This window comes from Enterobacter sp. UCD-UG_FMILLET (assembly GCF_000762975.1).
Taxonomy (GTDB): domain Bacteria; phylum Pseudomonadota; class Gammaproteobacteria; order Enterobacterales; family Enterobacteriaceae; genus Enterobacter; species Enterobacter dykesii.
The window spans coordinates 114,633-344,792 of the sequence record NZ_JRJC01000036.1 but is presented as its reverse complement, the minus strand read 5'-3'; the positions used below and the strand labels follow the sequence as shown (position 1 = coordinate 344,792).

General features: G+C 55.2%; 213 protein-coding genes, 7 tRNA genes, 6 pseudogenes and 1 other annotated feature (2 of these 227 running past the window's edge). Of the genes and pseudogenes, 121 read left to right on the top strand and 105 right to left on the bottom strand.

The window, feature by feature from the left end:
* The 4 genes from LA04_RS16720 to ugd form a co-directional block, all read left to right on the top strand.
* On the top strand, positions 1-750 hold the 3' portion of the coding sequence (locus LA04_RS16720) for an NAD-dependent epimerase/dehydratase family protein (RefSeq protein WP_047652452.1). 168 nt of this gene lie to the left of the window's left edge; only the last 750 of its 918 coding nucleotides appear in the window; its start codon lies off the left edge, out of view; it ends in the stop codon at positions 748-750.
* Between the two features lie 23 nt (positions 751-773).
* A complete protein-coding gene (locus tag LA04_RS16715; RefSeq protein ID WP_047652730.1) occupies positions 774-1,583 on the top strand; it encodes a glycosyltransferase in 810 nt (269 codons plus the stop codon).
* Between the two features lie 154 nt (positions 1,584-1,737).
* The gene (gndA, locus tag LA04_RS16710) at positions 1,738-3,144 is read left to right on the top strand and encodes an NADP-dependent phosphogluconate dehydrogenase (protein WP_047652451.1); all 1,407 of its coding nucleotides are present in this window, start codon (positions 1,738-1,740) and stop codon (positions 3,142-3,144) included.
* A 226-nt stretch (positions 3,145-3,370) separates the two neighbouring features.
* Positions 3,371-4,537, top strand: coding sequence for a UDP-glucose 6-dehydrogenase (gene ugd / locus LA04_RS16705; protein WP_047652450.1), 1,167 nt, complete (start codon positions 3,371-3,373; stop codon positions 4,535-4,537).
* 78 nt (positions 4,538-4,615) lie between these two features.
* On the opposite strand, the gene LA04_RS16700 is transcribed toward ugd, so the two are convergent.
* Together LA04_RS16700 and LA04_RS16695 are read right to left on the bottom strand one after the other, a co-directional pair.
* A complete protein-coding gene (locus LA04_RS16700) occupies positions 4,616-5,170 on the bottom strand; it encodes a GNAT family N-acetyltransferase (RefSeq protein WP_047652449.1) in 555 nt (184 codons plus the stop codon).
* A 35-nt stretch (positions 5,171-5,205) separates the two neighbouring features.
* Positions 5,206-6,210, bottom strand: coding sequence for an NAD-dependent epimerase (locus LA04_RS16695; RefSeq protein WP_047652448.1), 1,005 nt, complete (start codon positions 6,208-6,210; stop codon positions 5,206-5,208).
* A 193-nt stretch (positions 6,211-6,403) separates the two neighbouring features.
* On the opposite strand from LA04_RS16695, the gene wzzB reads away from it, so the two are divergent.
* Positions 6,404-7,384: an LPS O-antigen chain length determinant protein WzzB gene (gene wzzB / locus LA04_RS16690; RefSeq protein WP_047652447.1), complete on the top strand. Its 981-nt coding sequence runs from the start codon at positions 6,404-6,406 to the stop codon at positions 7,382-7,384.
* 39 nt (positions 7,385-7,423) lie between these two features.
* Here wzzB and hisIE read toward each other — a convergent pair whose 3' ends face one another.
* The 9 genes from hisIE to hisL all read right to left on the bottom strand — a co-directional run bounded on the left by hisIE (position 7,424) and on the right by hisL (position 14,640).
* Positions 7,424-8,035, bottom strand: coding sequence for a bifunctional phosphoribosyl-AMP cyclohydrolase/phosphoribosyl-ATP diphosphatase HisIE (gene hisIE / locus LA04_RS16685; RefSeq protein WP_047652446.1), 612 nt, complete (start codon positions 8,033-8,035; stop codon positions 7,424-7,426).
* On the bottom strand, positions 8,029-8,805 hold the full coding sequence (gene hisF, locus LA04_RS16680) for an imidazole glycerol phosphate synthase subunit HisF (protein WP_023330862.1): 777 nt from the start codon (positions 8,803-8,805) through the stop codon (positions 8,029-8,031). The genes hisIE and hisF overlap by 7 nt, the downstream gene beginning before the upstream one ends.
* Positions 8,787-9,524, bottom strand: coding sequence for a 1-(5-phosphoribosyl)-5-[(5-phosphoribosylamino)methylideneamino]imidazole-4-carboxamide isomerase (hisA, locus tag LA04_RS16675; RefSeq protein WP_047652445.1), 738 nt, complete (start codon positions 9,522-9,524; stop codon positions 8,787-8,789). The genes hisF and hisA overlap by 19 nt, the downstream gene beginning before the upstream one ends.
* The gene (gene hisH / locus LA04_RS16670) at positions 9,524-10,114 is read right to left on the bottom strand and encodes an imidazole glycerol phosphate synthase subunit HisH (protein WP_047652444.1); all 591 of its coding nucleotides are present in this window, start codon (positions 10,112-10,114) and stop codon (positions 9,524-9,526) included. Before hisH ends, hisA begins: the two co-directional genes overlap by 1 nt.
* Positions 10,114-11,181 (bottom strand): bifunctional histidinol-phosphatase/imidazoleglycerol-phosphate dehydratase HisB, encoded by a 1,068-nt coding sequence (gene hisB, locus LA04_RS16665; RefSeq protein WP_047652443.1) that lies wholly within the window; start codon positions 11,179-11,181, stop codon positions 10,114-10,116. The genes hisH and hisB overlap by 1 nt, the downstream gene beginning before the upstream one ends.
* Positions 11,178-12,239, bottom strand: coding sequence for a histidinol-phosphate transaminase (hisC, locus tag LA04_RS16660; protein WP_047652442.1), 1,062 nt, complete (start codon positions 12,237-12,239; stop codon positions 11,178-11,180). Before hisC ends, hisB begins: the two co-directional genes overlap by 4 nt.
* Positions 12,236-13,540: a histidinol dehydrogenase gene (gene hisD / locus LA04_RS16655; protein ID WP_047652729.1), complete on the bottom strand. Its 1,305-nt coding sequence runs from the start codon at positions 13,538-13,540 to the stop codon at positions 12,236-12,238. The genes hisC and hisD overlap by 4 nt, the downstream gene beginning before the upstream one ends.
* A gap of 5 nt (positions 13,541-13,545) precedes the next feature.
* Positions 13,546-14,445: an ATP phosphoribosyltransferase gene (gene hisG / locus LA04_RS16650; protein WP_047652441.1), complete on the bottom strand. Its 900-nt coding sequence runs from the start codon at positions 14,443-14,445 to the stop codon at positions 13,546-13,548.
* Between the two features lie 45 nt (positions 14,446-14,490).
* Positions 14,491-14,614: a sequence feature (His leader region), on the bottom strand.
* Positions 14,590-14,640 (bottom strand): his operon leader peptide, encoded by a 51-nt coding sequence (gene hisL, locus LA04_RS24515; protein WP_001364200.1) that lies wholly within the window; start codon positions 14,638-14,640, stop codon positions 14,590-14,592. (Overlaps the previous feature by 25 nt.)
* Positions 14,641-14,815: 175 nt before the next feature.
* Here hisL and LA04_RS16645 point away from each other — a divergent pair, with 175 nt between their 5' ends.
* The 4 genes from LA04_RS16645 to LA04_RS16635 all read left to right on the top strand — a co-directional run bounded on the left by LA04_RS16645 (position 14,816) and on the right by LA04_RS16635 (position 18,241).
* Positions 14,816-15,640, top strand: a complete 825-nt coding sequence (locus tag LA04_RS16645; RefSeq protein ID WP_032642807.1) for an SDR family oxidoreductase — start codon at positions 14,816-14,818, stop codon at positions 15,638-15,640.
* Positions 15,641-15,681: 41 nt separating this feature from the next.
* A complete protein-coding gene (locus LA04_RS16640) occupies positions 15,682-16,611 on the top strand; it encodes a LysR substrate-binding domain-containing protein (RefSeq protein WP_047652440.1) in 930 nt (309 codons plus the stop codon).
* 219 nt (positions 16,612-16,830) lie between these two features.
* Positions 16,831-16,893: a membrane protein YoeI gene (gene yoeI, locus LA04_RS24510; protein ID WP_099458931.1), complete on the top strand. Its 63-nt coding sequence runs from the start codon at positions 16,831-16,833 to the stop codon at positions 16,891-16,893.
* Positions 16,883-18,241 carry an APC family permease gene (locus tag LA04_RS16635; protein WP_010432055.1) on the top strand — a complete coding sequence of 453 codons (1,359 nt, stop codon included), beginning with the start codon at positions 16,883-16,885 and terminating at the stop codon, positions 18,239-18,241. Before yoeI ends, LA04_RS16635 begins: the two co-directional genes overlap by 11 nt.
* Positions 18,242-18,303: 62 nt before the next feature.
* On the opposite strand, the gene sbcB is transcribed toward LA04_RS16635, so the two are convergent.
* Positions 18,304-19,740, bottom strand: a complete 1,437-nt coding sequence (gene sbcB, locus LA04_RS16630) for an exodeoxyribonuclease I (RefSeq protein WP_442854771.1) — start codon at positions 19,738-19,740, stop codon at positions 18,304-18,306.
* 198 nt (positions 19,741-19,938) lie between these two features.
* On the opposite strand from sbcB, the gene dacD reads away from it, so the two are divergent.
* The 4 genes from dacD (at position 19,939) to LA04_RS16610 (ending at position 23,343) form a co-directional block, all read left to right on the top strand.
* Positions 19,939-21,105 carry a serine-type D-Ala-D-Ala carboxypeptidase DacD gene (gene dacD, locus LA04_RS16625; RefSeq protein WP_032658759.1) on the top strand — a complete coding sequence of 389 codons (1,167 nt, stop codon included), beginning with the start codon at positions 19,939-19,941 and terminating at the stop codon, positions 21,103-21,105.
* 119 nt (positions 21,106-21,224) lie between these two features.
* On the top strand, positions 21,225-21,698 hold the full coding sequence (gene sbmC / locus LA04_RS16620; RefSeq protein ID WP_047652438.1) for a DNA gyrase inhibitor SbmC: 474 nt from the start codon (positions 21,225-21,227) through the stop codon (positions 21,696-21,698).
* Positions 21,699-21,790: 92 nt separating this feature from the next.
* The gene (locus LA04_RS16615) at positions 21,791-22,849 is read left to right on the top strand and encodes an FUSC family protein (protein WP_033145945.1); all 1,059 of its coding nucleotides are present in this window, start codon (positions 21,791-21,793) and stop codon (positions 22,847-22,849) included.
* Between the two features lie 158 nt (positions 22,850-23,007).
* Positions 23,008-23,343, top strand: a complete 336-nt coding sequence (locus LA04_RS16610) for a DUF496 family protein (RefSeq protein WP_008499467.1) — start codon at positions 23,008-23,010, stop codon at positions 23,341-23,343.
* 47 nt (positions 23,344-23,390) lie between these two features.
* Here LA04_RS16610 and LA04_RS16605 read toward each other — a convergent pair whose 3' ends face one another.
* Together LA04_RS16605 and LA04_RS16600 are read right to left on the bottom strand one after the other, a co-directional pair.
* Positions 23,391-23,726, bottom strand: coding sequence for a gamma-glutamylcyclotransferase family protein (locus LA04_RS16605; RefSeq protein WP_047652437.1), 336 nt, complete (start codon positions 23,724-23,726; stop codon positions 23,391-23,393).
* A 53-nt stretch (positions 23,727-23,779) separates the two neighbouring features.
* Positions 23,780-23,855: transfer RNA gene (locus LA04_RS16600), tRNA-Asn, on the bottom strand.
* A gap of 161 nt (positions 23,856-24,016) precedes the next feature.
* On the opposite strand from LA04_RS16600, the gene emmdR reads away from it, so the two are divergent.
* Together emmdR and LA04_RS16590 are read left to right on the top strand one after the other, a co-directional pair.
* On the top strand, positions 24,017-25,471 hold the full coding sequence (emmdR, locus tag LA04_RS16595) for a multidrug efflux MATE transporter EmmdR (protein WP_152594377.1): 1,455 nt from the start codon (positions 24,017-24,019) through the stop codon (positions 25,469-25,471).
* 103 nt (positions 25,472-25,574) lie between these two features.
* Positions 25,575-25,650 (top strand) — tRNA-Asn (locus tag LA04_RS16590).
* A 143-nt stretch (positions 25,651-25,793) separates the two neighbouring features.
* Here LA04_RS16590 and LA04_RS16585 read toward each other — a convergent pair.
* The 3 genes from LA04_RS16585 to shiA form a co-directional block, all read right to left on the bottom strand.
* Entirely contained in the window at positions 25,794-27,560 is a 1,767-nt protein-coding gene (locus LA04_RS16585) for an aminopeptidase P family protein (protein ID WP_047652435.1), read from the bottom strand.
* Between the two features lie 17 nt (positions 27,561-27,577).
* A complete protein-coding gene (locus tag LA04_RS16580; protein WP_047652434.1) occupies positions 27,578-29,032 on the bottom strand; it encodes an AMP nucleosidase in 1,455 nt (484 codons plus the stop codon).
* 73 nt (positions 29,033-29,105) lie between these two features.
* Positions 29,106-30,422, bottom strand: coding sequence for a shikimate transporter (shiA, locus tag LA04_RS16575; RefSeq protein ID WP_047652433.1), 1,317 nt, complete (start codon positions 30,420-30,422; stop codon positions 29,106-29,108).
* A 255-nt stretch (positions 30,423-30,677) separates the two neighbouring features.
* Here shiA and pagP point away from each other — a divergent pair, with 255 nt between their 5' ends.
* On the top strand, positions 30,678-31,253 hold the full coding sequence (gene pagP / locus LA04_RS16570; RefSeq protein WP_047652432.1) for a lipid IV(A) palmitoyltransferase PagP: 576 nt from the start codon (positions 30,678-30,680) through the stop codon (positions 31,251-31,253).
* Here the strand turns inward: pagP and LA04_RS16565 are convergent.
* Genes LA04_RS16565 through LA04_RS16555 form a run of 3 tightly spaced genes read right to left on the bottom strand, consistent with a single transcriptional unit; the run spans position 31,250 to position 36,359 of the window.
* Positions 31,250-32,215, bottom strand: coding sequence for an acyltransferase (locus tag LA04_RS16565; protein ID WP_047652431.1), 966 nt, complete (start codon positions 32,213-32,215; stop codon positions 31,250-31,252). The two genes, pagP and LA04_RS16565, sit on opposite strands and share 4 nt — an antisense overlap.
* A complete protein-coding gene (locus LA04_RS16560) occupies positions 32,212-35,274 on the bottom strand; it encodes an efflux RND transporter permease subunit (RefSeq protein ID WP_047652430.1) in 3,063 nt (1,020 codons plus the stop codon). Before LA04_RS16560 ends, LA04_RS16565 begins: the two co-directional genes overlap by 4 nt.
* Entirely contained in the window at positions 35,274-36,359 is a 1,086-nt protein-coding gene (locus LA04_RS16555; RefSeq protein ID WP_072015546.1) for an efflux RND transporter periplasmic adaptor subunit, read from the bottom strand. Before LA04_RS16555 ends, LA04_RS16560 begins: the two co-directional genes overlap by 1 nt.
* 396 nt (positions 36,360-36,755) lie before the next feature.
* Between LA04_RS16555 and LA04_RS16550 the strand changes: the two genes are divergently transcribed.
* From LA04_RS16550 to ldtA, 3 genes are all read left to right on the top strand, one after another.
* On the top strand, positions 36,756-37,187 hold the full coding sequence (locus tag LA04_RS16550) for a universal stress protein (RefSeq protein WP_047652428.1): 432 nt from the start codon (positions 36,756-36,758) through the stop codon (positions 37,185-37,187).
* Between the two features lie 47 nt (positions 37,188-37,234).
* Positions 37,235-39,928, top strand: a complete 2,694-nt coding sequence (locus LA04_RS16545) for a cation-transporting P-type ATPase (protein ID WP_047652427.1) — start codon at positions 37,235-37,237, stop codon at positions 39,926-39,928.
* A 61-nt stretch (positions 39,929-39,989) separates the two neighbouring features.
* On the top strand, positions 39,990-40,886 hold the full coding sequence (gene ldtA / locus LA04_RS16540; RefSeq protein ID WP_047652426.1) for a L,D-transpeptidase: 897 nt from the start codon (positions 39,990-39,992) through the stop codon (positions 40,884-40,886).
* Positions 40,887-40,947: 61 nt separating this feature from the next.
* Here ldtA and LA04_RS16535 read toward each other — a convergent pair.
* Positions 40,948-41,023: transfer RNA gene (locus LA04_RS16535), tRNA-Asn, on the bottom strand.
* Positions 41,024-41,343: 320 nt separating this feature from the next.
* Here LA04_RS16535 and nac point away from each other — a divergent pair.
* Together nac and cbl are read left to right on the top strand one after the other, a co-directional pair.
* Complete coding sequence (nac, locus tag LA04_RS16530; protein ID WP_047652425.1) at positions 41,344-42,261, top strand: nitrogen assimilation transcriptional regulator NAC; 918 nt, start codon at positions 41,344-41,346, stop codon at positions 42,259-42,261.
* Between the two features lie 96 nt (positions 42,262-42,357).
* On the top strand, positions 42,358-43,308 hold the full coding sequence (gene cbl, locus LA04_RS16525; protein ID WP_047652424.1) for an HTH-type transcriptional regulator Cbl: 951 nt from the start codon (positions 42,358-42,360) through the stop codon (positions 43,306-43,308).
* A 53-nt stretch (positions 43,309-43,361) separates the two neighbouring features.
* On the opposite strand, the gene LA04_RS16520 is transcribed toward cbl, so the two are convergent.
* Entirely contained in the window at positions 43,362-44,282 is a 921-nt protein-coding gene (locus tag LA04_RS16520; protein ID WP_047652423.1) for a LysR family transcriptional regulator, read from the bottom strand.
* A 141-nt stretch (positions 44,283-44,423) separates the two neighbouring features.
* On the opposite strand from LA04_RS16520, the gene LA04_RS16515 reads away from it, so the two are divergent.
* Positions 44,424-44,813: a RidA family protein gene (locus LA04_RS16515; RefSeq protein ID WP_047652422.1), complete on the top strand. Its 390-nt coding sequence runs from the start codon at positions 44,424-44,426 to the stop codon at positions 44,811-44,813.
* Between the two features lie 3 nt (positions 44,814-44,816).
* On the opposite strand, the gene LA04_RS24505 is transcribed toward LA04_RS16515, so the two are convergent.
* The 10 genes from LA04_RS24505 to LA04_RS16470 form a co-directional block, all read right to left on the bottom strand.
* Entirely contained in the window at positions 44,817-44,999 is a 183-nt protein-coding gene (locus LA04_RS24505) for a hypothetical protein (RefSeq protein WP_152594376.1), read from the bottom strand.
* Between the two features lie 225 nt (positions 45,000-45,224).
* On the bottom strand, positions 45,225-45,794 hold the full coding sequence (locus LA04_RS16510; protein ID WP_047652421.1) for a histidine phosphatase family protein: 570 nt from the start codon (positions 45,792-45,794) through the stop codon (positions 45,225-45,227).
* A 4-nt stretch (positions 45,795-45,798) separates the two neighbouring features.
* Positions 45,799-46,557 (bottom strand): CbtA family protein, encoded by a 759-nt coding sequence (locus tag LA04_RS16505; RefSeq protein ID WP_047652420.1) that lies wholly within the window; start codon positions 46,555-46,557, stop codon positions 45,799-45,801.
* A 10-nt stretch (positions 46,558-46,567) separates the two neighbouring features.
* Positions 46,568-46,777 (bottom strand): CbtB domain-containing protein, encoded by a 210-nt coding sequence (locus LA04_RS16500; RefSeq protein WP_047652419.1) that lies wholly within the window; start codon positions 46,775-46,777, stop codon positions 46,568-46,570.
* Complete coding sequence (locus LA04_RS16495; RefSeq protein ID WP_047652418.1) at positions 46,774-47,241, bottom strand: nitrile hydratase accessory protein; 468 nt, start codon at positions 47,239-47,241, stop codon at positions 46,774-46,776. The genes LA04_RS16500 and LA04_RS16495 overlap by 4 nt, the downstream gene beginning before the upstream one ends.
* Positions 47,238-47,891: a nitrile hydratase subunit beta gene (gene nthB, locus LA04_RS16490; RefSeq protein WP_047652417.1), complete on the bottom strand. Its 654-nt coding sequence runs from the start codon at positions 47,889-47,891 to the stop codon at positions 47,238-47,240. Before nthB ends, LA04_RS16495 begins: the two co-directional genes overlap by 4 nt.
* A gap of 15 nt (positions 47,892-47,906) precedes the next feature.
* Positions 47,907-48,515: a nitrile hydratase subunit alpha gene (gene nthA / locus LA04_RS16485; RefSeq protein ID WP_047652416.1), complete on the bottom strand. Its 609-nt coding sequence runs from the start codon at positions 48,513-48,515 to the stop codon at positions 47,907-47,909.
* 24 nt (positions 48,516-48,539) lie between these two features.
* Positions 48,540-50,054: an amidase gene (locus LA04_RS16480; protein WP_047652415.1), complete on the bottom strand. Its 1,515-nt coding sequence runs from the start codon at positions 50,052-50,054 to the stop codon at positions 48,540-48,542.
* A gap of 135 nt (positions 50,055-50,189) precedes the next feature.
* Positions 50,190-50,669, bottom strand: a complete 480-nt coding sequence (locus LA04_RS16475) for a group I truncated hemoglobin (protein WP_047652414.1) — start codon at positions 50,667-50,669, stop codon at positions 50,190-50,192.
* Between the two features lie 55 nt (positions 50,670-50,724).
* Positions 50,725-51,618, bottom strand: a complete 894-nt coding sequence (locus LA04_RS16470) for a transporter (protein WP_047652413.1) — start codon at positions 51,616-51,618, stop codon at positions 50,725-50,727.
* Positions 51,619-52,020: 402 nt separating this feature from the next.
* On the opposite strand from LA04_RS16470, the gene LA04_RS16460 reads away from it, so the two are divergent.
* The gene (locus LA04_RS16460; protein WP_047652411.1) at positions 52,021-52,986 is read left to right on the top strand and encodes a helix-turn-helix domain-containing protein; all 966 of its coding nucleotides are present in this window, start codon (positions 52,021-52,023) and stop codon (positions 52,984-52,986) included.
* Between the two features lie 163 nt (positions 52,987-53,149).
* On the opposite strand, the gene LA04_RS16455 is transcribed toward LA04_RS16460, so the two are convergent.
* From LA04_RS16455 to LA04_RS16430, 6 genes are all read right to left on the bottom strand, one after another.
* A tRNA-Asn gene (locus LA04_RS16455) sits at positions 53,150-53,225 on the bottom strand.
* A gap of 164 nt (positions 53,226-53,389) precedes the next feature.
* Entirely contained in the window at positions 53,390-55,579 is a 2,190-nt protein-coding gene (locus LA04_RS16450; protein WP_047652410.1) for a TonB-dependent siderophore receptor, read from the bottom strand.
* Between the two features lie 26 nt (positions 55,580-55,605).
* Positions 55,606-56,931 carry a lysine N(6)-hydroxylase/L-ornithine N(5)-oxygenase family protein gene (locus LA04_RS16445; protein ID WP_047652409.1) on the bottom strand — a complete coding sequence of 442 codons (1,326 nt, stop codon included), beginning with the start codon at positions 56,929-56,931 and terminating at the stop codon, positions 55,606-55,608.
* Positions 56,928-58,670 (bottom strand): IucA/IucC family protein, encoded by a 1,743-nt coding sequence (iucC, locus tag LA04_RS16440; protein WP_047652408.1) that lies wholly within the window; start codon positions 58,668-58,670, stop codon positions 56,928-56,930. Before iucC ends, LA04_RS16445 begins: the two co-directional genes overlap by 4 nt.
* Positions 58,667-59,614, bottom strand: coding sequence for a GNAT family N-acetyltransferase (locus LA04_RS16435; RefSeq protein ID WP_047652407.1), 948 nt, complete (start codon positions 59,612-59,614; stop codon positions 58,667-58,669). Before LA04_RS16435 ends, iucC begins: the two co-directional genes overlap by 4 nt.
* Complete coding sequence (locus LA04_RS16430; RefSeq protein WP_047652406.1) at positions 59,614-61,356, bottom strand: IucA/IucC family protein; 1,743 nt, start codon at positions 61,354-61,356, stop codon at positions 59,614-59,616. Before LA04_RS16430 ends, LA04_RS16435 begins: the two co-directional genes overlap by 1 nt.
* 138 nt (positions 61,357-61,494) lie before the next feature.
* Here LA04_RS16430 and LA04_RS16425 point away from each other — a divergent pair, with 138 nt between their 5' ends.
* Positions 61,495-62,706, top strand: a complete 1,212-nt coding sequence (locus LA04_RS16425) for an MFS transporter (protein ID WP_047652405.1) — start codon at positions 61,495-61,497, stop codon at positions 62,704-62,706.
* On the opposite strand, the gene mtfA is transcribed toward LA04_RS16425, so the two are convergent.
* Entirely contained in the window at positions 62,703-63,500 is a 798-nt protein-coding gene (gene mtfA, locus LA04_RS16420) for a DgsA anti-repressor MtfA (RefSeq protein WP_047652404.1), read from the bottom strand. The two genes, LA04_RS16425 and mtfA, sit on opposite strands and share 4 nt — an antisense overlap.
* 215 nt (positions 63,501-63,715) lie before the next feature.
* Between mtfA and LA04_RS23775 the strand changes: the two genes are divergently transcribed.
* From LA04_RS23775 to LA04_RS16410, 3 genes are all read left to right on the top strand, one after another.
* A complete protein-coding gene (locus LA04_RS23775) occupies positions 63,716-63,862 on the top strand; it encodes a DUF2256 domain-containing protein (RefSeq protein ID WP_072015545.1) in 147 nt (48 codons plus the stop codon).
* Positions 63,859-65,388 carry a cryptochrome/photolyase family protein gene (locus LA04_RS16415; protein WP_152594375.1) on the top strand — a complete coding sequence of 510 codons (1,530 nt, stop codon included), beginning with the start codon at positions 63,859-63,861 and terminating at the stop codon, positions 65,386-65,388. Before LA04_RS23775 ends, LA04_RS16415 begins: the two co-directional genes overlap by 4 nt.
* Before the next feature lie 92 nt (positions 65,389-65,480).
* Complete coding sequence (locus LA04_RS16410) at positions 65,481-66,380, top strand: LysR family transcriptional regulator (RefSeq protein WP_047652402.1); 900 nt, start codon at positions 65,481-65,483, stop codon at positions 66,378-66,380.
* Here the strand turns inward: LA04_RS16410 and LA04_RS16405 are convergent.
* From LA04_RS16405 to LA04_RS16390, 4 genes are all read right to left on the bottom strand, one after another.
* Positions 66,355-67,143, bottom strand: a complete 789-nt coding sequence (locus LA04_RS16405) for a substrate-binding domain-containing protein (protein WP_047652401.1) — start codon at positions 67,141-67,143, stop codon at positions 66,355-66,357. The genes LA04_RS16410 and LA04_RS16405 overlap by 26 nt on opposite strands.
* The gene (locus LA04_RS16400) at positions 67,140-68,453 is read right to left on the bottom strand and encodes an MFS transporter (protein ID WP_047652400.1); all 1,314 of its coding nucleotides are present in this window, start codon (positions 68,451-68,453) and stop codon (positions 67,140-67,142) included. Before LA04_RS16400 ends, LA04_RS16405 begins: the two co-directional genes overlap by 4 nt.
* Before the next feature lie 282 nt (positions 68,454-68,735).
* A complete protein-coding gene (fumA, locus tag LA04_RS16395) occupies positions 68,736-70,385 on the bottom strand; it encodes a class I fumarate hydratase FumA (protein WP_047652399.1) in 1,650 nt (549 codons plus the stop codon).
* Positions 70,386-70,438: 53 nt separating this feature from the next.
* Positions 70,439-71,947 (bottom strand): anion permease, encoded by a 1,509-nt coding sequence (locus LA04_RS16390; protein ID WP_023312327.1) that lies wholly within the window; start codon positions 71,945-71,947, stop codon positions 70,439-70,441.
* A gap of 604 nt (positions 71,948-72,551) precedes the next feature.
* Here LA04_RS16390 and LA04_RS16385 point away from each other — a divergent pair.
* A complete protein-coding gene (locus tag LA04_RS16385) occupies positions 72,552-75,332 on the top strand; it encodes a flavocytochrome c (RefSeq protein ID WP_047652398.1) in 2,781 nt (926 codons plus the stop codon).
* A 94-nt stretch (positions 75,333-75,426) separates the two neighbouring features.
* Entirely contained in the window at positions 75,427-76,389 is a 963-nt protein-coding gene (locus tag LA04_RS16380) for an FAD:protein FMN transferase (RefSeq protein WP_047652397.1), read from the top strand.
* Here LA04_RS16380 and dcuR read toward each other — a convergent pair.
* Complete coding sequence (dcuR, locus tag LA04_RS16375; RefSeq protein ID WP_047652396.1) at positions 76,370-77,089, bottom strand: two-component system response regulator DcuR; 720 nt, start codon at positions 77,087-77,089, stop codon at positions 76,370-76,372. The genes LA04_RS16380 and dcuR overlap by 20 nt on opposite strands.
* The gene (locus tag LA04_RS16370) at positions 77,086-78,702 is read right to left on the bottom strand and encodes a sensor histidine kinase (protein ID WP_029742130.1); all 1,617 of its coding nucleotides are present in this window, start codon (positions 78,700-78,702) and stop codon (positions 77,086-77,088) included. The genes dcuR and LA04_RS16370 overlap by 4 nt, the downstream gene beginning before the upstream one ends.
* 164 nt (positions 78,703-78,866) lie before the next feature.
* Between LA04_RS16370 and LA04_RS16365 the strand changes: the two genes are divergently transcribed.
* Positions 78,867-79,730: an N-acetylmuramic acid 6-phosphate etherase gene (locus LA04_RS16365; protein ID WP_047652395.1), complete on the top strand. Its 864-nt coding sequence runs from the start codon at positions 78,867-78,869 to the stop codon at positions 79,728-79,730.
* Positions 79,731-79,787: 57 nt separating this feature from the next.
* Here LA04_RS16365 and ompC read toward each other — a convergent pair whose 3' ends face one another.
* Positions 79,788-80,963: a porin OmpC gene (gene ompC / locus LA04_RS16360; protein WP_047652394.1), complete on the bottom strand. Its 1,176-nt coding sequence runs from the start codon at positions 80,961-80,963 to the stop codon at positions 79,788-79,790.
* Positions 80,964-81,247: 284 nt separating this feature from the next.
* Between ompC and LA04_RS16355 the strand changes: the two genes are divergently transcribed.
* The 3 genes from LA04_RS16355 to LA04_RS16345 all read left to right on the top strand — a co-directional run bounded on the left by LA04_RS16355 (position 81,248) and on the right by LA04_RS16345 (position 83,898).
* Complete coding sequence (locus LA04_RS16355) at positions 81,248-81,949, top strand: phosphohydrolase (protein WP_047652393.1); 702 nt, start codon at positions 81,248-81,250, stop codon at positions 81,947-81,949.
* 61 nt (positions 81,950-82,010) lie between these two features.
* Positions 82,011-83,426, top strand: a complete 1,416-nt coding sequence (locus LA04_RS16350) for a DNA cytosine methyltransferase (RefSeq protein WP_047652392.1) — start codon at positions 82,011-82,013, stop codon at positions 83,424-83,426.
* Positions 83,407-83,898 (top strand): very short patch repair endonuclease, encoded by a 492-nt coding sequence (locus LA04_RS16345; RefSeq protein ID WP_047652391.1) that lies wholly within the window; start codon positions 83,407-83,409, stop codon positions 83,896-83,898. Before LA04_RS16350 ends, LA04_RS16345 begins: the two co-directional genes overlap by 20 nt.
* Here LA04_RS16345 and yedA read toward each other — a convergent pair.
* Entirely contained in the window at positions 83,870-84,784 is a 915-nt protein-coding gene (gene yedA / locus LA04_RS16340) for a drug/metabolite exporter YedA (protein WP_047652390.1), read from the bottom strand. The two genes, LA04_RS16345 and yedA, sit on opposite strands and share 29 nt — an antisense overlap.
* A gap of 178 nt (positions 84,785-84,962) precedes the next feature.
* Here yedA and LA04_RS16335 point away from each other — a divergent pair, with 178 nt between their 5' ends.
* From LA04_RS16335 to dgcQ, 3 genes are all read left to right on the top strand, one after another.
* Positions 84,963-85,874, top strand: coding sequence for a DUF808 domain-containing protein (locus LA04_RS16335; protein WP_047652389.1), 912 nt, complete (start codon positions 84,963-84,965; stop codon positions 85,872-85,874).
* Between the two features lie 78 nt (positions 85,875-85,952).
* The gene (locus LA04_RS16330; RefSeq protein ID WP_023312315.1) at positions 85,953-86,135 is read left to right on the top strand and encodes a YodC family protein; all 183 of its coding nucleotides are present in this window, start codon (positions 85,953-85,955) and stop codon (positions 86,133-86,135) included.
* Between the two features lie 72 nt (positions 86,136-86,207).
* Positions 86,208-87,908, top strand: a complete 1,701-nt coding sequence (gene dgcQ, locus LA04_RS16325) for a cellulose biosynthesis regulator diguanylate cyclase DgcQ (protein WP_047652388.1) — start codon at positions 86,208-86,210, stop codon at positions 87,906-87,908.
* Here dgcQ and LA04_RS16320 read toward each other — a convergent pair.
* Both LA04_RS16320 and yodD read right to left on the bottom strand, forming a co-directional pair.
* Positions 87,893-88,693, bottom strand: a complete 801-nt coding sequence (locus LA04_RS16320) for a mannosyl-3-phosphoglycerate phosphatase-related protein (RefSeq protein ID WP_047652387.1) — start codon at positions 88,691-88,693, stop codon at positions 87,893-87,895. The genes dgcQ and LA04_RS16320 overlap by 16 nt on opposite strands.
* A 301-nt stretch (positions 88,694-88,994) precedes the next feature.
* The gene (gene yodD / locus LA04_RS16315; protein ID WP_008500310.1) at positions 88,995-89,222 is read right to left on the bottom strand and encodes a YodD family peroxide/acid resistance protein; all 228 of its coding nucleotides are present in this window, start codon (positions 89,220-89,222) and stop codon (positions 88,995-88,997) included.
* 129 nt (positions 89,223-89,351) lie between these two features.
* On the opposite strand from yodD, the gene dsrB reads away from it, so the two are divergent.
* Positions 89,352-89,540: a protein DsrB gene (dsrB, locus tag LA04_RS24835; RefSeq protein WP_013097741.1), complete on the top strand. Its 189-nt coding sequence runs from the start codon at positions 89,352-89,354 to the stop codon at positions 89,538-89,540.
* Positions 89,541-89,641: 101 nt separating this feature from the next.
* Here dsrB and rcsA read toward each other — a convergent pair whose 3' ends face one another.
* The 14 genes and pseudogenes from rcsA to fliF all read right to left on the bottom strand — a co-directional run bounded on the left by rcsA (position 89,642) and on the right by fliF (position 100,997).
* Complete coding sequence (gene rcsA, locus LA04_RS16305) at positions 89,642-90,265, bottom strand: transcriptional regulator RcsA (RefSeq protein WP_008500313.1); 624 nt, start codon at positions 90,263-90,265, stop codon at positions 89,642-89,644.
* Between the two features lie 278 nt (positions 90,266-90,543).
* Positions 90,544-91,345: pseudogene (gene fliR / locus LA04_RS16300) on the bottom strand (flagellar biosynthetic protein FliR).
* A 7-nt stretch (positions 91,346-91,352) separates the two neighbouring features.
* Positions 91,353-91,622, bottom strand: coding sequence for a flagellar biosynthesis protein FliQ (fliQ, locus tag LA04_RS16295; RefSeq protein ID WP_008500315.1), 270 nt, complete (start codon positions 91,620-91,622; stop codon positions 91,353-91,355).
* 9 nt (positions 91,623-91,631) lie between these two features.
* Positions 91,632-92,369, bottom strand: coding sequence for a flagellar type III secretion system pore protein FliP (gene fliP, locus LA04_RS16290; protein ID WP_024909733.1), 738 nt, complete (start codon positions 92,367-92,369; stop codon positions 91,632-91,634).
* On the bottom strand, positions 92,369-92,743 hold the full coding sequence (fliO, locus tag LA04_RS16285; protein ID WP_047652385.1) for a flagellar biosynthetic protein FliO: 375 nt from the start codon (positions 92,741-92,743) through the stop codon (positions 92,369-92,371). The genes fliP and fliO overlap by 1 nt, the downstream gene beginning before the upstream one ends.
* A gap of 2 nt (positions 92,744-92,745) precedes the next feature.
* Entirely contained in the window at positions 92,746-93,159 is a 414-nt protein-coding gene (gene fliN / locus LA04_RS16280) for a flagellar motor switch protein FliN (protein WP_023312308.1), read from the bottom strand.
* A complete protein-coding gene (fliM, locus tag LA04_RS16275) occupies positions 93,156-94,160 on the bottom strand; it encodes a flagellar motor switch protein FliM (RefSeq protein WP_023312307.1) in 1,005 nt (334 codons plus the stop codon). The genes fliN and fliM overlap by 4 nt, the downstream gene beginning before the upstream one ends.
* A gap of 4 nt (positions 94,161-94,164) precedes the next feature.
* Positions 94,165-94,635 carry a flagellar basal body-associated protein FliL gene (gene fliL / locus LA04_RS16270; RefSeq protein WP_023312306.1) on the bottom strand — a complete coding sequence of 157 codons (471 nt, stop codon included), beginning with the start codon at positions 94,633-94,635 and terminating at the stop codon, positions 94,165-94,167.
* 106 nt (positions 94,636-94,741) lie between these two features.
* Positions 94,742-95,795 (bottom strand): annotated as a pseudogene (locus LA04_RS16265) (flagellar hook-length control protein FliK).
* Positions 95,792-96,235: a flagellar export protein FliJ gene (gene fliJ, locus LA04_RS16260; RefSeq protein WP_023312304.1), complete on the bottom strand. Its 444-nt coding sequence runs from the start codon at positions 96,233-96,235 to the stop codon at positions 95,792-95,794. The pseudogene LA04_RS16265 and the gene fliJ overlap by 4 nt, the downstream one beginning before the upstream one ends.
* Before the next feature lie 21 nt (positions 96,236-96,256).
* Complete coding sequence (gene fliI, locus LA04_RS16255; RefSeq protein WP_023336182.1) at positions 96,257-97,627, bottom strand: flagellar protein export ATPase FliI; 1,371 nt, start codon at positions 97,625-97,627, stop codon at positions 96,257-96,259.
* Complete coding sequence (gene fliH, locus LA04_RS16250; RefSeq protein ID WP_023312302.1) at positions 97,627-98,334, bottom strand: flagellar assembly protein FliH; 708 nt, start codon at positions 98,332-98,334, stop codon at positions 97,627-97,629. The genes fliI and fliH overlap by 1 nt, the downstream gene beginning before the upstream one ends.
* Positions 98,327-99,325 carry a flagellar motor switch protein FliG gene (fliG, locus tag LA04_RS16245; protein ID WP_023312301.1) on the bottom strand — a complete coding sequence of 333 codons (999 nt, stop codon included), beginning with the start codon at positions 99,323-99,325 and terminating at the stop codon, positions 98,327-98,329. The genes fliH and fliG overlap by 8 nt, the downstream gene beginning before the upstream one ends.
* Positions 99,318-100,997: a flagellar basal-body MS-ring/collar protein FliF gene (gene fliF, locus LA04_RS16240; protein WP_047652384.1), complete on the bottom strand. Its 1,680-nt coding sequence runs from the start codon at positions 100,995-100,997 to the stop codon at positions 99,318-99,320. Before fliF ends, fliG begins: the two co-directional genes overlap by 8 nt.
* A 228-nt stretch (positions 100,998-101,225) precedes the next feature.
* On the opposite strand from fliF, the gene fliE reads away from it, so the two are divergent.
* Together fliE and yedD are read left to right on the top strand one after the other, a co-directional pair.
* Positions 101,226-101,540: a flagellar hook-basal body complex protein FliE gene (fliE, locus tag LA04_RS16235; protein WP_008500329.1), complete on the top strand. Its 315-nt coding sequence runs from the start codon at positions 101,226-101,228 to the stop codon at positions 101,538-101,540.
* Between the two features lie 74 nt (positions 101,541-101,614).
* Positions 101,615-102,028: a lipoprotein YedD gene (gene yedD, locus LA04_RS16230; RefSeq protein WP_032658652.1), complete on the top strand. Its 414-nt coding sequence runs from the start codon at positions 101,615-101,617 to the stop codon at positions 102,026-102,028.
* 102 nt (positions 102,029-102,130) lie between these two features.
* On the opposite strand, the gene amyA is transcribed toward yedD, so the two are convergent.
* The 4 genes from amyA to fliD all read right to left on the bottom strand — a co-directional run bounded on the left by amyA (position 102,131) and on the right by fliD (position 105,733).
* Positions 102,131-103,618: an alpha-amylase gene (gene amyA, locus LA04_RS16225; RefSeq protein ID WP_047652728.1), complete on the bottom strand. Its 1,488-nt coding sequence runs from the start codon at positions 103,616-103,618 to the stop codon at positions 102,131-102,133.
* Between the two features lie 63 nt (positions 103,619-103,681).
* Positions 103,682-104,044, bottom strand: coding sequence for a flagella biosynthesis regulatory protein FliT (fliT, locus tag LA04_RS16220; protein ID WP_047652383.1), 363 nt, complete (start codon positions 104,042-104,044; stop codon positions 103,682-103,684).
* 5 nt (positions 104,045-104,049) lie between these two features.
* Positions 104,050-104,454: a flagellar export chaperone FliS gene (gene fliS, locus LA04_RS16215; protein ID WP_023325565.1), complete on the bottom strand. Its 405-nt coding sequence runs from the start codon at positions 104,452-104,454 to the stop codon at positions 104,050-104,052.
* A gap of 13 nt (positions 104,455-104,467) precedes the next feature.
* The gene (gene fliD, locus LA04_RS16210; RefSeq protein ID WP_047652382.1) at positions 104,468-105,733 is read right to left on the bottom strand and encodes a flagellar filament capping protein FliD; all 1,266 of its coding nucleotides are present in this window, start codon (positions 105,731-105,733) and stop codon (positions 104,468-104,470) included.
* 353 nt (positions 105,734-106,086) lie between these two features.
* Between fliD and LA04_RS16205 the strand changes: the two genes are divergently transcribed.
* The 14 genes from LA04_RS16205 (at position 106,087) to sdiA (ending at position 122,359) form a co-directional block, all read left to right on the top strand.
* Complete coding sequence (locus tag LA04_RS16205) at positions 106,087-106,923, top strand: flagellin N-terminal helical domain-containing protein (protein WP_047652381.1); 837 nt, start codon at positions 106,087-106,089, stop codon at positions 106,921-106,923.
* 202 nt (positions 106,924-107,125) lie between these two features.
* Positions 107,126-108,520 carry a hypothetical protein gene (locus LA04_RS16200; RefSeq protein ID WP_047652380.1) on the top strand — a complete coding sequence of 465 codons (1,395 nt, stop codon included), beginning with the start codon at positions 107,126-107,128 and terminating at the stop codon, positions 108,518-108,520.
* Between the two features lie 45 nt (positions 108,521-108,565).
* Positions 108,566-111,907 (top strand): bifunctional class I SAM-dependent methyltransferase/glycosyltransferase, encoded by a 3,342-nt coding sequence (locus tag LA04_RS16195; protein ID WP_081957713.1) that lies wholly within the window; start codon positions 108,566-108,568, stop codon positions 111,905-111,907.
* A 64-nt stretch (positions 111,908-111,971) separates the two neighbouring features.
* Positions 111,972-113,132 carry a DegT/DnrJ/EryC1/StrS family aminotransferase gene (locus LA04_RS16190; protein WP_047652378.1) on the top strand — a complete coding sequence of 387 codons (1,161 nt, stop codon included), beginning with the start codon at positions 111,972-111,974 and terminating at the stop codon, positions 113,130-113,132.
* On the top strand, positions 113,129-114,295 hold the full coding sequence (locus LA04_RS16185) for an ATP-grasp domain-containing protein (protein WP_047652377.1): 1,167 nt from the start codon (positions 113,129-113,131) through the stop codon (positions 114,293-114,295). Before LA04_RS16190 ends, LA04_RS16185 begins: the two co-directional genes overlap by 4 nt.
* A gap of 10 nt (positions 114,296-114,305) precedes the next feature.
* Positions 114,306-115,421, top strand: coding sequence for a Gfo/Idh/MocA family protein (locus LA04_RS16180; RefSeq protein ID WP_047652376.1), 1,116 nt, complete (start codon positions 114,306-114,308; stop codon positions 115,419-115,421).
* Positions 115,422-115,443: 22 nt separating this feature from the next.
* On the top strand, positions 115,444-116,568 hold the full coding sequence (locus tag LA04_RS16175; RefSeq protein ID WP_047652375.1) for an FkbM family methyltransferase: 1,125 nt from the start codon (positions 115,444-115,446) through the stop codon (positions 116,566-116,568).
* A gap of 101 nt (positions 116,569-116,669) precedes the next feature.
* Complete coding sequence (locus tag LA04_RS16170) at positions 116,670-117,389, top strand: RNA polymerase sigma factor FliA (RefSeq protein ID WP_014170714.1); 720 nt, start codon at positions 116,670-116,672, stop codon at positions 117,387-117,389.
* A 54-nt stretch (positions 117,390-117,443) separates the two neighbouring features.
* On the top strand, positions 117,444-117,995 hold the full coding sequence (fliZ, locus tag LA04_RS16165) for a flagella biosynthesis regulatory protein FliZ (protein ID WP_008500339.1): 552 nt from the start codon (positions 117,444-117,446) through the stop codon (positions 117,993-117,995).
* Between the two features lie 86 nt (positions 117,996-118,081).
* The gene (gene tcyJ, locus LA04_RS16160; RefSeq protein ID WP_047652374.1) at positions 118,082-118,882 is read left to right on the top strand and encodes a cystine ABC transporter substrate-binding protein; all 801 of its coding nucleotides are present in this window, start codon (positions 118,082-118,084) and stop codon (positions 118,880-118,882) included.
* 107 nt (positions 118,883-118,989) lie between these two features.
* The gene (dcyD, locus tag LA04_RS16155) at positions 118,990-119,976 is read left to right on the top strand and encodes a D-cysteine desulfhydrase (protein WP_047652373.1); all 987 of its coding nucleotides are present in this window, start codon (positions 118,990-118,992) and stop codon (positions 119,974-119,976) included.
* Positions 119,977-119,997: 21 nt separating this feature from the next.
* Positions 119,998-120,666, top strand: coding sequence for a cystine ABC transporter permease (gene tcyL, locus LA04_RS16150; protein ID WP_028019576.1), 669 nt, complete (start codon positions 119,998-120,000; stop codon positions 120,664-120,666).
* The gene (gene tcyN / locus LA04_RS16145; RefSeq protein WP_047652372.1) at positions 120,663-121,415 is read left to right on the top strand and encodes an L-cystine ABC transporter ATP-binding protein TcyN; all 753 of its coding nucleotides are present in this window, start codon (positions 120,663-120,665) and stop codon (positions 121,413-121,415) included. The genes tcyL and tcyN overlap by 4 nt, the downstream gene beginning before the upstream one ends.
* 221 nt (positions 121,416-121,636) lie before the next feature.
* Positions 121,637-122,359 (top strand): transcriptional regulator SdiA, encoded by a 723-nt coding sequence (gene sdiA / locus LA04_RS16140; protein WP_047652371.1) that lies wholly within the window; start codon positions 121,637-121,639, stop codon positions 122,357-122,359.
* Between the two features lie 66 nt (positions 122,360-122,425).
* Here sdiA and LA04_RS16135 read toward each other — a convergent pair whose 3' ends face one another.
* Both LA04_RS16135 and LA04_RS25300 read right to left on the bottom strand, forming a co-directional pair.
* A complete protein-coding gene (locus LA04_RS16135; protein WP_008500345.1) occupies positions 122,426-122,650 on the bottom strand; it encodes a DUF2594 family protein in 225 nt (74 codons plus the stop codon).
* A gap of 25 nt (positions 122,651-122,675) precedes the next feature.
* Positions 122,676-122,744, bottom strand: a pseudogene (locus LA04_RS25300) (hypothetical protein); the annotation flags it as partial.
* A gap of 372 nt (positions 122,745-123,116) precedes the next feature.
* Here LA04_RS25300 and uvrY point away from each other — a divergent pair.
* The 6 genes from uvrY to LA04_RS16105 all read left to right on the top strand — a co-directional run bounded on the left by uvrY (position 123,117) and on the right by LA04_RS16105 (position 126,654).
* A complete protein-coding gene (gene uvrY / locus LA04_RS16130) occupies positions 123,117-123,773 on the top strand; it encodes a UvrY/SirA/GacA family response regulator transcription factor (RefSeq protein WP_013096026.1) in 657 nt (218 codons plus the stop codon).
* A complete protein-coding gene (gene uvrC / locus LA04_RS16125) occupies positions 123,770-125,602 on the top strand; it encodes an excinuclease ABC subunit UvrC (protein WP_029741944.1) in 1,833 nt (610 codons plus the stop codon). The genes uvrY and uvrC overlap by 4 nt, the downstream gene beginning before the upstream one ends.
* 56 nt (positions 125,603-125,658) lie before the next feature.
* Entirely contained in the window at positions 125,659-126,207 is a 549-nt protein-coding gene (gene pgsA, locus LA04_RS16120) for a CDP-diacylglycerol--glycerol-3-phosphate 3-phosphatidyltransferase (RefSeq protein WP_008500348.1), read from the top strand.
* 152 nt (positions 126,208-126,359) lie between these two features.
* Positions 126,360-126,435, top strand: a tRNA-Gly gene (locus LA04_RS16115).
* A 46-nt stretch (positions 126,436-126,481) separates the two neighbouring features.
* A tRNA-Cys gene (locus LA04_RS16110) sits at positions 126,482-126,555 on the top strand.
* A 12-nt stretch (positions 126,556-126,567) separates the two neighbouring features.
* A tRNA-Leu gene (locus LA04_RS16105) sits at positions 126,568-126,654 on the top strand.
* A gap of 83 nt (positions 126,655-126,737) precedes the next feature.
* Here LA04_RS16105 and LA04_RS16100 read toward each other — a convergent pair.
* The 5 genes from LA04_RS16100 to LA04_RS16080 all read right to left on the bottom strand — a co-directional run bounded on the left by LA04_RS16100 (position 126,738) and on the right by LA04_RS16080 (position 131,744).
* Complete coding sequence (locus LA04_RS16100; protein WP_047652370.1) at positions 126,738-127,454, bottom strand: ABC transporter ATP-binding protein; 717 nt, start codon at positions 127,452-127,454, stop codon at positions 126,738-126,740.
* A complete protein-coding gene (locus LA04_RS16095; RefSeq protein ID WP_047652369.1) occupies positions 127,451-128,326 on the bottom strand; it encodes an ATP-binding cassette domain-containing protein in 876 nt (291 codons plus the stop codon). The genes LA04_RS16100 and LA04_RS16095 overlap by 4 nt, the downstream gene beginning before the upstream one ends.
* On the bottom strand, positions 128,323-129,597 hold the full coding sequence (livM, locus tag LA04_RS16090; RefSeq protein WP_047652368.1) for a high-affinity branched-chain amino acid ABC transporter permease LivM: 1,275 nt from the start codon (positions 129,595-129,597) through the stop codon (positions 128,323-128,325). Before livM ends, LA04_RS16095 begins: the two co-directional genes overlap by 4 nt.
* Positions 129,598-129,608: 11 nt before the next feature.
* On the bottom strand, positions 129,609-130,523 hold the full coding sequence (locus tag LA04_RS16085; protein WP_047652367.1) for an ABC transporter permease subunit: 915 nt from the start codon (positions 130,521-130,523) through the stop codon (positions 129,609-129,611).
* Between the two features lie 99 nt (positions 130,524-130,622).
* Positions 130,623-131,744: a branched-chain amino acid ABC transporter substrate-binding protein gene (locus tag LA04_RS16080; RefSeq protein ID WP_023312277.1), complete on the bottom strand. Its 1,122-nt coding sequence runs from the start codon at positions 131,742-131,744 to the stop codon at positions 130,623-130,625.
* Positions 131,745-132,169: 425 nt separating this feature from the next.
* On the opposite strand from LA04_RS16080, the gene LA04_RS16075 reads away from it, so the two are divergent.
* From LA04_RS16075 to LA04_RS16030, 10 genes and pseudogenes are all read left to right on the top strand, one after another.
* Complete coding sequence (locus LA04_RS16075; RefSeq protein WP_047652366.1) at positions 132,170-132,838, top strand: YecA/YgfB family protein; 669 nt, start codon at positions 132,170-132,172, stop codon at positions 132,836-132,838.
* A gap of 382 nt (positions 132,839-133,220) precedes the next feature.
* Positions 133,221-135,731: a type VI secretion system Vgr family protein gene (locus LA04_RS16070; RefSeq protein WP_047652365.1), complete on the top strand. Its 2,511-nt coding sequence runs from the start codon at positions 133,221-133,223 to the stop codon at positions 135,729-135,731.
* A complete protein-coding gene (locus tag LA04_RS16065; protein ID WP_047652364.1) occupies positions 135,731-137,893 on the top strand; it encodes a T6SS effector phospholipase Tle3 domain-containing protein in 2,163 nt (720 codons plus the stop codon). The genes LA04_RS16070 and LA04_RS16065 overlap by 1 nt, the downstream gene beginning before the upstream one ends.
* Positions 137,894-137,909: 16 nt before the next feature.
* Positions 137,910-138,620: a T6SS immunity protein Tli3 family protein gene (locus LA04_RS16060; protein ID WP_047652363.1), complete on the top strand. Its 711-nt coding sequence runs from the start codon at positions 137,910-137,912 to the stop codon at positions 138,618-138,620.
* Between the two features lie 3 nt (positions 138,621-138,623).
* Positions 138,624-139,079: pseudogene (locus LA04_RS25295) on the top strand (T6SS immunity protein Tli3 family protein); the annotation flags it as partial.
* Complete coding sequence (locus LA04_RS16050) at positions 138,967-139,572, top strand: hypothetical protein (RefSeq protein ID WP_442854770.1); 606 nt, start codon at positions 138,967-138,969, stop codon at positions 139,570-139,572. The pseudogene LA04_RS25295 and the gene LA04_RS16050, both read left to right, overlap by 113 nt.
* Before the next feature lie 3 nt (positions 139,573-139,575).
* Positions 139,576-140,031 (top strand): annotated as a pseudogene (locus LA04_RS25290) (T6SS immunity protein Tli3 family protein); the annotation flags it as partial.
* Positions 139,919-140,521, top strand: coding sequence for a hypothetical protein (locus LA04_RS16040; protein WP_442854769.1), 603 nt, complete (start codon positions 139,919-139,921; stop codon positions 140,519-140,521). The pseudogene LA04_RS25290 and the gene LA04_RS16040, both read left to right, overlap by 113 nt.
* Entirely contained in the window at positions 140,521-140,778 is a 258-nt protein-coding gene (locus LA04_RS16035; RefSeq protein ID WP_047652360.1) for a PAAR domain-containing protein, read from the top strand. The genes LA04_RS16040 and LA04_RS16035 overlap by 1 nt, the downstream gene beginning before the upstream one ends.
* Positions 140,778-142,151, top strand: coding sequence for a hypothetical protein (locus LA04_RS16030; protein ID WP_047652359.1), 1,374 nt, complete (start codon positions 140,778-140,780; stop codon positions 142,149-142,151). The genes LA04_RS16035 and LA04_RS16030 overlap by 1 nt, the downstream gene beginning before the upstream one ends.
* A gap of 119 nt (positions 142,152-142,270) precedes the next feature.
* Here the strand turns inward: LA04_RS16030 and tyrP are convergent, their stop codons facing one another.
* The 3 genes from tyrP to yecR form a co-directional block, all read right to left on the bottom strand.
* Positions 142,271-143,482, bottom strand: a complete 1,212-nt coding sequence (gene tyrP, locus LA04_RS16025; RefSeq protein WP_047652358.1) for a tyrosine transporter TyrP — start codon at positions 143,480-143,482, stop codon at positions 142,271-142,273.
* A gap of 251 nt (positions 143,483-143,733) precedes the next feature.
* The gene (gene ftnA, locus LA04_RS16020) at positions 143,734-144,231 is read right to left on the bottom strand and encodes a non-heme ferritin (protein ID WP_023336146.1); all 498 of its coding nucleotides are present in this window, start codon (positions 144,229-144,231) and stop codon (positions 143,734-143,736) included.
* Positions 144,232-144,434: 203 nt separating this feature from the next.
* On the bottom strand, positions 144,435-144,773 hold the full coding sequence (gene yecR / locus LA04_RS16015; RefSeq protein WP_047652357.1) for a YecR family lipoprotein: 339 nt from the start codon (positions 144,771-144,773) through the stop codon (positions 144,435-144,437).
* A 234-nt stretch (positions 144,774-145,007) separates the two neighbouring features.
* Between yecR and azuC the strand changes: the two genes are divergently transcribed.
* Together azuC and LA04_RS16010 are read left to right on the top strand one after the other, a co-directional pair.
* On the top strand, positions 145,008-145,091 hold the full coding sequence (gene azuC, locus LA04_RS24500; protein ID WP_014884364.1) for a stress response protein AzuC: 84 nt from the start codon (positions 145,008-145,010) through the stop codon (positions 145,089-145,091).
* A 108-nt stretch (positions 145,092-145,199) separates the two neighbouring features.
* Complete coding sequence (locus tag LA04_RS16010) at positions 145,200-145,451, top strand: DUF2766 family protein (protein ID WP_008500405.1); 252 nt, start codon at positions 145,200-145,202, stop codon at positions 145,449-145,451.
* 42 nt (positions 145,452-145,493) lie between these two features.
* Here LA04_RS16010 and LA04_RS16005 read toward each other — a convergent pair whose 3' ends face one another.
* Positions 145,494-146,837, bottom strand: coding sequence for an anaerobic C4-dicarboxylate transporter (locus tag LA04_RS16005; RefSeq protein ID WP_047652356.1), 1,344 nt, complete (start codon positions 146,835-146,837; stop codon positions 145,494-145,496).
* 592 nt (positions 146,838-147,429) lie between these two features.
* Positions 147,430-147,933, bottom strand: coding sequence for a non-heme ferritin-like protein (locus LA04_RS16000; RefSeq protein WP_047652355.1), 504 nt, complete (start codon positions 147,931-147,933; stop codon positions 147,430-147,432).
* Between the two features lie 787 nt (positions 147,934-148,720).
* On the opposite strand from LA04_RS16000, the gene araF reads away from it, so the two are divergent.
* The 5 genes from araF to otsA all read left to right on the top strand — a co-directional run bounded on the left by araF (position 148,721) and on the right by otsA (position 154,674).
* Entirely contained in the window at positions 148,721-149,710 is a 990-nt protein-coding gene (araF, locus tag LA04_RS15995) for an arabinose ABC transporter substrate-binding protein AraF (RefSeq protein WP_003859687.1), read from the top strand.
* Between the two features lie 69 nt (positions 149,711-149,779).
* Positions 149,780-151,294: an L-arabinose ABC transporter ATP-binding protein AraG gene (gene araG, locus LA04_RS15990; protein WP_047652354.1), complete on the top strand. Its 1,515-nt coding sequence runs from the start codon at positions 149,780-149,782 to the stop codon at positions 151,292-151,294.
* Positions 151,295-151,308: 14 nt separating this feature from the next.
* Positions 151,309-152,295 carry an L-arabinose ABC transporter permease AraH gene (gene araH, locus LA04_RS15985; RefSeq protein WP_047652353.1) on the top strand — a complete coding sequence of 329 codons (987 nt, stop codon included), beginning with the start codon at positions 151,309-151,311 and terminating at the stop codon, positions 152,293-152,295.
* A gap of 176 nt (positions 152,296-152,471) precedes the next feature.
* Complete coding sequence (otsB, locus tag LA04_RS15980; RefSeq protein WP_047652352.1) at positions 152,472-153,275, top strand: trehalose-phosphatase; 804 nt, start codon at positions 152,472-152,474, stop codon at positions 153,273-153,275.
* A complete protein-coding gene (gene otsA, locus LA04_RS15975) occupies positions 153,250-154,674 on the top strand; it encodes an alpha,alpha-trehalose-phosphate synthase (RefSeq protein ID WP_047652351.1) in 1,425 nt (474 codons plus the stop codon). The genes otsB and otsA overlap by 26 nt, the downstream gene beginning before the upstream one ends.
* 15 nt (positions 154,675-154,689) lie before the next feature.
* Here the strand turns inward: otsA and uspC are convergent, their stop codons facing one another.
* Positions 154,690-155,118: a universal stress protein UspC gene (uspC, locus tag LA04_RS15970; protein ID WP_047652350.1), complete on the bottom strand. Its 429-nt coding sequence runs from the start codon at positions 155,116-155,118 to the stop codon at positions 154,690-154,692.
* A 795-nt stretch (positions 155,119-155,913) separates the two neighbouring features.
* On the opposite strand from uspC, the gene flhD reads away from it, so the two are divergent.
* The 6 genes from flhD to cheW all read left to right on the top strand — a co-directional run bounded on the left by flhD (position 155,914) and on the right by cheW (position 161,346).
* On the top strand, positions 155,914-156,264 hold the full coding sequence (gene flhD / locus LA04_RS15965) for a flagellar transcriptional regulator FlhD (protein ID WP_008500415.1): 351 nt from the start codon (positions 155,914-155,916) through the stop codon (positions 156,262-156,264).
* A 2-nt stretch (positions 156,265-156,266) separates the two neighbouring features.
* The gene (gene flhC, locus LA04_RS15960) at positions 156,267-156,845 is read left to right on the top strand and encodes a flagellar transcriptional regulator FlhC (RefSeq protein ID WP_013096051.1); all 579 of its coding nucleotides are present in this window, start codon (positions 156,267-156,269) and stop codon (positions 156,843-156,845) included.
* Positions 156,846-156,968: 123 nt separating this feature from the next.
* Complete coding sequence (gene motA, locus LA04_RS15955) at positions 156,969-157,856, top strand: flagellar motor stator protein MotA (protein ID WP_008500417.1); 888 nt, start codon at positions 156,969-156,971, stop codon at positions 157,854-157,856.
* The gene (motB, locus tag LA04_RS15950; protein ID WP_047652349.1) at positions 157,853-158,782 is read left to right on the top strand and encodes a flagellar motor protein MotB; all 930 of its coding nucleotides are present in this window, start codon (positions 157,853-157,855) and stop codon (positions 158,780-158,782) included. The genes motA and motB overlap by 4 nt, the downstream gene beginning before the upstream one ends.
* A gap of 4 nt (positions 158,783-158,786) precedes the next feature.
* Complete coding sequence (gene cheA, locus LA04_RS15945; protein ID WP_047652348.1) at positions 158,787-160,823, top strand: chemotaxis protein CheA; 2,037 nt, start codon at positions 158,787-158,789, stop codon at positions 160,821-160,823.
* A 19-nt stretch (positions 160,824-160,842) separates the two neighbouring features.
* Positions 160,843-161,346, top strand: coding sequence for a chemotaxis protein CheW (cheW, locus tag LA04_RS15940; RefSeq protein WP_023312262.1), 504 nt, complete (start codon positions 160,843-160,845; stop codon positions 161,344-161,346).
* Between the two features lie 104 nt (positions 161,347-161,450).
* On the opposite strand, the gene LA04_RS15935 is transcribed toward cheW, so the two are convergent.
* Positions 161,451-162,722, bottom strand: coding sequence for a dicarboxylate/amino acid:cation symporter (locus LA04_RS15935; RefSeq protein ID WP_047652347.1), 1,272 nt, complete (start codon positions 162,720-162,722; stop codon positions 161,451-161,453).
* Positions 162,723-163,151: 429 nt separating this feature from the next.
* Between LA04_RS15935 and LA04_RS15930 the strand changes: the two genes are divergently transcribed.
* The 11 genes and pseudogenes from LA04_RS15930 to cheZ all read left to right on the top strand — a co-directional run bounded on the left by LA04_RS15930 (position 163,152) and on the right by cheZ (position 174,778).
* Positions 163,152-163,724 carry a Csu type fimbrial protein gene (locus LA04_RS15930; RefSeq protein WP_047652346.1) on the top strand — a complete coding sequence of 191 codons (573 nt, stop codon included), beginning with the start codon at positions 163,152-163,154 and terminating at the stop codon, positions 163,722-163,724.
* Positions 163,725-163,736: 12 nt separating this feature from the next.
* The gene (locus LA04_RS15925) at positions 163,737-164,285 is read left to right on the top strand and encodes a Csu type fimbrial protein (RefSeq protein ID WP_047652345.1); all 549 of its coding nucleotides are present in this window, start codon (positions 163,737-163,739) and stop codon (positions 164,283-164,285) included.
* 16 nt (positions 164,286-164,301) lie between these two features.
* Positions 164,302-165,057, top strand: a complete 756-nt coding sequence (locus tag LA04_RS15920) for a fimbrial biogenesis chaperone (RefSeq protein WP_047652344.1) — start codon at positions 164,302-164,304, stop codon at positions 165,055-165,057.
* Positions 165,033-167,417, top strand: coding sequence for a fimbria/pilus outer membrane usher protein (locus tag LA04_RS15915; protein ID WP_047652343.1), 2,385 nt, complete (start codon positions 165,033-165,035; stop codon positions 167,415-167,417). The genes LA04_RS15920 and LA04_RS15915 overlap by 25 nt, the downstream gene beginning before the upstream one ends.
* Positions 167,414-168,385: a Csu type fimbrial protein gene (locus tag LA04_RS15910; protein WP_047652342.1), complete on the top strand. Its 972-nt coding sequence runs from the start codon at positions 167,414-167,416 to the stop codon at positions 168,383-168,385. Before LA04_RS15915 ends, LA04_RS15910 begins: the two co-directional genes overlap by 4 nt.
* An 84-nt stretch (positions 168,386-168,469) precedes the next feature.
* Positions 168,470-170,137: a methyl-accepting chemotaxis protein II gene (gene tar / locus LA04_RS15905; protein ID WP_047652341.1), complete on the top strand. Its 1,668-nt coding sequence runs from the start codon at positions 168,470-168,472 to the stop codon at positions 170,135-170,137.
* Positions 170,138-170,181: 44 nt separating this feature from the next.
* The gene (gene tap, locus LA04_RS15900) at positions 170,182-171,783 is read left to right on the top strand and encodes a methyl-accepting chemotaxis protein IV (protein WP_047652340.1); all 1,602 of its coding nucleotides are present in this window, start codon (positions 170,182-170,184) and stop codon (positions 171,781-171,783) included.
* 19 nt (positions 171,784-171,802) lie between these two features.
* The gene (gene cheR, locus LA04_RS15895; RefSeq protein WP_023312253.1) at positions 171,803-172,669 is read left to right on the top strand and encodes a protein-glutamate O-methyltransferase CheR; all 867 of its coding nucleotides are present in this window, start codon (positions 171,803-171,805) and stop codon (positions 172,667-172,669) included.
* Positions 172,666-173,716 (top strand): annotated as a pseudogene (locus tag LA04_RS15890) (protein-glutamate methylesterase/protein-glutamine glutaminase). The gene cheR and the pseudogene LA04_RS15890 overlap by 4 nt, the downstream one beginning before the upstream one ends.
* A 17-nt stretch (positions 173,717-173,733) precedes the next feature.
* Positions 173,734-174,123: a chemotaxis response regulator CheY gene (gene cheY, locus LA04_RS15885; protein WP_008500431.1), complete on the top strand. Its 390-nt coding sequence runs from the start codon at positions 173,734-173,736 to the stop codon at positions 174,121-174,123.
* 10 nt (positions 174,124-174,133) lie between these two features.
* Positions 174,134-174,778, top strand: coding sequence for a protein phosphatase CheZ (gene cheZ, locus LA04_RS15880; protein ID WP_023312251.1), 645 nt, complete (start codon positions 174,134-174,136; stop codon positions 174,776-174,778).
* 48 nt (positions 174,779-174,826) lie between these two features.
* Here the strand turns inward: cheZ and LA04_RS15875 are convergent, their stop codons facing one another.
* The 4 genes from LA04_RS15875 to LA04_RS15860 form a co-directional block, all read right to left on the bottom strand.
* Positions 174,827-175,993: a fimbrial protein gene (locus tag LA04_RS15875; protein ID WP_047652339.1), complete on the bottom strand. Its 1,167-nt coding sequence runs from the start codon at positions 175,991-175,993 to the stop codon at positions 174,827-174,829.
* A 4-nt stretch (positions 175,994-175,997) separates the two neighbouring features.
* Positions 175,998-178,538 carry a fimbria/pilus outer membrane usher protein gene (locus tag LA04_RS15870; protein WP_047652338.1) on the bottom strand — a complete coding sequence of 847 codons (2,541 nt, stop codon included), beginning with the start codon at positions 178,536-178,538 and terminating at the stop codon, positions 175,998-176,000.
* A gap of 9 nt (positions 178,539-178,547) precedes the next feature.
* Positions 178,548-179,240, bottom strand: a complete 693-nt coding sequence (locus LA04_RS15865) for a fimbrial biogenesis chaperone (RefSeq protein ID WP_047652337.1) — start codon at positions 179,238-179,240, stop codon at positions 178,548-178,550.
* A gap of 137 nt (positions 179,241-179,377) precedes the next feature.
* Positions 179,378-179,992, bottom strand: coding sequence for a fimbrial protein (locus tag LA04_RS15860; protein ID WP_326929953.1), 615 nt, complete (start codon positions 179,990-179,992; stop codon positions 179,378-179,380).
* A 467-nt stretch (positions 179,993-180,459) separates the two neighbouring features.
* Here LA04_RS15860 and flhB point away from each other — a divergent pair, with 467 nt between their 5' ends.
* The 5 genes from flhB to bglB all read left to right on the top strand — a co-directional run bounded on the left by flhB (position 180,460) and on the right by bglB (position 187,061).
* Positions 180,460-181,608: a flagellar biosynthesis protein FlhB gene (gene flhB / locus LA04_RS15855; protein WP_047652336.1), complete on the top strand. Its 1,149-nt coding sequence runs from the start codon at positions 180,460-180,462 to the stop codon at positions 181,606-181,608.
* The gene (gene flhA / locus LA04_RS15850) at positions 181,601-183,679 is read left to right on the top strand and encodes a flagellar biosynthesis protein FlhA (RefSeq protein WP_047652335.1); all 2,079 of its coding nucleotides are present in this window, start codon (positions 181,601-181,603) and stop codon (positions 183,677-183,679) included. Before flhB ends, flhA begins: the two co-directional genes overlap by 8 nt.
* On the top strand, positions 183,679-184,071 hold the full coding sequence (gene flhE / locus LA04_RS15845; RefSeq protein WP_047652334.1) for a flagellar protein FlhE: 393 nt from the start codon (positions 183,679-183,681) through the stop codon (positions 184,069-184,071). The genes flhA and flhE overlap by 1 nt, the downstream gene beginning before the upstream one ends.
* 262 nt (positions 184,072-184,333) lie before the next feature.
* Positions 184,334-185,917 carry an MFS transporter gene (locus LA04_RS15840; RefSeq protein ID WP_047652333.1) on the top strand — a complete coding sequence of 528 codons (1,584 nt, stop codon included), beginning with the start codon at positions 184,334-184,336 and terminating at the stop codon, positions 185,915-185,917.
* Between the two features lie 4 nt (positions 185,918-185,921).
* Positions 185,922-187,061 (top strand): beta-galactosidase BglB, encoded by a 1,140-nt coding sequence (gene bglB, locus LA04_RS15835; RefSeq protein WP_047652332.1) that lies wholly within the window; start codon positions 185,922-185,924, stop codon positions 187,059-187,061.
* 35 nt (positions 187,062-187,096) lie between these two features.
* Here the strand turns inward: bglB and argS are convergent, their stop codons facing one another.
* Complete coding sequence (argS, locus tag LA04_RS15830; RefSeq protein ID WP_045404452.1) at positions 187,097-188,830, bottom strand: arginine--tRNA ligase; 1,734 nt, start codon at positions 188,828-188,830, stop codon at positions 187,097-187,099.
* A gap of 239 nt (positions 188,831-189,069) precedes the next feature.
* On the opposite strand from argS, the gene LA04_RS15825 reads away from it, so the two are divergent.
* Positions 189,070-189,630 (top strand): VOC family protein, encoded by a 561-nt coding sequence (locus LA04_RS15825; RefSeq protein ID WP_047652331.1) that lies wholly within the window; start codon positions 189,070-189,072, stop codon positions 189,628-189,630.
* A gap of 78 nt (positions 189,631-189,708) precedes the next feature.
* Positions 189,709-190,452, top strand: a complete 744-nt coding sequence (gene cutC, locus LA04_RS15820) for a copper homeostasis protein CutC (protein WP_047652330.1) — start codon at positions 189,709-189,711, stop codon at positions 190,450-190,452.
* A gap of 175 nt (positions 190,453-190,627) precedes the next feature.
* On the opposite strand, the gene cmoB is transcribed toward cutC, so the two are convergent.
* Genes cmoB through LA04_RS15795 form a run of 5 tightly spaced genes read right to left on the bottom strand, consistent with a single transcriptional unit; the run spans position 190,628 to position 194,208 of the window.
* Positions 190,628-191,599 carry a tRNA 5-methoxyuridine(34)/uridine 5-oxyacetic acid(34) synthase CmoB gene (gene cmoB / locus LA04_RS15815; RefSeq protein ID WP_047652329.1) on the bottom strand — a complete coding sequence of 324 codons (972 nt, stop codon included), beginning with the start codon at positions 191,597-191,599 and terminating at the stop codon, positions 190,628-190,630.
* The gene (gene cmoA, locus LA04_RS15810; protein WP_047652328.1) at positions 191,596-192,339 is read right to left on the bottom strand and encodes a carboxy-S-adenosyl-L-methionine synthase CmoA; all 744 of its coding nucleotides are present in this window, start codon (positions 192,337-192,339) and stop codon (positions 191,596-191,598) included. Before cmoA ends, cmoB begins: the two co-directional genes overlap by 4 nt.
* A 40-nt stretch (positions 192,340-192,379) precedes the next feature.
* Positions 192,380-192,775, bottom strand: coding sequence for an MAPEG family protein (locus tag LA04_RS15805; protein WP_021240443.1), 396 nt, complete (start codon positions 192,773-192,775; stop codon positions 192,380-192,382).
* A gap of 51 nt (positions 192,776-192,826) precedes the next feature.
* Positions 192,827-193,645 (bottom strand): DUF72 domain-containing protein, encoded by an 819-nt coding sequence (locus LA04_RS15800; RefSeq protein WP_047652327.1) that lies wholly within the window; start codon positions 193,643-193,645, stop codon positions 192,827-192,829.
* Positions 193,642-194,208 carry a hydrolase gene (locus tag LA04_RS15795; protein WP_047652326.1) on the bottom strand — a complete coding sequence of 189 codons (567 nt, stop codon included), beginning with the start codon at positions 194,206-194,208 and terminating at the stop codon, positions 193,642-193,644. Before LA04_RS15795 ends, LA04_RS15800 begins: the two co-directional genes overlap by 4 nt.
* Before the next feature lie 263 nt (positions 194,209-194,471).
* Between LA04_RS15795 and aspS the strand changes: the two genes are divergently transcribed.
* The 6 genes from aspS to ruvB all read left to right on the top strand — a co-directional run bounded on the left by aspS (position 194,472) and on the right by ruvB (position 199,727).
* Positions 194,472-196,244 (top strand): aspartate--tRNA ligase, encoded by a 1,773-nt coding sequence (aspS, locus tag LA04_RS15790; RefSeq protein ID WP_047652325.1) that lies wholly within the window; start codon positions 194,472-194,474, stop codon positions 196,242-196,244.
* A 1-nt stretch (position 196,245) separates the two neighbouring features.
* Positions 196,246-196,689 (top strand): dihydroneopterin triphosphate diphosphatase, encoded by a 444-nt coding sequence (gene nudB, locus LA04_RS15785; protein ID WP_047652324.1) that lies wholly within the window; start codon positions 196,246-196,248, stop codon positions 196,687-196,689.
* A 27-nt stretch (positions 196,690-196,716) separates the two neighbouring features.
* Positions 196,717-197,457 (top strand): YebC/PmpR family DNA-binding transcriptional regulator, encoded by a 741-nt coding sequence (locus LA04_RS15780; protein ID WP_008500447.1) that lies wholly within the window; start codon positions 196,717-196,719, stop codon positions 197,455-197,457.
* Positions 197,458-197,491: 34 nt separating this feature from the next.
* Positions 197,492-198,013 carry a crossover junction endodeoxyribonuclease RuvC gene (gene ruvC, locus LA04_RS15775; protein ID WP_003859749.1) on the top strand — a complete coding sequence of 174 codons (522 nt, stop codon included), beginning with the start codon at positions 197,492-197,494 and terminating at the stop codon, positions 198,011-198,013.
* A gap of 80 nt (positions 198,014-198,093) precedes the next feature.
* A complete protein-coding gene (gene ruvA / locus LA04_RS15770; protein ID WP_023617042.1) occupies positions 198,094-198,708 on the top strand; it encodes a Holliday junction branch migration protein RuvA in 615 nt (204 codons plus the stop codon).
* Positions 198,709-198,716: 8 nt separating this feature from the next.
* Complete coding sequence (gene ruvB, locus LA04_RS15765; RefSeq protein WP_023312235.1) at positions 198,717-199,727, top strand: Holliday junction branch migration DNA helicase RuvB; 1,011 nt, start codon at positions 198,717-198,719, stop codon at positions 199,725-199,727.
* 59 nt (positions 199,728-199,786) lie between these two features.
* Here ruvB and znuB read toward each other — a convergent pair whose 3' ends face one another.
* Together znuB and znuC are read right to left on the bottom strand one after the other, a co-directional pair.
* Entirely contained in the window at positions 199,787-200,572 is a 786-nt protein-coding gene (gene znuB / locus LA04_RS15760; RefSeq protein WP_047652323.1) for a zinc ABC transporter permease subunit ZnuB, read from the bottom strand.
* A complete protein-coding gene (gene znuC, locus LA04_RS15755; RefSeq protein WP_023312233.1) occupies positions 200,569-201,324 on the bottom strand; it encodes a zinc ABC transporter ATP-binding protein ZnuC in 756 nt (251 codons plus the stop codon). The genes znuB and znuC overlap by 4 nt, the downstream gene beginning before the upstream one ends.
* 77 nt (positions 201,325-201,401) lie before the next feature.
* Between znuC and znuA the strand changes: the two genes are divergently transcribed.
* The 3 genes from znuA to lpxM all read left to right on the top strand — a co-directional run bounded on the left by znuA (position 201,402) and on the right by lpxM (position 204,774).
* The gene (znuA, locus tag LA04_RS15750; RefSeq protein ID WP_047652724.1) at positions 201,402-202,346 is read left to right on the top strand and encodes a zinc ABC transporter substrate-binding protein ZnuA; all 945 of its coding nucleotides are present in this window, start codon (positions 201,402-201,404) and stop codon (positions 202,344-202,346) included.
* A gap of 15 nt (positions 202,347-202,361) precedes the next feature.
* Positions 202,362-203,681, top strand: a complete 1,320-nt coding sequence (mepM, locus tag LA04_RS15745) for a murein DD-endopeptidase MepM (protein ID WP_047652322.1) — start codon at positions 202,362-202,364, stop codon at positions 203,679-203,681.
* Positions 203,682-203,802: 121 nt separating this feature from the next.
* On the top strand, positions 203,803-204,774 hold the full coding sequence (gene lpxM, locus LA04_RS15740) for a lauroyl-Kdo(2)-lipid IV(A) myristoyltransferase (protein WP_047652321.1): 972 nt from the start codon (positions 203,803-203,805) through the stop codon (positions 204,772-204,774).
* Between the two features lie 45 nt (positions 204,775-204,819).
* Here the strand turns inward: lpxM and pyk are convergent, their stop codons facing one another.
* Together pyk and LA04_RS15730 are read right to left on the bottom strand one after the other, a co-directional pair.
* On the bottom strand, positions 204,820-206,262 hold the full coding sequence (pyk, locus tag LA04_RS15735) for a pyruvate kinase (protein ID WP_039263653.1): 1,443 nt from the start codon (positions 206,260-206,262) through the stop codon (positions 204,820-204,822).
* Between the two features lie 140 nt (positions 206,263-206,402).
* Positions 206,403-207,272: a MurR/RpiR family transcriptional regulator gene (locus tag LA04_RS15730; RefSeq protein ID WP_023312229.1), complete on the bottom strand. Its 870-nt coding sequence runs from the start codon at positions 207,270-207,272 to the stop codon at positions 206,403-206,405.
* Between the two features lie 356 nt (positions 207,273-207,628).
* Here LA04_RS15730 and zwf point away from each other — a divergent pair, with 356 nt between their 5' ends.
* From zwf to kdgA, 3 genes are all read left to right on the top strand, one after another.
* Entirely contained in the window at positions 207,629-209,104 is a 1,476-nt protein-coding gene (gene zwf, locus LA04_RS15725; RefSeq protein WP_023312228.1) for a glucose-6-phosphate dehydrogenase, read from the top strand.
* Positions 209,105-209,336: 232 nt separating this feature from the next.
* Positions 209,337-211,148 (top strand): phosphogluconate dehydratase, encoded by a 1,812-nt coding sequence (gene edd, locus LA04_RS15720; protein ID WP_047652320.1) that lies wholly within the window; start codon positions 209,337-209,339, stop codon positions 211,146-211,148.
* 39 nt (positions 211,149-211,187) lie between these two features.
* Positions 211,188-211,829 carry a bifunctional 4-hydroxy-2-oxoglutarate aldolase/2-dehydro-3-deoxy-phosphogluconate aldolase gene (gene kdgA / locus LA04_RS15715; RefSeq protein ID WP_047652319.1) on the top strand — a complete coding sequence of 214 codons (642 nt, stop codon included), beginning with the start codon at positions 211,188-211,190 and terminating at the stop codon, positions 211,827-211,829.
* A gap of 41 nt (positions 211,830-211,870) precedes the next feature.
* Here the strand turns inward: kdgA and purT are convergent, their stop codons facing one another.
* Positions 211,871-213,049, bottom strand: coding sequence for a formate-dependent phosphoribosylglycinamide formyltransferase (gene purT / locus LA04_RS15710; protein WP_047652318.1), 1,179 nt, complete (start codon positions 213,047-213,049; stop codon positions 211,871-211,873).
* 171 nt (positions 213,050-213,220) lie between these two features.
* Here purT and LA04_RS15705 point away from each other — a divergent pair, with 171 nt between their 5' ends.
* On the top strand, positions 213,221-213,868 hold the full coding sequence (locus LA04_RS15705) for a tellurite resistance TerB family protein (protein ID WP_047652317.1): 648 nt from the start codon (positions 213,221-213,223) through the stop codon (positions 213,866-213,868).
* Between the two features lie 85 nt (positions 213,869-213,953).
* Positions 213,954-216,014 (top strand): oligopeptidase B, encoded by a 2,061-nt coding sequence (ptrB, locus tag LA04_RS15700; RefSeq protein ID WP_047652316.1) that lies wholly within the window; start codon positions 213,954-213,956, stop codon positions 216,012-216,014.
* Here ptrB and exoX read toward each other — a convergent pair.
* From exoX to LA04_RS15685, 3 genes are all read right to left on the bottom strand, one after another.
* Positions 216,011-216,673, bottom strand: a complete 663-nt coding sequence (gene exoX, locus LA04_RS15695; protein ID WP_010432611.1) for an exodeoxyribonuclease X — start codon at positions 216,671-216,673, stop codon at positions 216,011-216,013. The two genes, ptrB and exoX, sit on opposite strands and share 4 nt — an antisense overlap.
* A gap of 24 nt (positions 216,674-216,697) precedes the next feature.
* Positions 216,698-217,348, bottom strand: coding sequence for a carbon-nitrogen hydrolase family protein (locus LA04_RS15690; protein WP_047652315.1), 651 nt, complete (start codon positions 217,346-217,348; stop codon positions 216,698-216,700).
* Positions 217,349-217,458: 110 nt separating this feature from the next.
* Positions 217,459-217,689, bottom strand: a complete 231-nt coding sequence (locus LA04_RS15685) for a DNA polymerase III subunit theta (protein WP_008500465.1) — start codon at positions 217,687-217,689, stop codon at positions 217,459-217,461.
* Between the two features lie 137 nt (positions 217,690-217,826).
* On the opposite strand from LA04_RS15685, the gene yobA reads away from it, so the two are divergent.
* The 3 genes from yobA to LA04_RS15670 are packed head-to-tail and all read left to right on the top strand — an operon-like array spanning position 217,827 to position 219,424.
* Positions 217,827-218,198: a CopC domain-containing protein YobA gene (gene yobA, locus LA04_RS15680; protein ID WP_047652314.1), complete on the top strand. Its 372-nt coding sequence runs from the start codon at positions 217,827-217,829 to the stop codon at positions 218,196-218,198.
* A 1-nt stretch (position 218,199) separates the two neighbouring features.
* Positions 218,200-219,069 (top strand): copper homeostasis membrane protein CopD, encoded by an 870-nt coding sequence (gene copD, locus LA04_RS15675; RefSeq protein WP_047652313.1) that lies wholly within the window; start codon positions 218,200-218,202, stop codon positions 219,067-219,069.
* A gap of 16 nt (positions 219,070-219,085) precedes the next feature.
* Positions 219,086-219,424, top strand: a complete 339-nt coding sequence (locus LA04_RS15670; protein WP_047652312.1) for a YebY family protein — start codon at positions 219,086-219,088, stop codon at positions 219,422-219,424.
* A gap of 440 nt (positions 219,425-219,864) precedes the next feature.
* On the opposite strand, the gene LA04_RS15665 is transcribed toward LA04_RS15670, so the two are convergent.
* On the bottom strand, positions 219,865-220,761 hold the full coding sequence (locus LA04_RS15665; protein WP_047652311.1) for a benzoate transporter: 897 nt from the start codon (positions 220,759-220,761) through the stop codon (positions 219,865-219,867).
* A gap of 175 nt (positions 220,762-220,936) precedes the next feature.
* Positions 220,937-221,878 (bottom strand): VirK/YbjX family protein, encoded by a 942-nt coding sequence (locus LA04_RS15660; protein ID WP_047652310.1) that lies wholly within the window; start codon positions 221,876-221,878, stop codon positions 220,937-220,939.
* Between the two features lie 166 nt (positions 221,879-222,044).
* On the opposite strand from LA04_RS15660, the gene pphA reads away from it, so the two are divergent.
* Positions 222,045-222,689, top strand: coding sequence for a protein-serine/threonine phosphatase (gene pphA, locus LA04_RS15655; protein WP_033145837.1), 645 nt, complete (start codon positions 222,045-222,047; stop codon positions 222,687-222,689).
* Positions 222,690-222,723: 34 nt separating this feature from the next.
* Here the strand turns inward: pphA and LA04_RS15650 are convergent, their stop codons facing one another.
* The 4 genes from LA04_RS15650 to yebS all read right to left on the bottom strand — a co-directional run bounded on the left by LA04_RS15650 (position 222,724) and on the right by yebS (position 228,475).
* Positions 222,724-222,963, bottom strand: a complete 240-nt coding sequence (locus tag LA04_RS15650; RefSeq protein WP_008500472.1) for a YebV family protein — start codon at positions 222,961-222,963, stop codon at positions 222,724-222,726.
* A gap of 106 nt (positions 222,964-223,069) precedes the next feature.
* Positions 223,070-224,512 carry a 16S rRNA (cytosine(1407)-C(5))-methyltransferase RsmF gene (gene rsmF, locus LA04_RS15645; protein WP_047652309.1) on the bottom strand — a complete coding sequence of 481 codons (1,443 nt, stop codon included), beginning with the start codon at positions 224,510-224,512 and terminating at the stop codon, positions 223,070-223,072.
* A gap of 77 nt (positions 224,513-224,589) precedes the next feature.
* Positions 224,590-227,223 (bottom strand): PqiB family protein, encoded by a 2,634-nt coding sequence (locus LA04_RS15640; protein ID WP_047652308.1) that lies wholly within the window; start codon positions 227,221-227,223, stop codon positions 224,590-224,592.
* On the bottom strand, positions 227,192-228,475 hold the full coding sequence (yebS, locus tag LA04_RS15635; RefSeq protein ID WP_023312213.1) for a membrane integrity lipid transport subunit YebS: 1,284 nt from the start codon (positions 228,473-228,475) through the stop codon (positions 227,192-227,194). The genes LA04_RS15640 and yebS overlap by 32 nt, the downstream gene beginning before the upstream one ends.
* A gap of 132 nt (positions 228,476-228,607) precedes the next feature.
* On the opposite strand from yebS, the gene LA04_RS15630 reads away from it, so the two are divergent.
* The 3 genes from LA04_RS15630 to prc all read left to right on the top strand — a co-directional run.
* The gene (locus LA04_RS15630) at positions 228,608-229,105 is read left to right on the top strand and encodes a GAF domain-containing protein (RefSeq protein WP_047652307.1); all 498 of its coding nucleotides are present in this window, start codon (positions 228,608-228,610) and stop codon (positions 229,103-229,105) included.
* 96 nt (positions 229,106-229,201) lie between these two features.
* A complete protein-coding gene (proQ, locus tag LA04_RS15625) occupies positions 229,202-229,888 on the top strand; it encodes an RNA chaperone ProQ (protein WP_014884292.1) in 687 nt (228 codons plus the stop codon).
* A 19-nt stretch (positions 229,889-229,907) separates the two neighbouring features.
* Positions 229,908-230,160, top strand: the start of a protein-coding gene (gene prc, locus LA04_RS15620) for a carboxy terminal-processing peptidase (RefSeq protein WP_047652306.1). The gene runs 1,796 nt beyond the window's last position; 253 of the gene's 2,049 nt are visible here — the first part of the coding sequence; it begins with the start codon at positions 229,908-229,910; the stop codon falls past the right edge of the window.

Genomic DNA, 230,160 nt, shown 5'->3' with positions numbered 1-230,160 from the left:
AAGAAGGAATATCTTAAAAGCCTTGAAATAGACGCAGCGATATACCTAATAAACACTTTCTCCGTGAATTCAAAAGTTAGCAATTATCAGTCCCTGCTGGATGATAATAAATATCTGATAAATGAAATTTTTGACCTTGTTAAACGTTTTATTTTTTTCTCTTCGGGAGGAAGGGTATATAAAAGCAGCGAAAGGCCCCATCATGAAGATGAACATCTTGAAGCTGTGTGTGATTATGGAAAAAGCAAAATAGATCTTGAAGCTTTTGTAATGTCATGTGGTGCCAGAAAGAAAAAACAATTTCTGATAGTGAGGCCTTCAAATCCTTATGGACCTCATCAAACATTAACAGGCAATCAAGGATTGATTGCAATAATTACTGCACGCATAATTTCTGGTCAGGTTGTAGATGTTTGGGGAAGTGGGGATGAGGTAAGGGATTATATATATATAAAAGATTTTGTTAATATTTTCTATTCGCTTTTTTGCATAGAAAATCCGCTCCATAATATATACAATATAGGTTCATGTACTGGGGAATCGACTTTATCAATTTTAAAGACTGTCCGTCAGCACTTACCAAATTATAATGTTCGAATTAACTATATCCCTAACGATAATATAATTAAGTCTAATATTCTATGCAATAGGCGTATATTAGATGAAATTGGTTTTTACAACTATACGGATATCAATTCTGGAATTACACGTTTCCTTGAGTGGTTGCAGATAGCATCACGAAATAAATGATGGTTTTTAATTCGGGATTATTCATGAAAATAAGTGTTTTACTATCTCTCTATATAAAAGAATCACCAGATTATTTGGATGCATGCCTTGCCAGTTTGTCTAATCAAACTTACTTGCCTAATGAAATCGTCATTGTTTTCGATGGTCCAGTCACTACCGAATTGAATGCGTGTACCATTAAATGGTCTGAAAAATTGCCCATAAAGATCGTGAGAATTGAAAATAATGTGGGTTTGGGTGAAGCGTTAAATATTGGGTTGAAGTCGTGCACTCATAATGTTGTTTTTAGAATGGATACTGACGACATATGTCACAAAGACCGTTTCTTGAAACAGGTGTCATACTTTGAGAATAACCCTGAAATAGGTTTGTTGAGTTCAACTATTGGTGAGTTCAGGGAGTCGATTGATGATGTTTACGCCTATCGCAAACTGCCATTGACGCATTCAATGATTTTACAATTTTCCAAAAAGAGAAATCCATTTAATCATATGGCTGTAGCATTCAAAAAGGACTTGGTATTAGCGGTTGGTGGTTACCAACGCGAATATTTATATGAAGACTATGCGCTATGGATTAGAATGATTCAAAATGGTGTTATTACTGCTAATTTACCTGAAGCGCTGGTTTATGCAAGAACTGGAAATGGGATGGCGACTCGACGCTCAGGCTTAAAATATGCAAAATCAGAGTTCACTGCACAGATTAATTTTTATAAAACTGGTTATCTTAATTTTTTTGAATTGATTAGGAACTTATCAATCAGAATACCCTTAAGGCTCATTCCTATCTCATTTCTATCATTATTATATTCAACAGTTCTTCGTAAATGAATTATAACTTGATTGGGCACTTTTCTAAAAGTGCGTTTTAAAAAACCAAACGTTAAGATAAACGTTTATCGCAAGACATCTATCCGCTAAGATACGAAGCAGTATGAAATACTCAGCCGTACTTGCTGAGAACCACACCTGACAGGAGTATGTAATGTCCAAACAACAGATCGGCGTCGTCGGTATGGCAGTGATGGGGCGCAACCTGGCGCTCAACATCGAAAGCCGTGGTTATACCGTCTCCGTTTTCAACCGCTCCCGTGATAAGACCGAAGAAGTCATTGCCGAGAACCCAGGCAAAAAACTGGTTCCTTTCTATACGGTGAAAGAGTTCGTTGAGTCTCTGGAAACGCCTCGTCGTATCCTGTTAATGGTGAAAGCGGGCGCAGGTACCGATGCAGCTATCGACTCCCTGAAGCCTTACCTCGAAAAAGGTGACATCATCATTGATGGCGGTAACACCTTCTTCCAGGACACCATTCGTCGTAACCGTGAGCTGTCTGCTGAAGGCTTTAACTTCATCGGTACCGGTGTTTCCGGTGGTGAAGAGGGCGCGCTGAAAGGCCCATCCATCATGCCTGGTGGCCAGAAAGATGCGTACGAACTGGTTGCGCCTATTCTGACTAAAATCGCTGCCGTTGCCGAAGATGGCGAGCCGTGTGTGACTTATATCGGTCCGGACGGTGCTGGTCACTATGTCAAAATGGTTCACAACGGCATCGAATACGGCGATATGCAGCTGATCGCAGAAGCATACTCCCTGCTGAAAGGCGGTCTGAACCTCTCCAATGAAGAACTCGCGGAAACTTTCACCGAGTGGGACAAAGGCGAGCTGAACAGCTACCTGATCGACATCACCAAAGATATCTTCACGAAAAAAGATGAAGAGGGTAAATACCTGGTTGATGTGATTCTGGATGAAGCTGCCAACAAAGGTACCGGTAAATGGACCAGCCAGAGCTCTCTGGATCTGGGCGAACCGCTGTCTCTGATCACCGAATCCGTCTTCGCGCGTTACATCTCTTCCCTGAAAGAGCAGCGCGTGGCGGCATCGAAAGTATTGTCTGGCCCTCAGGCTAAACCAGCGGGTGATAAAGCTGAATTTGTTGAGAAAGTGCGTCGTGCACTGTACCTGGGTAAAATCGTTTCTTACGCGCAGGGCTTCTCTCAGCTGCGTGCGGCGTCAGACGAGAACAACTGGGATCTGAACTACGGTGAAATCGCGAAGATCTTCCGCGCTGGCTGTATTATTCGTGCGCAGTTCCTGCAGAAAATAACCGATGCCTATGCTGAAAACGCCGGTATCGCCAACCTGCTGCTGGCACCGTACTTCAAGAAGATTGCGGATGAATATCAGCAGGCGCTGCGTGACGTGGTTGCCTACGCTGTCCAGAACGGTATCCCGGTTCCGACCTTCTCTGCTGCTGTAGCCTACTACGACAGCTACCGTGCTGCTGTGCTGCCAGCTAACCTGATTCAGGCACAGCGTGACTACTTCGGGGCGCACACTTACAAGCGCACCGATAAAGAAGGCGTGTTCCATACCGAATGGATGGAATAAGTTAACATACTCGCTGTAATCAAAACCCGGAGCCTGTCTCCGGGTTTTTTTATGCAAAAAATGTCGCCTGTTATTCGAAGTAGTCTGAATCTCGCCCCGCTCGTAGCCATTACTCCTGGTTTGCCTTGACAGTTCAGTTTGCCAGGAGGTACAAAGCCCAACAGTTAGGTTTATCGCGATGGTCTGGCGGCCATCAGTACAGTTAACTCACAGAAGTCATTAGCGAATGAAAATAACAATCTCCGGAACAGGGTATGTCGGTCTTTCTAACGGCATTCTGATTGCTCAGAATCATGAAGTGGTTGCGCTGGATATCGTGCAGGCCAAAGTGGACATGCTTAATCAGAAAAAATCGCCGATTGTGGATAAAGAGATCCAGGACTATCTCAGCCATAAAACGCTGAATTTCCGCGCCACGACAGATAAAGAAGATGCATACCGCGATGCGGATTACGTCATCATTGCGACGCCTACTGACTACGATCCTAAAACCAACTACTTCAACACCTCAACGGTAGAAGCGGTGATTAAAGACGTTATCGCGATCAACCCTGATGCCGTGATGGTCATTAAATCGACCATTCCTGTCGGTTTTACCAAATCCATTAAAGAAAAATTCGGTATTGATAATATCTTCTTCTCGCCGGAATTCCTGCGTGAGGGGAGAGCGCTTTACGATAACCTGCATCCTTCGCGTATCGTTATTGGCGAACGCTCCGAGCGCGCTGAACGCTTTGCTGCGCTGCTGCAGGAAGGCGCAGTGAAGAAAGATATTCAGGTGCTGTTTACCGACTCCACTGAAGCTGAGGCGATCAAGCTCTTCGCGAATACCTACCTGGCAATGCGAGTAGCTTATTTCAATGAGCTGGACAGCTATGCAGAGAGTCTTGGCCTGAATACCCGCCAGATTATTGAAGGTGTGTGTCTCGACCCGCGTATTGGCAACCACTACAACAACCCGTCATTTGGCTACGGCGGCTATTGCCTGCCAAAAGACACGAAGCAACTGCTGGCAAACTATCAGGCTGTGCCGAATAACCTCATTTCGGCGATTGTTGATGCGAACCGTACGCGTAAAGATTTCATCTCTGATTCTATCCTTGCGCGTCAACCGAAAGTGGTCGGCGTGTACCGTCTGATCATGAAGAGCGGTTCCGATAACTTCCGCGCCTCTTCCATTCAGGGGATCATGAAGCGTATCAAGGCGAAAGGGGTTGAGGTTGTTATCTATGAGCCTGCCATGCCGGACGATCAGTTCTTCAATTCCCGGGTGATCCGCGATCTGGATGCCTTTAAGAAAGAAGCCGATGTCATCATTTCAAACCGCATGGCGGAAGAGCTGGCTGACGTGGCGGATAAGGTATATACCCGCGATCTGTTTGGTAGTGATTAAGAGAACAATTTAGCTTAAAAGGACAGCTTGTTATTAGCTGTCCTTTTAATCTCTAATCTTAGAGCAGTTAAACCTTTCTTATTTGATTAAAATGCGCTCAGGAAGATATTTTTTGAATTTGTTCATTGAGTGCTGAATGCTATCTTTCGAAATGGTGAAAAGAACATCATCTTCAGTTTCTTTTTGACGAGCAGCACCGAAACGCTCATGGAATCTGATGACAGAAAGATTACCTTTACGTACGTCGAAGTGGGCACTCGTAAACCCTAATTTCAAAGCGTAATAATAGACTAGAAGTGCCGACTCAATTGCAAAATGTGAAGGTGCATCCTCATGAATGACCCATGATCCCCAGCAGAAAGAATCTTGCTGCTGATCATAAATTCTTACCGTACCAAAAGGTATATCATCAAGGTCGGTAATGATGAAGTAGGCTTGACCCTCGCTTTTCAGATAACCTTCGATCCATTTTTCTTGAGCTTTAACATCATCAGAAGTGGTGCTTATAAATCGCCCCTTTTTCTCATTCGTTCTCAGCGCGACAATGAAAGCTGCATCATCGGTTTTTACATTTCGAAGTTTAACAGAGCGACCCACGATAAGATCTGTCTGGTGAATTACTGGAATAGACATAGCAGCTCCTTTTGGCATTGACATAATGAATGCATTCAAATTTTGTAGAAACGTTTGTACCAGTCTACAAAGTTCTTCACCCCATCTTTAACCGAGGTTTGCGGTTTAAATCCGATCGCGTCATAAAGCGCCCGGGTATCGGCACTGGTTTCCAGAACATCGCCTGGCTGGAGAGGCAGCATGTTTTTCTCTGCTTTTTTACCCAGCGCGTCTTCCAGCGCAGTAATATAATCCATAAGCTCGACTGGCGAGCTGTTACCGATGTTGTAGACCCGGTAAGGCGCTGAACTGGTTGCCGGGGAACCGGTCTCAACGGTCCAGTCTGCATCGGCCTGAGGAATGACATCCTGCAGACGAATAATGGCTTCGGCGATGTCGTCGATGTAAGTGAAATCGCGCTTCATCTTGCCGTAGTTGTAAACGTCGATGCTTTTGCCTTCAACGATCGCCTTAGTGAACTTAAACAGGGCCATGTCCGGGCGTCCCCATGGACCATACACGGTAAAGAAGCGCAGGCCGGTGGTCGGCAGATTGTAGAGATGGGAGTAGGTATGCGACATGAGCTCGTTGGCTTTTTTGGTCGCAGCATAGAGTGAAACTGGATGATCTACGGAATCGTCAGTCGAGAAGGGCATCTTGCGGTTGAGGCCATATACGGAGCTGGATGAGGCATACAGAAGATGCTGAACATTATTATGGCGGCAGCCTTCCAGCACGTTGAGATGGCCGATAAGGTTGGCATCCGCATACGCGTGAGGGTTTTCAAGGGAGTAACGTACGCCCGCCTGCGCGGCCAGATGAATCACACGATCAAACTGCTCACTGGCGAAAAGCGCGGCCATACTTTCCCGGTCAGCTAATTCCAGCTTCTGGAAGGTGAAACGCTCAGATTTTAACAGTTCCAGACGTGCCAGCTTCAGGTTGACATCGTAGTATTCATTAAGGTTATCAATACCGACAACCTGATGCCCGGCCTCAAGGAGGCGTTTACTGACATTCGCACCAATAAAACCCGCAGCGCCCGTGACCAAAAATTTCATAGTTTCCCTCATAAACCTTAATCATACAGATGCCATAGCGCATCAGATGGCGTCTATGATAGCGCGAAGGGTGTAAGTTACATAACCCATCTTTCCGATATTACTCATCGGATTCTTATAGAAAAATCGCCAGTAATAGATAAACTATACAAACTTAATTATGTTTGCCCTTTTTTTATCAGTTAGGGATTGTATGACGCAAAACAACAATGGCCAGGTCGCTCCAGGTAACGAGCCTGAGCAAATTGATTTACTTGATTTAGTGTTCCAGCTGTGGCGTGGGAAGTGGGTTGTAACAGCCTTTATTGTTGTTGGTATCGCCCTGGCAATTGGATATCTCACTGTCGCGAAGGAAAAATGGACCTCAAGTGCGATTATCACGCAACCAGATGCGGCCCAGATCGCGAGTTATTCCAATGCATTGAACATCCTTTATGGTACTGCGGCACCAACAATGCTTGACAATCAAACGCGCGCTATTGGCCGTTTTAACGCCTCATTCTCGGCATTGTCACAGGCGCTTGAAAATCAGGCTGTGCCTGAAAAACTGACGATTGAGCCTACGGTTAAAGGACAACCGTTACCGTTAAGCGTCTCCTATACCAGTACATCAGCAGAAGCCGCGCAAAAGCAGCTGGCGCAGTACATTCAGCAGGTTGATGAGCAAACGGCAAAAGAACTCGCCGCTGACCTTACTGATAACATCAAAGCGCAGATAAAAACTCTGAATGATTCTTTGAAAAACCAAGAGAAGGTCGCTCAGGAGCAGAAAGATCTGCGTATCAAACAGATTGCTGAGGCGTTGAAGAACGCTGAAGCAGCGAAAATTACTTCGCCGCAACTCCAGCAAACTCAAGAGGTGACTCAGGAAACGATGTTCCTGCTGGGAAGTGAGGGGCTGAAATCAATGATTGACAACGAAGCTTCTCTCCCGTTGGTTTTCCCAAGAGCCTACTATCAGACCAAACGAAACCTCCTGGACATCCAGAATCTGAACGTAAACCCGGAAACGATCCACGTTTACCGTTATGTCATGAAGCCGGAACTCCCTGTACGTCGTGACAGCCCGAAAAAAGCGATTGTACTTATTCTGGCCGTGCTGCTGGGGGGCATTATCGGTTCAGGCTTTGTGCTTGGCCGCAACGCATTACGCAACTACAAACCAAAAGCCTGATGCATTGATAAAAAAAACCGGGGAAATTCCCCGGTTTTTTTATTTATGCCGTTTACGAAGATTCTCTATTACTGCCGTCAAGTCCAGCTCCTGATCCTGCAGCAGCACCAGCAGGTGATACATCAAATCAGACGCTTCATTGGTCAGTTCCTCGCGGTCATGCACCGTCGCGGCCAGCGCGGTCTCAACACCTTCTTCACCCACCTTCTGCGCAATACGCTTGGTTCCGCTGGCATACAGCTTCGCGGTATATGAACTGGTTGGGTCAGCCGTTTTACGCTCTGCCAGCAGTTGCTCCAGTTGATACAGGAACAACCACTGGTGGCTCGCCTCGCCGAAGCAACTGCTGGTACCTTTATGGCAGGTTGGGCCGATTGGGTTTGCCAGCACCAGCAGGGTATCGTTATCGCAGTCAGGCGCCATGCTGACCACGTTCAGGAAATGACCCGAGGTCTCGCCTTTGGTCCACAGGCGTTGTTTGGTGCGCGAGAAAAAGGTGACTTTACCGCTGTCGAGCGTTTTTGCCAGCGCGTCCTGGTTCATATATCCCAGCATCAGCACTTCACCTGAAACCGCATGCTGGACAACCACCGGCAGTAATCCGTCCGTTTTTTCCCAGTCCAGCTGCGCCTGTTGTTGCTCTGTTAACATACCCTGATCTCCACGCCCTGGTCGGCCAGGTACGTTTTTAACTCACCAATATTGATAATTTGTTTGTGGAACACGGACGCGGCCAGCGCGCCGTCCACGTTCGCATCGCGGAAGGCTTCCAGGAAATGTTCCATGGTGCCTGCACCGCCGGAGGCAATCAGCGGAACGTGGCAGACCGCACGGACTTTTTTCAGCTGCTCGAGGTCATACCCGTTACGCACGCCGTCCTGGTTCATCATGTTGAGGACAATTTCACCCGCGCCACGCTTCTGCACTTCCTGCACCCAGTCGAGCGTTTCCCACTGCGTCACGCGCGTGCGGCTTTCATCCCCGGTGTACTGGTTCACGTGGTACTTGCCCGTTGCGGCGTCATACCAGGTGTCGATCCCAACCACAATACACTGCACGCCAAAACGATCGGCGAGGCGGGTGATCAACTCAGGGTCGGCCAGGGCAGGGGAGTTGATAGAAATCTTATCGGCACCAAAGGAGAGAATTTTGGCCGCGTCGTCAGCGGACTTAATCCCGCCCGCCACGCAGAACGGAATGTCGATCACTTCAGCCACGCGTGCGACCCAGCTTTTGTCGACCACGCGTCCATCGCTGGAGGCGGTGATATCATAAAAGACCAGCTCGTCGGCACCTTCATCGGCATAGCGTTTTGCCAGCGGGACGATGTCGCCAATGATCTCGTGGTTGCGGAACTGTACGCCTTTCACGACCTGACCATCGCGTACGTCCAGGCAAGGGATTATCCGTTTTGCCAGCATTGAATCGCCTCCGTCACAGTAAATTTACCTTCCAGCAGGGCCCGGCCCACAATCACGCCCTGCACACCGGTACCGCGCAGCGCGGCCACGTCGCCTATATCACCAATTCCGCCTGAAGACTGGAACGCCACCTGCGGATAACGCGCACAAACCTCTTCATAAAGCGAGACGTTGGAGCCAGCCAGCGTACCGTCGCGGGAGATGTCAGTGCATAACACGTGCTTCAGGCCAACGGGCAGATAGATATCGACCAGCTCTTCCAGCGTCACGCCGGAGTTTTCCTGCCAGCCGCTGACGGCCACCTGCTTATTACCCTGTCCATCAATACGAACGTCCAGCGCCAGGACCAGGGCATCGGCGCCAAAGCGGCGGAACCAGCCTTTCACGGTCTCAGGATCTTTCACGGCGGTTGAACCCACCACCACGCGGGCCACGCCAGCGTCCAGCAGCGCTGCAACGTCATCTTCCGTACGCACGCCGCCGCCGACCTGTACCGGCACATCAACACCGGCAACCAGATTTTTAAGCAGAGGGATCTGGCGTTTTGCAGGGTCTTTCGCACCCGTTAAATCGACCAGATGCAGCACCTGTGCACCCTGGGCGGCATAATCCTGCAGACGCGGCAGCGGGTCGTTTCCGTAGTCGCGCTGCTGGCCGTAATCGCCCTGGTGGAGACGAACAACCGTGCCGTCAATTAAATCTAAAGCGGGAATAATCATCACATCTCCAGGAAGTTTTTCAGCAGCTGCGCGCCCGCGGCGCCAGAGCGCTCCGGGTGAAACTGCACGCCGAAGAAATTGTCTTTCTGTACGGCCGCCGTAAACGCCTCGCCGTAGGTGCACTGGGCGATCGTATTCACGTTCACCGGCATGGCGTAGCTGTGCACGAAGTAAAAATACGCGCCGTCTTCGATGCCGCGAAACAGCCTGTCGCCCGCTTTGGCGTACACGCGGTTCCAGCCCATATGCGGCAGAGGCAGACCGTGGTCAGTCATTTTCGGCACGTCTTCGTCAATAATGCCCAGCAGGTCAACGCCGTTGTTCTCTTCGCTGCGACGGCCCAGGATCTGCATGCCCAGGCAAATGCCCAGCACCGGCTGGGTACAGGCTTTGATCAGGTCGACCAGCTCGCGTTCGCGAATTTGATCCATCGCCGCCTGCGCGGTGCCCACGCCCGGTAAAAAGAGTTTGTCGGCGCGCAATACCACGTCCGGGTCACGGCTCACCACCGGCTCATAGCCGTGGCGCGCAATGGCCGATTTTACGGAGTTCAGGTTGGCGCATCCGGTATCCAGAATCACCACATTCATTACAGCACTCCTTTCGATGAAGGCAGGGCGTCACCTTCCACGCGAATTGCCTGGCGCAGGGTACGGCCAAAGGCTTTGAAGAGACTCTCCACGCGGTGGTGGTCGTTCTTACCTTTGGTCTTCAGGTGCAGCGTTAGGCCCATGGTATAAGACAATGAACGGAAGAAGTGCTCCACCATTTCGGTGCTCAGATCGCCCACGCGCTGGTAGGTGAAATCGGCTTTATACTCCAGGTGCGGACGACCGGAGATGTCCATCGCGCAGCGCGCCAGACATTCGTCCATCGGCAGAACAAAGCCAAAACGGTTAATACCGCGCTTGTCGCCGAGCGCCAGCTTCAGGGCTTCACCCAGCGCCAGGCCGGTATCTTCCACGGTGTGGTGATCGTCAATGTAGAGATCGCCTTTTACCGTAATTTCCATGCGGAAACCGCCGTGGGTGGCAATCTGGTCGAGCATGTGGTCGAAGAAACCGACGCCGGTGTGGATCTTGCTGCCGCCTTCACGGTCCAGCCAGACCTTCACGTCAATCTGTGTCTCTTTGGTGTTGCGCTCAACGTGGGAATAACGGTCGCGTTTTGTCAGCTGCTCGCCAATCTTCGCCCAGTTAAAGTTGTTGCGGTCGTAGCGCAGTCCCGCGATGCCCATGTTTTCCGCCAGCGTAATATCGGTGATGCGATCGCCGATGACATAGCTGTTGGTTTTATCCAGCGTATCTTCAGCCAGGTAGCGCTCTACCAGCTTCACCTTTGGCTTACGGCAGTCGCACTCGTCGGCCGGCATGTGCGGGCAAATCAGCACTTCATCAAATACCACGCCCTGAGAGGTCAGCACCTGCATCATCAGATTATGCGGGCCGTCAAAGTCCGCCTGCGGGAAGCTGTCGGTACCCAGCCCGTCCTGGTTGGTGATCATCACCAGCTTAAAGCCTGCTTTTTGCAGCTTGAGCAGCACCGGGATCACGTCCGGTTCAAAGGCCAGCTTGTCGAATCGGTCGACCTGAAAATCGGCTGGTGGTTCCGAAATAAGGGTGCCGTCACGATCGATGAAAAGGATCTTCTGGGTCATACTTTCTCCGCTTTCAGGGCGTCAATCACGCGCTGGCTCTCTGCGCGGGTGCCGACGGTAATGCGCAGGCAGCCACTCAGAGAAGGTTGTTTATTCTGGTCTCGTAAGATAATGCCCTGATCCCATAAAGATTTAAATACGGCACTCGATGCGGTGAAGCGCACCAGGATGTAGTTAGTTTCCGAGTCGAATATCTGCTCCACGCAAGGGATACCCTTCAGGGCAGTCACCAGATACTGACGTTCCTCCAGAATTTGCGCCACGCGCTCGCGCATCGCGTTGATCCCCTGAGGCGTCAGCGCCTGTGCCGCAATATCAGCAACCGGCGTCGAGAGCGGGTATGGGGCGATCACTTTCAGCAGCAGGTCGATGACCTCTTTATTCGCCAGGGTGAATCCGCAGCGCAGGCCCGCGAGGGCAAAGGCTTTCGACAGCGTACGCAGCACCACCAGGTGCGGATACTCTTCCAGCCAGCCTGCCAGCGTCGCCTGCGGGCAGAACTCGATGTAGGCTTCGTCGGCTACCACCAGCGCTTTACCACGCGTCATCTCCAGCAGGGTGCGAATATCCTGCGGGTTGATAACCTGTCCGGTCGGGTTGTTCGGGCTACAGACAAACACGACTTTTACGCCATCGAGATTGTCGGCGATACCCTGCAGATCCAGCTGCCAGTTCTCCAGCGCCTGCACGTTGCGGCACGCCACGCCGAAGGTTTCCGCGCTGACGCTGTACATACCGTAGGTCGGCTGACAGTACATCACCGCATCTTTGCCCGGCTCGCAGAACGCGCGGATCAGCAGTTCAATGCCCTCATCCGCGCCGCGGCTGACCAGCACCTGCTCTGGCTTCACTCCCGCGTACTGCGCGTAGTTTTCAATCACCGCTTTCGGCTGACACTCCGGATAGCGGTTCAGCGTTTGCTGAGACAGTTCAAACTGCACCGCCGTCGGGAATTCGTTAGCGTTCAGCCAGACATCCCCTTTACCGCCCAGACGACGCGCCGACTGGTAAGGCGTCAGGCGACGGACATTTTCGCGGGCTAACTCTTCAATGTTCATGCTTGCTCCTTCAGGGCTGCAACGCGCAGCGTAACGGCATTTTTGTGGGCGGTCAGCCGCTCGGCGGCGGCCAGGGTTTCAATAGTTGAAGCCAGTGACGCAAACCCTTCGCGGGAGAGCTCCTGCACGGTCATGCGTTTCTGGAAATCCGCCAGACCCAGGCTCGAACAGGTTGAGGTGTAGCCATACGTGGGCAGCACGTGGTTGGTGCCGGAGGCGTAATCGCCCGCGGACTCCGGTGACCAGTCACCGAGGAACACCGAGCCTGCGCTGGTAATGCTGTCGACCAGATCGCGCGCGCTGCGGGTCTGAATAATCAGATGCTCCGGGCCGTACTGGTTGGAGATGGCAATGCACTGGTCCAGGTCGCGCGCCACAATCAGGCGGCTGGCCGCTAACGCCTGGCGTGCCGTGTCGGCGCGGGGCAGGTCGGCAAGCTGGCGCTCAACGGCTTCGCCCACGCGTTTCGCCATATCGGCATCCGGCGTCAGCAGGATGACCTGCGAGTCCGGGCCGTGTTCCGCCTGAGAAAGCAGGTCGGACGCCACGAAGTCCGGCGTTGCGCCGCTGTCGGCAATCACCAGCACCTCAGACGGACCGGCAGGCATATCGATGGCTGCGCCGTCCAGGCGCTGGCTGACCTGGCGCTTGGCTTCGGTCACATACGCATTGCCCGGGCCAAAAATTTTGTCGACCTTAGGAATGGATTCCGTGCCGAACGCCAGGGCCGAAATCGCCTGCGCGCCGCCCACTTTATAGACCGCCTGCACGCCGCACAGCTTCGCCGCGTAGAGGATCTCGTCGGCAATCGGTGGCGGTGAGCACAGCACCACTTTCTGACACCCGGCAATTCGCGCGGGAGTCGCCAGCATCAGTACGGTGGAGAACAGCGGGGCAGAGCCGCCGGGAATATAGAGGCCGACGGACGCAACCGGGCGCGTGACCTGCTGGCAACGCACGCCGGGCAGGGTTTCGACATCCACGGTCTGCAGCTTTTGCGCGGTGTGGAAGGTATCAATGTTTTTCACCGCAACAGCCATGGCCTGCTTGATGTCGTCACCCAGACGATTGTTCGCATCAATGATTTCCTGCTCGGTAACCTGTAATGCACCGACTTCCGTCTTATCAAACTTCGCGCTGTATTCACGCAGCGCGTCATCGCCACGGGCTTTGACGTTATCCAGGATCTCCGCCACGGTGCGTGAGATGCTCTCAGAGGCGGAAATCGCCGGGCGCATCAGCAGCTCGCGCTGCTGAGCGTCGCTACAGGTATTCCAGTCGATGATTGTGTTAAAGCTCATGGCCATTACTCCATCATCTTCTCAATCGGCAGCACCAGGATGGAGCTTGCGCCCAGCGCCTTCAGTTTTTCCATGGTTTCCCAGAACAGGGTTTCGCTGCTCACCATGTGCATCGCCACGCGCTGCTGATCGCCCGCCAGCGGAAGGATGGTTGGGCGTTCGGCGCCTGGCAGCAGGGCAATCACTTCATCCAGACGCTCGGTTGGGGCGTGCATCATGATGTATTTAGACTCACGCGCCTGAATCACGCCCTGAATACGGGTCAGCAATTTGTCGATCAGCTGCTGTTTGGCGTCGGCCATCTCGCCGTCACGCTGAATCAGGCACGCTTTAGAGCGGTAGATCACTTCCACTTCGCGCAGACCGTTGGCTTCCAGCGTCGCCCCGGTAGAGACGAGGTCACAGATGGCGTCCGCCAGACCTGCACGCGGCGCCACTTCAACAGAGCCGTTCAGCAGGCAGGACTTAAACTGCACGCCTTTCTGGTCGAAATAACGCTTTAACAGGTGAGGGTAAGAGGTGGCGATACGTTTGCCGTTCAGCGCGGCCGGGCCGTCCCACGCTTCGTCAACCGGCGTTGCCAGCGACAGGCGGCAGCCGCCGAAGTCCAGACGACGCAGGGTGAAGTAACGCGGATCTTCGCCCTGCGCGCGGCGGGTCAGCAGCTCTTCTTCAAGCACGTTTTCCCCGATAATGCCGAGGTCAACGACGCCATCCATGACCAGGCCGGGAATATCGTCATCACGCACGCGCAGAATGTCGATGGGCATGTTTTCAGCCAGAGCAATCAGGCGCTGGGTGTGCAGGTTAATTTTAATCCCGCAGCGGGCCAGCAGTTCGCGTGAGTCGTCGCTCAAACGGCCTGATTTTTGAATAGCTATGCGTAAGCGTGAGTTATCTAACATTCTTTATTCCTCGTTAACCTGTTTTAACCTGTCTGAATTCGGTCCAAAAAAAAGCCCCCGGAAGAAGATCTTCCGGGGGCTTTTTCATGCGTTCATGCACCACTGGAAGATCCAAACGTCTTCCAGCACACATCGCCTGAAAGACTAGTCAGGATGATGGTGATGATGGTGGTGTTTAAATTGAACGCGTGTCATATAAATTCTCGATGAATGCTTATTCATTTGATGTCTTTTAACCTAAACCAGTTGTACGACATATTGCAAGGGCTTTTTTTGATCATTAATTCATTTCATATTGATGCTATGAATTGTGTGTTCTGCCGGGCTGGCGTAGCCTTATAAAAGACGAGTAAGAGTCAGGAGAATTTGCATGAAAAAGGTCGCGATTGTCGGTTTAGGATGGCTGGGAATGCCGCTGGCGATGTCATTAGCCGCGAAAGGCTGGCAGGTGACCGGGAGCAAAACCACGGCGGATGGGGTAGAGGCGGCGCGCATGTGCGGTATTGACGGCGTTGAGCTGCGCCTTGAACCGGAGCTGGTGTGTGATGCTGACGATCTGGACACGCTGATGAACGTCGATGCGCTGGTGATCACGCTCCCCGCGCGGCGCAGTGGCCCGGGCGAGTCGTTTTATCTGCAGGCGATGCAGGAGATCGTCGACAGCGCGCTGGCGCACCATGTTCCGCGTATCATTTTTACCAGCTCGACGTCGGTGTATGGCGAAGTTGAGGGCGTGGTGAAAGAGAGTTCCGAGCGCCGTCCAGTGACGGCGAGCGGTCAGGTTCTGAAAGAGCTGGAAGACTGGCTGCATCATCTTCCCGGCACGCAGGTCGATATTGTACGTCTGGCGGGGCTGGTGGGGCCTGGCCGCCATCCGGGACGCTTTTTTGCCGGTAAGTCTGCGCCAGACGGCCAGCATGTCGTCAATCTTGTGCATCTTGACGATGTTGTAGGCGCGATTGAGCTGCTCTTGCAGGCTCCGAAAGGTGGACACATCTATAATATATGTGCACCTTCTCATCCGGCACGCAGCACGTTTTACCCGCTGATGGCACGTCAGCTGGGCCTGGCTCCGCCGGTTTTTGGTGAGGCAAAGGATGACAGTAAAGGCAAAATTGTTGATGGCAATCGCATTTGTCATGAACTGGGGTTTGAGTATCAGTATCCCGATCCGCTGGTGATGCCCATGGAATAAGACCCGCAGCGGAGACGATCGCGCACCAGAAGGGGGCGAGCATGAAACCGCTGCTGGATGTTCTTATTATTCTGGATGCTCTTGAAAAAGAGGGGAGCTTTGCCGCTGCGTCAGCAAAGCTCTACAAAACCCCGTCAGCGCTGAGCTATACCGTTCAAAAACTGGAAAGCGATCTCAATATCCAGATCCTCGATCGTTCCGGACACCGCGCACGTTTCACCCGTACCGGACAGATGCTGCTGGAAAAAGGCCGCGAAGTCCTCCATACCGTTCGTGAACTCGAAAAACAGGCCGTGAAACTCCATCAGGGTTGGGAAAACGAGCTGGTTATTGGCGTGGATGATACTTTTCCTTTTTCTCTCCTGACGCCGCTGATTGAAGCCTTCTATCAACACCACAGCGTGACCCGGCTTATCTTTATCAACGGCGTGCTGGGTGGATCCTGGGATGCCTTAACGCAGGGCAGGGCGGACATTTTCGTCGGTGCACTCCATGAGCCTCCCCAGCTGAGTGATTTTGGTTTTGCCCGCCTCGGCGTGCTGGAGCAGGTATTTGCCGTGGCGCCCCATCACCCGCTGGCTCAGGAATCCGAGCCGCTTAACCGTCGCGTAATTAAAGGCTACCGCGCCATAGTTGTTGGGGACAGTTCTCGTCCGGAATGCTCGGTCTCCTCGCAGCTGCTTGATGAGCAGGAGGCCATTACCGTTTTCGACTTTAAAACCAAGCTGGAACTGCAAATAAGCGGCCTCGGCTGCGGCTATTTACCGCGCTATCTGGCGCAGCGGTTTATTGACAGCGGCGCGCTTGTTGAAAAACAGGTACTTGCTCAAAGCAGTAATGAATCGGTGTGGGTCGGCTGGAATGAACAAACTGCCGGGCTTGCCAGCGCCTGGTGGCGGGACGAAATTTTAGCAAATAGTGCTATCGCCGCCGTTTACTCTCAGCCCGGCGTCCAGAAATCAGCCAGTTAGCAAAAAGAAAATCGACCCGCGCTTTGCAAAGTATTGCCTTTTGTATCCGAAGTGGGGCAAAATGCGGCCGCTGCAACCAAATGAATAATCGACGATATAAAAGGCGTCGGTTATTTTTTTTTGCATGTACGAAACGAAACTAAAAACCAAGAGGCCGGGCTTCGTACCGGATAGATATTTACTAAAATCCGACAGTTGTTGTCGCTGAGGAAGAAACAAATGGGGCAATTTTTCGCTTACGTGGCGGTTATCACCGTAAAGGAGAATAACTATGTCGCATAACGCAACTCCAAACACCTCTCGCGTGGAATTACGTAAAACGCTTACGTTGATTCCGGTTGTTATGATGGGCCTGGCCTATATGCAACCGATGACGCTGTTCGATACATTCGGTATCGTATCAGGCCTTACTGACGGTCACGTTGCAACGGCGTACGCCTTTGCGCTGGTCGCCATTCTCTTTACAGCGCTGAGCTACGGAAAACTGGTTCGCCGTTTCCCGTCTGCAGGCTCTGCCTATACCTATGCTCAGAAATCCATTAGCCCGGCGGTTGGCTTTATGGTGGGCTGGTCATCTCTGCTGGACTATCTGTTCATGCCGATGATCAACATTCTGCTGGCAAAAATTTACTTCGAAGCGCTGGTGCCTTCTGTTCCATCGTGGATCTTCGTTGTCGCGCTGGTGGCCTTTATGACCATCTCTAACCTGCGCAGCATCAAGACCGTGGCGAACTTCAACACCCTGATTGTTATTCTGCAGATGGGTATCGTTGCGGTTATCGTGGGGTTAATCATTTACGGCGTGTCCCACGGTGAAGGCGCAGGTACGCTGGCCAGCACCCGTCCGTTCTGGTCTGAAGGCGCGCACGTTGTGCCGATGATCACCGGTGCGACCATCCTGTGCTTCTCGTTCCTGGGCTTTGACGGTATCTCTTCTCTGTCTGAAGAGACCAAAGACGCCGAGCGCGTGATCCCGAGAGCGATTTTCCTGACCGCGCTTATCGGCGGCATGATCTTTATCGGGGCTTCCTACTTCCTGCAACTGTACTTCCCGGACATCTCTCGCTTTAAAGAGCCGGACGCATCACAGCCTGAAATCATGCTGTATGTTGCAGGGAAAACCTTCCAGTGGGGCGTGCTGATCTTCTCCAGCGTAACCGTACTGGCATCCGGTATGGCGGCACACGCAGGTGTTTCTCGCCTGATGTACGTAATGGGTCGTGACGGTGTGTTCCCAACCCGTTTCTTCGGCTACGTTCATCCGAAATGGCGTACTCCGGCGTGGAACGTACTGCTGGTTGGCGCAATCGCACTGATGGCCATTAAATTTGACCTGGTGACTGCAACCGCGCTGATTAACTTTGGTGCGCTGGTGGCATTTACCTTTGTTAACCTCTCGGTGATCTCTCAGTTCTGGATCCGCGAGAAGCGTAATAAAACGCTGAAAGACCACTTCAACTATCTGGTGCTGCCAATGTGTGGCGCGCTGACGGTGGGTGCGCTGTGGATTAACCTGGAAGAGAGTTCTATGGTTCTGGGGCTGATCTGGGGTGCTATCGGTCTGATTTATCTGGCTTGCGTAACCAAAAGCTTCCGTAACCCGGTTCCACAGTACGAAGACGTCGCGTAAGCGCAGCGCCATCGGGAAAAAAAGCCGGAGACATCGCCTCCGGCTTTTTTTATACCCCTCGCTCAGACAATCTCTTGAGCGTACTGGAACAGGGATTTCAACAGTGCCTGCTTTTCAGCATCCCCTTCATACTGGTCATAAAGCATTTCCAGCTCCTGGGCATAGCTGTTAAGAAACTCCTGGGTAAAGACATTGCGACGATGCTGCAGCCAGCGATCCTGCTCTGCTTCGTCCAGCGTGCCGGGATAGTTACGCGCGCGGTAGTTAAACATCAGCTTTTCGATGCGTTTATCTGCGAAAGTAATATCCAGCGCCGGTAAGTTACGCGGCTCGGTTTGCAGAACGATATTCATCGCCGCGCGATCGGCATCGCTGAAGAAACCGTTATAGAGCTGGGCATCCACGTTTTCAGACGGCACGAACGGCTCCGCCTCGGCAAAGATGGCAACCACTTTCTCGCGCACCTGCGGGTTTTCGCGCAGCACTTTCAGGTTATCGAGGCAGCGCTGACGGTTAATACCCAGTCTATCCGCATCTTCCGGGCGCAGCGTATTCGCCTGCGCGAGTACCGGACATTTATTGATATGCACCAGTTTGACCGGCACCGCAGGCAGATCGCCGAGTTCATTTTTCGGTGTATAAAGCCGTTCGCGCAGGGTATCGCTGTCGAGCTCAAGCAGCGGCGAAATATCGCCGGCTAAATCCACCATGATGACCGCATTACGGTTGTCCGGATGCCAGGCCAGCGGGGCAACCCAGCTGGTATTACCGCGCCAGGCGCCAAACATGCCGGAGATATGCACCAGGGGTTTCATCTGCGGTACGTCGATAAGGGTCATGAGCTTCTGCTTGCTGCGGTGGCTCAGCAGATACTCAAACAGCCGGGGCTGCGCGTTTTTCACCAGCTTCGCCATGGCAATGGTGGCATAGACGTCCGCCATCGCGTCGTGGGCATTGCTGTGCTCGATGCCGTTGGCGCGCGTCAGGTGTTCCAGCCGGAAGCTGGTCAGCCCTTCCTCATTTTCCGGCCAGTTAATCCCCTCAGGACGCAGGGCATAACAGGCGCGCATGATGTCGAGCAAATCCCAGCGTGAATTGCGGTTCTGCCAGCTCCAGGCATAGGGATCGTAGAAGTTGCGATAGAAGATGTTGCGCGTTACTTCGTCATCGAAGCGGATGTTGTTGTAACCGACCACGCAGGTATTGGGGACGGTAAACAGATCGTGGATGCGTCGGGCGAATTCTGCCTCGTTAACGCCTTTTTCGCGCGCTTCCTGAGGAGTGATCCCGGTGACCATGACCGCCCCGGGTTGCGGCAGGTAGTCATCAGCCGGTTTGCAGTAAAAGACCTCAGGCTCGCCAATAATGTTGAATTCGTCGTCGGTACGGATGGCGGCAAACTGCGCCGGTCGGTCCAGCGCCGGGTGCGTGCCAAAGGTTTCGTAGTCATGAAATAAAAAAGTCGGGCGAGCGGCAGAGTCAGACACCAGTAATACCATCCTGTTAAAAAATGACGTCACTATGGTAAACGATCGTGCGGTTCAGACCGAATAAAAAGCACCGCCGTCGAGCAAATTTGCGCGTCAGCTTCAGAGAAAAATCTGTGCTCTGTCACATTTTTTTGCAATTAAGCCAGGTAACGACATCAGAACTCCCGTAAAAAGGTCATCGATTTTTAATGACCTGAGGATATACCGTTGAAACGCCGTCTGTTTATTGCTGTTTCTTTACTCGCTTCGAGTGTCTCATCTGCTTTTGCGGCCGAACCGCTGGATTTTTCGCCGCAGCCTCCGGCCATTCAGGCTGGCTCCTGGGTGCTGATGGACTACACGACTGGTCAGATCTTAACGGCGGGCAACGAACATCAACAACGTAATCCGGCGAGCCTGACCAAGCTGATGACGGGGTATGTGGTTGATCGGGCCATTGATAGCCATCGCATTACGCCGGACGACATTGTCACAGTAGGGCGTGACGCCTGGGCAAAAGGTAACCCGGTTTTTGACGGCTCGTCTCTGATGTTCCTGAAAGAGGGCGATCGCGTCAGCGTGCGCGATTTAAGCCGCGGTCTGATTGTCGATTCCGGCAACGACGCCTGCGTGGCGCTGGCCGATCACGTGGCGGGCGGTCAGCCGCAGTTTGTGAAGATGATGAACGACTACGTGCAGAAGCTTAACCTGCGCGATACGCACTTTGAAACCGTCCACGGGCTGGATGCGCCGGGCCAGCACAGCTCCGCCTATGACCTGGCCGTACTCTCCCGGGCCATCATTCACGGCGAGCCTGAGTTTTATCATATGTACAGCGAAAAGAGCCTGACCTGGAACGGGATCACCCAGCAAAACCGTAACGGCCTGCTATGGGATAAAACCATGAACGTGGACGGGCTTAAAACGGGGCACACCTCGGGGGCGGGCTTTAATCTGATTGCGTCCGCCGTTGACGGGCAGCGCCGTTTAATCGCGGTGGTGATGGGGGCGGACAGCCCGAAAGGGCGTGAGGACCAGGCCCGGAAACTGCTGCACTGGGGGCAGCAGAATTTCGATACGGTGCAAATCCTGCATAGCGGTAAAAAAGTGGGGACAGAGCGTATCTGGTACGGCGATAAGGAGCAGGTGAAACTGGGCACCGACCAGGACTTCTGGCTGGCCCTGCCGAAAGCGGAAGTGCCGAACATCAAAGCCAAATATGTGCTGGATAAAAAAGAGCTGGAAGCGCCGATTGCTGCGCACCAGCGGGTCGGGGAGATCCAGCTCTACGATCGCGACAAGGTGGTGGCGCACTGGCCGCTGGTGACGCTGGAAGCCGTTGATAAGGGCGGCCTGTTCTCACGCATGAGCGATTATCTCCACCACACGCTTTAACCGCTGATGGGCAGACTGGCAGGGTTGCGAGTCTGCTCACATAATAAACACTCCTCGTTTGCCGATAATAGTAATCCAGCTTTATAGTGTATAAATATACAGTAATAAATGGAGGCAGCATGGACTACAGCATCAAGCAGCAACAGAAACGTAAGATTGCCGGTTTTCATTTGGTCGGACCGTGGGAACAAACGGTAAAACAGGGCTTTGAACAGCTGGTGATGTGGGTGGACGGGCGCCACATTGAGCCGCTGGAGTGGGTTGCGGTCTACTACGATAACCCCGATGAAGTCCCGGCAGAAAAACTGCGCTGCGATACGGCCGTTACGGTGCCGGACGATTTCGTTATCCCGGAAAACAGCGAAGGCGTCATGATGACGGAAATCGCGGCCGGGGATTATGCCGTGGCGACGGCGCGCGTGGAAAACTACGACTTCGCCACGCCGTGGTATCAGTTCTTCAACTCTCTGCTGCAGGACAATAAGTACCAGATGGCGCTTAAACCCTGCTTCGAACGCTATCTCAATGACGGCAATGCAGACGGCTACTGGGATATCGAAATGTTTATCGCAGTAGAGCACAAAACGGTTTAAGCCTGCTAAACGAAGGGTTTTTCAGCCGGGAGCGATCCGCCCGGCTGAAAACACAGTACAATTGTGATTTGCCGTGTAGCTGGAGAGCGGGTGTGCGTCCCGACAAATCATTAACCCCTTTTGAAATTCGGTTGTACAAACATTACCGCGTGGTGCACGGGTGTCGCATCGCGCTGGCGTTCGTATTGACGTTTGTACTGGTCCGTTTGCTTGATGTTCCGGAAGGGACGTGGCCGCTGATCACCCTGGTGGTGGTGATGGGGCCCATCTCGTTTTGGGGGAACGTTGTTCCGCGCGCTTTCGAGCGAATTGGCGGGACGGTGTTAGGCTCGGCCCTTGGGCTTATTGCCCTTAAGCTGGAGCTTATCTCGTTTCCGGTGATGCTGGCATGGTGCGGTGCCGCCATGTTCCTGTGCGGCTGGCTGGCGTTGGGTAAGCGTCCTTATCAGGCGCTGCTGATTGGTATCACGCTTGCGGTGGTGGTTGGCGCACCCGCCGGGGATATGACCACCGCGCTGTGGCGAAGCGGGGATGTTATCCTGGGGTCACTGCTGGCCATGCTCTTCACCGGTATCTGGCCGCAGCGCGCTTTTCTGCACTGGCGTATTCAGATGGCGAACTACGTCACCGCCTTTAACCGCGTCTATCAGGCCGGTTTTTCCCCGAATCTGGTCGAACGTCCCCGGCTGGAAAAGCATCTGCAAACCATCCTCAACGACGTGGTCAAAATGCGCGGCCTGATCACGCCCGCCAGCAAAGAAACCCGTATTCAGAAATCGATTTTCGAAGCCATCCAGACGGTAAGCCGCAATCTGGTCTGCATGCTTGAACTGCAAATCAACGCCCACTGGGCCTCGCGTCCCAGCCATCTGTTGATGCTTAATGCGCAGACCCTCAAAGAGACCCAGCAGATGACGCAGCAAACGCTGTTGACCATTGCCCATGCGCTCTATGAAGGGAACCCGCAGCCGATACTGGCCAACAGCGAGCGGCTGAATGAGATCGTCGCCGAGCTGAAGCAGTTAATCAACGAACGCCAGAGCGATAACGTTGCGGAAACGCCTATTCATGGCTACGTCTGGCTGAGCATGGAACTGGCGCGGCAGCTTGAGCTGTTATCGCACCTTATTTGCCGGGCGCTGCGCAAATAAAAGGCGTATGTGACGCCTGCTGCTTCGATTCAGCAGCAATTGGGGTTATGATAGCTTTAAACGATATACTCATTGTCATTCGCAGCCGCTGTCAGTAAGGTTATTGTTACAACGGTTGCCTTAACGAATCCGAATCTCACATTATCAGGGGTGTAAAAATGGAAACTACCAAGCCTTCGTTCCAGGATGTTCTGGAATTCGTCCGCCTGTTCCGCCGCAAAAACAAGCTGCAGCGTGAAATCCAGGACGTTGAGAAGAAGATCCGTGACAACCAGAAACGTGTTCTGCTGCTCGACAACCTGAGCGACTACATCAAGCCAGGCATGAGCGTTGAAGCTATTCAGGGCATCATCGCCAGCATGAAGAGCGACTATGAAGACCGCGTTGATGACTACATCATCAAAAATGCTGAGCTGTCCAAAGAGCGTCGCGACATCTCTAAAAAGCTGAAAGTGATGGGCGAAATTAAAAACGGCGAAGCAAAAAGCGAGTAATCGCAGCGAATAGCAAAAAAGGCTCTCTGGTGACAGAGAGCCTTTTTTTATGACGCAGAACGCGGCTGTAGCTGATAAATCCAGGCCTTAACCTGCTTGCCTTCAAGGGTGGTCACCGTGACCTCAACCCGATCGTAGCCGTCTTCAAACTCATCCAGCATCTGCCAGTGTGCGGCAAGGTTATCAGAGATAAACAGATAGCCTTCGACGCGGGGGCCGTCAGGGTGGAGCACAATTCCCGGGAAGTCCGCCGCAGCGCCCCAGCCGCGTTCGTAAAACGTACCGGATACGGAACCGGCCAGCCATTCGCCGCCGATGTTTTCAAGAATATGCGCATTACAGTGGCCCGGGCGCAGCGTGCCGTAGACAAACAGAGCGTTCATTTTCCCTCATCCGCAAAGCAAAAAGCCTGCTTTAAAAGCAGGCTTTTTAAATTTGGCTCCTCTGACTGGACTCGAACCAGTGACATACGGATTAACAGTCCGCCGTTCTACCGACTGAACTACAGAGGAATCGTTGTGGAGGCTTATCTTAGCGGCGAAAAAAGTTTTGTCAAACCTGATCTTAGGGAAAATCGACTGATTGCTGATTCTGTCGTCAGTTTGTTGTAAATCCACACATCTTTTTCAGGAAAATACTTTGCAGGATTAGCATTTGTCCCCCATCATTTGAAATGGAGTTTCAACTTTTCTCGCTAAGGTCCATTTTGAACGTCACTGCCTCCTTACGCCAGGCGATAACGCGCACGCCATGGTATGCAAAACGTAAAAGCTATCGTGTCCTGTTCTGGCGTGAAATCACCCCTCTTGCCGTGCCTATCTTCCTGGAAAATACCTGCGTTCTGCTGATGGGGGTTCTGAGCACTTTCCTGGTGAGCTGGCTGGGGAAAGAGGCGATGGCTGGGGTTGGGCTGGCGGACAGCTTTAACATGGTGGTGATCTCGTTCTTTGCCGCCATAGACCTCGGGACGACGGTGGTGGTGGCCTTTAGCCTCGGCAAGCTGGATCCCAAACGTGCACGCGAGGCGGCCCGCCAGTCGCTGATGATCATGACCATTTTTTCGATCGTTCTGGCGGCGGTGATCCACTATTTCGGTAAAGAGATTATCGATTTTGTCGCCGGGGAGGCCACGAACGAGGTGAAAGACCTGGCGCTGACCTACCTCGAGATGACCGTCATAAGCTATCCAGCGGCAGCCATTGCCCTGATTGGCAGCGGCGCGCTGCGCGGGGCGGGCAACACCAAAATTCCGCTGCTGATCAACGGCGGGATGAATATCCTGAATATCATTATCAGCAGCGTGCTGATCTACGGCGTGTTCTCGTGGGAGGGGCTGGGGTTCGTCGGTGCCGGACTGGGGTTAACCATTTCACGCTATATCGGCGCGGCAGCCATCATCGGGGTGCTGATGGCCGGGATTACCCCCTCGCTGCGTCTGACGCTGAAAAGCTATTTCCGTCCCTTTAATTTCGCCATTATCTGGGAAGTGATGGGGATTGGCATTCCCGCGAGCATAGAATCGGTGTTATTCAACGGCGGGAAGTTGCTCACGCAGATGTTTGTCGCCGGGATGGGGACCGACGTTATCGCCGGTAACTTTATCGCCTTCTCTATTGCCTCGCTGATTAACCTGCCGGGTAACGCGCTGGGTTCAGCATCCACCATTATTACGGGTAAGCGGCTCGGGAAAGGGCAGATAGGCCAGGCGGAGCGGCAGCTGCGGCACGTGTTCTGGCTGTCGACCATTGGGCTAACGCTGATCGCCTGGGGAACTGCGCCGTTTGCCGGGCTGATGGCCTCGTTCTATACCCACGAAGACGACGTTAAAGAGGTTGTTAAGATCCTCATCTGGCTCAACGCGGCTTTTATGCCCATCTGGGCAGCCTCATGGGTACTACCCGCCGGGCTGAAGGGGGCGCGCGATGCCCGCTTTGCGATGTGGGTATCGATGCTCGGCATGTGGGGATGTCGCGTTGTCGTGGGGTATACGCTCGGGGTGATGCTCGGATGGGGTGTGGTCGGCGTCTGGCTGGGGATGTTCCTCGACTGGGCCGTGCGGGGCGCGCTGTTCTACTGGCGGATGGTCAGCGGGCGCTGGCTGTGGAAATATCCGCGAAAGAGTGCCTGACAATTGCGCGAAGTGGAGAATAATTCGGCAAACGATCGGAAATGTGCATTCTGCCTTTGACATCCCGGGGGAGCATCGATAATATGCGCCCCGTTCACACGATTCCTCTGTAGTTCAGTCGGTAGAACGGCGGACTGTTAATCCGTATGTCACTGGTTCGAGTCCAGTCAGAGGAGCCAAATTTAAAAAGCCTGCTTTTAAAGCAGGCTTTTTGCTTTTCTGCGCAAGGCAAAATGCAAAACGGCAACCTTGTTGCCGTTTTTAGTGTTTGCACCCTCTCCCGTGGGAGAGGGTTGGGGTGAGGGCACCAGACCGCACGATATTACACACCAATCGGCGCCGTCGCCTCAACCAGCCACTCACGCGCATCGCTATCCACCAGCGGTGACAATACCTTCCGTACCTGCTGATGATATTCATCCAGCCACTGTTTTTCCTGCTCGCTCAACAGATGCAGCTCAACCTGACTTAAGTCGATCGGGATCAGCGTCAGCGAGGCAAATTTGCAGAACCCCGGACGGCTCTCCACAATCTCCACCTGGTTTTCAATGCGAATACCGTGGCTATCGCCCAGATAGTAGCCCGGCTCGATAGTCATGATATTGCCCGCCACCAGCGGCCACGGATTGACCTTTTTGGCGATGCGATGCGGGTTCTCGTGGATCAGCAGCTGGTGCCCCACGCCGTGCCCCGTGCCGTGATCGTAATCCAGCCCCATCTCCCACAGCGGGCGACGCGCAAACGCATCCAGCTGATGCCCCTGAGTCCCGGAAGGGAACTGCAGGGTAATGAGCGACAGAAAGCCTCTCAGCACGGCGGTGTAGTGCAGGCGCTGCTGCGGATCGACCTTACCCCACGCCAGCGTGCGCGTGGCGTCGGTGGTGCCGTTAGCATACTGGCCGCCGGAATCGTTCAGGTAAAAATGGTCATGGCCGATGGGCTTATTGCTGGCCTCGCTCGAATGATAGTGGCACATCGCCGCATTGCTCGAAGAGGCGGAGATGGTAGCAAAACTCTGCTCGATGAACCCCGGCTGCTGTTGACGGAACGCAAGCTGCTGCGCCTGCGCGTCCAGCTCGGTGAGCGGTTGCCCTGCCGCCTCGCGCAGCGGCACTTCGCGGCTCAGCCAGGCGAGGAAGTTAACCCACGCGGCACCGTCCCGGTGATGGCACTCGCGATAGCCTGCCAGCTCGACCGGGTTTTTGGTGGCTTTCATCAGGGTGATAGGGTCGGTCCGCCAGACAATTTCTCCGCGTGGTTCAATGGCGAAGCGCAGGGCAACCGGCGCGGAGTCGGCATCAACCATCACCCGTTTGCCTTCAGCAATCTGCTGGCAGCGTTCAATAAAGGTATCCTGCGGCGCAATGGTGAACGCATTGCGCACACCGTCAGGCAGGGCGCTGAGCTTATTTTCGTTAACAAACCACTCAACGTGACCGTCACGTCCAAGCAGGGCAAAGGAGAGCGGTACCGGGCTGTAAGGAATATCCGCACCGCGTACGTTTAGCAGCCAGGCGATGTTATCCGGCAGGGTAACGGCGAGATAATCGACGTGGTTTGCGGCCAGCGCGGCGGCGACGCGCTGACGTTTGTCCGCGCTGCGTTCTCCGCTGTGTTCAACCGGCATATCCCGGATAAGCCCCGCCGGCGCGGCAGGGCGATCGGTCCATAAGGTGTCAAACGGCGAGGCCTTCAGAGGCACCAGCTCGCACGGCGTGGCAGACAGTTGCTCAAACTCCGAGTGGGTCATCAGCAGCGGGTCAAAACCGATGCGCGTGCCTGCATCAACGTTTTCTGCCAGCCATTCAGCCAGCGGCTCGTTGTGCAGGTGGTGAATTTCAATCTCGGCCAGATTCACCTGAACGCGGGCCTGGACCTGATAGCGCCCGTCAACGAACAGCAGCGCTTTATCCTTCAGTACCAGCGCGACGCCGGCAGAGCCGTCAAAGCCCGTCAGCCAGGCCAGCTTTTCGTCGTACGGCGCGCAGTATTCGCTCTGCCAGGCGTCAGCGCGCGGGACGATCATCCCGTCGAGACGGCTGGCCTCAAGCCAGTGGCGTAGGGCAGAGAGCGGTGATGTGCTGGACATTGTTTTTCCTTACGTTATTAGCGGAACGGCGGCTCGTTGAAGGTGCGCAGCTTGCGCGAATGCAGCCTGTCACCTTCCGCCCGAAGCAGGTCGATGGCGCGAATGCCGATTTGCAGATGCTCTGAGATAGCCCCTTCGTAGAAACGGTTGGCCTGGCCGGGCAGCTTAATTTCGCCGTGCAGCGGCTTATCGGAGACGCACAGCAGCGTGCCGTACGGAACGCGGAAGCGATATCCCTGCGCGGCGATGGTGGCGCTCTCCATATCGATCGCCACCGCGCGGCTCAGGTTGAAGCGCAGCGCGGAGGCGGAGTAGCGCAGCTCCCAGTTGCGGTCATCCGTCGTGACGACCGTACCGGTGCGCAGGCGCTGTTTAACCTCTTCTCCCGGCATGCCGCTAACCTCTTTGGTAGCGTCATACAGCGCGCGCTGGACTTCGGCGATGCTCGGGATTGGGATATCCGGCGGCAGCACCGCATCAAGCACGTGGTCATCGCGCAGATACGCATGGGCCAGCACGTAGTCGCCAATCAGCTGGCTTTCGCGCAGGCCGCCGCAGTGGCCAATCATCAGCCACACGTCCGGGCGCAGTACCGCCAGATGGTCGCAGATGGTCTTTGCATTTGACGGGCCCACGCCGATGTTGATCAGCGTAATGCCCTGACCGTCGGCGGTGATCAGGTGCCAGGCGGGCATTTGGTGTTTTTTCCACGCCAGATCGGAGATCGCCTGCTCGGGCGCTTCGGTTTCAGCGGTGATCCAGATCCCGCCCGCGCAGGAGAGGGCAATGTACGGGCTTTCCGGATCGAGGATCTGGCTGCAGCCCCAGCGGACAAATTCGTCCACGTAGCGGGTGTAGTTGGTAAAGAGCACGAACGGCTGGAAATGTTCGACTGGCGTACCGGTGTAGTGGCGCAGACGTGCCAGGGAGAAATCGACCCGGCGGGCGTCAAAGTGCGACAGAGGAGAAAATTCGGCCGGGTGATAAATCCCGTCTGCCGTCTCATCGCCAATCTGCGAAAGCTCGGTGGTCGGGAAGTGGCGGGTCAGCCCCGCGCTCATGGAGCGGTCAAGGGTTAACGCCGAACCGTCAATCACGTACGGATACGGGATCTCATGCTGCGAGGGCTCAACGGCAATGTGCGCGCCGTAATCCTGATACAACAGCGTAAGCTGTTCTTCTAGATACGGGCGGAACAGCGCAGGGCGGGTGACGGTGGTGCTGTAGCAGCCGGAGTGGGTAAAGCGCGCGTAGGCGCGGGTTTTGGGATTACTGCTGGCGCTGCCGTCCCAGGTCACAGAGAGCGATGGATAAACAAAAAGGCCCTCGGTTCTGGCCTTTTGATCGGGGAGTTTCCCTGTTTCGATATATTCGCTAATGGCGCTGCGCAGCGCGTTGACGGACTGTTCATACAGCGCGTCGAGTTTTTCCAGCGCCTGAGCCGGGGTCAGGCTGGAGCCCTTATTATTCATCTCTGTCTCCTTGTTCCACAGGTGTGCGACTCTACCCGATAGTATGTCACACGCCCGTGAAACAAAAGGGAGATCAGCCGTGGCTCGTCTCTTTCATCAGCAGCGCCGTCGCCGCCGACAGGAGGCAGCCGGCCAGCAGATAAATCGCCACGCTGTGCCAGTTGCCGCCGGAGAAGGTCACCAGCGCGGCGGCAATAAACGGCGTAAATCCGCCGCCGACCACGCTTGCGACCTGGTATCCCACGCCCGCGCCGCTGTAGCGGTAGCTTGCGCCAAACAGCTCGGTGAACATCGGCTGCTGCACGCACACCACCATGTCGTGAGCGATGTTGGCGAGCATGATGGCGAAGAAGACAATCCAGAAGATCGACTGCGCCTCGAGCGCCATAAAGAACGGCCAGGCGCTGAGGGTGCCAATCAGCGCCCCGGTGATGTAAACGCGACGGCGGCCAAACCTGTCCGCCAGCCAGGCGAAGCAGGGGATAGTCAGGCAGCTGATCCCGCCGACGAGCAGGCCAATATTGAGGAACAGCTCGCGGGGAAGACCGAGGTTCTGCGTCGAGTAGTTCAGGGCAAACGCGGTGACGATATACATCGTCAGCAGCTCGCACAGGCGCAGGGCGATAATTTTCAGAAAAGCGCCAGGGTGCTGAACCAGCGCCTCCATCACAGGCAGACGCTTTTTGGCGAGCGGTTTTTCCAGCTGTTGTTTTTCAAACTCAGCCGACTCCTCCATCCCGTTACGGATCCACAGTGCGGCGATGACCAGCACGATGCTGAAGATGAACGGAATGCGCCAGCCCCAGCTCAGGAACTGCTCGTCGGTAGTAAGCTGGCTGATGAGCGATACCAGACCAGTGGAAAGCAGCAGGCCTACGCCGTACCCGACCTGTACGCCGCTGCTGTAAAACGCTTTTCTGTGCTTCGGCGCGCTCTCAACGGACAGCAACGCCGCGCCGCCCCATTCGCCGCCGACGGCGAAGCCCTGGATGGCGCGCAGGGTGACCAACAGTACGGGCGCCCACCAGCCAATGGCGGAAAACGAAGGGAGAACGCCAATCAGCGCGGTGGCGATCCCCATCATCCAGACGGTGAGCATCAGCATACGCTTGCGGCCAAGACGGTCGCCGAAGTGGCCGAAGATCACCCCGCCCAGCGGGCGAAACAGAAAGCCGACGCCGAAGGTGGCAAACGCGGCGAGCGTGCCCATCGCGGGGCTGACCTGGGGAAAAAACTCGCGGTTAAAGACCAGGGCGGCGGTGATGCCGTAAAGCAGAAAATCATACCAGTCGACGACGGCACCCGCGAAGCTGCCTAAGGCTGCGCGGCGGGCACGGTTGAGCGAAGGTGTCTCCTCGTTGGGACGATCGGAGATGAGGGTGGAGTCCATAGTTGTCCTGTCCGTACTAATTTTTAATTATTGGTATAAGAAAAGGTCACTCACAAAGCAGCCGTCATATAAACGGAACCTATGAGACTACCGCGACAAAACGCCTGAGAAAACGTTTTTATCTTTCCGGATGGTGCTGAATAAATAAATTTCATCTTCGCCTGCGGCGAGATAATTGTGTCTTCTGGTTCCGTTAAAGGCTGAATGGTTTACAGTAATAGTGACCGCCGCGTGAGTTAAGCTGAGGGAATAATGATGCAACGCACCTTTTCGGCATTCTGGATGATTCTGTTTTTATTCGTCGCACCGCTTCATGCGGAGCCCAACGTCTATGGTGAACAGCGTATCAGCGGCTGGTGGAATGCGCTGACGGATGATATTTCACAAACCTGGAAAGAGCCCCAACGTTACGACCTGTACCTGCCGTTTCTGAGCTGGCACGCTCGCTTTATGTACGACAAAGAAAAAACTGACAATTACAATGAAATGCCATGGGGCGGTGGTCTGGGCGTTTCCCGCTATAACGAAGAGGGCAACTGGAGCGCGCTTTTCGCGATGATGTTCAAGGACTCGCACAACGAATGGCAGCCCGCGATGGGGTATGGCTGGGAGAAGGGCTGGTACCTGGATAATGCCAAAGATTTCCGCCTTGGGCTCGGTGCCGCAGCGGGCATCACGGCGCGAGATGATTTTGCAAACTATGTCCCGCTCCCCTTCATCTTCCCGCTGTTTTCAGCCGGGTATAAGCGCGTTACCGTCCAGTTCACCTATATTCCCGGGACATATAATAACGGCAACGTGCTCTTTGCCTGGCTGCGCTTAGGCTTTTAAAGGGTGATCACCTTTTTTGCCACGGCGTTAGACAATACCAGCATGGAGAACAGAACAGAGGTGACGAAGGTGAGCACAATCAACGCCAGCTTCATACCAAGAGAGGTCACCGGAATCAGCGCCGTCAGCAGATGAAACACCGAGTAGTGCACAATGTACACGCCGGTCATCGTTTTGCTGATGGCGGCCAGAATGGACTCCTTAAATTCAGCATTGCGGCGAAAGCGCACGCCGTTCGCCGCAATCACCAGCGCGATGATCAAAATGTAAATTTGAGAGCCGGTGAGGATAAAGGCGTTTCTGTCCGCCTTGAACAGCGCGAAGAAGAAGTGGCGCTCGTAAAACCAGGTGAAGAGGTAGATAAACGGGATGGCGACAACCGCCGCCCTGACGACATTTTTGCGGCTAATCCACTCGGCAATTTTCGGGTCGCAAAAGAGTTGCCCCGTCAGATAAAACAGCAGCCACGTCCACAGCCGATACTGCGGTGAAAGCGAAAGGACGTGCGTTTCAGGATAGAGCGCCGATAGCAGATCGTATCCGTAGGAAAAGAGCAGCAGGGCGGCAATCGCGCCGCAGAACAGCGCTCTCCGCTGGCTAAGCCACTCCACCGCCGGGTGGAAGGTGTAAATCACCACAAAGGCGAACACGAACCAGGGCTGGATTAAATACCCGCGCTGATAGGGCTCCCACAGGTAGTAGATCGTTATCCAGAACAGAAAAACAATCACCAGACTTTTAATTTTACCCAGCTGCCAGCGCGTGCCGTGCCGCGATTGTCCGTCGAGATAGCCCGACACCACAAAAAACAGCGGTGTGGCAATCGTCGAGATAAAGGTTAAAAACCCCAGGATCCAGTGATAGTCATAATCATAATGATCCCAGGTGTTGTAGATGGTGAAGAAGGTAACCGCCGTCATACAGCCCAGCGTTTTAATAATGTTCAGCCCTGTCGCATTCATTGTTGTTTGGCTTCGTCCTTACGATGGAAACACGCGTAGATCACGGGGAGTACCAGTAGCGTCAGGATTGTAGCAAACCCCAGTCCAAACATAATGACAACGGCCATGCTCTGGAAGAAAACATCCAGCAGCAGCGGAGCCAGGCCAAGTACGGTAGTGAACGCGGTGAGCAGGATAGGGCGCAGGCGCGAGGTGGCGGCGTAAACGATCGCGCTGTGCTGATCCTTTTGCGTTTTCTGCTGTTCGATCTCTTCCACCAGCACGATGCCGTTGCGGATGAGCATCCCGCTCAGGCTCAGCAGGCCAATCAGCGCCATAAATCCAAAGGGAATGCCGGTAAGTAAAAATCCCGGCGTGACGCCAATCAGCGCCAGCGGCACGGTCAGCCAGATGGCGACCGCATTTTTCACCGAGCTGAACATCAGCACCGTAATAACAAACATCACCAGATACCCAATCGGCAGCGTAGTGAACAGCCCCTGCTGCGCTTCGCTGGAGTTTTCCGCGTCGCCCCCCCACTCGATACTGTAGCCGTGTGGCAGGCTAAGGGCATCAATCTGCGGCTTCACGCGGGCGAGAATGTCCCCGGAGGTTTGCTGGCTCAGCGGGTCCGGGTCCGTCTGAACCGTCAGCACCCGCGAGCGGTCGCGTCGAAGGATGAGCGGATCTTCCCACTCCAGCGAGAAGCGGCTGACGACGTTACTCATCGGGATATACTGCTGCCGCGTCTGGCTCCACACCAGCACGTTGTTCAGGTGACTGGCATCCAGCCTTTCGCTTTCCGGGGGCCTCACCACCACGGGCAGCAGGTCGCTGCCTTCCCGATACAGCCCCGCCCGGCTGCCGGAGAAGTTCATCTCCAGCGCGTTGTCGACGTCCTGCTTATCCACGCCAAGCTCGCGGCCCAGGGCGGCAACGTACTGTGGGCGGATCACCTTGCTGCGGTTTTGCCAGTCGTTCCTGACGCTGCCAGTAGCAGGATCGCGCGTGAGGATGTCGTCCACCTGGCTGGCAATCAGGCGCAGCCGGTCAGGATCGGGGCCTTTAATGCGCACCTCAATGGCGCTGTCGCCGGAGGGGCCAAACATCACCCGTTTGGTGCTGGCGTTGACCTGCGGATAGTTTCGCGCGATGTACTCGTCCACGTGGCGCGTCAGGGCGGAGATGTTGCGCTGGTCGTCCATGCGCACCATGATCTGCGCATAGTTGCCGTACTGCCGCTGTCCGCTGTAGGTGAGAATAAAGCGCATACTGCCCTGACCAATGGTCGAGACGGTGGTCTCCACCCCCGGCTGGCCGTTAATGGTTTTTTCGATATCGCCGGTCATTTTCTCGGTCCACTTGATATCGGTCCCGTAGGGTAGCCACAGGTCGACAAAGAAAATCGGCGTATTAGACGACGGGAAAAAATTTTGCCGTACGGCGCCGAAGCCCCAAATGGACGCCGCCAGCAGCGCAGCCATCACAATGAGCGTCGGTGCCTTATGGTGCAACAGCGTGTTAAGCAGGCGCTGGTAGGCGCGGTAGAGTCGTTTGTCGTAAGGATCTGACTCGTCGGTTTTATCGGGCGCGCTGTCGTTTTTAAACAACCACCACTTAATCAGCACCGGGGTGAGGGTGAGCGCAGAGAACCAGCTCAGCATCAGGGAAATCAGCAGCACCTGGAACAGGGATTTACAGTATTCCCCGGTGGAATCCTGCGACAGCCCGATTGGGGCAAACGCCAGGATGGCAATCACCGTCGCTCCCAGCAGCGGCAGGGCGGAGCGGCGGATGATGTAGTTCACGGCGGTTAACAGCGGGGAGCCCTGCTGTCGGGCAATCAACACTCCTTCGACGATCACGATGGCATTATCCACCAGCATGCTGAGGGCGATAATCAGCGCCCCGAGCGAGATCCGCTGCAGCTCAATGCCACACAGATACATAATCAGCAGCGTGCCCAGCACGTTAAGGGCGAGAGAAACCGCAATGATTATCCCGCTGCGTACGCCCATAAAGATCAGCAGCACGCCGATGACGATCGCCAGCGCCATCAGGAAGTTAATAATAAAACCGTTAACGGAATGGCCCACTTCGGCTGCCTGATCGTAAAACAGGTCTATCTGTATGCCTGCCGGTTTTTCCGCCGACATCTGGTTTAGCTTTGACTCCAGCGCGTGGCCCACGTCGATCACGTTCACGCCGGGAATAAACGAGACGCCCATGGTGACGGCTTTTTTGCCGTTGGCATGGTAGATACTGGCTGGCGATTCGTTCAGCCCGCGCGACAGCGTGGCGATATCCCGCAGACGCGTCGCCGCCCCGGTGCCGGAAGGCGTGATGATGAGATCCGCCAGTTCATCAAGATTTTCGAACTCACCGGTCGGGTGCAGCCGAATGGATTCGCTGCCGGAGGTGATTTCACCGGCGCTGGAAACGACGTTAAGTCTGCTGAGCAGGGCGGAAAGCTGGTTCAGCGTAATGCCGCGCGCGGCCATTTTGGTCAGGGAGATATCGATGTTGACCTGTTGACCAATTGCCCCGCCGATGGCGACCTTCGCGACCCCGGGGACCAGAATTAACTCGCGGCGCAGCTGCTCCGCATATCTCACCAGTTCAGGATTACTGAATTCGTCTCCGGAAATGGCGAAGAAGAAGCCGAACACGTCGCCGAAATCGTCATTTACAAAGGGCGTGACGACGCCGGGCGGGAACAGACGCGAGGCATCGCCCACGCGGCGGCGCAGTTCATCCCAGATCTGCGGCAGCTCGTTCGAGTGATAGCGCGAGGCAATGTTCACGGTGATTTGCGACAGGCCGTTTGAGGAGATAGAGCTTACGTTGTCCAGATAGGGCAACTGCTGAAGGGCATTCTCCAGCGGAAGCGTCACCTCTTCTTCCACCTGCTGAGCGGATGCGCCGGGGTAGTGGGTGACCACCACTGCGGTTTTAATGGTAAAGGCGGGATCTTCCAGCCTGCCGATATTCAACAGGGCAAAAATACCCCCGATGCCCAGCAGCAGGATCGTTAGCCAGACGCGAACGGGGTTATTAATAAATTGACGAGAGATATCCATTACAGTCCCCGTTCACGCGTCCAGATACGCACCGGCTGGTTAGCATGAAGCTCCCCAACGCCAGCGGCCACCACGCGCTCACCCGCCTTAAGCCCGCTGGTAATCATCACGCCTTCGGTACTCACTTGCCCCACGCTGACCTTGCGGTCTTCAAGATGGAGCGCGTCGCCTTCGCCCGTTACGACCCAGACGTGCGGCTCATTGCGCGGTCTGTTGTCCGGGTTAAAGACTGACTCAACCGGTACGACCAGCGCCTGATCGCCCGCGCCCGCCGGGAGGTTGCTTAAATTGATGGTCACCGTACCGCTTACGCCACCGACGGCGGGAAAATCATCCGGGCGCGGCATGGTCAGTATCACCTGCCAGGTCAGGGTATTGCTGTCGCTGCTGCCCGAGTGTTCTTTGTAGACGGCGGTAAATTCCCGATCCGGAATGGCGTTAATTCTCACCACGGGCCGATACTGCGCGTTGCGGATATCAAAGGTCTTAAACAGGTTTTCAGGGATGCTGAACACCACGTCAAGCAGGTCGGTGCGGGTTAACGTCGCGATGGGCTGACCGGCAGACACCACCTGATGGTTTCGGACATGCACGCTGGCCGCCGTCCCGCTGAAGGGGGCGACGAGCGTCATCTGATTCAGCTCTTCTCGGGCGATCTGTAGCGCCGCATTCGCCGAATCGCGGTTCGCGCGCTGCACGTCCATTTCTGCTTTCGAAATCGCCTGGCGGCCCGCCAGCGTCTGGAATCGATCGAATTGCCTCTGGGCCAGCGTCGCCGCCGTTTGTCTGTCGTTAACCCGCTGCTGGGCTTCACGGGCGTTCAGTCTGGCTAGCTGTTGCCCCTGCTTGATGGCTGCGCCCTGACGCACATCGAGCGCTTCAATTTGACCTGCGCGCTTGAAAGAAAGGTCTGTGGCATCGCCCGATTCAATGCGGGCGGGAAAAATTCGCTGCTGGGCGTGACCGGGAACCGTCACCTCCGCGACTTTTACCATCCTGGGCAGGGGGTCGGCTTGCTTCGGTTTCGGGTCGCACGCCGTGAGCGTTAACAAAACGAACGGTAAAAGAGAGAGGTAGCGGTTCACTGTATTCCCCTAATAAATAACTGTTTTATTTATTCCATAGCCTGGACAGGGGTGACACTATTCTGCCAGAACAGTGACGACCATATAGGTAAATAAACCAATCGCCGTGCTGGCGATAATGGCAAGCGCAATAAACATACCCAGACGGATCAGGCTTAAACCATACATACATTCCTCCATGAGCCGGAAGCGGTAGCTGACTATGAGCATAGTCGGCGAAAAGATAAATGTTAAATAACCATTATCAGTGGGGAAGCGCTAAACCTGATATTCCTGTGCTACGTTTAATATTAATCATCTTTTTTTACCGTAATTGGCATTAAGGGCAAGTCCCTGCATTTAATGCGTTTTTTTGCTTCATTCACTCTCGTGTTGGTTATAAAAAGGATGCTCGATATGTATAAAAACATTCTCGTTCCGGTGGATGTCTACGAGACAAGCCTGGCGGATAAAGCGTTGCAGCATGCACAGTTTCTGGCGCAAAGCGCATCGGGTGACATTCATCTGCTGCACGTCATGCCCAAATTTTCAGCCGAACTGACGCGTGGTTTTATTTCCGATGCGCGCAAAATGGATGAATATATGATTAATAATTCGAAAGAAAAGCTGTCTGACCTGGTCAAAAAATTGAATCTGCCAGAAGAACGGGTTCATCTCCACGTCCGTAGCGGGAATGTTCGTGATGAGGTTATTAAGCTGGCGGATGAACTTGCTGTCGGCGCGATTATCGTCGGCTCCCGCAATCCCAATATTCAAACCCATTTGTTAGGTTCAGAGGCGGCAAGTATTGTTCGTTACGCACATGTTCCTGTTTTCGTTATTCGTTAATTACAGAGAAGCAAGGTGATTTCTGAATAGAACCTGAGGAAGGAACGATGAAAACAGGAAAACCTGAACGTCCGTACTATCAACAAACCGTTGACGAAACCCTGTCGAATATCCACTCCACCCTGGAAGGCCTTAGCGGCACTGAGGCATCAGCCCGACTTCAGCAGCACGGTGAGAATGCGTTACCGCAAAAAAAGGGCAAACCTGCCTGGCTGCGCTTCCTGGCGCATTTTAACGACGTATTGATTTACGTTCTGCTGGTGGCCGCGTTGCTTAAGCTCTTTATGGGCCACTGGGTAGACATGTTTGTGATCCTTGGTGTTGCCATCATTAACGCGCTGATTGGCCATATTCAGGAGAGCAATGCTGAAAAATCGTTGCAGAGTATTCGCAATATGCTCTCCAGCGAAGCCGTGGTGGTACGACAGGGGAATCATGAAACGATCCCCACTACGGCGCTGGTCCCGGGAGATATCGTGGTGATCCGTGCCGGGGATCGTATCCCTGCCGATCTGCGCGTGATTGAAGCGCATAACCTTCGCGTGGAGGAGGCCATCCTGACCGGCGAATCCACCGTTGTTGAGAAAAACAGCGATGCGTTAAGCGGGGAACTGCCTTTAGGTGACCGGTATAATCTGCTCTACTCAGGCACCACCGTCAGCTCCGGCGGCGGTAAAGGCGTGGTGGTGGCTACCGGAGGCGAGACCGAGCTGGGTCACATCAATCAGATGATGTCCGACATTGAAAAGCACCGCACGCCGCTGATGGTGCAGATGGATAAGCTCGGTAAGACCATCTTCATCACTATCCTGGTGATGATGGTGGCGCTGTTTGTCTTTAGCCTCCTGTTCCGGGATATGCCGGTTTCTGAACTGGTACTGTCGCTTATTAGCCTCGCCGTTGCCGCCGTGCCTGAAGGCCTGCCGGCCATCATCTCCATCATCCTTTCGCTTGGCGTACAGGCCATGGCGCGTCGCAAGGCCATCATTCGCAAGCTGCCTACGGTGGAAACGCTGGGCGCGATGACGGTCATCTGCTCGGATAAAACCGGCACCCTGACGATGAATGAAATGACGGTCAAAGCGGTGATTACCGCTGACACGACCTATCGCGTGGAGGGCGACAGCTACGAACCGGTGGGGAATATTCACCCCGTAGATGACCCGACGCCCGTCAGCGTGACGCAGGGTTCCCTGCTGGAACGCTATCTTCGCACCATCGATCTCTGTAATGACAGCCAGCTGATCAAAGACGAGCAGGGGCTGTGGAAAATCACCGGGGGCCCAACCGAGGGCGCGCTGAAGGTGCTGGCGGCGAAAATTCCGCTCCCACCGCTCGATACCGAAATGCGCAGTAAAATCCCGTTTGATTCGCAGTATAAATACATGTCCACGCTGTACCGGCTGGGCGATGAAGAGGTTATTTTAATCACCGGCGCGCCGGACGTCCTGTTCCGTCTCTGCCAGTACCAGCAGACGAATGACGGGCTGCAGCCGTTCGATCAGCCCTATTGGGAAGGGAAGATTGAAGAGTATGCCCGCGAAGGGCTGCGCATGGTGGCTGCGGCCTGGAAACCTGCCCGCGAGGGACAGCGCGAGCTGGATCACCCGGACCTGCACGATGGCGTGATCCTGCTGGGTATTGCTGGAATGATGGATCCGCCGCGTCCGGAGGCGATTACCGCCATTGCCGACTGTCTGCAGGCCGGGATCCGCGTGAAAATGATCACCGGCGACCACCCGCAAACGGCCATGAGCATTGGGCAAATGTTGGGGATTGGTAATGCCGCAAGCGCTATCACCGGACGTGAGCTGGAGGCGATGGACGACCGTCAGCTGAGCGACGCCGCGCAGCAGTACGATATTTTCGCCCGAACCAGCCCGGAGGATAAATTCCGCCTCGTGCAGGCCCTGCAAAGTAAGCAGGAAGTCGTGGGCATGACCGGGGATGGCGTAAATGATGCCCCGGCGCTCAAGCGGGCGGATGTGGGTATCGCCATGGGAATTAAGGGGACGGAAGTGACCAAGGAAGCCGCCGACATGGTGTTAACGGATGACAACTTTGCCACCATTGCCAGCGCGGTGCACGAGGGACGCCGGGTTTACGACAACCTGAAAAAGACCATTCTGTTCGTTATCCCCAGCAACATCGCGCAGGCTCTGCTGATCATCATCGCGCTGCTGGCGGGGAACCTGATCCCGCTGACGCCGGTCCTGATCCTGTGGATGAACATGGCGACGTCGGCGACCCTGTCGTTTGGCCTGGCATTTGAAGCGGGTGAGAAGGACATCATGAACCGGCCACCGCGCAAGGCGAATCTCCATGTGATGGACGGCTATGCCATCTGGCGCGTGGTGTTTGTCGGTCTGATGATTGCCATTAGCGCCTTCGTGCTGGAAGCCTGGCTACAGCCGCGCGGCTACTCGGCGGAGTTTATCCGCACCGTGCTGCTGCAAACCCTGGTGACCGCGCAGTGGTTTTACATGCTCAACTGTCGCGTTAATGACGGCTTCTCGCTGAGCAAAGGCCTGCTGGCGAACAAAGGGATTTGGATCGTGAGCGGCGTACTGCTGGCGTTACAGCTTCTTATTATTTACGCACCGTTCATGCAGATGCTGTTTGGCACCGAAGCGCTGCCGTTCCGCTACTGGGTCATCACCTTCCTGATTGGTTTTGTGATGTTCCTTATTGTCGAGGCGGAGAAAGTGCTGACCCGCAGGTGGCGCAAAACCGAGGCGTGATAGCGTAAACTGAGAAAGCCTGCCTGAGTCCGGGCTTTCTCTTTTTTGAGCGCAGAAAACTATGATTCGACTGACCTGGTTCGTCCTTACGCTGTGTGCCGCTGTACCCGGCGCGTTTGCCGTAACCTATACACTCCCGCCGCAAGGCAGTCGTCTGGTGGGAACCCCGATTATCATCACCGTTCCCGAAGGCAATACGCTGCCTCTGGAAGCCTTTGCCGCGCAGTATGGGCAGGGGCTGAGCAACCTGCTGGAAGCGAATCCGGGGGTGGATCCTTTTTTGCCCAAACCCGGCACCCGGCTGGTTGTACCTCAGCAGCTGATTTTGCCTGACACCGTCCGCGAGGGCATTATCGTGAATGCGGCGGAAATGCGCCTCTACTACTACCCGCCTGGCGGCACTACCGTTGAAGTGCTGCCCATCGGCATCGGTCAGGCCGGGCGTGAAACCCCGCGTAACTGGGTGACGGCCGTTGAGCGTAAGCAGGAGGGGCCAACCTGGTCTCCGACGCCGAATACGCGCCGTGCCTATGCGGCGGAAGGGAAAACGCTGCCGGCATTCGTGCCCGCCGGGCCGGATAACCCGATGGGCCTGTATGCGATTTATATCGGAAGGCTGTATGCCATTCACGGCACCAACTCGAATTTCGGCATCGGGCTGCGGGTGAGCCAGGGCTGTATCCGTCTGCGCAATAACGACATCAAGTATCTTTTCGATAACGTTCCCGTAGGTACCCGCGTGCAGCTTATCGACAGGCCGGTTAAAGTCACCAGCGAGCCGGACGGCAGCCGATGGGTGGAAGTTCACGAGCCATTATCACGTAACCGTGCGGAATTTGAATCAACCCGGAAGGTGCCGCTGCCCATCTCCGCCGCGCAGCGGACGCAGCTGATAAACGAGGGGGCAGGAGCCGAACTGGAACGGCGGTCGGGGATGCCGGTTAAGATTGGCATGTGAGGGCCATCTTTCCAGGCACAGAAAAGCAAAAAGCCTGCTTTAAAAGCAGGCTTTTCAAATTTGGCTCCTCTGACTGGACTCGAACCAGTGACATACGGATTAACAGTCCGCCGTTCTACCGACTGAACTACAGAGGAATCGTGTGAACGGGGCGCATATTATCGACCTGCGTTCGCCTTGTCAAAGGGTGGATCAACGCCTTTTGATTGTTTGCTGACAAAATCGGCAAAGTGATGTTTTTGTCAGCGGAATGCACCGTCATGGTGCGGGTATACCCCTAATGGGGCAGATCACAAACTGCTGTTTCGGTAATAATACCCCCCTCCATGATTAGGTTTCCTTATTTTCAGGCGCTTAGCGAACAATTCAGACCGCCTGGTAAAAGTGGCATTCATATTGCAAAACCTGTTCAACAACGACAGCCGGTTCCGGCACAGCATTTCGAACAGGGGGCAAAATGAACTTAAGACGACTGAAATACTTCGTAAAAATCGTCGATATCGGCAGCCTGACTCAAGCGGCAGAAGTGCTGCATATCGCGCAGCCTGCGCTGAGCCAGCAGGTGGCTACTCTGGAAGGCGAGATGGATCAGCAGTTACTGATTCGTACCAAACGCGGCGTTACGCCAACCGAAGCAGGTAAGATCCTGTATACCCATGCGCGCACCATCCTCCGCCAGTGTGAACAGGCGCAGCTGGCGGTGAATAACGTGGGCCAGACCCTGAGCGGGCACGTTTCTATCGGCCTGGCGCCGGGAACGGCAGCGTCCTCTATTACCATGCCGCTGCTGCAGGCCGTCCGCGCCGAGCTGCCTGAGGTGCTGGTGTACCTGCACGAAAACAGCGGTTCCATGCTGAATGACAAACTACTCAACGGCCAGTTGGATATGGCGGTCCTTTACGATCGCTCCCCGGTCGCCGGCATTACCAGCCAGCCGCTGCTGAAAGAAGATCTCTACCTCGTGGGCACCCGCGACTGTCCGGGCCAGAGCGTAGACCTTACCGCCGTGGCAGAGATGAACCTTTATCTGCCGCGCGACTACAGCGCCGTGCGGGTGCGCGTGGACGAAGCGTTCTCCCTGCGCCGTCTGACGGCCAAAATCATCGGTGAAATTGACTCGATCTCCACGCTGACCGCAGCCATTGCCAGCGGAATGGGCGTGACGGTTCTGCCAGAATCTGCAGCCCGCTCGCTGTGCAGCGCGGCGAACGGCTGGATGGCACGCATCACCACGCCTTCCATGAGCCTGCCGCTGTCGCTGAACATGTCTGCACGCGGTTCGCTGACGCCGCAGGCGCAGGCGGTAAAAGAGATTTTGATGTCGCTGGTCAGCAAGCCGTCGCTTGAGAATCGTGAACTTCAGCTCGTGAGCTGATATTCCATAAAAGCATAAGATGCTGGTTTTTATTATTTGTTCTGCAGCGCGGCTGACTCTAACAATAGAGCTATGTCAGATGCGCCGGAGTGAATCGTGAATTTCCAGCAACTTAAAATTATCCGTGAGGCGGCCAGGCGGGACTACAACCTGACCGAGGTCGCCAATATGCTTTATACCTCTCAGTCCGGCGTCAGCCGCCATATCCGCGAGCTGGAAGAGGAGCTGGGCATAGAGATCTTTATCCGTCGCGGCAAGCGGCTGCTCGGCATGACGGAGCCTGGTAAGGCTTTGCTCACCATTGCAGAGCGGATCCTCAACGAGGCCAGCAACGTGCGTCGTCTGGCGGATCTCTTCACCAATGACGCCTCGGGCGTACTCACCATCGCCACCACCCACACCCAGGCGCGCTACAGCCTGCCGCCGGTGATTAAAGCGTTCCGCGAACTTTTCCCCGACGTCCGTCTGGAGCTCATCCAGGGTACGCCGCAGGAAATTGAAGTGCTGCTGCAAAACGGTGGGGCGGATATCGGCATTGCCAGCGAACGCCTGAGCAACGACCCGCTGCTGGTGGCGTTCCCCTGGTTCCGCTGGTACCACAGCCTATTACTCCCGGTGGATCATCCGCTGAATCAGGTTTCCCCTCTGTCGCTGGAAGACATTGCGAAATGGCCGCTGATTACCTACCGCCAGGGGATCACCGGACGCTCGCGCATTGATGAAGCCTTCAACCGCAAAGGGCTAACGCCGGACGTGGTGCTGAGCGCACAGGATTCTGACGTGATCAAAACCTACGTCGAGCTGGGTCTCGGCATTGGTCTGGTGGCGGAACAGTCCAGCGGAGAACGCGAGGACGGGAATCTGGTGCGTCTTGATACGCGTCACCTGTTTGACGCCAACACAGTATGGCTTGGCCTGAAGCGCGGGCAGCTGCAGCGCAACTACGTGTGGCGCTTTATCGAGCTCTGCAACGCCGGGCTGTCGGTAGATGAGATTAAACGCCAGGTGATGGAACCGGAAGAAGTGGCGATTGATTATCAGATTTAGGCGCTGGTTTGCCCGGTAGCGCTGCACTGACCGAATCAGGGGGCAGTATGTCGTCACTTATTGTAAGTCGTGGGGACATGCTGCCGCATCAATTCAACGATCCAATCAATAAAAACGTGCAGTTTGGCATTGATATGGCGGTTAGGCGGAAAGGCCAGATACAGGGGCATTGGATCAATACGCCAGTCTTCAAATAGCGGAATCAAGGATCCATATGCCTGATGCGCTGCCGCCATATAGACGGGTAGCGCAATCACGCCTAATCCCGCGAGCCCGGCTTCGAGGTAGGCGTTGCCATCATCCACAGCAAGCACGTAGCTGCCCGTGATTTCAACATGTTCGCTCTCACAGCGCAGTACCAGAGGATCAACCTTACCGGTGCGTGAGGACAAGAATCCAACTATGCGATGGTCCGTGTTCTCCAGCTCTCGCGGATGCGCAGGGAGGCCTAGGCGTTCCACATAGCTCGGCGCGACGTAAACACCGATTTGCAAATCGCCGACATGGCGTGCGATCAGGGACTGATCGTTGATTTCACCGCCTCGCAGGACGCAATCCACATTATCGCCGATCAGATCCACCACCCGGTCACTCACCCCCATGTCGAACTGGATATCAGGGTAGCGCGCGTGAAAAGCCGGTAGCGCGGGCACCAGCACAAGGCGGGCGAGGGGAGTGGGCACATCTACCCGTAGCCGTCCCCTGGGCGCTTTCGCCGAACTGGACAGGCTGTTTTCAGCATCTTCCATGTCCGCCAGCAGGCGGATGACGCGTTCGTAGTAGACCGCACCATCAGGAGTGACGCCGAGCCTGCGGGTGGTGCGATGGAGCAGCTTGACGCGCAGGCGCGCTTCAAGTTGCTGAATAAGCTGCGTCACCGTGGTTTTGCTCATGTGAAGCGTTTGGGCAGCCTTGGTGAAACTGCCTGCCTCCACCACGCGAGCAAAGGCGCGCATCGCATCGAAACGATCCATCCTTTGTCCTCTCTTTTCATCGATTGTTTGGATATTACAAACAATGATGGACAAAGTCGCTTGTTTATCCGCCCGAGCTTGCACCTGTAAAGTGTCTTTATGTTCACCGGGCAGATTTCGCCCCATTACAGAGGCACAAACATGACAACACGCGAAGCCGTTTTCCCCTTCGGTCGGCAGGCGCTCTACGAGCGAAATCGGTATTCACCGGCCATCAAATCTAACGGCTTCCTGTTTGTTTCTGGACAGGTAGGTAGCCGGGAGGATGGTTCGCCTGAAGAGGATCTCAACGCGCAGTTCCGGCTAGCATTCGATAACCTTAATGCTGTTCTTGCGGCTGCGGGCTGCACGTTCGATGACGTGGTTGACGTTACCCTCTTTGTCGTCGATCCCGAGTCAAACCTCGACGCTATCTGGAGTATCCTGCCAGAATATTGGGGGGAAGCGCCTTACCCGACGTTGACCGGGATCGGCGTGACGTGGCTGTACGGATTCCAGTTTGAGATTAAGGTGATTGCCAGGCTGCCGTGAGCGTTACGGGTCTTTCCGCTTGTCGAAAATAAAACAGAGGAAAAATGATGAAAGCAGCGGTTTACTGCGCCAGTGGCGCTGCGCTGACCGGGCATACAGTTCCGTAGGTCGGGTAAGCGCAGCACCACCAGAAAATTGTCGAGACGCAGAAAAGCAAAAAGCATGCTTCAAAAGCAGGCTTTTCAAATTTGGCTCCTCTGACTCGGATCGCCTATGCCATCAACTGGCTGATAATTAAGTTAAATCAGCAATCCTTGTCTGTCAAGACCACCAAAATGACCACCTTTTTGCATGCTGAACAGGCATGGGGCTCCACAATAAACGTCTGGTGTCCATTAAAGATCATAAAACGTTTACGCCTGTCACCGAATAACACGTATGGCTGACATTCATCTGCTGGTGGAAAGTTGTCTATTTGCCAGTTGCGCGGTCTTTCAATACACAAAAATGCCAGCGCCTTCCGTCGCTGCGTAACTCGGTGATGCTTAGCGGGTGAATGTCGATGCGTGCAAATGACTGGGGTGGTGCGCCGAGAGCATCGACGATCATGGCGCGGATGACGGCTGCGGGTACAACTGCACAGTGAAGACCCGGAATAGCAACACGCTGAGCCAGCCATGCGGCACAGCGAGCCAATAACTGAGCACGAGACTCGCCGCCGGGTGGCGCAGCGCCCTCAAGCCAGGCGTGGAACGCGTCGGCATCCTGCGTCATCACCTCGCGTAAGGGCCGGCCGGCCCAGAGGCCATAGTCGGTATCCGCCAGTTCAGCTGTTGGGGTAGCATGTAAAGAGAGCGCCGTCGCGGTTTGTCGGGCGGCGGTTTCCGGGGCGGTCCAGACACTATGATAACGGGCGGCAATGGCGTGTAACTTCTGCGCGCGTTGCCATTCTCGTGTCTCCAGAGGATCATCACAGGGAAAATGTGAACTTCTGGACGCTGCCGTTTCTCCCTGACAAATTAGCGTAAGCGACGCTCTCATCACATTAACCGCGACGTAAAACCGGCTGCTGTCTGTGTGTCGCCGGGGCGCGCTCGGCTAAGGCGCCGAACGCCACGCCGATGACGCCCCAAAGCACCAGATGCGTGCCGAAGGAACTCATGCGGAAATTCCAAAGCAGATCCGCCGGGAAGTGGTCGGACACTTCGTTCACTGTCGGCATTAGCGCACAAACCACCAGCATTAGCGCGATGCCGAACAGTACAGCCCACATCAGTGCATTGCCGCTGCTCAGGCGCGGCGTTAGATGACGTGATAACCACGTGGCAGAGATGACGATGCCTATGGAAAGCAGCATCATGACGAAGTACAGCCCGGTGCGATAGCCGATGGTATCCGGGTTGCCGACTGCGGGCGGATTGGGCGGATATTTCAGTCCTGGCATCAGGCTCATCGCCAGAAAACCGGCCAGCGCCAGACAGAGTGCCAGCACACGCGGGTTCGATGGCCCAATGCGCTGGTAGCTAAAGGCCCACACCAACGCCAGACCCCCGCCCAGTGCGGCGCCAAACAACGCCATGCCAGCCATCAGGCCGATGCCGGACTGGGTCTGTCGGCTAAACACCTCATGCTCTTCCCCGCTGTCCGCCGACGCGCCGTGTTGGTGCTTATGGGCGGACAGGCTTTCTTCCAGACCAATCGCGCGGTCAACCTGCGGCTCGCCGAAATGATGGGCAAAGGCAAATGCCACCAGCCCGGCGAGAATGCCAGCCATCATTCCTTTCAATAACAGTTTCCCAATCATGTCCGCCTCCTCAGTGGCAGGGAAAGCCCAGCAGATGACGCGCGTCGTGGAAGAATTCATGCACCTGCGTGCCGGAAAACATCGACGTTGCGCCTTGTTCTGCGCCAACAAAATAGATTGCCAGCAGCGCCAGCAAGGTAGTGAACAGCGCCCAGGGCAGCAGTTCCGCGACAGGAATTGGGGCAGCCGGGGCGTGGGCATTAAGGGTGATATCACTCATGGTGTGACTCCATTGTTGATTTTGCTATTAGTAACATGCGCCGGACTCACCGTTACCGGCACGCCCAGCGGAAGGTGATGATGGCTATGTGTTGGCGGGCAACTGGCGTTCGCCAGTACAATCGGCTGGCCGTGAGGCGTGTTGAGATACGCCTGGCGCCATTCCTGTGTGCGTCGGTTGATATCATCCGGCACCGCCAGGTTGAGCGTGGTCATCATGTTTTCCATCGCTGCGGTCCACTGGCGATAGTAGGCATCATTCACGCTTTCGCCCGGTTGCGCTGGTGCCGCTTTAATCTCTTTGCTGAATGTCTGTACCCACTCTGTCCACGGGAACAGCCCGGCCTGGTGCAGATGGACTATCAGGGAGAATGCTTTTGCCTGCCAGGGCTTATCAAATACCGGCCCTTCTTCGTCGCGCGGTAGCCCGACGGCAGCATAATCGTGTTGCGTCGCGGTGTTCATGCTTCCTCCAGATAGTCATCCCACAAATCGATGAACACTTTGTCCGGGCGTGGCTCTCCCCACAGCTCCTGCGCAGTGAAACTGACGCTGTAGACATGTTGAGGATGTTCGCCCAGACCGTGTGCCGCAGTATCTGGCGTAATAAACACGCCGTGGGCGATCTCAATGCGACCGACTTTGTCGCGTGCGTAGCGTGGCAGTCGGGTATGGGTGGTCGGATTGAAATTTTTCGTCCGAACCAGATCCCCTGGCCGAAAACGGGGCGCGACATCATGGCTGACCCGGGCAGACCCGCCGGTACTGACAACCATGGATACCATGTCCTGCGTCAGCACTGCTGTGCCAGGCTTACAGAGGGTTGGTTTCGCACCCCCCCACAGTTCTTCAACCGTGATCACGCCCTTTTCCAGCAGTAAGGTTTCGAACGCGTGCAGCCAGTGCTCGTAGTAATCCGACTCCAGATATTCGCTCGGCGCCATACGTTCAATAGCGTGGCGGAATTCATCAACGTTAAAATGCCCGCCGACGAACAATGAGGCGAACAGAGGAAAGACGCGGCGTTCCCACTCATGATGGAAACAGGGCTCGTTCTCCTCTATAAGGATTGGGCCAAGGCCGTGCATTCCCCCCAGATCGTGTATCCCGTTCATGTTTTTCTCCTCACATTAGGGTGCGCTAACCACACCGGTGCCAATCATCGAATCGCGCGTGATCAGTGCGCTCAACTGCGCCTCGCTCCAGCCGTCGGTGCCTGCCGGACGTTCAGGCAGTACCAGATAACGCAATTCGGCGCTGCTGTCCCAGACGCGAATCTCTTTGCTTTCTGGGATGTGCAATCCGAACCCGGCGAGAACGCCGCGCGGGTCAATAACAATACGCGAACGATAGGGCGCTGATTTGTACCATACCGGCGGCAGACCCAGTACCGGCCAGGGGTAGCAGGAACAGAGCGTACAGACGGTGACGTTGTGCACGTCCGGCGTGTTCTCTACGACCAGCATGTCTTCGCCCTGTATGCCGGAGAAACCCAGTTCCGCAATGGCAGCGGTGGCGTTTTCCATCAGGCGACGCTTGTATTCCGGGTCGATCCACGCTCTGGCGACAACCTGTGCACCGTTGCGGGGGCCGACTTTGTGCTCGTAGGTATCAATCAACTCATCCAGCGCAGCCGGGTCGATCAGGCCTTTTTCCTGTAACAGGGATTCCAGCGCGCGGACGCGCAACTCGATGTCCGCTGGTGGTTCGGTATGTTCGTGGTCGTGTTTATGGCTCATGTTATGTTTCCCGAAAGTTAAAGGTTAAAACGTCCGCCAGTCACCGCAGGCTTCGAAAGCGGCGGCGGCCTGATAGATCGTGCTTTCAGCGTAGTGCCGTCCTACCAGCATCATGCCCACGGGGAGTCCATCGACCATGCCGCAGGGGACAGACATGGCCGGGTGACCGGTGACATCCTGTGGGGCCGTGTTGCCGATCATCTCGAAAGCGCGCGCGATATATTCGGTGATGGAACAGTCAGGATCTGGCATCGGCTGAGCCACAATAGGTACGGTCGGCATCACCAGCAGATCGAAATGGCTCAGGGCCCGGTCGTAGCCAGCACGTGCCTGACGCGCGATATTCTGCGCCCTGGCGTAGTAGCGGCCGTTATAGCGTTCCAGCCCATACTGGCCGACGAACATGCACACTTTAAGCGACGGGGAGAGCGCATCCGCGCTGTCGCGCCATTGCGCGTGTTTGTCCAGCAGGCTGACGTCGTACTGACCTTCCCAGTTAAAGCCCATGCCGTTGCCGTGCATCATCTGGGCAGTCAGACCTTCGCAGCCGATTGGCGACCAAAGCGCGCCCGCCAGATTGTGTTCCGGCACAGAAATTTCGCTCACGATGGCGCCCAGTTCCTGCAGGCGGGTGATGGCGGCCCGCACCTTCGCTTCTACCTGCGGGTCCAGATTCGGCAACTGGAAGCCTTCTGTCAGAATGCCGATTTTCAGACCGCCTACACCTTTTCCGAGGGCGGCGGTATAAGCCTCTGCAACAGGCGCATACTGACGCGGATCAAGCCCGTCACTGCCGGCGATGGCTTCCAGCATCAGCGCGTTGTCGCGCACGCTGGCAGTGATGGGACCGGCGTGGTCGAGGGTCGCCTCAATCGGCATGATGCCGGTATAAGGCACCAGACCGTGGGTCGGTTTCATGCCGTAGGTACCACAGAAGGCGGAAGGGATACGGATTGAACCGCCCTGATCGCAGCCTATCGCCATGTCGACCTCACCAGCCGCTACCAGCGCGGCGCTGCCGGAAGACGAACCGCCAGCGGCATAGCCATGACGGTGAGGATTATGTACCGGGGCAGGATCAGATGTGTGGCTGCCGCCGGAGAGGCAGAAGTGTTCGCACGTGGCCTTGCCCAGAATCGTCGCCCCGGCATCCAGCAGGCGAGTGGCCACAGTCGCATCGTAGGATGGTACAAAACCTTCGAGTGTGGAGGTACCGTTCATCATCGGTACGCCGGCCAGCGAGACATTGTCTTTAAGGGCAATGGTCCGCCCGGCCAGTGTGCCCGTCGCCGCACCTTTGACCTCGGTTTTGTAATACCAGGCGTTGAGCGGATTCTCCTCGTCAGTCGGACGATAACCGGCAGCACGTGGATAGCGGACCTCAGGGATATCATCAGGCAGGGAGTCGACCAGATCGTAGGCATCGAAGTTAGCCTGCATCAGCGCCAGATATTCCTCAGCCTGCGCCGGCGTCAGGCTGATATACAGCCGACTGGCAAGCTCTTGTAGTTGTTCGGTAGTGGGACGTTGAATAGCCATGCTGTTTCCTTTTTCTTTTGTTTGCTCATGCACCTGTCCTGAACATAAGCCCGGAATGCCATCCCGACCTGGTTATCCGGGTCAGTCGTTTGGCTGAAATGGACACCCACGCATTCAGTGGGTGTCTGTCAGGTGTTAAGACGGCTTATCGGCCTTGGGCCAGTGGATACCGACACTTTTCATGCCCTTGGTCACGTCCATGTCTGGGTGTGAGAGCACCACGTCGCGATACGAAGGACTGCCGATGACAGCGGGCTTGAATTGGGCCAGGAAGGCTGTGACTTCTTCGCGAATATCCTGCGGTACGTTGAAGTTTTCGTAACACTCGTCGATAGACTCGAATACGGCCTTCCAGTGCACCTCGGTCAGACCCATACCGCGATGTGCGGTAACCATATCTCGTCCCCGATAGACGGTGTTGCCACCCCAGTGTTTGCACAAGAAATCAACGAAGTTAATGTGCTCTTTCTGGAATGACGACTCGGACATATGCGCCCAGATATGGCCGATGTCGGGATGCTTCATACAGGTTTTCAACACTTCTCCGGCGAAGGCATACACGGCGTCATAACCGCCAAGACGTTCATAGAGAGAGGGTTTTTGTTGTTCGTTCATCGTGAATTTCTCCGTTGCAAGTGAATGGTCGGGGAGGTCGTGGTCTCTGTCCTGATCAGAACAGCTTCATCACGCGCAGGGTGGTGTGTAGATCTTCTTTAAAACCGCCATCGACATTGACGTCGCGCTGGACCAAGCCCTGAACTTGCACCGTGGGGGTGACGAACTTCGACAACTCCAGGCGAACTTGATCCGAACGTGTCGCTTGTCCGCTATCGACGCCGTCGATCTGCTGTTTGCCGCCCCACGATTTGGCGTAACCGGCGGAGACGGTCCAGGTCTTGTCAGCCGGTGGCGTCCAGCTTAGCCAGCCCTGAAATTGGTAGGTGTTATCCTGTTTGAGACGACCGGTACCGATACCCGTGGCATCGTCGTTATCGCCATACCACAGCGCATCAGCAGATAACTGTGTGGCGAAGCCATGACCCAGCTGTTGCACGCCGCCGACCTGCAAGTCGAACTTCCAGCGGTTCTCACCAACGTTGAGTGTGCGTCCGGCATCAAAGGAACCGGCAGGAACGTACAGGTAGGGCACGATAGCGAAGGTAGTGCTGGGGTTATTCACCAGCCAGACCGGGGCGGCCAGAATGGGATCGCCCAGGCCGCTGGCGGAGTCGAGGTGGATACCGCTCAGGGAGCCGTTATAAAGACGTCCGTACGGCAGCAGCACCTGCGGCGCGACGGTAAAGCCCCCGACATCCATGTAGTGGACATAACGAAAGATGCTGACGAAGGAGTCCAGTCCGGTGCCTTGCTTGATTTCATCGCCACCTGTGGGGGTAAAGCTGTCTCGTGTGGTGTAGGTGAAATACCCCAGAATGGCATTGGTACCGGCAGGAGCCGGAATGAGATCCTGCGAGTTAAGATCGACTGCATGGACCTGGTCGGCTGCCAGCCAGAGTGTGCAGGCGACCAGGCTGATGCGAAATCGGGTACCGCTAAAAGTCATCACGTTCTCCCTTTTATCTTTTGTCGCTTAAGTCCGGCACCGGGTGCGGCCGGAAGATTTTGCGCTTATTGATACTAGGGAGAAATTTGCTGCGAACTTGTTTCATAAGGACAGTCGTTTGGCTGGCAGGGACAACGGGCGCGAAGCCCTGAAAAGTTCCATAGCGTGGTGCTCCGTCTTAGTGCAGTTGCACATGCCTGGCGTAACGTTTCCGCTTTCCGACGCCACCAGCAACAGGATGGCAGGCGAGCTGAGACGACAGGTTTCAAGACGTATTTTGAGTGAGTTAGTGAAGATGCAGGTAAGAAAGGGAGGGGGGGATCGACCTGCTGGCACGATAGTTGCTGCCTCTGAACATGTTTCTGTTGTTTATGCGGGATTCACGTCGCGAGGTGAGCAATTATGAATAGCTTCATGCAGTCTGCGGGCAGCACCCACTATTCGACCGTTGGCGTTGCCGAGTCACGACGCTTCGAATACTGGAACGACGTCGTGTTACGTCACTGCATTCCGGCCGCCAGCGTGCCCATGGCAGGGGTCGACTTTGACGCCCGGCTTGCGGTGCGTGGCGTGGGAATGGTGGATATCTGTTCGTTGTCCGCACCTTTGCACCGCTGGGATCGCACCGCCCGATATCTGAGACAAGGCCCCGATGATGATCTGTGGCTGGGCTATATGCAGGGAGGATACGGCCAGCTTGAGCAGGGTGGACGCAAGGCGGCGCTGGTGGCGAATAGTCTGGTGCTCTACGACGCCGCACAGACTTTCCGTTTCAGTCTGGGTGGACACGAGAACCATCTGGTGCGGGTCCCACGACATCTGCTGAGTGGTCGTTTGCCGGGGATTGAAAACCTCACTGCTGTGGTGCTGGATGACCGCCGCCCCGGCGTGATCCCGCTGCGTGAAATGCTGCGCCAGGCGACGGTAATGCCCAGCTATCTGGACAACCCGGATATTTCTGGGCGTTTCTCCCAGACGCTGCTGGATCTGCTGGTGTTGAGTCTGGAATTACAGGATTCTGACAACGTCAGTGCTGAGCGCGATCTCTATGCCCGCATGATGAATTACATCAGGCGGCAACTTGTCGAGCCTGATTTGAACATCGAAAGTCTGGCACGGGCTCACCACGTTTCCGTTCGTACCGTCACGCGCGCTTTCGCCCGCCATAAAAAAACGCCGATGGCAGTGATTTGGCAGGAGAGACTGCGGGCGAGCCGCGAGGCTATCGAACGTGGAAAGGTAAAAAGTGTGTCACAGGTGGCACTGGATTTCGGTTTCTCTGATTTCTCTCATTTCAGCCACGCCTTCCGCAAAGCCTTTGGCGTCTCACCTCGCTCCCTGCTGGCAAAGGAAAAGCAAAGTTTGTGATGCGTTATCTCAACGCCACTCTGTCGCAGCATCTGGCTGATTGCCGCCACCGCGCCGCTGCGCATCCAGGCAGGTTAATGCATGGTGCCGGGGCAACCCGGTGCTGATGATCTCTGAATGCTGAAAAGCAAAAAGCCTGCTCGTAAGCAGGCTTCTTTAAATCTGGCTCCTCTGACTGGACTCGAACCAGTGACATACGGATTAACAGTCCGCCGTTCTACCGACTGAACTACAGAGGAATCGTGTGAACGAGGCGCATAGTAGCGACCTCGGTACGCCTTGTCAAAGGGTGAAAACGCACTTTTCTTTCGTTTGCCGACAATTTCAGCAAATCGCTGATTCTATAGCAAATTCGCGTTGAAATTACACAGCAAAATGCGCCGCCCGCAGGCGGCGCGCAGGATCAGAACAGTACGGAGTAGTTCAGACCAAACGTACGTCCGCGGCCTTTATAGGTATACAGGCCCGGTTCACCGTAGGTTGGGCTATACAGCCCCGGCGCGCGCTGGCCCCAGGCGGTGGTGTAGTCTTTGTCCAGCAGGTTTTCCACGCTGAAGCTGACCTTACCCACCGGCAGGGCGTAGCTGCCCAGGAAGTCGACCGTGTTATAGCCATCGATCTTCTTGCCGTCGGAATCTGACACGTCAAAGGTCTGCGTGCTCTGCACGCGCAGGGTCCAGTCGCCCGGCGCCCAGTTGACCCAGGCGCTGGCTTTTGACGGGCTGGCGCTGTCAACCGTCAGCTTCTCCCATTTGCCGTTTTCGCGGGTTTCAGACTTGATGGCGTTAAAGTTCGCACCGGTGCTCCAGTCGCTGTCGGTGAAGAAATAGTCCACCTGACCTTCCACCCCGTAGATACGACGCTTGTCGTCTTCCAGGTTGATGGTCATATCCGTCTTGTTGATGGTGATGGTTTTATCCGAGAGCGAGTAATAGGCCGCGACCTGTGTGCGCAGGTTATCCCCGGTATAACGCCAGCCCAGCTCGTAAGCGTTGACCTTGATACCGTCCAGCGTCGAGTCGTTCACGTTGACGCTGTTCAGCAGGCGATAGTGACCGTTGCTGAGCTGATAGGTGCCGGAGCCGTAATACTTCGCCAGGTCCGGAATTTCAAAGCCCTGTGAGAAGTTAAACCACAGCTGCTGCTGTTCGGTCAGGCGACCGAGGATCCCGGCGTTAAACAGGAAGTTGTTGTAATCGGTTTTCCCGCCCGGCACCGCGTCGGCGGAGGTGGCTTTCCCGGTGGCGATGGCCTGCTGCTGGGTGTAACCGACAAAGTCGTCCACCTTGTTTTCGGTGTACTGATAACGCACGCCGCCGCTCAGGGTAATGGCGTCAATGTCGTAGCTGGCCTGCAGGAACGGGGCGAGGTTGGTGATGCTGTAGCCAGGGTAACGGCCCACGTTGTAGGCGTTATCCAGCTTCATGCCGCCGCTCGCCGCCGCTTTGCTCAGGTCGAAGAACTGCTGGTTGGCATCGAAGGTTTCGTGGTCGGCATCCACACCCCAGGTCAGCGTTAAATCGTCCGCCGGCTTGCTGTTCAGCGTCAGCTTGCCGCCGTAAAAATCGGTTTTCTGCTGGGACGCGCCGATGCTGCTCACCACGCCTTTGGTCAGGGTCGGGAACGGATAATAGGTCAGGCTCTCGTCGCGATAGTAAATCTGCGCGACCAGATCCTGGCCCCAGAAGTCGGTATTGGAGTACTGCAGGTTAATCAGATGGCGCTCGGTACCCGGTACGCGGTCAGAATCGAGATTACCTTTGTTGTACGCGGTCGCATCGCCCGTTACCGCCGAGAAGTTCTTCCCGAGATACAGCCCATGCTTGCCGTCGGACTCGCTCTTGTAGTACTGCGTCGTCAGCTGCAGCTGCTGACGATCGTCAATGTTGATGGTGCCTGTGCCCATCACATCAATACGGTCGGAATACTGGAGGCCGGTCTGGGTGTTATCAATAATCACCTCGTTGCCTTTGCCGTCATACCAGCCGCCGTAGCGCTGATACGACACCGACAGACGACCTGAGGCGTTGTCGTTGCCGCCGCTTACGGCGGCCGACACGTTCTCATCGTGATCGTTGTGGCTGTTAAACCCGCTCTTTGTCCCGGTCTGGAACTCAACTTCGGTATCCGGCTGGCCCTTTTTGGTGACGATGTTCACCAGGCCGCCGGTGCTGCCGCCGCCGTAGAGTGACGTGGCGCCGGAGATCACTTCGATACGGTCAATGTTGAACGGATCGATAGAGTCCAGCTGGCGGCTGTCGCTGCGGGACGAGTTCAGGCGAACGCCGTCCACCATCACCATCATGGAGCGGCCGCGCAGGTTCATACCGTAGTTGGTACGGCCCTGGCTGCTGACGTCCATGCCCGGGATCAGCTGCGCCAGCACCTCTTTAATCTCTTTCCCGCCCTGAACCTGCTGTTCAATTTCAGCCCGTTCAATGACCCAGGTGGTCTGCGCCATCTCCGCCACGCTGCGGTGCGCGCGGCTGGCGGAGACCACGATATTTTCTTCCTTTTGTTCTTCCGCCCACGCAGAGGTAGAAAGCATTGCAAGCAAGCAAGGATTTAAAACCCAAAGATGAGAACGTTTCATTGTTATGTTGATCCTGATTGTGTGTGTCAGTACTCGGTGGTTTTTGCTAACGATTTAAAAACCGGGCTGTTCTCCGGGCTGGTGGTGCTGCGCCAGTGGATAACGCCGGGTGTAGTAGCCAGCTCAAACGGCTCGTCGGCATGTGCGCGATTAAGAATTCGCGCCGCGCGCCAGGCCATCAGGCTGAGCTGGGGTTCGGCAATGCCGAGACGGTGCATCCCGGCATTCACGGCGAACAGGCGGTTGCTCTGCGGACCGTCCCATTCGAGGGTGAAATCGTTGTTAATGCAGAAGGCTTCGTCCGTATCCAGATGCAGGCGGTGAGACAGCGGCGCGAGGAACGCGGGCTGCACGGCGCGGTAGCCGGTGGCGAAAATCACCACGTCGCTCTCAAGCTGCTCGCGGCCGCCGTCGAGGTGATGCTGAATGCTCATGCGATGGCCGTTTTCCTGGCGCGTCAGCGCCGTCACCGAGCGGGACGGCATCAGGTGTGCCCAGGGTTTTTCACGCAGCACTTCGAAGCGGTGGTACATGGCGCGATAAATCGCCAGCAGGGATTCGGTGGTGATCCCGTCGGACGTCATCTTCTGCTCGTGCAGCATCTGACGACGGGCCTCATCGCCGAGGGTGGAGAAGCTGTCCACGTACTCCGGCGTGAAGTACTCGTTGGCAAAGGCGGCTTCATCCAGCGCGTTGTAGTTATTGCGGCGCGATACCCAGTTCAGGCTCAGCGGCTGGCCCCATTCGCCGCGGAAGATATTCAGGAACAGGTCGGCCCCGCTCTGGCCGCCGCCGACGACGGTGACGCGCTTGCCCGCGAGATCCGGTGTGCGCAGCATCATCTCGCTGGCGTGGAAGCAGGTATCGTCCTGCGCGGTGACGCAGTCGGGCAGGTTGATCTGTTTGCCAATCCCCACGCAGACGTGGCGCGCCAGGAAGCGGTCGCGCTGGGTCACTACCTCAAACAGGCCGCTTTTCTCATCAAAGCTCACCTGCTGCACCTGCTGGCTGAAGGAGAGATTGGTGAGATTTTCCGCCGCCCAGCACAGGTAGTCCGCAAACTCCTCGCGGGAGACGGTGCGCTGCTCGGTGGTCAGGAAGCGGTAGAACTTTTTGCGCTGCACCAGGTAGTTCAGGAAGCTGTGGCGGTTGGTGGGCTCCACGGCGCTGACCAGATCCTTCAGGAAGCTGGTCTGCATGTGGCAGTCCGGCACCATCATTCCCGGGTGCCAGGAGAAGTGCGGTTTACGCTCGAGGAACAGCGAGCTAAAGCCGTCCAGCCCTTCGGCCAGAGCGGCGATGCTGAGGTTAAACGGGCCAATACCAATGCCGATGAAATCATAGGTTTTCATTGCGCTGACTCCCGTGAGGCCAGAAAAAGAGGGTTATCAAGGTCGGTGACGTAGTTAGGCAGCATGCGGCTGCCGCCGTCGTGTTCGGAGAAGGTCAGTTTGACCGGGTTGAGGATCACGCGAATAATCTGCGGCTTAAACAGGTCGAACTTCGCGAAGCGTTCTGCCAGATCCGCGTGCGCCGCCATATACTCCCGTAAAACCCCGGCCAGAATCTTGTAGAAGCGCGTTTCGCTCACGCCGCATTGCAGCGTGAGGCGCGAGATAAAGCGCAGCACCGTCACAAAATTACCGGTTTGCAGGTCGTGAATAATGTAATCCGCGTTCAGGCGCGCCGTGACGGCTTTCACCTGTTCCGGCAGGGTCTGTGCCTGCGGGAAATCTTCATCCACCAGGCGCATGTCGCCCTGGAAATCTTTCAGCAGGATGCGCTGCGGGACGTAATCCTTCATCACCAGCGTCACGTTCTGGCCGTGGGCGATCAGCGCCACGCCGTAGCGGCAGAGCAGGTGATAGAACGGGATCACCGTTGCCTCAAACAGCTTTTCCAGCCACGCGTCGGCGCTTAGCCCCGAGCGTTTAATCCACGCGTCGATCAGCGGGCGCCCGGCGTTATCGGTCTCCATCAGCGCGGCCATCAGCACCGCCTGTTCACCGTCTTCTAAATAACAGGACGGGTTCTCGCGCCAGATCACCCCCAGCATCTCCTGATAGCGGTAGGGCGCTTTCGGCAGAGCCGAATAGCCCGGATGCGACAGATAACCGGCGGCGGGTTCGCCAAGCACCTGCGCGCCAGAGCGGGCAAGCGTGGCGTCGGTAGCGAACTGCTGCTGCAGCCAGCGCGAGGCCAGCGGCCCGGCGGCAATATATTTGCCCGGAATGCCGCGATAGCAGGAGGTGTTGTAGATGGTCAGCGGAAGCTTGATGTCATATGGTGCGCGACGGCTGGCGTTGGTGAGCGTGCGCAGGGACTGCTGCGCCAGATACTCGTCGCCAAATTCGCCCAGCTCAACCATCTCTCCGCGCGCCAGCTGGGCCAGGAAATGAACGGCAATCTTCTGCTGCCACTGCCACGGGTGCAGCGGCACCGGCAGCCAGCTGTCGTCAAGACCCAGCGCCTGCCAGCGGGCGTCAAAGCGGGCGCGCTCGGCGTTGTCCATGGCGCTCGCCAGCAGAGTGTGAATGTCGCAATCGGCGTCGCTGCTCCAGACCAGATGCTCCCGCTGAACGGCAACCCAGTGCAGACGAAAACGTCCGCGATACTCAGGCGCGTACTGACGCAGCGCGTCCAGGCCCCAGCCGCGGCGGCCTTTGTTGAAAATAAATTTCGGGTGACCGCTCATCAGACACTGTAATTCGTCCGGGTCGAGCTGGATCAGCGCGTCCGCGTCCAGCGCTTCACGCGCCTGCAGCAGCTGCATGTCGCCGCGCAGCGTGGCGTAGAGATCTTCCATATGCTCTGCCGTTTGCGCGTCGCTCATCTCCAGCACCGTCGCCAGCTGCAGCAGTGCCTTTTCCGCTTCGACGGCCTCGCCGCTGGCGGCGATCAGGCTGTCCGGGTCGATATGCAGCCAGCCCCAGATCCCGCGCGTGGCGCGAAACTGCCAGGACTCGCTGCCCATGGCGATGCGCCAGCCGTCCGACGAAACCGGCTCAGCGCGCAGGGTGCGTTCGTATTCCAGCTCGGCGAGGATCTTTGCCACCATCTCGCGGTTCACTTTCTGCCAGAGCGCGTTCACAGGCCCACCTCGCTGAAGAAGCGGTGACGCTGGCTCATGATCAGGCGCGAGCGCTTGTGCGGGAAGTCGAACTCTTTCATCGTCTCAAAACCGGCGGAGGCCAGATGGCGGAACAGACGCTGGTTGTCGAAGCGCGGCTCGGCGACGATGCGCGCGGTGCGCGGTTCATCGAGATACAGATAGTGGCTCAGGCCGCGCAGCCAGCTGCGGATGTACTGCGCGCCGCGCCAGTTCTCTTCGCCCACCAGCATGTGCAGCCCGCGGTCAAACGGCTGCCAGCGGTAGTGGCGGCCAATGCGGTCTTCCGCCGCCCAGTAGAGCTCAAAATAGCCGAACGGCTGGTCGTCGAAGCAGCCGATCACCGGGAAGCAGTAGGTGGAGTCAAGCTGACGGCGCAGGTAGTTTTCCTGCTCGGCCTGCGGGCCCGCCATCTCCCAGAAGGCGTTCACGCGCGGGTTGTTCATCCATTGGGTAAAGCGTTCGCCGTCCAGCGCTACGTCGGCCACGCGGAAGCTGAGGGTGCGCTTAATTTGCGGATCGTAGCGACGGTATACTTCGCCCTGCGGGCGGTGAGGACGCAGCGGGAAATACAGCTGACGGCTCTCATCAAACTGCATCCCGCCGCTGGCCTGCGGCCGTTCGCCTTTCAGCCACAGCGGCAGCTGCCAGAAGGTTTCGCGTGCCAGATAGTCCCCGTGGGCCAGGCTAAACAGCGCCTGCGCCTGGGGGTCATCCTGCCAGGTCGCCCAGGGCAGGGTAATGCCGGTCAGCGCGGGTGCGGCAACAAACAGCTGATCGAGTGCTTCGACCAGCCAGCCGTCCGGGATCCCATTCAGACGCTCCAGCACCGCGCTGCCGTCGAGACCCAACGTCAGCGGCAGCGCGCGATCCGTTGCGGTGCAGCGAAAGCCGTAGCCGGAATGGACGATATTCGCGATGGTCATTACGCCTTCTCCTTGTAAAACGGGTTGCTAAAGTCGAAATAGATCACCGCCGGATCGACGATGGTGTTTTCATTGCGATCGTGCAGGTAGCAGAAGAAGTTGCCTTTGCAGTTCCAGGTCGGGCTGTCGAGGACGTAGTCGAGGCAGCGGGTCTGCTTCGCCGTGCTGCGCAGTTCGGCCAGCGCGTCGCGCACGCGGGACATCAGGCTCTCCTCGCTGTCAAAACCGGCGGCGGCAAGGGCGGCGGTGACGGCAAGGGTAGAGTTCAGCAGCAGGTAATAAGGGAAGTAGCGCAGCAGCTGGCTCTCACCGAAGCGGTTTTCCACCTCCGTTTCGCCCGTCTCTTTCAGCCACGCGTCGGCCCCTTCGGTCCACGCGCTGCCCTGGCAGTCGCGGTAGATAAGCCCGACGGGGAAATCCTGCTGCATCTCAACGAGGATATTTTGCTGGTGCGCCAGCAGGACCAGACCGTAGTCCGCCTCGGCGCTGAACAGCGGAAGTAATACGCGGTCGCAGTAGGCGTCCAGCCAGCAGCGGGCGGCCCGGGCGAGCGGTAAATTGAGACGCTGGCTGAGACGGCGCACCGCCGCGGCCAGCAGGCTGTCGCCGCCGTCCGGCGCGGCCTGGGTCAGGCTCACCAGCACGTTGGTCTGGGTCTCTGGCGTATCGAACAGCAGATTAACGCGCAGGGCCATCAGGCTCTCTCCCTGAATAACGCCCCTTTCGTCACGCAGCCCGGCCCAGCCGTCCTCCTGCATCACGCGCATGGTCGGGTAGCGTGCCTGTAAATCTTGCCAGCGTTCCGTTTTCGCCAGGCGCGCCAGGCGCATTCCGCGCTTAACTTCTTTGACCGACAGCGTGCGCACGGAGTTGGTCAGGCGCACGCTGAGGGAGAACTTAATCATGTCGCTGTTGGTTTCGCTGTACAGCGAGCGGGAGGAGCTGGTGGGCAGCCACTGTGCGCCCGCTTCACCCAGGTCCTGCAATGAACCGATTTCCGCCAGACGCTGGCACCACTCCTGCTCCAGCAGATAGTCGGCCTGCCACGGGTGCATCGGCAGCAGCCAGCGGGTGTCGGTGAAGTGGCCGAGCAGCTCAGGCGCGCTCTGGGCCGCGAAGCGCAGCAGACGCTCGCGCAGGGAGACGTTCAGGCTGTCGCCGGCAACGAGCGTGCTCTCAACGGCAAACCAGCGCAGCGGGAAACGCGAGGCGAAATCGGGCAGATAGCGACGCGCCTCGGTTTCGTTGAACGGCTCGTGCGACTTCGGCGCCGGGTGAAACGCATGGCCGACCAGCAGCGCCTGTTCCGCTTCGGCAAACGTCAGCGGCTTATCGCGCAGGTTTGCCCAGCCGTGGCGCAGATCGATCGCCTGCCAGGTGTGCGCATGGCTTTCGAGAACGCGCTGCTTAAAACGCCCCAGCGTATCGGCATCCAGTGAGCCTTTTACTGACGGCTTTTCAATAATTAAATCAATAAGTTGATCGAATGTGACGGCGTCACCCTCATCGCTGTTGCTCTGAATAAGCGTTGCCGGGAAACGGTACTGATGATGCTGGGTGGGAGAGAAATAGCGTACCGGAACCCGAAGCGCCTGGGTTTGTGAGAGCGGGATATGGATCTCAGATAGCGCATCCGCATCGGTAGCGGGGAGATAGCGCCAGTCCTTCGTTTCGCGCAACAGGGCGTTCAAAAAACACTGGGCTGCAACGTCTGTACCGGCAGAGCGGGGCAGAGCACGCATAGGTGTACCTCATTCCGTGATTGATAATAATTCTCGTTATGATATTCATTCTGTTTACAGTCGCAACCATTTTTGCAATATTTGTTTTCATAAACTTCATAATTTCCACACATTTATTGACACTATGTTCACATTCTCATGCGCGCTGACTCAGAAACATTGACCGAAAACGCCGCCTCAAAAGCCAACTGGCCCCTGGCGCTATGTGCGGGTTTATTAGGTATCGGGCAAAACGGCCTGCTGGTGATGCTCCCGCAGCTGGTGACCCTGACCGGGCTGTCGCTCTCGGTCTGGGCCGGGCTGTTGATGTTCGGATCCATGCTCTTTTTACCGGCCTCGCCCTGGTGGGGGCGCCAGAGCGAGCGGCGGGGATGTAAGGCCGTGATGCTGGCCTCGCTGAGCGGCTATCTGGCCAGTTTTGTTGTGATGGCGCTGGTGGTCTGGGCGATGGCGGCCGGGAGGCTGGATACCGTCTGGGGACTGGCGGGGCTGATTCTTTCACGTCTGCTTTACGGACTGACGGTCTCGGGGCTGGTGCCTGCGGCCCAGACGTGGGCGATTCAGCGCGCGGGGCTGGAGAAGAGAATGGCGGCGCTGGCGACGATAAGCTCCGGCCTCAGCTGCGGACGTTTGCTCGGCCCGCCGCTGGCGGCGCTGATGCTCAGCGTCAGCCCGGTGGCGCCGCTCTGGCTGATGGCGATCGCGCCGTTAATCGCGCTGCTGCTGGTGCTTCGCGAAGCCGCAGACCCGCCGCTGCCGCCGGTCGCACACCAGGCGACCCGGCTGCAGGCCTCGATGCTGCCGTTCCTGCTGCTGGCGCTGCTGCTGGCGGCGCTGGTCAGCCTGATGCAGCTTGGCCTGTCACCGCATCTTAGCCCTCTGCTGGGGGGCAACGCCCGGGAGATCAGCCATCATGTTGCGCTTCTGCTGAGCCTGGCCGCGCTGGCCACGCTCGCGGCGCAGTTTCTGGTGGTCCGCCCGCAGCATTTCACTCCGGTGACGTTGCTCTGCATCGCGGCGGTGCTGATGGTCGCAGGGCTTGGGCTGATGACCGTCGCCGGTTTAACGCTGTTCTACGTGGGAATTGTTATCACTTCACTCGGGGCGGCGATGGCCACGCCGGGCTACCAGCTTCTGCTGAACGACAGGCTGACCACCGGGAAAGGGGCGGGCGTCATCGCCACCAGCCACACGTTAGGCTACGGCGTCAGCGCGCTGCTGGTGCCTGTGGTGACGCGCTTTTACGGCGAGCAGTTTTTGACGCTGGCCGCATGGGGAATGGCAGTGCTGTTTTTAGCGTTGAGCATAGGGGTACGGTCAACCGAGCGGACCCCTTCTGAAAAGCCTTAATGGATCTGGCGGGAGGAATGGCCGCCAGACTCCTCATTTTGCCGCAGACGCTGCAGGGGATCCTGCTGATAAAACTGGCAGAAACGCTGCCACAGCGCCGGGAAACGGGGCGCGAAGAGCTCGGGCGCGCTGAAGAAATACTCCGAGAGCACCGCAAAGCACTCGGCCGGGTCGGTTGCCGCATAGGCGTCAATGCTGGCCGCGCTTTCGCCGACCAGGTCTATCTCATCCTGGATATTCTCCATCGCCGCATGCAGGTCGTGCTCCCATCCGGCCACTTCACGAAGCGGGATAAGAGGGACACCGCTGGCGCGATCGCCGTTGCGGGTGTCGAGCTTATGCGCCACTTCATGGATAACCAGATTAAAACCGGACGCATCGAACGAGTCCTGAATGTCGAGCCAGTTGAGGATAATCGGCCCCTGCTGCCAGCTTTGTCCGGACTGCACCACGCGCTGGTTGTGCACCAGCCCGATGTCATCTTCCCACTCGTCATCGACGATAAAGGGGGCCGGATAGATCAGCACTTCGTGGAAGCCATCCAGCCACTCGATACCCAATTCCAGCACCGGCAGACAGAAAAGCAGGGCGATGCGCGCGTTTTTCAGGGGATCGAGTTCGAAACCCTGCAGTGGAACCAGGCGTTTTTGCTGTAAAAAACGATCCGCCAGCTGAACCAGTTTCGCTTGTTCATCCGGGTTTAGGTTAGCCAGAACCGGGATCGTCAGCGCGTCATCCCATGGCAGCGCCATATCCCGGCCAGCTTCATTCGTTTTCCAGGGCCACTTTATCATCGCTTTGCTCGCAAACTCGTCACTTGAACAAAAATGGGAAAGTCAGGTTCGGTTAAGATGCCAGAAAATCGCTCACTGCGACAATTCCAGCCTGAATAAACTATCATTCGTACGTAGCGGTGGGTAGCGGTTTACGGGCATCACCTTCATTTTGTGAAGTCTGTCGTAGCGTTAATCCACAGGTTTAGTGAAGAAATCAGTACGGTATTGAAAAGATGAGCGATTTCAAAGGTAACAAGCAGAACCTGCCCAGCCGAGCGTGCGCGCAGTGCCAGCGGCCCATGACGTGGCGCAAAAAATGGGCGAAATGTTGGGATGAGGTCAAATACTGTTCGGAGCGTTGTCGCAGGAGCCACCGTTGACCGAACTGCGCCTGATCCTCGGCGATCAGCTTAATCCGCACCACAGCTGGTTTGATGCCTGTAATCCGAACGTCATTTACGTGATGCTGGAGCTGCGGGCAGAAACCGCGTACGTGCTTCATCACGCCCAGAAAGTGATCGCCATTTTTGCCGCCATGCGCGCGTTTGCCTCTGCGTTAAAAGAGAAGGGGCATCGGGTGAGGTATGTCCGGCTTTCTGACGGCTCAAACCGCGGCGCGCTGGAAGACAATCTCAACGCGCTGGTCGCGCATTACGGCGCCGACAGGGTGATATGGCAGGATCCCGACGAATGGCGCCTGGATACGCAGCTGCAGGCGTGGGCGAGAGCGGCGTCCGTCGAAACGGCCTGCGTCAGCAGCGAGCATTTCTTCACCACCCGTGGACAGGTGAGCGCGTTCTTTGCGCCACGCAAAAGCTGGCGAATGGAGTACTTTTACCGGGAAATGCGTCGTCAGCACGGCATACTGTTAACCTCAGAAGGCGAGCCGGAAGGGGGAAAATGGAATTTTGATGCCGAAAACCGCAAACGCTGGTCCGGCGAGCCTCCCGCGCTGGGGGACGCGCGTCCCAGCCACGATTATTCAGCCTTATGGTCGGAGATCCAACGCTGCGGCGTAAAGACCTTCGGCGAACCGCAGGCCGGGAATTTTCGCTGGCCGCTCAACCGTTCGGAGGCCAAAGCCAGGCTGGATGAATTTATCGCTCACGTGCTCCCCCAGTTCGGCGCCTGGCAGGACGCGATGCACGCTGAGGAGCCTTTTCTTTTCCACTCGTTAATTTCATTCGCGCTGAATACCAAAATGCTTAATCCGCGGGAAGTGGTGGCTGCCGCCGAGCAGGCATGGCGTTCGGGCCATGCGCCGCTGCCAGCCGTTGAAGGGTTTATTCGACAAATTCTCGGCTGGCGGGAATACGTGCGCGGGATTTACTGGTCGCAGATGCCGGGCTATCGGGAACTGAATGCCTTAGACCAGCACGCCCCGCTGCCGGACTGGTTCTGGACCGGCAGGACGCAGATGCGCTGCCTGGCGCATGCCGTTGGACAGTCGCTCACCGAGGCTTACGCCCACCATATCCAGCGCCTGATGGTCATCGGAAACTTTAGCCTGCTCAGCGGCCTGTCGCCGCAGGCGGTTCATGAATGGTATCTGGGGGTCTATATTGATGCCTTTGAATGGGTGGAGCTGCCCAATACCCTCGGCATGAGCCAGTTTGGCGATGGCGGATTGCTGGCCAGTAAGCCCTACGTCTCAAGCGCGTCGTATATTCATAAGATGAGTAACTACTGTCAGGGATGCCGGTATCAACACAGCCAGCGTACCGGAGAGCTGGCGTGCCCCTTCAATGCCCTTTACTGGGATTTCTTTGCTCGCAACCAGGCGCGTCTGGGTAACAATCCCCGGCTGGGCATTGTCTTTAAACAGCTTGCGGACATGAAGGAAGAGGAGCGGCAGGCCATTGCCGATCGCGCCGGGTATATTCGCCTGCATCTCAACGAGCTCTGACGTATTTCACCACCGCGCCGGTTGCGGTGGGTCAATAAGACGCTATTATTTTTGACTTTGTTGCGTATTCCCTGACAGGACATCCAGACGCCATGCCCGTGAATTTTGACCTTAACGATCTTTATGCTTTCAGAGCGTTAGTGGAATACGGTAACTTCCGTGTCGCTGCTGAATCTATCTGCTTATCCCAGTCGGCGCTGAGCCGCAGGATTGAAAAGCTGGAAGCCGCGCTGGGAAACCGGCTGTTTGACCGTACCACTCGCCGCGTGGCCTTAACGCTATACGGGCAAAACTTTGCTGAACGCTCCGCGCAGCTGCTCGACAACGTTGAGTCAATGCTGGCGGATGTCGATAAGGTCAGCGAAGAGCGGACGGGGCTAATCACGGTTGCTACGGTCCCTTCTGCGGCCTGTTACTTTATGCCCGATGTGATCCGTCGTTTTCAGTCTCGCTATCCGCGCGTTCGCATTAAGCTCATCGACAGCAGCGCGGGGAATGTGATTGACGCCGTGGCCCGAAGCCAGGCGGATTTTGGCATCAGCTTCGCAGGAAACCTGCCGTCCGAAATCGAATTTTTCCCGCTGGTGGAGGATGTCTATGTTGCGGCGTGCCGAAAGGATCACCCCCTGGCGCAGAAGAGTCATCTGACGTGGCAGGCCTTTTACCAGCAGGATTATATCTCCCTCGATAAAACGTCAGGTAACCGTAACCTGCTCGATCGGATGCTGGGGGATATCGTTCCCGAACGCCCGAGCGTCTGCGAAACGCGTCACGTTACCACGATGCTCGGCATGGTAGAGGCGGGGATCGGCATTGCTGCCGTTCCCGCCATGTCGATGCCGACGTCAGAGCACACGCTGCTGACGCATCTGCCGCTGGTGGCGCCGGAAGTGAAACGCACCGTGGGGCTTATCCGGCGCCGGGGGCGTATCCAGTCCTACATTGCGGCTGAACTGGAAAAGCAGATCACCGAGCAGTATCGCCGGACGTAACGGGGATCATCCCCGTCTTCTGGATGACGGCCCTGGAGGGCGGTGAGGCGAGATAGGTCAGCAGCGCTTTCCCCTCCGCGGGATGTTCTGCGTGACGGGTGACCGCACCCGCGAACCGCGTGATGTACTGCAGATTATCCGGGATTTTCCCGATAAAGGTGACGCCCTGAATCGGCAGCAGCTCGCTGACCTGCTGGAAACCGACGGCGTATTTTCCTTTCGCCACTTCTGAGGCGACCGGGATACGCTCGACCATTGTCGCTTTACCTGCCACCTCTTTTTCAATCCCCATTTTTTTGAACAACGTCTGGCTGACGTACCTGCCGCTGGCGCTGTCAGAGTAGGCGATGGAGCTGGCCTGAAGTAGCGTTTTACGCAGAGCCGCCTCGCTGCTGATATCAGGGACATCCGCCCCTTTTTTCACCACCATGCCGACGGGGGAGTCCGCGAGTTCGGTTCGCGAACCCGGCTGGGTCTGGCCGGCTTTTTCGAGCTTCTCCAGCGCATCGCCCACCATAATCACCACGTCGGCTTTCTCGCCGCGCGCCAGTCGGTTTGGGATCGCCTGCGGCGTAGCGCCCATTGAGGGGCCGGGGATAATCACGATTTTATCCCCGGTCCGGCGTTCATAGTCCGGGGCCAGCTTTTCCAGGGCGGCCTTGAAGCCGCCTGAAATCATGACCTTCACGTCCTGAGCACAGGCATTCACGCTCAGGAGCGTCAGCACCAGCGCGCTGGCGGTAAAGCGATAGGTGCGTTTCATACTGCCCCCTGTGACTTGACGGTGTTTTGCAGCGATACCGCGCGGCGGCGGTAGAGGTAGAGCGTGGCCAGCAGGGCACACACGGCAGCGAAACTCATCCAGTAGCCAGGCGAGGCTTTGTCACCGGTGTATTCGATCAGCGCGGTGGACATGACCGGGGTAAAGCCGCCAAAGACCGCCGTTGCCAGGCTGTAAGCCAGAGAGAAACCCGCCACGCGCACTTCAGCAGGCATAATCTCCGTCAGGGCCGGGATCATCGCGCCGTTGTACAGGCCGTAGAGGAAGGAGAGCCACAGCAGCACGCTCAGCATCATGGAGAAGCTGGGGACGCTCGCCAGCAGCGTCAGCGCAGGGTAGCTGGTCGCCAGCGCCAGCAGGGCCATGGCAATCAGCACCGGCTTGCGCCCGAAGCGATCCGACAGCGCGCCGCCCACCGGCAGCCAGATGAAGTTAGAAATCGCCACCAGCAGGGTGACCAGCAGGCTGTCCGAGGCGCTGAGCATCAGCACCTTTTTGCCAAAGGTGGGGGCGTAGACGGTGATGAGGTAGAACGCGGTGGTGGTCATCGCCACCATCAGCATGCCTGCGACCACCACCTGCCAGTTGCCAAGCAGCGTTTTAAAGACCTGACGCATCTCGAGATGCTGGTGGCGCGCGCTGAACTCTTCCGTCTCCTCCAGCTTGCGGCGCAGGAAAAAGATAAACGGCACGATTAAACAGCCGAACAGGAACGGGATGCGCCAGCCCCATTCGCGAATGGCGCTCTCCTCCATCAGGGCATTCAGGGCAAAGCCCATCGCCGCGGCGACCATAATGGCGACCTGCTGGCTGCCGGACTGCCAGCTGGTGTAAAACCCTTTGCGGCCCGGCGTGGCGATTTCAGCCAGATAAACCGAGACGCCTCCAAGCTCCGCACCGGCGGAAAAGCCCTGCAGCAGACGGCCCGTCAGCACCAGCAGCGGCGCCCACAGACCGATGCTTTGATAAGAGGGGATAAGCACGATCAGGAACGTCCCCGCCGCCATGATGGAAAGCGTGACGATTAGCCCCTTTCTGCGCCCCACCTTGTCGATATACGCGCCAAGCACGATGGCGCCTATTGGACGCATCAAGAAGCCCGCGCCGAAGACGGCGAAGGTCATCATCAGCGACGCAAATTCACTGCTCGCCGGGAAGAACGTGTGGGCGATGTAGGTGGCATAGAAGCCGAACAGAAAGAAATCGAACTGCTCAAGAAAGTTGCCGGACGTCACGCGGAGTATGGCGCCCGCTTTCGAGCGTACGGTTGCAGGTGAGGTTGAGGAAAACATGGTTATCTCCAGTTTATTGTTGACGTTTTACGCGTCTGTTTTTGAAAACTGGATCAGGATGAGGAAATAGATAAGCGCAAATGCCGCATCGGCTGATGCACGTTTTGCATGAATAGCCTTCGCGGGATAAATACAATTAATGACAACAATAACTTAACAATTAATTGATTTTTTATTCACCACTTTTTGCTAAGTGGCTGATATCACGGTTTTGTGACATGACGCAGGCGCATGTCTGTCTGCAACTGCCGGGCAGCGTTGCGCCACCCGGCCTGTCTCAACCTAGCGCTGTGAACAACCCGCGCACTGTTTGTTCTGGATCTGCTGGAAGAAATCGTTGCCTTTGTCATCCACCAGGATAAACGCCGGGAAGTTCTCGACTTCAATTTTCCAGATTGCTTCCATTCCCAGCTCCGGATACGCGACGCATTCCAGGCTCTTAATGCTGTTTTGCACCAATACCGCTGCCGGGCCGCCAATGCTGCCCAGGTAGAAACCGCCGTGCTTATGGCAGGCGTCCGTCACCTGCTGGCTGCGGTTGCCTTTTGCCAGCATAATCATGCTCGCGCCGTGGGATTGCAGTAAGTCCACATACGAGTCCATACGGCCCGCCGTGGTCGGGCCGAGCGAGCCAGACGCGTAGCCTTCCGGCGTTTTGGCCGGGCCTGCGTAGTAGATCGGATGGTCTTTAACGTACTGCGGCAGTTCTTCACCGTTGTCGAGCAGTTCTTTCAGCTTCGCGTGGGCAATATCGCGCGCCACGATGATGGTCCCGTTCAGCGACAGGCGGGTAGAAACCGGGTGCGCGGAAAGCTGCGCCAGGATCTCATTCATCGGCTTGTCCAGATTGATGCTCACCACGTCGCCTTCGCCCTGCTGGCGCAGTGATTCAGGAATATACTGGCCCGGGTTGTGTTCCAGCTTCTCAATCCAGATCCCGTCGCGGTTGATTTTCGCTTTGATGTTGCGGTCTGCGGAGCAGGAGACGCCCATGCCGATTGGGCAGGAGGCGCCGTGGCGCGGCAGGCGGATCACGCGGATATCGTGGGCGAAGTATTTGCCGCCGAACTGCGCGCCGAGGCCTAGGTTCTGCGCTTCCTGAAGCAGTTCCTGTTCGAGCTGAACGTCGCGGAACGCCTGGCCGTGTTCATTACCTTCCGTCGGCAGCGCGTCGTAGTAGCGCGTGGAAGCGAGCTTCACGGTTTTCAGCGTGGCTTCCGCTGACGTACCGCCAATCACAAATGCGATATGGTAAGGCGGGCAGGCCGCAGTGCCCAGAGTGCGCATCTTCTCAACCAGGTAGTTTTTCAGCTTCGCCGGGGTGATCAGCGCTTTGGTTTCCTGATAGAGGTAGGTTTTGTTGGCAGAACCGCCGCCTTTTGCCATGCACAGGAATTTGTATTCGTCCCCGTCCACGCTGTAGAGATCGATCTGCGCGGGCAGGTTGGTGCCGGTATTCACCTCTTTATACATATCCAGCGCCGCATTCTGGGAGTAGCGCAGGTTGTCTTCAATGTAGGTGTTATACACGCCCTGGCTCAGCGCCGCTTCGTCACCGCCCCCGGTCCAGACGCGCTGACCTTTTTTACCCATGATGATCGCGGTGCCGGTATCCTGGCAGGTTGGCAGCACGCCTTTTGCGGCAATTTCAGAGTTACGCAGGAACTGCAGGGCAACGTATTTGTCGTTCTGGCTGGCCTCCGGGTCGTTCAGGATCGCGGCAACCTGCTTCTGATGGGAAGGACGCAGCATAAACGCGGCATCGTGGAAGGCCTGCTGCGCCAGCAGGGTCAGGGCTTCCGGCTCCACTTTCAGCACTTCCTGACCGTCGAATTCGGCAACGGAAACGTGCTCTTTGGTCAGCAGGTAGTATTCGGTGTCATCGTGCGCGAGAGGGAAGGGGTTCTGATAAAAAAATGGTTTATTCGACATAGTATTGCTCCACAAAAATAAAACCGCCGGAGGAGAAGTCCGGCGGTCAGGAATCAGAACATCATGGACATCCACGGATAACCAATCAGCAGCAGGGCCGCCAGGAAGATGGCACCGAAGATGGTGCCGAGGCGCCAGTAGTCTTTGGTTGGCAGGTAGCCGCTACCGTAGTAAATCGGGCTTGGGCCAGTACCGTACGGGGTGATGATCCCCATCACGCCCAGCGAGGTCACCATCAGCAGAACGAACACTTCCATATTCATGCCCGGAATGGTGGAGGCGATGGTCAGCATCGCCGGCAGCAGCGCCGTGGTGTGCGCGGTGGTGCTGGCAAACAGGTAGTGCAGCAGGTAGAACGCCAGCAGCAGGACGATGGTCGCTACGCCCGGAGAGATACCGCTCATCAGCAGGCCGCCTTCTTTACCTAACCAGCTGATAAAGCCGGTGGAGGAGAGGCCATCCGCCAGTGCCACCAGGGTGGCGAACCAGACGAAGGTGTTCCATGCGGCCTTGTTACCGGTGATATCGTTCCACTCCAGCACGCCGGTCCACAGCATCAGACCGACGATAAGCAGGGCCGCCATGGCAGGCTCAATCCACGCGGCAGCGAAGATCCACATCAGCAGCGCACAGCACACGAACACCAGCAGCAGAATTTCGTTGCGGGACAGTTTGCCGAGTTTTTCCAGCTCGCGGGTCGCCCACAGCGGCACTTCGTTATTCACTTTGACTTCAGGTGGGTAGAACCAGTAGGCCAGCAGCGGCATGGTCAGAATCAGCAGGATACCCAGCGGCAGGAAGGCGAGGAACCAGGTGCCCCAGGAGATATCAATCCCAACCGTACTTTTCACCAGCGCCAGGGCCAGCAGGTTTGGCGCGAGGGCGGAGAGGAACATTGAGCTGGTGATACAGGCCGCGGTGATCGCCACCCACATCAGGTACGAACCAATCTTACGCGCGCTTGGGTCGTTGGGTTTTGAACCGTACAGCGGCGGCAGGTTAGCGATAATCGGGTAGATAGTTCCGCCGCTGCGCGCGGTGTTGGACGGGGTGAACGGTGCCAGCAGCAGGTCAGCAAACGTAATTGCGTAACCGAGCGTGAGGCTGCGACGGCCGAGGTACTTCACCAGAATCAGCGCCAGACGGCGGCCGAAGCGGGTTTTGTCATAGCCTGCGGCGAACATAAAGGCACCGAAAATCAGCCAGACGGTAGAGTTACCAAATCCGCTCACCGCCCACTTAAAGGAGGCGCCCGCCAGCTTGAATTTCGGATCAGCCAACTGATCGGGGCTGAACAGCACCCACTGGCTGCAGAGGGCAATGGCGACCACGCCGGTCAGGCCGATCACCGCACCCGGCAACGGTTCGAAGATCAGACCGACGATCACGCCGACAAAGATGGCGAAGTAGTGCCATGCGTAAGGCGGCAAGCCTTCAGGAACGGGAACAAACAGCAGCAGTACGGCGACAATGACGGGTAGCGCCATCATCAGCAATCGTTTTGCGTTTCCATTTGATGCCTGGTTCGCCACAGGGGGCGTTACAGCAGTTTTTGTATTCATAGTTTCACGTCTTAAGTTGTCAAAAATTCGGTCGCACTGAAAAAGCACTTTCTTAAGTTTCTTTGCTTTTTTTAGTTATTAAAGGTGCTTTCATGTTTTTTCAGTAATAGCGATTTAACGCGTTTTCGTGTGCGCTAAATTAAAAAATGATGATGTTTTTATATTGCGCTTTTGAATGCCATAACTATTGATCGCGATCAAAAAAATAGAATTGCAGCGTTATTTTTATGCTTTTATTAATAACCACTCTGGCGTATGTGGTTATTGCCTGTTTTTCGCGTATTTTTTATCATTTTTTTAACATGTTAGATTTTGGTGTGTTTGTATGTCGTTATTTTTATTGATTTTGTGTTAGTTTTGGTGAATTGGTTTTACCATTAATCATTTAACGAATTTTAAATTATTGTGAATGGCTGAATTACAATCGCTAACACCAATGTGTTATTTGTGTTATCGAAGGGATTAAATAGTTTTTTAACTAACGTAATAACTTTATAAACTAAAAAAATCGTTATATTAATATCATGACATCGGCAAATAACGACGAAATAAAAAATCAATCCGATAACGAATTCTTAATTTTTAAAAGTTTGGAGTTTCTATTATGAGCACTAACGAACGCATTCTTAGCCCCTTCACATTACCGAATGGTACTGAACTGAAAAACCGTTTGTTAATGGCCCCTATGACAACCTGTACCGGCTATTTTGACGGCACCGTCACCAGCGAGCTGGTGGAGTACTATCGGGCCCGTTCCGGCAGCATTGGCACCATCATTGTGGAGTGTTGCTTCGTCGACGATCTCGGTCTCGCCTTCCCGGGTGCCATCGGTATTGATAATGACGAGAAAATTGCCGGGCTGGCGAAAATCGCAGAGGCCATTAAATCCAAAGGATCTAAGGCGCTGCTGCAGATCTATCACGGCGGCCGCATGGTCGACCCAAAACTGATTGGTGGCCGTACCCCGGTTGGCCCGAGTGCCGTAGCCGCGCCGCGTGAAGGTGCCGCAACGCCGGTTGCTCTGACCGCAGAAGAAGTGGAAGGCATGATCGGCAAGTTTGGTGAGGCGGTGCGTCGCGCCATCCAGGCCGGTTTCGACGGCGTGGAAATCCACGGGGCGAACACCTATCTGATTCAGCAGTTCTACTCACCGAATTCAAACCAGCGCGACGACGAGTGGGGCGGCAGCCGCGATAACCGCGCGAAGTTCCCGCTGGCCGTGCTGGACATTACCCACAAAATGGTACGCCAGTACGCGGACGACGCGTTTATTATTGGCTACCGCTTCTCCCCTGAAGAGATGGAAGTCCCAGGCATCCGCTTTGACGACACCATGTACCTGCTGGAAAAACTGGCGGCGCGCGGCGTGGACTATCTGCACTTCTCCGTCGGCGCGACCCTGCGTCCTTCTATTGTCGACACCCAGGATCCCACCCCGCTTATCGAAAAATACTGCGCGATGCGTTCTGAAACGCTGGCGCAGGTTCCGGTCATGGGCGTGGGCGGCGTGGTGAATGCTTCTGATGTGAATGAAGCGCTGGACCACGGTTACGACCTGATTGCCGTGGGTCGTGCGACCATCGCGTACCCTGACTGGACCGATCGCATTGCAGCGGGCGAAAGACTTGAGCTGTTTATGGACAGCACCCAGCGCGAGGCGCTGAACATTCCTGAACCGCTGTGGCGCTTCTCGCTGGTAGAAGCGATGATACGCGACATGAGCATGGGCGAATCCAAATTCAAACCGGGTACCTTTGCTGAGAAAGTGCAGGATGACGCTAACGAGCTGGTGATTAACGTCAGTCTGGAGACCGACCGCATTGCGGACATCGAGCTGGCCTCCGGCCCGAGCGAAGACGTTGAGTTTGTGACCAGCTTTGAAGAGATCCGTGCCCGCATTCTGGATGCCAACACCCCGCACGTGGATGCCATCACCGGCGCAACCAGCCAGAGCGAGGCGGTGAAGAAAGCGGTCTCGAAAGCGATGCTGAAATCCAGCAAAGCGCTGGCCGCGGAAGAGGGCGTTGACCCGAACGAAACACGCAGCGTGGACGTGGTCGTTGTCGGCAGCGGAGGCGCCGGTCTGGCGGCGGCGATCCAGGCTCACGACGAAGGCGCGAGCGTGCTGATTGTCGAGAAAATGCCGACCATCGGCGGGAACACCATTAAAGCCTCTGCCGGTATGAACGCCGCCGAAACCCGCTTCCAGCGCGTGAAGGGCATTCAGGACAGCAAAGAGCTGTTCTATCAGGAAAGCCTGAAAGGCGGCGGCAACAAGAACAACCCGGAACTGCTGCGTCGCTTCGTCGAAAACGCGCCGCAGGCAATTGAGTGGCTGGCCACGCGCGGCATCATGCTGAACGACATCACCACCACCGGAGGGATGAGCATTGACCGTACTCACCGTCCAAAAGACGGTTCAGCGGTGGGCGGCTACCTGATCAGCGGCCTGGTGCGTAACGTCAACAAACGCAACATCGAGGTGATGCTGGATACCTCCGTCAGCGACATCATCTTCGAGAACGGCGAAGTGACCGGCGTACGTCTGACCACCGAAGAGAACGAAACCGTCACCGTGGCAACCAAAAGCGTGATTGTCGCCACCGGCGGCTTCAGCGCCAACAGCCAGATGGTGGTGAAATACCGTCCGGATCTGGAAGGGTTCGTCACCACCAACCACAAAGGGGCAACCGGCGGCGGCATCGCGCTGCTGGAGCGCATCGGGGCGGGTACCGTGGATATGGGCGAAATTCAGATTCACCCAACCGTTGAGCAGAAAACTTCGTACCTGATTTCCGAATCCATTCGCGGCGGCGGGGCGATTCTGGTCAATCAGAAAGGGGAGCGCTTCTATAACGAAATGTCGACCCGCGATAAGGTCTCGGCGTCAATCATCGCGCTGCCGGAGAAATACGCTTACATCGTCTTTGACGAGCACGTACGCGCCAAAAACAAAGCCGCGGATGAGTATATCGCCAAAGGTTTCGTGACCAGCGCCAGCTCGCCAAAAGCTCTGGCGGAAGCGCTCGGTATGGATCACCACGCTTTCCTGGCGACCCTGGAACGCTACAACGGTTTCGTTGAGAAACAGCACGATGACGATTTTGGCCGTACCACCGCGCTGCGCGCGCCTATCAACGAAGGGCCTTTCTACGCCATTCAGATTGCGCCGGGCGTGCACCACACCATGGGCGGCGTGACCATCAACACCGAAACCTGCGTGCTGGACAGCAACCACAACGTGCTGCCAGGCGCGTTTGCGGCCGGTGAAGTGGTTGGCGGGATCCACGGTGCTAACCGTATCGGCGGTAACGCAGTGGCAGATATCATTATTTTTGGTACGCTTGCAGGACATCAGGCGGCTATGCGTTCGAAAAAGCAGTAAGACCCCTGTGTTGTAGGCCGGATACGCGCAGCGCTATCCGGCATTTTCCCCGGCGGCACGGTGCCTGCCGGGGCTACATCTGAGGACTCATGCTATGCCTGATAGCCATCGCGTTTACAGCTACTCCGCCGTCCTGATGGGCTCGCCCATTCTCCTGAAACTCTTCTCCCACGACGAAGCCCTCGCGTCCCGCGTGTTTCGCATGATCAAACAGTACGAAAATCTGCTTACGGTTAACCGCGCGCACTCGCAGGTGATGGACATTAACCATGCTGCTGGCCAGCATCCGGTTACCGTCAGCCGGCCGGTGTTTGAGCTGATCCGCTGTGCCAAAGCGGCAAGCCTGTTCAGGGACAGCGCCTTTAACCTGGCGATAGGTCCGCTGGTGAAGCGCTGGAAAATTGGCTTTCAGGGGGACAGCGTTCCGCCTGCAGATGAAATCGCGTCGCTGCTGGCGATAACCCGCCCAGAGGATGTTCTCCTTGATGAGGCCAGCAGCAGCGTGTTTCTGACCAGTGCGGGGATGGAGATCGATCTGGGGGCCATCGCCAAAGGCTATATCGCCGACAGGGTGCGTGATTACCTTCGTAAAGAAGGCGCCGAGCTGGGGCTTATCAACCTCGGTGGAAACATTCAGACGTTAGGATCGCCGGAAGGGGGCTGGAGCGTGGGGCTGAAAAAACCGTTCGCCGGTGACGCGCTGATCGGCACGATGACCGTAGAGAACCTCTCCGTCGTGACGTCGGGAACGTACGAACGCTACTTTGAGCAAAACGGCAAGCGCTATCACCATATTCTCGATCCGCGCACCGGGTATCCGCTGGACAACGAGCTGGACAGCGTGACGATTGTTTCGAAAGACTCCATTGACGGCGATATCTGGACCACGCTGATGTACGGCATGGGCGTTGAGAAGGGCTGTGCTGTGCTGCGCTCTCGTCCTGATATCGAAGCGATTTTTGTGACCAAAACAAAAGAAGTGGTGTTCTCTTCAGCACACCACTTCCGTTTTACACTGCTGGATAACGACTACCGCGTTACTGACAGTATTGCTTGAGCAGGCCGGTCTGCTCCGGCTGGAGACGGTAGCGATACACCGGACGCCCGGTGGCACCGTAGTGAATGCTGGTGAACAGAATGTTGATTTGCGCGAGCCAAATCAGGTATTTGCGACAGGACACGCGGGAAATATTGACGGCGTTTGCCAAGTCATCGGTAGAAAATTCCGTCTCCGGGTGAGCGTCAATCCACTGGCAAATCGTGCGCAGCGTTTGCGGCGTTAACCCCTTCGGCAGCTTTTTACTGTCCGCCAGTTCCGGCGCCCCGCCATGGATCAGCCGGTCGACGTCGGCCTGTTCATAATACTGGTGCGAACCCATCAGGCTATGCTTTGCCTTCCAGCCGTTCAGCGCCTCTTCAAAGCGCGGGAACTGGAACGGCTTGATCAGATAATCCACCACGCCGTAGTGAATGGAAGTCTGGATCGTGGCGGCGTCGGCAGCGGACGAGATCATAATCACATCGATTGGGCGACCGGATGCGCGAATCACGGGCAGCAGATCCAGCCCGTTATCCTGCTGCATATAGACATCCAGCAGCACCAGATCGACAGGCTGCCCGGGGTTATTAATGATGGCCTCGGCCTGGTTTAGCGTGGAGGCGATGCCGCAGCAGCTAAAACCTTCAACACGGTTGACATACAGACGGTTGAGGTCGGCTACCATGGCGTCATCATCGACAATTAATACATTTATCACGCGATATTCCTCTCGCTATCCCAGGGGATGTGAACAAAAAATTGGGTAAATACGCCTGGCTCAGACTCGACGGTGATATCGCCGCCGAGGTTCTGGATTTGCTGGCGAGCAAGGAACAGCCCAACGCCACGGTTTTCACCTTTTGTTGAGAAGCCCTTTGTAAAAATAGCCTCCAGCTGAGCGGGATCAATGCCGGGGCCATCGTCGCTGACTTCGCAGCTGAGCCAGCCGTTCTGATAATGCAGCAGCAGGCCGATCTCACCTTCCTGCTGTCCTTCCATCGCGTCGAGCGCGTTTTCAATGAGGTTACCCAGCACGGTGATCAGCACCGCGACCTGCTCTTCACTCGCGGTATCCGGTATCTGGCATTCATCCGCCAGCGTCAGGGTGACGCCCGCTTCTTTCGCCCGATTGATTTTACCCAGCAGGAACCCGGCAATGACCGGGGATTTTACCTTGCTCTGTATCGTACCGATATCCGTCTGGTAATTATGTGCCGTCTGGATGATGTACTCTTCCAGCTTGTCGTAGCGCTTCATGTGCAGCAGGCCCAGGATCACATGCAGTTTATTCATAAACTCGTGCGTATGGCTGCGCAGGGCGTCGACGTAGTTAACCATGCCATCAATACGCTGCATCAGCTGGCTGATTTCCGTTTTATCACGGAAGGTGGTAATGGCGCCGATCACCCGATCCTGGCTTTTAACGGGCACCATGTTGCAGAGCAATAGACGCCCGTTACAGCTGATCTCCTGATCCTGACGCGCGACGCCCGTCTTTGAAACTTCGCGCAGGCTGGCCAGCAGGGGCGCGCTGGCGTTTTCGGTCTGCTTGCCGGAGGGGAGAAGCAATATTTCTCTGGCGGTCTGGTTGATCATCGTCACGCGCCCGTGAATATCGACGGCCAGCACCCCCTCGCGAAGCGACTGCAGCATTGCCTGACGCTGTTCGAACAAGGCGGAAATTTCGTAAGGTTCGAGCCCGAACAGGATGCGTTTCAGTACCCGCACTAGCCCCCAAATCGCCATCGAGCTCATAAAAATACTGAACAAAATGGTCCAGACGGCGTTTAGCCGCCCGCGGGCAATCTGATCTTCCACTTTTTTGAGGGAGATACCGACCACCACCACGCCGATCTGGTCGTGCTGGCTGTCGTAAACGGGAGTGAAGACGCGAAGCGCTTCCGCGAGGGCGCCACGGTTTACGGAGACATTCTCTTTACCTTCCAGCGCAGGCTCCAGGTCGTTACCTATAAAGTGCAGGCCGATGAGGGCTTCGTTCGGGTGCGAGTAGCGAATCCCCCGCATGTCGGTCACCACGGTGAGCAGCAGATCGTTGCGTTGGGTGACGGCTTTGGCGATGGGCTGAATGATATCCGCCTGCGGTGGCTGCATCAGGCCGCGCTGGATCTCCGGGCTGTTGGCCAGCGTTCTGGCGATACCCAGAGCCGTATCTTTAACATCATCGCGGGTCGCCCGGGTGATTTGCACGGAGTAGAGCGCAAAAACCACCAGCAGCACAGAGGCAATAATCGCGCATACCATCAGCGTGACCAGGGTGTTCAGCTTCATGGGGCGCTTGCGCGTCGTAAGGAAAGGCTGCAAATCGCTCATCAACACTCCGCGATGATTAAGAAAGGGGTAATTATCGCCGATGACGCGCTTTTCTTAAAGCCATGTAAAGGCGTGGATTTGGTCCTCTTTTCGTGACCCTCCTCGCAGGTCATCTATATAAAACACTTTATAGTGTGTGGGTACTCATAATAAGGAGGCTGTTTATGAGCGTTATGCTTACCGGTTCGGTCAAGGAAAGACGGCACGCCAGCACGATGAATATTGATAGATTGTCCACGCTGGACATGCTGAAAGTCATTCACCAGGATGATGCACTCATTTCTGCTGCGATTACCCCCTGTTTAGATACTATTGCCCGCGTGGTGGACAATGCCGCCGCGACGCTCAGCCACGGCGGTCGCCTGATCGTTGTTGGCGCGGGGCCGTCGGGGCGCATTGCGCAACAGGTTGCCGATGAATATGCGCCGGGCAAAACCCCTGTGATGGCCGTTACGGCACAAGAAGGGGAAGGGAGCTACGAGCGCGGCGTTGCCGATCTGCAGGCCATCAAGTTTGGTGAACGCGATATGATGCTGGCCGTGACCGTCAGCGGAAAAACGCCGTGGGTCTGGGGGGCAATGCGCCATGCGTGGTCGCTGGGTTCACCGGTCGCTATTGTTACCGGTGATGCGCAAAGCGAAGCCGCGCAGCTGGCAAGCATGGTTATCGCTCCGGAGCTGGGGGCCGACGTCGTCGCAGGGTATATCAACACCAAAGCGGGGATCGCGCAAAAAATGATCCTCTCGATGATCGCTACCGGGCTGGCCGTCCGAACCGGACGGGTTTACAGCAACCTGCGCGTGGATCTTGAGGCAAGCACGACCAAATGGACTGAACGGCAAATCGCCATTGTGATGGAAGCGGGGGGATGCAGCCGGATGGAGGCAAAAACCGCGCTGGAGAGCTGTAACCATAACTGTAAAACGGCGGTATTGATGGTGCTGACAGGGCTGGATGCATGGAAAGCCCATGAGCTGCTGGCGCAGAATAACGGTTTTATCCGCGTGGCGCTGCAGGAAGCACCGTAGTAGAGATAGTGAAGAAATAAAAAAGGCCGCAATTGCGGCCTTTGGTATTTTGGGGAATTAGAACTGGTAGGTCATGCCTACGCCAACGATGTCATCAGTTGAGATGCCATTGGCTTCGTAGAAGCTTTCATCGTTGTCCAGCAGGTTGATTTTATAATCAACGTAAGTCGAGAAGTTTTTGTTAAAGCTGTAGGTCATACCGACATCGACATAGTTCACCAGATCCTGATCAACATAGTCGTAAGTAGTGCCTGGGTTGTAATCATTGCCGCCAATGTCTTTACCTTTGGAGTAAACCCATGCCAGAGACGGACGCAGGCCGAAGTCGAACTGGTACTGCGCTACGGCTTCAAAGTTCTGCGTTTTGTTGGCGATACCAACCGTCTCACCGCTACCAAATGGCGTCATGTTGCGGGTTTCCGCATACATCATGGCCAGGTAAACACCCTGCGCATCATATTTTGCGCCAATGGTCCAGGCTTCAGCGCGTTCGCCACCTGCATATGGGCTGTAGCGGTTGTAGTTACCTGCACCGTATGCAACCTGTTTGTTCGTGCGGTCGGAAGATGAATATGCCGCACCCAGGCTCAGACCGAAGTCAAAATCATAGGTGGTAGACATACCGAAGCCGTCGCCGTTCTGGAAACGAACATCATCATGGCCGTTTTTCGTGCCTTCCTGATCTTCTGTTGCATCCTGGCCTTCATTCGCACCCTGATACTGCAGCGCGAAATTCAGACCCTCAGCCAGACCGAAGAAATCCTGGTTACGATAGGTTGCCAGACCGTTAGCACGACCGTTCATAAAGTTATCGGTCCAGGTGTAAGAGTCACCGCCAAATACAGGCAGCATATCGGTCCAGGCTTCAACGTCGTACACGACGCCGTAATTACGGCCATAATCAAATGAACCGTATTCGCCATATTTCAGACCAGCATATGCCAGGCGGTTAAATGATTTGTCACCCGCGCCTTCGGTATCGTTAGCGAAGGTTTTGTATTCCCACTGACCGTAGCCGATCAGGTCGTTAGCGATCTGGGTTTCGCCTTTGAAACCAATCTGTACATAGGTTTCGTCGCCGTCGTCGCCAGCGTTGTCAGAGAAGGTGTGGCGCGCATCGACTTTGCCGTACAGGTCAACTTTGTTGCCGTTTTTGTTGTACATTTCAGCCGCATTGGCTGCGCCTGCCATTAATAACGCGGGTACCACAATTGCCAGAACTTTTCTTTTCATTATATATTCCCTTCAATCATAATTTATATGAATATATGTAATCACCCTCCGCAATTACAGGCTTGATACTATTCCAGGAAGTGTAATTTAGTTTCAAAAATAAATGTAATTAAATCCTATGAAATATTGCCAAATATTTCTATCAATCTCTTTATTTTTCTGGTGAATTAATTCATTGAATTTATAAGGTGTAATTATTATTAAGTATTTCGTGGTTCTATTTTTAGATTGATTTAATTCGGCTATGTTATAATTGATTCTCTTTTAAACAACAGGATATGACGATGGAACTTGCCCGGTGGCAGCAGCGATTTGAGCGCTGGCTTGAGGAAAACCACAGCACCGACGATACCGCACATGATATTTCGCATTTTCGTCGGGTCTGGATGACGGCGCAAAAAATCATGGATCATAAGACGGTGGAGCCGCTGGTGATCCTGAGCGCATGCTATTTCCACGATATTGTCAGCCTGCCGAAAAACCATCCCGAACGCAGCCAGTCGTCACGGCTCGCCGCACTTAAAACGTGTGACATTCTGCGCCGCGACTTCCCGGACTTTCCACCAGAGCATATTGCCGCCGTTGCGCACGCGATTGAGGCGCACAGCTTCAGCGCCGGGATTGTGCCGCAGAGCATGGAAGCCAAAATCGTGCAGGACGCTGACCGGCTGGAAGCGTTAGGCGCTATCGGCCTGGCGCGGGTTTTTGCCGTCTCGGGCGCGCTGGGCGTGCCGCTTTTTGATGCAGACGATCCCTTTGCCGATGCGCGTATCCTTGACGACCGTGCGTTTGCCCTCGATCATTTTCAGACCAAGCTGCTGCGATTGCCTGATACAATGCAAACGGAAATGGGCCGCGAGCTGGCTCGTCACAATGCCGATTTCCTGATCCAGTTTATGGCGAAACTCAGTGCCGAATTACACGGCGACTGCATCGGGCTGGATAGCCAGGTGTTGAGCCGCTTCCGTCGCAGTTTGCGCAACTGAACTGTGGTAATCTGTTCCCAGTCTTTACTCTCCGGTTAAAAGAATGCAGGAAAATCGATCAGTGACAGAGCCCGCGCCCGAGCAGGCTGAGAAATCAACGGCAACGGTGCAGGCGTTGCTGCGCCAGCTGTTGGATATCTATGATGCTAAAACGCTGGCCAATCTGCTGGTGGCGCACGGCGAGAGCCACTGGAGCCCGGCGATCCTTAAGCGTCTTCTGACCAGCGAACGCGCAGGGCGTCGCCTGAGCGAAGGCGAGTTTCGTTATCTGCAAAACCTGCTTCCGCGTCCTCCTGCCGCGCATCCGAACTATGCCTTCCGCTTTATCGATCTGTTTGCCGGTATCGGCGGTATCCGACACGGTTTTGAAGCTATTGGCGGACAGTGCGTGTTTACCAGCGAGTGGAACAAACATGCCGTCCGAACCTACAAGGCCAACTGGTACTGCGATCCGAACGAGCACCATTTCAACGCGGACATCCGCGATGTCACCCTGAGCCATAAAAGCGGCGTGAGCGATGAACACGCCGCCGAGCACATTCGACAGACGATCCCGGCGCATGACGTGCTGCTGGCCGGCTTCCCGTGTCAGCCCTTCTCGCTGGCCGGTGTCTCCAAAAAGAATGCCCTCGGACGCGCCCACGGTTTTGCCTGCGATACTCAGGGAACGCTGTTTTTTGATGTGGCGCGCATCATTGACGCCTGCCGCCCGGCCATCTTTGTGCTGGAAAACGTCAAAAATCTAAAGAGCCACGACGGCGGAAAAACCTTCCGCATTATCATGCAGATCCTGGACGAGCTGGGGTATGACGTGGCTGATTCACAGGATATGGGCGCGGACGATCCCAAAATCATTGATGGAAAACATTTCCTGCCCCAGCATCGCGAACGTATCGTGATGGTGGGGTTCCGCCGCGATCTCAATCTCAAGGGGGATTTTACCCTTCGGGATATCCCGTCTCTGTATCCCGCGCGTCGCCCCACCGTGGCCGACCTGCTGGAACCTGTCGTTGACGCGAAATTTATTCTTACCCCGGTGCTGTGGAAATACCTCTACCGCTATGCCAAGAAGCATCAGGCGAAGGGCAACGGCTTCGGTTTTGGGATGGTAAACCCCAACGATCCGCACAGCGTGACCCGTACGCTGTCCGCTCGCTACTATAAGGATGGGGCAGAGATCCTGATCGACAGAGGCTGGGACAAGGCGCTGGGTGAAAAAGATTTCGACGATCCGCACAACCAGCGTCACCGTCCGCGACGCTTAACGCCGCGGGAATGCGCCCGGTTGATGGGATTTGAGACCCCGCAGGGTTACCGCTTCCGCATTCCGGTTTCGGATACCCAGGCCTACCGCCAGTTTGGTAATTCGGTGGTGGTTCCCGCGTTCGCGGCCGTGGCAAAACTGCTCGCCTCGCGCATCAGACAGGCGGTGGCGCTCCGTCAGGGTGAGGCCGTCAATGACGGATGTTCACGATAAGGCCACGCGCAGCAAAAATATGCGCGCCATCGGCACGCGTGACACCGCCATCGAAAAGCGCCTGGCCGGGCTGCTGACGCAGGCGGGGTTTGATTTCCGCATGCAGGATCCCGCGCTTGCGGGGCGTCCGGATTTCGTCATCGACGCCTGGCAGTGCATCATCTTTACCCACGGCTGTTTCTGGCATCACCACGACTGCTACCTGTTTAAAGTCCCCGCGACGCGCACCGATTTCTGGCTGGATAAAATTGGCAAGAACGTCGAGCGTGACAGCCGGGATCTCACCGCGCTGATTGCGCAGGGCTGGCGGGTGCTGATCGTCTGGGAGTGTGCGCTGAGAGGCCGATTAAAGCTGAACGATACCGATCTGAGCGAACGGCTGGAAGAGTGGATCTGCGGCGGCGGCCAGACCGCGCAGATCGACACGCAGGGTATTCACCTGCTTAAGGTTTCTCCACCTCGCAAGGCGTGACCACCGGTTTTGCGGGCAGTAAATATTTGCCCAGGGTGACCAGCACGACGGCAAACACGATGATCCCAAGAGCAATCCATTCCACAGGTGAGAGCGTTTCTCCCCCCAGTCCTGTTCCGAGCAGCACGGCCACGACCGGGTTGACGTAGGCGTAGCTGGTGGCGACAGCCGGAGAGACATTGCGGATCAGGAACATATAGGCGTTAATGGCGATGATAGAACCAAACAGCGCCAGGTAGCCTACCGCCAGAAAGCCCGACAGCGGCGGCAGGGTCGTCAGCTTTTCTCCCGTCAGCGTGGAGGCGAGCAGCAGTACAATCCCTGCGGCGAGCATCTCAATCGCGCCCGCCATCATGCCGGTCGGCAGTTCGATACGCGAACCGTAGACGGAGCCAAACGCCCAGCTCATCGAGCCAATCAGAATGATGATTGCGCCCCACGGATTCCCGCTCAGGTTACCGCCGCTGTTCAGCAGAATGATGCCGGCAAGGCCAATACCAATCCCCAGCCATTCCAGCTTGCGGGTGCGGATACCAAAAAGGCGGCTAAAGCAAAGGGTAAACAGCGGTACGGTGGCAACGACCACTGCGGCGATCCCGGACGGTACGTTCTGGTGTTCGGCAATCGTTACAAAGCCATTTCCCACCGCCAGCAGCAGCAGGCCGATCAGGGCGGCATTCAGCAGCGGGCGCAGCGGGGGAAGCTTATGCCCGCGCAGGAGCAGGAAGGCCAGCAGCAGGATGCCCGCCGAGAGGAAGCGAATGCCCGCCATCATTAGCGGCGGCCAGCTCTCCACGCCGATGCGAATAACAAAGTAGGTTGAACCCCAGATGATGTACAGCGAAAAGAGTGCCCCGATGAGCGGTAGCAATTGCCGGAAACGCATAATCCCTCACGACGAAATAAAAAGGTCGCTGATAGTAAACGCGAAAACTATCGCGCTGGCGAGTCCTTTAATTGTGTGGCAGATGTGAATTTTTTGTTGACGCGAGGTGGGTGTTTCCGGGTTTGCGCTTTTGCTCCATACTATTCACTTAATTACCAAAAAATGAAGGATTACGATTTTGGCAGGAAGTAGCTTATTAACATTGCTGGATGATATTGCCACCTTACTGGACGACATTTCAGTGATGGGGAAACTGGCGGCGAAGAAAACCGCAGGCGTGCTGGGCGATGATTTATCGCTTAACGCTCAACAGGTGAGTGGGGTAAGGGCTAACCGTGAACTGCCGGTGGTGTGGGGCGTGGCGAAAGGCTCCTTCCTGAACAAGGTAATTCTGGTGCCGCTGGCGCTGCTGATCAGCGCGTTTATTCCCTGGGCCATCACGCCGCTGCTGATGATTGGCGGGGCATTTCTCTGCTTCGAGGGCGTGGAGAAGGTGCTGCACTCCTTTAGCGCGCGCAAGCAGAGCGATACGCCGGAGGTGCGCCAGCAGCGTCTTGAAGCGCTGGCCGCGCAGGATCCGAAAACCTTCGAGCGCGATAAGGTCAAAGGCGCTATTCGGACCGACTTTATCCTGTCTGCGGAGATTGTCGCCATCACGCTGGGCATCGTGTCTGACGCGCCGCTCCTGAATCAGGTCCTGATCCTCTCCGGCATCGCGATTCTGGTCACCGTGGGCGTGTACGGCCTGGTGGGACTGATCGTCAAGCTGGACGATATTGGCTACTGGCTGGAAGAGAAAACGAGCGCGGTGGCAAGAGGCATCGGCAAAAGCCTGCTGGTACTGGCCCCGTGGCTGATGAAGAGTTTGTCGGTGGTAGGCACGCTGGCGATGTTTCTCGTGGGCGGCGGGATCGTGGTTCACGGTATCGCGCCGCTGCACCATGCTATCGAACATTTCTCCTCGGCGCAGGGGGCTCTTGTCGCCGCAATTCTGCCCACGCTGCTGAATCTGGTGCTGGGCTTTATCATTGGCGCTATCGTGGTTGCGGCGGTGAAGCTGGTTGAAAAAATACGCGGCACGTCGCACTAATTGTTACCCGCTGTGGGATGCAAAAAGACCATTCCTCGTCTAAATTGAAACAGTTTCACCCTGATACAGGAGGCAGGTATGGTCTTTTTGGTCAGTGATGAAGTTAAGCCTAAGAAGGGCGGCCCACGTATGATTGTGACCGGCTATTCCAGCGGAATGGTGGAATGCCGGTGGCACGATGGCTATGGCATCAAGCGGGAAGCATTTCGTGAAGATGAGCTTCAGCCGGGGGACGGGCAGCACCAGCGGGACAAGGCTTAATCACATAACGCCCGGCTTTGCCGGGCGTTTTTATCTCAAGTACCGGGTGAAAGCAGCGATCAGGGAGTGTGTGTGCAGCGCGATACCTTTGTTGTAAGACAATCTTTTTTGCAGTGGCTGCATAAGCGTAGCAATCCGGGGTTGATTGTTAATCTCTGTTTTCTGGTGGTTCTGGTATTTTCCACCCTGCTGACCTGGCGTGAAGTGGTGGTACTGGAAGAGGCCTACATCTCCAGCCAGCGCAATCATCTGGATACGGTGGCCAGTTCTCTGGACCGGCAGCTGCAGAACAGCGTGGACAGGATGCTGTTTTTCCGTCAGGGCATGCATGATGCGATCGAGACGCCGCTGGCCTTTGAAGTCTTACAGGATGCGGTATCACGCTTTAATACCGTCCGCATGCTTCCAACCTGGCAGATTGCCGTTGATAAAAAGCGCACGCTTCCCATAAATGGGGTCTCGGATGTGTTCGTGGATAAAACCACGCTTCTGAATCGGGACGCTGAGCGCATCAGTCATGAAATTTCTGCCGCGCTCGAAGTGGGGTATCTTCTCAGGCTGGCGTCGTCGAGAGCACAAACGGAAGCGCGGGTGATCTACGTCTCTCGTGCCGGTTTTTTCCTTTCCACGGATACGCCGGACCAGGCGGGGGATATTACCTCCCGCTATTACCATCTGGTCACGCAGCCCTGGTTTACCCAGCAGTCAGAGCGGAACAATCGCGCTCGCGCGGTGCGCTGGTTTATCTCTACCCCGTCATCCTGGACCAATGATGAACGTACGATCACCGCCAGCGTTCCCATCTATTTCGATCATTACTGGTATGGCGTCGTGGCGATGGATTTTACGCTTAGCACGATGCAGCGCCTGCTGGCCGATGCGACGGAAGACCGAACGGAAGGGGAGTATCAGCTGTACGATACCCGGCTCAATATGATTGCCACCTCTGCCCGTACGGGAAACGTGGTTAACCATTTTGACGAACGTGAAACGGCGCAGATTGCGCAGGCGATTGAGCACGCTACCGGCGGCGGGATCCGCCTCGGAAGCCGTTTTGTCAGCTGGGAACGGCTCGATCACTTCGACGGCGTCGTCCTGCGGATCCACACCCTGCACGAAGGGGTACAGGACGACTTCGGCAGCATCAGCATCGTGCTGGCGCTACTGTGGGCGCTCTTTACCGCCATGCTATTGATCTCGTGGCTGGTGATCCGCCGCATGGTGAGTAACATGTACACGCTTCAGCACTCGCTCCAGTGGCAGGCCTGGCATGATCCGCTTACGCGGCTGAATAATCGCGGCGCGCTGTTCGACCGGGCAAAATTGCTGGCGGAAACCTGTCGCCAGCAGTCGCTGCCGTTCTCTGTGATTCAGATCGATCTCGACTGTTTTAAAAACATCAACGACCGCTTCGGCCATCAGGCCGGGGATAAAGTGCTCTCCCACACGGCAGGACTGATTGCCAGCGCGCTACGCAAGAATGATGTGGCAGGGCGCGTAGGCGGGGAAGAATTTTGCATCGTCCTGCCGGGGATCGGTCTGGAGGAGGCGAGAAGCGTCGCGGACCGTATACGTTGCCGGATCAACAGTAAGGAGATCCTGGTGAAGAAGAGCACGACCCTGCGCGTCAGCGCGTCGCTGGGGGTCAGCAGCGCGGATGAAGCGGGTAACTACGAGTTTGAACAGCTGCAGTCCGTGGCGGACGCCCGGCTGTATCAGGCCAAACAGAGCGGGCGTAACCGTGTCGTCTGGCGGGATCAGGACAGGAAGTGATCCAGCCCCTCCTGCCAGCCCGCCGGGCCGGGCTGCCGGGTGTGATAAACCCGGGCGGGATTATCGTCCCGTAGCGTGATGCCCTGGCGGTTAATGCCCTTAATCACCACCGCGAAGTCAACGCTGTCGAGCAGCGGCGCATCATTGGGACCGTCGCCGAGCCCCAGCGTGGTGGGTTCAATCTCTTCCTGCTCGCGGTATTGCTCAATCAGCCAGTTCACCGCAACGTCTTTGCCGCAGCGGGCGTCCAGAACATGCCAGAAGCGCGCGCCCTGCAGGCATTTCAGGCCGACATTCGCCAGTTCCTCTTCAAACTGGACCAGTTTCTCGTCAGTATCCCGCCAGATGAGCGTGACGGACGCTTCATGCTTGCGGGCAAGCGCCGAACGGTAGCGCGTCAGTCCGGTCCACTCGCTGATAACATGATCATCCACATCGTCAAAAGTGGTGACTTTATAGCCCGTCTGCAGACGGATTTGCTCGATTCGCGGGCGAATATCCCGGTGCGTCATCCCCCTGATCTGGCGCTGAACCTTATTCCAGCGCACGTCAGGCTGAATCACCGCGCCGTTCTCGGCAATAAAAGGCAAGCCTTCAAGCCCCAGATCCAGCTGGAGATCGAGCATCTCTGCCGCGGTCTTGCTGCTGCAAAGAATGACCGGAACCTGATTATCCAGCAGCCTGTCCAGCCAGGGCATGGCGGGTTGCCACTCATAGGTGTGAATATCCAGCAGTGAACCATCCAGGTCAGAGAAAATCAGCAATGTATCCTGCAGTGAAGGCATAGCGACTCCTGGTAACTGATGCGTCTCGAACTAAGAAAATTCCTAAAAAATAATTAAGGCGAAAACCGCAGATAAGAGGGAAGCCCCTGGCAAACCCGCATTCGGCGCGTGTTATTGCTCATAACGAAAAGCATTATGTTAAAAATATTATATTCAACGTAAGAATATATGCTTGTCAGCCAAATTCGTTGGGGATAGTGTGGCATGTACATCAGATTTCCTGGTGTAACGAATTTTCAAGTGCTTCTTGCATAAGCAAGTTTTGATCCCGGTCATCCCCATGACCGGGATTTTTTTCGCCCTACCGATTGGCTTCAGACACGCTAAAGTCGTGAATATCAAGCTCGAAGGCCTCCGCCAGCTCGCGATAGGTGTGATAATCCCTTCCGTTGACAATGACGCGGTCCGAATTATCGTCCGACCGGCGGACTTCTGACTCACTGATCTCATTGATGGCGGCCAGCAGGGCATCGACATCCACCTCGACTTCGCGCTTGATGGTGTCGCTGTACTCTTTATCGGTCTTCATTACGGGGTTCCTCATTCAACCGTGTCCAACGGTAAGTATAGACTGTGCATAAAAACGCCAATCACGCCGGGCGGCGATGTGCGTTTTTGCGTTTTGTTCTACACTGGCTCAAAACCAGAGGAGGAATGTATGAAGGTCAACGATCGGGTAACCGTTAAAACGGACGGTGGGCCGCGCCGCCCGGGTGTGGTGCTGGCAATTGAAGAGTTTAGCGAAGGCACAATGTACCTGGTATCGCTTGAAGACTACCCGCTCGGCATCTGGTTTTTTAACGAACTGGGGCATCCGGACGGCATTTTTGTCGAGAAGGCGGAGTAGCACGGCGTCGGGTAGCACAGCGCGTGCCCGACACCCTCTGCAAAAGCAAAAATCTCTGGCCAGGCCAGAGATCAAAGGTAGGGTGCACAGGTCTTAAGCGACTAACGCATGTTGACGAAAATCCCGTTCGTCACATTATCGGTCAGGCGTACCACGTGGTAGATCACTTGCTTATTATGCGTTTTAATTTTCCTTTTAATATTTCCTTTGTGTGACGAAACGGTTTTCGCTTTAATATTCATCTGGTCAGAGATCTGAATAGTTCCTTGTCCCGCCATCCACATTCGCAGCATACTTGATTCAGTCCTGCTTAATGATAGGGTGGGTAAGTTAACCGCTCCTACATTTTTAACTTCTTTATTCAAATAATCACCCAGAATGTCATCCAGCGACTCGGGTTTAATCGATTTAGAACTGATCAATAAATTTTTACGGACCAACAAATACTCATCGAAATGGATATTCGCGATCGCCATAAAAACAATAAACAGGGTTTTTGGATGCTGATTAATGATTTGCTTAATGTGCTGACTGTTGGCTGGATCGTGAATGAAACAGTCCTCATTAATAAACACCACGCCTGGTTTTAGTTCGTCACAAGCGGCTGCGAGTTCGTCAACGGTGTGTGCATCGTTGATGTCTCTCTTTCTTACCCCTCTGCTTGCCAGGTACCCGGTTAACCCTAGCCGGGTGTAGCTGCATAAATCCATAATGATCGTTGACATGGCATACCCTCACTCAATGCGTAACGATAATTCACCATCTGCCTGAGAGCTCAAAACAGCCATACGGGATGGAAAAAAATAATAAACCTGTGAGCATGACAAAGACTTTCAGGCGGACTCACTATCCCGTAAAGTTACGTATAATTTGCCAGGAATCTTCTTAAAGTAAAGTAAATATTAAGTATTGTGAGATGGTTAGAAACAATTAAACCGCGTCAGATATATCCTGGAAGATGTTTTACGCGTTTTATTTTAGGAATATCCTCAGAAAGACAATATCAACCGTGAGGGTTATTATTTACGTGGCAGCTCGCTGACAATATCCGCTAACAGGTTGAATATCTCGCCGAATAAATGTTCACAGAAGGGAGCGATAAGTGGCATCAGTAATGACATTAATAAAATCCCAACCGTCAGCGTCAGCGGAAAACCAATGACAAACACTGAAAGCTGCGGCGCCATTCGGTTGAGTAAACCTAACGCCAGGTTGACGGTCAGCAGCAGGGTGATGATCGGCAGTGCCAGCATCAGCCCGTTCAGGAAGATTAGCCCCGCCGCTCGGGTGAGGGCCAGGAAAGCGTTGCTGTTCACCGGATTTTCGCCAATCGGCAGCGTATGGAACGTATCCACCAGCATGGAGATAAGCCAGAGATGGCCGTTGAACGACAGGAACAGCAGCATGGCGAGCAGATCGATAATGCGCGCCAGCACGGGCATGTTGAGATGACTACCGGGATCGACAAACGTGGCGAACGATAGCCCCATCTGCAGGCCGATCAGTTCCCCTGCGGTACGCACCGCGGCAAAGGCGAGCTGCATGGTAAAGCCGACGGCGACGCCAATCATCACCTGCTGCAAGGCCACCCACACTGCATTCGCCGAGAAGATCGGAATATCCACGGGGGGAAGAGAGGGCGCGACGATAATGGAAATGATGATGCCCAGCCCCACCTTGACGCGCTTGGGTATCGATTTCTCACTGAGAATGGGGGCGGTGGCGATCAGCGCCATGATGCGCAGCATCGGCCAGAAGTAGACGCCGAGCCACTGAACCCACTGGTCGCTGGTGAAGTGAAGCATCGTCAGGTCAGCCGATGATGTACGGCAGATTGGTAAACAGGTTGCGCATATAGTCCAGCAACAGGTTCAGCATCCACGGCCCGGCCACGATAATCGCCACGAACACGGCGATGATTTTCGGGATGAACGACAGCGTCATTTCGTTAATCTGCGTGGCGGCCTGCAGGATACTGATAATCAGACCGGTAACCAGCGCGACAAGCAGCAGCGGCGCGGCAACGGCAATCGCGATTTTCATCGCTTCCGTGCCCATCATCATGACCGATTCGGGTGTCATTGCCGTTCCTTAACTGTAGAAACTCTGCGCCAGCGAACTGACCAGCAGCTGCCAGCCGTCGACCAGCACAAAGAGCATGATCTTAAAGGGCAGGGCAATGGTCGCGGGCGGCACCATCATCATCCCGAGCGCCATCAGGACGCTGGCGATCACCAGGTCGATAATCAGGAACGGAATAAAGATGGTAAAGCCAATCTGGAATGCGGTTTTCAGCTCGCTGGTGACATAGGCGGGCAGAAGAATACGCATTGGCACTGATTCCGGTCCCTGCAGCTCGCCGGTGTTGGACAGGCGGGCAAAGAGGGCCAGGTCGGCTTCGCGGGTCTGGCGCAGCATAAATTCCCGCAGCGGCTGCGCGCCTTTATCCAGCGCCTCCTGCATGGAGATTTTGTCTTCGCTGAACGGCTGATAGGCGTCGGTATAAATCTTGTCGATAACCGGCGACATAATGAAAAAAGTCAAAAACAGCGCCAGCCCCAGCAGAACCTGGTTTGGTGGGGCTGAAGGGGTTCCCAGCGCGTTTCGCAGCAGACCAAAGACGATGATGATGCGGGTGAAGCTGGTCATCATCAGCAGGATAGCCGGAATAAACGTCAGCGAGGTGATGAATACCAGCGTCTGCACCGGAAGCGACCAGCTTTGTCCGCCGCCTGCGAGAGGGGTAGAGACCAGACCGGGCAGCTGTGCATAGACCGCGGGAGCAAACAGGCCAACGCCCGCAAGCGTCAGGGATAACAAACGGCGCATCAGGATCTCCCGGAACGCTTAAGCAAACTCTTCATGACGGACTGAAAATCCGCAGGGGCCTCTGCGCGCTCGTCCACCACAGCAGGGGCGGGCGGCAGCTTGTGTAATACGCTGATGTTTGAGGCCGTGACGCCCAGGACCAGGCGCGCATCGTCTACCTCGACGATGACCACGCGCTCGCGTGGACCCAGCGTGGTGCTGGCGCTGACCTTCAGGCCGCGGGCACCGGCGGTTTTACCCGCCAGGCCAAAGCGCTTCGCCAGCCAGGCGGCGATAAGAATAAAGGCAATAATACCGAACAATGCCCCGCTCACCTGGAGCAGAGGCGAGCCGGGAACGGCAGAAGGCTGTGATATTGTTGCCTGGGTTTTCATGCTTAACGGCTCAGACGACGCATACGTTCAGACGGGGTGATGATATCGGTGATACGTACGCCGTATTTATCGGCAACCACCACCACTTCACCCTGGGCAATCAGATAACCGTTGATCAGAATATCAAGCGGCTCGCCGGCCAGACCGTCAAGGGCCACCACGGAACCCTGCGTCAGGCGCAGCAGCTCTTTAATGGTCATGCGGGTGCGTCCCAGCTCAACGGTCAGCTTAACCGGGATATCCATAATCAGGTCGATATCCTGCAGCGTGCCGCTGACGTCACCGCCGCCGAGCTGCTGGAATACGGCATCCGCTGCACTTTTGGCCGGGGGTGCTTTTTGCTCGTTTAACGCGTCAGCCCACAGATCGTCCAGTGCTCCGCTGTTCTCATCGGACGGATTGTTCATGTCACTCATTTGGGCTGTTCCTCATTCAGCGAATTCAAAATCGGGTTGATCAAGTGCTCAACGCGTAACGCATACTGACCGTTAATCGTGCCGTACTGGCTTGTCAGCACGGGGACACCATCCACATGGGCAATAATGCGGTCGGGTTTTTCTATCGGCAAAACATCACCGGGTTGTAATTTCAGGATCTGAGATAACCGCAGCGGGATATCGGCGAAGCTCGCTACCAGCTCAAGCTGCGAATGCTGGACCTGGCGGACCAGGTTTTCACGCCAGTTCTGGTCTTCGTTGCGGGAGTTCTCCAGCGGCGGGTTCACCAGCAGCTCGCGCAGCGGTTCGATCATGCTGAACGGCAGGCAGATGTTGAACTCGCCGGTCAGGTTACCGATCTCCACGTGGAACGGCGTGTTAACGACGATATCGTTCGGGGAGGTGGTGATATTGGTAAATTTCACCTGCATCTCAGAACGGACGTACTCCACTTCCAGCGGGTTAATCGCTTTCCACGCGTCGCTGTAAGATTCCAGCGCCAGCTTCAGCATGCGGTTAATGACGCGCTGTTCGGTGTGGGTGAATTCACGACCTTCTACTTTGGTCGGGAAACGCCCGTCGCCGCCGAACAGGTTATCCACCGCGATGAACACCAGGCTTGGCGAAAACACCACCAGGCCGGTGCCGCGCAGCGGCTTCAGATGAATCAGGTTAAGGTTGGTCGGCACCGGCAGGTTGCGGGCAAACTCATGATACGGCTGAATGCGGATCGCACCGACCGTAATATCCGGGCTACGACGCAGCAGGTTAAACAGCCCCATACGGAACTGACGTGCAAAACGTTCGTTAATGATCTCCAGCGCCTGCAGACGTTCACGTACCACGCGACGCTGGGTATTCGGGTCATAGGGACGAATATCGCTATCGCCGCCAATACCCGGTTGCGGATCATCATTGTTATCGCTGTCGCCGTTGAGCAGCGCATCGATTTCTGCCTGAGAAAGAATACTGTCGCCCATGTCGTTACCGCAGAATGAATGCTGTATACAGAACGTCAGTGACTTCCTGCTTAGGTTGGCCGTTTACCAGCGGGGTCGCCAGCGTTTGTTTAATGGCGTCGACCAGCTTTTGCTTACCCACATCGGTAGCCAGCGCCGAAGCGTCCTGACGAGAGAACAGCAGCAGAAGGCGGCTACGCACTTCAGGAAGGTAATCGTTCAGACGTGAACGGGTGGCTTCATCTTTCAGGCGCAGCGTAATGCCAACGTAAAGCACGCGATCCGCATCACCCAGATTGACGGTGAAGGTATCCAGCGGGAAGAACACTGGAGCCGGCGGAGGAGGTGCTTCAGCTTTGGCTGCAGCGGTGGTCGGTTCCTGCTGCATACGCCAGTAACTATAGCCCGCGGTAGCGCAGGCGGCGAGCGTGATCAACACCAGCAGCGGGATCCAGATGGAACGCTTACTTTTTTTGGTGATAGCGGAGTCAGTCATCTGATACGAGCTTCCTGTTTCGGTACAGCTTAATAAGGTGATTATCCCGTGTCCTGCTGTCGTCAAAGCGTGGAAAAGACGGGGATAATCACGCTACCTCTGGCGTTTAGGCGAAGATGTCTACGGCACTGTTACCGCGCGCTGCGGACTGCAGGGCGGCAGGAACAGGCAGTAACTCATCGCTCTCTTCATTAAAACTGCCGGTGTTGCCGGAACGCGAAGCCTGGTGCTGCTGCTGGGATGAGGACTGCTGCTGCCCGGCGAAGCTCTCGCTGCTGACGCTGCTCTGGGCAAGCTGAATGCCGTTTTCCGCCAGTGAGGTCCGCAGTACCGGCAGCGCGGCTTCCAGTGCCGCACGAACATGGCTGTGCGCAGAGACCATCTGCAGCTGCGCCTGGTTATCATCCAGCTTAAGCGAAATTTGCACCTGACCCAGATCTTCCGGGTGCAGGCGCAGCTCTGCCGTCTGCTGGCCCTGCTTAGTGAACAGGGTGATGTGCTGGCTCAGGGACTGCTGCCATTCGTGGGTCCCCAGAGGCTGGCTTAACACCGGCGCGGAGGCGACGGTGGCGGCCGTCTGACTGGTCGCATGGCTGGACATAATAGGGGCCAGGGTGGCCGTTGGTGATGATGAAGAGGACGAACTGGCGAGCTCCTGCTTTTCTGCCGACGCGGCCACGGCCGGTGTAGCAGGCGGCGGTAGTTTGCTGCTGGTGCGGTAGCATCGCCATCAGCGCGCTTAATCCGGCCAGCTCTTCATCGCTCAGTTCGCTTTTACCGTCATCTTTGCTGTTCGCCGCATTGAGCGTCTTCAGCGCGTCACCCTTAGACAGCGGTACCAGCCCGGAAACCAGCGTATCAAGCGACGTGACGGGCGACGTTTCATCGCCGTTCAGCGCGGACTGGCGCGAGAGCAGGTCGGCGATTTTGGCCTGCAGGGTGGTATCCCCTTTGGCGTCCTGAGCCACTTTTGACAGTTTACTGCCGGCGGCTTTCAGGTCAGCCAGGGTCAGCGGCGCATCTTTGCCCTTGCCCGTTGCGTCCGAGAGGGCGCCCGCCAGCAGAGAGAGAAAGTCCTGTGCACCGTCGGTGCCTTTCCCTGTTTGCGTGCCGCCTGACAGGTCGCTGTCGCTCATCAGCAGTTGTTGCAGTGTGATCATTCCGGTTTCCTCATTGATGCGCGCTGGGCAAACTCATCCATTTTCTTCTGATCCAGACGGTTTTCCGCCAGGGTCGTTGCCGCGATCTGTCGGTCCTGTAAAGTCTGCCAGGCCTGCAGTCGCTGCTTCTTCTCGCGCCAGAAATTTAGCGCGGTATCGACTTTCTGGGTCCACTGGTTAAGCTGCTGGCGATGCTGATCTATCGCCTTCTCCAGCGTCTGGATAAACTGCTGATAGTTAATCCAGCGCTGGCTTCCAATGCCCTGTGTCATATCGGTATTGAGGTTGGTGCGATATTCATGCTGATAGTCGATTAACATCTTCAACTGTTCTTCAGCCTGCTGGCACCCGCGTCGCATTGCCCCTAGCTGCAATGCGGCATCATCAACTTCTTTTTCAGCCAGATCTTTCAGCGTTGATAACGCGCTGTTTTGCGCCATGACCTTCGCCCTCCACCTGTGTTACACCTGCGGGAAAATCAGCTCCAGTGCCTGAATTGAATCTTCCCAGTCGGCGCGTTCAAAAATGCCTTGTTGCAAAAATGCCTCCAGCTGCGGCCACAGGCTAATCGCCTTGTCGAGCATCGGGTCGCTGCCTTTGGCATACGCCCCCACGCTGACCAGATCGCGGTTGCGCTGGAAGCTGGAAAGCAGTTGTTTGAAGTTACGCACGCGGGCGTAGTGCTTCTCGGTTATCAGCGCCGTCATTGCGCGGCTGATAGAGGCTTCAATATCGATGGCCGGATAGTGTCCGGCTTCGGCCAGACGACGCGACAGCACAATATGACCGTCAAGGATCGCGCGCGCGGAGTCGGCAATCGGGTCCTGCTGGTCATCGCCTTCCGTCAGTACCGTATAGAACGCGGTGATGGATCCGCCGCCGCTGATGCCGTTCCCCGCGCGTTCCACCAGCGCAGGGAGTTTGGCGAAGACCGAAGGCGGGTAGCCTTTGGTTGCCGGTGGCTCACCGATGGCCAGCGCGATTTCACGCTGCGCCATCGCGTAACGGGTCAGGGAATCCATGATCAGCAGCACGTGCTTGCCGCGGTCACGAAAATCTTCGGCAATACGGGTGGCATACGCGGCACCCTGCATGCGCAGCAGCGGCGACACGTCTGCCGGGGCGGCGATGACTACCGAGCGGGCGCGGCCTTCCGCACCCAGTATGTTTTCAATAAAGTCTTTTACTTCGCGACCACGTTCACCGATCAGCCCCACGACGATCACGTCTGCCTGGGTGTAGCGCGCCATCATGCCGAGCAGGACGGATTTGCCCACGCCTGAGCCGGCGAACAGGCCCATACGTTGTCCACGTCCCACGGTCAGCAGGGCGTTAATCGGGCGCACGCCGGTGTCCAGCACGTGCTCAATAGGGGTACGCTGCAGGGGGTTAAACGGTTGGGTGATCAGCGCGCCGGTTTCGGTGGTGTCCGGGGAGGGCAGTCCGTCGAGCGGTTTCCCGCTGCCGTCGAGCACGCGGCCCAGCAGAGCAGGGCCAAGCGGCAGCTGTTTCCCGCTTTGTAGCCCATCGCCAGAAATGTTTTTGGCATACACGCGCGCGCCGGGCAGAATGCCTTCCACCTCTTCAAGCGGCATCAGGAACAGACGCTGGCCGTTAAATCCGACCACTTCGCTTTCAACTTCACGCGTTTCCAGACCATCCTGACGCTCAATGACGCAGGTCGCGCCGAGCGGAAGCTGCAGGCCGGTGGCTTCGAGAACCAGACCGGTGGCGCGCGTCAGTCGCCCATAACGACGAACGGATGGCAGTTGCGCCATCTTCGTCTCAAAGTTGTCGAGCGTGGTGAGCCAGCGGGTGAGGCGCGCGGTCATCAGACGACTCCCGGTGCCGCCAGGCGGCACAGTTCCTGCCAGCGGGTGGCGACGCTGGCATCCAGATCGCCTTCATCGGCAGAGACTTTGCAGCCGCCGTGATGTAACGACGGATCGCCGCGCAGACGCCAGCCGTGCAGGTTAAGCGTCGCGCCCAGGCTTTCTTCAACGCGCTGAAGGTCGTCCGGATGGACGCGCAGCTGAGGTTTCCCGCTGAACAGCGGCTCCTGCTGAAGCAGCCCCTGAATTTGTTTGATAAGCGCAGTGTTATCCACCACGGGCGTCTGGCCGATGACCTGACGCGCGGCTTCCAGCGCCATCTGCATCAGTCGCGAGGCAATCACGCTGTCCAGCGCGTCCAGGGTGTGCTGGAACTCGCTGACCAGCTGCTGCATGCGGGCATGGATCGGCGCCTGCTGCTGGCGCGCCTGATCGATACCGTGCTCTAACCCTTTCGCCAGACCTTCCTGATACCCCTGCTCGTGGCCTTTCTGGCGTCCTTCGTTCAGACCGGCGTTATAGCCCTGCTCGTGCGCCTGCATTTGCAGCTGCGCCAGCATCTGGGCCTGCTGCTCCTCTTCGGTCAGCTCGGGCTGCTCGACGTCCGGGTCAAGCTCTTCGGTTGCGATGACGGCCGGCGTGAACTCGGAGAGGGGAGGCGCCAGATCGTCCGGCGTCCAGCGCTTCCAGGGCAGCTCATTAGACATAGGTGTCGTCTCCGCTGCCAATCACCATCTCGCCGGTTTCCGCCAGACGACGAACAATAAGCAGAATGGCTTTCTGTTCGTTTTCCACCTGAGACAGACGAACCGGGCCGCGGTTGGCAAGGTCGTCGCGCAGGATATCGGCCGCACGCTGAGACATGTTGCGCAGGAACTTCTCGCGCAGCGGCTGCTCGGCGCCTTTGAGGGCGATAAGCAGCGACTCGGAATCCACTTCCTGGAGCAGGCGCTGGATGCTGCGGTCGTCCACTTCCACGAGGTTTTCGAACAGGAACATCTCGTCGATGATTTTCTGTGCCAGCTCGCCGTCGAATTCGCGAACCGCCGTAATGACGGCCTCTTCCTGCTGCGTTTTCATCAGGTTGATGATTTCCGCCGCCGTTCTCACGCCGCCCATTTTGCTGCGCTTGAGGTTCTGGCCGTCAAGCAGGTTGTTCAGCACTTCTGTCAGCTCCGCCAGCGCGGCCGGCTGGACGCCGCCGAAGGTCGCGATACGCAGCATCACATCGTGACGCAGGCGCTCTTCGAACAGCGCCAGAATATCGGCCGCCTGGCCACGTTTGAGGTGGACAAGGATGGTGGCGATAATCTGCGGGTGCTCGTCGCGAATAAGGTCGGCGGCACTCTGCGGCTCCATAAAGTTGAGCGTTTCGATACCGCTGGCGGTATCGCGCGTTTCCAGAATATCTTCCAGCAGGCTGGAGGCACGCTCTTCGCCCAGCGCCTTGACCAGCACGGAGCGCAGGTAGTCGTTGGCGTTGATGTTGAGCGCGGCAAACTGTTCAGCTTCCTGTTCAAACTCTGCCAGCACTTCGGTCAGCTGCTTGTTGGAGATCTGACGCACGTTGGCCATGGCCGCACTGAGAATTTGCACTTCTCGCTGGGAAAGGTGTTTAAACACCTCTGCCGCACGATCTTCGCCAATGGTCATCAGCAGGATGACGCTTTTATCGGTGCCCGTAAGCGTATTACTCATGTTCGTTACCCATCCACTGGCGGATGACCAGCGCCACGACGCGCGGATCGTTATCTGACATTTCGCGAATGCGCTGGCTCATGACCTCAGCGCCCATGCGCTGGTTAGCACGACGCTGCTGTATCTGTTCATCTTTGCTGAGGCGAACTTCAACCGCTTCTTCCGTTTCCTGACGCGCAGACATCTGCTCGCGAGCCGCTTTTTCGGCTTCAGCACGGCGCTGGAGCTGCGGACGAACGCCCTTACGCCACAGCAGCCACGCGACAATCAGCACCAGCAGCCAGCGTCCTGCGGACATCAGCTGATCGATAAACGCCTGCTGTTGCCAGAACGGCAGTTCACCGCCGGTCTCATCAACCGAGTTGAACGGTGAGTTCACCACGTTGAGGGTATCGCCGCGCTTCTCGGAGTAACCCATCGCTTCACGGGTCAGGTTTTCAATCTGCTTCATCTGCTCGGCAGTCAACGGCAGCGGTTTGCCGTCCGCCAGCGTTTTGTAATTCACCACTACCGCAACGGAAAGACGCTGAATATCGCCAACGTTCAGTTTAGTGTGGCGAATCGTCCGATCCACTTCGTAGTTCGTGGTTTCGTTACGGCTGCTGGTGCGCGGACCGGCGTTATTGGTCGTTGAGGTGGTCTGCTGATTATTTTGCTGACCGTTCTGCTGATTGGCTGGCGGCGTAGAGATCGGTGCCGCGTTAGCCGGGGCAGGCTGGTTAGACAGCGCGCCCGGCACGCCGCCCGGGTAGGCACCGCCGATCTGTTCGTTCGAATTGATCTGGCGTGAACGCATCACCGCCTGAGCCGCATCGCCGTTCGGGCTGTATTGTTCTTCAGTTTGTTCTTTATTCGCGAAGTCGATCTGCGCGGTAACCTGCGCGTGTACGTTGCTGTTACCCACGACTGGGCCGAGGATGGCTTCAATTCGGCGCTGGAGACGGTTTTCGACATCGGCGGCATACTTCAGCTGCGCATCATTCAGATCGCGACCGGCGGTATTGGATTGCGTCAGCAGGTGACCGCTTTGGTCAACCAGCGTCACGTTACCCGGCGGCAGACCGGCGACGGCGCTGGAGACGAGATGCGTCACCGCGCTGATTTGCCCTTCGTCCAGCGCGCGGCCAGGTTCAAGGTTCACGGTAACGGAAGCTGAAGGTGATTTCTGTTCGCGGACAAATAAAGAAGGTTTAGGCATCGCCAGGTGCACGCGGGCACTCTTCACCGGGCCTAATGTTTCAATGGTGCGGGCCAGTTCACCTTCCAGCGCACGCTGGTAGTTCACCTGCTCGCTGAACTGGCTGATACCGAATTTTTCCTGATCCAGCAGCTCAAAGCCCACCGCGCCGCCTTTCGGCAGCCCCTGCTGAGCCAGACGCAGACGCAGTTCGTGCACCTTATCAGCCGGGACCTCCAGCGCACCGCCATTATCGGCAAAGCGATAAGGAATGTTCATCTGGGTAAGCTGGGTGACGATGGCGCCGCCATCCTGATCGGAAAGGTTGCTGTAGAGCGTCCGGTAATCAGGGCTTTTCGCCCACAGGACCATCGCTACAAGGATCGCAATTGCGGCAGCGCCTGCCACGATCAACGGGATTTTAGGATTCGCGCGAAGGCGGTTCATCCACTCGAGTGATTTATTCTGCGGCGCTGTCGATGCTGTTGCACTCATTGCGCACCTCTTAAATCCTGGTGGTTTACGTTATTCGTGTAGAGAAACAAAACTGACTCCCGGGTCGGCAAACACGACAAAAGTTCCATATTGATGGCCCTGCCATTATTTGATGATTCGTGATTTTCTATGCGTCAAATAACCTGGTTTTTTCATGCTATTTACCGCCATTATCTTATTGACAAGCTGTTAGTCTTGACCGCGTAAAAAACCATCCAGGGGAGAGTCATGGCTATACAGGGCATTGAAGGGGTAATCAGTCAGTTGCAGGCAACGGCGATGACGGCCCGTAATCAGAATGTGGCAGATCAGCAGCCGAGCATCAGCTTCGCGGGGCAACTGCATGCCGCTCTTGACCGTATCAGTGATACTCAGACCGCAGCGCGCACTCAGGCAGAGAAGTTCACCCTCGGCGAGCCGGGCGTGGCGCTGAATGATGTGATGACCGATTTGCAAAAAGCCTCGGTTTCCCTGCAGATGGGGATCCAGGTGCGTAACAAGCTGGTGTCGGCCTATCAGGAAGTGATGGGGATGCAGGTTTAAGACCTGTCGATCTTCGCTGGCAGCCGCAGCGCTTTAATGCCACAATATTTTTTTCTTCGAATGCAGGAAAGATGATGAAAAAAATAGCAATTGCTGGCGCGCTGCTGGCACTGACCGGGTGTGTTCAGGTCGATAACTATAACGACGTGATCAAGCATCCTGTCCCGGCGCATCTGGCGGGATACTGGCAGTCGAAAGGGCCCCAGAGCAACTTGGTCAGCCCGAAGGCGATTGCCACGCTGGTGGTGACGGAAGAGGGCGATACGCTGGACTGCCGTCAATGGCAGCGCGTGATTGCCGTGCCGGGTAAAATCATGCTGCGTTCAGACAGTTATTACAACGTGACGCGTAAGCTGGATATCTATCCGCTGGAGCGCGATGGCTCGACGCTTGAATACGACGGGCTGGAGCTGCAGAAGGTCGATCGCCCAACGGTTGAGTGTGCCGATTACCTGAGCAAGAATCCGCTGGAGAGTAAGCTGCCCTAAGGCTAAAAGCAAAACGGCAACCTCGTTGCCGTTTTTGGTGTTTGCGCCCTCTCCCCGTGGGAGAGGGACGGGGTGAGGGCATCAGGCCGCACGTTTCACGTTCTACAGCGCATCCTCTATTACCCAAACGCTGACGCTTCCCCCATTACAGGTAAACGTCCCTTCGCCATCCGCCGCCGTGGTGATGGTTTCTTCGCGATTGCCGAGAAAATCCCGCCACGTTTTGTTGCCGTAGTTTTCCCCAAGACAAATCACCTTCTCGCCGTCGTCCCCGTTCGACAGCACCACCACGCAGCCGGGATCGTCTTCCGTGCCGCTGCGGCTGAAGGCGATGCAGTTAGGATGGTCAAAAAACAGCGTTTGCACGCCGTGGGCAAAACGCTGTCGAGCGAGGATCAGCTCGTGAAGCTGCTCAATGACCGGCATATCAATATGGTACGTTTCACCGTCTCCTCCCGCGTCGTCATAGCTGGCGCCGAAAAGATCCGGATAAAAGACGCTCGGCACGCCATTTTCCCGCAGCAGGATCAGCGCGTACGCCAGCGGTTTAAACCAGGCTTCGACCGGGGCTTCCAGCGCCTGCAAAGGCTGGGTGTCGTGGTTCGCGACGAGGGTGACCGCATGGAACGGATCGGCTTCTACCAGGGTGCCGGTGAAGATTTGGCTCATGTCGTAATCCCGGCCCTGACGTGACGCCTCGTGGAATTTCATCTGCAGAGGGGCATCAAACAGCATGGTTTTGCCTTCGACCTGGTCAATATAGGCCTGCAGTTTATCCACCTCGTGGGACCAGTATTCCGCCACGATAAACAGCGGCTGGTCGGCGACTTCCTGGACGTGCTCAATCCACTCTTTGTAAAACCAGGCGGGAATATGCTTGACGGCGTCCAGACGAAAACCGTCGCAGCGTGTCTGTTCCATGACCCAGCGGGCCCAGTATTTGATCTCCTCGGTCACGGCGTGATTGCGAAAGTCGATATTTTCGCCCATCAGATAGTCGAAGTTACCCATCTCATCATCAACCTGATCGTTCCAGCCTTCGCCGGTGTAGTCGTTGACGATTTTAAAGATGCCGTCTTCATCGGGGTTTTCAATGTGGTCGACGCCGCTGAAGCATTTGTAGTCCCAGATAAACTGCGAATACTGCCCGGCACGGGCAGGGAAGGTGTAGCGAGTCCAGGCTTCGCACTCGATGACCTCATCGTCGATCTGCGTGCGATCCTGCTCGTTCACGCGCTGCACGCGCACAGGCTCTTTTTCATCAGCGCCCATTTTGTGGTTGACCACCACGTCCAGCAGCACGGCAATGTCGTTGCTCTTAAGGGCGTTGATGGCCTCCAGCAGCTGCGCTTTGTCGCCGTATTTGGTGGCGATACTGCCTTTCTGGTCAAACTCGCCCAGATCGAACAGGTCATAGGAGTCATAGCCGACAGAATACCCGCCTGATGCGCCTTTATACGCGGGCGGCAGCCAGATCATGTTGATGCCGATTTCGTTAAGGTTGGGGGCTAATGCCGCGACTTCTCGCCACAATTCACCGCCTGCGGGGTAATACCAGTGAAAGCATTGTAACAGGGTGGGGTTTTTCATCATCCTTGCTCCAGAAGCCGTTGGCAGACTTCTGGAGTATGGATGATGAATCGCTAATGTGTATTATTGATTCATCTCTCCGGGAAATAAAATGTTGCCAGAAAGCCTACCGTAGGTCACGTTTACGTTTTTTTGCTTGTTGGTTTGCGCAATAAGGCCGCTTAGCTCGCTCATCCTTTCCTGTAGCAACTCTTTAAGAATGATTTCATTCTGAAGCACCTGATTCAGTATCACCATAGCCTGGTCCTGAACAGACTTACTGTCCGGCGGAAATGGGGTCGTGCTGATCTCTTCAACCAGCGAAACGTACGCAACTTCCTGGTCAATAAGCTCATCCCATTTCCCGGATTGAGCAAGGCTTAGCATGGTATTACTAAGCGCATTAAGAGCATGCCACTTTTTTAGGGATAAGCTGGAGTTGTTCATTACTGTTAATCCTGCTTGGGAGAATAACCCGGGCCGATTTGCTTCCAGGCGTCAGAAATATTGAGCAGCAGAGCCTCGACTTCGGTAATTGCCTCGATGTCATTGCGCAGGTTGGCATGTAACAAACGGCGTACCATATAGTCATAAAGCGCAGAAAGGTTGCGGGGGAGTTCCCCCCCCACATCCATATTTAACCCAGCCTTAAGGCCATTTTCGATAATATTAATGGCCTTAGACAGGGCCTCTCCTTTCGCTGGGATATCTCCCTGCTCAAGGAAAAGGCGCGCCCGAATAAGCGCGCTATGGATACCGTCGAACAGCATGACTACCAACTGGTGCGGGCTGGCACTCAAGACAGCAGATTCAAGACCTACCTGTTGATAGGCTTGTACACCAGATTTGCTATACATATCGGTTCCTTTATTACTTACTGCTGAACTGTTGGTTTAAATAAGTGGCCGTGCCATTGAATTTAGTGACCAGCTTATCCAAATCGTTAAATTGCTTTTTATAACGCGCCATCGTGGCTTCAATGGTTAACTCCATCGCGTCGTAACGTTTGCCGATGGATTTGAGCGTGGCGTTAATACCGTCCTTCGCATTCTGAATCACACCCTCTTTACCGATAGAGGTGCTCAGCATATCGGTCAAGGTGTTATTCATTTGTGTGGCGAAACCGGTTTGTTTTCCGTCACCCACAAAATAGGCCTGCACACCAGCCGGATCGTCGGTGAGGATCTTGGTTAATTTTTTATCATCAATTTTTAGGTTGCCAATCGCACCATCTGCGCCTTTGACCGGGTCCTGAGTGATGCCAAGTTGAGCCATGATGGCATAGGATCCACTTTGTACATTGGTCAATAAAGCACGAAGATCGGATTGTACTCCGCGGATAGTGCTGTCACCCATTAACACGCCGTTGTTCGAAGACTGGGCGGTTGCACCCACTGCAGGCGGCTCGTATTTGGTCAGAGAAGCGATGGTAGACTGCAGAGAGTTATAGGCATTAACCCAGTCCGTAATGGCTTTTTTGTTATCGTCGGTAGAGCGGGCTACCGTCAGAGTTTCATCTGCCGTGCTCGGGGCTTTCAGGGTTAATGTTACGCCAGGCAGAGCGTCAGTAATGGTATTGCTCTGGCGAACAATTTGAATACCGTTCACGTTAATGACGGCATTTTGTGACTTAACCTGCACACTCAGCGCGGCGCTGCCGATGACGGCGTTCAGTGAAGTATCGCCATCGGCGAGCGTTACCGTCAGTGGTTTGCTGTCAGCTCCTGCTTGGGTGATGGTAATGGTTCGGCTATTGGAACCCGTTGCCCCCCCCAACTGCTTTGTGTTGCTATCAATGGTGCCGGGAGTAGTCGTCAGAACCTGGCCTTTCGCGATCTTACCGACATTAATAGTAACGTCGCCAACGTTAGCGCTGGAGGTACTGATAGCGGAGAATGCGGTGTTGGTGCTGGAAACGGACGTAGAGTTCCAGGTATCCGTCTTTGCCAGCTTTGCTGCTGCGGTTTGCAGGGTGGTCAGGGCGCTTTGTAATTTTCCGTAACCGGTGATTTGCGCGTCGTAAGTAGTCTTTTGTTTGGCAATCGCCGTTAATTTAGTCTCTTCTGCTGCCTGCAGCTTATCGTACAGATCCGACAGGCCGGGCACGCCCACCCCGAGATTACTGATAGTCGCCATGTAATGTTCCTTTTCAATGGATGTTTCAGTCGTTTATCGGCCCATCTTGCAAAAAGTTTACGGCGAGTTTTAAAAAATAATCGCGCAATAAGCGTTCATTATTTCGCTTTTAACGTCTGACAGGTCGTTATTGAGGAGGGTAAAAATAAAGCAACTAGCCTTAACATTTTACAACTGGTTGGTATTCTTAGTGCCATTACTGCTAAATAAATTGTTATAAAACAAAATGTTATTTTTTTTCTTCGATATTTTCTAAAGTCTGCTTCAAGGGCGTCGATAACCTTGTTGACGGTGAGAGACGCCGTGAGTGTTAGGCACCGACCCTAGAAACCATTTTTGAAGGAATTAAAATTATGGCAGTTATCAATACTAACCTGTTGTCCCTGACCACTCAGAACAACCTGAACAAATCTCAGTCTTCTCTGGGCACCGCTATCGAGCGTCTGTCTTCCGGTCTGCGTATCAACAGCTCTAAAGATGACGCTGCTGGTCAGGCAATTGCAAACCGCATGAACTCTCAGATCAAAGGGATGACTCAGGCTGCACGTAACGCTAACGACGGTATCTCTCTGGTTCAGACCGCTGAAGGTAACCTGAACGAGATCAACTCCAACTTACAGCGTATCCGTGAGCTGGCTGTTCAGGCTGCGAACGACACTAACGGTACTACTGACTACACCTCAATCAGCACTGAAATCACTCAGCGCCTGGGTGAAATCGATCGTATCGCTGGCGCTGCTAACTTCAACGGCAAAAAACTGCTGGACGGTAGCCAGACAGCTTCCCTGAACATCCAGGTTGGTGCAGGTACTGGCGCAACTGATAGCATCGCTATCACCACTGGCGCACTGATCAACGCAAAAGCAACCAGCCTCGACACTGGACTGACCGGTACTATCACCGATAACAGCACTGCAAAAGCGTTCATCACTGCTGCAGACAATGCTATCTCCAAAATTGATACCGCGCGTTCTAACATGGGTGCGATTCAGAACCGTTTCGAATCTACCATCAACAACCTGAACAACTCTATCACTAACCTGTCTGCTGCTCAGTCCCGTATCCAGGACGCTGACTATGCAACTGAAGTTTCTAACATGTCTCGCGCGCAGATCCTGCAGCAGGCTGGTACTTCCGTGCTGTCTCAGGCAAACCAGGTTCCACAGGCTATGCTGTCCCTGCTGCGTTAATAGACGCCAAATATTTAAAAAAGGTTGCTGGAAACAGCAGCCTTTTTTTTCACTATTGTTCCGTAAAATCACCGGGTGGTAATCTGTAAAATAAGGCTGCATTTATCAGCGTTTTCCCGCCATCACTCCTGAGACACAGTGTTACTCTGCCTAAAATCTCCTGTTCTGGTCGTCTGACGACAGTTTACCGAAGAGTTATAAGATGAGTGAATTCGCACGTAGCCGGGCTATGCGTCAGTTTTATCGGAATGTGTTTACCCGATTCATTGATCTGCCAGAAGCCGATATTATGCCTGCCAACATTACGGCCGAAATTTTCAGTTTTAAAAGCACTAATTTTACCGCTCTCGAACCGATGATTCGCTCAGCCGAAACGGGGCTGGATGCTGAAAAAGATGCGGCATTAAAAGACATGCTATGTGCCATCGTGCTGGCCAACAGTGCGCTTGATGAGTCCCGTACTGGCGATAAACAGATATTATCTTCATCCCAATGTGCACAGCTGACCGAATATGTTGTCTCGGCATTAAACGCCGACAGTAATATTCATTATCTTGTCGCCGCCATTCAGCTACTGTTTCGCGTAAATGAAATCAGCTCAGCACTATTCTTAATAAACAACAACCTTTCGCTGGTCAGCAATTCGGCACCTGTGCTGAAAATCCTGCTGTTAATCTGTTTAATGGAAAATGATTTCAACCAGGCGATGGTTGTTATCCAGGCCCTGACGGCAGACGCTGCATTAATTGGCGAAGACCCTATGGCCCTGTTGATGATTACTTGCGGCATCTACCGGCTTGGAGGCATTCCGGATTCTTACATTGATTTTAGATCGCTTAACGCGAGCGAGTACGTAGCGGTGAAGGGTGCCTGGGAAAACTGGATTGTAAAAACCTCAGAGACCAAAACGACGGTATTGCTAACCTGCACTCGCGAAGAATATTTCGAACACGCCGTACCGACGCTTTACTCCCTCTATGAAACCAATCGCGACGTCCTGGATGTTCACGTTCACGTTTTCAATGGTAGCAATGAGATAAAAGAAAGTCTGCTGGCGCTTCGGGAACAATTTCCCGAGCTCAATCTCTCTGCCAGCCATGAGACGATCGGCAGCAATACGGACACCTCAGTGATCAGCGCTGCGCGTCGCATTGTTTTCCTGCGCCATGCTCTGAGCACTTTTAATACATCTGTTATTGCCATTAATTCAAATGTGCTTGCGCGTAAACCCTGGGCCGAGCCCGACGCGTCGCTACTGTTGTTACAAACCGAAGACTCACCGTTCTGGGAAGAGGTCTTTGCCGGTTTTATCTACGCCAGACCTTGCGGCATCGCACAACGCTATCTCGATCGGGCCGCACACTTTATCGACGTTAACCTTACCAGCGGCAACTGTGCGCCGGGCCTGGAACAGGTCGCACTCTTTGCGTGCCTGGATAGCCTTTCGCCACAAGACCAGCATTCGATTACCCGTGCTGAGCGTTGCGCAGTACTGGGTAGCCCCGCTGTGGATGAGGCGTTTTGCTGGGTGGCGATGAAGGCAGAGGGCCCCTATCAGGAGTTTAAATCAACACTTATCGGTAAATACCAACGCTAAACACTGGCCCTGTAATAACGAGAATCTGGAATAAACGTGACGACAATGTATCCCAACCAACGGGTCAGCCCTGAGACCCTTTATGCTGCTGCGGCACTTAATCTCCTGGCCACGCCGGTTCCTGCATTTGCTCATGTCATGGAGATTGGTTGTGGATCGGCAACGAGCCTCATTATGCACGCCTGGGCTCACCCGGAGAGTATAGCTATTGGTGTGGATATTGATGGACAGGCGATCCTGAAGGGGAAGCAGTTGGTTGCAGGACTGGGTTGTCAGAATGTTGAACTGTTTGAGGCAGGGTTAGGGGATTTGCTTGCGGTCGATCCCGGCGAGTTTGATTACATCATTATCCACCAGAGTTTTGCTTTTCTGGGCAAAAGCGAGCGAGAAGCACTCTTGCAGTGGTGTCACGCGCATTTATCCATAAATGGTGTTATCGCCATAAAATGGTCTGTGCTGCCGGGAAGTTCAGCGCGTCTCGCGTTGGGTGAAGCGCTACGCTTTCACCTTGAACGGGCAGAAGCGGGCAGCGATCTGCTGGCTTCTGCCCGTGCCATGCTGAGTTTTATGCTATTAACACTGGAGGAAGGCGCGCTCAAGAACGAAGTCCTACGTGCTGAAAAAATGGACGACAACGCACTGATTCTCGCCTTCTTAACCCCGACTGACGGGGCATGTACTTTGGCTGCCTTCTGTTCACAGGCGGAACAGGTGGGTCTGCAGTATCTGGGCGATATCCTTCCGCAGTCAGAGCTAGGAAGCTATTATAATCCGACAATTGAAGAACTGCTCGAGGCCGTCAGTGCCGGAGCCAGCAGAACAATGGCACAGCAGTATCTTGACTATGCCGTGCAGCGCTCAGAACGCTTTACTCTGCTGTGTCACCTGAATAGCCACCAGCCTCCCATCAAACCGGATCTTAATCAGCTTAGAAACCTGCACTGGGCCGGAAGCTTTGTGCCGGTCGAAATGGATCCCGCAAAAGCACCGCATCAATTCAGGAACAGTAACGGTCGAATCATTCGCACCGACAACGCCGTTATTATCCGCATCATGGAATTGCTGGGTAATGTCTGGCCGATGTCCTTAAGTTTCGAGCAGCTACTGCTCAACTGCCATGCCCCTGAAACGCAGGAGGATTATCAGGATACGGTCCTGGATGCCCTCACAACGCTGTTTATGACAGGCGCGGACGGCCTCTTTTGGAGTGCGGCTCCAGGCCCCTATAACGCTGCGCAAAACGATGAGCTGGCACCGGTGGGGGGGCTGCCTTCCGAACAGCCGTTGGATGCCATCCGCATCATGAATTTGTGGGGAGAGTGGGTCTCCTTAACGCCCGACGAGTGGCGTTATCTTCAGTACGATATGAACAGAGCAGGACTGGCAAACTGGCAACACTACTCGTCGCTGAAAATTAAAGGGCTGCTGACGGGCTCTCCGGAGGCATGGAAAAAACATCTGCAGTGTTTTCTGCGTGCGGGCATGCTCGACGTACTCAAATCGCAGCTTTCGCTGCTGTTATTATTGAGCGTCGACAAGGCACAGGGGGGATTGCTGCTGAAGGGCAACGCCGAATCCGAATTAGCCGATCCTGACGTCGATGCCATTTATGCACGAGCGAACAGTCTCATTCAGGAAGGGCGATCTCAAGAAGCCCGGGAGTACGCCCGCGCATTGATGGAGAAAAAACCCGACAATATTCATGTGCTTCGCTGCTACTCAAAAACGTGCGTCTTAACCTCTGCCTGGGATGACGCTCTGGCATCGCTTTGTACGCTAATGGGATATTATTTTTCCAGCCTTGATATCTATTATGATCTCGCCACAGTACTTCAGCGCAAGCGTGAGTTTTACGGTTCGCGGCTGATTGTCCGTACTTTACTGCGCCTGAATAAAAAAAATATTGATTACTGGCTCAGTATGGCATCGCTGCACCATGCTTACGGCGATATGTCGTTGGCAGAAAAATGCTGTAGGGAAATTATGCGTTTTCAGCATCCCGGCCCAAGTTCGCTTGGACTCACCGGCATTGTCCTGAGTGACAACCATAAAATGGCAGAAGCGCGCTATTTTATGGAAAAGGCTGTTGAGCTCAGTAATTACAATTTTGGTTACTTCAGCAATTTACTTTTTGTGATGAGTCATGACGCTAGCGTGAAGGCTGAAGAGCTGCTGGAAAAGCATATCGAGTTTGGCCGTCGTACGGCGTCCTGGGCTGAAGAGACCGGGGTAAAGCTGACGCTAACTAATTCCCAGGAACCTCAGCGCAAACTTCGGCTCGGTTTTGTTTCCGGAGATTTGCGTAAACATCCGGTGGCAAATTTCCTGCTGCCATACTGGGACGCCATTAATCGCGAAAAATATGATTTGGTTGCCTATAACACGCTTTTCCTGGAAGAGGATGACGTTTATCGCCACCTGCGTCAGAGCGCTACCCTTTGGCGCCAGGTTGATGCTATCAGCGATATTGAGCTGGCGAAACTGATCGCAGAAGATGGGATTGATATTCTGTTCGATTTATCGGGCCATACCGCTTATAACCGGCTACCGGTCTTCGCTCTGCGCCCGGCACCGATCCAGATTACATGGATAGGATACCCTGGCACCACCGGGATGAAAGAGATGGATTATATTCTGCTTTCGGCGAGCCTGGCACAGTCTCCGGCCCTTGAAAAACAGCTGGTGGAAAATGCGATGTTCGTGGCGACGCGTAAGAGTTTCGAACCTCACCCGCGAAGCTCCGATATTAACCCCTTACCTGCGCTGCACAATGGTTTTATCACGTTTGGAAGCTTCAACCGGTCAAAAAAAATAAATGACCAGGTTCTGAATACGTGGGCTTCAATTTTGCACGGCTACCCTGAAAGTCGTCTCTTAATCGGTAATATGACCGATGCCGAAATGATCTCTGCCATGACGAAGCGCTTTAAACAGCGTGGAGTTTCGCAAGACAGATTACTTTTCCGTGGTCTGGTCGAACTGGACGAATACCTGGCTCTGCACCATGAAATCGATATTTTACTTGATGCCTACCCCTACAGCGGCGGAACAACGACGCATCATGGAGCCTGGATGGGCGTTCCGACAATTACAATGAATGGCCCGACCATACCCTGCCAGCAGGGAGTAGATATTATGCGTTCTTACGGGCTGGAACAGTTTATCGCTGATGATGAGGATGATTATATTTATAAGGCAATTGGCTGGCGTCAACATATTCCAGCGTTAGCTGAAATACGTCTGGGGATGCGGGATAGGATCCCGGTTAATCCCTTGCCAGATTTTAATGTTGCCGAAAATTTTGAGCGGGCGCTGCGTGAAGCATGGGAAATCTATTGTCGGGGAGAAAAGCCACATCCGTTTCTCATTGCCGAGGAGCGTTCGTGAATGGCAATCAATTATCAGGCTGCCAGTTGGGCAAAATTTAACGGTATCAATACCGAGGTACGCTATGAATGAAATTTACGTAACCAGTCCATTTTTGCCCCCTTTGGAGGAGTTTATTCCTTATCTGGAGAAAATCTGGCAAAACAAGACTCTGACAAATGGCGGGCCTTTCCACCAGCAGCTGGAAGAGGCTCTGGCGCAATACCTTGGCGTTAAACACCTTTCTCTATTCGCTAACGGTACGCTGGCGCTGCTGACGGCATTTCAGGCATTGCGTCTGAGCGGAGAGGTAATCACTACGCCGTATTCCTTTGTGGCGACCTCACACAGTTTGCTGTGGAATGGCTTAACGCCTGTCTTCGCTGATATTGATCCACGAACCTATAATATTAACCCGGATTGCATCGAAGAATTAATTACGCCAAATACCACGGCCATTTTGCCGGTCCATTGTTATGGTATCCCTTGCGACATCGACAAAATACAGAAAATTGCTGACGTCTATGGCTTACGGGTAATTTATGATGCCGCGCATGCGTTTAATGTTCGAAAAAATGATATCAGCATTCTAAACCATGGTGATTTGTCGGTACTCAGCTTCCATGCCACCAAAGTTTTTAACACCTTTGAGGGGGGGGCGATCATTTCCCAGGATCTTAAAACTAAACAGCGCATCGACTATCTAAAGAACTTTGGTTTTGCCGGTGAGACCCGCATCGTGGCACCAGGCATAAACGCCAAAATGAATGAAGTGGAAGCGGCGTTTGGTCTTCTGCAACTTAAGCATATTGATAAAGCTCTGGAAGAACGCAAAGCGATTCATCAACGCTATCGCGAGCTGTTAAAAGGACTGGAAGGATTAACGTTTGTCGACGTGCCAGACGATGTGAGCTGGAACCATGCATATTTCCCGGTGCTCATTGAGCCGAAATTTGGCATGAGTCGCGATGATGTTTATACATTATTTAAAGCTGACGGCATTCTGACTCGCCGCTATTTCTATCCATTAATTAGTTCTTTTGCGATGTACAGAGGGTTTCCTTCTTCTGCTGAAGAGCATCTGCCTGTTGCCAATGATATCGCCGACAAGGTGCTGTGCCTTCCAATTTATCCCGGATTAACGCCAGAGGATCAAGATCGCGTAGTGAATGCTCTTAGACGCGCATCTCTGTCTGGTGAGGTACCGTCTAACGAGTCGGCAATATACGCGGGGCTCGTAGTATGACCGTGATGCGCACTGCAATGATCCTGGATGCGGGTTTTGCCTCACTGCCGTTACAACAGGCCATAAAAGCGGCGGGTTTTCGTACGCTCGCCTGTAGCGGCAAAGCTCAGGATGCAGGTATGAAATATGCCAACGCGACCTGCGTGCAAAATTATGCCGATAGCAAAGCCGTACTGGCGATTGCCCGTAATGAAAAAATTACTGCGCTATCCCCCGGCGTAACCGATGTGTCCTATCTTTCAGGTTGCCGTGTGGCGGATGAGCTTGGCCTTCCAGGCTTCGACTCACCCGAAGTCAGCGATCTTCTCTTTTTGAAAGATCGCTTCAGAAAATGGGCCAGCGCCCAAGGCTACCCAATACCGCGGGCTGTAAGAAGCCCGCAGGACGCGCACTTGCTAGCATTCCCGCTGCTGGTTAAACCTGTTGATGCTTACAGTGGTATGGGGATTTCACTTATTCATCAGCCGTCAGAGCTGGATGAGGCGGTAAAAATCGCCTGCTCTGCATCGCCGGGAGGGCAGTGTGTCATTGAAACATTCTGCCAGGGAGCCCTATATAGCCATTCTGCTTTTATTCGCAATGGGCAAATTGTCTGCGAATTTTTTGTTGATGAGTTTTGCACGGTCTATCCGTGGCAGGTAAATAGCAGTTGCTTGAGCGTCAATCTCAGCGAGCTGATGCGCGACCGCATCAGCGAGTGTATGCAGGCCATTGTCAGCGATTTAGCTCTGGTGGATGGTTTGTTGCACACGCAACTCATCGCTGACGAACAGGATTTTTGGTTGATTGAAGTCACCCGCCGATGCCCAGGCGATCTCTACTCGAAATTGATTGAACTCTCGACGGGCGTAGATTATTGCCGTGAATTTGTGTTGCCCTTTATCGGCGGGGAGAGTGCGTTCCCGAATCGGCGACCGGCGCGCCAGCGATACGTTGCACGCCATACGGTCTCTTGCGAACGGCAGAGCCGATTTTTTGGCTTCAGCTACGCTCCGCTACCAGCCACGATCATTCAAACTATCCCGCTGAAAAAGCCGGGCGATGAACTCGGACCAGCACCAGAGGATCGTGCCGGACTGGTTTTTGCTGAATTTACCGAACTCAATGCCATGGCACGCTACACGCCGCAGCTAAAAAACTATTTCTCATTTAATTCATTGTAAGGACCGGATTATGCACAGGCCTCTGTCTCTCGGGTTTATCGGCGGTGGGATCAATTCTGCCATCGGTCTCACTCACAACATCGCTAGTCAAATGGACGGGCATTTTCAGCTTACGACGGGCTGCTTTAGCCGCGATACGTCGCTTAACCAGCAGACGGGTCGAGCTTGGGGGGTTAAAGACGAGGCCATTTACTCCAGCGCAGTCACATTGCTTGAAGAACAACATGCGCAGATGGATGCGGTCGTCATACTGACGCCCACACCCTCCCACCGTGAAATTATCCTGGCCTGTCTGGAGTATGGCCTGCCGGTGATCAGTGAAAAAGCGATGGTTGCAAGTGTAGCCGACGCGAAGGATATCGCCCGGCGAGTCTTCGAGATGAAAGGACAACTGTACGTCACCTATAACTACACCGGTTATCCCATGGTTCGCGAATTGCGTAATCGTCTGCTTAGCGGCGAGTTGGGCAAAATTCAGCATGTTATGGTTGAAATGCCCCAGGAAGGGTTTATTCGCAGCCGCGAGGATGGCAGCGTGCCTCAGCCTCAGGAATGGCGACGATTTGATGGGGATATTCCTACTGTTTCGCTCGACCTGGGTGTCCATGTGCACCAGCTGGTGGAGTTTCTGACGGATAAGCAAGCCGAAGATGTCTATGCGATCAACAGCACCTTTGCCCGTGTATCGGACGTTATCGATACGATTAACCTGATCTCCCGCTATAGCGACGACATGGTCTGTAACTACTGGTACGGCAAGGCCGCGCTCGGTTACCGCAATGGTTTGCGAATCCGTATATATGGGTCAGAAGGCAGCGCAGAATGGCTGCAAATGGAGCCAGAATATCTCCGACTCGCCGATCGGCATGGCAACGTGCATCTGATTGATCGAACGGCAGGGGACAACAAGGTGGCTAATCAGCCTCGCTATTGTCGTTTTAAAGCCGGGCATCCTGCCGGATTCATTGAGGCATTCGCTAACTACTACGCCGACATCGCCGCTAGTTTACGCGGTGATCCTACGGAATATAGCTTCAGTTGTGATACGGCCGTTCGCGGTCTCGAGTTTCTCGAAAAAGCGCAGCAGAGCGCCGTGACGTCTGCCAAAGTCAATTTACATCGTTAATAAAGGTTGAGCTGAGGACTACATGACATTACTCGAACAGATACAGGGCTACGATAATCATTTCTTCAAGGGCATCCGCGACATGCGCGCCAACGGACTTCCGCTGGTTCTCTATGGAGCCGGTTGCCTTGGGCAGATGACCGCGGAATTTATGTTCCGGGAAAATATGCCTCTCGATAAGGTAGCGTTAAACCGACAATACATCACTGAAGGCATGACCTTCCATGGCCTGCCGGTGGTGGCAATTGAAGACCTTATCGAACAACCCGGTAAATTTAACTGTATCGTTGCGCTGCAATACGTCCGTGATGCATTGCAACAGGAATTACGTCGCGGCGGCGCAAACGTGCTGGTTTACGATCCTGCCTTTATCGGAGTCAGCACCACGCTGTGGTATACACAGTCGTTTTGTGACGAGCATAGCGATACCCTTGAAGCCGTCTATGCCGGCCTCGCGGACGAACGTTCAAGAGAAACGCTGGTCGCGTTCCTTAAACAGCGTCTCAGCGCAACCCGCGGCTATTACCAGGCAGTATACGAGCCAGTCCACTATTTTCCTGCCGATATACTCCGCCTGCAGAATAACGAAGTGTTCATTGATTGTGGTGCCTACAATGGTGATAGCATCGGCGCGTTTATGCAGGAAGTTGCCCATCAGGGCGTTGAGATGCCGGAGAAAATTGTCGGTTTCGAACCTGATGCCGGTAATTTTTCTCAGCTTTGTGATAATACCCGACAATGGCCATTCTGCCAGCCGGTGCAAAAAGGGGTATGGGAGAATAAAACCGTGCTCTCTTTTCAATCTGGAAATGCGCTCTCTTCGCGGCTTGTGGAGCAAAGCAGCGATACGGTTACGATTGAGCTCGATAGCATTGATAATATCTTGCAGGGCGGTAAAGCCACTTTCATAAAAATGGATGTCGAAGGTGCAGAGCTCAAAGCACTCCAGGGCGCCGCGGGCACCATTCGCGCCTGGCACCCACTATTAGCGATTAGTCTTTATCATAAGCCGGAAGATCTTCTGACTATTCCACAATATATTCAATCACTCAGCGCTGATTACCATTTTTATCTTCGTGGCCACCATCCGGAACTTGCTTTTGAACTGGTTTTATATGCTGTGCCGAAATCGAGGTTATTACAGTAATAGGCAAATAAACGCCCATTTCACCCATTATTCATCCAATTGATTGCCCTCCAGAATCGGATAATCATGCCGATAACTCAACTAACGCAGGGCTGTTTATCGTGAATTCACTCTATACCGCTGAAGGTGTAATGGATAAACACTCGCTGTGGCAGCGTTATGTCCCGCTGGTGCGTCACGAAGCATTGCGCCTCCAGGTGCGCTTGCCGGCGAGCGTGGAACTCGACGATCTGCTACAGGCGGGCGGTATCGGGTTATTGAATGCAGTTGACCGATACGACGCTCTGCAAGGAACGGCATTTACGACTTACGCAGTTCAGCGTATTCGTGGTGCGATGCTGGACGAGCTGCGCAGCCGCGACTGGGTGCCGCGCAGCGTTCGCCGCAACGCGCGCGAAGTGGCGCATGCGATGGGGCAGCTGGAACAGGAACTGGGACGTAACGCAACGGAAACCGAAGTGGCGGAACGTCTTGGCATTGCTGTTGAAGAGTATCGTCAGATGTTGCTCGATACCAATAATAGCCAACTCTTCTCTTATGACGAGTGGCGAGAAGAGCATGGCGATAGCATCGAGCTGGTGACGGACGAGCACCAGCAGGAAAACCCGTTACACCATTTAATGGAAGGGAATTTACGCCAGCGCGTCATGGAGGCTATTGAAGCTCTGCCTGAACGCGAACAGCTGGTGTTGACCCTTTATTACCAGGAAGAGCTTAACCTCAAAGAGATTGGCGCTGTTCTGGAGGTGGGAGAGTCGCGGGTGAGCCAGCTGCACAGCCAGGCCATTAAACGCTTACGAACCAAGCTGGGTAAGTTATAGGTGATTGATTCACCTTAAAAATGCCGCACAACGTATTGACAACCAGGAGTTATCATGACGGTGCAGCAATCTAAAAGACGGCCTTTAAGCCGCTACCTGAAAGACTTTAAACACAGCCAGACGCATTGCGCCCACTGTAACAAGTTACTCGATCGTATCACGCTGGTTCGCCGGGGCGAAATCGTCAATAAGATTGCGATTTCGCGTCTCGACACGTTGATGGACGAAGCAGCATGGCTCGAAGAGCAAAAAGAGTGGGTGGCGCTTTGCCGTTTCTGTGGCGATCTCCACTGCAAAGAGCAAAGCGACTTCTTCGATATTATCGGCTTCAAGCAGTTCCTGTTTGAACAAACGGAGATGAGCCACGGCACCGTTCGCGAATATGTCGTTCGCCTGCGACGCCTTGGGCAACATCTGACCGTAAACAATATTTCTCGCGATCTGCTGAAAACCGGTTATCTGGATGAAAATCTGGAGCCGTGGCTGCCTGCGACCAGCACCAACAACTACCGAATTGCGCTGCGCAAGTATGCGCAATACAAGGTACAAATGCCGGGTGCCATAAAGCAGAAAGCCCACGCCGGAACAACTTCTGATATATATTAAAAAAGAATAAGATGTAGCGCAGTCGCCTTTGACGTGGCAGGCGATTTCTCTACACTACGTAAAAATTCCACTATATCGGGGTATTTATGAAATTTGCACTTCTGGGTCGTCAGGCGCTGATGGGTGTTATGGCCGTTGCGCTGGTTGCGGGCATGAGCGTGAAAACGTTCGCCGCAGAAAACCTGCTGAATAAAGTAAAAGAGCGCGGTACGCTGCTGGTCGGGCTGGAAGGAACCTATCCTCCGTTCAGCTTCCAGGGCGATGACGGTAAGCTGACCGGTTTTGAAGTGGAGTTTGCTGAAGAGCTGGCGAAGCACCTCGGCGTTAAAGCGTCACTGAAACCGACCAAATGGGACGGTATGCTGGCGTCGCTGGATTCCAAACGTATTGATGTGGTGATTAATCAGGTAACCATTTCTGACGAGCGTAAGAAGAAATATGACTTCTCTACGCCGTACACCGTGTCCGGTATTCAGGCGCTGGTGAAGAAAGGCAACGAAGGCTCCATCAAAACGGCTGCGGATCTGAAAGGGAAGAAAGTCGGTGTCGGTCTGGGTACCAATTACGAAGAGTGGCTGCGCCAGAACGTGCAGGGCGTGGATATCCGTACCTATGATGATGACCCGACGAAATACCAGGATCTGCGCGTGGGCCGTATCGACGCCATTCTGGTTGACCGCCTGGCCGCGCTGGATCTGGTGAAGAAAACCAACAATACCCTGGCGGTAGCGGGTGATGCGTTCTCTCGTCAGGAATCCGGCGTTGCCGTTCGTAAAGGTAACGAAGACCTGGTCAAAGCGATTGATTCCGCGATTGCTGACATGCAAAAAGACGGCAGCCTGAAGGCGCTCTCCGAGAAGTGGTTCGGTGCAGACGTCACCAAATAAGTCTTTTGACGTAAAAAAAGGCGCTTTTAAAAGCGCCTTTTTTATTTCTTACGCGTCTGCGTGCATAATGAAAAATATCACATTTTGTCTGAGTTACCGGAGAACCCATGCCACTACAGAATTTAACGCGCTTTCCCCGCCTGGAGTTTATCGGCGCGCCAACGCCGCTGGAGTACCTGCCGCGATTTTCTGATTATTTAGGCCGCGATATTTTTATTAAGCGTGATGACGTGACGCCGATGGCGATGGGGGGCAATAAGCTGCGCAAGCTGGAGTTTCTGGCGGCCGACGCACTGCGCGAAGGCGCGGATACGCTCATTACCGCCGGGGCTATCCAGTCCAACCACGTTCGTCAGACGGCGGCAGTGGCGGCAAAGCTCGGACTCCACTGCGTGGCATTGCTGGAAAACCCGATTGGCACGCGGGCAGAAAACTATCTCACCAACGGTAACCGCCTGCTGCTGGACCTGTTTAACGTGCAGGTTGAGATGGTGGATGCGTTGACCAACCCGGCCGCTCAGCTTGACGAGCTGGCGACGCGTCTGGAAGCGCAGGGTTTCCGCCCCTACGTTATCCCCGTCGGCGGCTCGAACGCCCTGGGCGCGCTGGGGTATGTGGAAAGTGCGCTGGAAATCGCGCAGCAGTGCGAGGGCGCGGTGAGCCTCTCCTCCGTGGTTGTCGCGTCCGGCAGCGCGGGCACGCATGCCGGGCTGGCGGTGGGGCTGGAACAACTGCTGCCGGACGTCGAGCTGATTGGCGTGACGGTGTCCCGCAGCGTCGCGGACCAGAAGCCAAAAGTGGTCACTTTACAGCAGGCGGTAGCCGCGCAGCTCGAGCTGAAGGCAAAGGCCGATATTCTGCTCTGGGACGACTATTTTGCGCCGGGTTACGGTACGCCTAACGAAGAGGGCATGGAAGCGGTGAAGCTGCTGGCGCGCCTCGAGGGGATACTGCTCGATCCGGTCTATACCGGCAAAGCGATGGCCGGACTGATTGACGGCATTGCGCAGAAACGCTTTAAGGATGAAGGGCCGATTTTATTTGTCCATACCGGCGGGGCGCCTGCGCTGTTTGCCTACCATCCTCATGTCTAAAAATCAGGTCGAAAAATAATAATGCAAGAAAGTATTCAACTGGTTATTGATTCTCTGCCGTATCTGCTGAAAGGTGCGGTATTTACGTTACAGCTCAGTATCGGCGGGATGTTCTTCGGCCTGGTGCTGGGATTTGTGCTGGCACTAATGCGCATGTCACCCGTCCTGCCGGTACGCTGGCTGGCGCGTTTTTATATCTCCGTGTTTCGCGGCACGCCGCTTATCGCCCAGCTCTTTATGATTTACTACGGTTTGCCGCAGTTTGGTATCGAGCTGGATCCGATTCCGGCAGCGATGATTGGTTTGTCGCTCAATACCGCGGCGTACACCTCAGAAACCCTGCGAGCAGCGATCTCCTCCATTGACAAAGGGCAGTGGGAGGCGGCGGCCAGTATCGGGATGACGCCATGGCAGACGCTGCGTCGGGCCATTCTGCCGCAGGCGGCACGCGTGGCGCTTCCACCGCTGAGTAACAGCTTCATTAGCCTGGTTAAAGATACGTCCCTGGCGGCAACGATTCAGGTACCGGAACTGTTCCGTCAGGCGCAGCTCATTACTTCGCGCACGCTTGAAGTCTTTACCATGTATCTGGCCGCCTCGCTGATTTACTGGGTGATGGCGACGGTGCTGTCTGCTCTACAAAACTACTTCGAAAACCAGCTTAACCGCCAGGAGCGTGATCCAAAATGAGTGCTATCGACGTCAAAAACCTGGTGAAAAAATTCCACGGTCAAACGGTGCTCCACGGTATCGATCTTGAAGTCGAGCAGGGTGAAGTGGTGGCGATTATCGGACCGAGCGGTTCGGGAAAGACGACGCTGCTGCGCAGTATTAACCTGCTAGAACAGCCGGAAGGCGGCACCATTCGGGTAGGGGACATAACGATTGATACCGGGAAATCCATTAGTCAGCAGAAAGGGTTAATTCGCCGCCTGCGCCAGCATGTCGGCTTCGTTTTCCAGAACTTTAACCTCTTCCCGCACCGTACGGTGCTGGAGAACATCATCGAAGGACCGGTTATCGTTAAAGGTGAGCCAAAAGAGGAAGCGACTGCGCGGGCTCGTGAACTGCTCGCCAAAGTTGGGCTGGCGGGGAAAGAGACCAGCTATCCGCGCCGTCTGTCTGGCGGACAACAGCAGCGTGTGGCGATAGCGCGCGCGCTGGCTATGCGCCCTGACGTGATCCTTTTTGATGAACCGACCTCTGCGCTCGATCCGGAACTGGTGGGTGAGGTGCTGAACACCATTCGCCAGCTGGCGCAGGAAAAACGGACGATGGTGATCGTGACGCACGAAATGAGCTTTGCACGCGATGTTGCTGACAGAGCCATCTTCATGGATCAGGGGCGGATTGTGGAGCAGGGGCCGGCGAAAAGCCTGTTCGCTAACCCTCAACAGCCGCGAACCCGTCAGTTCCTTGAAAAATTCCTTATGCAGTAGCATTTTCGCACTAATTTGCTCCAGAAATTTAGGCTGGAGCAAATTATTCTCCCTTCGGGGGCTGTCGTTTGTTTTTTTATTCCATCCAGCTCGGAAAAACCTTATCAATAGCAAAGTTAATTGTGCTATTGCCGATATTTTGTAGTTAGAAAAAAGTTTTATGTGTTAGGTTATATTCACCATAATAATGATTATTTTTTCAGAGGCTTCATTTAGTAAGTATGAAGGATTCAGACTTTTTCACCTGGCGACGGGATTGCTCCCTCCGGTTTCAGGAATTGACCTGTGTCGACGAGGTATATCAGGAATTACAGCGACAAACTCAGACGCTTGAATTCGATTGTTACGCGCTCTGCGTGCGCCATCCCGTGCCGTTTACCCGGCCTAAGATCTCTGTGCATACCACTTACCCAAAGCAGTGGATGGCGCAATATCAGTCCGCGAACTATTTCGCTATTGATCCCGTCTTAAAACCAGAGAATTTCATTCAGGGTCATTTACCTTGGACAGACGCATTATTCGCGGACGCGCAGGAATTATGGCACAGCGCGCAGGACCACGGTTTACGCGAGGGAATAACACAGTGTCTGATGTTGCCTAATCATGCGCTTGGCTTCCTGTCTGTTTCTCGTACTAGTGTACTGGAAGGGCCTTTTGCCCGTGAGGAAATAGAACTGCGGTTGCAAATGCTGGTGCAAATGGCCTTAACTTCTCTGGTGCGTTTTGAAGATGAGATGGTCATGCCACCCGAAATGAAATTCAGCAAACGCGAGCGCGAAATTCTGAAATGGACTGCGGAAGGGAAGACGTCAGCGGAAATAGCGATCATTCTCTCTATCTCTGAGAATACCGTTAACTTCCATCAGAAAAATATGCAGAAGAAATTCAATGCGCCTAACAAAACCCAGATTGCGTGTTACGCGGCGGCAACGGGGCTGATCTGACAGGATAATACGTTCTGCGTGACAGACGAGGGAACGGCTGAATGCACTGCATCCAGCCGTTTTTTGTTACTGGCGGTAGGCTTGTTTGATTTGCTTAACGGTGTTAGCAAATACCGCAGATTCAGCCTGGTCTTCCATCTCCGCGATTTGTTTTTCCATTTTAATGATCACACGACCGGCATCAGCCTGGCCCATCGCCTGCAGCATCAACGTTAGCAATGCTTTCAGGCAGTTTACTTCCTGTGCCAGTTCCTGGTTATTCTCCGCAGTGGCAAATTCAGGTGTGCTCATTTATTTTCCTCATTATTAAACGGCGCTAAAGCGCGACGACGAAAGTCAAGGCGGCGGAGTATACCACAAGCTGAAGCAAAAAATGCAGTGGTTGTTTTTTGTACTTTTACGTGGATGTTTAATTGCGTAAACAGAACGTACCGGTAAACTTAACCGCCGTTAAAGGCTATTAATTGTTTATGCCCGGCACGCTTGCCGTTAATTATTGTTACAAAAATTTGAGATCTGTTTTTTTGCAGGAAAAGCCTGCAAGTTTTTTGTAACTTTTTGAATACAGATGCTTAAAAAAAGCTGCAAAAGCCCTGAATGCATGGTCTCTCTTTCCACGGACTGTACAGCCTAATTTCCAAAAACGAGAGCAAAATCGAATAGCCGGTTTTTTAACGTTTTAATCTTGCGAGGAAAACCGTTAATATAAACCAAATTATCACTCAGTAGCGTTATCCCTATTCTGGAGACATTTCCTTTGATCAACGTCCTTCTTGTTGATGACCACGAACTGGTGCGCGCAGGGATACGACGCATTCTTGAAGATATTAAAGGTATTAAAGTTGCCGGTGAAGCGTGCTGCGGCGAAGATGCGGTAAAATGGTGCCGCACAAACTCGGCCGATGTGGTACTGATGGATATGAACATGCCCGGTATCGGTGGTCTTGAAGCAACACGCAAAATCGCGCGTACCTTTGTTGATACCAAAGTCATCATGCTGACCGTGCATACCGAAAACCCACTGCCCGCTAAAGTGATGCAGGCGGGCGCAGCGGGCTACCTGAGTAAAGGTGCTGCGCCGCAGGAAGTCGTCAATGCAATCCGTTCCGTGTTTGCCGGACAGCGCTACATTGCATCCGACATTGCTCAGCAGATGGCGCTGAGTCAGATCGAGCCCGAGAAAACCGAATCACCGTTTGCCAGTTTGTCCGAGCGTGAATTGCAGATTATGCTGATGATCACCAAAGGTCAGAAGGTAAATGAGATCTCGGAACAGCTGAATCTTAGCCCGAAAACGGTGAACAGCTATCGTTACCGGATGTTCAGTAAACTTAACATTCATGGCGACGTTGAACTGACGCACCTGGCCATTCGGCACGGTTTGTGTAATGCGGAGACGTTGTTAAGTCAGTGAGTGATGTGTTCGATTCAAAAGCATTTCTGAAAACCGTAACCAGCCAGCCTGGCGTCTATCGCATGTATGACGCTGGCGGTACGGTTATCTACGTGGGGAAGGCAAAAGATCTTAAAAAACGCCTCTCCAGCTATTTTCGCAGTAACCTGGCCTCCCGTAAGACCGAAGCGCTGGTCTCACTCATTCAGAATATTGATGTCACCGTCACGCACACCGAGACAGAAGCGCTGCTGCTTGAGCACAACTATATTAAGCTCTACCAGCCGCGCTATAACGTCCTGCTGCGTGATGATAAATCCTACCCGTTTATTTTTCTGAGCGGCGACACCCATCCGCGCCTCGCCATGCACCGCGGTGCAAAACACGCTAAGGGCGAATACTTCGGGCCGTTCCCTAACGGCTATGCCGTGCGTGAAACGCTGGCGCTGCTGCAAAAAATCTTCCCGATCCGCCAGTGTGAAAACAGCGTTTACCGTAACCGCTCGCGCCCGTGCCTGCAGTACCAGATTGGACGCTGCCTGGGGCCCTGCGTGGAAGGGCTGGTAAGTGAAGAAGAGTATGCCCAGCAGGTGGATTATGTGCGCCTGTTCTTAGCCGGAAAAGACGATCAGGTCTTAACGCAGCTGATCGCGCGGATGGAAAAAGCCAGCGCCGCACTTGAGTTCGAAGAGGCCGCGCGTATCCGCGACCAAATCCAGGCGGTGCGCAGAGTCACTGAGAAACAGTTTGTCTCGAATACCGGTGACGATCTTGACGTCATCGGCGTAGCCTTTGACGCCGGGATGGCCTGCGTGCACGTGCTGTTTATTCGCCAGGGCAAAGTGCTCGGCAGCCGCAGCTATTTCCCGAAAGTGCCCGGTGGTACAGAACTGGGTGAAGTGGTGGAAACCTTTGTCGGCCAGTTCTATCTGCAGGGAAGCCAGATGCGCACGCTGCCTTCTGAGATCCTGCTCGATTTTAACCTTGACGATAAAACCCTGCTGGCCGATTCGCTCTCTGAACTGGCGGGCCGTCGGGTCAATGTACAAACCAAACCGCGCGGCGATCGCGCGCGTTATCTGAAGCTGGCGCGAACCAACGCGGCGACGGCACTCACCACTAAGCTGTCGCAGCAGTCGACGGTGCACCAGCGCTTAGCGGCCCTGGCGACGCTGCTGAAGCTTCCGGAAGTGAAACGGATGGAGTGTTTCGACATCAGTCACACGATGGGGGAACAGACGGTGGCGTCTTGCGTGGTGTTTGATGCGAATGGCCCACTGCGCGCCGAGTATCGCCGCTATAACATCACCGGGATCACGCCGGGCGATGACTATGCGGCCATGAATCAGGTGTTGCGTCGTCGCTATGGTAAAGCCATAGAGGAGAGCAAAATCCCGGATGTGATCCTGATTGACGGTGGGAAAGGGCAGCTCGGCCAGGCGAAAGCGGTATTTGAATCGCTTGATGTCAGCTGGGACAAAAACCATCCGCTGCTGCTGGGTGTCGCAAAAGGGGCCGATCGTAAGGCCGGTCTGGAGACACTGTTCTTCGAGCCGGAAGGCGAGGGCTTCAGCCTGCCACCGGACTCCCCGGCGCTGCACGTCATCCAGCATATTCGCGATGAATCACACGATCATGCCATCAGCGGTCACCGCAAAAAACGGGCGAAGGTGAAAAATACCAGTAGCCTGGAAACGATTGAAGGCGTGGGGCCAAAACGTCGCCAGATGCTGCTGAAATATATGGGCGGATTGCAAGGATTACTCAACGCCAGCATGGAGGAAATTGCAAAAGTGCCGGGTATTTCGCAAGGGCTGGCAGAAAAGATCTACTACTCGTTGAAACATTGAGGGCTCTGTAGCAACATAGAGCTAAATTTTACTGACAACAAATAGTTACCGTCACTATGCAATATAATATCCCTACGTTGCTCACTCTCTTTCGTGTTGTACTCATCCCGTTCTTTGTACTGGCATTTTACCTGCCGGTTGTCTGGGCACCCTTTGCCTGCGCGTTGATCTTCCTTATCGCAGCGGTAACAGACTGGTTTGATGGCTACCTGGCGCGCCGCTGGAATCAAAGCACCCGTTTCGGCGCCTTCCTCGATCCGGTGGCGGACAAAGTGATGGTCGCGATCGCCATGGTGCTCGTGGCCGAGCACTATCATACCTGGTGGGTGACGCTGCCTGCGGCAACCATGATCGGCCGCGAGATCATTATCTCTGCGCTGCGCGAGTGGATGGCGGAACTGGGGAAACGCAGCAGCGTGGCGGTCTCCTGGATTGGTAAAGTGAAAACGACGGCGCAGATGGCGGCGCTGGTCTGGATGCTCTGGCGTCCGAACGCCTGGGTTGAGTGGGCGGGGATTGGCCTCCTGTGGGTGGCGGCAGTGCTGACGTTGTGGTCAATGCTGCAATATTTGAACGCTGCGCGCGGGGATTTGCTGGATCAGTGATCGTTTCGCCGTAATTTTCAGCAAACGATCCAGGGATGCAAAAAATAACGTTGACTCATAACGTCATATCAGTAGAATGCAACGCATCGAACGGCGGCACAGCAAGCCGGACGATAATGAAATCAAGTGGTTAGATGTTTACTTGATGACATGCGGGAATAGCTCAGTTGGTAGAGCACGACCTTGCCAAGGTCGGGGTCGCGAGTTCGAGTCTCGTTTCCCGCTCCAGATTAAAGACATGCGCAGTAGCGGGTGTCAGTTTGAAAAGTTTTACGGCGCGTTAGCAAAGCGGTTATGTAGCGGATTGCAAATCCGTCTAGTCCGGTTCGACTCCGGAACGCGCCTCCACTTTCTTCCCGAGCCCGGATGGTGGAATCGGTAGACACAAGGGATTTAAAATCCCTCGGCGTTCGCGCTGTGTGGGTTCAAGTCCCACTCCGGGTACCATGGGAAACAAAGAATAATCAAAGCAATAAGCAGTGTCGTATAAACCACCGAAAGGTGGTTTTTTTGTGCCTGAAATCCGCCAGTCAAACCCCGCCCAGATACGCCTTCCTCACCTCCTGATTTCCCAGCAGCTCTTCGCCGCTGCCGCTCAACCGGATCTGCCCGTTCACCATCACATACCCACGGTCGGAAAGCTTCAGCGCGTGATGCGCATTCTGCTCCACCAGAAAGATGGTCATGCCGTTGCGGGCCAGCTCGCGCAGCGTCTGGAAGATCTGTTTCACCACAATCGGGGCTAAGCCCAGGCTGGGTTCATCCAGCAGCAGCAGCTTAGGACGGCTCATCAGCGCCCGGGCGATCGCCAGCATCTGCTGCTCCCCACCGGACATGGTCATCGCGCGTTGCTTGCGCCGCTCTTTAAGGCGAGGGAAGAGGTCAAACATGGTTTGCATATCCTCAGCGGCAAACTGGCTGCCGATGGGGATGGTCCCCATCAGCAGGTTCTCTTCAACGGTCATATCCGGGAAGATTCGTCTGCCTTCCGGCGCCTGCGCAATGCCGCCGGACGCGACGTAGTGGGTGGATTTATGGCTGATATCTTCACCACTAAACAGGATCTGCCCGCTGCGGATACGGGGCTGGCCGAAGATAGACATCAGCAATGTCGATTTGCCCGCGCCGTTTGCGCCAATCAGCGCCACGGTTTCCCCCTTATTCACCTCGAGTGAGACATGCTTCAGCGCCTGAATGACGCCGTAAAACACATCCACCTCGCGAAATGCCAGCAGCGGTTCGCTCATAGGGTGACCTCGCTTTCATCCGTACCTAGGTAGGCGGCAATGACCTTTTCATCATGCTGGATCTGCTCGGGTTTTCCCCTGGCAATAACATCCCCGTGGTCGAGCACGATAATGTCGTCCGAAATTTCCATCACCATCCCCATATCATGCTCAATCAGTAATACCGTGATGTCATGATGATCCCGCAGAAAACGAATAATGCTGCTGAGCTTATGCGTTTCAACCGGGTTCAGCCCGGCGGCGGGTTCATCCAGACAGATCATTTCCGGCCCGGTGCACATTGCTCGCGCAATTTCCAGACGCCGCTGCTGGCCGTACGACATCTCTCCCGCCAGGCGGTTGGCGCACTCCACCAGATCCACCACTTCCAGCCAGTAGAAGGCCCTGTCCAGGGCGTCGCTTTCCGCCCGCCGGTATGCCGGCGTATTTAAGATTCCGGCGAGCAGATTGCGGTTAACGCACATATGCTGCGCGACCAGCAGGTTTTCCACGACCGACATCTCGCGAAAAAGACGGATATTTTGGAACGTGCGCGCCAGCCCTGCGCGGTTGACCAGATGCGTTCCGCCGAACATTTTGTAGAACAGACGCTGCCCGAACTGCGCGGGGTTAATCCAGTCACCCGGCTGGAATTTTTGTCCGAGGACCTGAATAACGTTGGTCGTTTTGTTGCGGGTATTAAATAAAATGTTGCCGCCGGAGGCTCTGTAGAAGCCCGTCAGACAGTTAAACACGGTAGTTTTTCCCGCCCCGTTTGGCCCAATCAGGGCGGTAATTGAGCCGCGCTGTACGTCCAGATTGACGTCGTTTAGCGCCTTAATCCCGCCGAAGTGCATCATCAGATGTTCAACGCGCAATATCGTTCCGTTCATGGCGCTACGCCCTTACGCACGGCAAACCCGCTGCGGTTAATGCGGATCAAACCGCGTGGACGCCAGATCATCATCACCACCATGAGCATGCCAAACAGCAGGACGCGGTACTCGGCAAAACTGCGCAGCAGTTCCGGCGTGACCGTGAGCACAAAGGCGGCAAGCACCACGCCTAGCGTAGAGCCCATACCGCCCAGCACCACAATGGCGAGGATCAGCGCCGATTCAAAGAAGGTAAAGGAGGTGGGATTCACGAACCCCTGATAGGTGGCGAAGAACACTCCGGCAATGCCCGCGGTCGAGGCGCCCAGCGTAAAGGCCGACAGCTTAACCAGAACATGATTTAACCCCATTGATCGGCACGCTATTTCGTCTTCACGCAGGGCTTCCCACGCCCGACCAATCGGCATCCGCGTCAGGCGGTGCTTGATATAGAGCACCAGCATCACCACCAGGAACAGCACCGCGTAGATAAAAATAAACTTCATGTTCGGGTTGTAGGTCAGGTGGAAAAATTCGTGGAAGGGCACGCCGCCTTCTTTCGCGCGTCGCCCAAATTCCAGGCCGAAAAAGGTGGGGGGAGGGGCCGAGACGCCGTTTGGGCCGCCGGTGAAGGTCAACCAGTTGTTCAGTATCAGGCGAATGATCTCCCCGAACCCGAGGGTGACGATGGCCAGATAGTCACCGTGCATGCGCAGTACCGGGAAGCCGAGCAGGGCGCCTGCGGCGGCGGCCATGATGGCCGCCAGCGGCAGCATGCTCCAGAAGCCTAAGCCGAGATACTGGTATCCCAGCGCCAGACCGTAAGCGCCAATTGCGTAGAACGCGACATATCCCAGATCCAGCAGGCCGGCCAGACCCACGACGATATTCAGCCCCAGGCCGAGAAGCACGTAGATCAGCCCGAGAATGGCGACGGTCAGCACATATTTAGTGGCGACAAATGGAAAGCAAATCGCAAGAGCAATCACCAGAGGAATAATCCAGCGCATGCGGCTTTTATATTCCGGCGGCCGGACATATACGCCCGCGCTATCGGCTTCGAAGCGCGCCTGAAAACGGGCGCCCGCGGCGGTACCTAAAAAAGCGCTCAACAGAAAACGCCCGAGCATGACGGTGCCGACCATCCAGGCCAGCCGCTGCCCGGCGAAGTTAAAGCTGTATCCGTCCAGCACCACGCCCGCAATGGGGCCGAAAATAATCAGCGCAATCAGCCCGGAAAAAATCGCGTCCTGGATGCAGCGTTTAAGTGAAAAACCGTGTGATGTCATCATTCTCTCCCTCACACTTTGGCCACAATCGGGCGCCCAAGCAGCCCCTGAGGACGGAAAATCAGGATCATGACCAGCAGGCCAAACGAGAAGACGTCTTTATAGTCCGAATTCACCATGCCCGAGAACTGGGCTTCCGCCACTCCCAGGATAAGGCCACCGAGCATGGCGCCGGGGAGGGAACCGATGCCGCCGAGCACCGCTGCAGTAAAGGCTTTAATGCCGATCACGAACCCGACGTAGAAATCAAAGGTGCCGTAATTCATGGTGATCAACACCCCCGCCAGACCAGCCATCGCCGCGCCGATGACAAAGACCAGCGAAATAATCCGGTCGGTGTTAATCCCCAGAATGGAGGCCATCTTACGATCCTGCTGGACCGCGCGGCACATCCGGCCCAGCCGGGTATGGTTGATAACCCAGGTGAGCACCAGCATCCCGGCAAACGAGGCAACCAGGATAAACACTTTGGTGTAGGTTATCTGCACGAACCCGTCGCCCAGATGCAGGCGAATCACCCCGTCCAGCATGGTTGGCACCCCTTGCTGACGCGGACCCTGGCTCAGCTGCGCGTAGTTTTGCAGGATAAGCGACATTCCGATGGCGGAGATCAGCGGTGCCAGGCGCGTGGAGTTGCGCAGCGGCTTGTAGGCGATACGTTCGATGGTCCAGCCGTACACCCCGGTGACCACGATGGTGAACACCAGCGTCCCAAGGATCAGCAGCGGGAACGACTGCAGACCGAAGAACGAGAGCAGCGCCAGGCCGATGGCGCAGAGATAGGCGGAAATCATATACACTTCGCCGTGGGCGAAGTTGATCATCCCAATAATGCCGTACACCATGGTGTAGCCGATGGCGATTAAACCGTATACGGAGCCCAGCGTTAAGCCATTAATTAACTGTTGCAGGAAGAATGTACTCATCTTAGCGCGCTCGTTTTATAGGCTGCGCGAAGCGCGCAGCCTGATGTTTATTACGCGCCGGCGGGCAAACCCGCCGACGTTGAGCGTGACTCCGTCCCGTTACTGCACTTCCTTATATTTTCCTTTGTCGTCCCACTGGTAAACCACGTAGTCAGACACTTTCAGATCGCCTTTGCTGTCCCAGGCTTTTTTGCCCATCACCGTGTCGACGGAATTGGCTTTCAGCCACTCGCTGGCTTTGGCAGAGTCCTTGCCACCGGTGGCCTTGAAGGCCGCGGCTATGGCCTGTACGGAGGCATAGGAGTAAAGGGTGTAACCTTCCGGCTCGAATTTACCAGCGCGGAATTTCTCGATAACCGCTTTACCGTCCGGGATAAGGCGCGGATCTTTACCGAAGGTCATGTAAATGCCGTTGGTGTATTGCGGGCCACCCGCGGCGGTCACCATCTCTTCGTTGACAATACAGTCGCCGGAGAAGAATTTCGCCTGCACGCCCTGTTCACGCATCTGGCGAACCAGCGGGCCGGCTTCCGGGTGACAGCCACCGAAGAATACGACGTCCGGTTTTTGCGCGCCGATCTTGGTCACCAGCGCGTTAAAGTCTTTTTCACCGCGGGATAACCCTTCATACATCACATCCTGAACCCCGCGTTTAGCCAGCGCCGCTTTGGTGGCGTCAGCCAGGCCCTGACCATAGGTGTCTTTATCGTGAATGATGACCACGCGTTTGGCTTTCAGCTTGTCGATGATGAAGTCGCTGGCAACCTGACCCTGCTGGTCATCGCGTCCGCACATGCGGAACATATCGCTCATGCCGCGTTCGGTGATCAGCGGGTTAGTTGAGCCTGGGGTGATGGCGATAATCCCCGCATCGCTGTACACCTCGGAGGCGGGCATGGTGGAAGAGGAGCAGAAATGGCCGACCACGGCGTTGACTTTATCCTGGTCAACTAAACGGTTGGCGACGGCGACGGCCTGCTTGGGCTCGCAGGCGTCATCCCCCTGAACCAGTTTGATCTTCTCGCCGTTAATGCCGCCTGCGGCATTAATGTCTTCAGCAGCCTGCGTTGCGCCATGCCAGTACTGATCGCCATAGGTCGCATTGGGACCCGTGAACGGCCCGGCCACGCCAATCACAATATCTGCCCGGGCGGAAAACGCCGTCACCAGGCAACCGGCCAACACAAGAGAAAGAGGAGTTCTGATAAATTTCAGCGACATTATTATGTTCCTTAGCAAAGAGGTTTTTGCACCACGGCGTAAACCCGAACGCCCGACGGCGCAGCCAATCCGAAACACGAGCAAGAACAAAATGCACTAAACGAACAAGATACAGATGGCATCCTGCATATTACGGCGAGATTTCCCTGCACAGAGGCGCACGAAGAACGTTAAGCAAAAACGTTGCCAGAATGGTTAACCCATTGACGAGCTTGCGACATGTTTGAGTATAGAGCGCCGCGTTATGCCGCCTTGCGGGAGGAGAAGAAATTACAGCGGAGATCACATATCGTTAACAATAAAGCCCATAAGTTGTGCAAAGGTCACGGTTTGCACGTTTTTGCAGCAATAAAGACCTAAACTTCAGCCCGGAGAGGCGTGAGATATGTGTTAGGATCGTTTCCTTTTTTGCAGGAGTATCAGCGATGACTGAAGGCCCATTGAATGAAAGCGAGATGGCGTGGCTTGAAGAGACGTTAATGTCTTACGGTCATGATGACGCGTCCGTGATTGACGTGTCCGAACTGGACGGCATGCTTACCGCAGTGCTTTCCGGTCCTGTTGTCGTTGAGCCAGATGCCTGGCTGGTGGCGGTGTGGGGTGGCGAGAAGTACATTCCGCGCTGGAAAAACGATCGTGAGATGAACCGTTTTATCGATCTCTGCTTTAAGCACATGAACGATATTGCCGAGCGCCTGAGCGAGTACCCGGATCAGTTTGAACCGATGTTCGGTTATAACGACGTGGACGGTGAGAGCTATACTGTGGTGGAAGAGTGGTGCTATGGCTATATGCGCGGCGTGGCGCTGACGGACTGGTCAGCCTTGCCGGAAGCCCTTAAGGCCGATCTTGACGTGATTGCCCTGCACGGGACGGAAGAGAACAGCGAGAAGCTGGATGAACTGTCCGAAGAGGAGTACATCGCCAGCATCGAAAGCATCCAGCCTGCGGCGCTGCGCCTGTATAACTACTGGGTAAACAACCCGCAGCAGCCGGAAGCGAAGAAGCCGACGGTGAACGGCACGAAGGTCGGGCGTAACGATCCGTGTCCTTGCGGCAGCGGGAAGAAGTTTAAGAGCTGCTGTTTGCACTGAAACATTTTTGTGGCTTTGGTTCGTTCACCTTAAGACCAGTAGAAGGTAATACGTTCTTAACCTGTGAACGAGATAAGGGGCCGTCGAGGCCCCTTATATGGCAAGGCGTATCAGACCGTGAATAAGCTGAATGTCTATTGTTGCTCATCGAATATCTTTGATCTCTACACCCCGAAGTGCTTAGTTGTATTCTTGGATTGTCATATATCTTTCTGGTATTTATTTTATCTTTTCATTTAATTCATGAATGTTTATTTTGCGTTTATTTGTGCGTTGAATAAATTAAATCCTTTATCCCTTTCTGTGAAATAAGGTTTTAATGTTCGGTCTCCAGGCGTATATTTTGATTAATCTTATCGGTTGATCAAAAGGATAATTGACGATGGCAGGACAATCAGACACGGTTCAATATCAGGATACACTTAATCGTTATTTACTTTATTTTCCCAGAAATAAAACCGTTTTATCTGATGTTCTCTCGTTTTGCGGGGAAGAAGAACTCAGTAAACCTTATCGTTATACTATTCGCTTTACCAGCCCAACACCGAACATCGCGGTTAAAGACGTCCTTAACCAGATGGCCGAGTTTATTCTGCGTGCCCCGAATCCGAGAGCAGGCTGGCATCATCAGGATCCCTGGCTGCCGGTGCGGCAGATAAATGGCGTAATCACGTCATTTTCCCGTCTGAAGTCGTCCGCCGATGAAACGCTGTATGAATGTGTGCTGGAGCATGAACTGGCGCTGATGGACCGAAATTACCGTTCGGCCGTGTACATGGACATGACCGTGCCTGAGCTCGTCACGAAGTTAATGAAGGACAGCGGGTATTTTCAGGGTTACAACATCGATTTCGACCAGCTGGGCTTCAGCTATCCGCTGCGGGAAATGGTTATCCAGTGGAAAGAAACCGATCTTCAGTTTATCCGCCGCCTGCTGGCCGAAGTCGGGATCTGGTTTCGCTTTGAAAATCACGACAAGGTACCGGCCGAAACGGTGGTGATTTTTGGTGACGGGGGCCGTCGCTACGTTTTCAGCGATAAAAAGCTGCCATACGTCCGTCATTCGGGCATGACCAGTCATGAAGAGTACGTTACCGAGCTCGAAGAGCGCTACCAGCTCATTCCCGAAAACGTGCTGGTCCGCACCTACAACTATCGCGATCCGTTTTCTCCGCAGGCGGATAAAACCCTTACCGACAACGACATTCCTGACGGGATAACCCGCGGCAAACAGTACCACTACGCCGATCATTTTCTGAGTGAAGGCGACTTTTATGGACAGGAGGCGGAAACGGCTACGTTTTACGCGCGCCTGCGCTATGAGCGTCTGCTGAACAATCAGAACGTGCTGGGGCTGACGACCAGCGATCCGGAACTGCTGCCGGGCGTGATGTTTAACCTGACAGGAGATATTCCTGCCGGGTTTAAGCCCGGATTCGTTGTCACCACGATGACGCTCTCCGGCAGCCGCGCGGAGCACTATCGCGCCGTCCTGAAGGGCATTCCCTATCTGCACGGCTACAGCTACCGTCCGGACTATCTGCCGCGTCCGGTGATAGCCGGAACCGTGCCCGGCCGCGTGGCGGCCATTAATCGCGATCCCACGTATGCTGGCGTCGATGCGCAGGGCCGCTACCGCGTGAAGTTTGATTTTGACCTTGATGAAAAACGTGACGGCTTTGAAAGTGCGCTGATGCGTCTGGGCAGACCGTACGGCGGGGATGTGTTTGGGTTTCACTTCCCGCTGCTGGACGGGACGGAGGTGGCAGTCGCCTTTGAAGGCGGCGACCCGGACAGGCCGTATATCGCGCACGTCATGCATGACGGCAGCCATCCGGATTTGGTCACAAACCGCAACGATACCCGCAACGTGATCCGCATGGCCGCCTCGAACAAAATCCGCCTTGAGGACCGCCGGGGTGAGGAACATATCAAGATTTCCACGGAGCACGGCAAGGGACAGGTCAGCGTCGGCCACCTGGTCGATGCCACGGGGAAAAAACGCGGGCAGGGCGTGGAAGCCCGCACCGATGACTGGATGGCGCTGCGTGCCGCCAAAGGGGTGCTCATTACCACAGAGGCCCAGCCCCGCGCGCAGGGCCAACAGCTGGATATGACGGCCGCCATCGCGCAGCTGGAAAAAGCATTGTCGCTGGCGATGACGCTGCAACAAAGCGCCTTAACCGCCGGTGCCGGGAATGTGGATACCGATCAGCAAAACCAGCTGTCCCGGGTGCTGAACCAGCTGACAGGGCCGGGCATTCTGGCGTATGCCGAAAAAGGTACCGCACACGTCACCCCGCAGAGCCTGCAGCTGTCCGCCGGGAAAGACCTGATCGCAACAGCAGGACAGGATGCCAGCATGAACGTGGTGAAAAAATTCTCGCTGGCCGTGGGGGAAAAACTCTCGCTGTTCGTCCGCAAGCTCGGCATCCAGATGATTGCCGGTGCCGGGGATATCACGACGCAGGCCCAGCGTGGTGCCATGCACATGCTCTCGCAGAAAGATTTCACGATGGCGAGCACCGCCGGGCAGCTGAACGGCAGTGCCAAACAGGGCATACAGCTGGTCTGTGGCGGCGGCGGGATCCGAGTCAGTCCGAACGGACTGGTCACCATCTTCTCGCCAACGGGAATCGAACTGAAAGGACCCAACCTTAAGTATGACGGTCCGGAAAGCGCGCAGGTCACGGTCCCGCCGTTCAATAAGGGCGCATTCAAATTCCGCTACCAGCTGCACGCCGGAGATGACCCGGAACAAATTCTCGCAAACAAAAAATTCAGGCTGACCAGCTCGGCCGGAAACGTGGTTGAGGGCGTTACGGACAGCAACGGTCATTCATCGTTACTCGATGCCGATGACCTGGATACCTACAAAATGGAGTTACTGTAATGACGGAAGCGAGGAAAAGCCCGTATGCGCCACGGGTAATATCAGAAGGGGATATTCCTGTACACAGGGATTTGGGGGAAGTTGCTCAGACCTGCCGTGTGGGCGTACCGCGCCCGATGCCGGGGATCGTTATTCTGGTCCACGGCGTGAATGATGTAGGCGAAGCGTACCAGAACCAGGAGAAGGGCATTATCGCGGGCCTGAGTAAACGTCTTGGCCGCACAGACTTTTACACCCATGAATGGGGGGAATACAGAATCACCCGTCCCGGCCGTTCACCGGTTATCCCGTTTTACTGGGGGTATAAGCCCGTCACCCATGCGGATTATGTTGCAGATCAGAAGCGGTACCGGGATGAAGTGGGTAAGCTGAAAGACCAGGCTCACCTGCCGTACGATGCCTATCAGGAAGATAACGCTGATAAAAAAGCCGATCTGGGTAATGACGGAAAAGGCGCGTATAAGTACCAGAACGATAACTTTGGTAATGCGCTGGAAGCGAACTTTGCCAAAGGGGGCGGCACCTTCGCGAACGCCACAACCAATATTCCCGACATGCTGGGGCCGGGGGCGGGAGGTGTGGCTCTGGCGGCTGCGGGATTTGCATCACTGCATATGAATCACGGGGATTACACTCATCCCATCTATGAAAACCCCCACCGGATTTACCAGTTTTTTGCCGCTCAGCGCCTCGCTGATTTGATTATTCAGATCCGCCAGACGCAGGAAACCCGTGACGATGTAATCAATATCGTGGCGCACAGCCAGGGAACCATCATAACCATGCTGGCAAATATGTTGGTCAAGCAGGCAGATTATGAGCCGGTGAACTGTGTCATCCTGAATCATTCCCCGTATTCACTGGAATCCCGCACCGCGGAAAATATTCAGCCCGGCCATCACCAGACAGATAAAGCCCGGCAGGATACGTTTAAAAATTTCTGTCGGCTGATGGCAACGCATTACAAAGGCGGTGTGCTTGATGACGCTGCGCTGAAGGAAATGGAAGGGACCTGCACGCTGCGTAAACCGTCCGATAATCCATTACGTAAAAACGTTATGTTTTGCAGGGATAATAACGGGAAAGTCTATAACTACTTCTGTCCTAATGATGGCGTCGTGTCTCTGGCAAACGTTCAGGGTTTTGGCTGGCGGGGCATCCCCAAAACTATCGCTGGCGATATTCCAAATTTATATCAGCGGGTCTTTTACCAGCATGGTGAGGTAGGGCTGGCTCCGACAGGAAAAGAGTTTACTTTGCCTGCGCGCATGACGGGGGATGCGGCTTACAGCGGACCCCTTAACACCAATTATCCTGCTTCGGGATCTGGCGTGATTGTGAACGGGGAAGAATTGCCGGAGACGTTTATCTTTGCACTCCAGGGGCAGAATAATCATCTCAACAACGATAAGAAAACAAGCGATAAGCCTTACACCGCTGGCATCGAGCCGCACAGCCCAGATGCCTACATTTCGTATTCTGCAAAAGCCCATTCCATCAAACTGACGGAGAGCGCCACGTATGCCGTGAGCCGTTACCAGGGCGTTAGCTGGAGTCCCGGCCATATACTGACAGACGATGAGCTGCAGGTCGAAACACTCGGGATGAAAGAGCGTATCGGGTATGACACCAGGGTGATTCGTGGGGTGGTGACAGGAACGAAGGACTTTCTGAACGTCACGCTGACCTGGCTTCGTCCCCGCGACGAACTGGAAAAGGAATGGAAGAGCGCAGATCCAGTCAGTTACAGCCAGCATTCTTCTATCGTGGCGAGTGAGTGCGTGCCGTCTCATGCGATGGCGTTTGACCTGGCAATCGGCCAGTGCCGGGCGTTCGACTATAAAGCGGGTAAATTCTGGGAAGACCTGTTGCACCGTGCCGACTGGCGCGATCCGCAGAATGGATACCAATTTGCGAAGGATTATTTCAAAACAGGACTACTCAACGAACAACATACAAAAAACTACATGAACAAACCTGATGAGGTTTTACCTAGAGGTGAATTTGGCGTGCTAAATCAATTTAACAACGCCACAACCGTAAAACCGTCACGCGATTTATCAGCTGGTAATCAGGAAATAGCAAATTTGCAATGGGATATGCCTAAGTCAAAATCTGACGGTGATCTGGGAATAGTGAAACAAAAATCGTGGTGGGAATAATGACAGGGGGACAAGCATGAATATAAACCACACATTAGGCATCGTCTTAACGGCGATGCTGGTAATTTCTGGTTGCCATGCCAAAGGGACGCCAACGCAGGTTGTATACCGTTTCGATGACCATCGCTATCTGGAGCTGAAGGGATGGGACTGTGAAGGAGAACTCTGGTATGTCGATGCTAAAAAAGGCATTCATTCGCAAATAGCCAGTCAATTTTATCGAATTTTCACGAAAAAATTTGTGCATCCTTCAGAACGCTATATTGCCATACCCTGGTGGGGGAATGTAACGGGTGGTTTTTCAGTATCGAAAGACTATGGGCAAACGTGGGTAAAAGGTGGTGCATCAATGTCACCGGGAGAAAATGAACCTGATGGAAGTAATGCCCCTTATTACGACGACGTTCTTTCTTTCACTGTCGTCAACGATCAGGGTTTTTTACAGACGAAACACCGGCTGTATATGTCGTCAAAACCGTTTGATGACCCGCGTATTTTGCCTGGAGGGGCGGGCATTCAATATGAGCTTGAGGATGGAACAAAAGGAGATATAAAACCCGGAACTGCGGGGTGGGCCTGGGGAATAGTTTATATGACTAAACAAGGGCTAAAAGATACCGTTCAGGAACTTCAGACCAGTTGGCAAAATCAGCCTGACAAAGTACCGGAAGTAAAAGGCTACACCGGCTGGGATCATATGCGTTGCGATATGGATGCGGGGCGATAAAGCATGAAAGGATTATGCTCAGGTCTGACAGCTGCAGCTGTATTTATAGCAGCGGGTTGCCAGGCGAAAGAGCCGCCGACGCAGGTGGTTTATCGTTTTGACGATCACCGCTATCTGGAACTGAAAGGTTGGGACTGCGAGGGCGAACTCTGGTATACGGATACGCAACGAGGCATTCACACCGAGCCCGTCAGTCAGTTTTACCGGATATTCACTAAGAAATTTGTCCATCCTTCAGAGCGTTACATAGCAATTCCTACCTGGGATTCTCCTGGAACCATGATTTCCAAAGATTATGGGCGGACGTGGGTACCTCAATTTTTTTCAGTAGGTCCAAATGAACCAGATGGAAGTAATCAACCGTCCTATGACGATATTATTTCTTTCACAGTCGTCAACGATCAGGGTTTTTTACAGACGAAACACCGGCTGTATATGTCGTCAAAACCGTTTGATGAAGAAATTTGTCCATCCTTCAGAGCGTTACATAGCAATTCCTACCTGGGATTCTCCTGGAACCATGATTTCCAAAGATTATGGGCGGACGTGGGTACCTCAATTTTTTTCAGTAGGTCCAAATGAACCAGATGGAAGTAATCAACCGTCCTATGACGATATTATTTCTTTCACAGTCGTCAACGATCAGGGTTTTTTACAGACGAAACACCGGCTGTATATGTCGTCAAAACCGTTTGATGACCCGCGTATTCTGCCCGGTGGTCCAGGGATTGAGTATACCGTGGATGATGGTATGGGGAGCAAAGTAAACGGCAAGCTGGAACCTCGATTTCCTGGCCCTGCTTGGGGGCTGGACTACATCACCAAGCAAGGTCTGAAAGAGAATACGGCGCAGTTTAAAACGAACTATCAGGACCTCCCCGATAAAGTGCCGGAAGTAAAAGGTTATACCGGCTGGGATCATATGCGTTGCGATATGGATGCGGGGCGATAAAGCATGAAAGGATTATGCACAGGTCTGACAGCTGCAGCTGTATTTATAGCAGCGGGTTGCCAGGCGAAAGAGCCGCCGACGCAGGTGGTTTATCGTTTTGACGATCACCGCTATCTGGAACTGAAAGGTTGGGACTGCGAGGGCGAACTCTGGTATACGGATACGCAACGAGGCATTCACACCGAGCCCGTCAGCCAGTTTTACCGGATTTTCACTAAGAAATTTGTCCATCCTTCAGAGCGTTACATAGCAATTCCTACCTGGGATTCTCCTGGAACCATGATTTCCAAAGATTATGGGCGGACGTGGGTACCTCAATTTTTTTCAGTAGGTCCAAATGAACCAGATGGAAGTAATCAACCGTCCTATGACGATATTATTTCTTTCACAGTCGTCAACGATCAGGGTTTTTTACAGACGAAACACCGGCTGTATATGTCGTCAAAACCGTTTGATGAAGAAATTTGTCCATCCTTCAGAGCGTTACATAGCAATTCCTACCTGGGATTCTCCTGGAACCATGATTTCCAAAGATTATGGGCGGACGTGGGTACCTCAATTTTTTTCAGTAGGTCCAAATGAACCAGATGGAAGTAATCAACCGTCCTATGACGATATTATTTCTTTCACAGTCGTCAACGATCAGGGTTTTTTACAGACGAAACACCGGCTGTATATGTCGTCAAAACCGTTTGATGACCCGCGTACTCTGCCCGGTGGATCTGGGATTACATATACCGCGTCAGATGGCGCTATACATCACCTAAAGCCTAATTCTTCTGGTCCTGCCTGGGGGCTGGATTACATCACCAAACAAGGTCTAAAAGAAGATACTGTCCAGTTTAAAACGAACTATCAGGACCTCCCCGATAAAGTCCCGGAAGTAAAAGGCTATACCGGCTGGGACCACATGCGCTGCGATATGGATGCAGGAAGGAAAGGATACTAATGAACGGCGTAATTCGACTCAATGACCCGCTGGTAAGCGGCGGGAAAGTGATTAAGGCATCAGGCGCGCAATTTATGGGCCTGCCTGTGGCTCTGAAAGGCGATGAAGTGACGTGTACGGAGCATAAAGGAACGTTCCCTATCAACGAATGCCACCCAACCTGGACGATGAATGACCGCGGCGTGGTCGTGGACGGCTGTAAAGCGGCGTGTGGTTGTGCTATCCGGACCACGCTACCTGTTGCGGGGGCTGTGTGATGAACTGGTGGTTGTATCCTGAACAGGACGAATTTAAAGAAGACTACCCCTATCTGGCAGTTTTTATCCTATATGTGATCGTCGTGATTATCGGTATTGCTGTTCGGGCAGTCACCTGGCCGGGTAATAAACATGTTGATCTCGATTTTCTTGCCCAGTCCGTTGTTATTCCCGTTGTTTTTCTGACGGGGTTCGTTCAGATGTGGTCTGTCGTGTATCACGGCATGAGGCACTACATGGAAACGAGGCTGCTGATTGCCGCCCGGCAGGAATACAAGGTTGTCAGCTTTGCCAGGGGGAATATTACCCTTGCTGGCTGGTCCGTACTCACTCCACCAAAGGCAACAAAGGAACTGGCACTGAGAATGCTGAAACTTGAGGGAGAGTTTCCGCTGGCCGCTAAAATGTCGTTGAAAATCGAGCTGGAAGAATCGTTCGATTTCACGAGGGCCGGGCAGGCAGTATCCCGCGTTCTGGAGCCCATGGCAGGGAAACTTTCTCGGTACCAGCAGATTGAAGCGCTGGTGTGGGTTCGGGGCGGGGATGAATCCTGTAGCGATGAACTCCGGCGCGTGCTTGAACGTTCTGCGATCGCGACGAAGAAAATCACTTTTTTACCTGAATGCCCGGACTATACGCAAGTCACGGAATGGATAAATCTGTCGAAAAGCTACGTCGTTCAACGGCTGCTTATCTGCGTCGATATGCATTCTGACGAAGAAGCATCTAAACAGATGGAAAATGTTACGGCACTTTTCTTCACGAACGACTACGTCAAAACAGCAGGAGAAAAACCGGTTTATTTTTATCAGCCGATGACGGGTGTCACAGACGTAGAAAGTAAAGTGCCCGTGTACCTGAGGACAGAAACCGTCAGCAAGCCTAAGCAACTCTGGTATACCGGGTTATCCCGCACAGAGAAGTATCCGCTGCTGGAAGTGCTGGACGAGAACAAAGTGTTGCCGGACAGGCTGGAGCTTGAGGCTTCGCTCGGTGAGCGCTCTGCCGGTTATCAGTGGCTGATGCTGGCGCTGGCCGCTGATGCGGTTATGTATGGGCAGGGCGATCAGCTTGTGGCCGCGTCCGCACAGAACCATTTTGCCATGGCCGCGCTATCCTCCCGGTTGACCTGCCAACCCGATTACCCCGAAGAAAAAAGATATACGCTGCCGTGGCAAGCTGGCGGGATTGGCGGTCTGATGTTGTTTTTTGGGCTGATGTTAAGCATTGCCAGCGTTGATGAAGCCGGTAAAACTCTGTCCGGCTGGTTTATAACGATAATGGCGGTTCTGTTAATAGGTTTATTCCTTGGGATGGGGGCATTGTTTACCTGGTATTATGGTGACAAAGCTTATGAGCACATGGGGATGTGATGATGAATGAAGCAATAATTTTAACGACAGCATTCCGGATGGTGATAATCGTAATATAAGGGATTGATTAAAGGGGAATCTCTCCCTATGAAAGCGGATAGTTTCCCCTTAAACCTTTGTTATCCCACTTCCGGCAGCATCCCGGCTGCAATCAACATCTGCACCAGAATAATCACCACACCACAGCAAAACACCACGCACAGCAGCGGTTTTCCTCCCGCCACGCGATACCCTTGCTGAGGATGCTGCTGGCGGCTTTTCCACGCCAGCAGGGAAGGGAGCAGCAGGGCAAGGATAGAGAGCGCCACCCCTGCGTAGCCCAGCGCCATCACAAACCCGCGTGGGTAAAACAGCGCAAAAGCGAGCGGCGGCAGGAAGGTGATGGCCCCCGTCTGCAACCGTCCGGCCGCGGTGTTGCGACGCTGGAACAGGTCGGCCAGGTAATCAAACAGACCGAGCGCCACGCCCAGAAACGAGGTTGCCAGCGCCAGGTCGGCAAACAGGTGCACCGCCAGCTCCACGTGCGGGGAGGTAACAACCTCGCGCAGTGCCAGCAGAAAACCGTTCAGGCCTGCGTGTTGCGCCATCAGGCCAATAAAGGTTGTGGAGTCAATGCTGCCCAGCGTCACCAGCTGCCAGAAAATATAGGCGATCAGCGGAATGGCACTGCCGATAACAAAGACGCGGCGCAGCTTGCGGATATCGCCGTTCATATAGCTGACGATGCTCGGTACGCTGCCGTGGAAGCCAAACGAGGTGAAAATGACCGGGATCGCGGAAAGCGCCAGCCCTTTTTCCAGCGGCAGCGTCAGCAGGTTGACCTTATGCACATGCGGCGCCAGCAGCACCAGCATGATAATCAGGAAGAGAATTTTGGCGCTGAACAGAAAGCGGTTAAACAGATCGACCAGCGATGTCCCCACGCAGAGCACGCCGCCGCCGATGAGCGCAAAGAAGATAGCGCCCGTCGCAGGGGTAATTTCAGAGCCAAACCAGTCGTTGACGCTGGAGGCGATGAGCTCTCCGGCACCGCTGATATAGGCGGCGGTCAGGGCGTACATCAGAAACATCATGCTAAAGCCGGTTATCCACTGGCCGTAGCGTCCCAGATAGCGCGCCGCCAGCGAACCCAGACCGGTGTCGGCGGGCACGTGCTGGTAAACCTCAAGCAGCAGCAGGGCGGTGTAGCACATTAGTGCCCAAAGCGTGCCCAGCAGCAGCAGGGTCATGCCAAATCCCACGCCCGCGGCCGCCAGGGGCATGGCCAGCATTCCTGCGCCAATTGTCGTTCCGGCGACGATAAAAATACTTCCCAGGGTTCTGTTTTTCACGCTTTCCTCTACAACGCTTCTTAACCGCAACAAAATCTGCGGCGCAGAGTAAGGGAAAAGCCGTAACTCGTCAAATCACCGTTACAAGTAGTGTAATTAAAAGTTTACGCATTGCGCTGCCGGCAATTCTATGACGTGGGGCGACGCTCAGGCGTGACGTAAACAGGGCGTACAGGGAATAAAATGGGTATTTCGATGCGGGGGAGGGAAGGTAAATTAACGCGGTGCCGGAAACCGGCACCGCGTAGAAATTAATTCTGCGTATCTAGCGTGGAAAGTTCTTTATCAATAAAGTAAAGACCTTCGCCGGATTTCCCTACCAGAGATAGTTTATCCAGCACAGATTTAAACAGCTTCTCTTCTTCGTGTTGTTCAGCGACGTACCACTGCAGGAAATTAAAGGTTGGATAATCCTGGCTGGTCATCGCCGCGTGAACCAGTTCGTTAATTTTCTGCGTGATTAGCTGCTCGTGCTCGTAGGTGGCGCGGAACAGTTCATCGAGAGAATTATACTCAGCGAAAGGTGATGTCACGGTTTCAATGCGCGGCAGGCTGCCCGTATCCGTAAGATAATCAAACAGACGCTGCATATGTGTCATCTCTTCCTGAGCGTGGCGACGCAGAAACGCGGCCGCACCTTCGAAGCTGTGGTAGCTGCACCAGGCACTCATCTGCTGGTAGAGGAGGGATGAAAAAAGCTCAAGGTTCATTTGCGCATTGAGCTTATCGATCATTTCAGTTTTCAGCATGGTGACGCTCCGGGTTATTATTTCTGGTTCACGATGAGCGACACTATAATTTGTTATTTAATTATATGCAAAACGTAAATTTTTATTTTATGTATTTAAAATACGAATGGGAATAAAACGCATTGGCAATTTTTATAATTTATTAATGAGAATTGTTTTTGTTCGTAATGAAATACACTGCCAGCAAACGCTGGCAGCTTCGATTAATACCAGGGATTATTTGACTTAGGGTTAACGGCGTAACCCATACATTTATACTGGATAGTCACGCTCTCGTTCAGACACAAAGAGCCGCTCGTCAGGGTGCAGGTTTTAATGGGCTGACCATAGGCTGAGGCGGTGGCATACCCCATGCTCTGACACGCTTTTGCCGCCGTGCCGTTATTTACATACTCATCGGAATACGCATTTTGCAGCGCTGCCTGGCCGTAGTCGAGGCGGACGATGCCGTTCGGCGCGTCGAGGCTGCTGACTTCAGCCTGGCGGTTAATACTGCATCCCGCGAGCAGCAGGAGTGTGCCGGCTACAATGACTTTTTTCATGGTTCGCTCTGAGTGGATGGAAATACGTTATCGTACCCGCAGATGCCCGCCGCAATGCCTGGAATAGCCGGACAATCTGCCCTCACTCTTCGCAACGGGTCAGAGGAGAGTGCTATCAGGCCAATCCCTTATAAAAATGTGATGAGTATCACAAAATGATTGATTTTTGTGATGACGGTCATATTATAAGCACGTTGACAATAAAGTTGTATAACAAGTTAATGGAGCATCATCTTGAAACTGCGCAAAATCCTGAAAAGCATGTGGGCCAATTACTGCCGCACGTTCAAAGACGTGCCGCCAGGCGCCATGTTCTGATAAAAAAACCTGCTTCGGCGGGTTTTTTTGTACCTGCAGGCGATGAAGGGAAGATGTCAGGGGGCGTGTTTTGCTACTATGGCGGCCTTTAAATAAGGAGAAAATCCCATGTCACAAAACCTGAGCGCCGATCAGGAACTGGTCTCTGACGTTGTCGCCTGCCAGCTGGTTATCAAACAAATTCTTGATGTTCTGGACGTGATTGCGCCGGTTGAAGTGCGCGAGAAGATGTCTACTCAGCTGAAAAACATCGATTTCGCCAGCCATCCTGCTGCCGCGGACCCGGTTACGCTTCGTGCGATCCAGAAAGCCATCGCGCTGATTGAACTGCGATTCACGCCGCAGGGTGAGTCTCACTGAAGCAGGGAAAGGGGCGACGGGACGTGTCGCCCTTTTATGCGGTTAGAAGAACGTCTGAACCAGCAGGTAGCTCGCCGCGCACGCGCAGCTTACCCCAATCAGCCCTGGCAAAATGAAGCTGTGGTTGATGATAAATTTCCCGATGCGGGTCGTGCCTGACCGGTCAAAGCCGATGCAGGCCAAATCGCTGGGGTAGGTCGGCAGGACAAAATAGCCGTATGACGCCGGGAAAAAGGCGATCAGCATTTTCGGGTCGATGCCGAGCATGAGGCCCATCGGCGCAACGGCCGTCAGCGCAGCCGCCTGGCTGTTCACCAGTTTTGATACCAGAAACAGCACGATGGCATACGTCCACGGGTGGCTCTTCACCACGCCTTCAAGCGCCAGCTTTAATTCGTCGAGATGCGCCTGGAAAAAGGTATCGCTCATCCACGCCACGCCAAATACTGAGAAGATCGCGACCATACCAGCCTTGAACACCGCGCCGTTGGAAATAGCCGACGCGTTGACCTTACAGGCCATCAGCATCACGGCGCCCGCAATTAACATCATCATCTGGATGACAAGGTTCATCGACAGCGCCGTCATTTTGCCTTTTAGCTCAAAGGCGGGGCGCAGCTCAGGGAAGGCGCCCAGCAGAACGACCACGGCAATGCCGGCAAAGAAAATCCACGTGGACCAGTAGGCCTGTTTAGGGAAACGCTGATTCATTAGCGTCTCCGTTCCGCCATAGATAAACTCGCGCTGCTTAGGATCTTTCAGCTTTTCCTGAAACTCAATGTCGTCCGCCAAATCTTTCCCACGGCGTAAGCTCCACAGGGCCGCAATGGCTACGCCGAAAAGCGAAGCGGGAACCGACACGGCGAGAATTTCCAGGATCCCCCACGCGTGGCCGATCCCATGCTGGGCCGCCAGGATAGACACCAGCGACACAACGGCAACGGAAACGGGGGATGCCGTAATCGCCATCTGTGATGCCACCGATGCCACGGCCATGGGGCGCTCCGGGCGGATCCCTTTTTTCAGGGCGATATCCGCAATGATGGGGAACATGGTGTAGACCACATGTCCGGTGCCGCACAGAAAGGTCAGCATCCATGTGGTGAAAGGGGCGAGCAGGGTGATGTGCTGCGGGTGTTTGCGCAGCAGACGTTCAGCAAACTGCATCATGACGTTGAGGCCGCCCGCAGTCTGCAGCGTAGCCGCACAGCCAATTACCGCAAGAATGGTCAGCATAACGTCAACCGGCGGTTTACCCGGTTGCAGACCAAAGACAAAACATAAAATAAAAAGACCAATACCGCTGATTAACCCAAGCCCCATACCGCCGAAACGCGTACCCGTCAGCAGGCAGAGGAGAATGACAACAAACTCAATGGTGATCATGATGCTCCCTCGTCAATGATTATGTAACTAAATAAATCATCACACGTTGTGTGGTTAATCATTGGGAGCCAGATCTGATTTGTTAAATGTCAGCAAAAGCAGATGGTTGGAGATGGGAAAAGGAATCCTGCCTCAGGTGGGAGGAGGGATCCCCACAAAACAATGCCTGCATGGACGACTCCCTCTCCCTTGAGGGAGAGGGCTGGGGTGAGGGGGAACATACGGCTGTGGTGGTCATTCCGTTCACTTCATGTTCCTTGCTACTCTTTAACGACATGACCGGTGAACGTGCCAGGGCGGCTCAATCGCCGCCGCCCTGGCGACCCGGGCTCCCGGCGGTAAATCGCCGCTTCGCGGTGCCCTCAGCTTATTCCTTCAGGCTATCGGGTCGGGCATGAGCCTGCATCCCTGCAGGCCACACCCTCTCGGCGCATCCCTGCGCCTCGCCCCGGCCTTAACGGAAACGCTTCGGCGATTTACAGCCGGACCAGGACATCGCTGTCAGTTATTCACTTGCCTGAAACAAAATTCATCGCTTCAGGTTAATAAATTCTTGGGAAACCCTCAGCCCGGTTGGAGCAGATTAAAAAACTCAGTGTTGCTGCACCGACACAATGTCGAGCAGATGACGGTCGGTCTGCTCAGGACATAAACCCGCCTGCTGCGCGTGATGGATCTCATCCGCCAGCGTCTTCAGCAGCATGCCATCCTGCTGCTGCTCTTTGTCCATATCGCGTAAGAATCTGAGCGTCGTAATGTCCTGCTGCGCTTTGGCTTCATCGGCCAGTTTGCTGAGCGTGCTGCAGCGTTGCTCGTACTCTTCAAGCGTTTTCTGGAACAGTTCTTCCAGGCAAGAGTAGTTTTCGTTGATCCCATCAAGGGCTTTGACGACAGGATTTGCCCCTGCGGCTTTCAGAAAGTTAAAGACACGCATCATATGCGTGACGTTACTTTGCGCCTGCGAGCGAAAGAAGGTGGCAGATCCCGTGAGACTATTCTCGGCACACCACGCGCTTAAGTGAAGGTGCAGATTCGAGGCGTAGAACTCAAGGTTCATCTGCGCGTTAAGTTTTTGCATCATCGTTTGGGTAGCCATACTCATATCCTTATTGACTGTGGGACGTGATGTCCGTTGCTTAACCTGAGCACCAGGCAAATACGAAGATAAAAGCAGATATAGACATTCTGCCGTGAGCGAAATCGACCGAAATTCACTTCCTGTGTTCGATATAAATAAGCATACCCTTGTCTTTGGTCTAAGAAAACTCTTAATTAGGCTGTGTTTACCATACATTACAAAGTTTAATATAGTACAGAAATAAAATTAGCTAGCCATGAATGGAGTTTTATTTAAAGTGATAATAATTAAGGGTTTTTACCGTGAGAGTGCATTGTTGCTCTTTCGGGAATATTAAGTTGGAATATTACTCCGTTAAAAACAGAAATACGGTTTAATCGTTTCGAATATATGATGTGTCAATAAAATTGCGCTAAATCAAATTCTGCGGAATAACGTTTTTCAGGTGCATTGTACATTCGTGATGAAAAACATGTTGAACCCGTTTAACGCCAGGTGCCGTTTTGCCCGCTGAGGGGCATCAGGGATATCTTGGCTAATCTTATGGATAATTCTGCTTAACCCCCTTCTATTTGTCTGACAAATCCTGTCTTTTTTATGTCATTTTTCGCTGAATTTATGTACGCAATTACTGTAATTCTGCGGTGTGATGGGGCTCTCTTATGGATGATTAATTTCCCGCTAAAACTATCACCAGCAATAACGCTTATGACGAGGTAAGCGCTAATGCCTTGTTTTAAGTCCGATTAAATAAGAAGCACGCACTTATTCCCTACAGAAAAGAATGCTAAAGCTGGAGTTTACCATGCACAAATTTACTAAAGCGCTGGCGGCCATCGGTCTGGCTGCCGTTATGTCACAATCCGCTATCGCTGAGAATTTAAAACTCGGTTTTTTGGTAAAACAGCCCGAAGAGCCCTGGTTCCAGACTGAGTGGAAATTCGCAGATAAAGCCGGGAAAGATTTAGGTTTTGAAGTCATTAAAATTGCCGTGCCTGACGGCGAAAAAACCCTGAACGCCATCGACAGCCTGGCGGCCAGCGGTGCAAAAGGTTTCGTTATCTGTACCCCGGATCCAAAGCTGGGATCGGCAATCGCGGCGAAAGCGCGCGGTTACGACATGAAGGTCATCGCGGTTGACGATCAGTTCGTTAACGCCAAAGGCAAGCCGATGGACACCGTCCCGCTGGTCATGATGGCGGCGACCAAAATCGGCGAACGCCAGGGCCAGGAGCTCTATAAAGAGATGCAAAAGCGCGGCTGGGATGTCAAAGAGACCGCGGTAATGGCTATCACCGCTGACGAGCTGGACACCGCCCGTCGTCGTACTACCGGTTCAATGGACGCGCTGAAAGCGGCCGGCTTCCCGGAAAAACAGATCTATAAAGTCCCAACCAAATCCAACGATATCCCGGGCGCATTCGACGCCGCGAACTCTATGCTGGTCCAGCATCCGGAGGTTAAACACTGGCTGGTGGTCGGCATGAACGACAACACCGTGCTGGGCGGAGTACGCGCGACGGAAGGCCAGGGCTTCAAAGCGCCTGACGTGATCGGGATTGGCATCAACGGCGTTGACGCCGTCAGCGAGCTGTCTAAAGCGCAGGCTACCGGCTTCTACGGTTCTCTGCTGCCGAGCCCGGACGTTCACGGCTACAAATCCAGTGAGATGCTCTACAACTGGGTAACCAAAGGGGCCGAACCGCCGAAATTTACCGAAGTGACCGACGTGGTGCTGATTACCCGCGACAACTTCAAAGAGGAGCTGGCGAAAAAAGGGCTGGGCGGTAAGTAATACGCTGTGATTGTGCCCCTCGCATCGTGAGGGGCCAGACGTACACACTACAGGAATCACGGAGACGTTATGCGACAGTCTGATCCGTATCTCTCTTTTCGCGGCATCGGGAAAACTTTCCCCGGTGTTAACGCGCTGACCGATATCAGCTTCGACTGCTATGCCGGCCAGGTCCACGCCCTGATGGGGGAAAACGGCGCGGGGAAATCCACGCTGTTGAAGATCCTCAGCGGCAACTACGCGCCTACGACCGGCACGCTGGCCATTCGCGGCGAAGAGGTGGCGTTTGCCGATACCACGGCGGCGCTCAATGCCGGGGTGGCGATCATCTATCAGGAGCTGCACCTCATTCCTGAGATGACCGTGGCGGAAAACATCTATTTAGGTCAGCTCCCGCACAAAGGCGGCGTGGTAAATCGTTCGCTACTTAATTATGAAGCGGGGCTGCAGCTTAAACACCTGGGTCTGGACGTCGATCCCCAGACGCCGCTGAAATATCTCTCCATCGGCCAGTGGCAGATGGTTGAAATTGCCAAGGCGCTGGCGCGTAACGCCAGAATTATCGCCTTCGATGAGCCCACCAGTTCGCTCTCTGCGCGTGAAATTGAAAATCTGTTCCGCGTGATCCGCGAATTGCGTCAGGAAGGCCGTACGATTTTATATGTCTCGCACCGCATGGAAGAGATATTTGCCCTGAGTGACGCCATCACCGTCTTTAAAGATGGGCGCTATGTGCGCACCTTTACCGATATGCAGCAGGTTAACCATGACCAGCTTGTTCAGGCGATGGTCGGGCGCGATCTGGGGGATATTTATCACTGGCAGCCGCGCCAGTACGGCCCTGAACGCCTGCGTCTGGACAGCGTCAAAGCGCCGGGCGTGCGCACGCCGATTTCGTTATCGGTTCGCAGCGGCGAAATTGTCGGGCTGTTTGGTCTGGTGGGGGCGGGGCGCAGTGAATTAATGAAAGGCCTGTTCGGCGGTACCCGCATTACCGAAGGGCAGGTTTCTATTGACGGTGAACGGGTCGATATCCAGAAACCGGCTCACGCGATCAGGGCGGGCATGATGCTCTGCCCGGAAGACCGTAAAGCCGAGGGGATTATTCCGGTGCATTCGGTTCGCGACAACATCAATATTTCCGCTCGCCGCAAGTTTATTCGCGCAGGCTGCCTGATAAACGATGGCTGGGAGTCGAGCAACGCCGACCACCATATTCGCTCGCTTAACATCAAAACGCCGGGTCCGGAACAGCTGATCATGAATCTGTCAGGCGGAAACCAGCAGAAGGCGATTTTAGGCCGCTGGCTGTCGGAAGACATGAAGGTCATTTTGCTGGACGAGCCGACGCGCGGTATCGATGTGGGGGCAAAACACGAAATTTATAACGTGATCTATGAGCTGGCAAAACGCGGCGTGGCGGTGCTCTTCGCCTCCAGCGATCTGCCGGAGGTGCTTGGCGTGGCCGACCGCATTGTGGTGATGCGTGAAGGCGAAATTGCCGGTGAATTACTTCATGAACAGGCGAATGAACAACAGGCGTTGAACCTCGCCATGCCTAAAGTCAGCCAGGCTGTCGCCTGAGTAAGGAGTTAATGATGTCCTCTGTTACTACATCCGGAGCGCCGAAGTCGAAGTCGGCGCTGAGTTTTGGGCGTATCTGGGATCAGTACGGCATGCTGGTGGTCTTTGCCGCGCTGTTCCTCGCCTGCGCGATCTTTGTCCCTAATTTTGCCACCTTTATTAATATGAAAGGGCTGGGGCTGGCCATTTCCATGTCCGGGATGGTGGCCTGCGGGATGCTGTTCTGCCTGGCCTCCGGCGATTTTGACCTGTCGGTGGCGTCGGTTATTGCCTGTGCGGGCGTCACGACGGCAGTGGTGATCAACATGACCGAGAGCCTGTGGATTGGCGTTCTGGCTGGTCTGCTACTCGGCGTCATCAGCGGTCTGGTGAACGGTTTTGTTATCGCACGCCTGAAGATTAACGCTCTGATCACCACGCTTGCGACAATGCAAATTGTCCGCGGGCTGGCCTATATCATCTCCGACGGTAAAGCGGTGGGGATTGAAGACGAGCGCTTCTTTACCCTGGGTTACGCCAACTGGCTGGGTCTGCCTGCGCCAATCTTGCTGACCGTGGCCTGCCTGATCCTGTTCGGCTTCCTGCTCAACCGGACCACCTTTGGCCGCAATACGCTGGCGATTGGCGGTAACGAGGAGGCCGCCCGTCTGGCCGGGGTGCCGGTGGTGCGCACCAAGATTATTATTTTCGTGCTCTCAGGGCTGGTTTCTGCCGCCGCGGGGATCATTCTGGCTTCGCGTATGACCAGCGGCCAGCCGATGACCTCTATTGGTTACGAGCTGATCGTCATTTCGGCCTGCGTTTTAGGGGGCGTTTCCCTCAAGGGCGGCATCGGAAAAATCTCATATGTGGTGGCCGGTATCCTGATTTTAGGGACGGTGGAGAACGCCATGAACCTGCTGAATATTTCGCCGTTCTCGCAGTACGTGGTTCGTGGCCTGATCCTGCTGGCAGCTGTGATTTTCGACCGTTACAAGCAAAAAGCGAAGCGTACCGTGTAACCCTTTTCCCCGTCTTTTATTGCTCAACTTATAACCATAGTTGACCCCTTAACCGCCCCGCCAGTAAAACTGGCGTGGCGGTTGTCAAATGGCGAGCGACGTCACACTGTCTATACTTACATGGCTATGAAAGAGGTAAAGGCGTTTACCTCTCGTAAACCGTAAGGAGGAAAAGGGTGGCTGACATGTTAACCGCACCGCCTGTACTGCCCGGAAACTATGCTTTCTTTTTTGATCTCGACGGCACGCTCGCCGGGATAAAACCGCACCCTGATCAGGTGTCTATTCCGGATGCGGTGTTACAGGATTTGCATCAGCTCTCGCTCATGAACGAGGGAGCACTGGCATTGATATCAGGGCGCTCAATGGCCGAGCTGGATACGCTCGCCAGTCCTTACCACTTTCCGCTGGCCGGTGTACACGGAGCGGAGCGCCGCGACATCCATGATCACACGCATATCGTTTCACTCCCCGACGCACTCACGCAAACGCTGCATAAGCAGCTCTCTGCAGCGCTGGCCGAACTGCCCGGCACCGAGCTGGAAGCCAAAGGCATGGCCTTTGCCCTGCATTATCGTCAGGCGCCGCAGCATGAGGAGGCCGTGCTTGCGCTTGCTCAGAAGGTTGCAGATGCGCATCCACAGCTGGCATTGCAGCCCGGCAAATGCGTAGTGGAGTTAAAACCGAAAGGGATTAATAAAGGCGCGGCCATCGCCGCGTTTATGGCGTCGCCGCCTTTTAAAGGGCGAACGCCCGTTTTCATTGGGGATGACCTGACCGACGAGGCCGGGTTTCGCGTGGTGAATCAGGCCGGAGGGATCGCCGTCAAGGTGGGGCCTGGTGACACGGTTGCCGAATGGCGACTGGCGGATGTCGCCAGCGTCTGGCAGTGGATATCTGACATCGCTAACCAGCAACAACAACAAATAGCGCAAAGCAAAGGGGGAAACCATTATGGGTCGCTTAGTCGTCGTCTCTAACCGAATCGCACCGCCTGACGATAAAAAAGCCAGTGCAGGTGGCCTGGCGGTAGGGGTGTTAGGTGCCTTAAAAGCCGCTGGCGGGCTGTGGTTTGGCTGGAGTGGAGAAATCAGTGAAGAAGAGAAACCGCTCAAAAAGGTAACGCGCGGAAACATTACGTGGGCTTCATTTGCATTGAAAGAGAAAGACTATGACGAGTATTACTCGCAGTTCTCAAATGCCGTCCTGTGGCCTGCGTTTCACTATCGTCTTGACCTGGTCAAATTCCAGCGTGAATCCTTCGAAGGCTACTCGCGCGTGAATGCGCTGCTGGCGGATAAACTGCTGCCATTAATAGAAGAAGACGATATTTTATGGATCCACGATTATCACCTGTTACCCTTCGCGAGAGAGCTGCGAAAGAGGGGGGTGAATAACCGCATTGGTTTCTTCCTGCATATCCCGTTCCCGACGCCGGAAATTTTTACCGCGCTACCGCCGCATGAAGAGCTGCTGGAGGCGCTGTGCGATTACGATTTGCTCGGCTTCCAGACTGAAAATGACCGCCTCGCGTTCCTTGACTCCGTGTCAGGTAAAGCGCGTCTGGTGACCAAAGGCGGGAAAACCCATACGGCGTGGGGGAAAACTTTCCACACCGAGGTCTATCCTATAGGGATTGAACCAGACGAAATCGCGGAGCAGGCTTCCGGCCCGCTGCCGCCGAAGCTGGCGCAGCTTAAGAATGAACTCAAGCACGTGAAAAATATCTTCTCGGTAGAACGTCTTGATTATTCCAAAGGGCTGCCGGAACGCTTCCTGGCGTATGAAACGCTGCTGGATAAATACCCGCAGCATCACGGGAAAATTCGCTATACCCAGATCGCGCCGACGTCGCGCGGTGAGGTTCAGGCTTATCAGGATATTCGTCATCAGCTGGAGACAGAAGCAGGGCGCATTAATGGCCGCTACGGCCAGCTGGGCTGGACTCCGCTGTTTTACCTGAATCAGCATTTTGACCGTAAGATCCTGATGAAGGTTTTCCGCTATGCGGACGTTGGCCTGGTCACGCCGCTGCGCGACGGGATGAACCTGGTGGCGAAAGAGTATGTGGCGGCTCAGGATCCTGCCGACCCGGGTGTTCTGGTGCTTTCCCAGTTTGCCGGGGCCGCAAATGAGCTCACGTCGGCGCTCATCGTTAACCCTTACGACAGGGATGACGTGGCGAACGCGCTGAATCGTGCCCTGACAATGCCGCTCACGGAACGTATTTCCCGCCATGCTGACATGATGGAGACGATCCGGAAGAACGATATTAACCACTGGCAGGCGCGTTTTATTCAGGATCTCCGGGATATCGTTCCGCAAAGTCATGAGGGCAATCTGCAAAAAAAGATCGCGACCTTCCCTAAACTCGCCTGATTTTCTGCTGGGGGGTTAATGCCCCCCAAGCGGCACTAACAGCACATCAACCTGGCTCGACGCAACAATAGATTTCGCCGCACAGGCTGCGCGCGATAAAAAGCTGTGGTTATGGTTCCCGCAAATCACTAAATCAATATTTTGTCTGCGACACATATCGAGAATATGGGCGTTGAGTTCCCCGGTCGCAATAACGGTTTCATAAACGGGATATTGTGCCTTTTCAACTAATTCGCGCAGAAATTGCTGCGTTTCTTCCTGCATAACCTCACGAATATCCTCCAGCATGGGGGCTGCCAGCTGATTATACATCTCTGGCTCTGCGGCGAGCGTAATGAGGCTGATGCGTGCATTTTGAGGTCTGGCAATCGAAACTGCCCGGGCGACGAGTTGATGGCTTTCGGGGGAAACTGCAACGGAAACAAGAAGATGGGAGTAACTCATGGCGCACTCCTTAGATGTCTGAAAGACAGCGTTTAACCACCTTTACCGCGAAATCTCCGGTTCTGCAAGAGCAGATTACGACATTAGTGTGAAGCTTATCATAATTATTCATTAATTATTCTTATAAGAAGAATAACTGGAAAACACGCCTAAATGAAAAAAAATTAACAACTTAACGTAAATCACACAATTCCACGCTTTGACGGTTAAATCGTTTTGATCCGTTACAAACTCATTTCGAATGATCACGTTATGAAACATCTTTTTTGTACTGCCTGCATAACTATATGTTTTTTCACGGTAAGAAAAATGTTTCCAGGAAAGGGGCCTGATGTAAATGTTTCCGCGCGGCGCTTACCGCAGGAAAAGCACGTTGCATGCCAGTTTGGATCACCCTTCTGCATGAGTATTCGTCAATTAAGAATACAAAACAGTACCGATTGGCTAAATATTGAACAAATTACAAGTCATACTGATGGATTTATGGGTCATATTCACTTAAATTGTGTGACGTGGATCACATTTTTTTTAAATTTGAGGGTGGCTGGATTGTATGTGTCAAAACTGACGAGTAGAGTTTGCGTCGAATTAGGAAAAATCTTAGTTATTTGTAAGAAATGATAAATCATGTAAGAGACGCATTCGCGGTTTCTCTCTTACGGTTTCAGTGAATACAAACCTAAATTCAACTATGCATTTAGCCTTTTCTTTTTTATACCGGGTGATTTCCCGGCGACATCACGGGGTGCGGTCTTTCCGCATAAAAATAATAGTTGGTTATTCGGGATGGGAACAATGCATACATCCGAGTTGCTAAAACATATCTATGACATCAATTTGTCGTATTTACTGCTCGCGCAGCGTTTGATTAGTCAGGACAAGGCGTCCGCGATGTTTCGTCTGGGTATTAACGAAGAAATGGCAACCATGCTGGGCGGTTTAACCCTCCCGCAGATGGTTAAACTGGCTGAAACGAATCAACTGGTTTGCCAGTTCCGTTTCGATGATTCACAGACAATAACGCGTCTGACGCAGGAATCCCGTGTGGACGATCTTCAACAGATTCATACCGGTATTCTTCTTTCCACTCGCTTGCTTAACGAAATCAGCCAGCCTGATGACGTAGCCCGTAAGAAAAGGGCCTAGCAATGAGCGAGAAAAGCATTGTTCAGGAAGCGCGTGACATACAGTTGGCCATGGAGCTGATTACACTGGGTGCTCGTTTACAAATGCTGGAAAGCGAGACTCAACTGAGCCGTGGTCGTCTCATCAAACTGTACAAAGAGTTACGTGGTAGTCCCCCGCCGAAAGGCATGCTGCCGTTTTCTACCGACTGGTTTATGACGTGGGAGCAGAATATTCATGCTTCCATGTTCTGTAATGCCTGGCAGTATCTTCTCAAAACCGGTTTGTGTAGCGGCGTTGACGCCGTGATCAAAGCGTACAAACTTTACCTTGAACAATGCCCACAGCAGGAAGAAGGCCCTCTGCTGGCGCTGACCCGCGCATGGACGCTGGTGCGTTTTGTTGAGAGCGGAATGCTTGAACTGTCGCGCTGCAACTGCTGCGACGGCAATTTTATTACCCATGCTCATCAACCTGCAGGCAGCTTCGCCTGTAGTTTATGTCAGCCTCCATCCCGCGCAGTAAAAAGACGTAAACTTTCCCGGGATGCTGCCGATATTATTCCACAACTGCTGGATGAACAGATCGAACAAGCTGTTTAACCCGAACGTGTGGGAAAAATTCCAGCAGCGGTAAGCAATTACCGCTGCTTTTTTTTACCCCGCAAACGGTAAACGCTGCGAGCTGGACGTCCTTGCCATAGTCACTAGCGGAAGGATGATGTCGTGCTTATCTTATTAGGTTACCTGGTAGTTCTCGGTACAGTTTTCGGCGGTTACATGATGACCGGCGGGCACCTTGGAGCACTCTATCAACCGGCTGAACTTATTATCATCGGCGGCGCAGGGGTAGGGGCTTTTATCGTTGGCAACAACGGTAAATCGATCAAGGGCACGCTGAAAGCGATTCCGTTGCTGTTCCGTCGCTCGAAATACACCAAAAGCATGTATATGGATCTGCTGGCACTGCTCTATCGCCTGATGGCGAAGTCGCGTCAGCAGGGCATGTTCTCCCTTGAACGGGATATTGAAAACCCGAAAGAGAGCGAAATTTTTGCCAGCTATCCGCGTATTCTTGCTGACGCCATGATGCTGGATTTCATCGTCGACTATCTGCGACTGATCATCAGCGGCAACATGAATACCTTCGAAATCGAAGCGCTGATGGACGAAGAGATCGAAACCCACGAAAGCGAATCTGAAGTGCCGGCCAACAGCCTGGCGCTGGTCGGCGACTCGCTTCCGGCATTCGGTATCGTTGCCGCAGTAATGGGCGTGGTTCACGCTCTGGCCTCGGCAGACCGCCCGGCAGCCGAGTTGGGCGCGCTGATTGCCCACGCGATGGTGGGAACTTTTCTCGGTATTTTGCTGGCGTACGGCTTTATCTCTCCGCTGGCGAGCGTTCTGCGCCAGAAGAGCGCGGAAACCACCAAAATGATGCAGTGCGTGAAGATCACGCTGCTCTCTAATCTCAACGGTTACGCGCCACCGATCGCGGTTGAGTTTGGCCGTAAAACGCTTTACTCCAGCGAGCGTCCGTCGTTTATCGAGCTTGAAGAACACGTGCGTGCGGTGAAAAACCCAAACCAACAGACGACAACTGAGGACGCATGAAAAACCAGTCCCATCCGATCGTCATCGTAAAAAAACGCAAGCACAAGGGCGGCGGGCATGGCGCACACGGCTCGTGGAAAATTGCGTACGCCGACTTTATGACTGCAATGATGGCGTTCTTTCTGGTGATGTGGCTGATCTCCATCTCCAGCCCAAAAGAACTGATCCAGATTGCCGAATATTTCCGCACGCCGCTGGCAACGGCGGTAACCGGTGGGCCGCGAATCTCTAACAGCGACAGCCCGATCCCGGGCGGCGGCGATGATTACACCCAGCAGAAGGGTGAGGTGAAAAAAGAGCCGAACATCGACGAGCTGAAAAGAAAGATGGAGCAGGCGCGCCTGAAGAAACTGCGTGGCGATCTCGATCAGCTGATTGAAGCGGATCCGAAACTGCGCGCGCTGCGCCCGCATCTGAAGATCGACCTGGTGCAGGAAGGGCTGCGTATTCAGATTATTGACAGCCAGAACCGACCAATGTTTAAAACCGGAAGTGCGGAAGTTGAACCGTACATGCGCGACATTCTGCGTGCTATTGCTCCGGTGCTGAACGGCATTCCTAACCGAATCAGCCTGTCAGGACACACGGATGATTTCCCGTATGCCAGTGGGGAGAAGGGATACAGCAACTGGGAGCTTTCTGCCGATCGTGCCAACGCCTCGCGTCGCGAGCTGGTGGTAGGTGGGCTTGATGATGGCAAGGTACTGCGCGTAGTCGGCATGGCCGCAACCATGCGCGTTTCCGACCGCGGGCCGGATGATGCCATCAACCGTCGTATCAGTCTTTTAGTGCTGAACCAGCAGGCGGAGCAGGCCATCCTGCATGAAAACGCCGAAAGTCAGAATGAGTCACTGGACGATTTAAAACAGCCTGGGGCCGTTCCTTCGGCTGCCGTTCCAACATCGCCACCAGCCAATCCGAGGTGATAGCGTGAGCATGGATATTAGCGATTTTTACCAGACATTCTTTGATGAAGCCGACGAATTGTTGGCCGATATGGAGCAACACTTGCTCGATTTGGTGCCCGAAGCACCGGACTCTGAGCAGCTCAATGCCATCTTCCGTGCGGCGCACTCTATTAAAGGCGGAGCCGGAACGTTTGGATTTACCATCCTGCAGGAAACAACCCATTTAATGGAAAACCTGCTTGATGAAGCACGACGCGGTGAGATGCAGCTCAATACCGACATTATCAACCTGTTTTTGGAAACCAAAGATATTATGCAGGAACAGCTCGACGCCTATAAAAGTTCGGCAGAGCCTGATGCCGCCAGCTTTGAATACATCTGCAATGCGCTGCGCCAGCTCGCCCTGGAAGCAAAAGGTGAGGTCGCTGCAGCCGTTGTCCCTGCGGCGAAACTGAGCGTTGTCGATGCGGTTGCTGCCGACGAGGCCGCGCCAGCCGCTGCACAAGCGGGCAAACTGCGCGTTGTGCTGTCACGCCTCAAAGAGAATGAAGTTAACCTGCTGGAAGAAGAGCTGGGTAACCTGGCGAAACTAAGCAACGTGGTCAAAGGCAAAGACAGCCTTGCCGCGACGCTTGATGACGGTATTGGCCAGGACGATATCGTGGCGGTACTGTGCTTTGTGATTGAAGCTGACCAGATCGCCTTCGAAACCGAAACGGCTGAGGTTGATGCCCCTGCCGCTGCGCAAGAGGTGGCCGTTGTCGCTCAGGCCGCCGCACCGGCTGTGGCTCCTGCGGCTCCGGCGCTGAAGGCCGTGCCAAAAGAGGCCGCGGCACCTGCACGTGGTGAAAAACCTGCCGCGCGCTCCAGCGAGTCAACCAGCATCCGCGTTGCCGTTGAGAAGGTCGACCAGCTGATTAACCTGGTTGGCGAACTGGTGATCACCCAGTCGATGCTGGCCCAGCGTTCTAACGAACTGGACCCGGTCACGCACGGCGATCTGATCACCAGCATGGGTCAGCTGCAGCGTAACGCCCGCGACCTGCAGGAATCGGTCATGTCCATTCGTATGATGCCGATGGAATATGTCTTCAGCCGCTTCCCGCGTCTGGTTCGCGACCTTGCAAGCAAGCTGAATAAACAGATTGAACTGACCCTGATGGGCAGCTCAACCGAACTGGATAAGAGCCTGATCGAGCGCATTATCGACCCGTTAACGCACCTGGTGCGTAACAGCCTCGACCACGGTATCGAACTGCCGGAAAACCGCATTGCCGCCGGAAAATCCCCGGTCGGTAACCTGATCCTCTCTGCGGAACACCAGGGCGGGAACATCTGCATCGAAGTGACCGATGACGGCGCGGGGCTTAACCGCGAGCGCATCCTGGCAAAAGCGATTTCGCAGGGGATGGCGGTCAATGACAACATGACCGACGAAGAAGTGGGCATGCTCATCTTCGCGCCGGGCTTTTCTACCGCGGAGCAGGTGACCGACGTCTCCGGACGCGGCGTAGGCATGGACGTGGTGAAACGTAACATCCAGGAGATGGGCGGCCACGTTGAGATCCAGTCTAAACAGGGTTCCGGCACCACCATTCGCATCCTGCTGCCGCTGACGCTGGCGATCCTCGACGGCATGTCAGTCAAAGTGGCCGACGAAGTCTTTATCCTGCCGCTGAACGCCGTGATGGAATCCCTGCAGCCGCGTGAAGAAGATCTGCATCCGCTGGCGGGCGGCGAGCGCGTGCTCGAAGTGCGCGGTGAGTACCTGCCGCTGGTGGAACTGTGGAAAGTGTTCGAAGTGGACGGGGCGAAGACAGAGGCCACGCAGGGCATCGTTGTGATCCTGCAAAGCGCGGGCCGCCGCTACGCGCTGCTGGTCGATCAGCTGATTGGCCAGCACCAGGTGGTAGTGAAGAACCTCGAAAGCAACTACCGCAAAGTGCCGGGTATTTCTGCCGCCACCATTCTGGGTGATGGTAGCGTGGCGCTGATCGTCGATGTGTCGGCGCTTCAGGGATTAAATCGTGAACAACGTGTGGCGTACACAGCCGCCTGATTAAGTAGAAGGTAATAACATGACCGGTATGAGTAATGTAACGAAACTGGCGGGCGAGCCATCAGGGCAGGAATTCCTGGTATTCACTTTAGGCGATGAGGAGTACGGCATCGATATCCTGAAAGTGCAGGAAATTCGTGGTTACGACCAGGTTACCCGCATCGCTAACACGCCTGCATTTATTAAAGGTGTCACCAACCTGCGTGGCGTCATTGTGCCAATCGTGGACCTGCGCGTGAAGTTCAGCCAGGGCGACGTTGACTACGACGACAACACTGTGGTGATCGTTCTGAATCTGGGGCAGCGCGTGGTAGGTATCGTGGTGGATGGCGTATCTGATGTGCTTTCCCTGACCTCTGACCAAATTCGTCCTGCACCGGAGTTTGCGGTCACGCTGTCGACCGAATACCTGACCGGACTGGGCGCGCTCGGCGAGCGTATGCTGATTCTGGTGAACATTGAGAAGCTGCTGAACAGCGATGAGATGGCGCTGCTGGATATCGCCGCGAGTCACGTAGCGTAAGTAAATGCAAAACGGCAACCCAGGTTGCCGTTTTTTGTGTTTGCTCCCTCTCTCTGTGGGAGAGGGCAGGGGTGAGGGCATCAGGCCTCACCCTTTTTTTCACCTTACACTTCCTGCTTTAACAGCTCTGCTTCTGCTTCTGCTTCTGCTTCCCGCGCGCCTTCATTCTGCGACAGCATCGCGGTTGCGATCCCATTCCCCAGCACGTTAATTGCGGAACGGCCCATATCCAGGAAGTGGTCGATCCCCATCAGCAGCAGAATTCCCGCCACCGGAATGTTAAAGCTCGGAATGGTTGCTGCCAGCACCACCAGTGAAGAACGCGGTACGCCCGCAATCCCTTTCGACGCCAGCATCAGAGTCAGCATCAGCACCGTCACCTCAGAGAAGCTCAGATGAATGTTGTACGCCTGAGCGATAAACATTGAGGCGAATGAGCAGTACACCATCGAACCCACCAGGTTGAAGGAGTAGCCAATCGGCAGGACGAAAGAGGCGATGTTGCGCGAGCAGCCAAAACGCTCCAGCTGCTCCAGCGTTTTCGGGTAGGCGGCTTCAGAGCTGCTGGTGGTAAACGCCACCAGAACCGGATCTTTCAGCATGCTCACCAGGCGAAACACCTCTTTTTTCAGCACCATGTAACCCACGGCCAGCAGCACCATGCAGGTGAGAAGAATGGCAACATAGTAGCCGCCAATAAAGGAGGCGTAGTTCAGCAGAATGCCCAGACCCTGCGTGGCAATAACGGATGAAATCGCCGCGAAAATGGCCAGCGGCGCAACGTACATCACGTAACCTGTGACCTTCAGCATAATGTGGGAAACCACATCCAGCGCGGCCACCAGCGGCGCGTTGAATTTCTGCCCCAGCGACGCGCCACCGATGCCGAAGAACATTGAGAACACCACAATCTGCAGGATCTCATTGTTCGACATCGCCCCCGCGATACTGGTCGGAATGGTGTGCGACAGGAACGCTTTCAGCGTCATGCCGCCAACGGCCAGGCCGGTATCCACAGCTTCTGTCGGAACCGTCAGGTTCAGACCGCTTCCCGGATGCTCCAGCGTGACGATAAACAGGCCAACCAAGATAGAGAGCACGGATGAGCTGATAAACCACAACATCGCTTTGCCGCCAACACGGCCAATGGTGGAGGTTTCGCCCAGCTTCATAATGCCGACGGTGAGCGTGCTGAAGACCAACGGTGCAATGACCATTTTGATCAGGCGGAGGAAAATATCGGTCAGAAGGGTAATATTATCCGACCAGGCTTTGATGGCATCCGCAGATGCATATTCATGAATTGCTGCCCCTGAAAGAATACCCGCCAGCATGAATATCACGATGAAGAGTGTGAGTTTGTTTGCACTTGCCACGAAAAAAGACCCTCTATGCGCTTCAGATGTAGCCCGCGGCGATACATATAAATTTTTTATTACGACGCGGGAAATTATTCGGCACATAAATTGACGCAAAGTGTAGGGGGATACAACTCCTTTTTAAGTTTTATTAATTTTGTTGTTAATACGCTGACGATATATTGTGATCGTCGTCACACTTTAATGGATATATTCTCCCCTGATATAAAAAAAACGCTGCCTGAATTTATTTAACTTACTGTTATTTATAATGAAATTTAGTCAATAAGACATATGCCTTATGCGTTAAGGGGCAGGTGGTCGAAGCGATATCCGTAAACTAAATTCTCAGTAACCCCCTCAGAGGAACGTTAAGCGGGGCTAACATCTTGAACGACAAAAATAAAATGTGGCAAGGGAACGGAGACGTCTTCTGGAGGGTGGTAAATGAAAAGAAAACTTCTTTTGATCGGCGCAGGCACCTTACTGACTGCGACAATGGCCCATCAGGCGCTGGCCGTCACCAGCAGCGGCACTTTAGGCGCGACGCTGACGCTGACAAACGGATGTCTGATAAACGGATCGCCCGCGCAAAGTGGCATCAACTTCGGTACGCTCGATTTCGGTACCCATCCGGCTACCTTCTCCACGCTTACGACGCAGCTGAGCGGCGCCAGCGGCGGAAACACCTTCACCATTCAATGCACGACCGCCAGCTATACGGTCGCGATCACCGGTAATACCCACTCCACCGCGCCCGGCTCCGTTGTCGGTTCGCCGGGCACGCCAGAACGCTATCTGGTGAATACGGCCAACGCGGCACAGGGCGTGGCTTACAGCCTGTACAGCGACAGCGGGTTTAACACCGTGATTGCTAATAACGCGGCGCTGCCGATCGCGTCTACGGCCGGAGGGGTGGACAGTTACACCCTCTACGGACGGATTACCGGCGGCGGTAACAGCGTGACGGTCGTTCCGGGAACCTACACCGACACGATTAACGTCAGCGTCACCTACTAGTCCCGAACCGCCATGAAGGCATCTCTCACAGGTCTGCGCAAATGCGCAGAGGGACGCGTGCAGCCTTTTTTCGCGCTGATCGTCGGATTGCTCATGATGCCCACGGCGGATGCGGTGACATCCCAGTCGTTTAAGGTCAGCGCGACGATTGTCCCGGGATGCGCGGTGGCCACCGGTAGCGGAGGGCTTCTCGGTACGCTGGACTTTGGCAGCCATAACGGCGTCGAGAGCGCGCCGGTGAGCACCAGCTTTGTGCCAAACGGGGCGTTGTCCATCGCCTGTACGCCAGGCGTGGCGCTGAGCATGAGCATTAATGGCGGTCAAAATTATTCATCCGTTCGCCGCATGAAGCGTGCTAACGGCGCCGACGTGGTGCCATACCGGCTCTACAGCAGCAGCTCGCTGGCCGCGAACAGCGAAATTGGCGTCAACCAGGCGATAGCGGTGACCTATACCAACAGCAATAACATCGCGCTGCCGCTTTTTGGCGTGGCGCTACTGACCGGGTTTAGCCCGGCGGGAACCTATTCCGATCAGCTCACCGTGACCTTGTCATGGTAATAAAGGGAGAGTGTTGATGAAGCCATTTTTCAGACCGGTTTGTCTGGCGGGCGCGTTGGGAATGGCGGGTGCTGGCCAGGCGCAGGCGGCGGCCACCATCCTGCTCTGGCCGATCGATCCCTGGCTTGCAGCAGACGCCAACGCCACGGAACTGTGGATCCAGAACCAGGGAAACAGCGCCACGACGATGCAGGTTCGCATCGTGCGCTGGAAGCAGGAGGACGGACACGAGCGCTATACCGCGCAGCAGGACGTGGTCGCCAGCCCGCCCATCGTCACGATTGGCACAGGCAGCAAGCAGCTTGTTCGCCTTATCAAACAGGCTTCGGTTCCCGCAGGGGTCGAACAGGCCTATCGCATTATCGTCGATGAAATCCCCCAGCCAGATGCCAAAGCCGAACCCGCCATCGGCCTGAAATTGCAGATGCGTTACTCCATCCCTCTGTTCGTATATGGACAGGGGATCCCGACCATCAAAGAGGGCGCGCATCACGCGCTGGCGGAGACCCAAAACCTGAGCTGGCGGGTAACGCAGGCTGAGGGTAAGCCTGCGCTGGAGGTCAAAAATCGGGGGGATGTCCACGTCAGGCTGAGCCAGGTGGCGCTGGAGCAGGGAGGTCAGAAACGCACGGTGGCGGAAGGATTGCTGGGTTACGTCCTGCCGGGCAGCACCCGCAGCTGGCCTATGCCCGCTGGCGTTCGTCAGCCAGAGCGGATGAGCGCGCAGATTAATGCCAGGGACGAACAATGGCAGTCGACGCCCGTCAACTGAAGCCGGCGATGATGTTACTGCTATGCGTCAGTTCCGCGACTCTGGCCGGGCCCGGCGACGACAGTTTACCGCCGCCTCCCCAGGCGCAGGCGATAAATGATGAAGCGGTTTTCCAGCTGGCCATCGTGGTCAATCACTACGACACCGGTCTGGTCGTGCCCGTGACGCAGCGTAAAGGCGCTTTCTTTATCTCAAGCGCTGATTTGCTGCGCGCGGGGCTGCCCCCGGCGCATGTTCCCACCGGAGAGGTAAATCTCTCCTCGCTTGCTCAGGTTCGGGTGGAGTACGACAGCGCCGCGCAGCGCCTGCTGCTGACCGTTCCCCGCGACTGGGTGACGGCCCGCGTGACGCCTTTCAGCGCGCAAGCGGCGCAGGCCAAACCGCACTATGGGCGCGGGGCGCTGCTGAATTACGATCTCTACACCAACCACACGGAACATATCGGCGGTCAGGCGTCGATCTGGCATGAGTTTCGCTACTTCAACGAGAACGGCTCGTTTTCCTCGACCGGTTACGCGCGGGAAAATTTCACCGGTAACGACGGACAGCAGGAAGGGTATGTCCGCTATGACACGACCCTGCTGTTCACCAACGAAGATGACGCAATGAGCTGGAGCGCCGGGGATGTCATCAGCGATGCGCTGAGCTGGAGCTCCAGCGTGCGGATGGGGGGGATAAGCGTCGGGCGGGATTTCTCCCTGCGTCCTGACCTGGTGACATGGCCGCTGCCCGAGTTCGCGGGGGAAGCCGCGGTACCCACCTCGGTCGATCTTTTTATCAACGGCTATCGCTCCGGTTCGACCCAGCTTCAGCCGGGCCCCTTCACCCTGAGTAATCTGCCCTATATCAACGGCGCCGGGGATGCGGTACTGGTCACGACGGATGCGCTGGGGCGCCAGGTGAGCACCACGCTCCCGTTTTACGTCACCAGCGACCTGCTTAAGCAAGGGCTGAGCGACGGCGCCGTGACGCTCGGCAGCCTGCGGCGTAATTACGGTATCAAGAATTTTGACTACGGCTCGGCGGCAGGCAGCGGCTCGTATCGCTACGGGATAACGGACTGGCTAACGCTGGAGGGCCACGCGGAAGGAGCGCAGGAACTGGCGATGGGCGGCGCGGGGACGGTGATAAAACTCGGCCAGTTTGGCGTGGTGAATACCTCTTACTCGCAGAGCCGCATGCGCGGTGATGCGGGCGGGCAAATAAACTGGGGTTACCAGTACAGTACCAGCGAGTTTAGCGTCGCCACCCAGCACACCCGTCGCGATCGCGGCTTTGGCAATCTGGCCCTCTACGACCAGCCGACGGTGTATGACGAAAACGATAAGCCCATCGCCAGCTTTAGTCGTAACACGGACCAGTATTCGCTGACCTTCAATCTGGGACGGTACGGCAACATCGGTGCGGCCTGGATCGGCGTGGAGAGTTTTGACAGCCAAAAAACCGAGCTGCTCAATCTCTCCTGGAGCCGCAACCTGTGGGGGGCGAGCAGTATTTACCTGGCCGGCAGCCGGGATCGGCAGCGGGGAGACTGGACGGTCGCGCTGTCGCTGCAGGTGCCGCTGGGGGCGCGCGACAGCGCTGCCGTCACCGTTGAAAACACCCCGGATGCCGGCAGTACCCAGCGCATTAACTACAACCACTCCATGCCTTCTGACGGTGGGTTCAGCTGGAACATGGCCTGGGCCAACCAGTCAAGATCCAGTGATTATCAACAGGGTACGCTGGGCTGGCGCAATAACAACATCGAGCTGCAGGGCGGCGGCTATGGCGAAAGGGATACCATGACCTGGTGGGGCGAGGCGATGGGCGCCATTGTGCTGATGGACGGCGAGCTGTTCGCGGCGAATAAGATCAACGATGCGTTTGTGGTCATCAGCACCGACGGCCACCCGGACGTGCCCGTCAGCTATGAGAACCAGCCCGTCGGTAAAACCAATAATAACGGCTACCTGCTGGTGAGCGGGGTGTCGGCGTATTACCCGGCCAGCTACCGGATTGATACCCTGAATCTGCCGGCGGATACCCGTCTGAAAGAGACCGAGCGGCGGATCGCGATTCGCCGTCACAGCGGCTATCTGGTCGATTTCCCGATGGAGCAGGAGCGGGTGGCAAGCGTCATTCTGCATGATACGAACGGGAAGGCGTTGCCGGTGGGAAGCCAGGTTCGACGCGCCTCGCGCAGCAATGCGGTGGTGGGGTATGACGGCATCGCCTGGCTGGAAAATCTCAGCGACGTGAACCCGCTGGAGGTGATCGCACCTGACGGGAGGCGCTGCAAGACTACCCTGACCGTGGGGGCCAATCCGGAGCACAAGCTGAAAACCTACGGGCCGCTGGTTTGTCGGGAGGAGCCATGACGCGCCTGCTGCTGTTGATCCTGCTGCTGTTCTCCGGCGGCGGCTGGGCGGCGTGTACCGTCAGCACGGTTAATGCGTCGTTTGGCAGCGTCACCTCGTTCGCGCTCGGCGGAAGCGGGGAAGTTCAAACCACCGGCACGCTGGTGGTGGCCTGCGATGCCGTACTGAATCTGCTGACCAGCGACTCGGTAACGCTGACCTACACCGCGGCATCGGTTTCGGGCAGCAGCCGGGCCACGATGAAACGCACGGATAACGCGGCCATCACCGACGTGATCCCCACCCGGCTGTGCGGGTTATCGGGATGCGCGAGCAGCAGCGAGGTACAGATAAGTAAATCGTATACCTGGAGCGGGAATACCCTGCTGGGGTTGCTGGGGTTGCTGGGGTCAAAGCAGTACAACATTCCGCTCTATTTCCGCACCGTCGCCGGGCAAAACGTCACTGCCGGGCCATATCAGGTGCAGTTAACCTTCAGCATTAACTACAGCGTGTGCTCCGTGGGCGCGCTCGGCCTTTGCTCAATCAATCAGACGGGAACCGCGACAACCAGCATCCTGCTGGATATGACCGTCACCAACGACTGCAGCGCCATGACCACGCCAGATGTGAGCTTCAACAGCGCGCCGCTGGTACAAAGTTTCCCCACCGTCTCGCAGGCGATTGCCGTCACCTGTACCAAAGGAAGTTCGTATACCATCGGCATTAATAACGGTGCCAACGCGCTGAACAACGTGCGACGGATGGTGAGCGGCAGCAATACCATGAGCTACGACATCTATAAGGAAGCCACCGGTAACCGCTGGGGCGGCAGCGGCAGCGAGCGCTGGTCCAGCGCGGTATCGTCCCAGGTCAGCACTGACGGTCTACTGCGCACCTACAACTACACCGCGAAGGTCCTGACCAATCAGGCCACGCCGCCCGCCGGAACCTACACCGACACGCTGATTGTCGACGTGGCGTTTTAACCCCGCGCTTTTCCCTTTCGCAAATGTAAAGTTCCTCTGGGGTGTGCCGATAACACCGTTAATAAATCTATGAGAAGGTGTTGTATGTTGAACCGTATCCGCGTTGTCACAATGCTCATGATGGTGCTGGTCATTTTCGCACTTCTTCAGCTCATCTCCGGCGGGCTTTTTTTCTCGTCATTAAAACAGAACCAGGACAGCTTCGCGGCCTCGAACGATCTCCGCCTGCAGCAGAGTGAACTCACGTCGACGTGGGATCTGATGCTGCAAACGCGTATCAACCTTAGCCGCTCGTCCGCGCGCATGATGATGGACCCCAACAATCAGCAGAGCAGCGCCAAAACCGATCTGTTGAAAAATGCCCGTACCACCCTCGCTGACGCCGCTAAACATTACGACGCCTTTAAAAAGATTACCCCACAGCCTGCGATGGAGCAGGTGAGCCAGAACATTGACGAAAAATACAACGCTTACCATGCCGGTCTGGCAGAGCTGATTCAGTTCCTGGAGAGCGGCAATATGGACGCCTATTTCGCGCAGCCGACGCAGGGGATGCAAAACGCGCTCGGCGTGGCGCTGGGGGAATACGCGAAGGCCAGTGGCGATCTCTATCACTCGGCCTTTACGGCAAGCCAGAATGACTACCGCTTTGCGAAATGGCAGATGGCGGTGCTGGCGCTGGCGCTGGTTATTGTGCTGGTTGCGGTCTGGTACGGCATTCGCCATATCCTGCTGAACCCTCTTGGGCGCGTCATTGCCCACATTCGTGAAATTGCCGGCGGTGACCTGACCAAAACGCTGACCGTCTCCGGGCGTAATGAGATCACCGAGCTGGCAAACAGCGTTGACCATATGCAGCGTTCGTTAATCGAAACCGTCGCCAACGTGCGCAACGGGTCGGAGGCTATCTACACCGGCACCAGCGAAATTGCGATGGGGAATAACGATCTCTCATCCCGTACCGAGCAGCAGGCGTCCGCCCTGGAAGAGACGGCCGCCAGCATGGAGCAGCTCACCGCGACCGTGAAGCAGAACGCCGACAATGCCCGCCAGGCGTCTCAGCTGGCGGAAAGCGCCTCCGAGACGGCGCAGCGCGGCGGCCGCGTGGTGGATGGCGTGGTGAAAACCATGCACGAAATCGCCGACAGCTCGAAGAAAATCGCCGACATCATCAGCGTTATCGACGGCATTGCCTTCCAGACCAACATTCTGGCGCTGAACGCCGCCGTGGAAGCGGCGCGCGCGGGCGAACAGGGGCGCGGGTTTGCCGTGGTGGCCGGAGAAGTGCGCAACCTGGCCAGCCGCAGCGCCAACGCGGCCAAAGAGATCAAGTCCCTGATTGAAGATTCCGTCTCCCGCGTGGATACCGGCTCCGTGCTGGTGGAAAGCGCCGGTGAGACCATGAATGACATCGTGAATGCCGTCACCCGCGTGACGGACATCATGGGTGAAATCGCCTCTGCGTCCGATGAGCAGAGTCGTGGTATCGACCAGGTTGCCCTGGCGGTATCGGAAATGGATCGCGTGACACAGCAAAACGCCGCGCTGGTGCAGGAGTCCGCTGCGGCGGCCGCTGCCCTGGAAGACCAGGCGAGCCGTCTCAAGATGGCCGTCTCGGCGTTTCGTCTCGCTTCACTCGCTGGAAACACGGTCACCCCGCAGGCAACGTATCGCGCGCCAGCCGCTGAACAGGCTGCACTCCGTACGCGTACCGCGACGACCGGACAAGATGAAAACTGGGAAACATTTTGACTGACAATTAAACCGCGGCTGCTTGCCGCTTGATGGGAGCGTGGATGTTAAATCGTATTCGTATCTCGACCACACTGTTTTTGATTCTGATCCTTTGCGGTGTGTTGCAGGTTGGCAGTAACGGGTTGTCTTTTTGGGCGTTTCGCGATGGCTATCAGAATTTGCAGGAAGTTGAGGCGAGTAATCAGCAGCGCTCCGCACTGGCACAAACGCGTGCCGTGCTGTTGCAGGCAAGCACTGCGCTGAACAAGGCGGGAACCTTAACCGCGCTGAGTTATCCGCCGGATGACATTAAAGCGCTGATGGCCAACGCGCGCGACAGCCTGAAACAGGCTGACGCACAGTTTAAAGCCTTTACGGCGCAGGCCGCCGACAGCGAGAAAGAGAAGGCGCTGAAGACCGCCATGAAGACGAACTTTGAGCAGTGGTACAGCGATCTGGACCACCAGGCGACGTGGCTTGAGAACAACCAGCTTTCGGACTTTATGACCGCACCGGTTCAGGCCTCGCAGGCGGCGTTTGACGGCAGCTTTAACGCATGGCAGCAGGATATTAACCAGTCTGTTCAACGTGCCGGTGACCAGAGCCGCCAAAGCTATCACATGTCGGGCGTCATCTTTGCCATGGTGGTGATTGTGGCAGGGTTGCTGACCGGTGCCGCGCTGCTCTGGTCGCGCAGAATGATTGTGCAGCCGCTGGCCATTATCAGCAGCCACTTCGACAGTATTGCGAAAGGGGACCTGGCGCGTCCGGTGGCGGTGTTCGGCAAGAACGAAATTTCGGCGATCTTTGCCAGCCTGAAGGCGATGCAGGGATCGCTGCGGGAAACGGTGAGCGACGTGCGGCAGGGCAGTTATGCCATGCACACCGGGATCTCTGAGATTGCAGCGGGTAACAACGATCTCTCGTCCCGCACCGAGCAGCAGGCGGCCTCGCTGGCGCAGACGGCGGCCAGCATGGAGCAACTGACCGCGACGGTAGGTCAGAACGCCGATAACGCGCGTCAGGCGTCTGACCTGTCAAAACAGGCGGCGATGACGGCAAAGAAAGGCGGGGACCAGGCGTCCCATGTCGCCAGCACCATGCAGGAGATTGCCACCAGCTCGCAGAAAATTGGTGACATCATCAGCGTGATTGACGGTATCGCGTTCCAGACCAACATTCTGGCGCTGAATGCCGCCGTGGAAGCGGCGCGCGCCGGTGAGCAAGGGCGCGGGTTTGCGGTGGTGGCGGGGGAAGTGCGTAACCTGGCGAGCCGCAGCGCCAACGCGGCGAAAGAGATTAAGGTGCTGATCGAAGAGTCGGTCTCGCGCGTTCAGCAGGGCTCAACCCTTGTGGATACGGCGGCGAAAACCATGCACGAGATCGTCACCTCCGTGACGCGGGTCAACGACATCATGGGCGAGATCGCCTCGGCGTCGGACGAACAGCGTCGCGGGATTGAGCAGGTTGCCCAGGCTGTCAGCCAGATGGATCAGGTGACGCAACAGAACGCCTCGTTAGTTGAGGAGGCGGCAGCGGCCACCGATCAGCTGGCCAGCCAGGCGGATCGTCTGACCGGACTGGTCGCGGTATTTAATGTGAAAGAGCACGTTGAAGCAGTAACAGAAGTCGGGCGGTCGCAGGCCGTGCCAGTTGTATCCTGAATGTAATTAAGAAGGCGCTATGACATCACCAATGCCCCCTGGGCAAACGTCATTATTGTTGCAGATGACACAGCGCCTCGCGCTGTCCGACGCGCATTTTCGTCGGATATGTCAGTTAATCTACCAGCGTGCGGGGATCGTGCTTGCGGATCATAAGCGGGACATGGTCTACAACCGTCTGGTGCGGCGCTTGCGTACGCTGGGGCTGGATGATTTTGGCCGCTATCTGAGCATGCTCGAGGCGAACCAGAACAGCGCAGAGTGGCAGGCTTTTATTAACTCGTTAACCACCAACCTGACGGCGTTTTTCCGTGAAGCTCACCACTTCCCGGTTCTGGCCGAGCACGCCCGCCGTCGCACCGGGGAGTATCGCGTATGGAGTGCGGCCGCCTCGACGGGTGAAGAGCCGTACTCGCTGGCGATCACCCTTGCCGACACCCTGGGCATGACGCCCGGACGCTGGAAGGTCTACGCCAGCGATATCGATACCGAGGTGCTGGAGAAGGCGCGTAACGGCGTGTATCGCCAGGATGAACTGAAAACGCTGTCGCCGCAGCAGCTGCAGCGTTATTTCATGCGCGGCACGGGCCCGCATGAAGGCCTGGTACGCGTACGCCAGGAGCTGGCGAACTGCGTCGAATTCGCGCCCGTTAACCTGCTGGATAAGCAGTACAACGTGCCGGGGCCGTTCGACGCCATTTTTTGCCGTAACGTCATGATCTATTTTGATAAAACGACGCAACAGGACATTCTGCGTCGGTTTGTTCCGTTGCTCAAGCCTGACGGTTTACTGTTTGCCGGGCACTCGGAAAACTTCAGCAACCTCGCGCGTGAGTTTAGCCTGCGTGGGCAAACGGTGTATGCGCTGAGTAAGGAAAAAGCATGAGTAAAATCAGGGTGTTGTCTGTCGATGATTCAGCGCTGATGCGTCAGATCATGACTGAAATTATCAATAGCCACAGCGACATGGAGATGGTGGCCACTGCGCCCGATCCTCTGGTAGCGCGGGATTTAATTAAAAAATATAACCCCGACGTGCTAACGCTGGATGTCGAGATGCCGCGCATGGATGGCATAGATTTCCTCGAAAAATTAATGCGGCTTCGGCCTATGCCGGTGGTAATGGTCTCCTCCCTGACCGGAAAAGGATCGGAAATTACCCTGCGCGCGCTGGAACTGGGGGCGGTGGATTTTGTCACCAAACCGCAGCTCGGCATTCGCGAAGGGATGCTTGCCTACAGCGAAATGATCGCCGAGAAGATCCGCACCGCGTCGCGTGCGAAGCTTGCCGCCCACACGCCAATGGCTGCGCCTGCGACCCTGAAGGCCGGTCCCTTACTCAGCTCGGAAAAACTGCTGGTCATTGGGGCGTCAACCGGAGGAACAGAGGCAATTCGTCATGTACTCCAGCCATTGCCGCTTTCAAGTCCGGGTATTCTGATCACGCAGCATATGCCGCCAGGCTTTACCCGTTCGTTCGCCGAACGCCTGAACAAGCTGTGCCAGATCAGCGTGAAAGAGGCGGAAGACGGCGAGCGCGTGCTCCCGGGACATGCCTATATCGCCCCCGGGCGACAAGCATATGGAGCTGGCGCGCAGCGGTGCTAACTATCAAATCAAAATTCATGACGGACCGCCGGTCAACCGGCACCGTCCGTCGGTGGATGTGCTGTTTCATTCGGTGGCGAAACATGCGGGGCGCAACGCCGTTGGGGTGATCCTGACGGGGATGGGCAACGATGGTGCCGCCGGAATGCTTGCAATGCACCAGGCTGGCGCCTGGACGATTGCGCAGAATGAAGCAAGTTGTGTGGTGTTCGGCATGCCGCGCGAGGCCATCAATATGGGTGGCGTGAGCGAAGTGGTCGATCTTAGCCAGGTAAGCCAGCAGATGCTGGCGAAAATCAGTGCCGGACAGGCAATACGTATTTGACTCAGGAGTATTATTTTATGGCGGATAAAGAGCTTAAGTTTTTGGTTGTGGATGACTTTTCCACCATGCGTCGTATCGTGCGCAACCTGCTGAAAGAGCTGGGCTTCAACAACGTTGAAGAAGCAGAAGACGGCGTTGATGCGCTGAACAAACTGCAGGCTGGCGGGTTTGGTTTTGTTATCTCCGACTGGAACATGCCAAACATGGACGGTCTGGAACTGCTGAAAACCATTCGTGCCGATGCCGGAATGGCGTCTATGCCGGTTCTGATGGTTACTGCAGAAGCGAAAAAAGAGAACATCATTGCCGCTGCACAGGCGGGCGCAAGCGGCTACGTGGTGAAGCCATTCACCGCGGCAACCCTGGAAGAGAAGCTCGGTAAGATCTTCGAGAAACTCGGCATGTGAGGTGATGGAAATGTTGCAACCTGCTATGAAACCCGTTGAAGAACACTCGCCGAGCGATATCATCGTCCGCATTGGCAGCCTGACGCGCATGCTGCGTGACAGCCTGCGCGAGCTGGGGCTGGATCAGGCCATTGCCGAAGCCGCGGAAGCTATTCCGGATGCCCGCGATCGTCTGGACTATGTCGTGCAGATGACCGCTCAGGCCGCGGAGCGTGCGCTGAACAGCGTTGAAGCGTCACAGCCGCACCAGGATGCGATGGAAAAGGGGGCGAAAGCCCTGAGCAAACGCTGGGACGAGTGGTTTGAGAACCCTATCGAGCTGGCGGATGCCCGCGAGCTGGTGACGGATACCCGTCAGTACCTGGGTGATGTGCCGGGCCACACCAGCTTCACCAACGCCCAGCTGCTGGACATCATGATGGCGCAGGATTTCCAGGACCTGACTGGTCAGGTGATCAAGCGCATGATGGATGTTATCCAGGAGATTGAGCGTCAGCTGCTGATGGTTCTGCTGGAGAACATTCCGGAACCAGCAGCCCGTCCAAAACGCGAGAACGAAAGCCTGCTCAATGGTCCACAACTCGACGCCAGCAAGGCGGGCGTTGTGGCAAGCCAGGATCAGGTCGACGATCTGCTGGACAGCCTCGGCTTCTGATTGTTCTGATTACCCTCAGGCTGCAGCGTCAACCTGAGGGTATTTCGGTTAGCGAAGGTCCATCTTCACCGTTACGTTACCTTCAAAGCGGCCCGGGGCCGGGGGGGCATTTGTTGTGCCGACCGGCGCAGCCTGAATTTTGACCACACCGTTACCCTGCTCGTCCATCGTCACCGGAAACTCATAGGTACCGTCCAGCGCAACGTTCTGACTGTTTTCATCATATACACGTACCCCGAGATCGTCCCTGTCCAGAAGTTTCGCAATGTACGGCGTACTGCTGTCCACCACGCCCTGATCTGCTGTGAGCGTAAGCTTTATCCGGTCCGTGTTTCCCACTGCGTTATCATCACAGTGATAGGCAATATCAACGTTTTTAAGAGCATAACGTTTTGGCGGTTGCCCCTTGATGACGAATTGCTTGCTGACAATGCCGCCAAACTCCACCTCAATGGTGCTGCCGGCGTTGATGATGCAGCTTAGCGGCGCAGATAGCGTGCCGCCAAACCAGATATCAGAGACCTGGTCAGCCTGCCCAGGATCGCAGCTTCCCCCCGAGCCGAAATAAAGACAGGAATAGTTTTGCGCGACGATCGTCGAAGGGATCACCTCTTGACCCAGGATGGGTTTTTTAACGTGAAGCAGGATCGCAACGACGTTCCAGCGGAAATTACGCTTTACTGTAGCGGCATTACTCGGCTGGCTGTCACTACTGCAAACGTTGGCATCTCCCTCCGTTTTGGCGAGTGCATTCTCGGTCATGTTACGCATATTACTTCTGGACGTCGGGTATTCATTGACAGCTATCGGGGTCAATGAAGTGCCGTCCGGAGAGTTGATTGCATCCGCGTAGGCGGTGATATCGGCATCAATCTTTTCGGTCAAATAGCCGTATCCGTTTGTTCCCGGACTCAACGGACTCCCGGCAAACGTTTTTTCATAGACCATGCTCGATGAAAACATATTTCCGGGACAGTCGCAGTTGGCCACTATCAGCGGGCCATTGCCGACCAGATGATTAGGCACATCATAGTCATGATTGGCGATATTTTCGCTGGACGAAAACTCATGATCGAACGACGTGGTGTAGGATTGCGGTGCACCGAAGCAGTTATGAAGTAAAGTCACCGCACCCCTGCACGGGCAGGTTGCGGTCAGGCTCAGTGCCGTGGCCAATGAAGCCCAGACGGCCTGTTTCTTGAGTATAGTTCTCATGTGCTTATTCCTGCTGACAAAGCTCGCTAACCGAGCGAATACCGTTAGGGCTTTCGGTTTGGTTGGCTGACTGTTGCGTAATGCTGGCGCGGCACTGTTGGCCCTTGCCGTTGCCCCATTTCACGGTGAGCTGTGCGGTATCACCAAGGCCTGCCAGATAGACGGTACCGGTATCATCGACAATGCCGCTTATCACCGGGGCGCTACTGGTCGCGATGGCGCCGAAAGGAACGGGGAGGCCGTTTGGACGCTTCAGGGTGACCAACATCCGATAGCCTGTGTGGGCGTCAAACCTGGCCAACACCGCCGCGTTGCGCGAGGGAATGACGGTGATGGCGGTATCGCTGGTGTCTACATTTTCCGGCAGGCTCGAGGTATCAATACGAATATTGTTCTCCTGGTACGGAGTGAGCGATGGAATGACTGCATTACCCTGCCAGTCGGTCTGAATACCACGCTGGTTCAGGAAACGGACGCCGGACGCGTCGTTGGCGTTGACGATAGCAAACTGGCTGCCCAGAGGCTGAGCCAGCGTGACTCCCTCAGGATGGGCAACAATACCGCCGCTAATGCCGTAATTAAGCTGCTGAGAGTCATCAGTGGAGGCGTAATAACCGGCGGTCAGGTTGGCGTATTGCGAACGGTAGCTGCCATAGACGCTGCTGATATCCTCCCCGTCGTGGTTGGAATGGCTTTGCTGCAACGAGTAGCTCAAACGCTCGTCGTCCAGCAGCGTGCCGCTGAGGCCCACGTTTTGCCGCGTATAGCCATTTTTAGTATTGCTGATGTTATAGCTACTCCAGGCGCGTGGCAGCCATCTGGCGAGAGGAATGCTAAATCCCAAAGAGACCATCCTATCAGACTCTTCGTCGTTGGTTTTGCTGTACGTATAGGCCATGTGATAACTCGTGCCGGCAACAACGGTATTAAATCCAAACGACAGGCTGCGCTCTTTTTTAGTGGTGCCCCAATAGTCCTGCTGATAACCGTTAAGATACAGACTCGCCCCAGCAACGGTTTGGCTAATGCTGGCCTGAATGCGGTTGCGTTTATTGTAACGAAACAGCAGATCGCCTTCGTCGCCGTCACGCATTTGGTTGGCGTCGACAAAGCTGTAATATCCGCGGCTGGTGTATCGGTAGCTGCCGAGGCTGAAGTTGGTATCGGTCGAATCCAGTTTACCGGTATAAAGCAAACGCCATGACTGGCCGGTATGCTGGCTGTTATCGTCCAGGCGGGTATCGGCCAGGGTAACGTCAGCGGACAGCGAGCCCAGCGGCCCGAGCGCCATACCGGTACCGGTATTGGCTGCGTTATAGTCTTTCGAGAGCGTCAGCCCTCCAAACCAGGTGAAAAGGTTATTTAAACCGTAAATCATGCTTCCCTGGAAAAAGTCGGGTTCCTTTTGATCGCTCCCGCTTTCAGCACGATAACGGCCTGCCGTCATTTCGTACTTCATACGCCCAGGCCGCAGCATAACCGCAATACTGGAGTAGGGCTGCGTAAAGTGATGCTCGGTGCCGTCAGCCTCTTTCACCGTAACGTCCAGATCGCCGCTGTTGGTCGTGGAGTAGAGATCGTTGATCTCGAACTCACCCGGCGCGACGTTTTGCTGATAGATGAGATAGCCATTCTGGCGCACCGAGACTTCAGCATTTGAACTTGCGATGCCGCGTATGACAGGGGCATAGCCGCGTTGGCTATAGGGAAGCATCTCTTCATCTGACGCAAGGTTGACGCCCCGGTACTGTAAGCTATCAAATACCTCGCCCCGCGTGTTGCTTTCCCCGGCCGTGAACTGCGCCTTGAGGGCGTCAACGTCATGCTGCAGGAAGGTATTGATGTTTTCCCACAGGTTTTCACTGTCAGAATTACTCCACGTTGAATAGTTGCGCACTCGCCAGCCTCCCAGGTTGGCGCCTGTGCGCAAATTCAGATACTGACTGGTGGCGCTGTTGTCACCGCTCTCCTTATTTTTTGATCCTGAGAAAGCGTAGTCACTGAACAACACGGGGACACCGTCGTCCCAGCGCGAAGGATCGATGTAATCGCGACTGGTACCACTTAACGCGGCCTGAGGAATACTCAACGCTAATGTCATGGTTGAAAACTCAAGCCGCGCGGAGGCCAGAGGGATATAGTTGCTGATATCTTCAGGCAAAGCCTTATTTGCGGGTAACGCAAGCAAGGCGGGATACCGATCGATAGCAATCCCCCATGCCCGCAGCATATCCGGTGTGAGCTGCGGTATCAGTGACCCTTCCGGGGAGCTGACGTAAGCGATATTGGTGGTGCTGAGGCGGCGTTCGTTCACCTGCACTCGTGAAGAATAGGTGCCGGGTAGCTGAGCATTCGACTTTGAAAAGAGTGAAAGGTCGATATCCTGCTGGGCCAGCATGTCTCCTTCAAGCGATGAGGGAGAGAAACGATACTCACGGGCCAGCGTCGAGAAGCTAGCGATGAGCAAGACACCGCCAAGGCAGCGAAGAAGCGGATTCAGTCTGAAGCGCCGCTCGTATGACAACTCATTACGTCCTGTCATCATCGAGGTCTTTTAATCCTGCGCCAGGGGGGAGGTATATTTTTCGGAAGCATTGCCGTAATCGGTAATGCAGCGCCAGGTGACGTTCGTCCCCTGAGCATTGCCAGGGAGAGGAATGTCAGCGCGGGATTTAGGGGCAACCATGTCGGCTTTTTCCACTTTGTGCGCACCCAGCGCAAGTGAATCAAAGACGCTGTAGAACGCCCCTGCGTTGATGACGGTGAGTTGCTGACCATGACGAGCAAATCGCAGGTTTTTGCAGGATTCAGAGGGCGTACCGCTCAGTCCGACAGGACGCCAGAACAGTTTCAGACGCGTTTTATAGATTAACCGCAGGACGTTTTTGTCATCCTCATCCGTAGCCGTGGCAGGGACGGTTCGCACGTTCATATAGAACAGCGACTCTTTATCCCCTTCTAAGGCTGTCCCGTTCCAGGTAATGCGCAGGCTTTGCTCTTTTTGCGGATCGAGTCGAAAGAGAGGCGGTGTCACGATAAACGGTCCGTGCGTTTTACCATCACCCGTATCCGTCCATGACTGTATTAACCATGGAAGCTCTTTATCATTATTTTGTAAGGGTAGGGCAACTTCCTTTTTCGCGGCATCGTAGATTATGCGTGTGCGACCTATCTGAATACCTGCTGCGTGACAAAAAGTGCTTGCAATGACAGGAATACATAATAAGACATGGAGTGATATGCGCATAGTGAAACCTTTAATAAAGGAGGGTGAGGCGAAATGATATTAGTCCGAATACGGATTCGGACTAATATCAGATCATGACTCCTTAAACGTCATGAGGCCTAAATCTATTTATATTATGAATGTCAGTAATGCGTTTATTAACGGTAAAGAATATTTACCGTCATATCAGCGTCTGCCGGACCGGTCGTAACCGCAGTTGCAAATGATTTATAGCGAGCATTAAAATCAGCTTTAATCGTATCTTCGGGTTTTGACGCCAGTTCGATATAGACCTGCCCTTCGGCGCCGTCCATCGTGATGAGCTTATCATCTTTACCCGCCAGGCTGACGGCAACGCCGATACCGGTGGCCGCGGTATCGCCCGTGGTGGTAATTTTACTGACGTCCAGCAGCGTTTTGGCCTTGGTCAGGGTTGTTGGGCCGTTAAAGGTCAGCTGTACAGCCGGAAGCCCATCGCTTTGCAATGGGCAGTTGGCAAGCGTGATGGAGAATGGCATAAGTGCACTTTCCGTCCCAACAGCAGTAAACAATGATATTGGATAGGTACCCAGCGGGACAGTACTGTCCGTATCATTGTCACCCTGAATCGTGCAGCTTGATTCGATAATTTCACCCGTGAAGTGAATAGTGCCGGCATTCATTTCTGCGGCGAAGCTATTCATCGACAGTATTGCAAGGGCTAAGCCCGCAATAATAATCTTTTTGAAATCCATCTTAATTTTCCCTTTACGTAAAAAAGAAATATCTGGCATAAATTTTGCTTTCTAGTGAAAAGTATATTACGCCGCGTGAAATTATAACATTTAATATTCTACTGGTAAGTGAGTTTCAGGGCTAATGTTATATGCATTAATTCATTTTTGGATTGTGTGTGGTAATGAATTATGTGGTTTAAATTTCCCTGAATTATTGAATTTACATATTTATATCATTCCTGCAATACCAGGTAGTTAAAATTGACGGCTATGTTAATTTCCTTTCGAAATTTTTTTTAGAGTAAACGTTCTTTTGAACTGCGCTTAATTCATTTTGTAATATGAAGCGCATCACAAAAGCTGGACTCTATTTTTCGGTTATTACTTGTTCTCTCTTCTCTCACCCAACGTGCGGAGTGTGGGCTTAAACTGGATAAAAAGACCCGGTTATAGGGGTTTATCAGCCCATTGATCAAAGGCTGTGCTGGCATGATACCCGTGACGTAATGGGCTGAGCATGCACTGTGGCAGAAGAGAACGACGACAAAACGGAAGCCCCCACACCCCACCGACTAGAAAAGGCGCGTGAGGAAGGGCAGATCCCCCGATCCCGAGAATTAACCTCCCTACTGATCCTTATCGTAGGGGTGTGCATTATCTGGTGGGGCGGGGAGTCGCTCGCCCGCAAGCTGGCGGGAATGTTGTCCACCGGCTTACGTTTTGACCACAGCATGGTCAACGATCCGAATCTGATCCTCAGCCAGATTATTCAGCTTATCAAAGGGGCCATGGTCGCACTGTTGCCCCTGATTACCGGGGTCGTGCTGGTCGCGCTAGTCTCACCGGTGATGCTCGGCGGTCTGGTTTTCAGTGCCAAATCGCTGCAGCCAAAATTTTCCAAACTGAACCCGCTGTCGGGTATTGCGAAAATGTTCTCTGCGCAGACCGGGGCTGAGCTGCTCAAAGCCGTTCTCAAATCGGTGCTGATGGGCAGTTCTGCGGGGTTTTACCTCTGGTACCACTGGCCGGAAATGATGCGTCTTATCAGCGAATCGCCTCTCACCGCGATGAGCAACGCGCTGAATCTGGTTGGGCTCTGCGCGCTGCTGGTGGTGCTCAGCATTATCCCGATGGTGGGTTTTGACGTGATCTTCCAGCTTTATACCCACTTCAAAAAGCTGCGTATGTCGCGTCAGGATATCCGTGACGAATATAAGCAGATGGAAGGTGACCCGCACGTAAAAGGGCGCATCCGCCAGATGCAGCGTGCCGCCGCCCGTCGCCGCATGATGGAAGATGTGCCGAAGGCCGACGTCATTGTCACCAACCCGACGCACTATTCCGTTGCGCTGCGCTATGACGAAAACAAAATGAGCGCGCCGAAGGTCGTCGCGAAAGGGGCCGGACTGATCGCACTGCGCATCCGGGAAATTGGCACTGAAAACCGCGTGCCGATCCTCGAAGCCCCTCCGCTGGCGCGTGCCCTGTACCGCCATGCGGACATTGGACAACAGATCCCGGGACAACTCTACGCCGCGGTGGCGGAAGTGCTGGCCTGGGTGTGGCAGTTGAAGCGCTGGCGTCTGGCTGGCGGTCAGCGGCCTGTGAAACCTGAGAACCTTCCGGTGCCTGCCGCGCTGGATTTTATGAACGAGAAGGACACTGATGGCTAATCTGGTGGCAATGTTGCGCCTGCCCGGCAACCTGAAATCGACCCAATGGCAGATCCTTGCCGGGCCGATTCTGATCCTGCTAATTCTGTCGATGATGGTACTGCCGCTACCGGCGTTCATCCTCGATCTGCTTTTCACTTTCAATATTGCGCTGTCGATTATGGTGCTGCTGGTGGCGATGTTCACCCAGCGTACCCTGGAGTTCGCCGCATTCCCGACCATTCTGCTGTTTACCACCTTGCTCCGACTGGCGCTTAACGTGGCCTCCACGCGTATCATCCTGATGGAAGGCCACACCGGTGCTGCAGCGGCAGGTAAAGTGGTGGAGGCGTTCGGCCACTTCCTGGTGGGCGGCAATTTCGCTATCGGTATCGTGGTGTTCGTTATCCTCGTTATCATCAACTTTATGGTTATCACCAAAGGTGCAGGGCGTATCGCGGAAGTGGGCGCGCGTTTTGTGCTGGACGGGATGCCGGGCAAACAGATGGCGATCGACGCCGACCTGAACGCCGGTCTTATCGCCGAAGATGAAGCCAAAAAACGCCGTTCGGAAGTGACGCAGGAGGCGGACTTCTACGGCTCTATGGACGGTGCAAGTAAGTTTGTGCGCGGTGACGCCATCGCGGGCATTCTGATCATGGTGATTAACGTGGTCGGCGGTCTGCTGGTGGGTGTATTGCAGCACGGGATGGACATGGGCCACGCGGCGGAAAGCTATACGCTGCTGACCATTGGTGACGGTCTGGTCGCGCAGATCCCGGCGCTGGTTATCTCTACTGCGGCGGGTGTGATTGTAACCCGCGTGAGTACCGACCAGGACGTTGGCGAGCAGATGGTGGGCCAGCTCTTCAGCAACCCGCGCGTGATGCTGCTGGCCGCTGCGGTTCTGGGTTTGCTCGGCCTGGTGCCGGGTATGCCAAACCTCGTCTTCCTGCTGTTTACGGCGGGTCTGCTGGGGCTAGCCTGGTGGATGCGCGGTCGTGAAATCAAACCGGCGGCGGAGCCTGTTCCGGTAAAAATGCCGGAGAATACCCAGGCCGTCGAAGCGACCTGGAACGACGTTCAGCTGGAAGATTCCCTGGGAATGGAAGTGGGCTATCGCCTGATTCCGATGGTCGATTTCCAGCAGGATGGCGAGCTGCTTGGCCGTATCCGCAGTATCCGTAAAAAATTCGCGCAGGATATGGGCTTCCTGCCGCCGGTTGTACACATCCGCGACAATATGGACCTGCCGCCCGCGCGCTATCGCATCCTGATGAAAGGGGTCGAAATTGGCAGCGGTGATGCCTATCCGGGCCGCTGGCTGGCGATTAACCCGGGTACCGCCGCAGGCACCCTGCCGGGTGAGCAAACCATCGATCCGGCCTTTGGCCTGGCTGCTATCTGGATTGAAAGTGCCCTGAAAGAGCAGGCGCAGATCCAGGGGTATACGGTTGTTGAAGCCAGTACCGTGGTGGCAACCCATCTTAATCACCTGATCGGGCAATTCTCGGCAGAGCTGTTTGGCCGTCAGGAAGCGCAGCAGCTGCTGGACCGCGTCACGCAGGAGATGCCGAAGCTGACGGAAGACCTGGTCCCGGGCGTGCTGACCTTAACCACGCTGCACAAGGTGCTGCAAAACCTGCTCGAAGAGAAGGTGCCGATCCGCGATATGCGCACCATTCTCGAAACCCTTGCCGAGCATGCGCCGATACAAAGCGATCCGCACGAGCTGACGGCGGTGGTACGCGTGGCGCTGGGCCGCGCGATCACCCAGCAGTGGTTCCCGGGAACCGGAGAGGTACAGGTCATTGGCCTCGATACGCCGCTTGAACGCCTTCTGCTGCAGGCCCTGCAGGGAGGGGGCGGCCTGGAGCCGGGTCTGGCGGACCGTCTGCTGGCGCAAACGCAGGAGGCGCTGACGCGTCAGGAGATGCTGGGCGCGCCGCCGGTGCTGCTGGTGAACCATGCGCTGCGTCCGCTGCTGTCGCGCTTCCTGCGTCGTAGCCTGAACCAGCTGGTCGTGCTGTCGAATCTGGAGCTGTCGGATAACCGTCATATCCGCATGACCGCGACGATTGGAGGAAAATAATGGGTAAATGGATCTGGATTTTGCTTTTCCCTTTGGTGGCGCAGGCTGCCGGGGAGGGTACGTGGCAGGCAAGCAGCATGGGAGTGACCCTCAGCAACCGGGGTGTTGCCATGTCATCTAACCCGCTGGCACCTGCTGAAGAGGTTTCCGGTCTGATGGGCCTTGTGGTCTGGAATTACCGGCTGATTGGCCCAACACCCGCAGGCCTGCGAGTGCGCCTCTGCTCTCAGACGCGCTGCACGGAAATCGACGGTGAAAATGGCACGACGCAGGCGTTCAACGGCGTACCGGCCATAGAACCTTTGCGTTTCATCTGGGAAGTGCCGGGCGGGGGGCGCTTAATCCCGGCGCTGAAAGTCCAGAGTAATTCCGTCATCGTGAACTATCGCTAACACCCTGCCTTTTCACCAGCCATCAGGACATTCTGATGGCTGGCTCTCAAAACTGACCTCTCCTTTTGATCAAATAGAAACGCTGTTTTATAAATCAGTGACGCGCGTGACCCTACCCTTTGTATTTTTGCCATACACCCTCTCTGGAGTGGCAGAAACAGAAAGGTATCAACAGGTCGATGCATTTACTGTAGCCGTATAAAAGCTCCCGGACGAAGCGCGTTTGCAGGGAGTCTCCTGAAACTGATTAGGGCTGACGGCAATGAAAACACGTAAAATTGGACTCGCGAATTATCTTGCTTACGGGTCAGGCGATTTTCTCGGGGCGGGTACCACGGCCCTGACGGCGGCCTGGCTTTTATATTTTTATACCACCTTCTGCGGGCTTTCACCGATCGAAGCAACGTTCATCTTTGCAGCGGCAAGGGTGCTGGATGCCGTCGTTAGCCCGTTGATGGGCTTTTTAACCGATAACTTTGGTACGACCTGGCTCGGCAAGCGCTTTGGCCGTCGTAAGTTCTTTATCCTGCTGGGGATCCCGTGCGTGTTCAGCTACTCGCTGATGTGGGTTGGGGACATGAGCTTCGGGTACTACCTGCTGACCTATCTGGTGTTTGATATTGTTTACACCATGATTCTGGTGCCGTACGAAACGCTGGTGCCGGAAATGACCGATGACTTTAAGCAGAAAACCAAGTTCTCCGGGGCGCGTATCGCTATGGCCCAGATGTCCGCCATTCTGGCTTCCTTCCTGCCGGGGATCCTGTTGACCTGGTTCGGGAAAGACAACGCGGTTTCCTTCTTCTACGCAAGCCTGGTCTTCTCCGTGCTCTGCGCGCTGATGCTGACCTTCGTCTGGTTCTTCACCTGGGAACGCCCGCGCGAAGAGTGGTCTGAAGCGGCGCTGCGTGCTGAAGAAGAGAAGAAGAAGCTGACGCTGGGGCAGAGCCTCAACCGCCTGATCGTTGAGCTCAGCTCCACGCTGCGCATCAAGATTTTCCGTCAGCATCTGGGCATGTACCTCGGCGGCTATATCGCGCAGGACGTGTTTAACGCGGTATTCACCTACTACGTGGTGTTCGTGCTGATGCAGGAAGCGTCAGTGGCGTCCAGTCTGCTGGGCACGATGGCCATCTTCCAGTTCCTTGCGGTTATCGCCATGATCCCGCTGTGTATCCGCTTCGGGCCTGCGCCGTCCTACCGCATGGTGGTGGTGCTGTTTGGTCTGGCATCAATTTCCTACGCCGTGCTCTATTACGCGGGCCTGAGCAACGTTTACGCTCTGCTGTTGCTGATCTCTGCGGTGGCGGGCCTCGGTCGCGGCGGTATCAACTACGTGCCATGGAATACCTACACCTACATTGCTGACGTGGATGAAGCGATCACCGGCCAGCGCCGCGAAGGGATCTTCGCGGGCATCATGACCCTGACCCGTAAGGCGTCACAGGCCGGTGCGGTGATGCTGGTGGGCATTGTGATGCAGATGTCCGGCTTTGTCAGCGGTCAGAAAGTACAGCCTGCGGAAGTGAGCCACACCATTTTGACGATCCTGAGCGTGGGCACCATCCTGGTGCTGTTCTGCGGCTTCCTCGTTTCCCTGCGCTTCAAGCTCAATTTGCAGACCCACAGCACGCTGCGCGAGGAGACCGCGAAAATGCGTGAGTGTGGTCATGCGATGCCTGAGTCAGCGACGCCACACGCCCGCGCCACCGTCGAGATGCTGGCCGGTATGCCTTATGAGTCACTGTGGGGCAATAACAACATCGGTTATCTGAATCGCAACAAGCCAGCGGCACCCTCTCTGAAAGAGCGCGCGGTACTGAATTCGACATACAACAGAGGTTAGGATAATGAAAGTGTGGCCTGTCAAACATAGCCCGTTACTGCGTCAGCCAGAGCGCTTTATCGCCCGGGACGATCTGAAATCGCTGATTCAAAAGGTGACGCATAGCCTGGTCAATATCCAAGACAAAACGGGTGAATTTTTGCTGCGGCTGGACGACGGGCGCGTGATCGACACCAAAGGCTGGGCCGGATGGGAGTGGACGCACGGCGTTGGCCTGTACGGTATCTGGCAGTATTACTGCCAGACCGGCGATGAAGGTATGCGAGACATTATCGACAGCTGGTTTGCCGACCGCTTTGCGGAAGGCGCGACCACCAAAAACGTCAATACCATGTCGCCGTTCCTGACGCTGGCTTATCGCTACGAAGAGAACAAAAATCAGGCCTGGCTGCCGTGGCTGGAAAGCTGGGCGGAATGGGCGATGGCCGAGATGCCGCGCACGGAACACGGCGGGATGCAGCACATCACCCTGGCGGAAGAAAACCATCAACAGATGTGGGATGACACGCTGATGATGACGGTGCTGCCGCTGGCGAAAATCGGCAAGCTGCTCAATAAGCCGGAGTACGTTGAAGAGGCGGTCTATCAGTTCCTGCTGCACGTGCAGAACCTGATGGACCGGGAGACCGGGCTGTGGTTCCACGGCTGGAGCTATGACGGTAATCATAACTTTGCCCGTGCCCGCTGGGCGCGCGGCAACAGCTGGCTCACCATCGTCATCCCGGACTTCCTTGAGCTGGTGGATCTGCCGGAAAGCAACGCGGTGCGCCGCTACCTGGTGCAGGTATTGAATGCGCAGATTGCCGCGCTGGCGAAATATCAGGACGACAGCGGGCTATGGCATACGCTGCTCGACGATCCACATTCTTATCTTGAGGCGTCCGCCACGGCAGGTTTTGCCTACGGCATTCTGAAAGCCGTGCGCAAGCGCTACGTTGGCGCGGAGTATGCCGAAGTGGCAGAAAAAGCGATTCGCGGTATCGTCAAAAATATTTCGCCGGAAGGCGAGCTGTTGCAAACGTCGTTCGGCACGGGCATGGGCAGCGATCTTGAGTTTTATCGCCAGATCCCTCTGACGTCGATGCCGTACGGACAGGCGATGGCGATTCTCTGTTTGACGGAATATTTGCGGAAGTATTTCTGATAAGAAAAAACCCGGCGCTTGCCGGGTTTTTTGTATTACATGCGTTCTACGGTTTCGATACCCAGGGTATCCAGACCCAGCTTCAGGGTCTTCGCCGTGAGCTGCGCCAGCTTCAGGCGGCTGTTGCGGACCGATTCGTTTTCCGCAGACAGAATAGGGCAGTGTTCGTAGAAGCCGGAGAACAGACCCGCCAGATCGTACAGGTAAGCACACATTACGTGCGGCGTGCCGTCACGCGCGACAACCGTCAGCGTCTCTTCAAACTGCAGCAGGCGCGCCGCCAGCTGTGCTTCACGATCTTCCGTGATGGTCACTGTCGCATTCGCCAGTACGTTTTCATCAATGTTCGCCTTACGGAACACCGAGAGCACGCGGGTGTAGGCATACTGCATGTAAGGCGCCGTGTTGCCTTCAAACGCCAGCATGTTATCCCAGTCGAAGATATAGTCGGTGGTACGGTTCTTGGAGAGATCCGCGTATTTCACCGCACCGATACCCACGGCGTTGGCCAGTTTTTCCAGCTCGTCGGCAGGCATGTCCGGGTTCTTCTCGGCCACCAGACGGCGGGCGCGCTCCAGCGCTTCGTCCAGCAGGTCGGACAGCTTCACGGTTCCGCCCGCACGGGTTTTGAACGGTTTGCCGTCTTTACCCAGCATCATGCCGAACATGTGGTGTTCAAGCGGCACGCAATCCGGCACGTAACCGGCTTTACGCACGATGGTCCACGCCTGCATCAGGTGCTGGTGCTGACGGGAGTCGATGTAGTACAGCACGCGGTCGGCATGCAGCGTTTCGTAACGGTATTTCGCGCAGGCGATGTCTGTCGTGGTGTAGAGATAGCCGCCATCCTTTTTCTGGATGATCACGCCCATCGGTTCGCCTTCCTTGTTTTTGTACTCATCAAGGAACACCACCGTTGCGCCTTCGCTCTCCACCGCCAGGTTTTTCGCTTTCAGGTCAGCCACAATGCCGGGCAGCATTGGGTTATAGAGGCTTTCACCCATCACGTCGTCACGGGTCAGTGTAACGTTCAGACGGTTATAGGTCAGCTGGTTCTGAGACATGGTTATATCAACCAGCTTGCGCCACATCTCGAGGAAGTATTGGTCGCCGCCCTGCAGTTTAACCACGTAGCTGCGCGCGCGCTCGGCAAAGGCTTCGTCTTCGTCGTAGTGTTTTTTGGCTTCGCGGTAGAACCCTTCCAGGTCCGCCAGCGCCATTTCACCCGCGTTTTCCTGCTGCTGTTTTTCCAGGTAAGCAATCAGCATGCCGAACTGGGTACCCCAGTCGCCCACGTGGTTCGCGCGGATCACCTTGTGACCGAGGAACTCGAGCGTGCGCACCGCGGCATCACCGATGATAGTGGAACGCAGGTGGCCAACGTGCATCTCTTTCGCCACGTTCGGGGCAGAGTAGTCGATCACGACGGTCTGCGCCTCCGGCTGGGAAACACCCAGACGGTCAGATTTCAGCGCTGCGTCAACGTGGCTTGCCAGGAACGCAGGTTCCAGGAAAATATTGATGAAGCCCGGGCCGGCGATTTCGGTTTTGCTGGCAATGCCGGAAAGATCCAGATGCGTCAGTACCTGCTCAGCGAGCTGTCGCGGCGGCATGCCCAGTTTTTTAGCCACTGCCATCACGCCATTAGCCTGATAGTCGCCAAACTGTACTTTTGCTGACTGACGAACCTGCGGTTCGCAATCCGCAGGCGCACCTGCGGCAATCAGTGCCTGACTGACTTTTTCGGAGAGAAGAGCCTGAATATTCACCTGGATACCTTACGTTTTTGATGCGGGCTTACAACCGCCCGCGCCAGTTAAAGAATTTAGGGCGGGAGTATACTGCAAATGCCCTCTGGCGTCAGCATTGCGGGGCCTGAAGATTGCTCAGAATCCAGGCGGTGAAGGTGTGCATAATCATGCAATCGCAAAAAGCCGGATTCTGCGGTTGGTCAAAACAGGGCAACAGAGTAAATTAGCGGCTTTGCGACATGAAAAGAGAGTGACTTATGGCGAACTGGCAATCCATTGACGAACTGCATGATATTTCCGCAGATTTACCGCGCTTTACCCAGGCGTTCACAGAACTTGCCACCCGTCTCGGTCTGGATATCGCGCCGCTTGAGGCCGATCACATCTCTTTGCGCTGTCATCAGAATGCCACCGCCGAGCGCTGGCGTCGCGGGTTCGAACGGTGCGGCGAGTTGCTCTCCGAGAACATCATTAACGGTCGCCCTATTTGCCTGTTCAAGCTGCATCAGCCGGTGAACGTGGCGCACTGGCAATTCACCGTGGTTGAACTGCCGTGGCCGGGCGAGAAACGCTATCCGCACGAAGGCTGGGAACATATCGAAATTGTCCTGCCGGGTGAGCCGGAGACGTTAAACGCGCGCGCGCTGGCCCTCCTTTCTGACGAAGGCTTAAGCCAGCCGGGAATTTTTGTGAAGACGAGTTCACCTAAAGGCGAGCGCGAGCGGTTACCTAATCCGACGCTGGCCGTCACTGACGGACAGGTCACGGTGAAGTTTCATCCGTGGACCATTGAGCAGATCGTTGCCAGCGAAGCGTAAGAGATGTGAGTTCACGCCGGGACTGAAAACGGACGGCGTGTCATGATGTTTCGTTTAGTGGAATTTCAGGAGGATTAAATGGCGCTGCTGGAGATTTGTTGTTACAGCGTGGAGTGTGCCGTGACCGCGCAAAAGCACGGGGCTGACCGCATTGAACTGTGTGCGGCACCCAAAGAGGGCGGGCTGACGCCGTCATACGGCGTGTTGAAGTCTGCCCGTCAGGCCGTCACCATTCCCGTTCACCCGATTATTCGTCCGCGCGGCGGTGATTTTTGTTACACGGCGGGCGAGTTCAGTGCCATGCTTGATGATATCGCGCTCGTTCGGGACCAGGGGTTTCCAGGCCTGGTGACCGGCCTGCTGGATGAAGACGGCAATATCGATATACCGCGCATGCGTCAGATTATGAGCGCCGCGCAGGGGCTGGCCGTCACTTTTCATCGCGCATTTGATATGTGTAAAGATCCGCTTCAGGCCTTTGAAACGCTTGGAGAACTTGGCGTGGCGCGCATCCTGACATCCGGTCAGCAGGCGTCAGCTGAAAAAGGACTGCAATTAATTACGGAACTAAAAGCACATTCCGGTGTTCCAATAATAATGGCGGGTGCGGGAGTCCGCGCCAGCAATCTGGAACGGTTTTTAAACGCCGGGGTAGAAGAGCTGCACAGCTCCGCGGGGAAATGGATACCTTCACCCATGCGTTATCGCAATACAGGATTGTCAATGTCGACGGATGCTGAAGCGGATGAGTATTCACGCTATGGCGTAGAGGGAGAGTCGGTTGCGGAAATGAAGTCGCTGATTGAGCGCCATCACGTGTAGCAACGTACCGATTTTTACCGCGCATCATGTCGCCCAATATGATGCTTGCTTGTACCAGGCCCCTGCAATTTCAACAGGGGCCTTTTTTTCTCCTGCGCCCGGTGGCACTTCGCTTACCGGGCCTGCAAAATCGGGCGTAGGCCGGGTAAGGCGTAGCCGCCACCCGGCTAAAGGGCTACGGCTTGGTCGCAATCAACACTGCACGCATCGGAGCCGGATAGCCTTCGATGGTTTTGCTGTGGTCGGCCGGGTCGAGGAACTGCTCCAGCGATTCGGTAATCATCCAGTCGGTGCGGCGCTGTTCCTCGAGCGAGGTCACGCTGACGTCGGCAATCCGCACATCCACAAACCCGCACTTCTCCAGCCAGTTCTTCAGCGCCAGCGCGGAAGGGATGAAGTAAACGTTGCGCATCTGCGCGTAGCGATCGCCCGGGACCAGAACGGCATGTTCATCGCCTTCAATTACCAGCGTTTCCAGCACCAGCTCGCCCCCGCTGACCAGCTGATCCTTCAGTTGCCACAGGTGTTCAAGCGGGGAACGACGGTGGTACAGCACGCCCATGGAGAAGACGGTATCAAAGGCTTTCAGGGCAGGGAGTTGTTCAATGCCCAGCGGCAGCAGGTGCGCGCGCTGGTCGTTACCCAGCAGTTTACGCACCGCTTCAAACTGGCACAGGAACAGCTGCATCGGGTCAATTCCTACCGCCAGATGCGCGCCCGCGCCAATCATGCGCCACATGTGGTAACCGCTGCCGCAGCCCACGTCCAGAATGGTTCGTCCCGTCAGGTCGGAAAGGTGGGGCAGAACGCGATCCCATTTCCAGTCCGAGCGCCATTCGGTATTAATGTTCACGCCGTAAAGTGAAAACGGTCCTTTACGCCACGGCATCAGGTTACGCATCAGCGTTTCGATGCGGTTGATCTGCCCGGCCGGGAGCGGCTCTTCGCTCTCGGCGGTGACGCTGTGCAGGAGATCCAGACGATGCGGGGTCAGTTCGGGCAGATACTCCACCGCGTTTGACCACTGCTTTAACAGGCCGTGCTGCTGATCGCGCTGCCAGGCGGCAATCTGCGCGGGCAAGGTTTCCAGCCAGTGGCAGAGCTGGTTTTTGGCAATCAGCTGATAGAAGTTGCTGAATTCGATCATGCGGATTCTCCCGCTTTCAGCGCCACCAGAGAGCCAAAGTTAAAGCACTGGAACCACAGTTCGCTGTGCTCAAACCCGGCTTTGCTCAGACGCGCTTTATGGATTTCTACGGAATCCGTCAGCATCACGTTTTCGAGCATGCTGCGCTTCTGGCTGATCTCCAGCTCGCTGTAGCCGTTCGCCCGTTTGAAATCGTGGTGCATATTGAACAGCAGTTCGCCAACCTCGGCATCTTCGAAGCTGAATTTCTCCGAGAGCACAAGCGCGCCGCCGGGATTCAGCCCCTGATAAATTTTGTCGAGCAGCAGCTGGCGGTCATCAGGCACCAGGAACTGCAGGGTGAAATTCAGCACCACCATCGACGCGTTATTGATCTCAATCTCGCGGATATCGCCTTCCACCACGTCTACCGGAACAGGGGCTTTGTACGCGTCAATATGGCGACGGCAGCGCTCAACCATGGCCGGGGAGTTATCGACGGCGATGATTCGGCAGCCTTCGTGGTGAACGTTACGACGAACCGACAGCGTTGCCGCGCCGAGCGAGCAGCCCAGGTCATAGACCTGCGTACCGGGTTGAACGAAGCGCTCAGCCAGCATGCCGATCATAGAGATAATGTTGGAATAACCGGGAACAGAGCGCTGGATCATATCCGGGAAGACTTCGGCTACCCGTTCATCGAAGGTCCAGTCGCCCAGGCTGGCGATAGGCGCGGAAAAAAGCGTGTCGCGATCTGACATAACGTAAAAATCCGGGAAAAATAAAGTGGCGTATTGTGCGCTAATGGAGGGAGAAAACCAACTCCCACGGCATATACCACAGGTTAGCCAGCACCATCAGCAAAAGCGAACACCAGGTGGCACTCATGCCGGAACGACGCCAGCGGATTAAGCGGTGGTGAAAACCGTAATAGTGCATCAGGCGGCCAGCAATAAGAAGCAGGCCACAGATATGCACCATCCAGGTTTCTGCGCCATTCATCTCCATAAACAGCAGCAGGATTAAGGCTGCGGGGATGTATTCGACCGCGTTGCCATGAATGCGGATAGCGCTTTGTAGCTCGGAAAATCCGCCGTCACCGTAAGAGACGCGGTACAGCGTTCTGAGGCGCACAACATCAAATGAAAACTTAATCAGCAGTAATGCACCTAACACCGCATACAGCGCGCTGACCATACAAACTCCCTGTTTTTGGCAGATGGCACTTCACTATGATAGGGGGTGATATCAGAAAAGAGAAGATTGTTGTGGGATGGAAGGGGCGCTGCCCACGGACGGCACCGCAGCCTGCAAGGCCTGCCACAGAGCATCGACCAGTTCGGGCGCCTGGGCGATATCCGGCGTATGCAAAAAGAGATACGGCGTGGTGGTGTTCTCCCACGAGGCTAGTTTTTCCAGCCAGACGGCGAACATCGCCTGGTTTTGCTGCATGTTATCGCTGCCGATAAACCTGACCAATGGGTTCTGCGCGGTCACGATGGCGTGAACCGGCACTTTCGGTTTTTTACGCTGAGCCTCAACGATGGCTTCGTTATGGGGGACAGCGCTGTGCACCGGTCGGCTATCGAGGATCACCCGGTTAACGGAACGCTCGAGGAGGCCGCGATTGAGCGCTTTTTCCGCTTCGCCCTTGGCAAAAAATTCAGGATGCCTGACTTCAACACCGTAGATGAATTCACGGGGAAGGGCATCCAGAAACTGCCAGAGCGCGGGTAAATCATGTGGGCCAAACGTGGCGGGTAGCTGGATCCAGTACTGACCGATGCGGTTCGCCAGCGGCGACATGCGCGTAAAAAACTCTTCGGTCAAATCCCCGCAGTTGCGCAGCGCGGCCTGGTGGGAAATGGTGGCCGGAAACTTAAAGCAGAAGCGGAAGTCATCGGTCGTTTGTTCCCGCCAGCGCGTAACAATCTCGGCTTTGGGGAGCGCATACAGGGTGGTGTTACCCTCGACACATTTGAAGTGCCGGGCATACTCCTCAAGGCTGGTGATGCCAAGGCGCACCCATTTCGGGTGCGACCACTGGGGCAGGCCTACGTACATCATAGCGCGCTGACAATCTCATCCGTGCTGCGCACGCGGCCGATGCGCGGGAATATATGGGTCATGCTGCCCTGATGCTGTTCCGCGGAAGCCGCGCTGCAGGCATCTTCGGCGATCACCAGGTTAAAGCCCAGCTCCCACGCGTTGCGGGCGGTAGACTCCACGCCGATATTAGTAGAAATGCCGCACAGGATGATGGTGTCGATGCCGCGACGGCGGAGCTGCAGTTCAAGATCGGTGCCGTAGAATGCGCCCCACTGACGTTTGGTCACTTCAATATCGCTGTCGCGTTTACCCAGCGTGGCCGGGTACGTCCACCAGTTTTCCGGCAGGGCGCGTGCAGGAGCCTGGGCATCAACGGGCTGTTTTAACGCTTCGGCGTAATCAGCAGACCAGCCGACGCGCACCATGACCACAGGCGCACCGCTGGCACGACATGTTTCCGCCAGGCGAGCTGCGCGGTTGACCACATCATCCGCGGTATGCGGGCCGCCGGCGAAGGGCAGAATGCCTTCCTGTAAATCAATCACGACAAGCGCGGTTTTACTGGCATCAAGTGTTAACATCGTTACTCCCGTTAAATGAATCACTTCCAGACACCATACGACGTGATGGCCTGTTCCTGGGCGGATAATTTTGTTAATTTTTGTGAGAATGCGCAATAAGAGTGCAGCAAACGACCGCCAGGCCGTGGTTCGCTCTTATCGTCCGGCGGAATTTCCAGTATAATAGCCGCCTTTTTTCATCCAGTTGTGACATACAGAAAGCTGCGACATAGTAGCCTGCATACCAGGCGACATTTAGCCTGCGGCTAATTAAGGGATATCTCATGCGTACAGAATATTGCGGGCAGCTGCGTCAGTCCCACGTCGGACAGCAGGTAACCCTGTGTGGTTGGGTCAATCGTCGTCGTGATCTTGGTAGCCTTATCTTTATCGATATGCGCGACCGCGAAGGTATCGTTCAGGTGTTCTTCGATCCGGATCGCGCAGATGCGTTGAAGCTGGCCTCTGAGCTGCGTAATGAGTTCTGCATTCAGGTTACCGGCACCGTGCGCGCGCGTGACGAGAAAAACGTCAACGCCGACATGGCGACGGGTGCCATTGAAGTGCTGGCGTCCGATCTGACGATCATTAACCGTGCGGAAGCGCTGCCGCTGGACTCCAACCACGTCAACACTGAAGAAGCGCGTCTGAAATACCGCTACCTGGATCTGCGTCGTCCGGAAATGGCTCAGCGCCTGAAAACCCGTGCAAAAATCACCAGCCTGGTGCGTCGCTTTATGGATGACCACGGTTTCCTCGATATCGAAACCCCGATGCTGACCAAAGCCACGCCGGAAGGCGCGCGCGATTACCTGGTCCCATCCCGCGTTCATAAAGGCAAATTCTACGCGCTGCCGCAGTCTCCACAGCTGTTCAAACAGCTGCTGATGATGTCCGGCTTCGATCGCTACTATCAGATCGTTAAATGCTTCCGCGACGAAGACCTGCGCGCTGACCGCCAGCCAGAATTTACCCAGATCGATGTGGAAACCTCCTTCATGACCGCCGAGCAGGTGCGTGAAGTGATGGAAGCTCTGGTGCGTAGCCTGTGGAACGACGTGAAAGGCGTTGAGCTGGGCGATTTCCCTATCATGACCTTCGCTGAAGCCGAGCGTCGTTACGGCTCTGACAAACCAGACCTGCGTAACCCGATGGAGCTGGTGGACGTTGCAGACCTGGTGAAAGGCGTTGAGTTTGCCGTCTTCGCTGGCCCGGCTAACGATCCTAAAGGCCGTGTGGCGGCCCTGCGTGTACCGGGTGGTGCAGCACTGAGCCGCAAGCAGATCGACGACTACGGCAACTTCATCAAGATCTACGGCGCGAAAGGTCTGGCCTATATTAAGGTGACCGAGCGCGCGAAAGGTCTGGAAGGCATCACCAGCCCGGTAGCGAAATTCCTGAACGCGGACATCGTGGAAGCGATCCTTGAGCGCACCGGCGCGCAGGACGGCGACATGATCTTCTTCGGCGCAGACAACAAGAAAGTCGTGGCGGATGCGATGGGCGCGCTGCGTCTGAAGCTCGGCAAAGACCTGAGCCTGACCGACGAAAATAAATGGGCGCCGCTGTGGGTTATCGACTTCCCAATGTTTGAAGACGACGGTGAAGGCGGCCTGACCGCAATGCACCACCCGTTCACCTCGCCGAAAGAGATGACGGCGGCAGAGCTGAAAGCGGCACCGGAAGATGCGGTCGCCAACGCCTACGATATGGTCATCAACGGTTACGAAGTGGGCGGCGGTTCCGTGCGTATTCACAGCGGTGAAATGCAGCAGACCGTGTTCGGCATTCTGGGCATCAACGAGCAGGAGCAGCGCGAGAAGTTTGGCTTCCTGCTGGACGCCCTGAAATACGGCACGCCGCCGCACGCGGGTCTGGCCTTCGGTCTTGACCGACTGACCATGCTGCTGACCGGCACCGATAACATTCGTGATGTTATTGCCTTCCCGAAAACCACTGCCGCAGCGTGTCTGATGACCGAAGCGCCAAGCTTTGCCAACCCGGCCGCACTGGCTGAGCTGGGCATTGACGTGGTGAAGAAGGAAGAGAAAAACTGATATGACATATAAGCTCCCCGTTTCGGTCCTGGTGGTCATTTATGCAGAAGACACGAAGCGGGTGCTGATGTTGCAGCGGCGCGATGACCCTGAATTCTGGCAGTCGGTTACCGGCAGTCTGGAAGAGGGGGAGACCGCGCCGCAGGCCGCCGCGCGTGAAGTAAAGGAAGAGGTCGCCATTGACGTTGTCCGCGAGCAACTGACCCTGAAGGACTGTCAGCGCACGGTGGAGTTCGAAATTTTTAGCCATTTACGTCATCGCTACGCGCCGGGTACCGAGCGCAATACGGAATCGTGGTTCTGTCTCGCGCTCCCCCATGAACGGGAGATCGTGTTTACCGAACACCTGACCTACCGCTGGGTGAATGCGGCGGATGCCGCCGCACTGACCAAGTCGTGGAGCAACCGGCAGGCGATTGAAGAATTTGTAATTAACGCTGCCTGAAAAGGCGCGCTCTTTGAGGATATTTTTATGGCAGGTCATAGTAAGTGGGCCAACACCAAACACCGCAAAGCGGCACAGGATGCCAAGCGCGGTAAGATCTTTACCAAAATCATTCGTGAGCTGGTGACAGCAGCGCGTCTGGGCGGCGGCGACCCGGCTTCTAACCCGCGTCTGCGCGCGGCGGTAGATAAAGCGCTGTCAAACAACATGACGCGTGACACCCTGAACCGTGCAATCGCACGTGGCGTGGGCGGTGACGAAGACGCGAACATGGAAACCATCATTTATGAAGGTTACGGGCCTGGCGGTACGGCGGTGATGGTTGAATGTCTGTCCGACAACCGTAACCGTACCGTTGCAGAAGTGCGCCACGCGTTCACCAAAACCGGTGGCAACCTGGGCACTGACGGTTCCGTTGCGTACCTGTTCAGTAAAAAAGGCGTCATCTCCTTCGAGAAAGGCGACGAAGATGCGATCATGGAAGCGGCGCTGGAAGCCGGTGCGGAAGACGTAGTGACCTTCGATGACGGCGCTATCGACGTTTATACCGCGTGGGAAGAGATGGGTGCCGTGCGCGATGCGCTGGAAGCGGCTGGCCTGAAAGCGGACAACGCTGAAGTGTCCATGATCCCGTCCACCAAAGCGGACATGGATGCGGAAACGGCACCGAAACTGCTGCGTCTGATCGACATGCTCGAAGACTGCGACGACGTGCAGGAAGTGTACCACAACGGTGAAATCTCTGATGAGGTTGCAGCGACTCTCTAATGAGAGCATATAAATCCGTTACAGGAGACGCGTGATGTCGATTATTCTCGGGATTGACCCAGGCTCACGCGTCACCGGTTATGGCGTTATCCGTCAGGTGGGACGCCAGTTAACCTACCTGGGCAGCGGCTGTATTCGCACCAAAGTGGACGATCTTCCTTCGCGCCTGAAGCTCATTTATGCGGGCGTGTCGGAGATCATCACCCAGTTTCAGCCGGACTACTTCGCCATCGAGCAGGTCTTTATGGCGAAAAACGCCGATTCGGCGCTAAAGCTCGGTCAGGCGCGCGGGGTCGCCATCGTCGCTGCCGTGAACCAGGATTTGCCGGTATTCGAATACGCGGCGCGTCAGGTTAAGCAGACGGTGGTGGGCATTGGTAGCGCGGAGAAAAGCCAGGTGCAGCATATGGTGCGTACCTTGCTGAAGCTTCCCGCGAACCCGCAGGCCGACGCCGCGGATGCGCTGGCGATTGCGATTACCCACTGTCACGTCAGCCAGAATGCGATGCAAATGAGCGAGTCGCGGCTCAATCTGGCGCGAGGCAGGTTACGATAATCAGAAATCAGGCTGGATAAACATCCAGCCTTTTTTTATTATGTCGGCAGTTAATTTCTCCCAGAACGCAGGAGCGTCACGTGATAGGCAGACTCAGAGGCATCATCATTGAAAAACAACCCCCGTTAGTGCTGCTGGAAGTGGGTGGCGTGGGCTATGAAGTCCATATGCCGATGACCTGCTTCTACGAGCTGCCGGACGCGGGCAAAGAGGCGATTGTCTTTACCCAGTTTGTGGTGCGTGAAGATGCCCAGCTGCTGTACGGCTTCAATAACAAGCAGGAACGGACCCTATTCCGCGAGCTGATTAAAACCAACGGCGTTGGTCCGAAGCTGGCGCTGGCGATTTTGTCCGGCATGTCGGCACCACAGTTTGTGAATGCCGTTGAGCGCGAAGATCCGGCGGCACTGATTAAGCTTCCGGGCATTGGTAAGAAAACCGCCGAGCGCCTGATTGTCGAGATGAAAGACCGCTTTAAAGGTCTGCATGGCGATCTGTTCACTCCGGCAGCCGACCTGGTGTTGACCTCGCCTGGCGCGCCAGCGACGGATGATGACGCCGAGCAGGAAGCGGTTGCCGCGCTGGTGGCGCTGGGCTATAAACCTCAGGAGGCCAGCCGCATGGTGAGCAAAATTGCCAAACCGGACGCCAGCAGTGAAACCCTGATTCGTGAAGCGCTGCGCGCTGCATTGTGAGGTAAAGGATGATTGAAGCAGACCGCCTGGTGTCGGCAGGCACTATTCAGGCAGATGACGTGGTGGATCGCGCGATTCGCCCTAAGCTGCTTGATGAGTATATCGGCCAGCCGCAGGTTCGTTCCCAGATGGAGATTTTCATCCAGGCGGCAAAGCTGCGCGGCGATGCGCTCGATCACCTGCTGATTTTTGGCCCTCCCGGTTTAGGGAAAACCACGCTGGCGAATATCGTCGCCAATGAAATGGGCGTCAACCTGCGCACCACATCCGGCCCCGTGCTGGAGAAGGCGGGCGATCTCGCGGCGATGCTGACCAACCTCGAACCGCATGACGTGCTGTTTATCGATGAGATCCACCGCCTGTCGCCGGTGGTGGAGGAAGTGCTCTATCCGGCGATGGAAGATTACCAGCTGGATATCATGATCGGTGAAGGCCCGGCCGCGCGCTCCATCAAAATCGATCTGCCGCCGTTTACCCTGATTGGCGCCACCACCCGCGCCGGGTCGTTGACCTCTCCGCTGCGCGATCGTTTCGGCATCGTGCAGCGTCTTGAGTTTTACCAGGTGGCGGACCTCCAGCACATCGTTGGCCGTAGCGCCCGCTATATGGGGCTCGAAATGAGCGAAGAGGGCGCGTTTGAAGTGGCGAAGCGTTCCCGCGGTACGCCGCGTATCGCCAACCGCCTGCTGCGCCGCGTGCGTGACTTTGCCGAGGTGAAGCACGATGGCTCGATTTCCGCCGAGATCGCTGCCCAGGCGCTGGATATGCTTAACGTCGATGCCGAAGGCTTTGACTATATGGACCGTAAACTGCTGCTGGCGGTGCTGGATAAGTTCTTTGGCGGCCCGGTCGGGCTGGATAACCTGGCGGCGGCAATCGGAGAAGAGCGTGAGACGATTGAAGATGTGCTGGAGCCGTATCTGATCCAGCAGGGCTTCCTGCAGCGTACCCCGCGTGGACGTATGGCAACGGTGCGGGCGTGGAATCATTTCGGCATTACGCCGCCCGCGATGCCGTAATCCTTAATTCCCTCTCCCGGTGGGAGAGGGGCAGGGTGAGGGCATCAGCGCCCTCCATGTTAATGCGCTGTCTTTTTCATCATACTGAAGATAAACAGCACCGCCGCACTCAGCACCACTGACGGCCCCGCAGGCGTGTCATAGAACGCCGAGAAGGTTAATCCCCCCGTTACCGCAATCATCCCGATAATCACGGCCACGCCGGCCATCTGTTCCGGCGTACGGGCAAAACGACGCGCCGTAGCCGCAGGGATGATCAGCAGCGACGTAATAATCAGCGCGCCGACAAACTTCATTGCGACGCCAATCGTTAACGCCGTCACCAGCATCAGCAGCAGCTTAACGCGCTGCAGCTTCACGCCGTCGACAAACGCCAGGTCCGGACTGACGGTCATGGCCAGTAAATTCCGCCACTGCCAGAGCAGAATAGCGAGTACCACCACGACGCCTATGGCGATAGCGATGAGATCCTCCGGCGTCACGGCCAGCAGGTCACCGAAGAGGTAGGCCATCAGATCCACGCGGATGTTCGACATCAGGCTGACCACCACCAGGCCCAGCGACAGGGCACTGTGCGCCATAATACCAAGCAGCGTATCAATAGCGAGGTGAGGGCGCTTCTCCAGCCAGACCAGACCGGCCGCCAGCAGCAGTGTGACCACAATCACCGCGTAGAAGGGGTTTACATCCAGCAGCAGACCAAAGGCAACGCCCAGCAGGGACGCATGCGCCAGGGTATCGCCAAAATAGGACATTCTGCGCCAGACAACAAACGAGCCGAGCGGACCCGCGGCGCAGGCAAGCATAATCCCGGCCAGCCAGCCGGGCAGTAAAAGTTCAATCATGAGTGTCCATTTCCCCGACGCAGTACGATTCGTCCCTGCAAATCATGGCGATGATTATGATGATGGCGGTAGATACCCAGCTGTTCAGCGCCGCGTGGGCCGAACATGGAGATAAACTCCGGGTGCATTGACACCACTTCAGGCGTACCGGAGCAGCAGATATGGTGGTTGAGACACAGCACTTCGTCGGTTTTTGCCATCACCAGATGGAGATCGTGAGACACCATCAGCACTGCGCAATCAAGCTCCCGGCGCAGCTGGTCGATCAAATCATAAAGCGCAACCTGACCATTCACATCCACACCCTGAGTCGGTTCATCCAGTACCAGCAGCTGCGGGCTGCTCAGCAGCGCTCGGGCAAGTAAAACACGCTGAGTTTCACCGCCGGACAGTTTTTGCAGCGGCGCATCGACAAGATGGCCCGCCTGCACGCGTTTCAGCGCCGGAAGAATATCGGCTTTACGAGTGCCGGGGCGCAGACGCAGGAAACGGCTGACCGTCAGCGGCAGCGTGGCGTCGAGGTGAAGTTTTTGCGGCACATAGCCAATACGCAATTTTTCCTCGCGCTTAATCACGCCTTCATCGGGTGCAACCAGACCCAGCACCACGCGCACCAGGGTGGATTTGCCTGCGCCATTGGGGCCGAGCAGCGTCAGAATTTTGCCGGGCTTCAGATCGAGCGACACGTCAGAGAGGACGCGGCGCTGGCCAAATGAGACCGAAATATTTTCAAGAGAAACCAATGTCGTCATGTCATTTTAAGCTTGAAGAAGTCAACGAATGTTATAATATCACATTCCACGCATTCACTACGATGATTAGTCGCATTATGTTACATAAAAATACGCTTCTTTTCGCAGCATTATCTGCTGCCCTTTGGGGGACAACCGCACAAGATGTTAACGCTGCGGTTGTCGCTTCGCTTAAGCCACTTGGATTCATCGCGTCCGCCATTGCCGACGGCGTAACGGAGACCCAGGTTCTGCTCCCTGATGGTGCTTCTGAGCATGACTATTCCCTGCGCCCGTCAGATGTAAAACGCTTACAAAACGCGGACTTAGTTGTCTGGATTGGTCCTGAAATGGAAGCGTTCATGCAGAAGTCAGCAAAACAGGTGGCGGGTGAAAAACAGGTCGCGATTGCCGACCTCCCCGGCGTGAAACCGTTACTCATGAAAGGGGCGGATGACGACGGAGACGAACATGACCATCATGCCGCAGACGGTGAAAAAGGTGATGAAGATCACCATCACGGCGAGTACAACATGCATCTTTGGTTATCCCCAGAGATAGCGCGGCTTTCAGCGGTTGCAATCCATGACAAATTAGTGGAACTTATGCCGCAAAGTCGAGCCAAACTAGACGCCAACCTGAAGGATTTTGAGGCACAATTAGCCGCAACCGATAAGCAGGTAGGTAATGAGCTCGCACCGTTGAAAGGAAAAGGGTATTTCGTTTTTCATGACGCCTACGGCTATTACGAAAAACATTACGGTTTGACCCCGCTGGGCCACTTCACCGTCAACCCTGAAATTCAGCCTGGTGCGCAGCGTTTACATGAAATCAGAACACAGTTGGTTGAGCAAAAAGCGACATGCGTTTTTGCTGAGCCACAGTTCAGGCCAGCGGTCGTAGAAGCCGTGGCCAGGGGAACATCCGTGCGCATGGGAACCCTTGACCCGCTAGGTACGAATATCCAGTTGAGCAAAGCGAGCTATTCGCAGTTCCTCAGCCAACTGGCGAGCCAGTATGCGAGCTGCCTGAAAGGAGAATAACGAGGAAGTGAATACGTGCAACAGATAGCCCGCTCTGTCGCCCTGGCATTTAACAATCTGCCTCGACCCCACCGCGTTATGCTGGGGTCGCTTACAGTTCTCACCTTAGCGGTCGCCGTCTGGCGGCCCTATGTTTACCACCCGAGTTCTGCCCCTATCATCAAAACCATTGAGCTTGAAAAGAGCGAAATCCGTTCTTTGCTGCCTGAAGCCAGTGAGCCTATTGACCAGGCGGCTCAGGAAGATGAAGCCATCCCGCAGGATGAGCTGGACGATAAAACCGAGAACGAAGCGGGTATCCACGAATATGTTGTCTCTACCGGGGACACGCTGAGCAGCGTGCTGAACCAGTACGGCATCGACATGGGTAATATCAGCCAGCTGGCGGCTGCGGATAAAGATCTTCGTAACCTGAAAATCGGACAACAGCTCTCCTGGACATTAACGGCGGATGGCGATCTCCAGCGTCTGACCTGGGAAATGTCCCGCCGCGAAACCCGCACCTACGATCGCACTGCAAACGGTTTCAAGATGACCAGCGAACTGCAGAAGGGTGACTGGGTTAACAGTGTTCTGAAAGGCACCGTGGGCGCGAGCTTTGTCTCCAGCGCGCGCGATGCGGGCCTGACCAGCGCTGAAATCAGCTCGGTGATCAAAGCCATGCAGTGGCAGATGGATTTCCGCAAGCTGAAGAAGGGCGATGAGTTCTCCGTCCTGATGTCCCGCGAAATGCTGGACGGCAAACGCGAGCAAAGCCAGCTGCTGGGCGTACGTCTGCGCTCCGAAGGCAAAGATTACTACGCGATTCGTGCCGAAGACGGTAAGTTCTACGACCGCAGCGGTACGGGCCTTGCGAAAGGCTTCCTGCGCTTCCCGACGGCAAAACAGTTCCGCGTCTCCTCGAACTTTAACCCGCGTCGTCTGAACCCGGTAACCGGGCGCGTCGCCCCGCACCGTGGCGTTGACTTTGCTATGCCGCAGGGCACACCGGTACTGGCGGTAGGGGATGGCGAAGTGGTGGTGGCCAAGCGTAGCGGTGCCGCCGGATATTATGTCGCGGTACGTCATGGTCGTACTTATACGACCCGCTATATGCACCTGCGCAAGCTGCTGGTCAAACCGGGCCAGAAGGTGAAGCGTGGTGACCGTATCGCGATCTCCGGCAATACCGGACGCTCTACCGGCCCGCACCTGCACTATGAAGTGTGGATCAACCAACAGGCAGTGAACCCGCTGACGGCGAAACTGCCGCGCACCGAAGGCCTGACAGGTAAAGATCGTACTGATTATCTGGCGCAGGTGAAAGAGGTGATACCGCAGCTGAGCTTAAACTAAGTCCTCTGTTTTTGTTAAAAAAGCCGGCGCACACTGACGCCGGCTTTTTCTTTTGTGCGTGGACGACTGCCTCGCTACACTATCTGAATAAAATTTTGCGTCATCAGACCCTGGATCCAGCATGGAAACCAAAAAAAACAATATTGAATATATTCCTGAGTTTGAAAAATCCTTCCGCCATCCGCGCAACTGGGGCGCCTGGCTTGGTGTCTACGCCTTTGCGGGGATGGCGTTACTGCCTGCTTCCGTTCGCGATCCCGTTTTGGGGAAAATTGGCCGTATGGCCGGGCGTTTAGGCAAGAGCGCCCGCCGTCGCGCGCAGATCAACCTCTATTACTGTTTTCCTGAGAAAAGCGACGCCGAGCGCGAGGCAATCATTGATGAGATGTACACCACCGCGCCGCAGGCCATGGCGATGATGGCTGAACTGGCGCTGAAAGGGCCAGATAAAATCGTCGATCGCGTTGACTGGAAAGGGCTGGACATCATCGAGGAGATGCGCCGCAACGACGAGAAAGTCATTTTCCTTGTTCCCCACGGCTGGGGCGTTGATATTCCGGCGATGCTGATGGCGTCTCAGGGCCAGAAAATGGCGGCGATGTTCCATAACCAGGGAAATAAAATCTACGATTTTGTCTGGAATACGGTGCGTCGTCGTTTTGGCGGACGTTTGCACGCGCGTAACGATGGCATTAAACCCTTCATTCAGTCGGTGCGTCAGGGGTACTGGGGCTACTATCTGCCGGATCAGGACCACGGCCCTGAACACAGCGAGTTTGTCGATTTCTTTGCGACCTACAAAGCAACGCTTCCCGCGATCGGTCGCCTGATGAAAGTCTGTCGTGCCCGCGTGATCCCGCTGTTTCCGGTGTATGACGGTAAAACGCATCGCCTGAGTATTGAGGTTCGTCCGCCGATGGACGATCTGCTGACCGCGGACGACCACACGATCGCGCGTCGAATGAACGAAGAGGTGGAAATCCTGGTGGGGCCGCATGCCGAACAGTACACGTGGATCCTGAAGCTGCTGAAAACGCGTAAGCCAGGTGAAACAGAGCCCTATAAACGCAAAGAGCTTTATCCGAAGAAATAAAAAAAGCCCTCTCCATCTGGAGAGGGCTTTTTAACATAGGCGTTATTACTCGACGGTCATGACGCGCGTGGTGTTTGTTGAGCCGATGGTGCTCATCACGTCGCCCTGGGTCACAATGACAATATCACCGGACACCAGATAGCCTTTGTCGCGCAGCAGGTTTACGGCATCGTGCGCCGCAGCTACGCCGTCACTGGTGCTGTCGAAGTGAACCGGCGTCACGCCGCGGTACAGCGCCGTCAGGTTCAGGGTGCGTTCGTGACGGGACATGGCGAAGATCGGCAGGCCAGAGCTGATACGAGAGGTCATCAGCGCGGTGCGGCCAGATTCGGTCATGGTGATGATCGCGGTAACGCCCTTCAGGTGGTTCGCCGCGTACATCGCAGACATCGCAATCGCTTCTTCCACGTTGTCGAACTGCACGTCCAGACGGTGTTTAGAGACGTTGATGCTTGGGATCTTTTCAGCGCCCAGGCAGACGCGCGCCATGGCGGCCACGGTTTCTGCCGGATACTGGCCTGCAGCGGTTTCCGCAGAGAGCATCACCGCATCGGTGCCGTCCAGCACGGCGTTAGCCACGTCCATAACTTCTGCACGGGTTGGCATTGGGTTGGTGATCATCGATTCCATCATCTGCGTGGCGGTGATCACCGCGCGGTTCAGCTGACGTGCGCGACGAATCAGCGCTTTCTGGATACCGACCAGCTCAGGATCGCCGATTTCCACACCCAGGTCACCGCGCGCAACCATCACCACGTCAGAGGCGAGGATCACGTCGTCCATGGCATCCTGATCGCAAACGGCTTCGGCGCGTTCAACTTTCGCGACGATTTTGGCATCGCAGCCTGCATCCCGTGCCAGGCGACGCGCATAGTTCAGATCTTCGCCGCAGCGCGGGAAGGATACGGCCAGGTAGTCAACGCCGATCAGCGCAGCCGTCACGATGTCCGCTTTGTCTTTATCGGTAAGCGCTTCAGCAGAGAGGCCGCCGCCCAGTTTGTTGATGCCTTTATTGTTGGAGAGCGGGCCGCCGACGGTGACTTCAGTGAACACTTTCATGCCCTGAACTTCCAGCACCTTCAGCTGTACGCGACCGTCGTCGAGCAGCAGGATATCGCCTGGCACCACGTCAGCCGGCAGGCCTTTATAGTCGATACCGACTTTCTCTTTATCGCCTTCGCCTTTGCCCAGGTTGGCATCAAGCAGGAATTTGTCACCGATATTGAGGAAAACTTTACCCTCTTTAAAGGTTGAGACGCGGATTTTTGGACCTTGCAAATCGCCGAGGATAGCAACGTGGCGGCCCAGTTTGGCTGCGATTTCACGCACTTTATCGGCACGTAACTTATGGTCTTCTGGCGTACCGTGAGAGAAGTTCATGCGCACCACGTTGGCGCCGGCGGCGATAATTTTCTCAAGATTATTATCGCGATCGGTGGCCGGGCCTAAGGTGGTTACGATCTTGGTTCTGCGAAGCCTTCTGGACATGTAATACTCCGTTGACTGAAACAACTTTGGTGTTGCGTGAACATTGAATCGGCCTTCATCTGCTACAAGGCAGCGGAGAGTGGACCGAATGCCGTAAATCGTTACATCGTAATTATTGGTTACGTCTTCGTTATCAACTATCAGGGAACATCGCTCTTTATAAGCAATTCTTTATCAAAACGCGATTCCTTCAGCGCTTCCTTGACCCGCTTCAAGTTATCCCGGAATTTTGCGCCCCGGCGTAAGGTAAAACCGGTTGCTAGCACGTCAATCACGGTGAGCTGCGCCAGTCGGGATACCATCGGCATATAAATGTCTGTGTCTTCCGGCACGTCGAGGGTGATCGCCAGCGTCGCCTCACGGGCCAGCGGCGTGCCCGCCGTGGTGAGGGCAATCACCATGGCATCGTTTTCACGGGCCAGCTGCGCCAGCTCTACCTGACTCTTGGTGCGTCCGGTGTGCGAAATCAGTACCACGACGTCATCTTCACTGCAATTCATACAGCTCATGCGTTGCAGCACAATGTCATCGGAATAAATAACCGGGACGTTAAAGCGGAAAAATTTGTTCATGGCGTCATGCGCCACGGCCGCCGACGACCCGAGCCCAAAGAACGCAATCCGCTTGGCCTGGGTGAGCAAATCCACCGCGCGATTCACGGAACTCATGTCCAGAGATTGGCGGACGTGGTCAAGCGAAGCCATAGCCGATTCAAAAATTTTCGCGGTATAGGCATCAACGCTGTCGTCTTCATCCACATTACGATTAACATAAGGGGTGCCGTTAGCCAGACTTTGTGCCAGATGCAGTTTAAAATCAGGAAAGCCGCGCGTTTCCAGGCTACGGCAAAAGCGATTGACCGTGGGTTCGCTAACACCCGCTTCCTGTGCCAGAGCGGCGATGCTTGAATGAATCGCCTGAGCGGGGGAGGCGAGAATGACCTCGGCCACTTTTCGCTCGGATTTGCTAAGGTGTTCCAGTTGAAACTGGATTTTTTCCAGCATGTTCATGTTAACAGGACGCTCATGGGTGTAAACGATTTCATAAATTGATGAAATCGTGATTCGATTTAGCCGATATTACCCTTGTGGCTTCCATTAAGGGTAACAATCGACAAGATAATGTTGTTGTTTTTTTTCATTACTTGATCGGTGTCGGGTTTTGCTGTGACCCTGTTGCGCAAAGAAACGACGGTTGTTGCGTCATTGCGCCGTCGTAATCCTCCAAAGGGGGGAAAATCGCGTTATCGCACGCGACGATAAGCGCTAATGGTTTCGGGAATGACGTAAAAGCAGTACAGTGCATTGTAATAAAATTACAACGATACCTGGCAGAAGTACCAGGTGATCCAACTGAGGAGAATGACATGGCGGTAACGCAAACAGCCCAGGCATGTGACCTGGTCATTTTCGGCGCGAAAGGCGATCTTGCACGCCGAAAATTGCTGCCTTCCCTGTATCAACTGGAGAAAGCGGGCCAAATTCATCCGGATACCCGTATCCTGGGTGTCGGGCGCGCTGACTGGGACAAGGACGCTTATACCAAAGTCGTCCGCGAGGCGCTCGAAACTTTCATGAAAGAAAAAATTGATGAAAGTTTGTGGGATACCCTGAGTGGACGCCTCGATTTCTGCAACCTGGACGTCAATGACGTCAGCGCGTTTACCCGCTTAGGCGCGATGCTGGATCAGAAAAACCGTGTCACCATTAACTATTTCGCCATGCCGCCAAGCACCTTCGGCGCCATCTGCAAAGGTCTGGGCGAAGCCAAACTGAACGCCAAACCGGCGCGCGTCGTGATGGAGAAGCCGCTAGGGACGTCGCTGGCAACCTCCCGTGAAATCAACGACCAGGTGGGCGAGTTCTTTGAAGAGTGCCAGGTCTACCGTATCGACCACTATCTCGGTAAAGAGACGGTACTGAACCTGCTGGCGCTGCGTTTCGCTAACTCCCTGTTTGTGAATAACTGGGACAACCGTACTATCGACCACGTGGAAATCACCGTGGCGGAAGAGGTGGGGATTGAAGGTCGCTGGGGTTACTTTGACCAGGCCGGTCAGATGCGCGACATGATCCAGAACCACCTGCTGCAAATTCTGTGCATGATTGCCATGTCTCCACCGTCTGACCTGACGGCTGACAGCATCCGTGACGCAAAAGTGAAAGTGCTGAAGTCACTGCGCCGCATCGACCGCTCCAACGTGCGTGAGAAGACCGTCCGCGGCCAGTACACCGCCGGGTTTGCGCAAGGCAAAAAAGTGCCGGGCTACCTGGAAGAAGAGGGCGCGAACAAGTCCAGCAACACCGAGACGTTCGTGGCGATCCGCGTGGATATCGACGACTGGCGTTGGGCGGGCGTTCCGTTCTACCTGCGCACCGGTAAACGTCTGCCGGCCAAATGTTCCGAAGTGGTTGTTTACTTCAAAAACCCGGAACTGAACCTGTTCAAAGAGTCCTGGCAGGAACTGCCGCAGAACAAACTGACCATTCGTCTTCAGCCGGACGAGGGCGTGGATATCCAGATCCTGAACAAAGTGCCGGGGCTGGATCATAAACACAACCTGCAGACCACCAAGCTGGATCTGAGCTACTCCGAAACCTTCAACCAGACGCACCTGGCCGATGCTTACGAGCGTCTGCTGCTGGAAACCATGCGCGGTATCCAGGCGCTGTTCGTGCGCCGCGATGAGGTGGAAGAGGCGTGGAAATGGGTCGACTCCATCACCGAAGCCTGGGCTGCCGATCAGGATGCGCCAAAACCGTATCAGGCGGGTACATGGGGACCTGTCGCGTCGGTGGCGATGATCACCCGCGATGGCCGCTCCTGGAACGAGTTTGAGTAAGATAATCCTCTAGCTCGAAAGTGTTATTTTACCGGTAACATGATCTAACACAGCTAGTGGCACAATTTTCAACTTTTAAGCTCCGCGTGGATTCACCCGCGGAGCTTTTTTTATTACACTGCCGGAAGTGATTTTGCCCCTGAGCTCCGGACAGCAAGCGTTTCAGCGTTGTTAACAACTGCCAGCGACTTTGTAAACTCCCGAGCCGGACAGATAATTTAGAGGAGCTTTTATGAATCCGACATTGTTACGCGTAACACAGCGCATTATCGAGCGCTCGAAAGAGACCCGTTCGGCCTACCTCGCCCGGATTGAACAGGCAAAGAGCAGCACCGTCCACCGATCTCAGCTGGCCTGCGGGAACCTGGCGCACGGCTTCGCCGCCTGCCAGCCTGATGATAAAGCGTCGCTGAAAAGCATGTTGCGTAACAATATCGCCATCATTACCTCCTATAACGATATGCTTTCCGCCCACCAGCCGTATGAGGTCTATCCCGATATCATCCGCAACGCGCTGCACAGCGTGAATGCGGTGGGCCAGGTGGCGGGCGGCGTACCTGCCATGTGTGACGGCGTGACGCAGGGGCAGGACGGCATGGAGCTGTCCCTGCTGAGCCGCGAAGTGATTGCGATGTCTGCCGCGGTGGGCCTGTCACACAACATGTTTGATGGCGCGCTGTACCTCGGCGTGTGCGACAAGATTGTCCCGGGCCTGGTGATGGCGGCGCTGTCGTTTGGGCATCTGCCTGCGATCTTCGTCCCGTCCGGCCCAATGGCGAGCGGTCTGCCGAACAAAGAAAAAGTGCGTATTCGCCAGCTGTATGCGGAAGGGAAAGCAGACCGTCAGGCGCTGCTGGAGGCGGAAGCCGCGTCCTATCATGCGCCGGGGACCTGTACGTTCTACGGTACGGCTAACACTAACCAGATGGTGGTGGAGTTTATGGGGATGCAGCTTCCGGGCTCGTCCTTTATCCAGCCGGATGCGCCGCTGCGCAAGGCGCTGACCGAGGCCGCGGCCCGTCAGGTTACGCGTCTGACCGGCAACGGCAACGAATGGATGCCGATGGGTAAAATGGTTGACGAAAAAGTCATCGTCAACGGGATTGTCGCGCTGCTGGCAACCGGGGGGTCAACCAACCACACCATGCATCTGGTTGCCATGGCGCGTGCGGCGGGCATTCTGATTAACTGGGATGACTTCTCCGAGATCTCTTCCGTGGTGCCGCTGATGGCGCGCCTGTACCCGAACGGTCCGGCGGATATTAACCACTTCCAGGCCGCAGGCGGCGTACCGCTGCTGATGCGCGAGCTGCTGAAAGGCGGACTGCTGCATGAAGACGTGAATACCGTGGCGGGCTTTGGCCTGCAGCGCTACACCCAGGAGCCGTGGCTGAACAACGGCGAGCTGGACTGGCGTGAAGGGGCGAGCGCCTCTCTTGATGCGCAGGTGATTGCCACCATCGACAAACCGTTCTCTCCTCACGGCGGCACCAAAGTGCTGAGCGGCAACCTCGGCCGCGCGGTGATGAAGACCTCTGCCGTACCGGAAGAGAACCAGATTATCGAAGCGCCGGCGGTAGTGTTTGAAAGCCAGCATGACGTATTACCTGCCTTTGACGCCGGTCTTCTTGATAAAGACTGCGTGGTGGTGGTGCGTCACCAGGGGCCTAAAGCCAACGGGATGCCAGAATTACATAAACTTATGCCACCACTTGGTGTATTATTGGACCGCCGTTTCAAAATTGCGCTAGTCACCGATGGACGCCTCTCCGGGGCATCCGGTAAAGTGCCTTCAGCCATCCACGTCACGCCTGAAGCCTACGACGGCGGTTTGCTGGCGAAAGTACGCGACGGTGACATGATCCGCGTGAACGGCCAGACGGGCGAGTTAACCCTGCTGGTGGATGAATCCGAGCTGGCGGCACGTCAGCCTCATATTCCTGACCTGAGCGCATCGCGCGTGGGGACCGGACGCGAAATGTTCAGCGCGCTGCGTGAGAAACTCTCCGGTGCGGAGCAGGGCGCAACCTGTATTACGTTTTAAGACGACTTGATTTTAACGATCTGGCGAGAGAAAACTCTGATGAAAAACTGGAAAACAAGTGCAGAAGCAATCCTGACCACTGGCCCTGTCGTGCCGGTTATCGTGGTAAACAAGCTGGAGCACGCTGTACCGATGGCGAAAGCGCTGGTAGCGGGCGGCGTTCGCGTTCTGGAAGTGACCCTGCGCACCGCCTGCGCGATGGATGCTATCCGCGCTATCGCGAAAGAAGTGCCGGACGCCATCATCGGTGCGGGTACCGTGACGAACGCAAAACAGCTGGCTGAAGTGACCGAAGCGGGCGCGCAGTTTGCCATCAGCCCGGGACTGACCGAGCCGCTGCTGAAAGCCGCCACCGAAGGTACCATTCCGCTGATCCCTGGCATCAGCACCGTCTCTGAACTGATGCTGGGCATGGACTACGGTCTGAAAGAGTTCAAATTCTTCCCGGCTGAAGCAAATGGCGGCACCAAAGCGCTGCAGGCGATTGCGGGTCCCTTCTCGCAGGTACGCTTCTGCCCGACGGGCGGTATCTCTCCTGCCAACTACCGTGACTACCTGGCGCTGAAAAGCGTGCTGTGCATCGGCGGTTCATGGCTGGTTCCGGCGGATGCGCTGGAAGCGGGCGACTGGGATCGCATTACCAAACTGGCTCGCGAAGCGGTTGAAGGCGCGAAACAGTAAGTTAATCGCAGCATGAAAAACGGGCCTTTTGGCCCGTTTTTTTATCCCTCTACCTTGACGCTCGCAGCGGCCGCTTTCGCTCTCGCCACGGCGTCGTCAACGTTATCCCCGGTAGCTAATGCCACGCCAAGACGGCGAGTTCCGTCGATCTCCGGCTTGCCGAACAAACGTACCTGCAATCCGGCACCCACCGCCCCGTTGACATTATCAAACGTGACGTTCTGGCTGGTTAACTGCGGCAGGATCACCGCCGAGGCGGCCGGACCATACTGACGAACACCGCCGACGGGCAGGCCGAGGAAGGCGCGCACGTGCAGGGCGAATTCGGAGAGATCTTGCGAAATCAGCGTGACCATGCCGGTGTCATGCGGGCGAGGGGATACTTCGCTGAAAATCACTTCATCACCGCGTACAAACAGCTCCACGCCGAAAAGGCCATAGCCGCCCAGCGCCAGGACGGTTTTACGGGCGATCTCCTGAGCACGCTCCAGCGCCAGGGCGCTCATCTGCTGCGGCTGCCAGGATTCGCGGTAATCGCCATCTTCCTGACGGTGGCCAATCGGGTCGCAGAAATGGACGCCGTCAACGGCGCTGACGGTCAGCAGGGTGATTTCGAAATCAAACTTCACGACGCCTTCGACGATCACGCGTCCGGCTCCCGCGCGGCCACCCTGCTGGGCATAATCCCACGCGTTATCCAGCGCGCTGCTGTCGCGAATAAAGCTTTGTCCTTTCCCGGAGGAACTCATCACCGGCTTAACGATGCACGGGTAGCCAATCTCCTCGACGGCCTGCAGGAACGCGGCCTTATCGCCAGCAAAACGGTAGCTCGAGGTGGGCAATCCCAGCTCTTCCGCCGCCAGGCGACGAATGCCTTCGCGGTTCATGGTCAGCTTTGCGGCTTTCGCGCAGGGCACCACGCGCTGGCCTTCCTGCTCCAGGGCGATCAGCGTATCGGTGGCAATAGCTTCAATTTCCGGCACGACAAAATCAGGTTTCTCGCGCGTAATCAGCTCGCGAAGAGCATCGCCATCCAGCATGTTAATCACATAAGAACGATGGGCGACGTGCATGGCTGGGGCGTCGGCGTAACGGTCTACGGCAATGACTTCCACACCTAAACGCTGGCACTCGATGGCGACCTCTTTTCCCAGCTCGCCCGATCCCAACAGCATCACTCGCGTCGCTGCAGGTCGCAGCGCAGTTCCTAAACGAATCATAACAATCCCCCTGAAAAAGTTGCGGGCAGTATAAACGAAAACGTTTGCGTCTGTCTTGTACATGGCCAGGTGAAGGGAGAAGAAATTTGCGCTTCTTTAGCCCGTCCAGACATTTCCTGACGCCCGCTCGCTTACGCTGTGGAATATGTTCACCGTTAAGTGAGGGAAACTATGTCTGGCTGGTTAAATCAATTGCAATCCCTGTTAGGGCAGAAAACATCCTCTGGCGAACGGGACCTCAGCAAACTGCTGGTACCCGGGGCGCTCGGCGGGCTGGCAGGCCTGCTGGTCGCGAATAAATCCTCGCGCAAGCTGCTGGCTAAGTACGGGACAGGCGCACTGCTGGCCGGTGGGGGCGCCATCGCGGGCACCGTGCTGTGGAATAAATACAAGGACAGAATACGGACCGCGCACAGCGATGAACCGCATTACGGCGAGCACACCTCGCCGCTGGATCTGCGTACCGAGCGGCTCATTCTTGCGCTGGTCTTTGCCGCGAAAAGTGACGGTCATATCGACGATAAGGAACGACTGGCGATCGAGCAGCAGCTGCGTGAAGCCGGCGTTGAGGAGAAGGGCAGAACGCTGGTGGCGCAGGCCATCGAACAACCTCTGGAGCCGCAGCGTCTGGCGCAAAGCGTGAAAAATGAGGAAGAGGCGCTTGAACTCTATTTCCTCAGCTGTGCCGCCATCGATATCGATCACTTTATGGAGCGGAGCTACCTGAACGCCCTGGGCGATGCGTTAAAGATCCCACAAGACGTGCGTGAAGGCATTGAGCGGGACATCCGGGAGCAAAAACAGGCGTTACAGGGATAGTTCTCGCCGTTGCGACCCTGTTTCGCTTGCATCATGCGTGGGTTTTGCCAACCTTATAGGGTGTAAAACGAAAAAGAATGATGACATGCCACCGAAAGCCCGACGTATATCTTATGCGATCACCACGCATGGCGATACGCGTATAGACAACTATTACTGGCTACGGGACGATTCTCGCTCCCGGCCAGAGGTACTCGACTACCTGCACGAGGAGAACGACTATGGCCGCAAGGTCATGTCCAGCCAGCAGACGCTTCAGGACCAGCTGCTGAATGAAATGGTGCAGCGTATTCCCCAGCGCGATATCTCCGCGCCCTGGACCAAAAATGGCTATCGCTATCGCCATATTTACGAGCCCGGCAATGAGTATCCCATCTACCAGCGTCAGTCGGTGTTAAGCGCCGAATGGGATGCGTGGGATATTCTGCTGGATGCCAACCAGCGCGCCGCCCACAGCGAGTTTTATACCCTGGGCGGCATGTCCATTTCCCCTGACAACGCGGTGATGGCGCTGGCGGAGGATTACCTCTCCCGTCGCCAGTACGGCCTGCGGTTTCGCAATCTGGACACCGGCAACTGGTATCCGGAAATGCTGGAAAACGTCTCCCCGGATTTTGTCTGGGCGAATGATTCCGAAACGGTTTACTACGTCAAAAAGCACGCGTCTACGCTGCTCCCTTACCAGGTGTGGCGACATACCGTGGGAACGGACTCCGCTGACGACGAGCTGGTTTACGAAGAGAAAGACGAAACGTTTTATGTCAGCCTGCATAAAACTTCCTCACGCCACTATGTGATTATCTTCCTTGCCAGCGCGACGACGTCGGAAGTCCTGCTGCTGGATGCCGAACTGCCGGACGCCCAGCCGCTCTGTTTCCTGCCGCGCCGCAAGGATCACGAGTACAGCCTGGATCACTTCCAGCACAGCTTTTATTTGCGCTCCAATCGCGAGGGCAAAAACTTTGGTCTCTATAAAACCAAAGTGCGCGATGAGCGCAAGTGGGAGGTGCTTATCCCCGCGCGGGATCAGGTGATGCTGGAAGGGTTCACCCTCTTTACCGACTGGCTGGTGGTGGAAGAGCGTCAGCGCGGGCTGACCAGTATCCGGCAAATCAACCGAAAAACCCGGGAAGTGGTGGGGATTGCATTCGATGACCCGGCCTACGTGACGTGGATTGGTTTCAACCCTGAACCCGAATCGTCGCGGTTGCGCTACGGCTACTCCTCCATGACCACGCCGGACACCTTGTTTGAGCTGGATATGGATACCGGGCAGCGGCAAGTGATTAAACAGACCGAGGTCAAAGGGTTTGAGTCCGAAAACTACCGCAGCGAGCACCTGTGGGTTACCGCCCGCGATGGCGTTGAGGTCCCGGTCTCGCTGGTCTATCACAAAGGCCATTTCCAGAAAGGCAAAAACCCGATCCTGGTGTACGGCTACGGCTCGTATGGCTCAAGCATGGATGCCGATTTCAGCAGCAGTCGGTTAAGCCTGCTCGATCGCGGCTTTGTTTTCGCCATCGCCCACATTCGCGGCGGCGGTGAGCTGGGCCAGAACTGGTATGAAGACGGGAAATTCCTGAAAAAGAAAAATACCTTCAATGACTACCTCGACGTCTGTGATGCGCTGATTGAGCAGGGCTACGGCGCTCCGCAGCTATGCTTTGGCATGGGGGGCAGCGCGGGCGGCATGCTGATGGGGGCGGTCATCAACCAGCGTCCCGATCGCTTTAAGGGGATTGTCGCGCAGGTACCGTTTGTCGATGTGGTCACGACTATGCTCGATGAATCCATTCCCCTTACCACCGGGGAGTTTGAGGAGTGGGGAAATCCGCAGGATGAGATGTACTACCGCTATATGAAAGAGTACAGCCCGTACGATAACGTGGAGGCGCAAGCCTACCCGCATATGCTGGTCACCACCGGTTTGCATGATTCTCAGGTGCAATACTGGGAGCCGGCAAAATGGGTAGCGAAACTGCGAGAGCTGAAAACCGATGACAACCTGCTGCTGCTGTGTACCGACATGGATTCCGGACACGGGGGTAAATCGGGCCGATTTAAATCGTACGAAGGCGTTGCCCTGGAATATGCCTTTTTAATAGGCCTGGCGCAGGAAACGCTGCCAGGCCGTGCAGAGCGTTAAGCATCGCCCAGATAATGTTTCAGCGTTAAGCGCAGCTCCGGGCTCATTCTGTCGAGGTTGTTATACAGCCAGCGCAAATAGCCCGGATCTTTATCCGCCACCTCGGACACAGGCTTCCCGCGATATTTACCAAAGGTAAATGTGGTCAGCAGCGCGGGACGTCCGGTGATCGTCGCCATGTCATCCGGTGTCCAGCCGGAGATATTCATAATATCAATCAATAACGCGGCGGTGATATAGCAGTCATACAGGGCGCGGTGATGATGAAGCCCCTCAGGGGTACGAACGCTGAGCTTGCGGGACTTGTACAGCGCCATGTTGCTGTATTTAATCCCCGGCCAGAGACGACGCGCCAGCTTCATGGTGCAAATCCATTCCCCCGGCATTTCAGGCAACACCCGGCGGTCAAAGCTAGCGTTATGCGCGACGTACCACGGGCTACCGTAGTAGTGGGGAATGATCTCTTCGATCCACGGCTTATCCGCCACCATCGATTCGGTAATGCGATGGATAGCCATCGCCTGAGGGCTGATGGGGCGATCGGGACGCACCAGATGGCTCATTGGGTTGACGATTTTACCATCAACCACGTCGACAGAGGCCACTTCCACTATTCCGCCCTGAAGATCGCAAGTTTCGGTATCGATGACGCGCAGCATTGAAAACTCCTGAGCTTAAAACGCCTAGCCTAAAGGAATGATATCGCCTTGCCAACCCTCTCCGCCGAGCGTGCCGGTCACCAGAAGCTCGCCCTTATCCGCGCGCACGATCAGCTGGCCTTTTTCATCCCACAGCGCGCTGCCGCCGCAGGCGTTCGCCATCAGCACCGCAATGGCATATTTATGCGCGAAGCGCTGCAGGTTACTGATGGACTGCCGCCAGCGATTATCCCCCACCGACTGGCAGCTGGTAACAAGCGTTGCTCTGGGATCGAGATTGGGAGAATCGGGATGTGCATCAATGATGCTAAGGTGCTTGTCCCCCGGCACCAGGCTCGCTCCGCGCCCTTGCGGATAGCGCACAATGCGATGGCGAGCGGGCGAAAACAGCACCAGGCCTTTCTGGCGCTGGCCATTCTGCTCCAGGGGGAGCCCGGCAATAACGGTGATCTGGTGTTGATGTGCTGCATTAAGCAGCGGCTCCAGCTGCGCGTCATCGGGTGGGGGAGGTAGCGTCGGCGCGCCAGAGCCCGTTAATGAGAGTTCAGGGAAAACCAGCAGATCACACCGCTGCCGTGCGGCTTCGGCGATGAAGCGCAGGTGGTGCTTAACATGGTCATCTACAGTCTGATGCAGCCCGCCATACTGGGCTGCCGCTATATTCCAATGTGACATCGTGACTTCCTTATACACTGAGTCGCAGAGATTTAAGAATACACCTAAAATAATCAGGGTTTTCTTATCCTGCCAGATTCCGCGTAAGGAAGTGTAACGACTCGTTAAGCTTATTTAACTTTAGGCTCGTACGGTAAACGGGAGAGGTTGACCGAGGCAAGGCGGTGGGCGATGAGTCTTTCGCGAAACCAGTCGCGCAGATGGGCGGGCTGTTCCCGTTCCACGACTTCAGCCACGACGGGCATGTTGTAACGCTCTTTGAACGCGACGCCAGCGGCAGCGAGATCGACATTCACTTTATCCATCTCGTCCTGCGGAAGGGCGGCCAGATTGATCTTCATTACCTTCTCCTTTTTCTGCGGCGGCAACGTTACCGCGATTGCACGACGATGACAAGCGGAGGCAGGATGATCCTCGACTCGTTTATTATACAGCGTTATTCTTTAGCATACAGACATAACAAAAAGGAATGATTGCGATGGGTTTCTCCACCTCCCGCGCGGTATGCGCACTGGTTTTCGTAGCCTCGACAATGATGGCGCCCTCCGTGCTGGCACATGCACATCTTAAACAGCAGAGCCCGGCAGCGGACAGCGTGGTGAGCGCTCCGCAGGCACTTACGCTGAATTTTTCAGAAGGCATCGAACCGGGATTTAGCGGTGTGGTGGTGACGGATGCACAAAAGCAGGTCATCAAAACGGGAACCGCCACGCGCGACGAAAAGAACAAAGCTCAACTCACCGTGCCGCTGGAACAAACGCTGACGTCAGGGACGTACCAGGTAGACTGGCACGTGGTCTCCGTGGACGGCCATAAAACCAAAGGCAGCTATCACTTTAGCGTGAAATAGCATGCTGGCGCTGTGTTATATCGGGTTGTGCTTTATCCATTTCGGGGCGCTGATGCTTGTTTTTGGCAACGCGCTTTACAGCGTCTGGTTTGCGCCTTCCTCTCTCCACCGTCTGATGTCCCGGCGCTTCCAGTCGCAGCAGAAAGTGGCGGCCTTAGTGAGCCTTGCGGCAGCGGTCCTTATGTTTATGCTGCAGGGCGGATTGATGGGCAACGGCTGGGGAGATGTGTTTGCGCCACATGTCTGGTTCAGCGTGATGGGAACCCGTTTTGGCGGCGTCTGGCTGTGGCAAATGATCCTCGCTGCGATAACGGTCGGCGCAGCATGGCTCGCACCGCTAAAAGGTTCGCTGCTGCTGCTGCTCGCAATGGGACAGCTTATCCTGCTGGCTGGGGTAGGGCACGCGGCGATGAACGACGGTCCGATGGGGGCGCTGCAGCGTCTTAATTATGCTATTCACCTGATCTGCGCCGCCACTTGGCTCGGCGGATTACTGCCTCTGCTGTTCTGCATGCGCCTGGCGAAAGGACGCTGGCAGAATGCCGCCATTTATACCATGATGCGTTTCTCGCGCGTGGGGCATTACGCCGTTGCGGGCGTGCTGCTCACCGGCGTGATAAATACGCTCATGATACTGGGCCTCGATATTCCCTGGCAGGCTGGCTACGTGCGGTTTTTATTGTTCAAATGTGCGCTGGTGGCGTTGATGGTGGTAATTGCGCTGGCAAATCGGTATTTTCTGGTGCCACGGTTTCGTCCGGAGAGCGGACGAGCACAACAGATTTTTATCAGGATGACACAGGCAGAAGTGGTGCTGGGAGCGCTGGTGCTGGCAACGGTCAGTCTGTTCGCCACCTGGGAACCCTTCTGACAAGGTTAAATATCATATGAAAAAGACAGTACTTTCTCTCATATTGCTGGCCTGTACGGGAAGCGCGCTTGCCGCACCGCAGGTTATCACCGTCAGCCGTTTTGAAGTGGGTAAGGACAAATGGGCGTTCAATCGCGAAGAGGTGATGCTTACCTGCCGTCCTGGTCATGCGCTGTATGCCATCAACCCGAGCACGCTGGTGCAATACCCGCTGAATGATACCGCAGAGCAGCAGGTAGCCAGCGGCAAGAGCAGCGGCCAGCCGATTAGCATTATTCAGATCGATGACCCGTCGCATCCGGGACAAAAAATGAGTCTGGCACCGTTTATTGAGCGCGCCGACAAGCTCTGCTAACGTTCGGGTTTCCAATAAAAAACCGCAGATGCTTGCGAAAGCACTGCGGTTTTTCACTTTTAATGATGCTCTGGCGCTTTTTTTCCGACCGCTTTAGCTGTGGACTGGAAAACCTGGCGTCGTCATCTATTCTTAAAAGGCAAGGCGACTTAGCCTGCATTAATGCCAACTTTTAGCGCACGGCTCTCTCCCAAGAGCCATTTCCCTGGACCGAATACAGGAATCGTATTCGGTCTCTTTTTATCTGTATGTTTTTCAAAGCATTGTTCGGTGTTGACTCTAAATCACCCGAAACTTTCTCGAACTTTCCATATCCTGTCTAAACCATAACATACTCAGGACCGCGTGCGTCCAGGGTTTTTTGGGATCTTTGTTAAAATTTTGTGGCAGAGTGACCGCTGAGCAAACGCCCTCTGCGGTGCGAAAGGGCAACCCGTAAGTTAAATAATGAACGCGCTAAATTTGTCTTTATGGCGGACAATGTACTCCGGGAAGTTTTCAACCGTTAGCTCTTGCTTGATTAACGTCCTGTCGCGCCCCCAGATATCTTCCGCGTTTTTAATGACCTTCATGATGTGTTCCGGGTTGTTAAACTCAGGAAGATCGTATTCAGTATGGGATATGGTCGACATTTTTTCTGAGATGCGCTCGGGTGTCATTACCCAAGAGAAATGCCAGCCACCATTTTCAATAATGCTGTTGTTAATCTTGAACCAGTTCCACTTTAGCCAGGACCAGTTTTTAACGCTTCGGGTGCGTTTAAGATTCCTGAATGATTCAGGTTCGCCGCCAAAGAAACTAACGAGATTTTTATATTGTGTGGCTCTCGGTAATTTGCATTTTCTTGGCGTGTTGTCAGTATTAAAAACCTGCAGGTTGAACTGATAATTATAGAAATTCTGATAAATAGTGGTGCAGAGCTTTTTGGGATTTATCGATGCTACCACCTGGGGTGAAAATATCTCATCGACATCGGAAACTAAAATCAAATCATCATCGTTGGCATGCGTCAAACCCTGCATGATGGCATTCCTCTGCGCGGCTTCATTTGCCCACGCATCCACCACCATACCCTCTGGCAGACCCGGAATCACTTCTCGGGCTGGATGAGATTCTTTAGCGGCTTTCGTAATCGGTTCTTTATCATGCACAACGTAGATAATTTTATCTTCAAACTGACTGTATTTATTAATGTCAAAATGCAGCTGCCTCTTTTTACCGGTAAATGTATGCGTTGACTCAACGATAACGAAGCGATCGACAACGTCCGCGAGCGTGTTCAGCCTGATTTCGAGAAGCATATCTTCATCGTAATATAAGAAGCAGTCATAGATCATTACCGAAGTCCCTCATTTTTTGCGCCCACATTGCGCTTTTCCCAACGCATTCGCCGGTATCATTTCGCGCAATGCTAACTGAGCGCACTCGCCCTGCGCAAGAGTGCACTGCTTTATCATTCCTCTTTTAAACAGAATGCATCCGCTATGCAGTGGGCGAAGGCGCCAGCCAGGCTTAAAAATGGGACTTCACGGATGCCTCTATTTCATCGAGCAGCTCAAAGCGACGGCGGTATTCGGCACGTTTTTTACTGGCAATCTCTTCAAGGGATTTACGCTCCATTTGCAGCGGCAGCTGCCAGCAGAAAGCTGAGAGCTTTTTACCGTCCAGAGATGCCCAAAATTCATCGTAGCTGGCGTGGAAATGGCGGCCTTTGCTCAGGCGATATCGCAACGCGCGGAAAACGTGCCCTTCATCGCTGACGGCAAAAATCGCCCGGACAGATGACTGCGCAGCCAGCTGAAAAAGAACTTCCATCAACACGCGCTTAGGGAACAGGCCGTGGCAGGCGCGGGTGGCCTGCTTAATGACGTCTCGCGATACGCTGCGACGGGGTCCCTGAAGCCCGCCGATGACTATGACTTGCTGACCGTTACTGCGCGCGACGCTAAAGGTCAGACTGGCCAGCAGCGTATCCTCGTTGTCGCGTAGCCACAGCGTGCTTTCGCCTTCGCGCTCGGCTTTCCCGGCAGAGGATGCATTGACCGTATAGGTTACACCGTCTTTGGCATGGAACTGCACAACGGTTTGCTCCTGTGGGCTGCTCAGGGCCTGAGCGAGACCGCTCTCTTTCAGGCTATCAATCCAGGAGTAATGGTTAACGATAGCGTCGGCGCGATCGTTAGCCCTCAGGCCGCGCATCAGATACTGTCGGTGGGTCTTGCTGGGCAACGTAATTTGAGAGGCCAGCAGTCTGTCAAAATCGTCGCGCCCCGAAAGGGCTTCCAGCATGCGATGGGTGGAAGACCAGAACAGAAGCGAGCGTAAAAGGAATTTAAGGCGATATTCGCGTTTGTGCCAGATCGGCCCCGGCACGCGTTTGCCGTTCACCAGCTCGGAAATAATATTTGTGCGATGCGGATAAAAAACATCGTTATGCAGGTGCGTATTAGACACGTGATGACTCCTCTTTTTTTATACCCTTATTCTAAAGAGCCAATAAAAAGGGATTAATAGCGCGAGGATCTTTATTTCTGTTTGGTTTACCGTTTGTTTCACTTCGTGACGACCGCGCCTGTCTGTCGCCTTTTCTGCGGCGGCTATACTATTTAAAGGAGGTTCTATGTATCAGCGAATTGAAGGTGGGATGTGGCGTCACGTCTGGGTTGTCAGCGATATACACGGTTGTTACCAGTGGCTTATGGATGAGCTTAAACGCCGTCATTTTAACCCATATGAGGATCTACTTATTTCAGTCGGGGATGTGATCGATCGTGGCCCTGATAGCGTTAAATGCCTGCAGTTAATTCATGAAAAATGGTTTCGTGCCGTGCGGGGAAACCATGAGCAAATGGCTCTCGACAGTCTGGATAATAACGATTTTTCACTCTGGACGATGAATGGCGGAATATGGTTTTCGCATCTTGAACGCGACCAGCAACAGCTGGCCCTGTCGTTGCTTGATGCCTGTCGCGATTTACCGCATATCATCGAGATAACCTGTGCGAACGGTCTGAATGTGATAGCCCATGCTGATTATCCGGCCGCAGAATACCGGTGGCAAAAACCGGTTAGCGCCCAGCGCGTTTTATGGAACCGCGACAGGCTGATGGGATTTATGGTGGGCAAAGGAGAGGGCATCAGCGGCGCGGATCATTTCTGGTTTGGGCATACGCCCCTCGACAGAAGGTATGATTTTAATAATCTTCACTACATTGATACGGGGGCAGTTTTCGACGGTTACTTCACGCTGGCGCAGCTGCAGTAATAAATAACCCGCCTTCGGGCGGGTTCTCTTTAGGTCAGGCAAGACGCATGACCCAGGCATCGGTTTTACTATCGTAATGCTCACGGTAAAGGACAGAATGTTCGCCATCAAGTATTGCCGGGACGCTGGTGTCTGCATCCCAGGCATCGAGCTGCATGCACAAATCCGGGTCGGATTTGCAGGGAATACTTAACGTTCGATCGCCTTGTGCTTCGCCGCGCAGCTCTGCGTCGTCGATCTCAAAAGCGCCAATACGCACGCTGGTTTTCGTCATAGTGCTCTCCGGGTCGGTTGTCAAAATCTGGTATGACCAGTGCGGCCACCCATTTTTGATCGTAGACAAAGAGAGCAAAATCGCCAGTAAAAAAATGCGCTTTTTATCAATCCGTGCGATCGTTACCGGTAAACAGCCGACCGTCCCGAACCAGCTCGCGCGGATAACTGTTTTTCAGCCTTGAGCCGACCTTTTTTGCCAGCCCCAGCGGATATCCCTGATACGTCACTATCACTTCATCGTCAGATGGCGTGCTGTCCGGATAGACATCGCGGCCACGGTACCACTCCTCTGCTTCCTGATGCGTCAGGGCAAAGGTATTCTCGCCTCCGGCAAGGGCGATTACGGCCTCATGCTGCCAGCGATAGCCTTTGTTATGCACTTCCGCCAGGCGGATCCCGATTCGTGAAAAACGGACCTTTCCGATGAGCGGCTCGATCTGTGCCGGGAACAGCCAGATCTCTTTATCACGCATCCAGGGGTGCAGGCTCTCATCCCATACCAGCCCAACCTTTTTAGCGGCGGCTTCAAGCTGTGCTGCATCGCGACCTTTAAGAGGGGAAAACGGGAAGTTGCCGACCTTGAATTTAGGCGCGGGCAGGGGAGCAACCGCCTGCGTTTTACGCAGACGCGCCACAAAGAACCCTTCGCAGTCGTAAATCTGCGGGAACACGTGAAGGAAACCCTCCGGCGTGACCGCCTCCTGTGCCGAGGCGAACAGATCGTTAAGCGGCAGGAACTCAACTGCCTCCGGGTAGTTCGCTTTCAGCCACAGGCAGACGTCTTCGTTTTCATCGCGGTTTAAGGTGCACGTTGAATAGACCAGCGTGCCGCCTGGGCGCAGGGCGTGAAATGCGCTCTCGATCAGCTCGCGCTGCGTGGCGGCGATCTCAAGGTTGCTCTCAACTGACCAGTTCTTTAACGCGTCGGGATCTTTACGCACCACCCCTTCGCCGGAGCAGGGCGCGTCCAGCAGAATGGCATCGAAGGCTTCCGGTAAAGCGGCGCCAAACACGCGTCCGTCAAAGTGCGTCAGGGCAACATTATGAATACCGCAGCGGCTGATGTTGGCATGCAACACCTTCACGCGGCTGGCGGAAAACTCGTTGGCGAGGATCGCCCCGTGGTTACCCATCCGGGCGGCAATTTGCGTGGTTTTTGAGCCGGGCGCCGCGGCCACATCCATCACGCGCTCAGGCGCGTTGCCATCGGCGAACAGGGCGGCAACCGGCAGCATCGAGCTGGCTTCCTGAATATAGAACAAACCGCTCAGATGTTCAGCGGTACTGCCCAGCGGTAGGGAGGCTTCGTCATCACGTTCGATCCAGAACCCCTCAGCGCACCACGGTACCGGCGTAAGCTGCCAGCCGTACGGCGAGACCAGCGCCAGAAAATCATCGACGCTGATTTTCAGCGTGTTGACGCGAATACTCCGGCGTAACGGACGCTGGCAGGCGGCGACAAAATCATCTAACGACAGGTGAGAAGGAAGCGCCTCGCGCATCTGCGCCAGGAATTGTTCAGGAAGAAATACGGAGTTTTGAGCCACGGGCACACCACAGGGAAAAGTTCAGGTGCGCAGTGTAACATAAAGGCTCCGGTGCGTTGACACCGGAGCCTTGCAGATTAACGCGGCAGGGCGGTTCCCCATTCACGCCACTCTTTCGGTTCGCTTTCGAGCAGCAGGAAGTGTTTACCCGGCTGCGCTTTCGGCGCCAGCGGTGTGCCCGGCGGCGTGGCAAACGCGATACCGCCGCGAATGAACTGGTTAAAGGTGCCGGTTTTCACCACGCCACCCGTCAGGCCAAAGTCCAGCGAATAGCCGGATGCCAGCCAGAATACCGAGTTATTACGGACCAGGTGCTGGTAACGCTCGCTGATGCGTAACGCCACCATCACGCGGTCGGAGAGCGTACCGAGCGTCAGGCCCGTGACCGTACCCACCTCAATGCCGCGGAACAGTACCGGGGTGCCGATGCTCAGCGAGCCGGCTTCCGGCACTTCCACCACGATGCTCAGGCCGCCAAGGTAGCGCGAGTCGGTGATCGTGGCTTCCTGAAGCTCGAAATCACGTCGGGCATTGCCCTGGCCCGGCTCAACGTTGATGTACGGCTGCAAAATGGTGTCGAGATGCTCAACGCCCGCGGCCGAGATCTGCGGCGTGACCACCGAGAATCGCGAACCCGTGCGGGCGAAGGTCTGCACATATTCCGGGTACAGCACGGCGGTGGCCTGCACCTCGTTGCGCGAGGTAATCAGCGTCAGCTTCTGGATCTGCCCGATATCAATGCCCAGATAGCGAATTGGCATGCCTTCCGCCAGCTTGCCGGCATCGAACGCGTGCAGTGTAATCTGTCCACCCACGGCGCGTGCGGCGGTTTCGGACGGGAAGAGAATACGCTTATCACCTTTACGCAGATTCGCGCCCGCGCCGCTGAGGTTATCGAAGCTAATCGCTCCGCGCAGCGCGCGTGAGAGCGGGGAGGCCTGCACGGTCAGCCCGTTACCGTTAAGCTGAACTTTCGCGCCGCCTTCGGCCCAGAAGACGCTGTTTGGCGTCAGCAGCTTGCGGTACTCCGGCTTGATATGCAGTTCGATATCAAACGCGTCCGCACGCGGGCGAACGGTGATCACTTCCCCGACTTCAAACTTGCGATACAGCACCACGGATCCTGCCTGTACGTCCGGCAGCGTCTCGGCGCTTAATGTCAGCGTGGTGGTAGGGAGATCGCTCAGGCTGTTTTCAACCGCTTTCTCCAGGTTGGCATACAGCGGATAGCTGTCGCGAACGGGGCCTTTATCGCCAGGCAGAATGCGGATGCCGCCGTTAACCCATTCGCTGGCGCTGGCGCCGAGGAACTCCACGCCGTCCAGTCCCACCTTCACATCGACGCGACTGTTCACCACGAATTTGCTGTCACCGTGCACCAGGTCGCTGTACTGCGGATCGATGGCGACCGAGAAGGTCACGCCATTCGCGGAGAGCTTACGCTCCAGCACCTGGCCGACCTGCACGCCGTGTAAAATTAACGGCTGACCGGCTTCGATTCCGTAACTTTCTGGCGCATTCAGCGTGACGGTCACTACGCCCGGCTTTTGCAGCAGGGATTTATCCGCCGGGGCAATCACGAAGCTATTGCTGGGCTCACCTTCGCCGGGGATGAGCTCAAACGTATTGCCGGTCAACAGCGTGCTGAGGCTGGCATCGTTCAGGGAGAGCTTTGGACTGCGCATTTCGATACGCGTTTTCTCGCGCAGGAGATCGACCACGCTCGGGTCGACCGTCATTTCGCCGGTGACCGAGCCGCCCGGGTTGAGCGTCATTTTGGTGAGCTGACCAACCTGCAACCCCTGATACATCAGCGGCGTTGAACCCGCTTTTAGCCCCTTAGCATCGGGCAGGGCGAGTTTGACGATCACGCCGCGCTGGCTGTGCGCCAGGTCAGCGTACAATCCAAATGAGTCATCCGCGGTGGCAGGGCTTGAGTTTTCCGGGGAGTCAAAGGCAATGGCACCATTCACCAGCGCGGCCAGACTTTCCAGCTTCACTTTCGCACCGCTCAGGCTGACGTCCGCATCCACGCCGGAGACGTTCCAGAAGCGGCTGCCTTTTTTCACCAGATTGGTGAAGCGACGCTCGATCAGCACGTCGATGGTAACGCCCTGTTTATTCGGGTTGATCGCGTAATCGTACACGCGGCCAACCGGGATTTTGCGGAAGTAGACCAGCGAACCACTGTTCAGAGAGCCGAGATCCGGCGCCTGTAGATGGATCATTAAATCGCCGTTGTTGAGGCGGTACTTGGGCTGTGTATCCAGGGCAACAAAGTGATCCTGCGGCTCGCCTTTACCGGGCATCATGCCGATATAGTTACCGCCCACGAGCGCATCCAGCCCTGACACGCCTGCCAGAGACGCTTTTGGCGTGACCAGCCAGAACTGCGTTTCGCTGCGCAGGGCATCCTGCATGTCAGATTTAATACTGACCCGCACCTGAATCTTGTTCAGCCCTTTTCCAAGGGAGATGTCCTGAACCGTACCCACTTCAACCCCCTGGAAGCGAACGGGCGTTCGCCCGGCGACGATGCCGTCGGCGGTCTGGAAATCAATGGTGACGGTACTCCCGCGATCTTCATAGCTCGTCCAGATAAGCCAGCCTGCAATCATCAGGGCGATGACGGGCAGCAACCAGAATGGCGAAATGCGGCGTTTTGTTTTAATTCTCGCTTCAGTCGGCGAAGCGGGGGTTTCCTGACTCATGTGCATCCCAAAGTAAGCGGCTATCCAGCCATTCCACAGCAAGAATAGTCAATATCACCGCAGAGCCGAAATAAAAAGCCGCGGGTCCCATTGTAAAAGCAAGTAGCTGGTCGCGATTGATGAGCGACATCATCAGCGAAATCACGAACAGATCTAACATTGACCAGCGGCCAATCCAGGTGACGAACCGCAGCAGCAGAATGCGGGTTCGTAAGCCTTGTTCACACTTAAAGTGAATGCTGATGAGCAGGGTAAACATCACCACCACTTTGGTAAAGGGAACCAGAATACTGGCAATAAAAACGATCGCAGCCACCCCGACATTACTGTGTGCAAGGGAGATAATCCCGGAGAGGATAGTATCCTCCTGACGCCCGCCATTCACGTAAATGATGGAAATCGGCAGCATGTTGGCTGGGATCAGAAACACCAGGGAGGCGATCAGCGCGGCCCAGCATTTTTGCAGGCTGTTGTTGCGCCGCAGTCTCAGCGGAATGTGGCAACGCGGGCAGCGCCCACGCGCGTCGGGCAAGCCTGTATAGTGACATCCCAGACAGACGCGCAGATTTTCATCAGGACGCGTGGCGGGGCGCTGAGGGTAAAATCGCTCCCAGAGCTGTTCAACGTTCAGGTGGATAAGCGTCAGTATGCTCAGCAACACCAGGCTGATGAAAGCAAAGAGTCCGATGCCGGGCTGCAAAAAGGCGTAGTCCTGTACCTTAATTGACGCAACGCCCACGCCCACCAGATAAATATCCAGCATTACCCACTCTTTGAGCTTATCCAGCATCAGCAGCACCGGACGAAGGTTCATGCCGAGAATATTGCCAAACCAAAGATAGGCAATGGCGGCGACCAGCACCAGCGGCGCGCCAACGGTACAGAACAGCACCATGGCAGCGGTGATGGGATCCCCCTGACGGGTCATCTGCCAGATACCCTGCAGCACGTTGGCGTCAATACGTACGCCAAGCAGGTAGAGCTTTAGCAGCGGTTCGCTCCAGGCGAAGGGCATCAGCAGCAGCATGGTGACGGCCATGGCGGCGAGGCGGGTCAACGACCAGTCGCGGCCATCGCGAATTTTGGCGTCGCATCGCGGACAAAAGGCACTTTGGTGCGATTTCATCTTCGGCAACATAAAAAGCGTATCGCACTGGGGGCAACGCTGATAATGTGCACGTGGCAAAGCTTCGCTTACCGTATGGACAGTTATCTTTCTTGTCGGCGTAATTTTGGTTGTTTTTAAGGCCATCAGCTGCGCACAAATAAGTATTGTTGAAAGTTATAATAACTCATGAACGGATTCATCTTGAGCATGAGCGCATTTAATGCTTATTTTAATAGGCTATGCGGTAAATTTGTAAGACAACTAAGTGATTGAATAATGAACAAAACAGAATTCTACGCGGATCTTAACCGCGATTTTAAGGCATTGATGGCGGGTGAGACCAGCTTCTTAGCCACTCTGGCAAATACTAGCGCATTGCTGTTTGAACGTCTCTCTGACGTGAACTGGGCAGGCTTTTACCTCCTTGAAGGTGACACGCTGGTGCTCGGCCCGTTCCAGGGCAAACTGGCCTGTGTGCGTATTCCGGTAGGGCGTGGCGTATGCGGCACGGCGGTGGCCGAGAATCAGGTACAGCGTGTGGAAGACGTTCATGCGTTTGACGGACACATTGCCTGTGATGCCGCCAGTAATTCTGAAATCGTTCTGCCGCTGGTGGTCAAAAATCAGATTATTGGCGTTCTGGATATCGACAGCACGGTCTTCAGTCGCTTTACAACCGAGGACGAACAGGGGCTGCGCGAGCTGGTGGCGAATCTGGAAAACGTACTCGCTGCAACCGATTATCAAAAATTCTTTGCGAGCGTCGCAGGATAATCAACGGATAACGTAGCATTTACTGATAGCGTCATTATAATGACGCCTGTTCATGCCTGCGCTTGTTGGCAACGTCCGTTGTAATCAGGAAATTTCATGGAAAATCAACCTAAGTTGAATAGCAGTAAAGAAGTTATCGCATTTCTGGCCGAGCGTTTCCCGCAGTGCTTCAGCGCGGAAGGTGAAGCTCGTCCCCTGAAAGTCGGTATTTTTCAGGATCTGGTGGCGCGTGTTGAAGGGGAAATGAACCTCAGCAAAACTCAGCTGCGTTCCGCCTTACGTCTTTATACTTCGAGCTGGCGTTACCTGTACGGTATCAAACCTGGCGCGACCCGCGTGGATCTCGACGGCAACCCGTGTGGTGAGCTGGACGAGCAGCACGTTGAGCACGCGCGTAAGCAGCTTGAAGAAGCCAAAGCACGCGTTCAGGCACAACGTGCAGAACAGCAGGCGAAAAAACGCGAAGCCGCAGCGGCAAACGGCCAGGAAGAAGCGCCTCGTCGTGAGCGTAAACCACGCCCTGCGCCGCGTCGTCACGATAATAACGATCGCAAACCGCGTGCAGACAAACCAGCAGCAAAAGCCCCGCGTGCCCCTCGTGAAGAGCCGCGCCATACGCCGGTTTCTGACATTAACGCCCTGAGCGTAGGTCAGGCACTGAAGGTTAAAGCGGGTAACAATGCTATGGACGCCACCGTACTGGAAATCACCAAAGATGGCGTTCGTGTACAGCTGACTTCTGGTATGTCAATGATTGTACGCGCAGAACACTTGTTGTTCTGAAACGGAGGCCAAGCCTGGCATGAACACTTTTTTTAAGCTCACCGCGCTGGCGGGCCTGTTTGCTATAACAGGTCACGCTTTTGCAGTGGACGATATCACGCGTGTTGATCAAATTCCGGTGCTCAAGGAAGAGACGCAGCACGCGACGGTGAGCGAGCGCGTGACCTCACGTTTTACCCGCTCGCACTATCGTCAGTTCGATCTCGATCAGGCCTTTTCGGCCAAAATCTTTGACCGCTATCTGAACTTGCTGGATTACAGCCATAACGTTT

Coding starts and splice junctions, on each gene's coding strand:
- LA04_RS16715 (WP_047652730.1), top strand. CDS start 774: ATGAAAATAAGTGTTTTACTATCTCTCTATATAAAAGAATCACCAGAT.
- gndA (WP_047652451.1), top strand. CDS start 1,738: ATGTCCAAACAACAGATCGGCGTCGTCGGTATGGCAGTGATGGGGCGC.
- ugd (WP_047652450.1), top strand. CDS start 3,371: ATGAAAATAACAATCTCCGGAACAGGGTATGTCGGTCTTTCTAACGGC.
- LA04_RS16700 (WP_047652449.1), bottom strand. CDS start 5,170: ATGTCTATTCCAGTAATTCACCAGACAGATCTTATCGTGGGTCGCTCT.
- LA04_RS16695 (WP_047652448.1), bottom strand. CDS start 6,210: ATGAAATTTTTGGTCACGGGCGCTGCGGGTTTTATTGGTGCGAATGTC.
- wzzB (WP_047652447.1), top strand. CDS start 6,404: ATGACGCAAAACAACAATGGCCAGGTCGCTCCAGGTAACGAGCCTGAG.
- hisIE (WP_047652446.1), bottom strand. CDS start 8,035: ATGTTAACAGAGCAACAACAGGCGCAGCTGGACTGGGAAAAAACGGAC.
- hisF (WP_023330862.1), bottom strand. CDS start 8,805: ATGCTGGCAAAACGGATAATCCCTTGCCTGGACGTACGCGATGGTCAG.
- hisA (WP_047652445.1), bottom strand. CDS start 9,524: ATGATTATTCCCGCTTTAGATTTAATTGACGGCACGGTTGTTCGTCTC.
- hisH (WP_047652444.1), bottom strand. CDS start 10,114: ATGAATGTGGTGATTCTGGATACCGGATGCGCCAACCTGAACTCCGTA.
- hisB (WP_047652443.1), bottom strand. CDS start 11,181: ATGACCCAGAAGATCCTTTTCATCGATCGTGACGGCACCCTTATTTCG.
- hisC (WP_047652442.1), bottom strand. CDS start 12,239: ATGAACATTGAAGAGTTAGCCCGCGAAAATGTCCGTCGCCTGACGCCT.
- hisD (WP_047652729.1), bottom strand. CDS start 13,540: ATGAGCTTTAACACAATCATCGACTGGAATACCTGTAGCGACGCTCAG.
- hisG (WP_047652441.1), bottom strand. CDS start 14,445: ATGTTAGATAACTCACGCTTACGCATAGCTATTCAAAAATCAGGCCGT.
- LA04_RS16645 (WP_032642807.1), top strand. CDS start 14,816: ATGAAAAAGGTCGCGATTGTCGGTTTAGGATGGCTGGGAATGCCGCTG.
- LA04_RS16640 (WP_047652440.1), top strand. CDS start 15,682: ATGAAACCGCTGCTGGATGTTCTTATTATTCTGGATGCTCTTGAAAAA.
- LA04_RS16635 (WP_010432055.1), top strand. CDS start 16,883: ATGTCGCATAACGCAACTCCAAACACCTCTCGCGTGGAATTACGTAAA.
- sbcB (WP_442854771.1), bottom strand. CDS start 19,740: ATGGTATTACTGGTGTCTGACTCTGCCGCTCGCCCGACTTTTTTATTT.
- sbmC (WP_047652438.1), top strand. CDS start 21,225: ATGGACTACAGCATCAAGCAGCAACAGAAACGTAAGATTGCCGGTTTT.
- LA04_RS16610 (WP_008499467.1), top strand. CDS start 23,008: ATGGAAACTACCAAGCCTTCGTTCCAGGATGTTCTGGAATTCGTCCGC.
- LA04_RS16605 (WP_047652437.1), bottom strand. CDS start 23,726: ATGAACGCTCTGTTTGTCTACGGCACGCTGCGCCCGGGCCACTGTAAT.
- emmdR (WP_152594377.1), top strand. CDS start 24,017: ATGGAGTTTCAACTTTTCTCGCTAAGGTCCATTTTGAACGTCACTGCC.
- LA04_RS16585 (WP_047652435.1), bottom strand. CDS start 27,560: ATGTCCAGCACATCACCGCTCTCTGCCCTACGCCACTGGCTTGAGGCC.
- LA04_RS16580 (WP_047652434.1), bottom strand. CDS start 29,032: ATGAATAATAAGGGCTCCAGCCTGACCCCGGCTCAGGCGCTGGAAAAA.
- shiA (WP_047652433.1), bottom strand. CDS start 30,422: ATGGACTCCACCCTCATCTCCGATCGTCCCAACGAGGAGACACCTTCG.
- pagP (WP_047652432.1), top strand. CDS start 30,678: ATGCAACGCACCTTTTCGGCATTCTGGATGATTCTGTTTTTATTCGTC.
- LA04_RS16565 (WP_047652431.1), bottom strand. CDS start 32,215: ATGAATGCGACAGGGCTGAACATTATTAAAACGCTGGGCTGTATGACG.
- LA04_RS16560 (WP_047652430.1), bottom strand. CDS start 35,274: ATGGATATCTCTCGTCAATTTATTAATAACCCCGTTCGCGTCTGGCTA.
- LA04_RS16550 (WP_047652428.1), top strand. CDS start 36,756: ATGTATAAAAACATTCTCGTTCCGGTGGATGTCTACGAGACAAGCCTG.
- LA04_RS16545 (WP_047652427.1), top strand. CDS start 37,235: ATGAAAACAGGAAAACCTGAACGTCCGTACTATCAACAAACCGTTGAC.
- ldtA (WP_047652426.1), top strand. CDS start 39,990: ATGATTCGACTGACCTGGTTCGTCCTTACGCTGTGTGCCGCTGTACCC.
- nac (WP_047652425.1), top strand. CDS start 41,344: ATGAACTTAAGACGACTGAAATACTTCGTAAAAATCGTCGATATCGGC.
- LA04_RS16520 (WP_047652423.1), bottom strand. CDS start 44,282: ATGGATCGTTTCGATGCGATGCGCGCCTTTGCTCGCGTGGTGGAGGCA.
- LA04_RS16515 (WP_047652422.1), top strand. CDS start 44,424: ATGACAACACGCGAAGCCGTTTTCCCCTTCGGTCGGCAGGCGCTCTAC.
- LA04_RS16510 (WP_047652421.1), bottom strand. CDS start 45,794: ATGAGAGCGTCGCTTACGCTAATTTGTCAGGGAGAAACGGCAGCGTCC.
- LA04_RS16505 (WP_047652420.1), bottom strand. CDS start 46,557: ATGATTGGGAAACTGTTATTGAAAGGAATGATGGCTGGCATTCTCGCC.
- LA04_RS16500 (WP_047652419.1), bottom strand. CDS start 46,777: ATGAGTGATATCACCCTTAATGCCCACGCCCCGGCTGCCCCAATTCCT.
- LA04_RS16495 (WP_047652418.1), bottom strand. CDS start 47,241: ATGAACACCGCGACGCAACACGATTATGCTGCCGTCGGGCTACCGCGC.
- nthB (WP_047652417.1), bottom strand. CDS start 47,891: ATGAACGGGATACACGATCTGGGGGGAATGCACGGCCTTGGCCCAATC.
- nthA (WP_047652416.1), bottom strand. CDS start 48,515: ATGAGCCATAAACACGACCACGAACATACCGAACCACCAGCGGACATC.
- LA04_RS16480 (WP_047652415.1), bottom strand. CDS start 50,054: ATGGCTATTCAACGTCCCACTACCGAACAACTACAAGAGCTTGCCAGT.
- LA04_RS16475 (WP_047652414.1), bottom strand. CDS start 50,669: ATGAACGAACAACAAAAACCCTCTCTCTATGAACGTCTTGGCGGTTAT.
- LA04_RS16470 (WP_047652413.1), bottom strand. CDS start 51,618: ATGACTTTTAGCGGTACCCGATTTCGCATCAGCCTGGTCGCCTGCACA.
- LA04_RS16460 (WP_047652411.1), top strand. CDS start 52,021: ATGAATAGCTTCATGCAGTCTGCGGGCAGCACCCACTATTCGACCGTT.
- LA04_RS16450 (WP_047652410.1), bottom strand. CDS start 55,579: ATGAAACGTTCTCATCTTTGGGTTTTAAATCCTTGCTTGCTTGCAATG.
- LA04_RS16445 (WP_047652409.1), bottom strand. CDS start 56,931: ATGAAAACCTATGATTTCATCGGCATTGGTATTGGCCCGTTTAACCTC.
- LA04_RS16435 (WP_047652407.1), bottom strand. CDS start 59,614: ATGACCATCGCGAATATCGTCCATTCCGGCTACGGCTTTCGCTGCACC.
- LA04_RS16430 (WP_047652406.1), bottom strand. CDS start 61,356: ATGCGTGCTCTGCCCCGCTCTGCCGGTACAGACGTTGCAGCCCAGTGT.
- LA04_RS16425 (WP_047652405.1), top strand. CDS start 61,495: ATGCGCGCTGACTCAGAAACATTGACCGAAAACGCCGCCTCAAAAGCC.
- mtfA (WP_047652404.1), bottom strand. CDS start 63,500: ATGATAAAGTGGCCCTGGAAAACGAATGAAGCTGGCCGGGATATGGCG.
- LA04_RS23775 (WP_072015545.1), top strand. CDS start 63,716: ATGAGCGATTTCAAAGGTAACAAGCAGAACCTGCCCAGCCGAGCGTGC.
- LA04_RS16410 (WP_047652402.1), top strand. CDS start 65,481: ATGCCCGTGAATTTTGACCTTAACGATCTTTATGCTTTCAGAGCGTTA.
- LA04_RS16405 (WP_047652401.1), bottom strand. CDS start 67,143: ATGAAACGCACCTATCGCTTTACCGCCAGCGCGCTGGTGCTGACGCTC.
- LA04_RS16400 (WP_047652400.1), bottom strand. CDS start 68,453: ATGTTTTCCTCAACCTCACCTGCAACCGTACGCTCGAAAGCGGGCGCC.
- fumA (WP_047652399.1), bottom strand. CDS start 70,385: ATGTCGAATAAACCATTTTTTTATCAGAACCCCTTCCCTCTCGCGCAC.
- LA04_RS16390 (WP_023312327.1), bottom strand. CDS start 71,947: ATGAATACAAAAACTGCTGTAACGCCCCCTGTGGCGAACCAGGCATCA.
- LA04_RS16385 (WP_047652398.1), top strand. CDS start 72,552: ATGAGCACTAACGAACGCATTCTTAGCCCCTTCACATTACCGAATGGT.
- LA04_RS16380 (WP_047652397.1), top strand. CDS start 75,427: ATGCCTGATAGCCATCGCGTTTACAGCTACTCCGCCGTCCTGATGGGC.
- LA04_RS16370 (WP_029742130.1), bottom strand. CDS start 78,702: ATGAGCGATTTGCAGCCTTTCCTTACGACGCGCAAGCGCCCCATGAAG.
- LA04_RS16365 (WP_047652395.1), top strand. CDS start 78,867: ATGAGCGTTATGCTTACCGGTTCGGTCAAGGAAAGACGGCACGCCAGC.
- ompC (WP_047652394.1), bottom strand. CDS start 80,963: ATGAAAAGAAAAGTTCTGGCAATTGTGGTACCCGCGTTATTAATGGCA.
- LA04_RS16355 (WP_047652393.1), top strand. CDS start 81,248: ATGGAACTTGCCCGGTGGCAGCAGCGATTTGAGCGCTGGCTTGAGGAA.
- LA04_RS16345 (WP_047652391.1), top strand. CDS start 83,407: ATGACGGATGTTCACGATAAGGCCACGCGCAGCAAAAATATGCGCGCC.
- yedA (WP_047652390.1), bottom strand. CDS start 84,784: ATGCGTTTCCGGCAATTGCTACCGCTCATCGGGGCACTCTTTTCGCTG.
- LA04_RS16330 (WP_023312315.1), top strand. CDS start 85,953: ATGGTCTTTTTGGTCAGTGATGAAGTTAAGCCTAAGAAGGGCGGCCCA.
- LA04_RS16320 (WP_047652387.1), bottom strand. CDS start 88,693: ATGCCTTCACTGCAGGATACATTGCTGATTTTCTCTGACCTGGATGGT.
- yodD (WP_008500310.1), bottom strand. CDS start 89,222: ATGAAGACCGATAAAGAGTACAGCGACACCATCAAGCGCGAAGTCGAG.
- dsrB (WP_013097741.1), top strand. CDS start 89,352: ATGAAGGTCAACGATCGGGTAACCGTTAAAACGGACGGTGGGCCGCGC.
- rcsA (WP_008500313.1), bottom strand. CDS start 90,265: ATGTCAACGATCATTATGGATTTATGCAGCTACACCCGGCTAGGGTTA.
- fliQ (WP_008500315.1), bottom strand. CDS start 91,622: ATGACACCCGAATCGGTCATGATGATGGGCACGGAAGCGATGAAAATC.
- fliP (WP_024909733.1), bottom strand. CDS start 92,369: ATGCGCCGTTTGTTATCCCTGACGCTTGCGGGCGTTGGCCTGTTTGCT.
- fliO (WP_047652385.1), bottom strand. CDS start 92,743: ATGAAAACCCAGGCAACAATATCACAGCCTTCTGCCGTTCCCGGCTCG.
- fliN (WP_023312308.1), bottom strand. CDS start 93,159: ATGAGTGACATGAACAATCCGTCCGATGAGAACAGCGGAGCACTGGAC.
- fliM (WP_023312307.1), bottom strand. CDS start 94,160: ATGGGCGACAGTATTCTTTCTCAGGCAGAAATCGATGCGCTGCTCAAC.
- fliL (WP_023312306.1), bottom strand. CDS start 94,635: ATGACTGACTCCGCTATCACCAAAAAAAGTAAGCGTTCCATCTGGATC.
- fliJ (WP_023312304.1), bottom strand. CDS start 96,235: ATGGCGCAAAACAGCGCGTTATCAACGCTGAAAGATCTGGCTGAAAAA.
- fliI (WP_023336182.1), bottom strand. CDS start 97,627: ATGACCGCGCGCCTCACCCGCTGGCTCACCACGCTCGACAACTTTGAG.
- fliH (WP_023312302.1), bottom strand. CDS start 98,334: ATGTCTAATGAGCTGCCCTGGAAGCGCTGGACGCCGGACGATCTGGCG.
- fliG (WP_023312301.1), bottom strand. CDS start 99,325: ATGAGTAATACGCTTACGGGCACCGATAAAAGCGTCATCCTGCTGATG.
- fliF (WP_047652384.1), bottom strand. CDS start 100,997: ATGAGTGCAACAGCATCGACAGCGCCGCAGAATAAATCACTCGAGTGG.
- fliE (WP_008500329.1), top strand. CDS start 101,226: ATGGCTATACAGGGCATTGAAGGGGTAATCAGTCAGTTGCAGGCAACG.
- yedD (WP_032658652.1), top strand. CDS start 101,615: ATGAAAAAAATAGCAATTGCTGGCGCGCTGCTGGCACTGACCGGGTGT.
- amyA (WP_047652728.1), bottom strand. CDS start 103,618: ATGAAAAACCCCACCCTGTTACAATGCTTTCACTGGTATTACCCCGCA.
- fliT (WP_047652383.1), bottom strand. CDS start 104,044: ATGAACAACTCCAGCTTATCCCTAAAAAAGTGGCATGCTCTTAATGCG.
- fliS (WP_023325565.1), bottom strand. CDS start 104,454: ATGTATAGCAAATCTGGTGTACAAGCCTATCAACAGGTAGGTCTTGAA.
- fliD (WP_047652382.1), bottom strand. CDS start 105,733: ATGGCGACTATCAGTAATCTCGGGGTGGGCGTGCCCGGCCTGTCGGAT.
- LA04_RS16205 (WP_047652381.1), top strand. CDS start 106,087: ATGGCAGTTATCAATACTAACCTGTTGTCCCTGACCACTCAGAACAAC.
- LA04_RS16200 (WP_047652380.1), top strand. CDS start 107,126: ATGAGTGAATTCGCACGTAGCCGGGCTATGCGTCAGTTTTATCGGAAT.
- LA04_RS16195 (WP_081957713.1), top strand. CDS start 108,566: ATGTATCCCAACCAACGGGTCAGCCCTGAGACCCTTTATGCTGCTGCG.
- LA04_RS16190 (WP_047652378.1), top strand. CDS start 111,972: ATGAATGAAATTTACGTAACCAGTCCATTTTTGCCCCCTTTGGAGGAG.
- LA04_RS16185 (WP_047652377.1), top strand. CDS start 113,129: ATGACCGTGATGCGCACTGCAATGATCCTGGATGCGGGTTTTGCCTCA.
- LA04_RS16180 (WP_047652376.1), top strand. CDS start 114,306: ATGCACAGGCCTCTGTCTCTCGGGTTTATCGGCGGTGGGATCAATTCT.
- LA04_RS16175 (WP_047652375.1), top strand. CDS start 115,444: ATGACATTACTCGAACAGATACAGGGCTACGATAATCATTTCTTCAAG.
- fliZ (WP_008500339.1), top strand. CDS start 117,444: ATGACGGTGCAGCAATCTAAAAGACGGCCTTTAAGCCGCTACCTGAAA.
- tcyJ (WP_047652374.1), top strand. CDS start 118,082: ATGAAATTTGCACTTCTGGGTCGTCAGGCGCTGATGGGTGTTATGGCC.
- dcyD (WP_047652373.1), top strand. CDS start 118,990: ATGCCACTACAGAATTTAACGCGCTTTCCCCGCCTGGAGTTTATCGGC.
- tcyL (WP_028019576.1), top strand. CDS start 119,998: ATGCAAGAAAGTATTCAACTGGTTATTGATTCTCTGCCGTATCTGCTG.
- tcyN (WP_047652372.1), top strand. CDS start 120,663: ATGAGTGCTATCGACGTCAAAAACCTGGTGAAAAAATTCCACGGTCAA.
- sdiA (WP_047652371.1), top strand. CDS start 121,637: ATGAAGGATTCAGACTTTTTCACCTGGCGACGGGATTGCTCCCTCCGG.
- LA04_RS16135 (WP_008500345.1), bottom strand. CDS start 122,650: ATGAGCACACCTGAATTTGCCACTGCGGAGAATAACCAGGAACTGGCA.
- pgsA (WP_008500348.1), top strand. CDS start 125,659: ATGCAATATAATATCCCTACGTTGCTCACTCTCTTTCGTGTTGTACTC.
- LA04_RS16100 (WP_047652370.1), bottom strand. CDS start 127,454: ATGAGCGAACCGCTGCTGGCATTTCGCGAGGTGGATGTGTTTTACGGC.
- LA04_RS16095 (WP_047652369.1), bottom strand. CDS start 128,326: ATGAACGGAACGATATTGCGCGTTGAACATCTGATGATGCACTTCGGC.
- livM (WP_047652368.1), bottom strand. CDS start 129,597: ATGACATCACACGGTTTTTCACTTAAACGCTGCATCCAGGACGCGATT.
- LA04_RS16085 (WP_047652367.1), bottom strand. CDS start 130,523: ATGAGTACATTCTTCCTGCAACAGTTAATTAATGGCTTAACGCTGGGC.
- LA04_RS16080 (WP_023312277.1), bottom strand. CDS start 131,744: ATGTCGCTGAAATTTATCAGAACTCCTCTTTCTCTTGTGTTGGCCGGT.
- LA04_RS16075 (WP_047652366.1), top strand. CDS start 132,170: ATGACTGAAGGCCCATTGAATGAAAGCGAGATGGCGTGGCTTGAAGAG.
- LA04_RS16070 (WP_047652365.1), top strand. CDS start 133,221: ATGGCAGGACAATCAGACACGGTTCAATATCAGGATACACTTAATCGT.
- LA04_RS16065 (WP_047652364.1), top strand. CDS start 135,731: ATGACGGAAGCGAGGAAAAGCCCGTATGCGCCACGGGTAATATCAGAA.
- LA04_RS16060 (WP_047652363.1), top strand. CDS start 137,910: ATGAATATAAACCACACATTAGGCATCGTCTTAACGGCGATGCTGGTA.
- LA04_RS16050 (WP_442854770.1), top strand. CDS start 138,967: ATGGAAGTAATCAACCGTCCTATGACGATATTATTTCTTTCACAGTCG.
- LA04_RS16040 (WP_442854769.1), top strand. CDS start 139,919: ATGGAAGTAATCAACCGTCCTATGACGATATTATTTCTTTCACAGTCG.
- LA04_RS16035 (WP_047652360.1), top strand. CDS start 140,521: ATGAACGGCGTAATTCGACTCAATGACCCGCTGGTAAGCGGCGGGAAA.
- LA04_RS16030 (WP_047652359.1), top strand. CDS start 140,778: ATGAACTGGTGGTTGTATCCTGAACAGGACGAATTTAAAGAAGACTAC.
- ftnA (WP_023336146.1), bottom strand. CDS start 144,231: ATGCTGAAAACTGAAATGATCGATAAGCTCAATGCGCAAATGAACCTT.
- yecR (WP_047652357.1), bottom strand. CDS start 144,773: ATGAAAAAAGTCATTGTAGCCGGCACACTCCTGCTGCTCGCGGGATGC.
- LA04_RS16010 (WP_008500405.1), top strand. CDS start 145,200: ATGTCACAAAACCTGAGCGCCGATCAGGAACTGGTCTCTGACGTTGTC.
- LA04_RS16005 (WP_047652356.1), bottom strand. CDS start 146,837: ATGATCACCATTGAGTTTGTTGTCATTCTCCTCTGCCTGCTGACGGGT.
- LA04_RS16000 (WP_047652355.1), bottom strand. CDS start 147,933: ATGGCTACCCAAACGATGATGCAAAAACTTAACGCGCAGATGAACCTT.
- araF (WP_003859687.1), top strand. CDS start 148,721: ATGCACAAATTTACTAAAGCGCTGGCGGCCATCGGTCTGGCTGCCGTT.
- araG (WP_047652354.1), top strand. CDS start 149,780: ATGCGACAGTCTGATCCGTATCTCTCTTTTCGCGGCATCGGGAAAACT.
- araH (WP_047652353.1), top strand. CDS start 151,309: ATGTCCTCTGTTACTACATCCGGAGCGCCGAAGTCGAAGTCGGCGCTG.
- otsA (WP_047652351.1), top strand. CDS start 153,250: ATGGGTCGCTTAGTCGTCGTCTCTAACCGAATCGCACCGCCTGACGAT.
- uspC (WP_047652350.1), bottom strand. CDS start 155,118: ATGAGTTACTCCCATCTTCTTGTTTCCGTTGCAGTTTCCCCCGAAAGC.
- flhD (WP_008500415.1), top strand. CDS start 155,914: ATGCATACATCCGAGTTGCTAAAACATATCTATGACATCAATTTGTCG.
- flhC (WP_013096051.1), top strand. CDS start 156,267: ATGAGCGAGAAAAGCATTGTTCAGGAAGCGCGTGACATACAGTTGGCC.
- motB (WP_047652349.1), top strand. CDS start 157,853: ATGAAAAACCAGTCCCATCCGATCGTCATCGTAAAAAAACGCAAGCAC.
- cheW (WP_023312262.1), top strand. CDS start 160,843: ATGACCGGTATGAGTAATGTAACGAAACTGGCGGGCGAGCCATCAGGG.
- LA04_RS15930 (WP_047652346.1), top strand. CDS start 163,152: ATGAAAAGAAAACTTCTTTTGATCGGCGCAGGCACCTTACTGACTGCG.
- LA04_RS15925 (WP_047652345.1), top strand. CDS start 163,737: ATGAAGGCATCTCTCACAGGTCTGCGCAAATGCGCAGAGGGACGCGTG.
- LA04_RS15920 (WP_047652344.1), top strand. CDS start 164,302: ATGAAGCCATTTTTCAGACCGGTTTGTCTGGCGGGCGCGTTGGGAATG.
- LA04_RS15915 (WP_047652343.1), top strand. CDS start 165,033: ATGGCAGTCGACGCCCGTCAACTGAAGCCGGCGATGATGTTACTGCTA.
- LA04_RS15910 (WP_047652342.1), top strand. CDS start 167,414: ATGACGCGCCTGCTGCTGTTGATCCTGCTGCTGTTCTCCGGCGGCGGC.
- tar (WP_047652341.1), top strand. CDS start 168,470: ATGTTGAACCGTATCCGCGTTGTCACAATGCTCATGATGGTGCTGGTC.
- tap (WP_047652340.1), top strand. CDS start 170,182: ATGTTAAATCGTATTCGTATCTCGACCACACTGTTTTTGATTCTGATC.
- cheR (WP_023312253.1), top strand. CDS start 171,803: ATGACATCACCAATGCCCCCTGGGCAAACGTCATTATTGTTGCAGATG.
- cheY (WP_008500431.1), top strand. CDS start 173,734: ATGGCGGATAAAGAGCTTAAGTTTTTGGTTGTGGATGACTTTTCCACC.
- cheZ (WP_023312251.1), top strand. CDS start 174,134: ATGTTGCAACCTGCTATGAAACCCGTTGAAGAACACTCGCCGAGCGAT.
- LA04_RS15875 (WP_047652339.1), bottom strand. CDS start 175,993: ATGAGAACTATACTCAAGAAACAGGCCGTCTGGGCTTCATTGGCCACG.
- LA04_RS15870 (WP_047652338.1), bottom strand. CDS start 178,538: ATGATGACAGGACGTAATGAGTTGTCATACGAGCGGCGCTTCAGACTG.
- LA04_RS15865 (WP_047652337.1), bottom strand. CDS start 179,240: ATGCGCATATCACTCCATGTCTTATTATGTATTCCTGTCATTGCAAGC.
- LA04_RS15860 (WP_326929953.1), bottom strand. CDS start 179,992: ATGCCAGATATTTCTTTTTTACGTAAAGGGAAAATTAAGATGGATTTC.
- flhA (WP_047652335.1), top strand. CDS start 181,601: ATGGCTAATCTGGTGGCAATGTTGCGCCTGCCCGGCAACCTGAAATCG.
- flhE (WP_047652334.1), top strand. CDS start 183,679: ATGGGTAAATGGATCTGGATTTTGCTTTTCCCTTTGGTGGCGCAGGCT.
- LA04_RS15840 (WP_047652333.1), top strand. CDS start 184,334: ATGAAAACACGTAAAATTGGACTCGCGAATTATCTTGCTTACGGGTCA.
- bglB (WP_047652332.1), top strand. CDS start 185,922: ATGAAAGTGTGGCCTGTCAAACATAGCCCGTTACTGCGTCAGCCAGAG.
- LA04_RS15825 (WP_047652331.1), top strand. CDS start 189,070: ATGGCGAACTGGCAATCCATTGACGAACTGCATGATATTTCCGCAGAT.
- cutC (WP_047652330.1), top strand. CDS start 189,709: ATGGCGCTGCTGGAGATTTGTTGTTACAGCGTGGAGTGTGCCGTGACC.
- cmoB (WP_047652329.1), bottom strand. CDS start 191,599: ATGATCGAATTCAGCAACTTCTATCAGCTGATTGCCAAAAACCAGCTC.
- cmoA (WP_047652328.1), bottom strand. CDS start 192,339: ATGTCAGATCGCGACACGCTTTTTTCCGCGCCTATCGCCAGCCTGGGC.
- LA04_RS15805 (WP_021240443.1), bottom strand. CDS start 192,775: ATGGTCAGCGCGCTGTATGCGGTGTTAGGTGCATTACTGCTGATTAAG.
- LA04_RS15800 (WP_047652327.1), bottom strand. CDS start 193,645: ATGATGTACGTAGGCCTGCCCCAGTGGTCGCACCCGAAATGGGTGCGC.
- LA04_RS15795 (WP_047652326.1), bottom strand. CDS start 194,208: ATGTTAACACTTGATGCCAGTAAAACCGCGCTTGTCGTGATTGATTTA.
- aspS (WP_047652325.1), top strand. CDS start 194,472: ATGCGTACAGAATATTGCGGGCAGCTGCGTCAGTCCCACGTCGGACAG.
- nudB (WP_047652324.1), top strand. CDS start 196,246: ATGACATATAAGCTCCCCGTTTCGGTCCTGGTGGTCATTTATGCAGAA.
- LA04_RS15780 (WP_008500447.1), top strand. CDS start 196,717: ATGGCAGGTCATAGTAAGTGGGCCAACACCAAACACCGCAAAGCGGCA.
- ruvC (WP_003859749.1), top strand. CDS start 197,492: ATGTCGATTATTCTCGGGATTGACCCAGGCTCACGCGTCACCGGTTAT.
- ruvB (WP_023312235.1), top strand. CDS start 198,717: ATGATTGAAGCAGACCGCCTGGTGTCGGCAGGCACTATTCAGGCAGAT.
- znuB (WP_047652323.1), bottom strand. CDS start 200,572: ATGATTGAACTTTTACTGCCCGGCTGGCTGGCCGGGATTATGCTTGCC.
- znuC (WP_023312233.1), bottom strand. CDS start 201,324: ATGACGACATTGGTTTCTCTTGAAAATATTTCGGTCTCATTTGGCCAG.
- znuA (WP_047652724.1), top strand. CDS start 201,402: ATGTTACATAAAAATACGCTTCTTTTCGCAGCATTATCTGCTGCCCTT.
- lpxM (WP_047652321.1), top strand. CDS start 203,803: ATGGAAACCAAAAAAAACAATATTGAATATATTCCTGAGTTTGAAAAA.
- pyk (WP_039263653.1), bottom strand. CDS start 206,262: ATGTCCAGAAGGCTTCGCAGAACCAAGATCGTAACCACCTTAGGCCCG.
- LA04_RS15730 (WP_023312229.1), bottom strand. CDS start 207,272: ATGAACATGCTGGAAAAAATCCAGTTTCAACTGGAACACCTTAGCAAA.
- zwf (WP_023312228.1), top strand. CDS start 207,629: ATGGCGGTAACGCAAACAGCCCAGGCATGTGACCTGGTCATTTTCGGC.
- edd (WP_047652320.1), top strand. CDS start 209,337: ATGAATCCGACATTGTTACGCGTAACACAGCGCATTATCGAGCGCTCG.
- kdgA (WP_047652319.1), top strand. CDS start 211,188: ATGAAAAACTGGAAAACAAGTGCAGAAGCAATCCTGACCACTGGCCCT.
- purT (WP_047652318.1), bottom strand. CDS start 213,049: ATGATTCGTTTAGGAACTGCGCTGCGACCTGCAGCGACGCGAGTGATG.
- LA04_RS15705 (WP_047652317.1), top strand. CDS start 213,221: ATGTCTGGCTGGTTAAATCAATTGCAATCCCTGTTAGGGCAGAAAACA.
- ptrB (WP_047652316.1), top strand. CDS start 213,954: ATGCCACCGAAAGCCCGACGTATATCTTATGCGATCACCACGCATGGC.
- exoX (WP_010432611.1), bottom strand. CDS start 216,673: ATGCTGCGCGTCATCGATACCGAAACTTGCGATCTTCAGGGCGGAATA.
- LA04_RS15690 (WP_047652315.1), bottom strand. CDS start 217,348: ATGTCACATTGGAATATAGCGGCAGCCCAGTATGGCGGGCTGCATCAG.
- LA04_RS15685 (WP_008500465.1), bottom strand. CDS start 217,689: ATGAAGATCAATCTGGCCGCCCTTCCGCAGGACGAGATGGATAAAGTG.
- yobA (WP_047652314.1), top strand. CDS start 217,827: ATGGGTTTCTCCACCTCCCGCGCGGTATGCGCACTGGTTTTCGTAGCC.
- copD (WP_047652313.1), top strand. CDS start 218,200: ATGCTGGCGCTGTGTTATATCGGGTTGTGCTTTATCCATTTCGGGGCG.
- LA04_RS15670 (WP_047652312.1), top strand. CDS start 219,086: ATGAAAAAGACAGTACTTTCTCTCATATTGCTGGCCTGTACGGGAAGC.
- LA04_RS15665 (WP_047652311.1), bottom strand. CDS start 220,761: ATGATCTATGACTGCTTCTTATATTACGATGAAGATATGCTTCTCGAA.
- pphA (WP_033145837.1), top strand. CDS start 222,045: ATGTATCAGCGAATTGAAGGTGGGATGTGGCGTCACGTCTGGGTTGTC.
- LA04_RS15650 (WP_008500472.1), bottom strand. CDS start 222,963: ATGACGAAAACCAGCGTGCGTATTGGCGCTTTTGAGATCGACGACGCA.
- LA04_RS15640 (WP_047652308.1), bottom strand. CDS start 227,223: ATGAGTCAGGAAACCCCCGCTTCGCCGACTGAAGCGAGAATTAAAACA.
- yebS (WP_023312213.1), bottom strand. CDS start 228,475: ATGGCCTTAAAAACAACCAAAATTACGCCGACAAGAAAGATAACTGTC.
- LA04_RS15630 (WP_047652307.1), top strand. CDS start 228,608: ATGAACAAAACAGAATTCTACGCGGATCTTAACCGCGATTTTAAGGCA.
- proQ (WP_014884292.1), top strand. CDS start 229,202: ATGGAAAATCAACCTAAGTTGAATAGCAGTAAAGAAGTTATCGCATTT.